General features: G+C 72.9%; 217 protein-coding genes, 6 tRNA genes, 1 other RNA gene and 2 pseudogenes (2 of these 226 running past the window's edge). 100 read left to right on the top strand and 126 right to left on the bottom strand.

Going from position 1 to position 225,528, the window contains the following annotated elements; all coding sequences use genetic code 11:
• The 3 genes in view from FS793_RS12085 to FS793_RS12075 are tightly spaced (each overlapping or abutting the next) and all read right to left on the bottom strand, a layout consistent with a single transcriptional unit that may run on beyond the window.
• Positions 1-241, bottom strand: partial view of an Rv3654c family TadE-like protein gene (locus tag FS793_RS12085; RefSeq protein WP_186329487.1) — the 5' portion only. 122 nt of this gene lie to the left of the window's left edge; only the first 241 of its 363 coding nucleotides appear in the window; it begins with the start codon at positions 239-241; the stop codon falls past the left edge of the window.
• On the bottom strand, positions 238-558 hold the full coding sequence (locus tag FS793_RS12080; RefSeq protein WP_144720821.1) for a hypothetical protein: 321 nt from the start codon (positions 556-558) through the stop codon (positions 238-240). Before FS793_RS12080 ends, FS793_RS12085 begins: the two co-directional genes overlap by 4 nt.
• Positions 558-734, bottom strand: coding sequence for a DUF4244 domain-containing protein (locus FS793_RS12075; protein ID WP_144720746.1), 177 nt, complete (start codon positions 732-734; stop codon positions 558-560). The genes FS793_RS12080 and FS793_RS12075 overlap by 1 nt, the downstream gene beginning before the upstream one ends.
• A gap of 166 nt (positions 735-900) precedes the next feature.
• On the opposite strand from FS793_RS12075, the gene FS793_RS12070 reads away from it, so the two are divergent.
• Positions 901-1,548 (top strand): DUF805 domain-containing protein, encoded by a 648-nt coding sequence (locus FS793_RS12070; RefSeq protein ID WP_186329486.1) that lies wholly within the window; start codon positions 901-903, stop codon positions 1,546-1,548.
• Between the two features lie 12 nt (positions 1,549-1,560).
• On the opposite strand, the gene FS793_RS12065 is transcribed toward FS793_RS12070, so the two are convergent.
• Entirely contained in the window at positions 1,561-2,397 is an 837-nt protein-coding gene (locus tag FS793_RS12065) for a pilus assembly protein TadB (RefSeq protein ID WP_144720744.1), read from the bottom strand.
• The gene (locus FS793_RS12060) at positions 2,384-3,370 is read right to left on the bottom strand and encodes a TadA family conjugal transfer-associated ATPase (protein ID WP_144720743.1); all 987 of its coding nucleotides are present in this window, start codon (positions 3,368-3,370) and stop codon (positions 2,384-2,386) included. The genes FS793_RS12065 and FS793_RS12060 overlap by 14 nt, the downstream gene beginning before the upstream one ends.
• 323 nt (positions 3,371-3,693) lie before the next feature.
• Between FS793_RS12060 and acs the strand changes: the two genes are divergently transcribed.
• Positions 3,694-5,640, top strand: a complete 1,947-nt coding sequence (gene acs / locus FS793_RS12055; protein WP_144720742.1) for an acetate--CoA ligase — start codon at positions 3,694-3,696, stop codon at positions 5,638-5,640.
• A 68-nt stretch (positions 5,641-5,708) separates the two neighbouring features.
• Here acs and FS793_RS12050 read toward each other — a convergent pair whose 3' ends face one another.
• Positions 5,709-6,167 (bottom strand): RidA family protein, encoded by a 459-nt coding sequence (locus tag FS793_RS12050; RefSeq protein ID WP_260980140.1) that lies wholly within the window; start codon positions 6,165-6,167, stop codon positions 5,709-5,711.
• Positions 6,164-6,316, bottom strand: coding sequence for a DUF4177 domain-containing protein (locus FS793_RS16630; protein WP_260980139.1), 153 nt, complete (start codon positions 6,314-6,316; stop codon positions 6,164-6,166). The genes FS793_RS12050 and FS793_RS16630 overlap by 4 nt, the downstream gene beginning before the upstream one ends.
• A gap of 53 nt (positions 6,317-6,369) precedes the next feature.
• On the opposite strand from FS793_RS16630, the gene FS793_RS12045 reads away from it, so the two are divergent.
• The 3 genes from FS793_RS12045 (at position 6,370) to FS793_RS12035 (ending at position 10,018) form a co-directional block, all read left to right on the top strand.
• Positions 6,370-8,958, top strand: coding sequence for a transglycosylase domain-containing protein (locus FS793_RS12045; RefSeq protein WP_144720740.1), 2,589 nt, complete (start codon positions 6,370-6,372; stop codon positions 8,956-8,958).
• A 55-nt stretch (positions 8,959-9,013) separates the two neighbouring features.
• On the top strand, positions 9,014-9,910 hold the full coding sequence (locus tag FS793_RS12040) for a metallophosphoesterase (RefSeq protein ID WP_260980138.1): 897 nt from the start codon (positions 9,014-9,016) through the stop codon (positions 9,908-9,910).
• A 31-nt stretch (positions 9,911-9,941) separates the two neighbouring features.
• Positions 9,942-10,018 (top strand) — tRNA-Pro (locus FS793_RS12035).
• Positions 10,019-10,158: 140 nt separating this feature from the next.
• Here FS793_RS12035 and FS793_RS12030 read toward each other — a convergent pair.
• The 5 genes from FS793_RS12030 to FS793_RS12010 all read right to left on the bottom strand — a co-directional run bounded on the left by FS793_RS12030 (position 10,159) and on the right by FS793_RS12010 (position 15,521).
• The gene (locus FS793_RS12030) at positions 10,159-10,758 is read right to left on the bottom strand and encodes a thymidine kinase (protein ID WP_144720738.1); all 600 of its coding nucleotides are present in this window, start codon (positions 10,756-10,758) and stop codon (positions 10,159-10,161) included.
• An 11-nt stretch (positions 10,759-10,769) separates the two neighbouring features.
• Positions 10,770-11,402, bottom strand: coding sequence for a sigma factor-like helix-turn-helix DNA-binding protein (locus FS793_RS12025; protein WP_144720737.1), 633 nt, complete (start codon positions 11,400-11,402; stop codon positions 10,770-10,772).
• 138 nt (positions 11,403-11,540) lie between these two features.
• Positions 11,541-13,073, bottom strand: a complete 1,533-nt coding sequence (locus FS793_RS12020) for a malate:quinone oxidoreductase (protein WP_144720736.1) — start codon at positions 13,071-13,073, stop codon at positions 11,541-11,543.
• A 136-nt stretch (positions 13,074-13,209) separates the two neighbouring features.
• Positions 13,210-14,253 carry an aspartate-semialdehyde dehydrogenase gene (locus FS793_RS12015; protein WP_144720735.1) on the bottom strand — a complete coding sequence of 348 codons (1,044 nt, stop codon included), beginning with the start codon at positions 14,251-14,253 and terminating at the stop codon, positions 13,210-13,212.
• Positions 14,250-15,521 carry an aspartate kinase gene (locus tag FS793_RS12010; RefSeq protein ID WP_144720734.1) on the bottom strand — a complete coding sequence of 424 codons (1,272 nt, stop codon included), beginning with the start codon at positions 15,519-15,521 and terminating at the stop codon, positions 14,250-14,252. Before FS793_RS12010 ends, FS793_RS12015 begins: the two co-directional genes overlap by 4 nt.
• A 323-nt stretch (positions 15,522-15,844) precedes the next feature.
• Here FS793_RS12010 and FS793_RS12005 point away from each other — a divergent pair, with 323 nt between their 5' ends.
• On the top strand, positions 15,845-17,212 hold the full coding sequence (locus FS793_RS12005) for an APC family permease (RefSeq protein ID WP_144720820.1): 1,368 nt from the start codon (positions 15,845-15,847) through the stop codon (positions 17,210-17,212).
• A gap of 12 nt (positions 17,213-17,224) precedes the next feature.
• Here FS793_RS12005 and recR read toward each other — a convergent pair whose 3' ends face one another.
• Together recR and FS793_RS11995 are read right to left on the bottom strand one after the other, a co-directional pair.
• Complete coding sequence (gene recR / locus FS793_RS12000) at positions 17,225-17,824, bottom strand: recombination mediator RecR (protein WP_144720733.1); 600 nt, start codon at positions 17,822-17,824, stop codon at positions 17,225-17,227.
• The gene (locus FS793_RS11995) at positions 17,824-20,157 is read right to left on the bottom strand and encodes a DNA polymerase III subunit gamma and tau (protein WP_144720732.1); all 2,334 of its coding nucleotides are present in this window, start codon (positions 20,155-20,157) and stop codon (positions 17,824-17,826) included. The genes recR and FS793_RS11995 overlap by 1 nt, the downstream gene beginning before the upstream one ends.
• A gap of 120 nt (positions 20,158-20,277) precedes the next feature.
• Between FS793_RS11995 and FS793_RS11990 the strand changes: the two genes are divergently transcribed.
• The 3 genes from FS793_RS11990 (at position 20,278) to FS793_RS11980 (ending at position 22,130) form a co-directional block, all read left to right on the top strand.
• Complete coding sequence (locus FS793_RS11990; protein WP_144720731.1) at positions 20,278-21,186, top strand: aldo/keto reductase; 909 nt, start codon at positions 20,278-20,280, stop codon at positions 21,184-21,186.
• A gap of 31 nt (positions 21,187-21,217) precedes the next feature.
• An RNA gene (gene ffs, locus FS793_RS11985) (signal recognition particle sRNA small type) lies at positions 21,218-21,314 on the top strand.
• Between the two features lie 81 nt (positions 21,315-21,395).
• The gene (locus FS793_RS11980; protein WP_144720730.1) at positions 21,396-22,130 is read left to right on the top strand and encodes a class I SAM-dependent methyltransferase; all 735 of its coding nucleotides are present in this window, start codon (positions 21,396-21,398) and stop codon (positions 22,128-22,130) included.
• A 13-nt stretch (positions 22,131-22,143) separates the two neighbouring features.
• On the opposite strand, the gene FS793_RS16270 is transcribed toward FS793_RS11980, so the two are convergent.
• Genes FS793_RS16270 through pta form a run of 3 tightly spaced genes read right to left on the bottom strand, consistent with a single transcriptional unit; the run spans position 22,144 to position 25,610 of the window.
• Complete coding sequence (locus FS793_RS16270) at positions 22,144-22,317, bottom strand: hypothetical protein (protein ID WP_186329485.1); 174 nt, start codon at positions 22,315-22,317, stop codon at positions 22,144-22,146.
• 9 nt (positions 22,318-22,326) lie between these two features.
• Positions 22,327-23,514, bottom strand: coding sequence for an acetate/propionate family kinase (locus tag FS793_RS11975; RefSeq protein WP_144720729.1), 1,188 nt, complete (start codon positions 23,512-23,514; stop codon positions 22,327-22,329).
• Positions 23,511-25,610, bottom strand: a complete 2,100-nt coding sequence (pta, locus tag FS793_RS11970; protein ID WP_144720728.1) for a phosphate acetyltransferase — start codon at positions 25,608-25,610, stop codon at positions 23,511-23,513. Before pta ends, FS793_RS11975 begins: the two co-directional genes overlap by 4 nt.
• Before the next feature lie 272 nt (positions 25,611-25,882).
• Here pta and FS793_RS11965 point away from each other — a divergent pair, with 272 nt between their 5' ends.
• Together FS793_RS11965 and FS793_RS11960 are read left to right on the top strand one after the other, a co-directional pair.
• Positions 25,883-29,788: a cell wall-binding repeat-containing protein gene (locus FS793_RS11965; RefSeq protein ID WP_186329484.1), complete on the top strand. Its 3,906-nt coding sequence runs from the start codon at positions 25,883-25,885 to the stop codon at positions 29,786-29,788.
• A 104-nt stretch (positions 29,789-29,892) separates the two neighbouring features.
• Positions 29,893-29,977: transfer RNA gene (locus FS793_RS11960), tRNA-Ser, on the top strand.
• Between the two features lie 65 nt (positions 29,978-30,042).
• Here the strand turns inward: FS793_RS11960 and FS793_RS11955 are convergent.
• Entirely contained in the window at positions 30,043-31,893 is a 1,851-nt protein-coding gene (locus FS793_RS11955) for a helicase HerA-like domain-containing protein (RefSeq protein WP_144720726.1), read from the bottom strand.
• Positions 31,894-32,191: 298 nt separating this feature from the next.
• Here FS793_RS11955 and FS793_RS11950 point away from each other — a divergent pair, with 298 nt between their 5' ends.
• Positions 32,192-34,471 (top strand): hypothetical protein, encoded by a 2,280-nt coding sequence (locus FS793_RS11950; protein ID WP_144720725.1) that lies wholly within the window; start codon positions 32,192-32,194, stop codon positions 34,469-34,471.
• Between the two features lie 81 nt (positions 34,472-34,552).
• Here FS793_RS11950 and FS793_RS11945 read toward each other — a convergent pair whose 3' ends face one another.
• Both FS793_RS11945 and FS793_RS11940 read right to left on the bottom strand, forming a co-directional pair.
• Positions 34,553-35,782: a multidrug effflux MFS transporter gene (locus FS793_RS11945; protein ID WP_144720724.1), complete on the bottom strand. Its 1,230-nt coding sequence runs from the start codon at positions 35,780-35,782 to the stop codon at positions 34,553-34,555.
• Entirely contained in the window at positions 35,779-36,957 is a 1,179-nt protein-coding gene (locus tag FS793_RS11940; protein ID WP_144720723.1) for an amidohydrolase, read from the bottom strand. The genes FS793_RS11945 and FS793_RS11940 overlap by 4 nt, the downstream gene beginning before the upstream one ends.
• Before the next feature lie 192 nt (positions 36,958-37,149).
• Here FS793_RS11940 and FS793_RS11935 point away from each other — a divergent pair, with 192 nt between their 5' ends.
• Positions 37,150-38,496 (top strand): MFS transporter, encoded by a 1,347-nt coding sequence (locus FS793_RS11935; RefSeq protein WP_144720722.1) that lies wholly within the window; start codon positions 37,150-37,152, stop codon positions 38,494-38,496.
• Positions 38,497-38,631: 135 nt separating this feature from the next.
• Positions 38,632-39,570 carry an endonuclease domain-containing protein gene (locus FS793_RS11930; RefSeq protein ID WP_186329483.1) on the top strand — a complete coding sequence of 313 codons (939 nt, stop codon included), beginning with the start codon at positions 38,632-38,634 and terminating at the stop codon, positions 39,568-39,570.
• A gap of 66 nt (positions 39,571-39,636) precedes the next feature.
• On the opposite strand, the gene FS793_RS11925 is transcribed toward FS793_RS11930, so the two are convergent.
• The 7 genes from FS793_RS11925 to FS793_RS11895 form a co-directional block, all read right to left on the bottom strand.
• A complete protein-coding gene (locus FS793_RS11925) occupies positions 39,637-40,779 on the bottom strand; it encodes a cystathionine gamma-synthase (protein WP_144720720.1) in 1,143 nt (380 codons plus the stop codon).
• Positions 40,776-42,146: a cystathionine beta-synthase gene (locus tag FS793_RS11920; RefSeq protein WP_144720719.1), complete on the bottom strand. Its 1,371-nt coding sequence runs from the start codon at positions 42,144-42,146 to the stop codon at positions 40,776-40,778. Before FS793_RS11920 ends, FS793_RS11925 begins: the two co-directional genes overlap by 4 nt.
• 138 nt (positions 42,147-42,284) lie before the next feature.
• Entirely contained in the window at positions 42,285-43,379 is a 1,095-nt protein-coding gene (locus FS793_RS11915) for a substrate-binding domain-containing protein (RefSeq protein WP_144720718.1), read from the bottom strand.
• Positions 43,380-43,404: 25 nt separating this feature from the next.
• The gene (gene mmsB / locus FS793_RS11910; RefSeq protein ID WP_144720819.1) at positions 43,405-44,625 is read right to left on the bottom strand and encodes a multiple monosaccharide ABC transporter permease; all 1,221 of its coding nucleotides are present in this window, start codon (positions 44,623-44,625) and stop codon (positions 43,405-43,407) included.
• Between the two features lie 47 nt (positions 44,626-44,672).
• The gene (mmsA, locus tag FS793_RS11905; RefSeq protein WP_186329482.1) at positions 44,673-46,190 is read right to left on the bottom strand and encodes a multiple monosaccharide ABC transporter ATP-binding protein; all 1,518 of its coding nucleotides are present in this window, start codon (positions 46,188-46,190) and stop codon (positions 44,673-44,675) included.
• A gap of 168 nt (positions 46,191-46,358) precedes the next feature.
• On the bottom strand, positions 46,359-47,516 hold the full coding sequence (locus tag FS793_RS11900; protein WP_144720716.1) for an ROK family transcriptional regulator: 1,158 nt from the start codon (positions 47,514-47,516) through the stop codon (positions 46,359-46,361).
• A 64-nt stretch (positions 47,517-47,580) separates the two neighbouring features.
• A complete protein-coding gene (locus FS793_RS11895; protein ID WP_144720715.1) occupies positions 47,581-49,440 on the bottom strand; it encodes an ABC transporter ATP-binding protein in 1,860 nt (619 codons plus the stop codon).
• Between the two features lie 208 nt (positions 49,441-49,648).
• Between FS793_RS11895 and FS793_RS11890 the strand changes: the two genes are divergently transcribed.
• Genes FS793_RS11890 through FS793_RS11875 form a run of 4 tightly spaced genes read left to right on the top strand, consistent with a single transcriptional unit; the run spans position 49,649 to position 53,604 of the window.
• Positions 49,649-50,776, top strand: coding sequence for an ABC transporter substrate-binding protein (locus tag FS793_RS11890; RefSeq protein WP_144720714.1), 1,128 nt, complete (start codon positions 49,649-49,651; stop codon positions 50,774-50,776).
• Positions 50,755-51,639 carry an ABC transporter permease gene (locus FS793_RS11885; protein ID WP_260980137.1) on the top strand — a complete coding sequence of 295 codons (885 nt, stop codon included), beginning with the start codon at positions 50,755-50,757 and terminating at the stop codon, positions 51,637-51,639. Before FS793_RS11890 ends, FS793_RS11885 begins: the two co-directional genes overlap by 22 nt.
• 52 nt (positions 51,640-51,691) lie before the next feature.
• On the top strand, positions 51,692-52,537 hold the full coding sequence (locus tag FS793_RS11880) for an ABC transporter permease (protein ID WP_144720817.1): 846 nt from the start codon (positions 51,692-51,694) through the stop codon (positions 52,535-52,537).
• Positions 52,534-53,604 carry an ABC transporter ATP-binding protein gene (locus FS793_RS11875; RefSeq protein ID WP_144720713.1) on the top strand — a complete coding sequence of 357 codons (1,071 nt, stop codon included), beginning with the start codon at positions 52,534-52,536 and terminating at the stop codon, positions 53,602-53,604. Before FS793_RS11880 ends, FS793_RS11875 begins: the two co-directional genes overlap by 4 nt.
• A gap of 231 nt (positions 53,605-53,835) precedes the next feature.
• Here the strand turns inward: FS793_RS11875 and FS793_RS11870 are convergent, their stop codons facing one another.
• The 10 genes from FS793_RS11870 to FS793_RS11825 form a co-directional block, all read right to left on the bottom strand.
• The gene (locus FS793_RS11870) at positions 53,836-55,281 is read right to left on the bottom strand and encodes a cryptochrome/photolyase family protein (protein ID WP_144720712.1); all 1,446 of its coding nucleotides are present in this window, start codon (positions 55,279-55,281) and stop codon (positions 53,836-53,838) included.
• A gap of 214 nt (positions 55,282-55,495) precedes the next feature.
• A complete protein-coding gene (locus FS793_RS11865; RefSeq protein WP_144720711.1) occupies positions 55,496-56,746 on the bottom strand; it encodes a kynureninase in 1,251 nt (416 codons plus the stop codon).
• 111 nt (positions 56,747-56,857) lie between these two features.
• Positions 56,858-57,595, bottom strand: coding sequence for an MBL fold metallo-hydrolase (locus FS793_RS11860; protein ID WP_186329481.1), 738 nt, complete (start codon positions 57,593-57,595; stop codon positions 56,858-56,860).
• 37 nt (positions 57,596-57,632) lie between these two features.
• Entirely contained in the window at positions 57,633-58,262 is a 630-nt protein-coding gene (locus FS793_RS11855; protein WP_144720709.1) for a DUF1684 domain-containing protein, read from the bottom strand.
• Positions 58,263-58,360: 98 nt separating this feature from the next.
• Entirely contained in the window at positions 58,361-58,747 is a 387-nt protein-coding gene (gene rplL, locus FS793_RS11850; protein ID WP_092505149.1) for a 50S ribosomal protein L7/L12, read from the bottom strand.
• A 27-nt stretch (positions 58,748-58,774) separates the two neighbouring features.
• The gene (gene rplJ, locus FS793_RS11845) at positions 58,775-59,293 is read right to left on the bottom strand and encodes a 50S ribosomal protein L10 (RefSeq protein ID WP_092505147.1); all 519 of its coding nucleotides are present in this window, start codon (positions 59,291-59,293) and stop codon (positions 58,775-58,777) included.
• 278 nt (positions 59,294-59,571) lie between these two features.
• Entirely contained in the window at positions 59,572-61,197 is a 1,626-nt protein-coding gene (locus FS793_RS11840; RefSeq protein ID WP_144720708.1) for an LPXTG cell wall anchor domain-containing protein, read from the bottom strand.
• Between the two features lie 204 nt (positions 61,198-61,401).
• Positions 61,402-62,916 carry a sensor histidine kinase gene (locus FS793_RS11835; RefSeq protein WP_144720707.1) on the bottom strand — a complete coding sequence of 505 codons (1,515 nt, stop codon included), beginning with the start codon at positions 62,914-62,916 and terminating at the stop codon, positions 61,402-61,404.
• A gap of 10 nt (positions 62,917-62,926) precedes the next feature.
• Positions 62,927-63,670 (bottom strand): response regulator transcription factor, encoded by a 744-nt coding sequence (locus FS793_RS11830; protein ID WP_144720706.1) that lies wholly within the window; start codon positions 63,668-63,670, stop codon positions 62,927-62,929.
• A gap of 220 nt (positions 63,671-63,890) precedes the next feature.
• The gene (locus FS793_RS11825) at positions 63,891-64,382 is read right to left on the bottom strand and encodes a PaaI family thioesterase (protein ID WP_144720705.1); all 492 of its coding nucleotides are present in this window, start codon (positions 64,380-64,382) and stop codon (positions 63,891-63,893) included.
• A gap of 183 nt (positions 64,383-64,565) precedes the next feature.
• On the opposite strand from FS793_RS11825, the gene FS793_RS11820 reads away from it, so the two are divergent.
• Together FS793_RS11820 and FS793_RS11815 are read left to right on the top strand one after the other, a co-directional pair.
• Complete coding sequence (locus FS793_RS11820; protein WP_186329480.1) at positions 64,566-65,177, top strand: YqaJ viral recombinase family protein; 612 nt, start codon at positions 64,566-64,568, stop codon at positions 65,175-65,177.
• Between the two features lie 13 nt (positions 65,178-65,190).
• Entirely contained in the window at positions 65,191-65,931 is a 741-nt protein-coding gene (locus tag FS793_RS11815; protein ID WP_144720703.1) for an alpha/beta hydrolase, read from the top strand.
• Positions 65,932-65,944: 13 nt separating this feature from the next.
• Here the strand turns inward: FS793_RS11815 and FS793_RS11810 are convergent, their stop codons facing one another.
• Entirely contained in the window at positions 65,945-66,637 is a 693-nt protein-coding gene (locus FS793_RS11810) for a DUF998 domain-containing protein (protein WP_144720702.1), read from the bottom strand.
• Between the two features lie 67 nt (positions 66,638-66,704).
• Here FS793_RS11810 and FS793_RS11805 point away from each other — a divergent pair, with 67 nt between their 5' ends.
• The 7 genes from FS793_RS11805 (at position 66,705) to FS793_RS11775 (ending at position 72,606) form a co-directional block, all read left to right on the top strand.
• Positions 66,705-67,670, top strand: a complete 966-nt coding sequence (locus tag FS793_RS11805) for an NADP-dependent oxidoreductase (protein ID WP_260980136.1) — start codon at positions 66,705-66,707, stop codon at positions 67,668-67,670.
• Between the two features lie 156 nt (positions 67,671-67,826).
• The gene (locus tag FS793_RS11800; protein ID WP_186329479.1) at positions 67,827-69,302 is read left to right on the top strand and encodes a sensor histidine kinase; all 1,476 of its coding nucleotides are present in this window, start codon (positions 67,827-67,829) and stop codon (positions 69,300-69,302) included.
• The gene (locus FS793_RS11795) at positions 69,299-69,946 is read left to right on the top strand and encodes a response regulator (RefSeq protein ID WP_144720700.1); all 648 of its coding nucleotides are present in this window, start codon (positions 69,299-69,301) and stop codon (positions 69,944-69,946) included. The genes FS793_RS11800 and FS793_RS11795 overlap by 4 nt, the downstream gene beginning before the upstream one ends.
• Positions 69,947-70,085: 139 nt before the next feature.
• Positions 70,086-71,072, top strand: coding sequence for an intradiol ring-cleavage dioxygenase (locus FS793_RS11790; protein ID WP_144720699.1), 987 nt, complete (start codon positions 70,086-70,088; stop codon positions 71,070-71,072).
• Positions 71,073-71,108: 36 nt separating this feature from the next.
• Positions 71,109-71,318, top strand: a complete 210-nt coding sequence (locus FS793_RS11785; RefSeq protein WP_144720698.1) for a twin-arginine translocase TatA/TatE family subunit — start codon at positions 71,109-71,111, stop codon at positions 71,316-71,318.
• Positions 71,315-72,100, top strand: coding sequence for a twin-arginine translocase subunit TatC (gene tatC / locus FS793_RS11780; protein WP_144720697.1), 786 nt, complete (start codon positions 71,315-71,317; stop codon positions 72,098-72,100). Before FS793_RS11785 ends, tatC begins: the two co-directional genes overlap by 4 nt.
• A complete protein-coding gene (locus FS793_RS11775) occupies positions 72,097-72,606 on the top strand; it encodes a twin-arginine translocase TatA/TatE family subunit (protein WP_144720696.1) in 510 nt (169 codons plus the stop codon). Before tatC ends, FS793_RS11775 begins: the two co-directional genes overlap by 4 nt.
• A 58-nt stretch (positions 72,607-72,664) precedes the next feature.
• Here the strand turns inward: FS793_RS11775 and rplA are convergent, their stop codons facing one another.
• From rplA to FS793_RS11750, 5 genes and pseudogenes are all read right to left on the bottom strand, one after another.
• Positions 72,665-73,354 (bottom strand): 50S ribosomal protein L1, encoded by a 690-nt coding sequence (gene rplA, locus FS793_RS11770; protein ID WP_144720695.1) that lies wholly within the window; start codon positions 73,352-73,354, stop codon positions 72,665-72,667.
• Positions 73,355-73,439: 85 nt separating this feature from the next.
• Complete coding sequence (gene rplK / locus FS793_RS11765; protein ID WP_144720694.1) at positions 73,440-73,871, bottom strand: 50S ribosomal protein L11; 432 nt, start codon at positions 73,869-73,871, stop codon at positions 73,440-73,442.
• Between the two features lie 61 nt (positions 73,872-73,932).
• Positions 73,933-74,505 (bottom strand): annotated as a pseudogene (nusG, locus tag FS793_RS11760) (transcription termination/antitermination protein NusG); the annotation flags it as partial.
• A gap of 143 nt (positions 74,506-74,648) precedes the next feature.
• A complete protein-coding gene (secE, locus tag FS793_RS11755) occupies positions 74,649-74,942 on the bottom strand; it encodes a preprotein translocase subunit SecE (protein ID WP_231945030.1) in 294 nt (97 codons plus the stop codon).
• Positions 74,943-75,009: 67 nt separating this feature from the next.
• Positions 75,010-75,082, bottom strand: a tRNA-Trp gene (locus tag FS793_RS11750).
• Positions 75,083-75,300: 218 nt separating this feature from the next.
• Here FS793_RS11750 and FS793_RS11745 point away from each other — a divergent pair.
• Positions 75,301-76,491: a pyridoxal phosphate-dependent aminotransferase gene (locus FS793_RS11745; RefSeq protein WP_440130462.1), complete on the top strand. Its 1,191-nt coding sequence runs from the start codon at positions 75,301-75,303 to the stop codon at positions 76,489-76,491.
• Positions 76,492-76,543: 52 nt separating this feature from the next.
• On the opposite strand, the gene FS793_RS11740 is transcribed toward FS793_RS11745, so the two are convergent.
• The 5 genes from FS793_RS11740 to FS793_RS11720 all read right to left on the bottom strand — a co-directional run bounded on the left by FS793_RS11740 (position 76,544) and on the right by FS793_RS11720 (position 79,616).
• Positions 76,544-77,020, bottom strand: coding sequence for an SRPBCC domain-containing protein (locus FS793_RS11740; protein ID WP_144720692.1), 477 nt, complete (start codon positions 77,018-77,020; stop codon positions 76,544-76,546).
• Between the two features lie 85 nt (positions 77,021-77,105).
• Positions 77,106-78,239 (bottom strand): UDP-N-acetylmuramate dehydrogenase, encoded by a 1,134-nt coding sequence (locus FS793_RS11735; protein WP_144720691.1) that lies wholly within the window; start codon positions 78,237-78,239, stop codon positions 77,106-77,108.
• Entirely contained in the window at positions 78,236-78,649 is a 414-nt protein-coding gene (locus FS793_RS11730) for a MaoC/PaaZ C-terminal domain-containing protein (protein WP_144720690.1), read from the bottom strand. The genes FS793_RS11735 and FS793_RS11730 overlap by 4 nt, the downstream gene beginning before the upstream one ends.
• Positions 78,646-79,092, bottom strand: a complete 447-nt coding sequence (locus FS793_RS11725) for an FAS1-like dehydratase domain-containing protein (RefSeq protein WP_144720689.1) — start codon at positions 79,090-79,092, stop codon at positions 78,646-78,648. The genes FS793_RS11730 and FS793_RS11725 overlap by 4 nt, the downstream gene beginning before the upstream one ends.
• Before the next feature lie 194 nt (positions 79,093-79,286).
• Positions 79,287-79,616: a DUF7882 family protein gene (locus FS793_RS11720; RefSeq protein WP_144720688.1), complete on the bottom strand. Its 330-nt coding sequence runs from the start codon at positions 79,614-79,616 to the stop codon at positions 79,287-79,289.
• A gap of 172 nt (positions 79,617-79,788) precedes the next feature.
• Between FS793_RS11720 and FS793_RS11715 the strand changes: the two genes are divergently transcribed.
• Both FS793_RS11715 and FS793_RS11710 read left to right on the top strand, forming a co-directional pair.
• Entirely contained in the window at positions 79,789-80,016 is a 228-nt protein-coding gene (locus FS793_RS11715; RefSeq protein ID WP_144720687.1) for a hypothetical protein, read from the top strand.
• 47 nt (positions 80,017-80,063) lie between these two features.
• The gene (locus tag FS793_RS11710) at positions 80,064-80,504 is read left to right on the top strand and encodes a hypothetical protein (RefSeq protein ID WP_222123746.1); all 441 of its coding nucleotides are present in this window, start codon (positions 80,064-80,066) and stop codon (positions 80,502-80,504) included.
• Positions 80,505-80,571: 67 nt separating this feature from the next.
• Here FS793_RS11710 and FS793_RS11705 read toward each other — a convergent pair.
• Positions 80,572-80,645, bottom strand: a tRNA-Met gene (locus FS793_RS11705).
• Positions 80,646-80,683: 38 nt separating this feature from the next.
• Positions 80,684-80,755: transfer RNA gene (locus tag FS793_RS11700), tRNA-Thr, on the bottom strand.
• Between the two features lie 118 nt (positions 80,756-80,873).
• Here FS793_RS11700 and FS793_RS11695 point away from each other — a divergent pair.
• Entirely contained in the window at positions 80,874-81,872 is a 999-nt protein-coding gene (locus FS793_RS11695; RefSeq protein WP_144720685.1) for an epimerase, read from the top strand.
• Positions 81,873-82,162: 290 nt separating this feature from the next.
• Here FS793_RS11695 and FS793_RS11690 read toward each other — a convergent pair whose 3' ends face one another.
• The 6 genes from FS793_RS11690 to FS793_RS11665 all read right to left on the bottom strand — a co-directional run bounded on the left by FS793_RS11690 (position 82,163) and on the right by FS793_RS11665 (position 90,908).
• The gene (locus FS793_RS11690; protein ID WP_144720684.1) at positions 82,163-84,166 is read right to left on the bottom strand and encodes a glycoside hydrolase family 13 protein; all 2,004 of its coding nucleotides are present in this window, start codon (positions 84,164-84,166) and stop codon (positions 82,163-82,165) included.
• A gap of 750 nt (positions 84,167-84,916) precedes the next feature.
• The gene (locus FS793_RS11685; RefSeq protein WP_144720683.1) at positions 84,917-85,861 is read right to left on the bottom strand and encodes a sugar ABC transporter permease; all 945 of its coding nucleotides are present in this window, start codon (positions 85,859-85,861) and stop codon (positions 84,917-84,919) included.
• Positions 85,862-85,876: 15 nt separating this feature from the next.
• Positions 85,877-87,472, bottom strand: coding sequence for an ABC transporter permease subunit (locus tag FS793_RS11680; protein WP_144720682.1), 1,596 nt, complete (start codon positions 87,470-87,472; stop codon positions 85,877-85,879).
• Positions 87,473-87,555: 83 nt separating this feature from the next.
• Entirely contained in the window at positions 87,556-88,815 is a 1,260-nt protein-coding gene (locus FS793_RS11675; RefSeq protein ID WP_144720681.1) for a sugar ABC transporter substrate-binding protein, read from the bottom strand.
• 144 nt (positions 88,816-88,959) lie between these two features.
• Positions 88,960-90,546 (bottom strand): solute symporter family protein, encoded by a 1,587-nt coding sequence (locus FS793_RS11670; RefSeq protein WP_144720680.1) that lies wholly within the window; start codon positions 90,544-90,546, stop codon positions 88,960-88,962.
• Positions 90,543-90,908, bottom strand: a complete 366-nt coding sequence (locus FS793_RS11665) for a DUF485 domain-containing protein (RefSeq protein WP_144720679.1) — start codon at positions 90,906-90,908, stop codon at positions 90,543-90,545. The genes FS793_RS11670 and FS793_RS11665 overlap by 4 nt, the downstream gene beginning before the upstream one ends.
• Positions 90,909-91,079: 171 nt before the next feature.
• Between FS793_RS11665 and FS793_RS11660 the strand changes: the two genes are divergently transcribed.
• Positions 91,080-92,708, top strand: a complete 1,629-nt coding sequence (locus FS793_RS11660; RefSeq protein ID WP_144720678.1) for a glycoside hydrolase family 13 protein — start codon at positions 91,080-91,082, stop codon at positions 92,706-92,708.
• Positions 92,709-92,843: 135 nt separating this feature from the next.
• On the opposite strand, the gene FS793_RS11655 is transcribed toward FS793_RS11660, so the two are convergent.
• Both FS793_RS11655 and FS793_RS11650 read right to left on the bottom strand, forming a co-directional pair.
• Positions 92,844-94,646: a M23 family metallopeptidase gene (locus tag FS793_RS11655; protein WP_144720677.1), complete on the bottom strand. Its 1,803-nt coding sequence runs from the start codon at positions 94,644-94,646 to the stop codon at positions 92,844-92,846.
• A gap of 206 nt (positions 94,647-94,852) precedes the next feature.
• A tRNA-Tyr gene (locus tag FS793_RS11650) sits at positions 94,853-94,937 on the bottom strand.
• Positions 94,938-95,051: 114 nt separating this feature from the next.
• Here FS793_RS11650 and FS793_RS11645 point away from each other — a divergent pair.
• Positions 95,052-95,540: a YajQ family cyclic di-GMP-binding protein gene (locus FS793_RS11645; protein WP_144720676.1), complete on the top strand. Its 489-nt coding sequence runs from the start codon at positions 95,052-95,054 to the stop codon at positions 95,538-95,540.
• Positions 95,540-97,006, top strand: coding sequence for a phospholipase D-like domain-containing protein (locus FS793_RS11640; protein WP_144720675.1), 1,467 nt, complete (start codon positions 95,540-95,542; stop codon positions 97,004-97,006). Before FS793_RS11645 ends, FS793_RS11640 begins: the two co-directional genes overlap by 1 nt.
• 42 nt (positions 97,007-97,048) lie before the next feature.
• Here FS793_RS11640 and FS793_RS11635 read toward each other — a convergent pair whose 3' ends face one another.
• Positions 97,049-100,507 (bottom strand): bifunctional proline dehydrogenase/L-glutamate gamma-semialdehyde dehydrogenase, encoded by a 3,459-nt coding sequence (locus FS793_RS11635; RefSeq protein ID WP_144720674.1) that lies wholly within the window; start codon positions 100,505-100,507, stop codon positions 97,049-97,051.
• 125 nt (positions 100,508-100,632) lie between these two features.
• On the opposite strand from FS793_RS11635, the gene FS793_RS11630 reads away from it, so the two are divergent.
• Positions 100,633-101,529 carry a LysR family transcriptional regulator gene (locus FS793_RS11630; RefSeq protein ID WP_144720673.1) on the top strand — a complete coding sequence of 299 codons (897 nt, stop codon included), beginning with the start codon at positions 100,633-100,635 and terminating at the stop codon, positions 101,527-101,529.
• 9 nt (positions 101,530-101,538) lie between these two features.
• Complete coding sequence (locus tag FS793_RS11625; protein ID WP_144720672.1) at positions 101,539-101,943, top strand: DUF3151 domain-containing protein; 405 nt, start codon at positions 101,539-101,541, stop codon at positions 101,941-101,943.
• A 16-nt stretch (positions 101,944-101,959) separates the two neighbouring features.
• On the opposite strand, the gene FS793_RS11620 is transcribed toward FS793_RS11625, so the two are convergent.
• A complete protein-coding gene (locus FS793_RS11620) occupies positions 101,960-102,772 on the bottom strand; it encodes a DeoR/GlpR family DNA-binding transcription regulator (protein ID WP_144720671.1) in 813 nt (270 codons plus the stop codon).
• A 118-nt stretch (positions 102,773-102,890) separates the two neighbouring features.
• Between FS793_RS11620 and galT the strand changes: the two genes are divergently transcribed.
• Genes galT through galE form a run of 3 tightly spaced genes read left to right on the top strand, consistent with a single transcriptional unit; the run spans position 102,891 to position 106,136 of the window.
• Positions 102,891-104,021 carry a galactose-1-phosphate uridylyltransferase gene (gene galT / locus FS793_RS11615; protein WP_144720670.1) on the top strand — a complete coding sequence of 377 codons (1,131 nt, stop codon included), beginning with the start codon at positions 102,891-102,893 and terminating at the stop codon, positions 104,019-104,021.
• Positions 104,014-105,159: a galactokinase gene (galK, locus tag FS793_RS11610; protein WP_144720669.1), complete on the top strand. Its 1,146-nt coding sequence runs from the start codon at positions 104,014-104,016 to the stop codon at positions 105,157-105,159. Before galT ends, galK begins: the two co-directional genes overlap by 8 nt.
• Positions 105,156-106,136 (top strand): UDP-glucose 4-epimerase GalE, encoded by a 981-nt coding sequence (gene galE / locus FS793_RS11605; protein ID WP_144720668.1) that lies wholly within the window; start codon positions 105,156-105,158, stop codon positions 106,134-106,136. Before galK ends, galE begins: the two co-directional genes overlap by 4 nt.
• Before the next feature lie 194 nt (positions 106,137-106,330).
• Here the strand turns inward: galE and FS793_RS11600 are convergent, their stop codons facing one another.
• From FS793_RS11600 to FS793_RS11580, 5 genes are all read right to left on the bottom strand, one after another.
• Positions 106,331-110,251: an Ig-like domain-containing protein gene (locus FS793_RS11600; RefSeq protein WP_186329478.1), complete on the bottom strand. Its 3,921-nt coding sequence runs from the start codon at positions 110,249-110,251 to the stop codon at positions 106,331-106,333.
• Positions 110,252-110,364: 113 nt separating this feature from the next.
• Positions 110,365-112,392, bottom strand: a complete 2,028-nt coding sequence (locus tag FS793_RS11595) for a beta-galactosidase (RefSeq protein WP_144720666.1) — start codon at positions 112,390-112,392, stop codon at positions 110,365-110,367.
• An 89-nt stretch (positions 112,393-112,481) separates the two neighbouring features.
• A complete protein-coding gene (locus tag FS793_RS11590) occupies positions 112,482-113,783 on the bottom strand; it encodes an ABC transporter substrate-binding protein (RefSeq protein WP_144720665.1) in 1,302 nt (433 codons plus the stop codon).
• Positions 113,784-113,848: 65 nt separating this feature from the next.
• Positions 113,849-114,799: a carbohydrate ABC transporter permease gene (locus FS793_RS11585; protein ID WP_144720664.1), complete on the bottom strand. Its 951-nt coding sequence runs from the start codon at positions 114,797-114,799 to the stop codon at positions 113,849-113,851.
• Positions 114,796-115,692: a carbohydrate ABC transporter permease gene (locus FS793_RS11580; protein WP_144720663.1), complete on the bottom strand. Its 897-nt coding sequence runs from the start codon at positions 115,690-115,692 to the stop codon at positions 114,796-114,798. Before FS793_RS11580 ends, FS793_RS11585 begins: the two co-directional genes overlap by 4 nt.
• Before the next feature lie 167 nt (positions 115,693-115,859).
• On the opposite strand from FS793_RS11580, the gene FS793_RS11575 reads away from it, so the two are divergent.
• Positions 115,860-118,001 carry an alpha-galactosidase gene (locus tag FS793_RS11575; RefSeq protein ID WP_144720662.1) on the top strand — a complete coding sequence of 714 codons (2,142 nt, stop codon included), beginning with the start codon at positions 115,860-115,862 and terminating at the stop codon, positions 117,999-118,001.
• Positions 118,002-118,044: 43 nt separating this feature from the next.
• Here the strand turns inward: FS793_RS11575 and FS793_RS11570 are convergent, their stop codons facing one another.
• Complete coding sequence (locus FS793_RS11570; RefSeq protein WP_144720661.1) at positions 118,045-118,410, bottom strand: VOC family protein; 366 nt, start codon at positions 118,408-118,410, stop codon at positions 118,045-118,047.
• Positions 118,411-118,469: 59 nt separating this feature from the next.
• Between FS793_RS11570 and FS793_RS11565 the strand changes: the two genes are divergently transcribed.
• On the top strand, positions 118,470-118,931 hold the full coding sequence (locus FS793_RS11565) for a MarR family winged helix-turn-helix transcriptional regulator (protein ID WP_144720660.1): 462 nt from the start codon (positions 118,470-118,472) through the stop codon (positions 118,929-118,931).
• Here the strand turns inward: FS793_RS11565 and FS793_RS11560 are convergent.
• From FS793_RS11560 to FS793_RS11550, 3 genes are read right to left on the bottom strand one after another with little or no spacing between them, the layout of a single operon-like run.
• A complete protein-coding gene (locus tag FS793_RS11560) occupies positions 118,928-120,295 on the bottom strand; it encodes an FAD-dependent oxidoreductase (protein WP_144720659.1) in 1,368 nt (455 codons plus the stop codon). The genes FS793_RS11565 and FS793_RS11560 overlap by 4 nt on opposite strands.
• Before the next feature lie 29 nt (positions 120,296-120,324).
• Positions 120,325-121,332, bottom strand: a complete 1,008-nt coding sequence (locus tag FS793_RS11555) for a polyprenyl synthetase family protein (RefSeq protein ID WP_186329477.1) — start codon at positions 121,330-121,332, stop codon at positions 120,325-120,327.
• Entirely contained in the window at positions 121,329-122,078 is a 750-nt protein-coding gene (locus tag FS793_RS11550; RefSeq protein WP_186329476.1) for a class I SAM-dependent methyltransferase, read from the bottom strand. Before FS793_RS11550 ends, FS793_RS11555 begins: the two co-directional genes overlap by 4 nt.
• Positions 122,079-122,130: 52 nt before the next feature.
• Here FS793_RS11550 and FS793_RS11545 point away from each other — a divergent pair, with 52 nt between their 5' ends.
• Both FS793_RS11545 and FS793_RS11540 read left to right on the top strand, forming a co-directional pair.
• Positions 122,131-123,405: an isochorismate synthase gene (locus FS793_RS11545; RefSeq protein WP_144720658.1), complete on the top strand. Its 1,275-nt coding sequence runs from the start codon at positions 122,131-122,133 to the stop codon at positions 123,403-123,405.
• A 118-nt stretch (positions 123,406-123,523) separates the two neighbouring features.
• A complete protein-coding gene (locus FS793_RS11540; protein ID WP_144720657.1) occupies positions 123,524-123,922 on the top strand; it encodes an ACT domain-containing protein in 399 nt (132 codons plus the stop codon).
• Positions 123,923-123,958: 36 nt separating this feature from the next.
• On the opposite strand, the gene FS793_RS11535 is transcribed toward FS793_RS11540, so the two are convergent.
• The 4 genes and pseudogenes from FS793_RS11535 to FS793_RS11520 form a co-directional block, all read right to left on the bottom strand.
• Positions 123,959-124,216: a DUF1272 domain-containing protein gene (locus tag FS793_RS11535; protein WP_144720656.1), complete on the bottom strand. Its 258-nt coding sequence runs from the start codon at positions 124,214-124,216 to the stop codon at positions 123,959-123,961.
• A gap of 248 nt (positions 124,217-124,464) precedes the next feature.
• A pseudogene (locus FS793_RS11530) lies at positions 124,465-125,295 on the bottom strand (PPK2 family polyphosphate kinase); the annotation flags it as partial.
• A gap of 30 nt (positions 125,296-125,325) precedes the next feature.
• Positions 125,326-126,942, bottom strand: coding sequence for a 2-succinyl-5-enolpyruvyl-6-hydroxy-3-cyclohexene-1-carboxylic-acid synthase (menD, locus tag FS793_RS11525; protein WP_144720654.1), 1,617 nt, complete (start codon positions 126,940-126,942; stop codon positions 125,326-125,328).
• Entirely contained in the window at positions 126,935-127,387 is a 453-nt protein-coding gene (locus tag FS793_RS11520; protein ID WP_186329475.1) for a PLD nuclease N-terminal domain-containing protein, read from the bottom strand. The genes menD and FS793_RS11520 overlap by 8 nt, the downstream gene beginning before the upstream one ends.
• Positions 127,388-127,454: 67 nt before the next feature.
• Here FS793_RS11520 and FS793_RS11515 point away from each other — a divergent pair, with 67 nt between their 5' ends.
• Complete coding sequence (locus tag FS793_RS11515) at positions 127,455-127,877, top strand: DUF4229 domain-containing protein (RefSeq protein WP_186329474.1); 423 nt, start codon at positions 127,455-127,457, stop codon at positions 127,875-127,877.
• Between the two features lie 18 nt (positions 127,878-127,895).
• Here FS793_RS11515 and FS793_RS11510 read toward each other — a convergent pair whose 3' ends face one another.
• The 9 genes from FS793_RS11510 to FS793_RS11470 form a co-directional block, all read right to left on the bottom strand.
• Complete coding sequence (locus FS793_RS11510) at positions 127,896-128,894, bottom strand: 1,4-dihydroxy-2-naphthoate polyprenyltransferase (protein WP_260980132.1); 999 nt, start codon at positions 128,892-128,894, stop codon at positions 127,896-127,898.
• Positions 128,895-128,985: 91 nt separating this feature from the next.
• Positions 128,986-129,822: a type IV toxin-antitoxin system AbiEi family antitoxin domain-containing protein gene (locus FS793_RS11505; RefSeq protein ID WP_144720651.1), complete on the bottom strand. Its 837-nt coding sequence runs from the start codon at positions 129,820-129,822 to the stop codon at positions 128,986-128,988.
• Between the two features lie 142 nt (positions 129,823-129,964).
• Positions 129,965-130,993, bottom strand: coding sequence for an AMP-binding protein (locus FS793_RS11500; protein WP_144720650.1), 1,029 nt, complete (start codon positions 130,991-130,993; stop codon positions 129,965-129,967).
• 13 nt (positions 130,994-131,006) lie between these two features.
• Positions 131,007-131,912 carry a 1,4-dihydroxy-2-naphthoyl-CoA synthase gene (locus FS793_RS11495; protein WP_144720649.1) on the bottom strand — a complete coding sequence of 302 codons (906 nt, stop codon included), beginning with the start codon at positions 131,910-131,912 and terminating at the stop codon, positions 131,007-131,009.
• A gap of 58 nt (positions 131,913-131,970) precedes the next feature.
• On the bottom strand, positions 131,971-133,059 hold the full coding sequence (locus FS793_RS11490) for a hypothetical protein (RefSeq protein ID WP_144720648.1): 1,089 nt from the start codon (positions 133,057-133,059) through the stop codon (positions 131,971-131,973).
• An 8-nt stretch (positions 133,060-133,067) separates the two neighbouring features.
• Positions 133,068-134,300, bottom strand: a complete 1,233-nt coding sequence (locus tag FS793_RS11485) for a hypothetical protein (protein WP_144720647.1) — start codon at positions 134,298-134,300, stop codon at positions 133,068-133,070.
• Positions 134,297-135,259, bottom strand: a complete 963-nt coding sequence (locus FS793_RS16265; protein WP_186329473.1) for a hypothetical protein — start codon at positions 135,257-135,259, stop codon at positions 134,297-134,299. Before FS793_RS16265 ends, FS793_RS11485 begins: the two co-directional genes overlap by 4 nt.
• Positions 135,260-135,332: 73 nt before the next feature.
• Entirely contained in the window at positions 135,333-135,665 is a 333-nt protein-coding gene (locus FS793_RS11475) for a hypothetical protein (protein WP_144720646.1), read from the bottom strand.
• Complete coding sequence (locus FS793_RS11470) at positions 135,662-136,006, bottom strand: hypothetical protein (RefSeq protein ID WP_144720645.1); 345 nt, start codon at positions 136,004-136,006, stop codon at positions 135,662-135,664. The genes FS793_RS11475 and FS793_RS11470 overlap by 4 nt, the downstream gene beginning before the upstream one ends.
• A 116-nt stretch (positions 136,007-136,122) precedes the next feature.
• Between FS793_RS11470 and FS793_RS11465 the strand changes: the two genes are divergently transcribed.
• Positions 136,123-137,103: an o-succinylbenzoate synthase gene (locus tag FS793_RS11465; protein ID WP_144720644.1), complete on the top strand. Its 981-nt coding sequence runs from the start codon at positions 136,123-136,125 to the stop codon at positions 137,101-137,103.
• Positions 137,104-137,155: 52 nt separating this feature from the next.
• Here FS793_RS11465 and ccsB read toward each other — a convergent pair whose 3' ends face one another.
• From ccsB to FS793_RS11435, 6 genes are read right to left on the bottom strand one after another with little or no spacing between them, the layout of a single operon-like run.
• Positions 137,156-138,088, bottom strand: coding sequence for a c-type cytochrome biogenesis protein CcsB (gene ccsB, locus FS793_RS11460; protein ID WP_144720643.1), 933 nt, complete (start codon positions 138,086-138,088; stop codon positions 137,156-137,158).
• 9 nt (positions 138,089-138,097) lie between these two features.
• Positions 138,098-139,807: a cytochrome c biogenesis protein ResB gene (resB, locus tag FS793_RS11455; RefSeq protein WP_260980131.1), complete on the bottom strand. Its 1,710-nt coding sequence runs from the start codon at positions 139,805-139,807 to the stop codon at positions 138,098-138,100.
• Positions 139,788-140,519, bottom strand: a complete 732-nt coding sequence (locus tag FS793_RS11450; protein ID WP_440130461.1) for a cytochrome c biogenesis CcdA family protein — start codon at positions 140,517-140,519, stop codon at positions 139,788-139,790. Before FS793_RS11450 ends, resB begins: the two co-directional genes overlap by 20 nt.
• The gene (locus FS793_RS11445; RefSeq protein WP_144720642.1) at positions 140,516-141,118 is read right to left on the bottom strand and encodes a TlpA family protein disulfide reductase; all 603 of its coding nucleotides are present in this window, start codon (positions 141,116-141,118) and stop codon (positions 140,516-140,518) included. The genes FS793_RS11450 and FS793_RS11445 overlap by 4 nt, the downstream gene beginning before the upstream one ends.
• A complete protein-coding gene (locus FS793_RS11440; protein WP_186329472.1) occupies positions 141,118-141,753 on the bottom strand; it encodes a histidine phosphatase family protein in 636 nt (211 codons plus the stop codon). The genes FS793_RS11445 and FS793_RS11440 overlap by 1 nt, the downstream gene beginning before the upstream one ends.
• A gap of 58 nt (positions 141,754-141,811) precedes the next feature.
• Positions 141,812-142,354: a GIY-YIG nuclease family protein gene (locus FS793_RS11435; RefSeq protein WP_144720640.1), complete on the bottom strand. Its 543-nt coding sequence runs from the start codon at positions 142,352-142,354 to the stop codon at positions 141,812-141,814.
• A 254-nt stretch (positions 142,355-142,608) separates the two neighbouring features.
• Here FS793_RS11435 and FS793_RS11430 point away from each other — a divergent pair, with 254 nt between their 5' ends.
• Together FS793_RS11430 and FS793_RS11425 are read left to right on the top strand one after the other, a co-directional pair.
• Entirely contained in the window at positions 142,609-143,046 is a 438-nt protein-coding gene (locus FS793_RS11430; protein ID WP_144720639.1) for a PPOX class F420-dependent oxidoreductase, read from the top strand.
• 5 nt (positions 143,047-143,051) lie between these two features.
• Positions 143,052-143,384 carry a YrhB domain-containing protein gene (locus FS793_RS11425; protein WP_186329471.1) on the top strand — a complete coding sequence of 111 codons (333 nt, stop codon included), beginning with the start codon at positions 143,052-143,054 and terminating at the stop codon, positions 143,382-143,384.
• 3 nt (positions 143,385-143,387) lie between these two features.
• Here FS793_RS11425 and FS793_RS11420 read toward each other — a convergent pair whose 3' ends face one another.
• The gene (locus FS793_RS11420; protein ID WP_144720638.1) at positions 143,388-143,720 is read right to left on the bottom strand and encodes a biopolymer transporter Tol; all 333 of its coding nucleotides are present in this window, start codon (positions 143,718-143,720) and stop codon (positions 143,388-143,390) included.
• Positions 143,721-143,808: 88 nt separating this feature from the next.
• Here FS793_RS11420 and aspS point away from each other — a divergent pair, with 88 nt between their 5' ends.
• Entirely contained in the window at positions 143,809-145,110 is a 1,302-nt protein-coding gene (gene aspS / locus FS793_RS11415; protein ID WP_144720637.1) for an aspartate--tRNA(Asn) ligase, read from the top strand.
• Positions 145,111-145,129: 19 nt separating this feature from the next.
• Entirely contained in the window at positions 145,130-145,621 is a 492-nt protein-coding gene (locus FS793_RS11410) for a DUF4870 domain-containing protein (protein WP_144720636.1), read from the top strand.
• A gap of 99 nt (positions 145,622-145,720) precedes the next feature.
• On the opposite strand, the gene FS793_RS11405 is transcribed toward FS793_RS11410, so the two are convergent.
• The 3 genes from FS793_RS11405 to FS793_RS16850 all read right to left on the bottom strand — a co-directional run bounded on the left by FS793_RS11405 (position 145,721) and on the right by FS793_RS16850 (position 146,893).
• Positions 145,721-145,972: a glutaredoxin family protein gene (locus tag FS793_RS11405; protein WP_144720635.1), complete on the bottom strand. Its 252-nt coding sequence runs from the start codon at positions 145,970-145,972 to the stop codon at positions 145,721-145,723.
• A gap of 95 nt (positions 145,973-146,067) precedes the next feature.
• Positions 146,068-146,166, bottom strand: a complete 99-nt coding sequence (locus FS793_RS11400) for a 30S ribosomal protein bS22 (RefSeq protein ID WP_021011861.1) — start codon at positions 146,164-146,166, stop codon at positions 146,068-146,070.
• A gap of 130 nt (positions 146,167-146,296) precedes the next feature.
• Entirely contained in the window at positions 146,297-146,893 is a 597-nt protein-coding gene (locus FS793_RS16850; protein ID WP_222123745.1) for a metalloregulator ArsR/SmtB family transcription factor, read from the bottom strand.
• Positions 146,894-147,038: 145 nt separating this feature from the next.
• Here FS793_RS16850 and FS793_RS11390 point away from each other — a divergent pair, with 145 nt between their 5' ends.
• Genes FS793_RS11390 through FS793_RS11380 form a run of 3 tightly spaced genes read left to right on the top strand, consistent with a single transcriptional unit; the run spans position 147,039 to position 149,516 of the window.
• A complete protein-coding gene (locus FS793_RS11390) occupies positions 147,039-148,475 on the top strand; it encodes a TrkH family potassium uptake protein (protein WP_144720634.1) in 1,437 nt (478 codons plus the stop codon).
• Positions 148,468-149,139, top strand: a complete 672-nt coding sequence (locus FS793_RS11385; protein ID WP_144720633.1) for a potassium channel family protein — start codon at positions 148,468-148,470, stop codon at positions 149,137-149,139. The genes FS793_RS11390 and FS793_RS11385 overlap by 8 nt, the downstream gene beginning before the upstream one ends.
• Before the next feature lie 5 nt (positions 149,140-149,144).
• Complete coding sequence (locus tag FS793_RS11380; protein ID WP_144720632.1) at positions 149,145-149,516, top strand: YchJ family protein; 372 nt, start codon at positions 149,145-149,147, stop codon at positions 149,514-149,516.
• A gap of 201 nt (positions 149,517-149,717) precedes the next feature.
• Here FS793_RS11380 and proC read toward each other — a convergent pair whose 3' ends face one another.
• On the bottom strand, positions 149,718-150,560 hold the full coding sequence (gene proC, locus FS793_RS11375; protein WP_144720631.1) for a pyrroline-5-carboxylate reductase: 843 nt from the start codon (positions 150,558-150,560) through the stop codon (positions 149,718-149,720).
• A 23-nt stretch (positions 150,561-150,583) separates the two neighbouring features.
• Between proC and FS793_RS11370 the strand changes: the two genes are divergently transcribed.
• Genes FS793_RS11370 through FS793_RS11355 form a run of 4 tightly spaced genes read left to right on the top strand, consistent with a single transcriptional unit; the run spans position 150,584 to position 152,889 of the window.
• Positions 150,584-151,546 carry a cation diffusion facilitator family transporter gene (locus tag FS793_RS11370; RefSeq protein ID WP_144720630.1) on the top strand — a complete coding sequence of 321 codons (963 nt, stop codon included), beginning with the start codon at positions 150,584-150,586 and terminating at the stop codon, positions 151,544-151,546.
• 9 nt (positions 151,547-151,555) lie between these two features.
• The gene (locus FS793_RS11365) at positions 151,556-151,996 is read left to right on the top strand and encodes a hypothetical protein (RefSeq protein WP_144720629.1); all 441 of its coding nucleotides are present in this window, start codon (positions 151,556-151,558) and stop codon (positions 151,994-151,996) included.
• A gap of 23 nt (positions 151,997-152,019) precedes the next feature.
• Positions 152,020-152,346, top strand: coding sequence for a hypothetical protein (locus FS793_RS11360; protein WP_144720628.1), 327 nt, complete (start codon positions 152,020-152,022; stop codon positions 152,344-152,346).
• Positions 152,347-152,355: 9 nt separating this feature from the next.
• Positions 152,356-152,889 carry a putative immunity protein gene (locus FS793_RS11355; RefSeq protein WP_144720627.1) on the top strand — a complete coding sequence of 178 codons (534 nt, stop codon included), beginning with the start codon at positions 152,356-152,358 and terminating at the stop codon, positions 152,887-152,889.
• 30 nt (positions 152,890-152,919) lie between these two features.
• On the opposite strand, the gene tadA is transcribed toward FS793_RS11355, so the two are convergent.
• Positions 152,920-153,399 carry a tRNA adenosine(34) deaminase TadA gene (tadA, locus tag FS793_RS11350; protein WP_260980130.1) on the bottom strand — a complete coding sequence of 160 codons (480 nt, stop codon included), beginning with the start codon at positions 153,397-153,399 and terminating at the stop codon, positions 152,920-152,922.
• 41 nt (positions 153,400-153,440) lie between these two features.
• Here tadA and upp point away from each other — a divergent pair, with 41 nt between their 5' ends.
• Both upp and FS793_RS11340 read left to right on the top strand, forming a co-directional pair.
• Positions 153,441-154,076, top strand: a complete 636-nt coding sequence (gene upp / locus FS793_RS11345) for a uracil phosphoribosyltransferase (protein WP_144720626.1) — start codon at positions 153,441-153,443, stop codon at positions 154,074-154,076.
• 529 nt (positions 154,077-154,605) lie between these two features.
• Positions 154,606-155,322 (top strand): winged helix-turn-helix domain-containing protein, encoded by a 717-nt coding sequence (locus tag FS793_RS11340; RefSeq protein ID WP_144720625.1) that lies wholly within the window; start codon positions 154,606-154,608, stop codon positions 155,320-155,322.
• 24 nt (positions 155,323-155,346) lie between these two features.
• Here the strand turns inward: FS793_RS11340 and FS793_RS11335 are convergent, their stop codons facing one another.
• Positions 155,347-156,540, bottom strand: a complete 1,194-nt coding sequence (locus FS793_RS11335; protein ID WP_144720624.1) for a heparan-alpha-glucosaminide N-acetyltransferase domain-containing protein — start codon at positions 156,538-156,540, stop codon at positions 155,347-155,349.
• Between the two features lie 470 nt (positions 156,541-157,010).
• Between FS793_RS11335 and FS793_RS11330 the strand changes: the two genes are divergently transcribed.
• Positions 157,011-161,543, top strand: coding sequence for an ATP-dependent helicase (locus FS793_RS11330; protein WP_144720623.1), 4,533 nt, complete (start codon positions 157,011-157,013; stop codon positions 161,541-161,543).
• A gap of 25 nt (positions 161,544-161,568) precedes the next feature.
• A complete protein-coding gene (locus tag FS793_RS11325) occupies positions 161,569-162,357 on the top strand; it encodes a DNA-formamidopyrimidine glycosylase family protein (RefSeq protein WP_144720622.1) in 789 nt (262 codons plus the stop codon).
• Here FS793_RS11325 and FS793_RS11320 read toward each other — a convergent pair.
• Genes FS793_RS11320 through FS793_RS11305 form a run of 4 tightly spaced genes read right to left on the bottom strand, consistent with a single transcriptional unit; the run spans position 162,348 to position 165,558 of the window.
• Positions 162,348-163,691: a hypothetical protein gene (locus FS793_RS11320; RefSeq protein WP_144720621.1), complete on the bottom strand. Its 1,344-nt coding sequence runs from the start codon at positions 163,689-163,691 to the stop codon at positions 162,348-162,350. The genes FS793_RS11325 and FS793_RS11320 overlap by 10 nt on opposite strands.
• Positions 163,688-164,035, bottom strand: coding sequence for a PadR family transcriptional regulator (locus tag FS793_RS11315; protein WP_144720620.1), 348 nt, complete (start codon positions 164,033-164,035; stop codon positions 163,688-163,690). The genes FS793_RS11320 and FS793_RS11315 overlap by 4 nt, the downstream gene beginning before the upstream one ends.
• A gap of 55 nt (positions 164,036-164,090) precedes the next feature.
• A complete protein-coding gene (locus tag FS793_RS11310; protein WP_144720619.1) occupies positions 164,091-164,738 on the bottom strand; it encodes a hypothetical protein in 648 nt (215 codons plus the stop codon).
• A 31-nt stretch (positions 164,739-164,769) separates the two neighbouring features.
• The gene (locus FS793_RS11305) at positions 164,770-165,558 is read right to left on the bottom strand and encodes an alpha/beta fold hydrolase (protein ID WP_186329470.1); all 789 of its coding nucleotides are present in this window, start codon (positions 165,556-165,558) and stop codon (positions 164,770-164,772) included.
• 64 nt (positions 165,559-165,622) lie between these two features.
• On the opposite strand from FS793_RS11305, the gene FS793_RS11300 reads away from it, so the two are divergent.
• Together FS793_RS11300 and FS793_RS11295 are read left to right on the top strand one after the other, a co-directional pair.
• Positions 165,623-166,315: a hypothetical protein gene (locus FS793_RS11300; RefSeq protein WP_186329469.1), complete on the top strand. Its 693-nt coding sequence runs from the start codon at positions 165,623-165,625 to the stop codon at positions 166,313-166,315.
• A 103-nt stretch (positions 166,316-166,418) separates the two neighbouring features.
• Positions 166,419-166,994 carry a GNAT family N-acetyltransferase gene (locus tag FS793_RS11295; protein ID WP_144720616.1) on the top strand — a complete coding sequence of 192 codons (576 nt, stop codon included), beginning with the start codon at positions 166,419-166,421 and terminating at the stop codon, positions 166,992-166,994.
• A gap of 19 nt (positions 166,995-167,013) precedes the next feature.
• Here FS793_RS11295 and FS793_RS11290 read toward each other — a convergent pair whose 3' ends face one another.
• Together FS793_RS11290 and FS793_RS11285 are read right to left on the bottom strand one after the other, a co-directional pair.
• On the bottom strand, positions 167,014-167,907 hold the full coding sequence (locus FS793_RS11290; RefSeq protein ID WP_144720615.1) for a carbohydrate kinase family protein: 894 nt from the start codon (positions 167,905-167,907) through the stop codon (positions 167,014-167,016).
• Positions 167,907-168,803 (bottom strand): pseudouridine-5'-phosphate glycosidase, encoded by an 897-nt coding sequence (locus FS793_RS11285; protein ID WP_144720614.1) that lies wholly within the window; start codon positions 168,801-168,803, stop codon positions 167,907-167,909. The genes FS793_RS11290 and FS793_RS11285 overlap by 1 nt, the downstream gene beginning before the upstream one ends.
• Positions 168,804-168,947: 144 nt before the next feature.
• On the opposite strand from FS793_RS11285, the gene FS793_RS11280 reads away from it, so the two are divergent.
• Positions 168,948-169,637, top strand: a complete 690-nt coding sequence (locus tag FS793_RS11280) for a type 1 glutamine amidotransferase (protein ID WP_186329468.1) — start codon at positions 168,948-168,950, stop codon at positions 169,635-169,637.
• 67 nt (positions 169,638-169,704) lie between these two features.
• Here FS793_RS11280 and FS793_RS11275 read toward each other — a convergent pair whose 3' ends face one another.
• The 4 genes from FS793_RS11275 to FS793_RS11260 are packed head-to-tail and all read right to left on the bottom strand — an operon-like array spanning position 169,705 to position 172,279.
• Entirely contained in the window at positions 169,705-170,673 is a 969-nt protein-coding gene (locus FS793_RS11275) for an asparaginase (protein WP_186329467.1), read from the bottom strand.
• A 43-nt stretch (positions 170,674-170,716) separates the two neighbouring features.
• Entirely contained in the window at positions 170,717-171,310 is a 594-nt protein-coding gene (locus FS793_RS11270) for a methylated-DNA--[protein]-cysteine S-methyltransferase (RefSeq protein WP_144720611.1), read from the bottom strand.
• Positions 171,303-171,770 (bottom strand): RNA polymerase sigma factor, encoded by a 468-nt coding sequence (locus tag FS793_RS11265; RefSeq protein ID WP_144720610.1) that lies wholly within the window; start codon positions 171,768-171,770, stop codon positions 171,303-171,305. Before FS793_RS11265 ends, FS793_RS11270 begins: the two co-directional genes overlap by 8 nt.
• A complete protein-coding gene (locus FS793_RS11260; protein ID WP_144720609.1) occupies positions 171,767-172,279 on the bottom strand; it encodes a methylated-DNA--[protein]-cysteine S-methyltransferase in 513 nt (170 codons plus the stop codon). The genes FS793_RS11265 and FS793_RS11260 overlap by 4 nt, the downstream gene beginning before the upstream one ends.
• Positions 172,280-172,581: 302 nt before the next feature.
• Between FS793_RS11260 and FS793_RS11255 the strand changes: the two genes are divergently transcribed.
• From FS793_RS11255 to FS793_RS11205, 11 genes are all read left to right on the top strand, one after another.
• Positions 172,582-173,457 (top strand): ABC transporter permease, encoded by an 876-nt coding sequence (locus FS793_RS11255; RefSeq protein WP_144720608.1) that lies wholly within the window; start codon positions 172,582-172,584, stop codon positions 173,455-173,457.
• Entirely contained in the window at positions 173,454-174,236 is a 783-nt protein-coding gene (locus tag FS793_RS11250; RefSeq protein WP_260980129.1) for an ABC transporter permease, read from the top strand. The genes FS793_RS11255 and FS793_RS11250 overlap by 4 nt, the downstream gene beginning before the upstream one ends.
• A gap of 137 nt (positions 174,237-174,373) precedes the next feature.
• On the top strand, positions 174,374-175,432 hold the full coding sequence (locus FS793_RS11245) for an ABC transporter substrate-binding protein (protein WP_144720607.1): 1,059 nt from the start codon (positions 174,374-174,376) through the stop codon (positions 175,430-175,432).
• Positions 175,429-176,532, top strand: a complete 1,104-nt coding sequence (locus FS793_RS11240; RefSeq protein ID WP_313959375.1) for an ABC transporter ATP-binding protein — start codon at positions 175,429-175,431, stop codon at positions 176,530-176,532. The genes FS793_RS11245 and FS793_RS11240 overlap by 4 nt, the downstream gene beginning before the upstream one ends.
• Entirely contained in the window at positions 176,529-177,350 is an 822-nt protein-coding gene (locus FS793_RS11235; RefSeq protein ID WP_144720606.1) for a carbon-nitrogen hydrolase family protein, read from the top strand. The genes FS793_RS11240 and FS793_RS11235 overlap by 4 nt, the downstream gene beginning before the upstream one ends.
• Positions 177,347-178,018 carry an RraA family protein gene (locus tag FS793_RS11230; RefSeq protein ID WP_144720605.1) on the top strand — a complete coding sequence of 224 codons (672 nt, stop codon included), beginning with the start codon at positions 177,347-177,349 and terminating at the stop codon, positions 178,016-178,018. The genes FS793_RS11235 and FS793_RS11230 overlap by 4 nt, the downstream gene beginning before the upstream one ends.
• Position 178,019: 1 nt before the next feature.
• A complete protein-coding gene (locus tag FS793_RS11225; RefSeq protein WP_144720604.1) occupies positions 178,020-178,769 on the top strand; it encodes a 3-keto-5-aminohexanoate cleavage protein in 750 nt (249 codons plus the stop codon).
• A complete protein-coding gene (locus tag FS793_RS11220; RefSeq protein WP_260980128.1) occupies positions 178,766-179,245 on the top strand; it encodes an Lrp/AsnC family transcriptional regulator in 480 nt (159 codons plus the stop codon). Before FS793_RS11225 ends, FS793_RS11220 begins: the two co-directional genes overlap by 4 nt.
• Positions 179,238-179,702 (top strand): Lrp/AsnC family transcriptional regulator, encoded by a 465-nt coding sequence (locus tag FS793_RS11215; RefSeq protein WP_222123744.1) that lies wholly within the window; start codon positions 179,238-179,240, stop codon positions 179,700-179,702. The genes FS793_RS11220 and FS793_RS11215 overlap by 8 nt, the downstream gene beginning before the upstream one ends.
• A 44-nt stretch (positions 179,703-179,746) precedes the next feature.
• On the top strand, positions 179,747-180,292 hold the full coding sequence (locus tag FS793_RS11210) for a histidine phosphatase family protein (protein ID WP_144720602.1): 546 nt from the start codon (positions 179,747-179,749) through the stop codon (positions 180,290-180,292).
• Entirely contained in the window at positions 180,292-181,641 is a 1,350-nt protein-coding gene (locus tag FS793_RS11205; protein ID WP_144720601.1) for an FAD-binding oxidoreductase, read from the top strand. Before FS793_RS11210 ends, FS793_RS11205 begins: the two co-directional genes overlap by 1 nt.
• Positions 181,642-181,644: 3 nt before the next feature.
• On the opposite strand, the gene FS793_RS11200 is transcribed toward FS793_RS11205, so the two are convergent.
• Together FS793_RS11200 and FS793_RS11195 are read right to left on the bottom strand one after the other, a co-directional pair.
• A complete protein-coding gene (locus tag FS793_RS11200) occupies positions 181,645-182,079 on the bottom strand; it encodes a hypothetical protein (protein WP_144720600.1) in 435 nt (144 codons plus the stop codon).
• Between the two features lie 80 nt (positions 182,080-182,159).
• A complete protein-coding gene (locus tag FS793_RS11195) occupies positions 182,160-182,702 on the bottom strand; it encodes a MarR family winged helix-turn-helix transcriptional regulator (protein WP_144720599.1) in 543 nt (180 codons plus the stop codon).
• 321 nt (positions 182,703-183,023) lie between these two features.
• On the opposite strand from FS793_RS11195, the gene FS793_RS11190 reads away from it, so the two are divergent.
• The 3 genes from FS793_RS11190 (at position 183,024) to FS793_RS11180 (ending at position 184,595) form a co-directional block, all read left to right on the top strand.
• Positions 183,024-183,350: a DUF7882 family protein gene (locus FS793_RS11190; protein WP_144720598.1), complete on the top strand. Its 327-nt coding sequence runs from the start codon at positions 183,024-183,026 to the stop codon at positions 183,348-183,350.
• Positions 183,351-183,447: 97 nt separating this feature from the next.
• Positions 183,448-183,996: a hypothetical protein gene (locus FS793_RS11185; protein ID WP_144720597.1), complete on the top strand. Its 549-nt coding sequence runs from the start codon at positions 183,448-183,450 to the stop codon at positions 183,994-183,996.
• A gap of 107 nt (positions 183,997-184,103) precedes the next feature.
• On the top strand, positions 184,104-184,595 hold the full coding sequence (locus tag FS793_RS11180) for a MarR family winged helix-turn-helix transcriptional regulator (RefSeq protein ID WP_186329466.1): 492 nt from the start codon (positions 184,104-184,106) through the stop codon (positions 184,593-184,595).
• A 21-nt stretch (positions 184,596-184,616) separates the two neighbouring features.
• Here the strand turns inward: FS793_RS11180 and FS793_RS11175 are convergent, their stop codons facing one another.
• Positions 184,617-186,386 (bottom strand): cation:proton antiporter, encoded by a 1,770-nt coding sequence (locus FS793_RS11175; protein WP_144720595.1) that lies wholly within the window; start codon positions 186,384-186,386, stop codon positions 184,617-184,619.
• A gap of 84 nt (positions 186,387-186,470) precedes the next feature.
• Between FS793_RS11175 and FS793_RS11170 the strand changes: the two genes are divergently transcribed.
• Together FS793_RS11170 and FS793_RS11165 are read left to right on the top strand one after the other, a co-directional pair.
• Positions 186,471-186,893, top strand: a complete 423-nt coding sequence (locus FS793_RS11170) for an OsmC family peroxiredoxin (RefSeq protein ID WP_144720594.1) — start codon at positions 186,471-186,473, stop codon at positions 186,891-186,893.
• Between the two features lie 88 nt (positions 186,894-186,981).
• Positions 186,982-187,806 (top strand): IclR family transcriptional regulator, encoded by an 825-nt coding sequence (locus FS793_RS11165; protein ID WP_144720593.1) that lies wholly within the window; start codon positions 186,982-186,984, stop codon positions 187,804-187,806.
• A 57-nt stretch (positions 187,807-187,863) separates the two neighbouring features.
• Here FS793_RS11165 and FS793_RS11160 read toward each other — a convergent pair whose 3' ends face one another.
• Complete coding sequence (locus tag FS793_RS11160) at positions 187,864-188,892, bottom strand: NAD(P)-dependent alcohol dehydrogenase (protein WP_144720592.1); 1,029 nt, start codon at positions 188,890-188,892, stop codon at positions 187,864-187,866.
• A 162-nt stretch (positions 188,893-189,054) separates the two neighbouring features.
• Between FS793_RS11160 and FS793_RS11155 the strand changes: the two genes are divergently transcribed.
• On the top strand, positions 189,055-190,227 hold the full coding sequence (locus tag FS793_RS11155) for a YncE family protein (protein WP_144720591.1): 1,173 nt from the start codon (positions 189,055-189,057) through the stop codon (positions 190,225-190,227).
• 318 nt (positions 190,228-190,545) lie between these two features.
• Here FS793_RS11155 and FS793_RS11150 read toward each other — a convergent pair whose 3' ends face one another.
• Positions 190,546-191,025, bottom strand: coding sequence for an Lrp/AsnC family transcriptional regulator (locus FS793_RS11150; protein ID WP_144720590.1), 480 nt, complete (start codon positions 191,023-191,025; stop codon positions 190,546-190,548).
• A gap of 166 nt (positions 191,026-191,191) precedes the next feature.
• Between FS793_RS11150 and ald the strand changes: the two genes are divergently transcribed.
• Complete coding sequence (gene ald / locus FS793_RS11145) at positions 191,192-192,298, top strand: alanine dehydrogenase (RefSeq protein WP_144720589.1); 1,107 nt, start codon at positions 191,192-191,194, stop codon at positions 192,296-192,298.
• Between the two features lie 87 nt (positions 192,299-192,385).
• Here the strand turns inward: ald and FS793_RS11140 are convergent, their stop codons facing one another.
• From FS793_RS11140 to FS793_RS11125, 4 genes are read right to left on the bottom strand one after another with little or no spacing between them, the layout of a single operon-like run.
• Entirely contained in the window at positions 192,386-193,381 is a 996-nt protein-coding gene (locus tag FS793_RS11140) for a glycine betaine ABC transporter substrate-binding protein (RefSeq protein WP_144720588.1), read from the bottom strand.
• Positions 193,381-194,160 (bottom strand): ABC transporter permease, encoded by a 780-nt coding sequence (locus FS793_RS11135; protein WP_144720587.1) that lies wholly within the window; start codon positions 194,158-194,160, stop codon positions 193,381-193,383. Before FS793_RS11135 ends, FS793_RS11140 begins: the two co-directional genes overlap by 1 nt.
• Positions 194,153-195,394 carry an ABC transporter ATP-binding protein gene (locus tag FS793_RS11130; RefSeq protein ID WP_144720586.1) on the bottom strand — a complete coding sequence of 414 codons (1,242 nt, stop codon included), beginning with the start codon at positions 195,392-195,394 and terminating at the stop codon, positions 194,153-194,155. Before FS793_RS11130 ends, FS793_RS11135 begins: the two co-directional genes overlap by 8 nt.
• Entirely contained in the window at positions 195,387-196,028 is a 642-nt protein-coding gene (locus tag FS793_RS11125; protein ID WP_144720805.1) for an ABC transporter permease, read from the bottom strand. The genes FS793_RS11130 and FS793_RS11125 overlap by 8 nt, the downstream gene beginning before the upstream one ends.
• A gap of 262 nt (positions 196,029-196,290) precedes the next feature.
• On the opposite strand from FS793_RS11125, the gene FS793_RS11120 reads away from it, so the two are divergent.
• The 3 genes from FS793_RS11120 to FS793_RS11110 are packed head-to-tail and all read left to right on the top strand — an operon-like array spanning position 196,291 to position 197,388.
• Positions 196,291-196,599 (top strand): putative quinol monooxygenase, encoded by a 309-nt coding sequence (locus FS793_RS11120; RefSeq protein WP_144720585.1) that lies wholly within the window; start codon positions 196,291-196,293, stop codon positions 196,597-196,599.
• Positions 196,596-196,994, top strand: a complete 399-nt coding sequence (locus FS793_RS11115) for a hypothetical protein (RefSeq protein ID WP_144720584.1) — start codon at positions 196,596-196,598, stop codon at positions 196,992-196,994. The genes FS793_RS11120 and FS793_RS11115 overlap by 4 nt, the downstream gene beginning before the upstream one ends.
• 49 nt (positions 196,995-197,043) lie before the next feature.
• Entirely contained in the window at positions 197,044-197,388 is a 345-nt protein-coding gene (locus FS793_RS11110; protein ID WP_144720583.1) for an inorganic pyrophosphatase, read from the top strand.
• Positions 197,389-197,416: 28 nt separating this feature from the next.
• On the opposite strand, the gene FS793_RS11105 is transcribed toward FS793_RS11110, so the two are convergent.
• Positions 197,417-198,148, bottom strand: coding sequence for a cation transporter (locus FS793_RS11105; RefSeq protein WP_144720582.1), 732 nt, complete (start codon positions 198,146-198,148; stop codon positions 197,417-197,419).
• On the bottom strand, positions 198,145-198,507 hold the full coding sequence (locus FS793_RS11100; protein WP_144720581.1) for an ArsR/SmtB family transcription factor: 363 nt from the start codon (positions 198,505-198,507) through the stop codon (positions 198,145-198,147). The genes FS793_RS11105 and FS793_RS11100 overlap by 4 nt, the downstream gene beginning before the upstream one ends.
• Before the next feature lie 168 nt (positions 198,508-198,675).
• Between FS793_RS11100 and FS793_RS11095 the strand changes: the two genes are divergently transcribed.
• Positions 198,676-199,494, top strand: coding sequence for an endonuclease domain-containing protein (locus FS793_RS11095; RefSeq protein ID WP_144720580.1), 819 nt, complete (start codon positions 198,676-198,678; stop codon positions 199,492-199,494).
• Positions 199,495-199,569: 75 nt separating this feature from the next.
• Here the strand turns inward: FS793_RS11095 and FS793_RS11090 are convergent, their stop codons facing one another.
• Positions 199,570-200,634, bottom strand: a complete 1,065-nt coding sequence (locus FS793_RS11090; RefSeq protein WP_144720579.1) for an oxidoreductase — start codon at positions 200,632-200,634, stop codon at positions 199,570-199,572.
• Positions 200,635-200,730: 96 nt separating this feature from the next.
• On the opposite strand from FS793_RS11090, the gene FS793_RS11085 reads away from it, so the two are divergent.
• Together FS793_RS11085 and FS793_RS11080 are read left to right on the top strand one after the other, a co-directional pair.
• Positions 200,731-201,318, top strand: a complete 588-nt coding sequence (locus FS793_RS11085) for a TetR family transcriptional regulator (protein ID WP_186329465.1) — start codon at positions 200,731-200,733, stop codon at positions 201,316-201,318.
• A gap of 91 nt (positions 201,319-201,409) precedes the next feature.
• Positions 201,410-202,456: a 2,3-butanediol dehydrogenase gene (locus tag FS793_RS11080; protein WP_144720577.1), complete on the top strand. Its 1,047-nt coding sequence runs from the start codon at positions 201,410-201,412 to the stop codon at positions 202,454-202,456.
• A gap of 52 nt (positions 202,457-202,508) precedes the next feature.
• Here FS793_RS11080 and FS793_RS16260 read toward each other — a convergent pair whose 3' ends face one another.
• Entirely contained in the window at positions 202,509-203,387 is an 879-nt protein-coding gene (locus FS793_RS16260) for a hypothetical protein (protein WP_186329464.1), read from the bottom strand.
• A 199-nt stretch (positions 203,388-203,586) separates the two neighbouring features.
• Between FS793_RS16260 and FS793_RS11070 the strand changes: the two genes are divergently transcribed.
• Entirely contained in the window at positions 203,587-204,186 is a 600-nt protein-coding gene (locus FS793_RS11070) for a VanZ family protein (RefSeq protein WP_186329463.1), read from the top strand.
• A gap of 81 nt (positions 204,187-204,267) precedes the next feature.
• Positions 204,268-204,777, top strand: coding sequence for a VanZ family protein (locus tag FS793_RS11065; RefSeq protein WP_144720575.1), 510 nt, complete (start codon positions 204,268-204,270; stop codon positions 204,775-204,777).
• Positions 204,778-204,798: 21 nt separating this feature from the next.
• On the opposite strand, the gene FS793_RS11060 is transcribed toward FS793_RS11065, so the two are convergent.
• The 3 genes from FS793_RS11060 to FS793_RS11050 are packed head-to-tail and all read right to left on the bottom strand — an operon-like array spanning position 204,799 to position 207,878.
• Positions 204,799-205,842: an LLM class flavin-dependent oxidoreductase gene (locus tag FS793_RS11060; protein ID WP_144720574.1), complete on the bottom strand. Its 1,044-nt coding sequence runs from the start codon at positions 205,840-205,842 to the stop codon at positions 204,799-204,801.
• Positions 205,843-205,851: 9 nt separating this feature from the next.
• A complete protein-coding gene (locus FS793_RS11055; RefSeq protein WP_144720573.1) occupies positions 205,852-207,162 on the bottom strand; it encodes an O-acetylhomoserine aminocarboxypropyltransferase/cysteine synthase family protein in 1,311 nt (436 codons plus the stop codon).
• Entirely contained in the window at positions 207,159-207,878 is a 720-nt protein-coding gene (locus FS793_RS11050) for a lysophospholipase (protein WP_144720572.1), read from the bottom strand. The genes FS793_RS11055 and FS793_RS11050 overlap by 4 nt, the downstream gene beginning before the upstream one ends.
• Before the next feature lie 239 nt (positions 207,879-208,117).
• Here FS793_RS11050 and FS793_RS11045 point away from each other — a divergent pair, with 239 nt between their 5' ends.
• A complete protein-coding gene (locus FS793_RS11045) occupies positions 208,118-209,470 on the top strand; it encodes an NtaA/DmoA family FMN-dependent monooxygenase (protein WP_144720571.1) in 1,353 nt (450 codons plus the stop codon).
• 46 nt (positions 209,471-209,516) lie between these two features.
• Here the strand turns inward: FS793_RS11045 and FS793_RS11040 are convergent, their stop codons facing one another.
• Positions 209,517-210,467 carry a helix-turn-helix transcriptional regulator gene (locus FS793_RS11040; protein WP_144720570.1) on the bottom strand — a complete coding sequence of 317 codons (951 nt, stop codon included), beginning with the start codon at positions 210,465-210,467 and terminating at the stop codon, positions 209,517-209,519.
• A gap of 103 nt (positions 210,468-210,570) precedes the next feature.
• On the opposite strand from FS793_RS11040, the gene FS793_RS11035 reads away from it, so the two are divergent.
• On the top strand, positions 210,571-210,990 hold the full coding sequence (locus FS793_RS11035) for a VOC family protein (RefSeq protein WP_144720569.1): 420 nt from the start codon (positions 210,571-210,573) through the stop codon (positions 210,988-210,990).
• Positions 210,991-211,042: 52 nt separating this feature from the next.
• Here the strand turns inward: FS793_RS11035 and FS793_RS11030 are convergent, their stop codons facing one another.
• Positions 211,043-212,584 carry an ABC transporter substrate-binding protein gene (locus FS793_RS11030; RefSeq protein ID WP_144720568.1) on the bottom strand — a complete coding sequence of 514 codons (1,542 nt, stop codon included), beginning with the start codon at positions 212,582-212,584 and terminating at the stop codon, positions 211,043-211,045.
• Positions 212,585-212,747: 163 nt separating this feature from the next.
• Between FS793_RS11030 and FS793_RS11025 the strand changes: the two genes are divergently transcribed.
• The 7 genes from FS793_RS11025 (at position 212,748) to FS793_RS10995 (ending at position 220,578) form a co-directional block, all read left to right on the top strand.
• A complete protein-coding gene (locus FS793_RS11025; RefSeq protein ID WP_186329462.1) occupies positions 212,748-213,770 on the top strand; it encodes an LLM class flavin-dependent oxidoreductase in 1,023 nt (340 codons plus the stop codon).
• A gap of 122 nt (positions 213,771-213,892) precedes the next feature.
• The gene (locus FS793_RS11020) at positions 213,893-215,242 is read left to right on the top strand and encodes an LLM class flavin-dependent oxidoreductase (protein WP_144720566.1); all 1,350 of its coding nucleotides are present in this window, start codon (positions 213,893-213,895) and stop codon (positions 215,240-215,242) included.
• Between the two features lie 37 nt (positions 215,243-215,279).
• Positions 215,280-216,803 (top strand): ABC transporter substrate-binding protein, encoded by a 1,524-nt coding sequence (locus FS793_RS11015; protein ID WP_186329461.1) that lies wholly within the window; start codon positions 215,280-215,282, stop codon positions 216,801-216,803.
• A gap of 13 nt (positions 216,804-216,816) precedes the next feature.
• On the top strand, positions 216,817-217,863 hold the full coding sequence (locus FS793_RS11010; protein ID WP_144720565.1) for an ABC transporter permease: 1,047 nt from the start codon (positions 216,817-216,819) through the stop codon (positions 217,861-217,863).
• Entirely contained in the window at positions 217,863-218,927 is a 1,065-nt protein-coding gene (locus tag FS793_RS11005) for an ABC transporter permease (protein ID WP_144720564.1), read from the top strand. The genes FS793_RS11010 and FS793_RS11005 overlap by 1 nt, the downstream gene beginning before the upstream one ends.
• On the top strand, positions 218,924-219,745 hold the full coding sequence (locus FS793_RS11000; RefSeq protein WP_144720563.1) for an ABC transporter ATP-binding protein: 822 nt from the start codon (positions 218,924-218,926) through the stop codon (positions 219,743-219,745). The genes FS793_RS11005 and FS793_RS11000 overlap by 4 nt, the downstream gene beginning before the upstream one ends.
• Positions 219,742-220,578: an ABC transporter ATP-binding protein gene (locus tag FS793_RS10995; protein WP_144720562.1), complete on the top strand. Its 837-nt coding sequence runs from the start codon at positions 219,742-219,744 to the stop codon at positions 220,576-220,578. Before FS793_RS11000 ends, FS793_RS10995 begins: the two co-directional genes overlap by 4 nt.
• A gap of 108 nt (positions 220,579-220,686) precedes the next feature.
• Here the strand turns inward: FS793_RS10995 and FS793_RS10990 are convergent, their stop codons facing one another.
• Entirely contained in the window at positions 220,687-222,021 is a 1,335-nt protein-coding gene (locus FS793_RS10990; RefSeq protein WP_186329460.1) for an aminotransferase class I/II-fold pyridoxal phosphate-dependent enzyme, read from the bottom strand.
• 228 nt (positions 222,022-222,249) lie between these two features.
• Here FS793_RS10990 and FS793_RS10985 point away from each other — a divergent pair, with 228 nt between their 5' ends.
• A complete protein-coding gene (locus tag FS793_RS10985) occupies positions 222,250-223,290 on the top strand; it encodes an NAD(P)-dependent alcohol dehydrogenase (RefSeq protein WP_144720560.1) in 1,041 nt (346 codons plus the stop codon).
• A 51-nt stretch (positions 223,291-223,341) separates the two neighbouring features.
• Here the strand turns inward: FS793_RS10985 and FS793_RS10980 are convergent, their stop codons facing one another.
• Complete coding sequence (locus FS793_RS10980) at positions 223,342-224,241, bottom strand: AraC family transcriptional regulator (protein ID WP_144720559.1); 900 nt, start codon at positions 224,239-224,241, stop codon at positions 223,342-223,344.
• Between the two features lie 161 nt (positions 224,242-224,402).
• Between FS793_RS10980 and FS793_RS10975 the strand changes: the two genes are divergently transcribed.
• Positions 224,403-225,215, top strand: a complete 813-nt coding sequence (locus tag FS793_RS10975; protein WP_144720558.1) for an SDR family NAD(P)-dependent oxidoreductase — start codon at positions 224,403-224,405, stop codon at positions 225,213-225,215.
• A 129-nt stretch (positions 225,216-225,344) separates the two neighbouring features.
• Here FS793_RS10975 and FS793_RS10970 read toward each other — a convergent pair whose 3' ends face one another.
• Positions 225,345-225,528, bottom strand: partial view of an SDR family oxidoreductase gene (locus tag FS793_RS10970; RefSeq protein ID WP_144720557.1) — the 3' end only. Its footprint extends 557 nt past the window's final position; only the last 184 of its 741 coding nucleotides appear in the window; its start codon lies off the right edge, out of view; the stop codon is at positions 225,345-225,347.

Below are 225,528 nucleotides of genomic sequence, written 5' to 3'. Positions count from 1 at the left end.
ACGCTCCGTTCGCCGCCGCGACCGTCCCGGCGCGGGTGCACGGATCGTCGGACGACCAGCCGGCTGCTGCGTCGGCCGCCGAGAGCGCCGCGGCATCCGCTGCGGCGTCGACGCGCGCCGACGCCACCACGAGACCGCAGGCGCCGAGCGTCACGCTGCCCGCGACCACCGCCGCCGCCACGATCGCGAGCGCCAGCACCGCGCCCGCGCCGCGATCGTCGGCGAGCCCCGCCGCGCTCACCGGCCGCCCGCGTCCGCGCAGCTCGACGCTGCGAGCGGCACGACGCCGCCGAGCGCCGTCGTCTGCAGCGTGACGCACACGAGCTCGCCCGTCACGGCCACCTCGATCGCCGCGTCACCCGCATGGGGCTCGGGCGCGTCGCCGCGCGCCGCGGCGCGGGAGGCGTCGCCCGCCGCGTCCTGCAGCGCCACCTGCCGAGCAGCCGCGCCGACGCCACCGATCGCGAGCGCCGCGATCACGACGACGGCGGGCAGCGCCGCAGCGAGCTCGGCCGTCACCGCGCCGCGCTCGTCGCGCACGCCGCCCGCGCGTCGCATCACTGCTGCACGGTCAGCGCGCGCTGCACCATGTCGGTGAGCACCTGCCGCACCTCGTCGCTGCGCAGGATCACCACCAGCAGCCCGGCGAATCCGACGGCGGCCATCGTCGCGATCACGTACTCCGCGGTCGCGGCGCCCGTCTCGTCGTCGACGAGCCTCCTGAGCCTGTCCATGTCCGCTCCTCCTTCCTCTCCTGCGCGCCTCGTCGACGCGCGGGGGTCCAGGGTCGCCGCGGAGAGCCCGGGCCGTCGGCGCAGACCGGCGCGATGTGGATGCGCCGCACCTGTGGAGCCGAGCCCGCGCGGCGCTCGCGCAGGAGCGCGCTGCTTCACTGGACGGATGAGCGTGCCCCTCGACCAGCCGCACTACGGCATCGGCCCCGCCGGCATGGTGCGCTTCCTGCGGAAGTACGCGACGTTCCGCGGTCGCGCGAGCCGCAGCGAGTTCTGGTGGGCGCAGCTGACGCTCGCGCTCGCGAGCGTCGTGCTGCTGATGCCGGGCGCCGTCGTCGTGGTGCTGCTGGCTCGCGACGCGCTGGCGGCGATCGACGCCGATCCCGGCCTCGTCGCGGCCGCGCCGGGCATCGTGGTCCAGCGCGCGCTGCCGGGGCTCGCCATCATGGCGCTCGGCGGCCTGCTGCTGCTCGCCCTCGCGGTGCCGACGCTCGCGCTCGGCTGGCGACGGCTGCAGGATGCGGGGCTCCCCGGTGGCCTGATCCTGGCGTTCACGCTCGGCGGTGCCGTGCTCTCCGGCGTGCTGCTCGTCACGGGGCTCGCGGCGTTCGTGCCCGGCTTCCTCGCGTCGTCCGAGCGCGGCGCACGCTACGAGCGCAGCGCGACCCCCGCGCTCTCCCCCGACGTCGCACCCGCCGCGTGGCAGCGCGAGGCGGCGTGGAGCGCTCATCCCGCGCAGCGGTGGCAGGCCGCGCAGCCTTGGCAGCAGCAGCCGTCGCCCGACGCCGGGCCGAACGCCGACGCGCAGCGCTGACCTCGGCCGGTCTCAGACGATCGGCACGATCGTCTGCGCGAGCATCGTGAGCACGAGCGGCACGATCGCGAGCAGCCCGAAGGCGGGCAGCACGCAGACGCCGAGCGGCACCACCAGGCGCACGGATGCGCGCTCGGCTCGCTCCTGTCCGTCGAGGCGCTCGCGCACGCGCGCCGCGTCGGCCTCGGCCTGCAGCAGGCCGACCGCCGGCACGCCGGCAGCCTGCGCGATGCGCAGCGTCTCGTCGATCGCCTCGCCGTCGACGCCGACGACGTCGTGCGTCGCGAGCGCCGAGGCGACGATCGCGCGCGCCCGATCGACGCCGACGCCGCCCGCGAGCGCGACCGCGACGAGCTCGAGCTCGAGCCCCGCCGTCGGCGAGCCCGCGGATGCCGCGCGCACGATGCGCCGCGTCCACGCCCAGGCGGCGCCGCCGAGGCCGAGGCCGGCCGCGAGCGCCGCGAGCCCGATCGGCGAGCCGAGCAGTGCGCCGACGGGGTCCATCCCGAGCAGCATCCCGAAGCCGATGCCGACGAGGGGCAGCGCCGCGACGACCTTCGCCGTCGAGCGGGGCGCGGCGAGCGCGACGTCGACGGCGCGCAGGCTCGCCGCCCGGTCGCGCAGCGTGCCCGCGAGCCGCGCGAGCACGCCGGCGACCGGCGCACCGGACTCGGCGGCGACGTCGAGCACCGCGTCGCACAGCCGCCACGCCTCGGCGTGCGCGGGCTCCCGCGTCGCCCGATCCACGCCCACGTAGCCCCATGCCGCGTGCAGCGGCACGCCGCCCGCCGTGACGGCCGCGACGCGCTGCACGTGCGTCGCGACCGCCTCGAGGTCAGCGCTGCGCATCCACGACCTCCAGCCGGTCGCCGCGCATCGCGAGCGCGCCGAGCGCAGCGACGCGACGTCCGCCGGGCGTGCGCTCGACGTGCAGCACGGCGTCGAACGCGCTCACCGCCTGCCTGGCGAGCGCGGCGGGCGAGAGCCCGGCGAGCGCGCCGAGCGCCTCGAGCCGCGCCGGCACGTCGGCGAGCGCGTTGGCGTGCAGCGTGCCCGCTCCCCCGTCGTGCCCGGTGTTGAGCGCCGCGAGCAGCTCGCGGATCTCGGCGCCGCGGCACTCGCCGAGCACGAGCCGATCGGGTCGCATCCGCAGCGCCTCGCGCACGAGCCTCGCGAGGTCGACCTCGCCGGCGCCCTCGAGGTTCGCCTGCCGCGTCTGCAGCGCGACGACGTGGTCGTGCCGGATGCGCAGCTCGGCGACGTCCTCGATCGTCACGATGCGCTCGCCCGCGGGCGCGGCCGAGAGCATCGCCGCGAGCAGCGTGGTCTTGCCAGAGCCTCCTGCGCCCGTGACGAGCAGGTTCGCCCGGCGTCCGACGAGCTCATCGATGCGCTCGCGCCGCACGAGCGCGAACGCCCCGGTCGCCTCGAGCGCGTCGAGGTCGAGCCGCTCGGCCCGCGGCAGCCGGATGGACAGCTGCGTGCCCTCGACGGCGATCGGTGGCAGCGCCACGTGCACGCGGATGCCGTCGTGCAGGCGCACGTCGACGCACGGCGACGCCTCGTCGACGTGCCTGCCACCGGCTGCGACGAGCTCGACCGCGAGCGCCCGCACGCGCGCCTCGTCGAGCACGAGCGACGTCGGCGTCGCGCCGGCACCGCGGTCCACCCAGGCGCGCCCAGCGGCGACGAACACGTCAGTCACCGCCTCCTCGCCGACGAGCGCCGCGAGCTCGCCGAACTCGTGCATGGGCGCACCGCCCGTGCCGAGGCGTGCGGCGCCCCTGCGTGCCTGCCCTGCGACGAAGGGGATGCCGGCCATGCGCAGGATGCTGCCGCGCATCCCTCGTCTCGCGGGCGCCCGCATCCACGGCCTGTGGACGAGCGCCGCCTGTGGAGCCCGTCCGGCGCCGTGAGCGCCGCGGCACATGGAAGGCGGCGCCCATTGGGGGGAACGGGCGCCGCCGCAGGCGCACGGATCGGGGGAATCCGACGCAGGCCTGCCGTGTCGACACGGGATCGACAGTTCCGGAGCATACTCCGCCGCGTCCGCCCTGCCCACAGGCCGCAACCGTTCGCAACCGCGTCGCCTCGGGCGTCGCATAGGGTCGGAGGGTCACGTCCGCATGCAAGGGAGCACCCGACATGACCGACCACCTCACGCATCTCGCCGACGCGGAGCAGCGCACGTTCGCGCCCAGCGACGCGTTCCGCGCCCAGGCCATCGCCGACGAGGGGATCTACCGGGAGGCCGACGCCGACCGCCTCGGGTTCTGGGCGGACCGGGCCCGCGACCTGCACTGGCACCGCGACTTCACGGAGGTGCTCGACTGGCAGCCGCCGCATGCGCGCTGGTTCTCGGACGGGCAGCTGAACGTGGCCTACAACTGCCTCGACCGTCACGTCGAGGCAGGCCTCGGCGACCGCGTCGCCCTGCACTGGGAGGGCGAGCCGGGCGACCAGCGCACCATCACGTATGCGGAGCTCACCGACGAGGTCAAGCGCCTCGCCAACGTGCTGCAGGCGCACGGCGTGGGGGACGGCGACCGCGTCGCCATCTACCTGCCGATGCTGCCCGAGGCCGTCGCCGCCATGCTCGCGTGCGCACGCATCGGCGCCATCCACTCCGTCGTGTTCGGCGGCTTCAGCGCCTCCAACCTGCGCATGCGCATCGACGACGCGAAGGCGACCTTCGTCATCACGGCCGACGGCACGTGGCGCAAGGGCAAGGTCTTCCCGCTCAAGCCCGTCGTCGACGACGCGCTGCGCGAGCCCGGCCACGACGTGTCGGGCGTGCTCGTGGTGCGCCGCGGCGAGAACGAGGTCGAGTGGGTCGAGGGCCGCGACCGCTGGTACCACGAGGCGATGGCCGAGGTGGAGGCCGACCACGAGGCGCTGGGCTTCGACGCCGAGCACCCGCTCTTCATCCTCTACACGTCGGGGTCCACGGGGAAGCCGAAGGGCATCCTGCACACGTCGGGCGGCTACCTCACGCAAGCCGCGTTCACCCACCGCACGGTGTTCGACCTGCACGCCGAGACCGACGTGTACTGGTGCACGGCCGACGTCGGCTGGATCACGGGCCACTCGTACGTCGTCTACGGCCCGCTCGCGAACGGCGCGACGCAGGTGCTCTACGAGGGCACCATGGACACCCCCGGCCCCGAGCGTCCCTGGGAGCTCGTCGAGCGCTACGGCGTCACGATCTTCTACACGGCGCCGACGGCGATCCGCACCTTCATGAAGCTCGGCCGGCAGCACGTGCAGTCGTCGGACCTGTCGAGCCTGCGCGTGCTCGGCACGGTGGGCGAGCCCATCAACCCCGAGGCATGGCTCTGGTACCGCGAGGTCGTGGGCTCGAACCTCACGCCGATCGTCGACACGTGGTGGCAGACCGAGACCGGCGCGATGATGATCGCTCCTCTGCCCGGGGTCACGGCCCTCAAGCCCGGCAGCGCGCAGGTGCCACTGCCCGGCATCGCGATCGACGTCGTCGACGACGCCGGCGAGCCCGTGACCGACGGGTCGGGCGGCCTGCTCGTGGTCACCGAGCCGTGGCCGTCGATGCTGCGCACCATCTGGGGCGACGACGAGCGGTACCGCGAGACGTACTGGGAGAGGTTCGGCGACCGCTACTTCGCCGGCGACGGCGCACGCAAGGACGACGACGGCGACATCTGGCTGCTCGGCCGCGTCGACGACGTCATGAACGTGTCCGGCCACCGCCTGTCGACGGCCGAGATCGAGTCGTCGCTCGTGGCGCACGAGTCGACGGCCGAGGCGGCCGTCGTCGGCGCATCCGACGAGACGACCGGCCAGGCCGTCGTGGCCTTCGTCATCCTCAAGGCGCGATTCGCGGATGCGCAGAGCGTCGAGGAGTCGGAGGCGACGCTGCGCGAGCACGTCGGCACCGACATCGGCAAGATCGCGCGGCCGCGCCAGGTGTTCATCGTGCCCGACCTGCCGAAGACCCGCTCCGGCAAGATCATGCGCCGCCTGCTGCGCGACCTCGCAGAGGGCCGCGACCTCGGCGACACGACGACCCTCGCCGATCAGGGCGTCGTGGAGGCGATCCGCTCGCAGCTCCGCTGACCAGAGCATGGAGGTCTTCGGCCGCTTGCGATGTCGCAAGCGGCCGAAGACCTCCAACGGTCTTGCGGCTAGGCGAACTCGGCGATGAGCTCGATCTCGACCGGAGCGTCGAGCGGCAGCTCCGCGACGCCCACGGCCGAGCGGGCGTGCACGCCTGCGTCGCCCAGCAGCTCGCCGAGCAGCTCGGAGGCGCCGTTCACGACGCCCGGCTGGCCCGAGAACCCGGGCGCGCTCGCCACGAAGCCCGTCACCTTCACGATGCGCGTCACACGGTCGAGCGAGCCGATCTGCGACTCGACGGCTGCCAGGGCGTTGAGGATGCACGTGGCCGCGTAGCCCTTGGCGTCGTCGGCCGACACCTCGGCGCCGACCTTGCCGGCTGCCGGGAGCGCGCCGTCGACGAAGGGCAGCTGGCCGGACGTGAAGACGAGGTTGCCAGAGACGACGGCGGGCACGTAGGCCGCGACGGGGGCTGCGACGGCGGGCAGCGAGAGCCCGAGCTCGGCCAGGCGGGCCGCGACGCTCACGCCTTCGGCCGCTTCAGGAAGGCGATGAGGCCGCCCTCGGCGCCGGTCGCGATGTGCACGAGCTCCCACCCGTCGGCGCCCCAGTTGTTGAGGATCGCGGTCTCCTTGTGGATCAGGAGCGGTGTCGTCGCGTACTCCCAGGTCGTCATGGGGCCTCCTCGCCTCGCGGGCGTTCATAGATGGGTGCCGTACCCTCGCTAGCATGCCAGCCCGCTCGACCGCCAAGCACGCGCCGGGTTCCCTGCTCGGGAGCCTCCTCGGCCTGATCGGCTTCTCCGTCGTCGCCGGCCTCCTCGTGAGCGCCACCGTGACCCCTGCCGTCGCCGTCGCATCCAGCACGGCCAACAGCGGTCTCGACATCTTCGAGAACCTGCCGGAGTTCGCGCAGATCGACGAGCAGTCGGAGGTCTCGACGATCTACGGCACGCTCGACGGCAACGCCGTGCCGATCGCAGAGTTCTACAGCCAGAACCGCGAGATCATCACCCTGGCGCAGGCCGGCCAGTGGGCACCGCTCGCCGCCATCGCCGGCGAGGACCGCCGCTTCTACGACCACGGCGGCGTCGACGCCCCGTCGATCGCCCGTGCGGCGCTCGGCCAGGTCACGGGTGGATCGGGTGGCGCGTCGAGCCTCACGATGCAGCTCGTGCGCCAGCAGATCGTCGAGGTGGCGTGCCAGATCGTCGACCCCGACACCGACGAGCGCATGGACCCGGAGCTGTGCGCCGACCAGACGACCGACTCGTACGGTCGCAAGCTGCAGGAGATGCGCTTCGCCATCGGCCTCGAGCAGCGCTACACGAAGAACGAGATCCTCGCCGCGTACCTGAACATCGCGAACTTCGGCAACGCCACCTACGGCATCCAGGCCGCCGCGCAGCGCTACTTCGGCGTGAACGCGTACGAGCTCACGATCGCGCAGGCCGCGTCGATCATGACGATCGTGCAGAACCCGTCGACGCTCAACCTCTTCTCGCCCGACAACTACGAGCGCAACGAGGTGCGACGCAACTACATCGTCGACGCGATGCTCGACGTGGGATACATCACGCAGGAGCAGCACGACGAGGCCGTCGCGACGCCCGTCGACGACGCCTTCATGAACGTCCAGCCTGCGCAGAACGGCTGCATCGCCTCGTACTACGGGTCGACGGCGTTCTTCTGCGACTACGTCACCGAGCTGCTGCAGAACCCGCAGGCCGACGGCTCGTACATCCTCGGCGGCGACCGCGACGCATCCACCCGCACGCTCGCCCTCGGCGGCATGTCGATCTACACGTCGATCGACGTCGGCCTCAACGAGGAGGTGCAGGGCACGCTCGACGAGTTCGTGCCGAACGACGAGACGCGCCTCGAGTACGGCGGCGCCGTGACGATGCTCGAGGTGTCCACCGGCAGGGTGCTCGCGATGGCCCAGAACAAGGACTACGACGACACCGAGGCGCACGATCCCCTCACCGAGACGGGCATCAACTTCAACGTCGGTCCCGAGTACGGCGGCGGCAACGGCTTCCAGCCGGGATCCGGGTTCAAGATCTTCACCCTCGCGGCGTGGATCCAGGCCGGCTACTCGGTGAACACGTCGCTCGACACCTCGCGGCGCGAGCGCACCGTGCCGACCTGCATCGGCCCGTCGCGCTTCGATCCGCAGAACAACGAGGGCCTCAACTCGAGCCGCTCGACCGTCACCGACATCTTCGTGAACTCGCTCAACACGGGCACGATCGAGATGGGCACGCGCCTCGACGTCTGCGACGTGCTCCGCACGGCCGAGTCGATGGGCACGACGCCCGCCGAGGGCGGCTCGTTCCTCGACCAGCGCTACATCGACCGTGGCGACATCGGCGCATCCGCCCTCATCGGTGGCTCGACCAACGTGACGCCCATGGGCATGGCGGAGGCGTTCCAGACCATCGCGAACGGCGGCGTGCACTGCGAGCCCATCGCGATCGACCGCATCGTCGCCCGCGACGGCACCGAGCTGCAGCCGCCGCAGCAGGACTGCGAGCAGGCCATCACGCCCGAGGTCGCCTCGGTCATGCAGTTCGTGCTGCAGGAGGTCACGAACCGCAACCCGCTCAACAACCCGCCCGGCAACGCCCCCGTCATCTCGAAGACGGGCACGAACGACAACGTCGTGCAGACGTGGGTCAACGGTGCCTCCTCGAGCGTCGCGACGAGCGTGTGGGTCGGCAACATCCGCGGCCAGGTCGGCATCTTCGGCCTCGGCGGCAGAGCGATGTGGAACGTCAGATCGTCGGTCTTCACCGGCGTCATGGCCTCGGCCCTCGAGCGCTACCCCGGCGGGCAGTTCCTGCAGCCCGACGCCGAGACGCTGCAGGGCAACGCCATCGCGCTGCCCAACGTCGCCTCGATGACGCCCGAGGAGGCGCGCGCGACCCTCGAGGGCGCAGGCTTCTCGGTCGTCGTCGGCGCGACCGTGGCGGGCGCGCAGGAGGCGGGCCGCGTCGAGTACACCTCGCCAGGCGCCGACTCGCTCGTGCTGCCCGAGACCTCGGTGACGCTGCTCATCAGCGACGGCTCGCAGTTCACGCCACCCGACGCCGCGATCCCCGACCTCGAGGGCCAATCGCTCTCGGATGCCAGATCGTCGATGAGCTCCGCAGGCTTCGATCCCGCGAACCTGCAGATCACATGGGCGCAGGCCGGCAACGGTCAACGCTGCCAGGTGCTCGACCAGAACCCCGATCCCGGCACGAACGGGCCCGCGTCATCGCCCGTGTCGATCGTCGTCGGCTCGACCCGCGACGGGCAGGATCCTGGCTGCTGACGCTCCCGGGCGCGCCCTCGGCATCGCCGCGGGCGCGCTCGTCGGCGTCGGCGTCGTGACGGCCGCCTACGCGACGCTCGTCGAGCGCACGGCCTTCCGCGTGCGGCACGAGACCGTGCACGCGCTGCCGCCCGGCAGCGCGCCGCTGCGCGTGCTGCATCTCGCCGACCAGCACCTCGCGCCGTGGCAGCGAGGCAAGGTCGAGTGGCTGCGATCGCTCGCCGCGCTCGAACCCGACCTCGTCGTCTCCACGGGCGACGCCCTGGGGCACCGCGACGCGATCCCTGCGCTCGCCGACTCGCTCGAGCCGCTGCGGGGCATCCCCGGCGTCTTCGTGCATGGCTCCAACGACCTGTACGGTCCCGTGCTGAAGAACCCGCTGCGGTACTTCCGAGGCCCGTCGTCGAAGGGGGCCGTGCACCGTGAGCCCGACCTCGACACCGCTGCGCTCGAGGCCGCCTATGCCGATCTCGGCTGGCTCGACCTCGACGACCGAGCGCGGGCGCTCGAGATCGCGGGCACGCGCCTCGAGCTCTTCGGCACGCACGACGCCCACCACGGCTGGGATCGCACCGACGTCATGCGCGACGAGCTCGCGACGCTGCGCGCGGAGGCGGACTGGAGCCCGGGCACGCGCGGCCCCGTCGCGATCGGCGTCACCCACGCCCCCTACCGGCGCATCCTCGACATGCTCGTCGACGAGGGCGCCGACGTCGTCTTCGCCGGCCACACGCACGGCGGTCAGGTGCGCATCCCCGGCGGTCACGCGCTCGTCGCCAACTGCGACGTGCCGCTCGACCAGGCGTCGGGCCTGTCGACGTGGCGCCACGGCGCCGACTCGGCCGCGCTGCAGGTGTCGCAGGGCATCGGCACGTCGATCTACGCGCCGTTCCGGCTCGGCACGCCGCCCGAGGCCGTGCTGGTGTCGCTGGAGGCCCGCCGGATCGGCTAGCATGGACAGGTTGCTGCGCAAGCGGCAGCACCGGGGTGTGGCGCAGCTTGGTAGCGCGCGTCGTTCGGGACGACGAGGCCGCAGGTTCAAATCCTGTCACCCCGACCAAGGTCCTCATCGAGGAACGGTCACGAGGCTCAGCGAACGCGGAGGTCCCCAGGACCTCCGCGGGTTCAAATCCTGTCACCCCGACCACACTGGGAAAGCCCCCCTCCGAGCGAGGGGGCTTTCGCTGTGTCGGACTGCGCTCAGGCGAGCACGCCGCCGGACTCGCGCAGGTAGCACGTCGCGCACAGCGACTCGTAGGCCACGGCGGCGCCGTCGATCGCCACCTGGTCGCCCTCGAACACGAAGCGCTCGCCCACGCGGCGGCCGTTGAACAGCGCCTTGCGCCCGCACCGGCAGATCGTCTTCAGCTCCTCGAGCGAGTGCGCGATCTCCATGAGGCGCGCGGACCCGGGGAACGCGTGGGTGCGGAAGTCGGTGCGGATGCCGTAGGCGAGCACGGGCACCTCGTGCAGCACGGCGATGCGCAGCAGGTCGTCGACCTGCTCGGGGCCCAGGAACTGCGCCTCGTCGACGAGGAGGCATGCGACGAGGTGTCCGCCCGGGTCGCCGCCCGTCGCGTGCACGAAGGCCCCGAGCATCGACTCCCCCGGCGCGACGCAGAAGTCCGCATCCCGGGTCACGCCGAGCCGCGAGACGATCGCGCCGTCGCCCTTGGTGTCGGTCGCGGGCTTCGCCAGCAGCACCCGCTGGCCGCGCTCCTCGTAGTTGAAGGCCGCCTGCAGCAGCGCCGTCGACTTGCCCGAGTTCATCGCCCCGTAGCGGAAGTAGAGCTTGGCCACGAGGAACCAGGCTAGAGGATGCCGTCCTCCGTCGCGCGCACGATGAGGTCGGCGCGCTTGCCTGCGGCACGATCGACGGCCGCGTACTTCTGACGCACGCGGCGCAGGAACGTCTTCGCGGTCTCGTACTTCACGTTCATGGCCGTGGCGACCTGCTGCGTCGAGTAGCCCTGCACGTAGTACGTGAGCGCCTGCCGCTCGCCCGGGCTGAGCCTCGGGCGCTCGAGGGGCGCCGTGCGCCGCACGACGGGGACCTGACGCTGGCTCGCGCGGCGGATGGCCTGCACGATCTCGAGCATGGGGGTCTTGCGCGGCAGCGCCTCGGCGGCGCCAGCCTGCAGCGCCTGGTGGTGGTCGACCGAGCGATCGTCGGCGACGATCACCACCTGCGACCCCGCCGCGACGCACGCCTTGATGCGCGACGCGATCGTCGTGGACTCGTGCCGCAGCTCGCCGATCAGGGTGACGTCGGGCGGGAACGACGTGTCCATCGCGAACTCGCGGAAGGTCGATGCGCAGACGACGACGTCGAGATCCGGCGCGTTCCGCTCGAGCCAGACGCGGAGCGACTCGAGCAGGATCGCGAAGTCGTCGATGATCCCCAGGGTGATCTGGCCCCGGGTTCGCACTGCGTCCGAGCCCATGTGGGGATCGTACCCCACGTAACTGAGCAAGCGTCAGAAGTTGTCCACGATCGTGCGCAGGACGCGCAGACCGACGCATCGACGCGCCTCGGGCGCAACGAACGCGCGCCGCATGCGATGCCTCACGCGTCTCGTGCGTCAGGCAGGGGTGACAGCCGGCGTCGAGGATGCGTCGACGGCCGCCTCGTCGGCCGTCGTCGAGTCCCCGTCGAGCCCCAGCACGCGCGCCGTGCGTGCGAGGCTCGCGCGGGCCGCGTCACGGTCGTCGTTCAGTCGCGAGCCGAACGACGGCACGAGCCGCTCGATCTCGCCGCGCCAGCCGTGGAAGCGGTCGGGGAAGCAGCGCTCGAGGATCGTGAGCATGATGGGCGCAGCCGTCGAGGCGCCCGGCGAGGCGCCCAGGAGACCGGCGATGGTGCCGTCGGCGCCGGTGACGATCTCGGTGCCGAACTGCAGCACGCCGCCCTTCTGCGCATCCTTCTTCATCACCTGCACGCGCTGGCCGGCCTTCACGAGATGCCAGTCGTCGGAGCGCGCGTTCGGCATGAACTCGCGCAGCGTCTCCATCTGCTTCGCCTTGGTCGAGAGCACCTCGCCGAAGAGGTACTTGACGAGACCGAGGTTCGCGAGCCCCGCGCGCACCATCGGGTACAGGTTGTGCGGGCGGATGGTGGAGAAGAGGTCGAGGTTCGAGCCCGTCTTCAGGTACTTCGGGCTGAAGCCGGCGTAGGGCCCGAAGAGCAGGCTCGTCGAGCCGTCGACGACGCGGGTGTCGAGGTGCGGCACCGACATGGGGGGAGCGCCGACGCTCGCCTTGCCGTAGACCTTGGCGTCGTGCCGCCCGACGATCGCGGGATCGTCGCAGCGCAGCCACTCGCCCGTGATCGGGAAGCCGCCGTACCCGTGCGCCTCCGGGATGCCCGACTTCTGGAGCAGCCGCAGCGCGCCGCCACCGGCACCGACGAAGACGAAGCGCGCGCGGATGCGCGAGGGCGTGCGACCGACCTCGTCACGGAGCCGGATCGTCCAGATGCCGTCCTTGCCGCGCTTCAGGCCCTCGACCTTCTTGCCGGTGCGGATGCGGGCGCCACCGCGCTGGATGCCCTCGAAGAGCGCACGCGAGAGGGCGCCGAAGTCGACGTCCGTGCCCGAGGTGATGCGCGTCGCGGCGATCGGCTGGTCCTTGCGGCGGCCGGGGATCGTCAGCGGGGCCCACGCGCGGATGGTCGCGGCGTCCGTCGAGAACTCCATGCCCTCGAAGAGCGGCTCGTCCTTGAGCGCCTCGTAGCGACGGCGGAGGTAGTCGACGTTCGCCTCGCCCCACACGAGGCTCATGTGCGGCGTCGGCGAGATGAAGGCCGTCGGGTCGGGCAGCACGCCGTCCTCGACGAACGACGCCCACAGCTGGCGCGAGACCTGGAACTGCTCGTTGATCTCGATCGCCTTCGCAGGCGAGATCGAGCCGTCGGGACCCTCCGGCGTGTAGTTGAGCTCGCAGAGGGCCGCATGCCCGGTGCCCGCGTTGTTCCACGGGTTCGAGGACTCCTCCGCGACGCGCGAGAGTCGCTCGAAGACCTCGATGCTCCACTCGGGCTCGAGCCTCTGGAGGAGAGCGCCGAGCGTGGCGCTCATGATCCCACCGCCGATCAGGGCCACGTCGATCGTCTTCATCGCCCTCCATGCTACCGGCGCGCGATCGACCAGGCGTCATGCGGCGGCGCGAGGATCCTCGATTCTTCCGTCGCATCGCGGCCGAGCACGACGACGGGGCGGGACCTGCGCGGTCCCGCCCCGTCGTGCGAGGTGCCTAGGCGGCGATGCGCGCTGCGAGCAGCTCCGCGATCTGCAGCGCGTTGAGCGCGGCGCCCTTGCGCAGGTTGTCGCTCGAGAGGAAGAGCACGAGGCCCTTGCCCGCCGGCGCGGACTGGTCGGCGCGGATGCGGCCGACGATCGTCGGGTCGGTGCCGGCCGCGTCGAGCGGCGTCGGCACGTCGGCCAGCACGACGCCCGCGGCGTCGGCGAGCAGCTCGCGGGCGCGCTCAGGGCTGATCGGCCGGTCGAACTCGGCGTGGATCGAGAGCGAGTGCCCCGTGAAGACGGGCACGCGCACGCACGTGCCCGCGACGAGCAGGTCGGGCAGCTCGAGGATCTTGCGGCTCTCGTTGCGGAGCTTCTTCTCCTCGTCGGTCTCGCCCTCGCCGTCGTCGACGATCGATCCGGCGAGCGGCAGCACGTTCATCGCGATCGGCGCGACGTACTTCACCGGGTCGGGCAGCTCGAGGGCGTGGCCGTCGTGCGTCAGGCGCTCGGGATGCTGCGCGACGGCCGCCTGCAGCTGACCGAGCAGCTCCTCGACGCCGGCGAGGCCCGTGCCGGACACGGCCTGGTACGTCGCGACGGTCAGGCGCGTGAGGCTCGCCTCGGCGTCGAGCGGCTTGAGCACGGGCATCGCCGCCATCGTCGTGCAGTTCGGGTTCGCGACGATGCCCTTGGGGATCGTCTCGAGCGCGTGCGGGTTCACCTCGGAGACGACGAGCGGCACCTCGGGGTCCATGCGCCACGCCGACGAGTTGTCGACGACCGTGACGCCCGCCGCGGCGAAGCGCTCGGCCTGCGCGCGCGACGTCGTCGCCCCCGCCGAGAAGATCGCGACGTCGAGACCCGTGGGGTCTGCGACCGACGCGTCCTCGACCGTGATCTGCTCGCCGCGCACGGTGAGCTGCGAGCCCGCGGAGCGCGCCGAGGCGAACAGGCGCAGCTCGTCGTACGCGATGCCGCGCTGCTCGATGAGCTCGATGACCTTGCCGCCGACCTGGCCCGTCGCGCCGACGATGCCCAGCCGCAGGCTCATCGGCCCGTCCCCGCGTGCACGACGGCATCCACGTCGGCGTCGAGGCCGAACGCGGAGTGCACGACGCGCACGGCGTCGTGGAGCTGGGCGGCGCTCGTCACGACCGAGATGCGGATCTCGCTCGTCGAGATGAGCTCGAGGTTGATGCCCGCGTCGGAGAGCGCGCGGAACAGCTTCGCCGAGACGCCGACGTTCGTGCGCATGCCGGCGCCGACGAGCGCGAGCTTGCCGATCTGGTCGTCGTGCAGCACCTGCTCGAAGCCGACGTCCTCGCGCGCGGCCTCGAGGGCCTCGATCGCGCGGGCGGCGTCCTCCTTGGGCAGCGTGAACGTGATGTCCGTGCGCCCCGTGGCCGCCGCGGACACGTTCTGCACGATCATGTCGACGTTCGCGTCGGCCTCGGCCACGATCGTGAAGATGCGCGCCGCCGTGCCGGGCACGTCGGGCACGCCGACGATCGTGATCTTGGCCTCGCCGAGGTCGCTCGCGACGCCGACGATCTGTGCCTCTTCCATCGTCCCCTCCTTCTCGGGGTCGTAGACGATCGTGCCCTCCTGGTTCGTGAACGAGGAGCGCACATGCAGGGTCACGCCGTGACGGCGCGCGTACTCGACGCTGCGGATGTGCAGCACCTTCGCGCCTGCCGACGCGAGCTCGAGCATCTCCTCGCTCGTGATCCGGTCGACCTTGCGGGCGCGGGGCACGATGCGGGGATCGGTCGTGAAGACGCCGTCGACGTCGGTGTAGATCTCGCAGACGTCGGCGTCGAGCGCTGCGGCGAGGGCGACGGCGCTCGTGTCGGAGCCACCGCGGCCGAGGGTCGTGATGTCGCCCGTGACCTTGTTGAAGCCGGCGAAGCCCTGCACGATGACGACCTTGCCCTCGTCGAGCGCGTCGCGGACGCGGCCGGGGGTCACGGCGACGATGCGCGCGGAGCCGTGCGTGGCATCCGTGAGCATGCCGGCCTGGCTGCCCGTGAACGACAGCGCCTCGGCACCCATCGACTTGATCGCCATCGCGAGCAGCGCCATCGAGATGCGCTCCCCCGCCGTGAGCAGCATGTCGAGCTCGCGACCGTGCGCAGGCAGACCCGGCACGACCTCGTGGGCGAGGTCGAGCAGCTCGTCGGTCGTGTCGCCCATGGCCGACACGACCACGACGACGTCGACGCCGCGCTTGCGGGTCTCGACGATGCGCTTCGCGACGCGCTTGATGCTCTCGGCGTCGGCGACGCTCGAGCCGCCGTACTTCTGCACGATGAGGCTCACGAAGACTCCTGGTGGTTGGGCGAATCCTCAGTCTACGGTCGCCGGCATGCTGGGCAGCGCTCTGTGACGCGGGCCACCCGACGTCACCCGGACTCCCCCGTGCACGCATCGAGCACGCGTCGCGCGGGCGGATCGCCTCGCGAGCGGCGTACGGTCGATCCACGCACCTGCGCGGCCGTCCCGTGCCGCCGCAGGATCGGCGCCCGCGCTCCACCGCACCGAGGAGGCCATCCGTGACCACCGCATCCGCAGCACCGGCAGGCCAGGCGACCCTCGCTCGCTCGCTCGGCCTCATCGCGATCGTCGGCCTCGGCCTCGGGTACATGACCCCGACGGTCGTCTTCGACACCTTCGGCCTCGTCGCCGAGGGCACCGCGAACGTCGTGCCCGCGGCCTACGCCGTCGCCCTCGTCGTCATGGTCTTCACGGCCATCAGCTACGGGAAGATGGTGGGCGCCATCCCCAGCGCCGGCTCCGCGTACACGTACGCGCGGGAGTCGATCCATCCGAACGTCGGCTTCGTCGTCGGCTGGACGGCGCTCATCGACTACATGCTGCTGCCGATGGTGAACGCGCTCATCCTGCGCAGCTACCTCGAGGCGCTGTTCCCCGCCATCCCCGGCTGGATCTGGGTCGTCGTCTTCACGGCGCTCGTGACGGGCGTCATCGCGCTCACGATGCGCGGCACGTCGAACGTCAACATGATCCTGCTCGTGTTCTCGATCGTCGTGATGTCGGTCTTCGTCGTCATGGTCGTCGCGCAGCTCGCGGGCGGCGCGGGCGCCGGCACCGTCGTGTCGATCGCGCCGTTCGGCCACGACGGCGTCGCCTTCGGCGCCGTGCTCGCCGGCGCCACGATCGTGTGCTTCTCGTTCATCGGCTTCGACGCCGTCACGATGTACGCGGAGGAGGCCAAGACGCCGAAGATCATGCCGCGCGCCATCGTGCTCACGGTCGTCGCGGGTGGCGCGATCTTCCTCATCGCCTCGTACGTCACGCAGCTGCGATTCCCCGACTCGTCGGTCTTCCCGCAGGCGGCGATCGAGGACTCGACGCTGCCCGAGATCGGCGTGCAGGTCGGCGGACCCGTGCTGCAGGCCGTGCTGACCGCCGCGGGCTTCGCCGCGACGCTCGCCTCGTGGCTCGCGTCGCACGCATCCGTCTCGCGCATGCTGCTCGTCATGGGCCGCAACAACGTGCTGCCGCGGCCGTTCTTCGGCTTCGTGCACCCCCGCACCCGCACGCCGCTCTTCGCCGTCGTGCTCACGGGCCTCGTGAGCCTGCTCGCGATCGCGTTCACGCTCGAGCAGATCGCCGCGTACATCAACTACGGCGCGCTCGTGGCCTTCACGTTCGTGAACGTCTCGGTCATCGCCTGGTTCGCGATCCGCAAGGGCCGCCGTCGCACGCCGCGCGACGTGTTCCACTACATCGTCATGCCGGCGATCGGCATGCTGCTCACGGGCCTGCTGTGGGTGAACCTCGACGGGCACGCGCTCGTCGGCGGGCTCATCTGGACCGGCCTCGGCGTCGTCTACCTCGCCGTCATCACCCGCGGCTTCCGCCGCAAGGCGGCGTCGTTCGACGAGGGCCAGGACGTCACCGGATTCGTCGACACCGTGCCTGGTCCCCGCACGACCCACCTCGACGACGGCACGCCGGGCCGCGCAGCCCGCGACCGCGAGGACTGAGTCGCGTCGTCGTCAGGACGTGACCTGACGGCGCCCCTCGAACGCACGGCCGAGGGTCATCTCGTCGGCGAACTCGAGGTCGCCGCCCACGGGCAGCCCGCTCGCGAGGCGCGAGACCGTGATGCCGAGGGGCGCGAGCGTGCGGATGAGGTACGTCGCCGTCGCCTCGCCCTCGACGTTCGGGTCGGTGGCGATGATGATCTCCTGCACCGTGCCGTCCTGCAGCCGACGCAGCAGCTGCGAGATGCGCAGCTGATCGGGCCCGATGCCCTGCATGGGATTCAGGGCGCCGCCGAGCACGTGGTAGAGCCCGCGGAACTCGCGCGTGCGCTCGATCGCGACGACGTCCTTGGGCTCCTCGACGACGCAGATCGTCGTGGGGACGCGGCGGGGATCGCGGCAGATGATGCACCGCTCCTGCTCGCCCACGTTGCCGCAGATCTCGCAGAAGCGCACCCTGTCGCGCACCTCGGCGAGCACGCGGGACAGGCGCGAGACGTCGAACGACTCGGTCTGGATGATGTGGAACGCGATGCGCTGGGCCGACTTCGGGCCGACGCCGGGCAGCCTGCCCAGCTCGTCGATGAGCTCCTGCACGATGCCGTCGTACATCAGCGCACCTCCTCGCGCCCGTCGAGGGCGATCTCCTCGAGGAACTCGGCGCCGAGCTCCTCGCGCACGACCGCCTCGCCGTAGCGGGCGTCGTCCATCGCCGCGCGGCGCGCGTCGACCGGGGCCTCGGCCTGGATCGCGGCGGCGGTCGCCTCGACGGCAGCCGCAGCCGCCGCATGGTCGACGACCTGCTCGTCGGGACCCCACGGGTCGTCTGGGGCCTCGCCGTCGGGCACGTCGTCGGATGCGGGTGCCGAGGCCGGTCGCACGGGCGCCGTGAAGCTCGACGGCGCGACGGGCGGCGCCGAGGTGGGCGACTGGCGGATGGGCGTGACGACGGCGTCGGGCCGCTCCTCGGCCTGCGGCTCGGCGCTCGGGATCGCGGCCACGGCCCAGCCGCCGGTGGCGGGCTGCGCGGCGGCCGGCTGGCGGGCGGGCTGCGGACGCTGCGCGGGTGCGGTCTGCGCGGGTGCGGACTGCGCCGGGGCGGACGCCGACGCAGGGCGTGCCGGGGCGACCGTCGGCGCTGCCGACTGCGCAGGCACCGCCTGCGCAGGAGCCGCCGGAGCAGGGGCGGAGGCCGTCGGCGTCGGTACAGGCGGCGCGGTGGCTGGCTCGGGCCGAGACGCGGGCTCCGCGTCGGCGTCGTCGCTCGGCGTCGGCTGCGCCGCGCGAGCGCGCGCACGGCCGCCCTCTGGCACGTCGAGCGGCTCGCGCACGTACTTCACCGTGAGCCCGAGCACGTGCTCGATCGACGCGCGCAGGTGCTCGGCGGGGCTCGTCGCGCCGCCGGGCTTGGCGGGGAAGGCCTCGAAGTCGCCCTGGTTGCGGAACCGCAGACGCAGCACGTCGTCGGTCAGGCCCGTCACCTCGGCCTGCGAGACGACGAGCCACGCGGGCCTGCTCGCATCGCCGAGGTGCGCGAGCACCTCGTCCCACGCGTCGCGCAGCTGCTCGACGGACACCGCGCCGACGGCGACGGCTGCTGCCGCCGCGGGTGCCGTGGGCTCGGCGGCCGCGGCGGCAGCCTCGGGCGCAGGGGTCGCGGGCGCGGCGGCAGGAGCCGGGGTCGGCGCAGCCGCAGCGGCAGGGGGCACGGCAGCGGCAGGGGCCGCGGCGGCGGGAGCAGCGACCGGCGCCGAAGCGGCGGGGGCCGCGTCCGCCGTCGCCCCGGCGACGCCGATGCGGCGCTCGAGCCGCTCGACGCGCGCGAGGGTGCCGAGCTCCTGGTCTCCGGCGGCCGGCACGAGCAGGCGCGCGGCCATGAGCTCGAGGTGCACCTTGGGGCTCGTGGCACCCGTCATGTCGGTGAGCGCCTTCGCGACGACGTCGGCGGCGCGCGAGAGCTCGACGGGGCCGAACGCGCGCACCTGGCGGAGCATGGCGTCGAGGTCCTCCTGCGGCACGCCGTGCAGCAGCGCAGCGGGGTCGTGCGCCGCGCGCACGACGATGAGGTCGCGCAGGCGCTCCAGCAGGTCCTCGACGAAGCGGCGCGGATCCTGGCCCGACTGGATGACGCGGTCGACGCTCGAGAACATCGCCGACGCGTCGCGCGCACCCAGCGCGTCCACGGCGTCGTCGAGCAGCTCCGCGTGCGTGAACCCGAGCAGCGCGACGGCCTGCTCGTACGCGACGGTGGGGGTCTCGGAGCCGGCGATGAGCTGGTCGAGGATCGAGAGGGTGTCGCGCGCCGAGCCGCCGCCTGCGCGGATCACGAGCGGCAGCACGCCCGCCTCGGTCTGCACGCCCTCGCGCTCGGTGAGCTGCGAGACGTACTCGAGCATCGGCGCGGGCGGGATGAGGCGGAACGGGTAGTGGTGCGTGCGCGAGCGGATCGTGCCGATGACCTTGTCGGGCTCGGTCGTCGCGAAGATGAACTTCACGTGCTCGGGCGGCTCCTCGACGATCTTCAGCAAGGCGTTGAAGCCCTGCGAGGTCACCATGTGCGCCTCGTCGAGGATGAAGATCTTGAAGCGGTCGCGTGCCGGCGCGAAGGCGGCGCGCTCGCGCAGGTCGCGCGCGTCGTCGACGCCGTTGTGGCTCGCGGCGTCGATCTCGACGACGTCGAGCGATCCGCCGCCGTCGCGGCTCAGCTCGACGCACGAGTCGCACGTGCCGCACGGCGTGGGGGTGGGGCCCTCGGCGCAGTTGAGGCAGCGGGCGAGGATGCGCGCGCTCGTCGTCTTGCCGCAGCCTCGCGGACCCGAGAACAGGTACGCGTGTCCGACGCGATCGCCGCGGATCGCGGCGCTGAGGGGATCGGTGACGTGCGCCTGCCCGATGAGCTCGGCGAACGTCTCCGGCCGATACCGGCGGTACAGCGCAGCGACCATGCAGGCCAGGCTACCGGCGGCCACCCACGCGCGTGACCGGATGCGTGCGGGCGACGCGCCCGAGCCGCGCTCGGCGTCCGCGCGGGGGAATCGCAGGCGCCCCGCCGCGTTGGCCAGGGCATGACCTCTCTCGACCACGGACCCCTCATCCTCGGCGGCAACGCGTTCGGCTGGACGAGCGATCGCGACGAGTCCTTCGCGGTGCTCGACGCCTTCCTCGCCGCAGGCGGACGCTCCATCGACACCGCCGACGTCTACTCGGCATGGGTCGAGGGCAACGCCGGTGGCGAGTCCGAGACGATCCTCGGCGAGTGGATCGCGTCGCGCGGCGTGCGCGATCGCGTCGTGATCGCGACGAAGGTCTTCTCGCACCCCGAGCGCCCTGGCCTCTCGCCCGCGAACGTGCGTGCCGCGATCGACGACTCGCTGCGCCGCCTGCAGACGGATCGCATCGACCTCTACTACGCGCACCGCGACGATCCCGAGGTGCCGCAGGACGAGGTCGCGGGCGTCTTCGACGAGCTCGTGCGCGCAGGCAAGGTGCACGAGATGGGGGTGTCGAACTTCGAGGCCGCGCGGCTCCGATCGCTCGTCACGGCCGCGGAGGCGGGAGGCCTCGCTCGCCCGACGACGAGCCAGGACCGCTACAACCTCGTCTTCCGCGAGATCGAGGGCGAGCTGCTGCCCGCGCTCGGCGAGCTCGGGATCGTCGAGGCCCCCTACGTGTCCCTCGCATCCGGCTTCCTGACCGGCAAGTACCGCCCGGGCGTCGAGGTCGACTCGCAGCGCGCGGGCATGGCCGGCCGGTACCTCGAGGAGCCCGCGAACGTCGCGCTGCTCGACGTGCTCGACGACGTCGCCGCCGCGCACGGCACGACCGTCGCAGCCGTGTCGCTCGCGTGGCTGCGCCAGCAGCCGTTCGTCGCCGCGCCGCTCGCGAGCGCGCGCACGCCCGAGCAGCTCGCGGACCTGCTCGCGTCCGCCGACGTCGAGCTCACGGCCGACGAGCTCGCGCGCCTCTCGGCGTAGCCGAGGCCGGCCGAGAGCCGGTACCATGGACGACGGCTCCCCGCGTGGCGCCATCCAGGCCAACTCCCCCAGGGCGGAGACGCAGCAAGGGTAACCGGGCTCTGGCGGGTGCGCGGGGAGTCTTCGTCGTCTGTCGGACCCGATCGGCGACGCTGCTCGGACGCGGCGCCGGCTCGCGCAGCGCGGTCCCGTGCGGGACGCTGGTCGGCATGACCGACGCCGACCCGATCTACGCCGAGCCGCGCCTCGCCGCCGTCTCCGACCCCCTCGATCCCGACCGCAGCGACCTCGACGTCTACGAGCGCATCGTGGTCGACGAGCTGGGGGCGACGAGCGCGCTCGACGTGGGATGCGGCACCGGCGAGCTCGCCATCCGCCTGGCGCGTCGTGGCGTGCGCGCGACCGGGGTCGACCCGGCGGCGGCCTCCGTCGACGTCGCTCGCGGCAAGCCCGGCGCCGAGGCCGTGACGTGGATCGTGGGCACGGCCCCCGACGCTCCGGCGATGCAGGTCGACGTCGCCACCATGACCGCGAACGTCGCGCAGGTCTTCGTCGACGACGACGCGTGGCTCGCGACGCTGCGCGCGATCCGCGCCCGGCTGCGCGACGGCGGCGCGCTCGTGCTCGAGGCGCGACGGCCGCACGCGCGTGCCTGGGAGGGATGGACGAAGGATGCGACGCACCAGGTCGTCGACGTGCCCGGCGTCGGCGAGGTCGAGGACTGGGTCGACGTGACGAGCGTCGACGGCGAGCTCGTGACGTTCGAGTCGCCCACGGTCTTCCGCGCCGACGGCGCACGCTACGAGTCGACGACGACGCTGCGGTTCCGACCGCTCTCGGCGATCGCGCGCGCCCTCGAGGAGGCCGGCTTCGCGGTCCGCGAGGTGCGCGACGCCCCGGACAGGCCCGGACGGGAGTGGGTCGTGCTCGCCGACGCCGTCTGAGCCGGGCGCGACGCTACTCGGCGGGCTTGCGCAGCAGCATCCTCAGCACGAGGAACACGATCACCGCGACGCCGGCGACGAGCGCGAGTCGGAAGCCGAATGCGAGCACGCGCAGCGCCACGTCGACGAGGACCCAGGCGATGACGACGCCGACGACGACGCCGAGGACGGTCCAGACGGTGCGCATGGATCCAGGCTAGACGCCGACGACGGCGGCCGACTGCGTCGCGATCTCGAGCTCCTCGTCGGTCGGCACGATCCACACCTGCACGCGCGAGTCGTCGGTCGAGATCATCCGCTCGCGCGCGCCGGATGCGTTGCGCTCGGGGTCGATGCGGATGCCGAGCTCCTCGAGCCCTGCGAGCGCAGCGGCGCGCACCTGGGCGACGTTCTCGCCGACGCCTGCCGTGAACGCGATCGCGTGCGCCCCGCCGAGCACGGCCAGGTACGCGCCGACGGTCGAGCGCAGGCGGTGCGCGAGCACCTCGAGCGCCTCGACGGCGTGGTCGACCCCCGCCTCGGCGGCGCGCTGCACGTCGCGCATGTCGCCGGACCCCGTGAGCCCCAGCAGGCCCGAGCGCTTGTTGAGCAGCGCGTCGAGCTCGTCGACGCCGAGGCCCGCGACGCGATGCAGGTGCACGAGCACGCCCGCGTCGAGGTCGCCCGAGCGCGTGCCCATGACGAGGCCCGCGAGCGGCGTCATGCCCATCGAGGTCTCGACGGAGCGCCCGCCGTCGACCGCGCATGCCGAGGCGCCGTTGCCGAGATGCAGCACGATCGTGCGGGTGTCCTCGAGCGGGCGGCCGAGCAGCTCGGCCGTGCGGCGCGAGACGAACTGGTGGCTGGTGCCGTGGAAGCCGTACTTGCGCACGCGGTGCTCGTCGGCGACGGCGCGGTCGATCGCGTAGCGCCACGCCGCGCGAGGCAGGGTGCGGTGGAAGGCCGTGTCGAAGACCGCGACGTGCGGCAGCGTCGGGAAGGCGACGCGCGCGGCGCGGATGCCGAGGAGGTTCGCGGGGTTGTGCAGCGGCGCGAGCGGCGAGAGGTCGTCGATCTGCGCGACGACGTCGTCGTCGATCACGACGGCGCCGTCGAAGCGCGCGCCGCCCTGCACCACGCGATGCCCCACCGCGACGATGCCCGCGTCGTCGAGCACGGGGCCGTGCTCGGCGAACGCCGACAGCACCCAGCGGAACGCCTGCTCGTGATCGCCGACGTGCAGCTCGGCATCGTGCCGCGCATCCCCCACGACGTGGCGAGCGCTCGAGCGGGCCTCGCCGATCCGCTCGACGAGGCCCGAGGCGATCGCCGAGCCCGACGCGAGGTCGACGAGCTGGTACTTGAGGCTCGAGGAGCCCGCGTTGACGACGAAGACGCTGCTCATGCGGCACCGCCGGCGAGCTGGCCCTGCGCCTGGATCGCCGTGATGGCGACCGTGTTGACGATGTCCTGCACGAGGGCTCCCCTGGAGAGGTCGTTGACCGGCTTGTTGAGGCCCTGCAGCACGGGGCCGATCGCGAGCGCGCCCGCCGACCGCTGCACGGCCTTGTAGGTGTTGTTGCCCGTGTTGAGGTCGGGGAAGACGAAGACGGTCGCGCGCCCGGCGACCTCGCTGCCGGGCATCTTCTTCGCCGCGACGACGGGGTCGGCGGCGGCGTCGTACTGGATGGGTCCCTCGACGAGCAGCTCGGGCGCGCGCTCGCGCACGAGCGCCGTCGCGGCGCGCACCTTGTCGACCTCGGCGCCTGACCCCGACTCCCCCGTCGAGTACGACAGCATCGCGACGCGCGGCTCGATGCCGAAGTCGCGCGCCGTCTGCGACGACGAGATGGCGATGTCGGCGAGCTCGGCGTCGGTCGGCTCGGGCACGACGGCGCAGTCGCCGTAGACGAGCACGCGGTCCGCGAGCGCCATGAGGAACACCGACGACACGACCGAGACGCCCGGCTTCGTCTTCACGACCTCGAACGACGGGCGGATGGTGTGCGCCGTGGTGTGCGCTGCACCCGAGACCATGCCGTCGGCGTCGCCGAGGTGCACCATCATCGTGCCGAAGTACGACACGTCGGTCACGCGCTCCCACGCATCCTCGAACGTCACGCCCTTGTGCGAGCGCGCAGCCGCGTAGGCCTCGGCGTAGCGCGTGCGCAGCGCATGGTCGGTCGTGGCGACGATGCGCGCATCGCCGAGCGAGAGGCCGAGCTCGGCGGCGCGGGCGCGCACCGCGCCCTCGTCGCCGAGGATCGTGAGCCTGGCGACGCCGCGCTGCAGGATCGTCGAGGCCGCCTGCAGGATGCGGTCGTCGTCGCCCTCCGGCAGCACGATGTGGCGCACGTCGGCGCGGGCGCGCTCGATGAGGCCCTGCTCGAACATGAGCGGCGTCACGACCGTCGAGTCCTGCAGCTCGAGCAGGTCGAGCAGCGCGTCGACCTCGACGTGCTGCTCGAAGAGGGCGAGCGCCGTGTCGCGCTTGCGCTGCGTTCCGGTCGAGATCGCGCCGCGCGTGCCGGCGATGCGGCGCGCGGTCTCGTAGGTGCCGTGCGGCGAGCGGGCGATGGGCATCGACAGGTCGAGGCCGTCGATGAGGCGCTGCACCGAGGGCGCGAGGTCGAAGCCGCCGTTGAGGATGATGCCCGCGACGGTCGGGAACGACTCGGAGCGCTGCGCGAGCAGCGTCGCGACGACGACGTCGGAGCGGTCGCCGGGCACGACGACGATGCCGCCGTCGATGAGCCGGTCGAGCACGTGCTCCATCGACATGCCGGCGACGACGGTGCCGAGCGACTCGCGCTGCGTGAGCGCGGCATCCCCGCCGACGATCGCGGCGTCGGTGGCGTCGAAGAGCTGCTGCACGGTCGGGGCGCCGAGGATGGGGTCCTCGGGGATGGCCCACACGGGCACCTCGAGGCCCGCGGTGCGCACGACGGCCTCGACCTCCTCCGCCGCGACGTCGCTGCGGTTGACGACGAGGGCGGCGAGCCGCGCGTGGCCGGCGCGGAGCTCGGGCAGCGTGAGCTCGCCGAGCTGACCGAGCGCCTCGACCGTGCGGGCCTCGCCCGTCTCGGGATCGCGGCCGCCCAGCACCAGCACCACGGGGGCGCCGAGGTTCGCGGCGACGCGCGCGTTGAAGCCGAGCTCGGTGGGGCTGCCGACGTCGGTGTAGTCGGAGCCGACGACGACGATGGCGTCGAAGCGGTCCTCGAGCAGGTGGAAGCGCGTGACGATCGTCGAGAGCGCCGCCTCCGGGTCGTCATGCACGGCCTCGTAGGTCGTGCCGATCGCGTCCTCGTACGAGAGGTGCACGGCGTCGTGGTCGAGCAGCAGCTCGAGCACGGCGTCGCGCTCGGTGGTCGAGCGGGAGACGGGTCGGAAGACCCCGACCCGTCCGACGCGGCGGGAGAGGGCGTCGACGAGTCCGAGGGCCACGATCGACTTGCCCGCGTGCCCCTCGGGAGAGGCGATCATCATCCGTGAGGTCACCGCTCCAGCCTAGGGACGCGGTCGGCGGCGAGCGACCCGTTGCGGCGTGCGACCGCCCATTTTCGTGAGCAAGACTCACGACACGCCGTATCGCGTCCGCGTCTGGTCACGCTTCGGTAACGCTTGCCGATGCGTGCGTCAGGAGCGGCCTAGGTTGGCGCTCAATGCCCCGCCCGATCGAGTGGGGAACCTGTGACGAAGGACATCCTCCTGTGAGCACCACCACGCCACGTCGTGCCGCGCTCCGTCGTTGCCTCGCCTCGCTCGCCGCCGTGACCATCGGTCTCGGCGGCGTCGTCGTGAGCACGACGGTCGCCAACGCCGCACCAAGCAGCCCCGCCGTCGACCTCAGCGGCTTCGTCGACGGACGCTACGTCGTCCAGCTCGTCGACGACAGCGCCGCCCTCTACACGGGCGGGCTGCCCAACCTCCAGCGCACCTCGCCGTCGGGCTCCGACTCCCTCGACGCCACCGACCCCGCGGTCGTCGCGTACAGCGACTACCTCGAGACGGAGCAGCAGGAGGTCGCGGACTCCGTCGGCGCCGACGTCGAGACGAGCCTGACGCTCTCCATCAACGGCTTCGTCGCCGACCTGACCGTCGACCAGGCGATCGACCTGTCGCTCGACCCGCGCGTCGCGGCCGTCACCCCCGACGAGGTGCTGCAGATCGACGGCTCCCCGGCCAACGAGTACCTCGACGTCGAGGGCATGTGGAACCAGGTCGGCGGCGTCGAGGGTGCAGGCGCTGGCGTGGTGGTCGGCGTGCTCGACACGGGCATCGCTCCTGAGAACCCGCTCTTCGCGGGCGAGGCGCTCGGCACGACCGCCGGCGCCGAGCCCTACTGGTCCGGCACGCCGAGCGACGCCGCGTCGCGGATCCTCTTCGTCAAGGGCGACGGAGAGACGTTCACCGGCACGTGCGAGACCGGACCGCAGTTCACGACCGACATGTGCTCGACGAAGATCGTCGGCGCGCAGTTCTTCGCGGCCGGCGCGATGGCCGACGGCTTCGAGTTCGGCACGGAGGAGCAGGTCCCCGGCGAGTACCTCTCGCCGCGCGACGGCGACGGCCACGGCTCGCACACGGCCTCGACGGCCGCGGGCAACCACGACGTGCCCGTGACGACCGAGGGCGGCCAGGACATCGGCACGATGTCGGGCGTCGCTCCCGAGGCGCGCATCGCGGCGTACAAGGTCTGCTGGTCGGGCGAGGACCCGGCCTCGACCGATGACGACGCCTGCTACGGCACCGACCTGCTCGCAGGCATCGAGGCCGCGGTCACCGACCGCGTCGACGTGATCAACTTCTCGATCGGCGGCGGCGCAGCCGACTCCGTGCTCGCTCCGTACGACGTCGCCTTCCTCGGCGCCGCGGCAGCAGGCATCTTCGTCTCCGCCTCGGCGGGCAACTCGGGCCCCAACCCCACGACGCTCGACCACGCATCGCCCTGGTACACGACCGTCGCCAACACGACGATCCCCAACTACGAGGCGACCATCGAGCTGCCCGACGGCTCGCTCATCCCCGGTGCGTCGATCACCGTCGACATGTCCGAGGGCGCCGAGCCCTTCAGCGGTCCGCTCGTGTACGCCGGCGACATCCCCGCGGAGGGCGCATCCGCGGCCGACGCGGCGCTCTGCCTGCCGAACTCGCTCGCTCCCGTCGCAGAGGGCACGATCGTCTTCTGCGACCGCGGCAGCAACGCGCGCGCCGAGAAGTCGGTCGTGGTCGAGGCCGCCGGTGGCGCAGGCATGATCCTCGGCAACCCGACGCCGAACTCGATCGACCTCGACGACCACGCGGTGCCGACGGTGCACATCGACGCGGCCTACTACGCGCAGGTCCTCGCGGTGGCGCAGGCCGACCCGCAGCAGACGGTCTCGTTCACGGCGGGCAACTCGTCGCCGTTCGAGACGCCCGCGCCCATCGTCGCGGCATCGTCGTCGCGCGGTCCGGTCGAGGCCGACGGCAACGACGTCATCAAGCCCGACATCGCCGCACCCGGCACCGGCATCATCGCCGCCGGTCCCAACGCGGCAGGTGGCGAGCCGAGCTACATCTTCCTCAGCGGCACGTCGATGGCTGCACCCCACGTCGCCGGCCTCGCGGCCGTCTACCTGGGCGCGCACCCGACGGCGACGCCCGCCGAGGTCAAGTCCGCGCTCATGACGACCGCGACCGACACGGTGAACGCCGACGGCACGCCGAACCAGGACTGGTTCGCGCAGGGCGCCGGCTTCGTCAACACGGCCGACTTCCTCGATGCCGGCGTCTACTACGCCAACGGCCTCACCGACTGGCACGGCTACCTGCGGGGCATCGGCTACCAGCTGCCCGACACGTGGGTGGGTGCGCCGATCGACCCGAGCGACCTCAACATCCCCTCGATCGGCATCGGCGCGCTCGCGGGCACGCAGACGGTCACGAGGACGCTGACGGCCCTCGAGGCGGGGTCGTACGAGGTGTCGGTGGATGCGCCCGAGGGCGTCACCGCCGTCGTCGAGCCGTCGACGCTCTCGTTCGCCGGACCCGGCGCCACCGGCAGCTACACCGTGACCTTCACGGTCGACGCCGGCGCGACGCTCGAGTCGTGGACGCAGGGTTCGCTCACGTGGACGAGCGCCGAGCACACCGCGCGGTCGCCGATCGCCGTGTACCCGGTGATCGCCGACGCACCGCAGTGGGTCGAGGGCACCGGCACGGCCGGCGCCACGCCCGTGTCGCTGACCTCCGGCATCACGGGCTCGATCCCGCTCACCCCGCAGGGCCTGTTCCCGGTCGAGGAGTTCGACTCGGGCACCGGTGCGACGGGCCAGCGTCTGCCGTCGTCGACCTTCACGGTCGCCGAGGGTGAGACGGCGCGCTACTTCGCGCTCGACAGCCTCGACCCCGACTCCGACCTCGACCTCTACGCCGTGCGCCTCGTGAACGGCCAGATCGTCGAGCAGCACGTCGCGGGCACCGAGGCCGCATCGGAGACGCTCCTCGTCGAGGACCCGACGCCGGGCACCTGGGCGACGATCGTGTCGGTCTACTCCTCGAACGAGGCGACGACCGACTACGTGGTGCGGCAGGCAGCGGTGACGTCGGAGCCGGGCCTCGGCTCCTTCACGACCGACCCGACCAGCATCTCGGGCACGATCGCGCAGCCCTCGACATACACGGCTTCGTGGCGAGGGCTTCCGCTCGACGGCGAGTTCGTCGGCGCGGTGACCTACTCGGGCGAGTCCCGCACGTTCGTCCACGTGACGACGGGCGAGGCGAGCATCCCCGCGCCGGAGCGCATCGCCGGCGAGAACCGCTACGAGACCGCGGTCGCGGCCTCGCAGCTCGGCTACCCCGAGGGTGCGGACGTGGTCTACGTCGCGAGCGGCGTGAACTACCCCGACGGCCTCGCGGCCGGCCCCGCTGCAGCGGTCCAGGGCGGTCCGCTGCTGCTCACCGACCCGGCCACGTCGCCCGGCGTCGTGCTCGACGAGATCGAGCGGCTCTCCCCGAGCCGCATCGTGATCGTCGGTGGCACGAGCGCCATCTCGGCGGGCGTCGAGTCGGCCATGGGCGACCTCGCCGACACGGTCGACCGCATCGCGGGCGCCGATCGCTACGAGACCTCGCGCCTCATCGCCGAGTACGCGTTCGGCGAGGGTGCGGGCACGGCGTTCATCGCCACCGGCCGCTCCTTCCCCGACGCCCTCACGGCAGGTGCCGCGGGCGGCGCGATCGGTGCGCCGGTGCTGCTCGTCGACGGTCTCGCGACCGACCTCGATGCGGCGACGTCGGCGACGCTCGACGCGCTCGGCACGACGCGGACCCTCGTGGCCGGTGGCGACGCTGCCGTGTCGAACGGGATCTACGCGGATCTCATCAACGACGTGCGCAGCCCGCAGCGTCTGGCTGGATCCGACCGATTCCTCACGGGCGTGTACATCAACCAGGCGATCTTCGGACCTCCGGTGTCGTCGATGTACATCGCGAGCGGTCTCAACTTCCCCGATGCCCTGGCCGCCTCGGCCCTCGCCGGTGCCGACGAGTCCCCGCTGTACGTCGTCCAGACGAACTGCGTGAACTCGGAGATCATCAGCGAGAGCCTGCGACTCGGGCAGCCCGACGTCTACCTCATGGGTGGCCCCGCCGCCCTGGGTGCCGGCGTCGAGTCGTACACCGTCTGCGGCTAGCCGCAGACGCACGCCGAAGGGGCGGGATCGCGAGATCCCGCCCCTTCGGCGTTCGCACGTGCGACGTCGGGCTAGACTTGTCGGGTTGGCCTTCGCGGCCAGCTGGAGGATTCGCCTAGTGGCCTATGGCGCACGCTTGGAAAGCGTGTTGGGTGCAAGCCCTCGGGGGTTCGAATCCCCCATCCTCCGCAGCACGACGCGATGCGCGGCACCCTCGGGTGCCGCGCATCGACTGCGTTCGGGGCGCCGTGCGCTCAGCGCCTGCGGGTGCCGAAGATCCCCCGCACGATCTCGCGGATGATCGTCTGCCCCGTGCGCGAGCGGATCGCCTGCACCACGGGATTGTCCTTCGCGGCCCGCTCCGACGCCGTCCGGTTGCGCGACGCCTGCTGCTCGAGCCTGCGCGCCTCGGCCTCGTGCTCCTTCGCCGCCTTGGCGGCTGCGGCATCCGCCTCGGCCTTCGCTGCGACGGCCTGCGTCTGCTCGAGACGCTTCGCGAGGATCTCGTAGGCCGACTCGCGGTCGACGGCCTCGCCGTAGCGCGCCTGCAGCGGCGACGCCGCGACCGTCGCCTGCATCCGAGCCTCGGGCGTGGGATCCATCGACCCCTGCGGGGCGCGCAGCCGCGTCCACGCGACGGGCGTCGGCACGCCCCGCTCGTCCATGACCGTGACGACGGCCTCGCCGGTGCCGAGGCTCGTGAGCACCTCCTGCAGGTCGTAGTCGCTCTTCGGGTAGGTGCGCACCGTCGATCGCAGCGCCTTCTCGTCGTCGGGCGTGTGCGCACGCAGCTGGTGCTGCACGCGCGAGCCCAGCTGGGCGAGCACGTCGCTCGGCACGTCCTTGGGCGTCTGCGTGACGAAGACGATGCCGACGCCCTTCGAGCGGATGAGCCGCACGGTCTGCGTGATCGACGAGAGGAACTCCTTCGACGCGTCCTTGAACAGCAGGTGCGCCTCGTCGAAGAAGAACACGAGCCGCGGCTTCTCGGGGTCGCCCACCTCGGGCAGCGTCTCGAAGAGCTCGGCGAGCAGCCACATGAGGAAGGTGGAGAACAGCTGCGGCTGGTCGGCGACGCCGGGCACCTCGAGCAGGCTCACGAGGCCGCGGCCGTCGGGCGCGGTGCGCAGCAGCTCGGCGACGTCGATCTCGGGCTCGCCGAAGAAGCGCTCGGCGCCCTGCTCGGCGAAGGCCGTGAGCTCGCGCAGGATGACGCCGGCGGTCTGCGGCGAGATGCCGCCCAGCTCGCGCAGCTCGGCCTTGCCCTCGTCGCCCGTGAGCCACAGCAGCAGCTCGCGCAGGTCCTTGAGGTCGAGCAGCGGCAGTCCCTGCCTGTCGGCGTAGGCGAAGAGGATGCCGAGGCTCGACTCCTGCGTGTCGTTGAGGCCGAGCACCTTCGCGAGCATCGTCGGCCCGAAGCCCGTGACGGTGGCTCGGATGGGCACGCCGATGCCCTCGCCGCCGAGCGAGAAGTACTCGACGGGCGCGGCGAGCGGCTGCCAGTCCTGGCCGATGCCCGCGGTGCGCTCGAGCAGCTTGGGACTCGAGGCGCCCGGCGTCGCGATGCCCGAGAGGTCGCCCTTGATGTCGGCGGCGAACACGGGCACGCCGGCGGCCGACAGCTGCTCGACGAGCACCTGCAGCGTCTTCGTCTTGCCCGTGCCCGTCGCTCCCGCGACGAGCCCGTGCCGGTTGAGCATGCCGAGGGGGATGCGGATGGGCGTCGACGGGTCGGCGTCGCCGTTCACGAGCGCACCGAGCTCGAGCGCAGCGCCGTCGAAGGCGTAGCCGGCGCGGATCGCGTCGACGGCGGCCGCGCCGAGGGGCCCTTCGGGCGCCGGCGGGCGACCGGCCTCCTGCGCGGTCGAAGATTCCTCGAGTGCCTCCGTCGACTGCGCGACGTCGGACGAGGGTGCGCTCGCAGGCGGCTCGGCATGCTCGTCGGGGGATGCAGGGTCCTCGGAGGTCGCGGGGACGGACGCCGCGCCGTCGTCCGGTGCCGGCGCGCTCGCGGCCTCCATGGCCCGCAACCGCTCCTCGGCCGCTGCCTGGGCCCGCCTCGCCTCTTCGAGGGCCGCGCGTGCGGCCTCCAGCTCGTCGCTCATGCCTCCATCCTGTCCCGTGCGAGGCCTTGCGCGCACGGGGTCGAGGAGCACCGGCCTCGCATGCAGCGACGGTGCGTCGCAGGCGGCATCCGCGCGGGAGTCGAACGCCGTTCGACTTGTCCCCCACCGGTAGAGGATTTCACTGTTCGACGGTCGAACGACCGATCGCCGGGGTATCCTCCGAGAAGTCGAAGATTCTTCGACGGCGAGGCCCCGATCCGACGCGTCACCGACCCAGACGCCGACCGGTCGATCCTCGTCGAAGCGAGCGCAGGTGACGGGAGCAGCTATGCGCACGGTGGACCCACTCGGACGCCACGACGACTGCACGCGGATCCTCGAGGCGGTCGACGCCGGCAGGCGCGTCGTGCTCGTCGGGCACCCGCTGCTCGGCTCGGAGGCCGTGCGCCGACGCGTCACGCACACGAGGCTGCGCACCCCGGGATCGGGCAGCATCGCCTTCCTCCCGATGCGCAGCGCCGGCCCGGGCGGCGACACCCAGACGGTGCTCTCCGACGACGACTCGCTCGACACGCGCCGCACCGTGACGCTGCCCGAGCCCGACGAGTGCTCCGTGATGGTCGTGCGCCTCGGCCGCCTCACCCGCAGGCAGTTCGACCGCCTCGCCGACGACCGCCTCGCGCGCGCGGGCCTGCGTCCCGACTGGCTCGGCGCCATCGGCCGCAGCCTCATCCACGCGCAGTCGCGCGGCTACCCGCTGCTCGCCGCAGCGCTGCTCGACGACCGCCTCCGTCCCGACCGACCCCGTCGCGCCGGCGCCGCAGCCGCCGCGATCGTGCGGGCGCTCGAGCCCGAGCTGCGCGGCGCCGCCGAGACCATCGCCGCCATCCACGGCATCCGCGTGACCCGCGCCGTCGACCACCTCGGCCAGGAGGCCGTCGACGCCCTGCTGCACGTCGGCATCGTCGACGAGGTCGCCGGGGCGCTCGTCGTCCCCGCGATCCTGCGCACGCCGCTCACGCAGCGTCCCGACGACCGCAGCCTCGCGATCCTCGCCGACATCGCCGACGGCTGGTCGCGCCGCGACGCCGCCACCGTGAGCGAGTACATCGCCGCGCACCGCGCGATCGAGGCGGGCAGGCTCAGCACCTCCCCCGCCATCCGCGCGCGCATCGCCGCGATCGCCGCCTGCACGCTCGTGGGCCGCAGCCTCGCGAGCTGCGCACGCGATGCCGCATCGATCGCGACGACGCTCGACCCCGAGACGCTGCCGACGATGCTCGCCGCGATCTCCGCAGGCGAGACCGCCGTCGCCGCCCCGCTCATCCGCGACGCGCACGTCGCCGGCTTCGACGACTTCTCGACCAGGCTCGTCGCCTTCACGATCACGGCATCCGTGCTCGCGCCCGAGTCGGTCGGCAGCGACCTCGTCGACCTGCTGCCACCGCACGCCGAGTTCGGCGCGCGACTCCGGCGCATCGGCGAGCTCGCCCGGGCGCAGGCCGCGCTCGAGGCCGGCGACCACGCCACCGTCGCCCTCGCCGCGCAGGCCGCTCTCGCGGGTGGCGACCCGCTCGTGAGCGTGCGCGCCTACGGCCTCCTCGCCGCCGACGCCGCCTTCCGTGGCGACGCCCGTGGCGTCATCGCGGCGGCCGACGGCGTGCACGGCATCGTCGGCCACGTGCAGGACTGGACGCGCACGATGCTGTCGGCCGCCGGGCGCGCCATCGCCGAGACGCGCATGGCTGCCCGCGCCGTCGCGCTGCCGCCCCTGCCGCTGCTCGACACCGCGCTCGACCGCATCGTCGAGATCGCAGCGACGACCGACGACTCCGCCGCCATCGCCTTCGCGCTCATCTCCCGCGTCGCCGAGGACGGCCTGCCCGAGCACGCGCACGTCGCCGAGTCGATGCTGCTCGACCTGCCCGACGAGGCGCCCAGGCAGCTCGCGATCGCCGCGACCGACGCGCTGCACCACGGTCCCGAGGCGGTGCGCGACGCCGCCGGCGCCACGCTGCTCGTCGTCTCCGGCCACGTCGCCGAGATCGTCGCCGCCGCCGAGCACGTGGACGGCGAGGCCGCCCGTGCGACCCTCGGCCGCTGCGCAGCGCTCGCCGACGCCGGGGTGCCCGCCCACGTGCCGCTCCGCATCGCCGCTGCAGCGCTCCACGCGCGCCTCGGCGACACCGTGCCCGACCTGTCGGACATCGACGTGCGCCTCCTCACGCCCGTGCTGCGCGCGCTCCACGTGCTCGCGACCGCCGCCCGCCACCGTGACGCGGGCATGCTCGTGCACGCCGCATCCGGCATCGTCTCGGCACGCCACGCAGCGCTCACGCGGCGCCTGCTCGACGTCGCCGCGGCGCTCGGGGGCGACACGGCCGCAGCACGACTGGCCGACGACCTCGAGACGAGCCTCGTCGCCTCGCGCCGTGCGCTGCGCGGCAGCCGCTCATGGATCGACCGCGACATCCTCGGCCTCGCCGCCGCGGGCCTCACCGACCTGCAGATCTCGCAGCTGCTCGACCTGCCGCTCGGCACCGTGCGCTCGCGCTCGCGTGCCGTGATGGCCGAGCTCGGCGTGCCCGAGCGCTCGGCGCTCGCCGTCAGCCGCTGACCTCACGCACGAGGCGCCCGCGACCTGCTCGGTCGAGGGCGCCTCGTGCGTGGCGGATGCGGGCGCCGCGGCCCGGTCGCGTCAGTCCGCGAGCGCGGGCACGGTGCGCGGCCGCACGAGCACCCACAGCGACAGCGTCGCCAGCAGGCCGCCGCCCAGCATCACGGCACCCATCGGCACCGCATCCTGCACCGCGAAGTTGCCGATGACGCCGCCGACGACGCTCGCGAGCAGCATGTTCGACGCGCCGATGAGCGACGCCGCGGTGCCGGCCTCGCTGCCGTGCTCGACGAGCGCGAGCACCTGCACGCACGGCATCGTGAGGCCGAACGACAGCGTGAACATGACCATGGCGGGGATGAAGCCCGCGAGGCCGAAGCCCGAGCGGTCGAGCACGAGCATGAGGATGGCCGCGGCCACCATGCCGGCCGTGGAGCCTGCGAGCACCCACTGCGGGCCGATGCGCGTCGCCAGCCGCGACGACGTCTGCACGCCGATGAACACGCCCACCGAGCACACCGCGAACACGGCGCCGAACTCGGTCGCGCTCAGCCCGTAGACCTCCTGCAGCAGCAGCGGCGACGTCGACAGGTACGAGAAGATGCCTGCGAATCCCGACGAGCCGATGATCGCGACGCCCACGAAGCGGCGATCGCCGAGCACGCGGCGGTAGCTGCCCAGCGTGCCCGCCCCCATCCGCAGCCTGCGCTCGGGCGGCAGCGTCTCGCGCAGCAGCGTCGCGACGAGCAGGATCACGACCGCGCCGTACAGCGCGAGCACCCAGAAGATGCCGCGCCACTGCGTGACCCCGAGCAGCCACGAGCCGATGACCGGGGCGAGGATGGGCGCAAGCCCCATGATGAGCGCGAGGCGCGACAGGTAGACCACGAGCGAGCGACCCGAGAAGAGGTCGCGCACCATCGCCATCGCCACGACCGCGCCGCCTGCAGCGCCGAGGCCCTGCAGCACGCGCAGCACCGTGAGCATCTCGACGTTCGGCGCCACCGCGATCGCGATCGACGTGAGCACGTGCAGCGTCGAGGTGGCGACGAGCGGCCAGCGCCTGCCGACGCGGTCGCTCAGCGGGCCCAGCACGAGCTGGCCGAGCGCGAAGCCGAGCGTCGTCGCGGCGAGCGTCAGCTGCACCTGCCCATCCGTGGCGCCGAGGTCGTCGGCGAGCACGGGGAATGCGGGCAGGTAGAGGTCGATCGTGAACGGACCGAGCGCCGTGAGCAGGCCCAGCACGACGATCGTCGCGACGCGCCTGCGGCGCGTGAGCAGGTCGCCGGGATGCTGCGTGACCGCCGTCACGAGCGCGGCGCGATCGTCTCGACGCCGTCCTCGCGACGGTACACCTCCGCGCCGTCGATGAGCACGAGCGAGGGGCGGGCCATGGGGTCCATCCAGTCGCCGTCCCACACGACGACGTCGGCGCGCTTGCCGACCTCGAGCGAGCCCACCTCGCCCGCGACCCCGAGCACCTTCGCCGGGTTGATCGTGATCGAGCGCAGCGCCGTCTCGCGGTCGAGGCCCTCGCGCACCGCGAGCGACGCCTGGTGCACGAGGAACGAGATGGGGATGACGGGGTGGTCGGTGATGATCGAGATCTCGACGCCCGCCTTGGCGAGCCTGCCGGGGTTCGCGATCGAGCGGCCGCGCAGCTCCATCTTCGACTTCGTCGTGAAGAGCGGGCCGATGAGCACGGGGATGCCCTTCTCGGCGAGCAGGTCGGCGACGACGTGCGCCTCGGTGCCGTGGTCGATGACGAGGTCGTAGCCGAACTCCTCGGCGATGCGCACGGCCGTCACGATGTCGTCGGCGCGGTGCGCGTGCTGGCGCCACGGGATCTCGCGACGCAGCACCTTGGCGATCGCCTCGTGCGTGAGGTCGACGTCGGCGTTGGAGTCGGGGTCCGCGTGCTTGCGCAGGTAGTTCTGCGCCGCGACGAACGCCTCGCGGATGACCTTCGCGGTGCCCAGGCGCGTCGAGGGCGTCTGCTTGCGCTCGCCGTACACGCGCTTCGGGTTCTCGCCGAGCGCCGACTTCAGGCCGGCGGGCTCGCGCAGCACCATGTGGTCGACGATGCGACCGTGCGTGTGCAGCGTCGTCGCGAGGCCGCCGATGGGGTTGCCGGAGCCCGGGTTGACGTTCACGGTCGTGACGCCACCTGCGAGCGCGACGTCGAAGCCCTCGTCGAACGGGTCGATCGCGTCGATCGTGCGCACGGCCGCCTGGTTGACGCCCGTCATCTCGTTCGTGTCGCTCGCCGCGCCACCGTCGCCCTCGGGGTGCACGCCCAGGTGCACGTGCGCATCCACGAGGCCCGGCGTCACCTGCGCGCCGGCCACGTCGAGCGTCTCGGCGCCCTCGGGCACCTCGACGTCGGCGCCGAGCGCCTCGATGCGGCCGTCTCGGATGAGGATCGTGCCGTCGAACGGGTCGCCCTCCACCGGGATGACGTGGGCGTTGACGACGGCGCGCAGCATGCTCTCTCCAAGTTCCGTGGCGGTGCATCCAGCCTACGACCGTCCACCGACGCCGAGCGCGGCCCTGCCGGTGCCCCCTTCGGTGCCGACCCATCGAGCGGGCGTCGACGCGCGGGCGCGACTACTGTGGTCGCATCCCTTGATCGGTCGCGCCGCCACCGCCCGCCGGCGCCCGCACAGACAGGCCTCGGCATGCCCGACGCACCCGCTTCCACGAGCGCGTACACCCGCACGGAGCGGCTCGACCGGCTGCCGTTCACCAGCAAGCACGGCCGCCTGCTCGTCGGGTCGGGCATCGGCTGGGCGCTCGACGCCATGGACGTCGGCCTCATCTCGTTCGTCATGGCAGCCCTCGCCGTGCAGTGGCAGCTCGACGGCACGACGCTCGGCTGGATCGGATCGATCGGCTTCGTCGGCATGGCGATCGGCGCGACGCTCGGCGGGCTCGTCGCCGACCGTCTCGGCCGCCGCCAGGTGTTCGCGATCACGCTGCTGATCTACGGCATCGCCACGGGCGCGGCCGCGCTCTCGACCGGCGTCGCGATGCTCATCGCGCTGCGGTTCGTCATCGGGCTCGGGCTCGGCGCCGAGCTGCCCGTCGCATCCACGCTCGTGTCGGAGTTCGCACCCCGCCGCATCCGCGGTCGCGTCGTCGTGTGGCTCGAGTCGTTCTGGGCCGTCGGCTGGATCGCCGCGGCGGCGATCGGCGCGTTCATCATCCCGCTCTCCGACGACGGCTGGCGCTGGGCCCTCGCGGTGGGCATCGTGCCCACGCTCTACGCCGTCGTCGTGCGCATGGGACTGCCCGAGTCGGTGCGGTTCCTCGAGGCGAAGGGACGCCACGACGAGGCGGAGCGCATCGTGCGCGAGTTCGAGGCCGCCGCCGGCGACGCCCGCACCGAGCTGCCGCCCGCGACCCCGCGCGTGCTCGCCGGCGTCGAGGCGGACTCGGCGCAGTCGATCTGGAGCCCGGCCGTGCGCCGTCGCACCGCCGGGCTGTGGATCGTCTGGTTCTGCATCAACCTGTCGTACTACGGCGCGTTCATCTGGATCCCGTCGCTGCTCGTCGCGCAGGGGTTCGACCTCGTGCGCTCGTTCCAGTTCACGCTGATCATCACCCTCGCGCAGCTGCCCGGCTACGCCGTCGCGGCCTGGCTCATCGAGGTCATCGGACGGCGGTCGACCCTTGCGATCTTCCTGGCGGGCTCTGCCGTCGCTGCCGTCGCGTACGGCCTCGCATCCGCCGACTGGCAGATCATCGCCGCGGGCTGCGCGCTGTCGTTCTGCAACCTCGGCGCGTGGGGCGCGCTGTACGCGATCGGGCCCGAGCTCTACCCGACGTCGGTGCGCGGCACGGGCACGGGCGCCGCAGCGGGCTTCGGCCGCATCGCGTCGATCATCGCCCCGCTCATCGTCACGCCCCTCGTCGCCCTCGGCGGCACGCCCCTGCTGTTCGCGGTCTTCGCGACGGCGTTCGCGGTCGCGGCGATCGCCGCCTTCGCTCTCCTCCCCGAGCAGCGCGGCAAGCCCCTCGCCTGACTTTGTGAGGTTTTCGGCCCTTTCTGACATCAGAAAGGGCCGAAAACCTCACAACGTCCTCGTCCACAGGTCGACGCCATCCACAGGGCGATGGATTCGTGCGCTCGGCGAGGCTTGGACGTGCATCCTGCAGCCATGCGACAGGACGAGATGCCGGAGCTCGACGAGCCCAAGGCGGTCGGCGTGGGTGCCGCCATGAGAGCCGGGGTATCCCAGAAGGCACTTCGAAACCGTTCGCTGCAGCGGCCATTCTGGGGCGTGCGAGCACTCGAGGCACCGGTGGATGCGCTGGAGCTCGCGCAGATGTACGCGCCGCGGTTGCGCGCCGGCCAGCTCGTGAGCGAGGCGTCGGCTGCGAGGCTTCACGGCTTGCCCCTGCCAGCCGGGGCTCCCGGAGGCATCCAGGTGCTCGTTCCCGACGGCGCCTATCGCCCCTCGACCCGGGGCGTCACGAGTCGCGCGATCGCCGCCGAGCGCATCCGATCGACGATGATCGGCGGCGTGCCGGTGACCGACCCGGTGCTGACCTGGCTCCTGCTCGGGCGAGTGCTCGACGTGCCGTCGCTCGTCGTGGTGGGCGATGCCCTCGTCTCGGCTGCCGACAACTACCCGGGTCTCCGCGGACCACGCCCCATGGCGACGTGCGAGGAGCTGGAGCGGGCGGTCGGCGATTGGGCGAGCATGCACGGCATCGGACGCCTGCGCCTCGCGCAACCGTTGGTCCGACTCGGCGTCGAGTCGCCCATGGAGACGCCGACTCGCCTCGCGCTCATCGACCACGGCCTGCCCGAGCCGGAGGTCAACGGCGAGATCTGGGACGCGGGCGAGCTGATCGCCCGCGCCGACCTGCTCTACCGCGACGAGCGCGTCGCCATCGAGTACGACGGCGACGGCCACCGCACCGTCCGCGCCCAGTGGCAACGCGACGTGGCGCGCACCGAGCGACTCCACGCCGCCGGATGGCGCGTCGTGCGCGTCACGCGCACCACGCTCGAGCGCCCCGAGACCCTTGCGGCCACGGTCCGCGCATTGCTCTCCACACGCCCGCCCGACCCCATCCGTCCAGAGTTCTGAGGTTTTCGGCCCTTTCTGATGTCAGAAAGGGCCGAAAACCTCAGAAAGTTGGTGGGAAGGGACGCGTCAGGGGGTGAGGGCGGTGGTGATGTCGGCGATGAGGTCGTCGGCGTCCTCGATGCCGACCGACAGGCGGAGGAGGTTCGTCGGGACCGCGAGCTCCGTGCCCTTCACCGAGGCGTGCGTCATCTCGGACGGGTAGCAGATGAGGGACTCGACGCCGCCGAGCGACTCCGCGAGCTGGAACAGCTCCGTGCGGCGCACGATCTCGAGCGCCTCGTCCGCGCCTCCGCGCACCTGGATCGACACCATGCCGCCGAAGCCCGACATCTGCCGCGCCGCGATCTCGTGGCCGGGATGCGTCGGCAGGCCCGGGTAGTGCACGGCCTCGAGCGCCGGGTGCCCCACGAGCGCCTCGGCGACCGCCTGCGCGTTCGACGAGTGGCGCTCCATGCGCACCGCGAGCGTCTTGAGCGAGCGGGTCGTGAGCCACGCGTCGAACGGCGAGTTGATCGCTCCGACGGCGAACTGCATGAAGCCGACGCGCTCCGCCAGCTCGGCATCCGCCGTCACGACGGCGCCGCCGACGAGGTCGGAGTGCCCGCCGACGTACTTCGTGGTCGAGTGCACGACGACGTCGGCGCCGAGCGCGAGCGGCTGCTGCAGGAACGGCGACGCGAACGTGTTGTCGGCGACGACGAGGGCCCCGGCGGCGTGGCCGAGCTCGGCCAGCGCGGCGAGGTCGGTGATCTTCATGAGCGGGTTCGACGGCGTCTCGACCCACAGCACCTTCGTCGTCGGCCGGATCGCCGCGCGCACGGCGTCGAGGTCGGCGAAGTCCGTGGTCGACAGCTCGATGCCCCAGGGCGCCCACACCTGGTCGACGAGGCGGTGCGTGCCGCCGTAGACGTCGTTCGCCATGAGGATGTGATCGCCGGGGTGCAGCACGGCGCGCAGCAGCGAGTCCTCGGCCGCGAGCCCCGAGCCGAACGCGTACGCGTGGGTGCCGCCCTCGAGCGACGCGAGCTGCTCCTGCAGCTGGTCGCGCGACGGGTTGCCGCCGCGGGCGTACTCGTAGCCGTCGCGGAAGCCGCCGACGTGCGTCTGCACGAACGTCGACGACAGGAAGACCGGTGGCACGACCGCACCGGTGCGGGGGTCGAACGGCTGGCCGTCGTGGATGGCCCTCGTCGAGAACCCGGTCATCATGCCTCCTTCGCGAGGTACGTCAGCAGGTCGGCGCGCGTGACGACGCCGATGGGGCGCGCCTCGTCGAGCACGAGGATCGCGTCGGCCTCGGCGAGCGCGTCGCGCAGGTCGTCGGCCGACTCCCCCGCGCCGATGCGCGGCAGCTGCGGGCCCATGTGGTCGCCCACGGAGTCGCCGAGGCGGGCGCCGCCGGTGAAGACGGCGTCGAGCAGCTGCCGCTCGTCGACCGAGCCGGCGACCTCGCCGAGCACGACGGGCGGCTCGGCGCGCAGCACGGGCAGCTGGCTCACGCCGAACTCGTGCATGATCTCGATCGCGTCGTGCACGGTGTCGGTGGGATGCGCGTGCACGAGCGCCGGTGCGGCGCCGCCCTTGGCGGTGAGCACGTCGCGCACCGTCGTGCCCTCGGCGGGATCCGCGAACCCGTGCGCGCGCATCCACGCGTCCGAGTACACCTTCTGCAGGTAGCCGCGGCCGGAGTCCGGCAGGATCACGACGACGACGGCGTCGGCGGGCAGGTCGCGTGCGACGTCGAGCGCGACGACGACGGCCATGCCGCTCGAGCCGCCCACCAGCAGGCCCTCCTCGCGGGCGAGGCGCCGCGTCATGGCGAACGATGCCGCGTCGTCGACCGCGACGACCTCGTCGATGACCGACGGGTCGTAGTTGCCGGGCATCATGTCCTCGCCGACGCCCTCGACGAGGTACGGACGGCCCGTGCCGCCGGAGTAGATGGAGCCGAGCGGGTCGGCGCCGACGACGCGCACGGCGCCGTCCGAGGCGCCCTTGAGGAAGCGCGCCGTGCCGGTGATGGTGCCACCCGTGCCGACGCCGGCGACCAGGTGCGTGACGCGGCCGTCGGTGTCGCGCCAGATCTCGGGGCCGGTCGTCGCCTCGTGGGCGGCGGGCGCCGCGGGGTTGAAGAACTGGTTCGGCTGGAACGCGCCCTCGACCTCGGCGGTGATGCGGTTCGCGACGCCGTAGTACGACTCGGGGCTGTCGGGCGCGACGGCCGTCGGCGTGACGACGACCTCGGCGCCGTACGCGCGCAACGTCGCGCGCTTGTCCTCGGAGACCTTGTCGGGGCAGACGAAGATGCAGCGGTAGCCGCGCTGCTGGGCCACGAGCGCGAGCCCCACGCCCGTGTTGCCGCTCGTCGGCTCGACGATGGTGCCGCCAGGCTGCAGCACGCCGCGGCGCTCGGCGTCGTCGATCATCGACTGCGCGATGCGGTCCTTCACCGATCCGCCCGGGTTGAGGAACTCGACCTTCGCGAGCACCGTCGCGGCGATGCCGTCGGTGACGTGGTTGAGCCGCACGAGCGGCGTGTCCCCGATGGTCTCGAGGATGGTCTCTGCGAAGCGCATCGCTCCCCTTCCGTGGCCGGTCCACGCTACCGCGCGGCGAGGGCGCGTGACGGCCGCCGGAGGCTGCCGCGACGCCGCATGACGACGGCGGGCGACCCCTCCCGAGGGAGGAGCCGCCCGCCGGCGTGGATGGATGGACTACGGCTGCGTGAGCGGCTCGAGGTCCGGGTTCTCGGCGTACGCCTCTGCGGCGTTCTCCTGCGTGACGATGACGGGCTCCAGCAGGTTCGCGGGAACCTCGACGGCGCCGTTGTCGGACTCGCCGGTCGTGGTGACCTCCTCGCCCGCCTGCAGCTCCGAGACCATGTCGATGGCCGCGGCGACGAGGGCGCGCGTGTCCTTGTAGATCGTCGAGTACTGCTCGCCTGCGACGATCGACTCGACCGAGGCGACCTCGGAGTCCTGGCCGGTCACGACCGGGACGGGGAAGCCGGCACCCGTGGCCGACGCGATGATCGCGCGGGCCAGGTTGTCGTTCGGCGAGAGCACGCCGTGCAGCTCGACGCCCTGGTACGACGACGTGATGATCGTGTCCATGCGGTTCTGGGCGTTCTCAGCGGCCCAGTCCTCGGTCGCCGTCTGCTGCACGGTGGTCTGACCCGACACGACGTTGATCGTGCCGTCGTCGATCGCCGGCTGCAGGATGCTCATCGCGCCGTCGAAGAAGACGGCCGAGTTCGAGTCGTCGGACGAGCCCGAGAACAGCTCGACGTTCCACGGCTCCTCGCCGGGGAACTTCTCCTCGAGACCCTCGAGCAGCGACTGCGCCTGCAGCTCGCCGACGTGGAAGTTGTCGAACGCGACGTAGTAGTCGACGAGGTCGGAGTTCTGGATGAGGCGGTCGTAGGCGATGACGGTGATGCCTGCAGCGTCCGCAGCCTCGAGCTGGGTGGCGAGCTGGTTCGTGTCGGCGGCGCCGATCACGATGACCTCGACGCCCGAGTCGATCATCTGCTGGATCTGCTGCTGCTGGTCGCCGACGGCGTTCGACGAGCCTGCGTACTGCACGTCGCCCTCGAAGCCGGCCTCCTCGAGACCGTTCTCGAAGAGGTCGCCCGCGAGCACCCAGTTCTCGGAGGTGCGGTCGGGCAGGGCGACGCCGATGGAGGCGTCTGCGGCGAAGCCGGCGGCGTCGTCGCCGCCCTCTGCGCCCGGCTCGGTCCGGCCGCAGCCGGAGAGCGCGACGGTCACGGCAGCGATGCCGGCGAGCGCCACGATGGCGGTCTTCTTCATGGGTTCTCCTTGTATGGGTGGTGCGTCAGGAAAGGTCGTTGGAGCGGCCGCGGCGCAGGCCGCGGAGCATGAGGCCGATGAACGAGAAGCGGCCCTGCTGCTTGTTGATGACGTCGATCGCGACCGCGATGAGCAGCACGAGGCCCTTGATCACGGGGATCCAGTCGGAGCCGACGCCGATGGCGAAGAGTCCGTTGGTGAGCACGGCCATGACGAGGCCACCGATGATGGAGCCTGCGACGGTGCCGATGCCACCCGCGACGGCTGCGCCGCCGATGAACACGGCCGCGATGGCGTCGAGCTCCCAGCCGCCGCCGTCGGCGGGACCGGAGGCCTGCGCGCGGGCGATCCACAGCATGCCTGCGACGGAGGCCAGCACCGACATGTTCGCCATGACGAAGAAGTCGACCCAGCGCGAGCGGACGCCCGAGAGCTCCGCGGCGCGTCGGTTGCCGCCGACGGCGTAGACGTGACGGCCGAGCGAGGTGTTGCGCGTCACGAAGGCGTAGGCCAGCGCGATGAGCACGAACAGGATGCCGGCGTTGGGGAAGCTCGTGCCCTCGCGGCCGCTCGCGAAGAGCAGCGCGGCGGCGATGATGACGATGGCGACGAGCGCGAGCCGCGTGACGGCGACCCACATCGGCGGCACCGCGGCGCCCAGGCGCACGCGCTTCGCGCGGCCTCGCAGCTCGAGCACGACCACGGCGACGACGGCGAGGGCGCCCAGCAGCAGCGTGAGGTTGTTGTAGCCCGTGAAGGGCCCGACCTCTGGCAGGTAGCCGGCCAGCAGGTTCACGAACTCGCGGTCGACGGGGATGCCGCGCGACTGTCCGATGATCTGGTTGAGACCGCGGAACATCAGCATGCCCGCGAGGGTCACGATGAACGCCGGCACGCCGATGAACGCGACCCAGAAGCCCTGCCAGGCGCCGACGAGCACGCCGAGGCCGAGGCCGATGAGGATCGTGACGAACCAGGGCAGGCCCCAGTCGTTCATCGCGATCGCGACGACGACGCCCACGAACGCGGCGACGGAGCCGACCGAGAGGTCGATGTGCCCGGCGATGATCACCATCACCATGCCGACGGCGAGGATCAGGATGTACGACTGCGACTGGATGATGTTGATGAGGTTGTTCGACGAGAGCGTCGTCCCCTCGGTCGCGATCTGGAACGCCACCACGATGACCACGAGGGCGCCGAGGATGCCGAACTCCTTCAGCGATCCCTTCTTGCCCGCCAGCATCGAGAGGTCGGAGGCGCGGAAGCCTCGCCGCTCCTGCACGTCGTTGGTCATGCTGCGTCACCCTTCGTCGGCGCCATGCGGCGCATGAGCGTCTCCTGGTCGGCGTCGGCAGCGCGGATCTCGCCCGTGATGCGACCCTCGAAGATCGTGTAGATGCGGTCTGCGAGCCCGAGCAGCTCCGGCAGCTCGCTGGAGATGAGGATCACGCCCTTGCCCGCATCGGCGAGCTCGCGCACGATCTGGTAGATCTCGGTCTTGGCACCCACGTCGATGCCGCGCGTCGGCTCGTCGAGGATCAGCAGGTCGGGGTCGGTGAACATCCACTTCGACAGCACGACCTTCTGCTGGTTGCCGCCGGAGAGCGTGTCGACGCCCATCTCGACCGTGGGCGCCTTGATGCGCAGCGCCTGGCGGTACTCCTCGGCGACCTTCGCCTCGGCGAGCGCGTCGACGACGCCGCCGCGCGCGATCTTGCCGAGCTTGGCCGACACGATCGACCGCTTGATGGAGTCCAGCAGGTTGAGGCCGAGGGCCTTGCGGTCCTCGCTCACGTAGGCGATGCCGTTGGCGATGGCCTCGGAGACCGAGCGCAGCTGGATCTCCTTGCCGTCCTTCACGATGGTGCCGCCGAGCCACGTGCCGTACTGGCGTCCGAAGATGCTCATCGCGAGCTCGGTGCGGCCGGCGCCCATGAGACCGGCGAAGCCCACGACCTCGCCGCGGCGCACCGTGAACGACGACTGCTTGGCGACGAGGCGCTCGGCCGTGAGGGGATGCTGCACCGTCCAGTCGCGCACCTCGAAGAACACCTCGCCGGCGTGACCTGCGCGGTCGGGGAAGCGGTTGCCGAGCGTGCGGCCGACCATGCCGCGGATGATGCGGTCCTCGTCGACGGCGCCGTCGCGGATGTCGAGCGTCTCGATGGCCTTGCCGTCGCGGATGATCGTGATGGCGTCGGAGACGGCCTCGATCTCGTTGAGCTTGTGGCTGATCATGATCGACGTGACGCCCTTGGAGCGCAGGCCGACGAGCAGGTCGAGCAGGTGCTGCGAGTCGCCCTCGTTGAGGGCGGCGGTGGGCTCGTCGAGGATGAGCAGCCGCACGTCCTTCTCGAGCGCCTTCGCGATCTCGACGAGCTGCTGCTTGCCGACGCCGATGTTCTTGATCTGCGTGTCGGGGTCCTCGTCGAGGCCGACGCGTGCGAGCAGCTCGCGGGAGCGACCGCGCACGGTGTCCCAGTCGATGCCGAGCACGCCGCGGGGCTCGTTGCCGAGGAAGATGTTCTCGGCGATCGAGAGCTCGGGGATGAGCGCGAGCTCCTGGTGGATGATCACGATGCCGGCGCGCTCGGAGTCGTTGATGCGGCTGAACGCCACCCGCTCGCCCCGGTAGACGATCTCGCCGTCGAACGAGCCGTGGGGGTACACGCCCGACAGCACCTTCATGAGGGTCGACTTGCCCGCGCCGTTCTCGCCGCAGATCGCGTGGATCGTGCCCGTCGCGACCTCGAGGCTCACGTCGTCGAGCGCCCGCACGCCCGGGAACTCCTTGGTGATGTGGCGCATCGACAGGATGGTCGGCCTCGCCTGCTCCACGCTCGCTCCCTCGCTGGTCCAGCACCGGCGGCGGACCGTGGCTCACGATACGAGCGGGCACGCCTTGTCGTCAAGTCGTGAACGCAGTGGATGCCAACTCTGTCGCGTCATGAACGCAACGATTCGGTCACGACGCGGTCAGACGAGTGCCGGAGACCGTGCCGCGTCGCGTGCGATCGCGAGCGCGCCCAGCACCTCGGCGCGCTCGCCGAGCGACGTCGCGACGACGTCGGTGGAGGACGCGAGGGCGTGGATCGCGAAGCGGCGGAAGCCGTCGCGCACGGGCTCGAGCAGCAGCTCGCCGACCTCCGACAGCGGTCCGCCCACGACGACGACCGCGGGAGCGAGCAGGTTGGCGGCGTTGGCGACGGCGCGACCGATCGCGACGCCGGCGTCCTCGATCACGCGACGGGTGACGGGGTCGCCCGCGAGCGCCGACGACACGATGTCCGCCGTCGAGACCGGGCGGCGCAGCGCCGCCGACAGCTCCTGCGTCATGACGCGCACCGACGCGAGCGTCTCGAGGCAGCCGCGGTTGCCGCACACGCACAGCGGACCCTGCGGATCCACCTGCACGTGCCCGAGCTCGCCCGCGATGCCGATGGCGCCGCGATGCAGGCGCCCACCGAGCACGAGGCCCGTGCCGATGCCCGTGCCCACCTTCACGAACATGAGGTCGTCGACGCCGCGATGGGCACCGACCGTGCGCTCCGCCGTCGCGCCGAGGTCGGCGTCGTTGCCCACCTCGACGGCCATGCCGAAGGCCTCCGAGATCGCATCGCGCGAGACGCCGACCCACTCGGGCAGGATCGTGTGCCCCGCGATCGTGCCCGTGCGCAGGTCGAAGGGGCCAGGCACGCCGACGCACATCGCCGCGACCTCGCGCAGCTCGGCGCCGTCGAGCATCTCGGCCACCGCGTGGGCGGCGACGGCGAGGCTCTCGGATGCGTGGTGCCCGGCCGGCAGCTCGACATGCTGCTCGGCGATGGGCTGCAGGTCGGTGCGGGCGACCGCGATGCGCACGTGGCGCCTGCCGAAGTCGACGCCCACGACGACGGGGCCGGCGCCCGACTCGATGGTCACCAGCGTCGCGCGCCTGCCCTGGTGGATCGTCGGCCCGGTCGTGACGAGCCCGCGGTCGCGCAGGTCGCGCACGATGTTCGACACCGTCGCGTTCGCGAGGCCCGTGCGCTCGGCGAGCTCCGACTGCGTCGCCGGCGCGTCGCGCAGCACGTCTGCGATGCGCGCCTCGTTGGCCGCGCGCAGGGCGCCTTGGGATCCCGGGCGTCGCTGCATGCGCCCATCGTCGCCCGCGGGCGCCGTTGTTGTCAACTAGTGAACGCAAAACCGCGCTTCGCCGTCAGGCATTGGCGCGCTGCTCGGAGTGCAGCGCCGCGTACGCGCCGCCCATCGCGAGCAGCTCGTCATGGGTGCCGCGCTCCACGATCCTGCCGTGGTCGAGCACGACGATGACGTCGGCGTCGCGGATCGTCGAGAGGCGGTGCGCGATCGCCACGACCGTGCGGCCGCGCGACGCGGCGTCGAGCGCCTGCTGCACGATCCGCTCCGACACGGTGTCGAGCGCGCTCGTGGCCTCGTCGAGGATGAGCACCGCCGGATCCTTGAGCAGCACGCGTGCGATCGCGATGCGCTGCTGCTCGCCGCCGGAGAGCCGGTACCCGCGCTCCCCCACGACGGTGTCGAAGCCCAGCGGGAACGAGCGGATCGTGTCGAGGATGTTCGCGCCGCGCGCGGCCTCCTCGAGCTGCGCATCCGTCGCATCCGGCATCGCGTAGCGCAGGTTCTCGGCGATCGTCGCGTGGAAGAGGTAGGCGTCCTGGCTCACGATGCCGATGGCGTCGGTGAGCGACCGATGGTCGAGGTCGCGCACGTCGACGCCCGCGAATCGCACGACGCCGCCGGCCGCCTCGTAGAGCCGCGGCACGAGGTAGCCGATCGTCGTCTTGCCCGCGCCCGAGGCGCCCACGAAGGCGACGAAGGTGCCCGGCTCCACCTCGAACGACACGTGGTCGAGCGTCGGCGGCTCCGACTCCAGCGCGTCGGGGTAGCGGAAGACGACGTCCTCGAACGCGATCGCGCCGAGCCGGTCGGCGGGCACCTCCACGGCATCCGGCCGATCGACGATCTGCGGCCGCAGGTCGAGGTACTCGAAGATGCGGGCGAAGAGCGCGCCGGAGGTCTGCAGGTCGAGCGCGACGCGCAGCAGGCCCATGAGCGGCATGAGCAGGCGCGCCTGCACGGTCGTGAACGCGACGAGCGTGCCGGCGGTCACGGCCTGCAGGTCGTTCGTGATGAGCAGCGCGGCGATGACGTACACGACGGCGGGGATCACCGAGATGAAGATGGAGACGACGGCGAAGAACGTCTGGCCCGTCATCTGCTGCCGCACCTGCAGCTCGATCTGCCTGCCGTTCTCGTCGGCGTAGCGCCTCGACTCGTCCTGCTGCCTGCCGAAGACCTTCGCGAGCAGGATGCCCGACACCGACAGCGCCTCCTGCGTGATCGACGTCATCTCCGACAGCGACTCCTGCGTCTTCGTGGCGATCCGGGCGCGGACCTGGCCCACGCGACGCTGCGCGATGACGAGGAGGGGCGTGAGCAGCACCGCGACGATCGTGAGCTGCCACGACAGGATGAGCATGGTCACGAGGCTCGAGATGACGGTCACGGTGTTGCCGACGACCGACGACACCGTGTTCGACAGCACCGTCGCGACCCCGCCGACGTCGTTCTGCAGCCGCGACTGGATGACGCCGGTCTTGGTGCGGGTGAAGAAGGCCAGCTCCATGCGCTGGAGATGGTCGAACAGCTGCGTGCGCAGGCTGCCCATGACCGTGTTGCCGACGCGGGCGGTGAGGTAGGTCTGCCAGATGCCGAGCAGACTCGACGTGACGAGCAGCGCCACCATGCCGCCGACGAGCGCGAGCAGCAGGCGCATCTGCACGCCGCCCGACTCGGGGAAGAGCGCGTCGTCGAACACGCGCTGCGTCAGCAGCGGCGGGAACACCCCGATGGCCGCGACGACGAGCACGAGCACGATCGTGAGCGCGATCGCGGGACGATGCGGCCGGAACAGCGCCATGATGCGGCCGAGGAGGTTCGGGATGCGGGGCGCGTCGGCGTTCTGCGCCCGCTGCACCGACTCGTCGCGACCCGACACGCGCATGGCGCCGCGCGGGCCGCCGGCCATCATGCTCATGCGGCAACGCTACGCCCGCTCGCCCACGGCGATCGCCGCGTCCGCCCGAGGCGCAGCGCGCCCGCCGCGCGCCGCCGCCGTGGAGCAGGCTGCGCCACCCCGCAAGGTGAGGGTCGCTCAGCGTCCACGATGCGTTCACCGACGCGACACCGCTCGCTGCCACGGTTCCCCAGGCGCGCCTCCCCGCGCCCGGTACCCAAGGAGCACCATGCGTCTCAAGCACCTCGCAGCCCCCGCCGCGTTCACCATCGCGGCCCTCGCGCTCGCAGGCTGCTCGTCGTCGGCCGAGGCCGACGCCGAGGTTCCCGACGTCGACGCGTCGACGACCACGAGCGCCGAGGACTTCGGCGGCATGGAGGGCCTCGTCGCGGCCGCCGAGGCCGAGGGCACCCTCAACGTCATCGCCCTCCCCGAGGACTGGGCCAACTACGGCGCCGTCATGGACCTGTTCGAGGAGACCTACGACATCGAGATCGTGTCGGCGAACCCCGAGGCGTCGAGCGCCGAGGAGATCACGGCCGCGCAGGACCTCGCAGGCCAGGACACGGCCCCCGACGTCTTCGACCTCGGCCCCGCGGTCGCGCTCGCGAACGAGGACATGTTCGCGCCGTACCAGGTCGAGACCTGGGACTCGATCCCCGGGGAGAACAAGCACCCCGAGGGCCTGTGGGTGAACGACTACACGGGCATCATGGCCGTGGCCTACGACGCGGACGCCGTGCCTGCGCCCGAGTCGTGGGAGGACCTGCTGGGCGACGAGTACCGCGGCTCCGTCGCGCTGAACGGCGACCCGACGCAGGCCGGCGCCGCGCTCGCGGGCGTCGAGCTCGCCGCCATCCAGTCGGGCGGCTCCGCCGACGACATGCAGCCCGGCATCGACTTCTTCGCCGAGCTCGCCGCCGCCGGCAACTTCCTGCCGCTCAACGCCACGAACGCGACCGTCGCCTCGGGCGAGACGCCCGTCGTCATCAACTGGTCGTACATCGAGGCCGCGAACCAGGTCGCGCTCGAGGGCCAGCGCGACTGGCAGCTCTGGATCCCCGAGGGCCAGGCGCTCGGCTCGTACTACAACCAGGCCATCAACGCCGACGCCCCGCACCCCGCGGCGGCGCGCCTGTGGCAGGAGTTCCTGTTCTCGGACGAGGCGCAGAACATCTGGCTCGAGGCCGGCGCCTTCCCGGTGCGCCTCCAGTCGATGATCGACGAGGGCACGGTCGACCAGGACGCGCTCGACGCCGTCGGCACCCCGCCGGCCGACCTCGTGCAGCTGACGGCCGAGCAGGCCGAGGCTGCATCGGCGCTCGTCGCCGAGCAGTGGGCGACCGCCATCCAGTAGGCCGAGGACGCGGTGCCGGGCAGCTGCTCGGCACCGCGCTCGGCCTCACGCCCTTCGCGCTCCTCACCCTCTGCTTCCTCGCCATCCCGACGGCCATCGCGGTCGGCTCCGCGTTCGTCGGCGACGACGGCCTCACGCTCGACGCGATCGCGGCGATCCTCTCGCCGACCGTGCTCGGCTCGATCTGGGCATCCATCTGGGTGTCCGCGCTCACGGCGGCGCTCGGCGCCGCCGTCGGCGCCCTCGTGTGCCTCGCCCTGCTGGGCCTGCCGCCCACGAGCCTCGTGCGCCGCATCGTCGACGCGGCATCCGGCACGCTCGCCCAGTTCGGCGGCGTCATGCTCGCGTTCGCGTTCATCGCGACCATCGGCATCCAGGGCCTCGTGACCGTGTGGATGCGGGATGCGCTCGGCATCGACATCTACTCGGGCGGCGTCTGGCTGTACCAGGTGCCCGGCCTGATCCTCCCCTACCTCTACTTCCAGATCCCCCTCATGGTCATCACCTTCATGCCGGCCGTCGACGGCCTGCGGGCGCAGTGGGCGGAGGCGAACGCGTCGCTCGGCGGCACGCGCGCCCGCTACTGGCTGCACGTGGGCGGGCCCATCCTCGCTCCCGCGTTCCTCGGCAGCCTCGTGCTGCTGTTCGCGAACGCGTTCTCGTCGTTCGCGACCGCCGCGGCGCTCATCAGCCAGGGAGGGCAGATCGTGACGCTGCAGATCCGCGGCGCGCTCGTGTCGGAGACCGTGCTGGGCCAGGAGGGCCTCGCCGGTGCGCTCGCCCTCGCGATGATCCTCATCATGACCGTGCTCATGTGGGGCTACTCCCTGCTGCAGCGGCGCACGGAGCGGTGGCAGCGATGATGGCCTCGAGCCTCGCGACGCCGACGCGAGCGAGCAGCGCGCGGTGGCAGCGATGAGCCGTCGCGCGTCCGACGTCGCGCCCGCGCCCTGGGCGCGCTGGACGATCCTCGGCGTCGTCGGCGCCCTCTTCGCCATCCCCATCGTCGCGATGGTCGAGTTCACGCTGCGCACGCGCGACGGCATCACCTTCGACCGGTGGACGGCGCTCGCCGAGGGCCTCGCCTCCGGCAGCCGCACGTACCGGATGCTCGGCGAGGGCATCGCGGTGTCGCTCGGCCTGTCGGTCGTGACGGCCGTGCTCATCGTGGCGATCCTCGTGCCGACCATGGTGCTCGTGCGCCTGCGGGTGCCGCGCCTGCAGCGCGTGCTCGAGATGATCTCGATCCTGCCGATCTCGATCCCCGCCATCGTGCTCGTCGTCGGCCTCGCGCCGGTCTACGCATCGATCGCGCGCGTCGTCGGCTCGTCGGCGTGGCCGCTCGCGCTCGCATACGCCGTCGTCGCGCTGCCGTTCGCGTACCGCGCGATCCAGGCCGAGCTGCGGCTCGTCGACGTCGGCACCCTCACGGAGGCCGGGCGCTCGCTCGGCGCCGGCTTCACGCGCACGCTCGTCGAGATCGTCGTGCCGAACATCCGCCGCGGCATCCTCACCGCGTGCATCCTCACCGTCGCGATCGTGCTCGGCGAGTACACCATCGCGGCGCTCCTCAACCGCATCGTGCTGCAGACGGCGCTCGTGCAGATCCAGCAGGCGGACGCCTACGCATCCGTGATCGTGTCGCTCGTCGCGCTGGCGTTCGCGTTCGTCCTGCTGCTCGTGATCGCCATCGCGGGCGGCGGACAGCCGCGCGCGACGCAGCCGAAGGCGCCGAAGACCAAGAAGGACCCACGCGCATGACCGCTCCTCGCCCCCAGACCGCCACGACGATCGACCTGCAGCAGGTCGTGAAGCGGTACGGCAGCCACACGGCGCTCGACAGCGTCGACCTCACGCTCGCGCCGGGCGAGCTCGTCGCGCTGCTCGGGCCGTCGGGCTGCGGCAAGACGACGGCGCTGCGCTGCCTCGCGGGCCTCGAGGACATCCAGGAGGGACGGATCCTCATGGACGGCGTCGACGTGTCGGCGACGCCCATCGAGCGACGCGACATCGGCATCGTCTTCCAGGCGTACTCGCTCTTCCCGCACATGACGGCGGCGCAGAACGTGGGCTACGGCCTGCGGATGCGCGGCGTCGGCCGTGCCGAGCGCGAGACGCGCGTCGCCGAGGGCCTCGAGCTCGTGGGCCTCGCGCACCTGGGCGAGCGATTCGCGCACGAGCTCTCGGGCGGCCAGCAGCAGCGCGTGGCCCTCGCGCGCGCCATCGTGACGCGGCCGCGTCTGCTGCTGCTCGACGAGCCGCTGTCGGCGCTCGACGCCAAGGTGCGCGTGAGCCTGCGCGACGAGATCCGTCGCATCCAGCAGGAGCTCGGCATCACGACGGTGTTCGTGACGCACGACCAGGAGGAGGCCCTCGCGGTCGCCGACCGCGTCGCCGTCATGCGCGCGGGCCGCATCGAGCAGATCGGCAGCCCCGAGGACCTCTACCGCACGCCCGCCAACCCGTTCGTGGCCGACTTCGTGGGCCTGTCGAACCGCGTCGCGGGGATCGTGGACGCCGACGGGTTCGCGGTGCGCGGCGAGCGCCTGCCGGTGCTCGGCGCCCCCGCGCTCGGCGCCGGCGTCGCGCTCGTGCGCCCCGAGCACGTGCGCCTCGCCGCGACGGGCATCGCGGCGACGGTCGTGACGAGCGCGTTCCTCGGCTCGATCCGCCGCACGACGGTCGACCTCGGCGACGGCACGATCGTCGCCGTGCAGCACGATGCCTCCGAGGTGCACGAGCCCGGCGACGCCGTGCACGTCGCGTTCACGGGCGCGCCAGTCGTGGTCGAGCCGAGCGTCGACCACGGGGAGGTCGCTGCGGCCTGACTCGTCGCGTCCGCGTCGGCGGCCCGCAGCCTCGTGCTGCGTGGCCGCCTCGCGTGGTGGCGCGGTGAGATGTGCGCGATCTCGCGGGTCTCGCGACGCTGAGCGCGTCGAGGGCTGGGATCCGCGCACATCTCGCCGCGCCTTGTCGGGAGATGTGCACCTGAGCGAGCCGGCATCCCGCATGCGGCCCTGCCGGCTCGCTCACGTGCACATGTCCTGCGCGCTGAGTCGTCAGCCGCGCTCCGCCCGTCGCTGCCGCATCTGGGCGAGCGGCTGGGCGAGGCGGTGGTTGCCGGCGAGCGCGTCCTCGTGCCGTTCGAGGAACGCCCAGTACGCATCGGTGAACGCCGACTCGCGCGCCGCACGCTCCGACGACCACCACCGACCCATCCGCTGCAGGTAGGCGCCGCCCGACACGTACGGCTTCGTGCCGACGAGGCCGCCGTCGGCGAACTGGCTCATGCCCATGATGTTCGGCACCATCACCCACGGATAGGCGTCGACGAACAGCGACAGGAACCACCGGTTGACCGACCGCGGCGCGTAGCCCTGCATGAGCATCCAGCTGCCCAGCACCATGAGCCGCTCGATGTGGTGCGCGTACGCGAGGGCGTGCACGCGCTGCAGCACGACGCGCACCGGCTCGGGCAGCGTGAGCGGCACGTCGTCGAGCGTGTACCACCAGTCCTCGAGCTCGCGGTCGAGCTCGAGCGCGTTCGCGTGCTCGAGCTCGGGATGCGCCCGGTACATGCCGCGCATGTGCTCGCGCCAGCCGACGATCTGGCGCACGAAGCCCTCGAGCGAGGCGAGCGGCACGTCGCCGCCGCGCTCGAGCGCCGCATCGACGACCTCCTGCGGATGCAGCAGGCCCACGTTGAGCATGGGCGTGAGCACCGAGTGGAAGAGCACGGGCTCGTCGCGGTGCATCGCATCCTCGTAGCGCCCGAATCGCGGCAGGCGCTCGTCGACGAAGCGCTGCAGCCAATGCAGGGCGCTGCGCCTCGTGACCGGCAGCCACAGGTCGCGTGCGTCGCCGGGATGGCCCGCGAATCGCTCGCGCACCTCCTGGATCGTCTGGCGCGTGAGGTCGTCGTGCCGCGGCTCGGGCAGGGCCGGCACGTCGATGCCGCCCTTCGGCAGGGGCTCGCGGTTGTCGTGGTCGTAGTTCCACTGCCCGCCGGCCGGGCCGTCGCCGTGCATGAGGATGCCGGTGCGCTGGCGCTGCCAGCGGTAGAAGTCCTCCATGCGCGCGTGCTCGTGCTCGGCGTACCAGGCGTCGACGTCCTCCTCGGGCGTGAGGAACATGGCGTCGGCGACGGCGTCGTGGGCGATGCCGAGGCGTTCGCAGGTCGCGCGGATGCGGTCGTCGGTGCCGCGATCCGCAGCGCGCATCCATCGCAGCTCGGTGACGTCGTGGCGTCGCACGAGCGCCGAGATCCCGTCGGCGAACGACAGGTCGTCGTCGAGCCGGACCGTCTCGACGCGGATGCCGCGCCCGCGCAGCTCGGCCACGTGGTGCCGCATCGCGGCGAGCAGGAAGGCGATCTTGATCTGGTGGTACGGCAGCCGCTCGAACAGCGCCGCCGACTCGACGACGAGCACCAGGTCGGTGTCCGGATCGTCGACGAGCGGATGATGCGGCAGCAGCTGCGTGCCGAGCACGAGGGCCGCCCTCATCGGTCGTCTCCGCGTCCACGCATCCGCATGCCTCGATCCTCGCAAGCGCCGCACGCCGCATGCATCGACTTGCGCTGGCGCGTCGAGTGGTCCCCGCCGATTGGCCACTTCCCGCGCCGATTGGCCACTTCCCGCGCCGATTGGCCACGTCCTGTAGGGGTCGCCCGGTCGATCGGTCCAGAACTGGACCAATCGACGAACCGCGCACCCCGGCTCAGGTCACGCGGCCGCGCTCCGTCGGGTAGTCGAGGTGGCGCCCCTCGGCGACGATCGTGCGCAGCCGGTCGAGGCCCACCCACACATCCTCGAACGACGTCGTCAACGCCGCGAGGCCGATGCGCACCCGGTCGGGCGCGCGGAAGTCGGGGATGACGCCGGCGTCGATCCACGCCTGGCACGCCTGCCACGCCTCGGGATGCTCCAGCACGACGTGCGCACCGCGCAGCGACGCATCCCGCGGGCTCGCGACGCGGAAGCCCAGCGGCGCGAGCCAGGCGTCGGCGAGCGCGATCGCGAGGTCGCCGAGCGCCGCGCCCTTCGCGCGCAGGGCCACCACCCCGGCGGCCTCGATCGTGCGCACGCCCTCGCGCACGGCGGCGATGCCACGCACGTCGGGCGTGCCGGCGGCGATGCGGTCGATGCCGGCGACGGGGTCGTAGTCGGGCGCCATCGCGAACTGGTCGGCCTGCGAGAACCATCCCTGGATGGGCGACCGCAGCGACGGCAGCAGGTCGGCCCGCACGTACGAGAATGCGGGCGCACCCGGCCCGGCGTTCAGGTACTTGTACGTGCAGCCGACCGCGATGTCGGCGCCGGATGCGGCGAGCGGCACCTCGACGGATCCGGCCGAGTGGCACAGGTCCCAGAGCGTGAGCGCGCCGACGTCGTGCGCGAGCGCCGTGAGCCCGGCGAGGTCGAGCAGCGCCCCCGATCGGTAGTGCACCTGGCTGAGGCACACGAGCGCGACGGTCTCGTCGAGCAGCGGCGCGAGATGCTCGGCACGCACGCCGTCGTCGATCGGCGCCTCGATGCGCACGAGCTCGAGCCCGTGGTCGCGCGCGACGCCGTCGAGCACGTACAGGTCGGTCGGGAAGGCGTCGGCCTCCACGAGGATGCGCGTGCGGCCCGGCCGCGCCCGCACGGCAGCGACGGCGAGGCGGTACAGGCTCACGGTCGTCGAGTCGCCCACGAGCACCTGCCCGGGCGCGACGCCGAGCACGACCTCGCCGAGCAGGTCGGCCGTCGCGCGCGCATCCTCGAGCCACCGCGGCCACGAGCGGATGAGGCCGGCTCCCCACTGCTGCTCGACGACGTCGACGAGCACGTGCGGGGTCGCGCGCGGCAGGCGCCCGAGCGAGTTGCCGTCGAGGTAGATCGTGTCGTCGGCGTGCACGAACCGATCGCGGTGCGCGGCGAGCGGATCGGCGGCGTCGCGGGCGCGGGCATGCTCGAGCGTGAGGTCCATGCGTCGATCCTGCCGTGGCGACGCGTGGGTGATGTGCACGTCAGCGGGTCGGCGGACCCGCATGCCGGATGCCGGCCCGCTCACGTGCACATGTCGCACGTCCGGCGAGGCTCAGCCGGGCAGCTGCGTGAGGTCGAGACCCTCGGGTGCAGGACCTGCTCCGCGCAGATGCGCGAGCCCGGCTGCGAGCAGGTCGCGCTGCGCGGCCACGAACGCGGGCGTCGTCGCCGCACCGTGGCCTGGCAGCACGATCGGCTGCAGGGCGGGCGCGAGACGATCGAGCGCCGCGACCCACCCGGCGAGGTCGGCGTCGTGCAGCTGCGGCGGGTCGCCGACCTCGACGAGGTCGCCGAGCATGCTCACGCCCAAGGCGGGCACGTGCAGCGCGAGATCGCCGACGGTGTGCGCGTGCCCGACGGGGTCGAGCACGACGTCGAGCCCTCCGACGCGCACGGTCGTCGGCGCGGCGACGGGATGCGTCGGCAGCGGCGGGACGAACGTTCCCAGCCAGGCAGGCACCGGGTCCGTCGCGAACGCGATGAGCGCGTCGCGCTGCGCGATGCCGGTCTCGCGCAGGTCGACGATGGTCGCGGGATGCGCGTGGCTCGGAACGTCGGCGAACGCGCCGAGCCCGAAGACGTGATCCCAATGCGGATGCGTGACGACGACCGCGACGACGCGACCGTGCCGCTCCGCGAGCGCGCGCAGCTCGGCACCGCGGCTCGGCGTCGCCCCGACGTCGACCACGAGCACCTCGCCGCCGTCGACGACGAGCACGGCGTTCATCGCCGCCTCCGGCAGCGTCACGACGAGCACGCCGGGCGCGACCTGCACGATCTCGAGGGTCATGCGCCCTCCCCGAACCCGAGCGGCAGTCCTCGCGTCGTCATGCCCCGATCTCCCCATCCGAACGCAGCAGCGGATGCCGCTCCCCCACCGGGATCGGCACGGCGACGCGGTTGCCGACGGGCGGCAGCGGGCACGCCCACGCCGGGTCGTAGGCGCACGACGGCGCGTAGGCGAAGTTGAGGTCGAGCACGAGCGTGCCGTCGGCACCGCCGAGGTCGGCGCCCTTCACCGTGTCGATCAGGTAGCGGCCGCCGCCGTAGGTGCCGCCATCGCGCCCCGCGAGCTCGTCGCGCACGGGCACGAACAGACCGCCACCGTACGAGCGCAGGCGCCAGACGTCGAGCGTGCCCACGCCGGGCAGCCGCGCCGTCGCCCAGCGCTCGAACGGCACGACCCCGTCCGTGCCCGTCTCGACGTCCCAGCGCATCCCGTCCGCCGGCTCGAGCGCGCACTCGAAGCGCCACGCGGCGTCGTACGGCGCGACGTCGGCGCCGCCGAGGCCTGCACGCTCGGACTCGGGCACGGGCGACGCGGGATGCGTGCGCAGCAGCACGTCGCGCTCGCGCGACCAGACGGCGTGCCCGGCCTCGGGCGACGCCGCGTCACGCACGGCGGCGTAGATCGCGAAGACGCGGCGGCGCCAGTCGACGACGTCCGTGGGCTGCATCCGTCGAGCGTACGACGCGCGCCGTCGCCGCCGCCCCGCGGATGCACGAAGCCCCGCACCGAACGAGTCGGTGCGGGGCTTCGCGAGGAACGAGGTGACTACTTGACGGTCACCGTCGCGCCGGCCTCCTCGAGGTCGGCCTTGGCCTTCTCGGCGTCCTCCTTCTTCGCGCCCTCGAGCACGTTGGCGGGAGCGCCATCGACGAGAGCCTTGGCCTCGCCGAGGCCGAGCGACGTGAGCGCACGCACGACCTTGATGACCTGGATCTTCGCCGAGCCGGCGGCCTCGAGGACGACGTCGAACTCCGTCTTCTCCTCCTCGGCCGGAGCGTCAGCACCACCGGCAGCGGGGGCTGCGGCGACGGCGACGGGGGCGGCGGCGGTGACCTCGAAGGTCTCCTCGAACGCCTTGACGAACTCGCTCAGCTCGATGAGCGTGAGGCCCTTGAACTGCTCGAGCAGCTCCTCGGTGGACAGCTTTGCCATCTCTATCTCCTGTGATTCCGCCGCAGCCTACTCGGCCGCGGACTCCTGCTTGGCCCGAAGCGCGTCGACGGTGCGAGCCGCCTGCGCGAGGGGCGCCTGGAACATGTACGCCGCACCGAACAGCGAGGCCTTGAAGGCACCGGCCAGCTTCGCCAGCAGCACCTCCCGCGACTCGAGCTCGGCGAGCTTGGTGACGTCCTCAGCGGTCAGCGGGCTACCGTCGAAGTAGCCGTTCTTGACCACGAGCTGAGGGTTCGCCTTGGCGAAGTCACGCAGCGACTTCGCGACGGCGACGGGGTCGCCGTGCACGAAGGCGATCGCCGACGGCCCCTGGAGGCTGTCGTCGAACGCCGAGATGCCAGCCTTGTTGGCGGCGATCTTCGTGAGCGTGTTCTTCACCACGGCGTAGGTTGCGTGCTCGGAGATCGATCGACGCAGCGTCTTCAGCTGCGCGACCGTGAGCCCGCGATACTCGGTGAGCAGGACAGCCGACGAGGTCTCGAACAGGTTCGAGAGCTCGGCGACCGCAGTCTCCTTGTTCGCCATGGTGCTCCTTGATCGGATGCTGGTCCGACGGAGAAAACGAAAGGAGCTCCGGCGCATGCGCACGGAGCTCGGCCCCTTCTCGGGGATTCACACCTGCGCGGGCCGGGATCCTGTCGGATCCACCTTCGTCGTCGAGCGCCTGGGCGCACGCCGATGACCAGCGGTCTTGGGTATGTGCCAACCATAGACGGACGGGGCCGGTCGCCGCAACTCGCAGGCAGATGGACAGGGGCCGGGCACCGCGCGAGCGGCACCCGGCCCCGTGACCGTGCAGTGCGTCAGACGCGCACCGCGGACCTGCGCACGGCGACGGCGCCCGTCGCGACGAGCAGCATCGCGGCGGCGGCGAGCAGCCACCCGGGTGCGGCGCCCGTCTGCGGCAGCGTGCCACCCGCGCTCGCGGCCGGAGGGGCGGCGACGGCATAGGTCACCACGTTGTCGACCGAGGTCGACGGCAGGTTGCCCAGGCCGGCCTGGTCGACCACCGCGCCGGCGGGGATCGAGACGGAGATGGTGCCGGCGCGCGCAGCGTCGAGCACCGTCACGCGGTAGGAGGTGTTGGGCGCCTCGCCTGCGAGCGCTTCGACGGCGACGCGCGTGGAGCCGGCCGTGCCGCCGAGCTGCACGTCGGTCGTCTCGAGGCCATCGATCGGCTCGGAGAACGTGACGTCGAATGCGACGGGGAGGGTCGACGTCGGGTCGGCCTGACCGGCCGCCTGCTCGACGGTGACCGTGGGCCGAGCCTCTGCGACGATCGGAGCGTAGGTGATGGTCGCCGTGTTCGACGCCGCGCTCGGCACGCGCACATCGGGGCCCTCGCCCCCGGGGAGCACGGCGTACGCCGCGCCCTCGGGCACGGAGACCTCGACGGTGCCCGCCTGCGCGAAGCCCGTGACCGTGACGGTGTACAGCGCACCTTCGCCGGCAAGCTCGACGGTCGTCGCGCCCGCCGTGCCGCCGACGACGACGTCGGAGGACTCGAGACCCTCGACGGGCTCGGAGAACTCGATCTGGAAGACGGCGGGCTCAGCGACGATCGTCGTCATGCCCGTCACCGTGACGGTGGGCGTCGGGATGGATTCGGCGTAGACGACCGAGACCTCCTGCGACGGCTGCGACGCCTCCTCCGTCTCGATGGAGACTGCAGCGCCGCGGCCGACGCTGATCCGGTAGGTGCCGTACACCGTGGGCGCGCTGAGCTCGATCGCGTAGTCGGCACCCGAGCCGCTGACCGTCACGTCGACGGCCCCGGGGCCGGAGACCGACACGTCGTCCGCGTCGAAGCCGACGACCGGCTCGGAGAAGGACGCGAGCAGGTCGACGGGCTCGCTCATGCTGAAGACGCGGGCCTGCTCGGCGCTCAGCTCGAGGGTCACGCCGAGGTAGAGGCCACGGATCTCGGTCGCGTAGGAGTACACGGACTCGTTCGCCGGATTGAAGTACTGCGTCGTGACGAGCGTGTACGTCACGCCGGCCTGCAGGTTCGCCTCGATCAGCGGCCGCAGGGTCCCCGTGCCGTCATCGTTCTGCGTGATGCAGCCAGCAGCAGTGTTCGCGGGGTCGAAGCCGCCCTCGTACAGGTAGAAGTAGCCGTCCGCACCCTCCTCCTCGGCGTCGTTCGCGATCGAGTGCGCGGTCATCTCGAGCTCGTAGCCACCCGACTCGGGCACCGTGAAGGTCTGCGCGTCGTAGTACTGGCTCGGCACCTCGTCCGTGTCCCACCGCGGAGTGGGGTCGACGCAGCTGTTCGGCCGCTGCCAGGTGCCATCGCCGGCCTGCAGGGTGCCGCTGAAGGTCTGCGTGGAGTCGGCCGACGCGACGGATGCACCGAGGCCGACCACCCCCGCGGTGGCCAGGAGGGTGACGAGGCCGGCGGACATCGCGCGGCGCAGGGGACGGGGCATGGCATCGCCTCAGAGTCGGGAGGACGCGCGCGGCCTGGCCGCTGCACGGTGCCGACAGGGTCGGCCTAGCAGGAGCATATGTGCGCGCTGGGGATTGAGCAAGATTCAGTTGCGGCCGGTCGCAGCCGCATGCGCGCGAGACCCGTGACGCGTCGACGGCGGGGCGCCGACGTCGGTCCGTCGCTGGCGCGACGACCGAGGCCGTCAGTCCCCGTCGGGCGCGGTCGCGAGCGCGTCCTCCACGAGCGGCAGCCGCAGCGTGAAGACCGTGTCGCCCGGCTCGCTGCGCATGTCGATCGAGCCGCCGTGCGCCGTCATGATCGCGCGCACGATCGCGAGCCCGAGCCCGCTCGACCCCGCGGCACGAGAGCGCGAGGCGTCGCCACGCACGAAGCGCTCGAACAGCGTCGCCTGCAGCTCGGCGGGCACGCCCGGGCCGTCGTCGGCCACCTCGAGCACCGCCGCATCTCCATCGACGCCCAGCCGCGCCTCCACGTGCGTGCCGGGCGGCGTGTGGATGCGCGCGTTCGCGAGCAGGTTCGCGACGACCTGCTGCAGGCGCATGAGGTCGCCGACGACCTCGACGGGCTCCTCGGGCAGCTCGAGCGCGACGGGATGGTCGGGGCCGGCCGCCTGCGCATCCGCGACGGCGTCGATCACGAGCAGCGAGAGGTCGACCGTGCCCCGGTCGATCTCGGTGCCCTCGTCGAGGCGGGCGAGCAGCAGCAGGTCGTTGACGAGCGACGACATGCGGTGCGCCGCCGCCTCGATGCGCCCGAGCGACTCCCTCGCGTCGTCGGAGAGCGACGTGTCGTGCTTGCGCGTGATCTCGGCGTAGCCCTGCACCGCCGCGAGCGGCGTGCGCAGCTCGTGCGACGCATCCGCGACGAACTGCCGCACCTTGCGCTCCGACGCGGCGCGGGCCTCGAGCGACGACTCGATGTGCTCGAGCATGCGGTTGACGCTCTCGGTCACGCGCCCGACCTCCGTCGCGGGGTCGGAGACGCGCACGCGGTTCGACATCTGCACCTCGCCCGTGTCGAGCGGCAGCTGCGAGATGCGCTCGGTCGTGACGATGACCGACGTGAGCGGCCGCAGCGCGCGACGGATGAGCACGTCGCCGAGCGCGACGAGCGCGAGCGCCGCGACGAAGACCGAGACCGCGATGACGAACGAGAGGGCGAGGAGGGTCTGATAGGTGCCGCGCAACGGAGACGCGACGAGCAGCACGCCGTTGGGCTGACCGAGCTGGTCGACCGTGCCGACCGTGCACACGCGGAGGTCGCCGAGGCCGTCGCGCAGCGATGCCGTCTGGCACGTGTCGACGACCGCCGCATCGATGAGCCGGTCGAGGTTCTCGTCGGAGACCGTGAGGCTCCTGCCGTCGCTCGACAGCGTCGCCGCCTGCAGGACGTCGCCGTCGACGACCAATGCATAGGTCGTGCCGGGATCGATGCCGCCATCCGCAGCGGGAGCGGTCTGCAGCTGGGTGCCGCTCAGCAGGCCCGCGACCGCACGCATCGACCCCTTGATCTGGTCGTCGAGCTGGGTCGTCAGCACGCCGCGCATCGCGAGCACGCTCGCGAGCGCGATGCACGAGGTCAGCAGCACGAAGGCGGCGACGACCGCCACGAGCAGTCGTCGCCGCAGCGACCATCGCGAGGTGACGCGTGTGCGGGCCGGCGCATCCGATGCCGACTGCGCCGGCGCCGTCGTCACCGCGCGGCCGTCACTGCGCTGCGCGCAGCTGGTAGCCGACGCCGCGCACCGTGTGGATCATCGGCTCGCCGAGCGTGTCGATCTTCTTGCGCAGGTACGAGATGTAGAGCTCGACGACGCTCGCGCGCCCGCCGAAGTCGTACGACCACACGCGGTCGAGGATCTGCGCCTTCGAGAGCACGCGGCGCGGGTTGCGCATGAGGTAGCGCAGCAGCTCGAACTCGGTGGCGGTGAGCTCGACGGGCGTGCCGCCTCGCTGCACCTCGTACGAGTCCTCGTCCATCATGAGGTCGCCGACCCAGAGCACGCTCGACTCCTCGGCCGTCGCGGCCGTGCGGCGGATGAGGCCCCGCAGTCGTGCCACGACCTCCTCGAGGCCGAACGGCTTCGTGACGTAGTCGTCGCCACCGGCGGTGAGGCCCGCGACGCGGTCGTCGAGCGAATCCTTCGCGGTGAGGAAGAGCACGGGGACGTCGAAGCCTGCGGAGCGCATGCGCTGCAGCACCGTGAGGCCGTCGAAGTCGGGGAGCATGATGTCGAGCACGACCGCGTCGGGGCGGAACTCGCGCACCGCCTGCAGCGCCTGCTGGCCGTTGGCCGCGGTCTTGATCTCCCAGCCCTCGTACTTGAGGCCCATGGCGACGAGGTCGGCGAGCGACTGCTCGTCGTCGACGACGAGCACCCGGATGGGCGAGCCATCGGGCCTCGTGAGGCGCGGCTGCGCCCGGAGCTGCTGCTGAGCGGTGTCCATCATGCTCTCCATCCAGCCAGAGCGGCCTATGCGGCGGACATGCGCCATCCTATGTCGTTCCTATGCGCCGTGGATGGATCACAGGTCTGCGCCGTCGGTCGAAGTCCCTCCGGTGGGCGCATGGTGCGCTCGGCACGACTGCAGGCGGTGCTCGACGCGCTGCCGCTCGCGCCCGGCATGCGCGTGCACGAGGTGCCGCGGCGCCGCGCCGCGCCTCCCGGGCTCAGCGGTCGACGGGCAGCACGAGCAGGCCGCTCGTCGCCGTCGCGAGGATGCGCCCCCGCGCGTCGAGCAGGCGCGCCTCGGTCGCGATGACCTTGCGTCCGGGCTTCACGACCTCGCCGACCGCGCGCACGGCGTCGCCGGCGAGCACGGGACGCAGGAAGCGCACTGCGAGATCCATCGACGTGTACATCTGACCGGCGGGCTGCGTCGAGAAGCCCGCGAGGCCGCACGCCGTGTCGAGCAGCGTGCTCGTGAAGCCGCCGTGCACCGTGCCGACCTGGTTGTAGAGCATCTGGGCCGGCTCGGCGCGCAGCTCGACGCGGCCGGGCTCGGCGCCGACGAGGTCGATGCCCCACGCGCTGAGGATCGGCATCTGCGGCACGGTGCCGCGCATGATGCCCAGCAGGTAGTCGAGCCCTGACATGCGACCCAGGGTTCCGAGCGCATCGTCGGGATCCGTCCATGCGATCTCCGCGCGACGCTCCACCATGCGCCGAGGCTAGCCCCGGCGTCCGTGCGCTCCCCCATCGCCGGCGTCGCACCGCGACCGCCGCGCGTGTCACGCGTGCCGGCGGGGGACGCGCTCGGTCGCCCGCGGATCGCTGACGCTCGCGTCCGCGCGCCTCGGCGCGTGCGTTCGTCGCCGTGGGTCGTCGGTGCGACGATGGATGCCATGGACCACCCCGTGCTCGACCTCTTCGACGAGGTCGTCGCGCCGGTGGCGCCGCCGTCGCACCTCGACCGCATCCTCTGCCGCTCGAGCGATCGCATCGCCTGGCTCCGGGCCCGCGCGCAGGGCGTGACGGCGACCGACGTCGCCAAGATGACGACCGAGCGGTCGATCGCCGCCGTCGTCATGGAGAAGCGCGGCCGAGGCCCGTGGTTCTCGGGCAACGCCGCGACGCAGCACGGCCGCGACCGCGAGCCGCACATCGCGCGCTGGGTGTCCGACCACTTCTCGATCGCGCCGTCGAACGCGCTCTTCCACGCCGTCGACGACCGCCGCCATCTCGCGACGCCCGACGGCGTCGCCGACGACGGTCTCGTGCTCGCCGAGATCAAGACGTCCATGAAGGACCTCACGCGCATCCCCAGGCCCTACCTGCGGCAGATCTGGTGGCAGCAGCACGTGCTGGGCGCCGAGCGCACGCTGTTCGTGTGGGAGCAGCACGACGAGTACGTGCCCGTCGGGCCACCGCGCTACCAGTGGGTCGAGCGCGACGACGCCGAGATCGCCCGCCTCGTCGCGACCGCCGACCGGCTCTTCGAGCTGCTCGCCGCCTGAGCCGGGTGCCTCGGTGACGATCCTCGCCCTGCACGGCCTCGGGGGCTCGCGCGCCAACGCCCTCGCATACCTGCCGAAGGACCTGCGCAGCCACGTCGTCGCCCCCGACCTGCGCGCGCACGGTGCGAGCACGCTGCTGGGCGACGGCGACGACTTCGCGCTCGAGTCCCTCGCGAGCGAGTGCGCGGATGCGCTCGCCGCCGAGCACGACGGATCGCCCGTGTCGATCGTCGGCACCTCGTTGGGCGCCGCGATCGGGGTGCGCATCGCCCTGTCCGGCCGGTTCGCCATCGACCGCGTCGCCTTCCAGCGCCCGTCGTTCACGCACGAGTCGCTTCCTGCGAACCTCGCGGTCTTCCCCGTCATCGCCGAGCTGCTCGAGCGCCACGGACCCAGGCGCTCGCTCGCCGCGCTGCGCGCCTCGGGCGCCTACGACGCCGTGCGGGGCGTCTCGCCCGTCGGTGCCGACGCCCTCGAGACGCAGGTGACGCAGCCGCTCGCATGGGAGCGCCGCGTGCGACTGCTCGAGATCCCCCGCAACCGCGCCTACGCGCCGGGCGAGCTCGCCTCGCTCGGCGTCGCATCCGTCGTGCTCGCGAGCCCGCGCGACCCCGTGCATCCGCTGCACGTCGCCGAGGAGTGGAGCGCGGGGCTCGGCTGCCGCATGCTCGTGTCGCCGGCGCGCGACGACGGGGCCGCGGCCGTCATGGCCTGGTACCGCGAGCAGCTCGGCTCGTTCCTCACCGGGCTCTGACGCCGGCGTCCGCTCAGGTCGCGTCGACCGGCTCGCGCTCGGGCTCGGCCGCGCCGCCCTCGACGACGATGGTCGCCGGGCCCTGCCACAGGTGCACGACCGTCACGGTCACGAGCCACGCGACGCCGATGGCCGCCGCGACGTACTCGAGGGTCGAGCCGACGTCGGTGTTGCCGCGCGCGAGCGAGATGAGGCCACCTGCCGCGGCGATGCTCGCCACGAGCACCCCGCCGACGGCCGAGATGCGCCGCATCCACCGATCCGCAGCGGTCGCGAGCTGCAGCATCGCCCACGCGCCCGCCGCGAATCCCAGCACCGCCGCCGCGATGTGCACGGCGTCGCGCGGCGTGGAGTCGCGCGTGAACGGCGCGGGGCAGCCGTCGGTGCAGTTGACCTGCGAGGCGACGAGGAACCACGCCGCCGACAGCACCAGCGAGATCGCGGGCCGCCACCGGTCGAGCACGCGGCCGCGCGAGCGCACGTCGCGCACGACCCACGCGACGAGGGCGATGCCCACGACGACGAGGACGAAGCCCCACCGGAACCATTCCTCCGAGCGCATGTACACGGCGCCGAGCTCGGAGATGTACAGGAACCGCTCGTACCGGGCGCGCTGCGTGCCGATGATCACGGTGCCCGCGACGAGGGCGAGCACGGCGAGCACGCCGACGATGCGGTCGGCCCGGGAGGCGCGCGCGGAGTGCATCCAGCCAGGCTACCGATCGATGCACGATGGAAACGTCGGTGTCACACCGCGTGGATAGGTTCGCGACATGGAGACTCCCACCATGCGCGCGGTGCTCATCGACGAGCACGGTCCGGCGAGCGTCGCCCGCGTCGGGGAGGTCGCCGCGCCCGTGCGGCTCATGTCCGAGGTGCTCGTCGACGTGCGTGCAGCCGGCATCAATCCCATCGACGTGCAGACCCGCGCGGGCGGAGGCACGGCCGCCGGCATCCAACGGTTCCCCTGGGTCGGCGGGCACGACCTCGCCGGCACCGTCGCCGAGGCCGCGTACGAGACGCACGACCTGCAGCCCGGGGATGCCGTGTTCGGCATGGCGAGTCCGGCGCGCGGCTGGGGCTCGTTCGCCGAGCAGGTGGCGGTGTCGTCGATCTGCCTCGCGCGCAAGCCCACGTCGCTCACGTGGGAGGAGGCGGCTGCGGTGCCGCTCGCGGCGCTGACGGCGTGGGATGCGGTCGTGCGCGTCGCGCGCGCGCACGGCGGCCAGCGCGTGCTCGTGCACGCCGGGGCCGGCGGCGTCGGCCACTTCGCCGTGCAGCTCGCGAAGTACTTCGGCGCGCGCGTCGTCGCCACGGCATCCGAGGCCAACCTCGACTTCCTGCGCGAGCTCGGCGCCGATGAGGTCGTCGATCATGCGCGCCAGCGCTTCGAGGAGGCGACCGCCAAGGTCGACGTCGTCATCGACCTCGTCGGCGACGTGCACGACGACACCGGGTCGCGCTCGCTCGCCGTGCTGCGGTCGGGCGGGCTGTACGTCAACGTGCCCACAGGATCCTGGCCCGGATACGCCGAGGCGTGCGCCGCCGCCGGCATGCGGTCGACGGGCGTGCGGGTCGAGCCCGATGGCGCGAACCTCGGCATCGTCGGTCGCCTCATCGAGGCGGGCGACGTGCGCGTGCGCATCGACGCCATCCACCGGCTCGACGACGCCGTCGCCGCGTTCGAGCGCGTCGAGACGGGCCACGCGCGGGGCAAGGTCGTGCTGTCGGTGCGGTGATCGCCCGAGACCGCTCGGTGCGGTGCGAGCGGAGCGAGCCGCGAAGCGAGCCCACGGATGCCGCAGGCACCCGGCGGGACGACCCGCTCCTCCCCAGGGATGAGATGCGCGCGCGATCCCGGGGGATGCGCCGGATGCGGGGCTAGCGTGACGAGCATGACGCTCACCCGATTCCTGGCGCTCGCAGCGCGATGGTGGCCCGCTGCGATCGCCGTCGTGGCGTTCCTCTCCACCGCGCTCAGCGTCTTCCAGCAGATCCCCGCGATGTTCATCGCATGCGCGGCGCTCGCCGTGTCCCGCCAGTGGCCGCGATGGGCGCTCCTCGTCGCCGCCATCGCGGTGCCGGTCGCCGTGCTGTCGGATGCGCCGTGGGGTGGGGCGTTCTCGGGGCCCGCGCTCATCGCAGCGCTCACCGCCGCGATCGCGGTCTTCGACCTCGAGCCGATGCGCTGGCGCCTCTACGTCGGCGGGCTCATCGTCTGCGTCGCGCTCCTCAGCGGCCTCGTCCGCGCGGCGATCGCCAGTGCCTGGAACGCGAGCTACGGCTCCTACGCCATCGACCCGGGCGTCGTCGTGGGCTTCACGATCGTCGGCATCCTCACCTGGGCCGTGCCCTTCGGCCTCCGCGCCTTCTTCGATGCCGTGCGCGCAGAGCGCGAGAGGTCGACGGTGCAGGCGCGCACGGTCGTCGTCGAGTCCGAGCTGCGCGACGAGCGGCTGCGCGCCGACCTCACGCACGACTTCCACGACGTCATGGCGCACTCGCTCGCGGTGCTCGCGGCGCAGGCCGAGGGGCTGCGGCTCACGCACGCCGAGCATCCCGAGCGCATCGACCCCGTGCTGACCACGATCTCCGACACCGCGCGCCTCGCGCTCGTCGAGGTGCGCCAGCTGCTCGAGCGCGTCGACGACGACGCGCGGCGCCCGCAGCCGACGATCGAGGACATCCCCGCGCTCATCGACCAGACGCGCTCGGCCGGGCCCACCGTGACCTTCCACGACGCCGGTCGGCACGGGCACCTGCCGCGCATCGGCGGCATCGCCGCGTACCGCATCGTGCAGGAGGCGCTCACGAACGCGCTGCGCCACGGCGGCCCCGACGTCGACGCCGTCGTGACGCTGTCGTGGACGGGCCCGGGCCTGTCGCTCGCGGTGTCCTCCCCCATCCGCGAGCGCGAGGCGCTCGGCCCGATCGGTCGAGGCATCACCGGCATGCACGAGCGCGCGAAGCAGGCGGGCGGATGGGTCGACGTCGACGCCGATGGCGACCGGTTCGTCGTGACGGCGTACCTGCCGTACGAGCCCGAGACGCTCGGCTCGACGATCCTCGGCGAGGATCAGCTGCCGACCGTGCCCGTGCAGACCATCGGCCCCGTGCCGACCATCGGCCCCGTGCCGCCGATCGGCTCCGCGCAGAGGCTCCCGAACCCGGCCGTCGACGGCTCGGCGGCGGCGCAGCCCGCGTGGTGGGGCGAGGCGCCGACCGGCCCGATGCCCGCGCCGCCCACGATGCCCACGCCGGCCGCGACGTGGGGCGAGGCGAATGCACGTCGGGTGCAGCTGGGTGAGCCAGGCGGGCTCTCGTCGCCGGACGCCGCCGCACCCGAGCCGCCCGTCGACGGTCGCGCGTGATCCGCATCGTCGTCGTCGACGACCAGGCCCTGTTCGTCGACGGGATGCGCATGATCCTCGAGGCGCAGGAGGGCTTCGAGGTCGTCGGCACCGCCGCCGACGGCGCCGAGGCGCTCGCCGTGTGCCGCGAGGCCCGGCCCGACGTCGTGCTCATGGACATCCGCATGCCCGTCGTCGACGGCATCACGGCGACGCGGCTCCTCCGCTCCGAGCATCCCGAGCCGCCGCCGCACGTCGTCGTGCTCACGACCGTGCGGCACGACCGCGCCGTGCTCGACGCCATCCGCGCCGGCGCGAGCGGATTCCTGCTCAAGGATGCACGGCCCGAGTTCCTCGCGCAGGCGATCCGCGCCGTCGTCGACGGGCAGCAGGTCATCGCTCCCGCCGAGACGTTCGACCTGCTGCGGGCCGCCGCGATCGTGCGCCCGCAGCCCGACTGGTCGGTGCTCGCGACCCTCACCGATCGCGAGCGCGAGCTGTTCGCCCTCGCCGCGAAGGGTCGGTCGAACGCCGAGATCGGCGCGGAGCTCTACGTCGCCGAGACGACGGTGAAGACGCACATGCGCGCGATCCTGTCGAAGCTGGGGCTCGCGTCGCGCATCCAGCTCGTCGCGTTCGCGTACGAGCACCGCCTGGTGCAGTAGGCGGCGGAAGGCTCCCCGCCAGCCGGCCGGACCTCTCACGAAGCGTGAATGCGCCTCCAGTGGTCCGCGAGTGCCCCGCGCGGATGCTGGACTCCATCGCCGCACCGCACCGGTGCGGCACCGATGGAGGAGGCATCCCATGGCGACCGGCATCCCCGATCCCGACCAGACCCCCGACGGCCCGGCCTACGAGGGCCGACTGCTCGACCGCCCCGACGAGGAGGTCGTCGACCAGGGCCCCGCGTTCGACGTGCGCACGCTCATGACGCGGCGTGCCGTGCTGGGCCTCGCAGGTCTCGGCGTCGGTGCGACCGTGCTCGCCGCGTGCACGAGCACCGGCTCCGCCACGTCGTCATCGTCGTCGACGCCCGCGACGAGCGCGACGCCCACCGAGTCCGCGTCCGCGAGCCCCAGCACGTCCACGCTCACGCTGCCGTCGGCGGAGATCCCCGACGAGACCGCCGGCCCGTACCCGGGCGACGGCTCCAACGGCCCCGACGTGCTCGCCGAGTCCGGCATCGAGCGCGCCGACATCCGCTCGAGCATCGGCGTCGACGACCCCGTGCCCGGCGTGCCGCTCGACTTCACCCTCACGATCACCGACATGGCGAACGGCGACGCCGCCTTCGCCGGCGTCGCGGTCTACGCGTGGCACTGCGACGCGCAGGGGCGCTACTCGATGTACTCCGACGGGGTCGAGGACGAGTCGTGGCTGCGCGGCGTGCAGGTGGCGGATGCCTCCGGTCGCGTGACCTTCACGTCGATCGTACCCGGGTGCTACTCGGGCCGGTGGACGCACATCCACTTCGAGGTCTACCCCGACCTCGCGTCGATCGACGACGCCGGCAATGCCATCGCCACCTCGCAGCTCGCCTTCCCGCAGGACGTGCTCGACGAGGTGTACCAGCTGTCCGACTACCCGTCGTCGGCGCAGAACCTCGCGCAGATCACCCTCGCGAGCGACAACGTCTTCGGCGAGGACTCCGCCGCGCTGCAGATGGCCACCATCTCGGGCGACGCGACCTCCGGCTACGCCGCGTCGCTCGTCGTGCGCGTCGACACCGCGACCGAGCCCACCGGCGGCGCAGCCCCCGGCGGCTCGGGCGGCGGACCCGGCCGACCCTGACCCCGATCGAACCACCCCGCACCCAAGGAGAACCCCATGCTGCAAGGCCTCACGGGCTGGCACGCCCTCGTCGTGCTCGCCGTCATCCTGCTCGTCTTCGGCGCCACGCGCCTGCCCGCCCTCGCGCGCAGCGTCGGCCAGTCGGTCTCGATCCTCAAGCGCGAGGTCGCCGAGCCGGCGCGCTCCACCGAGGATGCGACGGCCGACGCCGACGCCTCCGCCGCATCCACCACCGCACGACCGTGACCGCGACGACCGCCGACGCTCCGCGCCTCACGCTCGGGCAGCATCTGCGCGACGCGCGCGCGGGGCTCGTGCGGTCGACGATCGCGTTCGCCGTCGCCGTCGTGGTCGGGTACCTGCTGTCGGATGCCGTGCTCGACGTGCTGCGTGCGCCGATCCTCGAGATCGCGCAGACGCGCGACGCGAGCCTCAACTACGACTCCGTGACGGGTGCGTTCGACCTGCGGCTGCGCATCGCCGTGCTCGCCGGCATCGTGCTCGCCGCGCCGTGGTGGCTCGTCGAGGCCGTGCGCTACGTCGGGCCCGGCCTCACGCGACGCGAGCGTCGAGCGGCGCTCGGCACGATCGCTGCCGCCGTGCCGCTCTTCGCCGCCGGCTGCGCCACGGGCCTCGCGCTCTTCCCGCACATGGTCGAGCTGCTCGCGGGCTTCGCGGGCGAGGGCGACACCACCGTGCTGCTCGCCTCGACCTACGTCGACTTCGTGCTGAAGGTCGTCGTCGCCACGGGCGTCGCGTTCGTGCTGCCCGTCGTCATCGTGCTGCTCAACGCGCTCGGCGTGCTCTCCGCCGCCACCCTCGCGCGCGGCTGGCGCGTGTGCGTCGTCGCGATCGTCGTCTTCAGCGCCCTCGCGACCCCGGCCGCCGACGTGCTCTCGATGCTGCTCGTCGCACTGCCCATGACGGCGTTGTGGGCGGCCGCGCTCGGCATCGCGTGGCTGCACGACCGTCGCGCCGCCCGACGCGCGCACGCGGATGCGCCCGACCGCGAGGGGGCGCTCGCATGATCGGCGTCAGCCTCGAGAAGCTCGTCGTCGTGCTGGTCGTGGCCGCGCTCGTGCTCGGACCCACGCGTCTTCCCGCCTACGCCGAGCGTCTCGGCGCCTGGGCGCACGGGCTGCGCGCCTTCGTCGACGCGGCCCGAGCTCGGGCCGAGACCGATCTGGGGGTGCGTGCCGACGAGTGGCAGCGCGAGGTGCAGCGCTACGACCCGCGCCGCATCGTGCGCGAGGCGCTCGCCGAGCCTGCCGTCGCACGCGTCGCGCATCCCATGCCCGACGACGTCGGCAGCGACGGCGCCACGGTCGAGCCGGCCGACCGGGCCGAGCCCGCCGAGACGGGCGAGCCCGCGCCCGCGGTCGCGACGCGCACGCGCTGGGTCGCCGCCGGCGGATCGTCGGGGCACCCCCGCCGCATCCGCGTCGTCGAGCCCATCGAGCCACAGGCCGAGCCGACCGCCGGGCAGGCTGCGACCTCCGCATCCGATCGCTCGGCCGACGCCTCCGTCGCCTGACGCCGGGACGACGAAGGGCCCCGCCGACTGGCGGGGCCCTTCATGCGTACGCGGTGCGTCAGACGGTCGCGACGTCCACGGGGATGCCGGGGCCGAAGGTCGTCGAGACGGCGGCCTTCATGACGTAGCGGCCCTTCGACGACGACGGCTTGAGGCGCACGATCTCGTCGAGCGCGGCGCGGATGTTCTCCGACAGCTGCTCCTCGGTGAACGATGCCTTGCCGACGACGAAGTGCACGTTGGCGTGCTTGTCGACGCGGAACTCGATGCGGCCACCCTTGATGTCCGTGACGGCCTTCGCGACGTCGGGCGTCACGGTGCCGGTGCGGGGGTTGGGCATGAGGCCACGGGGACCGAGCACCTTGCCGAGACGGCCGACCTTGCCCATGAGCTCGGGGCTCGCGACGGCGGCGTCGAACGCCGTGTAGCCGGCGGCCACCTTCTCGATGAGCTCGTCGGAGCCGACCTCGTCGGCGCCCGCGTCGAGGGCTGCCTGCGCTGCCGCACCCTGCGCGAAGACGATGACGCGCTGGGTCTTGCCGGTGCCGTGAGGAAGGGACACGGTGCCGCGGACCATCTGGTCGGCCTTGCGCGGGTCGACGCCGAGCTTGAGCGCCACCTCGACGGTGGAGTCGGTCTTGGCGGAGCCCGACTCGCGAGCGATCGCGACGGCCTCCTCCGGGGTGTAGAAGCGGTCAGCCTCGATCTTCGCTGCCGCGGCGCGGTACGCCTTGGACTTCTGTGCCATGTTCGTTCTCCTTCAGAGATTCGCGGTGCGCGCCTGGCAGGCGCTCCCACTGGTGGGGCTCATGCCCCGGTGATGATGCTGCTGGTCAGCCCTCGACCGTGATGCCCATCGAGCGAGCGGTGCCCGCGATGATGAGCTTCGCGCCGTCGAGGTCGTTGGCGTTGAGGTCGGGCATCTTCTGCTCCGCGATCTCGGCGACCTGTGCGTCGGTGAGCTTGCCCACCTTCTCGGTGTGCGGGACGCCCGAGCCCTTCTTCACGCCTGCAGCCTTCTTGATGAGCTCTGCAGCCGGCGGCGTCTTGAGCACGAAGTCGAACGAGCGGTCCTCGTACACCGTGATCTCGACGGGGATGACGTTGCCGCGCTGCGACTCCGTCGCGGCGTTGTACGCCTTGCAGAACTCCATGATGTTCACGCCGTGCTGGCCGAGCGCCGGACCGACCGGGGGCGCGGGGTTGGCGGCGCCGGCCTGGATCTGGAGCTTGATCAGACCCGTGACCTTCTTCTTGGGTGCCATGTCTCTTCCTTCTTCGTCTTCTCGCCGGCCCTCGGGCCGGCATCCCAGCCCTGGCGGGGGCTTAGAGCTTGGTGACCTGTCCGAAGCCCAGCTCGACGGGCGTCTCGCGCTCGAAGAGGCTGACGAGCACCGTGAGCTTGCCCGAGGCGGGCTGGATCTCGGAGATGGTGCCGGGGAAGCCCGCGAACGAGCCCTCGGTGATCGTGATGGTCTCGCCGACCTCGTAGTCGACGTCGGTGACGACGGTGCGCTCCTGCTGCGGAGCGCCCTGCTGCTGCTCGGCGAGCTCGGCGTCGGCGATGGGCTTCAGCATCGTGAACGCCTCGTTGAAGCGCAGCGGTGCCGGGTTGTGGGCGTTGCCCACGAAGCCCGTGACGCCGGGCGTGTGGCGCACGATCGACCAGGTGTCCTCGTTGAGGTCCATGCGCACGAGCACGTAGCCGGGCACGCGCACGCGGTTCACGCGCTTGCCGACGCCGTTCTTGACCTCGAGCACGTCCTCGGTCGGGACCTGGATCTCGTACACGCCGTCGACCTGCATGTTCTCGGCGCGCGAGGCGATGTTCGCCTTGACCTTCTTCTCGTAGCCGGCGTACGAGTGGATGACGTACCACTTGCCGGGGCGGAGGCGCAGGTCGCGCTTGAACTCCGCGTACGGGTCGACGGCGGGCTCCGCCGCCTCGTCCTTGGGCGTCGGTGCGATGTCGTCGAGCGCGGTCTGCAGGTTGCGGTCGATGTCGTTGGCGTCGCTCATGTCGTTCTCTCCCCCGTCGATCCTCAGCCCAGTTCCTCGAGCGGCGAGACGCCGGCGAAGACCCACCGCACGAGGCGGCCGAAGACCTGGTCGAGCCCCGTGACGAGCGCCATCATGATGACGACGAACACCAGCACCACGAGCGTGTAGCCCAGGAGCTCGCGCCACGTCGGCGTCACCACCTTGCGCAGCTCGTCCATCACCTGCTTGAGGAACAGGACGATGCCGCCGAAGAAGCGGCCGATCGCTGCGAAGGGGTTGGCTCGGCGCGGGCGCTTCGTCGACGGGCGCTGCTCGTCGATCGCGTTCTGTGCCACGGGGACCCTTCTTCTTCTGATCGAGGCCCCTCGCGGGGCCTCGATGCCCGTCGAGTGACGAGCCGAGCAGGGCGGACAGGACTCGAACCTGCAACCTGCGGTTTTGGAGACCGCTGCTCTACCAATTGAGCCACCGCCCTCGGCGGGTGATCGACTCCATGACGCTCCGACCCTCCTCGCGGATGGATCGTGCGCCGAAGGGCGCGCGAGATCATGGCGGATGTCAACCACCAAGGGTCCAGCATACGTGGCTTCCCCGCGTGCTGTCCACCTGACGCCGCGTCCGTCGGCGTGCCGCCGCCAGTCGTCGCGGCGCGGCCCTCGTGAGCGCATCCGCAGATGGCTAGCCTTGGGACTCGTGAGCCGCATCTCCCAGCGCATCGCCGCCATCAACGAGTCCGCGACCCTCAAGGTCGACGCCAAGGCCAAGGCCCTCAAGGCGCAGGGCCGAGACGTGATCTCGTACGCGGCGGGCGAGCCCGACTTCCCCACGCCCGCGAACGTCGTCGAGGCGGCATCCCGCGCCGTGCTCGACCCGGCGAGCCACCGCTACACGCCCGCGGTCGGCCTGCCCGACCTGCGCGAGGCGATCGCCGCGAAGACGCTGCGCGACTCGGGCACCCAGGTCGACGCGAGCCAGGTCGTCGTGACGAACGGCGGCAAGCAGGCCGTCTACCAGGCGTTCCAGGTCATCCTCGACCCGGGCGACGAGGTGCTCGTGCCCACGCCGTACTGGACGACCTACCCCGAGGCCATCGCGCTCACGGGCGCGAGCCAGGTCGACGTGTTCGCAGGCGCCGACCAGGGCTACAAGGTCACGGTCGAGCAGCTCGAGGCGGCCCGCACGCCGAAGACGAAGGCGCTGCTGTTCGTGAGCCCGTCGAACCCCACCGGGGCCGTGTACTCGCCCGACGAGGTGCGCGCGATCGGCGAGTGGGCCGAGCGATGCGGCCTGTGGGTGGTCAGCGACGAGATCTACCAGAACCTCACCTACGACGGCGTGCGCGCCGTGTCGATCACCGAGGCCGTGCCCGCGCTCGCCGACCGCACGATCCTCGTGAACGGCGTCGCGAAGACGTACGCCATGACGGGTTGGCGCCTCGGCTGGATGGTCGGTCCGAAGGATGCGATCGCCGCCGCCGCCAACCTGCAGTCGCACCTGACGTCGAACGTGAACAACGTCGCGCAGAAGGCCGCGCTCGAGGCGCTGACGGGGCCGCAGGACGCGGTCGAGGAGATGCGCGTCGCGTTCGACCGTCGCCGCCGCCTCGCGGTGTCGGAGCTGTCGAGGATCGACGGCGTCACCGTGCCGACGCCCGAGGGCGCGTTCTACGTGTACGCCGACGTGCAGGGCCTGCTCGGTCGCGAGTGGGCGGGCTCGACGCCCACGTCATCGCTCGAGCTCGCCGACCTCATGCTCGAGCACGCCGAGGTCGCCGCCGTGCCCGGCGAGGCGTTCGGCCCCTCCGGCTACCTGCGCTTCTCGTACGCGCTGGGCGACGCCCCGCTGCTCGAGGGCATCCAGCGCCTGCAGCGCCTCTTCGCCTAGGAGTCGAGGTCTCCGGCCCGATGTGAGGTCGCATCGGGCCGAAGACCTCGACTCAGACGGCGCTGGCGATCGCCTCGAGGCGGCGCAGCGCGTCGGTCCATGCGCCCTGCAGGGCGGCGCGATCCTCGTCGCTGCCCTCCCACGGCTCGTGGTGCAGGTCGATGGTCGCGCCGCCGTGGTCGCCGTCGTGGAACTCGGCCGTCACGACCGCGGATCGCTCGCCGGCGTAGCGATACGAGTGCCGCACGCGGCGGCCCGGCTCGATCTCGTGCACCTCGCCCCACGGACGCTCGTCGACGCCCGACGCGTGCTCGACGATCGAGCCGCCCGCATGCTGCTCGACGTGCAGGTCGGAGCGGGGGGCGCGGCCGTGCAGCCACCAGGAGCCCAGGTCGCGCAGGTAGGCGTCGAAGGCCCGGGATCGCGAGACGTGCAGCTCGAGGTGATCGTGGGAGTGCGGCGGCGCTGCGCGCTCGCCGTCGGTCGTCGCGTCGTCGGCGGTCGGTCGGTCGGCGTCTGCGGCATCCATGGCGCTCCACGTTCCTCGAAGGCGGCGCCGGGCGCAAGGCGTTGCGCGCCGGCCGTGCGACCTCGATGCGCCGGACGTCGGGCCGTCAGACCTCGAGGCTGACGAGCACGGGCTCCGGCACGAGGTGCACGCCGAGCTCGGACTCCACGCGCGTCTGCACGAAGCGGGCGAGGTCGGCGACCTGCTCGCCCGTCGCACCGCCGCGGTTCGTGATGGCGAGGGTGTGCTTCGACGAGATCGCCGCCCGCGAGTGGGGCAGCGCGTAGCCCTTGCGGATGCCGGCGCGCTCGATGAGCCATGCCGCCGAGAGCTTCACGCGCGACTCGACGGGCTCGCGCACGGGGATGCGGGTGTCGGCGTCGAGCGGCACGATCGTCGCGGTCGCCTCGGGGGTCGTCGACCAGCGCGGCGCGTCCTCGGGCAGCTGCGCGGCGAAGCGCCCCGAGACGATCGGGTTCGTGAAGAACGAGCCCGCCGACACCGAGTCGGGGTCGTCGGAGAGCACCATGCCCTTCGACGACCGCAGCGCGAGCACGGTCTCGCGCACGGCGTCGAGCGGCACGCGGCGGCCGAGGTCGACGCCGAGCGCCTGCGCGAGCTGGCCGTAGGCGATCGGCTGGCTCAGCGCATCCGCGGACCGTCGCAGCCGCAGGTCGACCGAGAGCACGAGGCCCTGCAGGTCGCCGCGCTTCAGCGCCGAGTCGCGGTAGCCGAGCCGCAGCTGCGACGCGGGCACGTGCCGCACCTCGCGCGAGTCGGCGTCGAGCAGGTCGATGCCGACGAGGCACGCGCCGAGCTCCTGCCCGTACGCGCCGATGTTCTGGATGGGGGCGGCGCCGACCGAGCCGGGGATGCCGCTCAGCGCCTCGATGCCCGCCCAGCCCTCGGCGACGGTGCGCTCGACGAGCGCCTCCCACGACTCCCCTGCCTCGACGCGGACCACGATGGATGCGTCGTCGGGCTCCTCGTCGCCCGCCGGTCGCTCGCGGCGCGCCGCAGCCGGCAGCACCTCGACGCCCGACGTGCGCATGCGCAGCACCGTGCCCTCGAAGGGCTCGTCGGAGGCGACGGTGTTCGAGCCGCCGCCGAGCAGCACGTGCGGCTCGTCGTCGGCGATCAGCGCGAGGTAGGCCTCGACGGCCTCCTCGCGCGTGGACGCGTCGACCCAGCGGTCGGCCTCGCCACCGACGCGCATCGTCGTCGCATCCGCGAACCTCATGGCAGGCGCACCACGACCTGCGCCTTGGCGAGCACCGTCTGCCCGCCGAACGACACGGTCAGGTCGATGCGTGCCGTGCCGTCGCCGGGCAGCTGCCCGACCTTCGCCTCGACGGTCACGTCGGCGCCCGCATCGGCGTCGACGACGACGGGGCGCGTGAAGCGCACCTGGTAGTCGACGACGCGGCCGGGGTCGCCGAGCCAGTCGACGACGGGCTGCACGGCCTGTCCCATCGTGAGCATGCCGTGCGCGAGCACGCCGGGCAGCCCGACTGCCGTCGCGACGTCGTCGCGGTAGTGGATCGGATTGAAGTCGCCCGATGCTCCCGCGTACCGCACGAGCGACTCGCGCGAGAGGTGGATGTCACGGGTCGCGACGACCTGGCCGACCTCGAGGTCCGTCGCGCTCATGCGTCCGCTCCCACCACGAGGCTCGAGGACGCGGTCGCGACGAGCGCGCCGTCGGCGTCCGTGATCCTCGCCTCGGTCGACACCATGGCGTTGCCGCCGAGGGCGCGCACGTTCGTCACGCCGAACGCGACCTGCAGCTCGTCGCCGGCGACGATGGGGCGCTCGATCGTGAAGCGCTGGTCGCCGTGCACGACGCGCGACAGCTCGATGCCCGCGCTGTCGTCGGCGAGCAGCTGGTCGAGGCCGCGCTGCGAGACGACGATCGCGAACGTCGGAGGGGCGACGACGTCGGCGTAGCCGGCTGCGCGGGCGGCCTCGACGTCATGGTGCACGGGATGCGTCGCTCCGACGGCTGCGGCGAACTCGCGCACCTTCTCGCGACCGACCGCATACGGTGCGGTCGGCGGGTAGGTGCGCCCGGACAGATCAGGGGCGACAGGCACGCTGCGAGCCTACCGAAGCGGGGTGGATGGGGCGACGGATGCGGTCGGTCGCAAGGGGCCTCGGGATCGCGCATCGCAGGCGATCCCACGGCTGGATGGGAATGCTCCCTCGAGCGGCGGGCGCGCCAGCGACGCGCATCGCCATCGCACCTCGCGAGCCCAGGGGCCCGGCTCCGACCGCCCTCGGGGCCGCGTCAGTGCTGCCAGGCCGGGGGCATGCTCGCCTCGCGCACCGCCTGGGCCTCGCCGATCAGCCGCAGGCCGCGGAGCGTGCCCGCCATGTCCATCATCGCCTGCACCCACGACTGACTCAGCAGCGGGGAGCGGGACCCTGCGTAGCGCAGCTGCAGCGGGTTGCCGGGAGACAGCCAGAGCTCGATGCGGGCGTCCTCGGGGGCGGGCGTCGTCCACGACACCATGAACGCCTCCCGCCTGCGGAACTTCGCGACCACCACGACCTCGAGGTGCGCGAGCGTGCGGTCGTCGAACTCGTACTCGGTCGATCCGTAGACCAGCTGCCCCATGCTCGAACCGTATGGGGCATGCGGCCGTGGGATGCGACCGCGTCGACGACGGCCGCATGGTGCTACGCGCGAGCGAGCGCGCGTGCGCTCGTGCAGCGGCGAAGTCCAGCGCTGGCGTCGACCTCCTGACGCGAGGACCGTGGACCGTCACCACGAGCCGAAGGCGGCACGCATGAGCGACCCGACCGAGCATGACGCGCAGGCGCAGGTCGACGAGCCCGCCCCCGGTCCCGAGAGCGAGGTGCACCGCCTCGACGCCGGCGGCGCGATCGCGCCGGTCGGCGCCCCGCTCGCCGAGCTGCGACGCGAGCATCCGCGCATCGTGCTGGCCCTCGCGGGATCGATCGCGCTCGCCGGCGTCGCCCTCGTCGTCCTCGCCGCCGCGACGGGGCGTCGATGACGGCGACCGAGCAGGGCCGAGCGCCTCAGCGGGTGCCGACGAGGCACGTGGTGCACGTCGCGCTCACCTTCGAGGTCGACGACGTCGAACGGCTGCACGGCGAGTTCGCCTCGACAGGCGCCATCGCCGGCGCCTCGATGCAGACGCTCGACGTGCCGCTCGTGCACCATCTGGTCGCCTCGATCGACGCCGACCTGCTCGAGCTGCACGGCATCCGGCACGTCTCCACCGGCTTCCGGCGGGCGCGGCGAGACCGCGCGGCTCGACGCGACGGCGCAGTCACGCCGCGGCATCCCGGACGCGACACGCCATCGAGCCTCGCCGCCGAGCTCGGGCACGGCGGGCCCAGTCGCGTCCGCGCCTTCCTGCGCGAGCCCGACGATGGCGGTCCGGACTTCGCGCACCGCCACGGCAGCCACTGGCGACTCGACGCCGACGAGGCCGCTCGGGTGCGGCGCCGCTTCGACGACGATCCCTCGCCCTCGTGACCCGATGCGCAGCGGGGATGCAGAAGGGCCCGGCACCACGCGGTGACCGGGCCCATCGAAGCGGCTGTAGCGAGGGCGGGGCTCGAACCCGCGACCTCACGATTATGAGTCGTGCGCTCTGACCAGCTGAGCTACCCCGCCGCTGCGCCCGCCCGAGCACGAGGCGTCAAGCAGGAGCGAGCCCCGAGCGAGGATTGAACTCGCGACCCCTTCCTTACCATGGAAGTGCTCTACCACTGAGCTATCGGGGCGAAGCCGAGCCGCGCGAGAGCGCCGCAGGCAACCGGACGATCATAGCACCGGGCAGGGGGCTCGCGTCACGTCGGCGAGGGGCTCCCGGCGTGCCGTCGCGCACGACAGAGTGGAGGCATGTCAGGACGCGTCGTGCTCGCTGGAGGATCCGGATTCATCGGCCAGGCCATCGCGGCCCGCATGGCGTCGGAGGGGCGCGAGGTCGCGACCATCGGACGCGGATCGTCGGCCGACGCACGCTGGGGCGACCGGTCGGGCGTCGCGAGGCTCGTCGACGGCGCCTCGCTCGTCGTGAACCTCGCGGGCCGCTCGGTGAACTGCCGCTACACCGACGCGAACCGCGCCGAGATCCTCGACTCCCGCGTCGACACGACCCGCGAGCTCGGCGCCGCGATCGCATCCGCCACCGCTCCCCCGCCGCTGTGGATGAACGCATCCACCGCCACCACCTACTCGCACACGACCGACCGCCCGCACACCGAGGCCGACCCCGCGGGCGAGAAGGGGTTCTCGGAGGACGTGGCGCGTGCATGGGAGGCGGCGCTCGCCGAGGAGGACCTGCCCGCGACGCGGCGTGTGCCCATGCGCATCACGATCGCGCTCGGGGCCGAGGGGCCGGCGTCGCAGATGCTGTTCCGGCTCGCGCGGCTCGGCATCGGCGGCACGCAGTTCGACGGGCCGTGGATCCCGCACACGCGCTACCGCGGCATCGGGGTCTCGAAGGACGACCCGGCAGCGAAGGCTCCGTCGGCCGGTCGCGGCACGGGAGGGCGGCAGCGGTTCTCGTGGATCCACGTCGACGACGTCGTCGGGGCCATCGCGCACGTCGAGGCGCATCCCGAGATCGACGGCCCCGTGAACATGGCCGCGCCCGACCCCGTGACGAACGCCGAGCTCATGCGCCTGCTGCGCCAGACCGTCGGGATGCCGATCGGGATGCCCGCGTGGCGCTTCATGCTCGAGCCGGCGATGGCGGTGCTGCAGACCGAGAGCGAGCTCGTGCTGAAGTCGCGGTGGGTGCTGCCGGGCGTGCTGACGGAGACCGGCTACGTGTTCCGGCATCCGACGCTGCGCGGTGCCCTCGCCGACGTGTGGGCGGGCATGCGGGCGCGCTGAGGCCCGGTCGCCCAGCCTCGTCGGGCGTCGATTGGTCCACTTGTGGACCAATGAGCGGCGCGCCACCGCAGATCGTGGCCAATCGATCCTCGGTGACGCCTGGGCGGGCATCGATTGGTCCAGTTGTGGACCAATGAGCGGCGCGCCACCGCAGATCGTGGCCAATGACCGCAAGAAGTGGCCAATCGATCGCAGAAGGTGGCCAATCACCGCAAGAAGTGGCCAATCGATCGCAGGAAGTGGCCAATCGACGGAGAGGGCGGCCGATCGACCGGGCGGTCGCCGGCGCGTCAGGACTGCGGCTGGCCGGCGCCCGGCTCGGGCGGCAGCTCGTGACCCCACGCCGCCGTCTCGGTCGACTCGGCGCCCTGCACGCCGGCGACGAGGGCGGCATCCTGGGCGGCGTTCTCGAGCAGCGCGGCGTCCTCGGCGGCGATCGCATCGGTCGACGGCACGGGCACGGGCACGCCGGGCAGCGACCACGCCGAGAACGACGGACCCGAGCCCGTCAGGCGCACGCCGCCGCGACCGAACGCATCCGCCCGGCCCTCGCCCCACAGCAGCTGCGGGTCGGCGCCGTGCAGATGCAGCGAGCCCTCGTCGAGCACGACGTCGAAGAAGCCGCGCGACGCGACCGCGAGCACCGAGCCCTGCTCGGCCTCGCGCACGTACACGAGCACCTCGTCGGCGACGTGCAGCCAGCGCATGCCACCCGAGCGCAGCGCCACGTGGTCGCGACGCAGGCCCAGCAGCGCTCGGTATCGCTCGAGGTCGGATGCGTGCTCGTCGAGCGATCCCCACGGCATCGGCGTGCGCGACTCCTCGCCGTTCGTGCCCGTGAGCCCCAGCTCGTCGCCCGCCCACACGACGGGGATGCCGGGCAGCGTCACCGACATGCCCAGCGCCACGGGGTGCGCGCCCGGCAGCGCGTTCGTCGCGAAGCGCGGGGTGTCGTGGGTGTCGAGCGCCTGCATGGTGTGGAGGCGCGTGCGCCACGGGATGCCGGCGGTGAAGCGCACGTGCTGCGCGTGCACGTCGGTGCCCGTGTACGAGGGGATGACCGAGCGCGCCATGCCGAGGCCGCCGAACGCCGCCGATCCGGGCACCGACAGCCAGCCCCACACGGGGCGCGTGAAGGCCGCGTACGTCATGGCCCCGTGCCACGCGTCGCCCTGGAAGTCGTCGGTCGCGTCGTTCGTCGACTCGCCGAGCAGCAGCGTGTCGGGGTCGACGTCGACCATCGTCTGGCGGATGGTGCGGCGCACCTCGGCGTTGTGGTCGGCGGCGCCGAGACGGCCGGTCATGTTCGCGACGTCGATGCGCCACCCGTCGAGGCCGAACGGCTCCTGCAGGTAGCGGGCGACGACCGAGTCAGGCCCCTCGATGAAGCGGCGTCGCAGCTCGCGGCTCGACCAGTCGAACTTCGGCAGGGATGCGTGCCCCAGCCACGACGCGTACGTCTCGTTCGCGTCGTCGAGGAAGTAGTAGAAGTCGCTCTCGGGCGCCTCGGGCGTGCGATGCGCGGCGCGGAACCACTCGTGGGCGTCGCCCGAGTGGTTCGACGTGAGGTCGCCGATGACCTTGAGGCCGCGCGCGTGCGCGGCGCGCACGAGCGAGACGAGCGCCTCATCGCCGCCGAGCAGAGGGTCGACGTGATCGAACGTCGACGCGTCGTACCGGTGGTTCGAGCGCGCGGGGAAGACGGGCGTCAGGTACAGGATCGTCGCGCCCAGGTCGACGATGTGGTCGAGATGCTCCTCGACGCCCGCGAGGTCGCCGCCGAACCACTGCGTCGACACCTCGGGGCCGTACGGCACCACAGGGTCGCCCCACGCGGCCGGCACCGCCCAGTCGGGCACGGGGCGAGCGTCCGCATCCGCCGACCGACCGAACCGGTCGGGGAACACCTGGTACAGGATGCCGTCGCCCGCCCACGCGGGCGGCGCCGGGTGCGCGACGAGCGCGAAGTCGCTGTCGTCGCGCGTCTCGATGCGATGCACGCCCTCCTGGTTCAGCCACTCGGTGAGGCCCGACGCGTAGTGCACGAGCCAGCGGTAGCGGTGCAGCGGGTTGGCGACGAGCACCTCGGCCTCCCACCAGTCCCAGCCGTCGACGCGGCCGACGTGCACCGCCTTGTTGAAGAACGGCTCGCGGTCGGGGTTCGAGCGCACGAGCACCTCGAGCGGCTCCTCGTGCGTGACCGGGATGCGCAGCCGCAGCCGCACGGCGTCCCCGAGCTGCGGATGCTGGGTCGAGACGTGCAGCGGCGAGCCGTCGTGGTGGGGCGCGAGCATGCGATCAACGGTAGGCGATCGGTGGGGTGCCGCTGAGGTCTTCGGGAGGGACCTCTCGAGGCTCGCTTCGCTCGCACCTCGAGGAGCGGTCTTGGAAGCGGGGACGCACTCGGGAAGAGGCCTCGCCTGCGAGCTGCACGCGTCGCGTGTCGGCGGACCGCACGGCGCCCTCGCAGACCAGCACGGCGCACCGCGGTACGGCGGAGGACGGCGGGCACCGGAACGCCGAGATGCGCCGCGGACGCCGACGGCGCAGAACGCGTCGCGCGTCGGCGGACCGCGAGGCGCCCTCGCAGCCCGGCACGGCGCACCGCGGTACGGCGGAGGACGGCGGGCACCCGAACGCCGGGATGCGGCGTGGACGGCGAGGAAGCGGAACGCGTCGCGTGTCGGCGGACCGCACGGCGTCCTCGCAGCCCAGCACGGCGCACCGCACGACGGTGGAGGACGGCGGGCACCGGAACGCCGGGATGCGCCGCGGACGCCGACGGCGCGGAACGCGTCGCGTGTCGGCGGACCGCGAGGCGCCCTCGCAGCCCAGCACGGCGCACCGCACGACGGTGGAGGACGGCGGGCACCCGAACGCCGGGATGCGGCGTGGACGGCGAGGAAGCGGAACGCGTCGCGTGTCGGCGGACCGCGCAACGCCTTCGCAGCCCGGCACGGCGCACCGCGAGACAGTGGAGGACGGCGGGCACCGGAACGCCGGGATGCGCCGCGGACGCCGACGGCGCGGAACGCGTCGCGTCCCTACTTCACCGACCCCGCCGTCAGTCCGGCGACGATGTACCGCTGCAGGTAGAGGAAGAGGGCCACGACCGGGATCGCGGCGAGCACGGCGCCGGCGGCGAAGACCGGGTAGTTCGTGCTCGTCTCCTCGGACACGTACCGGAACAGGCCGATGGCGAGCGTGAGGTTGTCGGGGCTCGTGAGCAGCGCCGACGAGATGACGAACTCGCTCGTCGTGCCGATGAACGACAGCAGGCCGATGACGGCGAGGATCGGTGCGACGAGCCGCAGGATGATCGTGAAGAAGATGCGCGCATGTCCGGCGCCGTCGATCTTCGCCGCCTCGTCGATCGACGCGGGCACCGTGTTGAAGAACCCGTACATGAGGTACGTGTTCACGCCGAGGGCGCCGCCCAGGTACACGAGGATGAGGCCGGCGAGCGAGTCGAGGCCGAGGATCGGGAAGACGTCGCCCAGGCCCTGCATGAGCAGGTAGATCGCGACGACCGCGAGCAGCTGCGGGAACATCTGCACGAGCAGCAGGCTCAGCAGGCCCACGCGACGGCCCGTGAACCGCATCCGCGAGAACGCGTACGCCGCGAGCGCGCCGAGGAACACCGTCGCGAGGCTCGTGACGACCCCGACGACCATCGTGTTCACGAACCAGCGCGCGTACGGGCGGCGCGTGTCCGAGAGCAGCTCGACGTAGTTCTCGACGCTGATCTCGCGGAACAGCACGTTCGACCCGGTGAGCGTGCCCGTGGGGTTGAGGGATGCCGACAGCACGTACACGAGCGGGAACGTGGCGAAGACGACCACGGCGAGGCCGACGACGTGACGCCAGCCGATCTCGGCGATCCACCGGCCCGGCCTCATGCGCGGCTGTCGGAGGCGGGCGATGCGCTCGGCGTCGGACGCGCGCTGCTGCGCCGGCGCGTCGGTGGGGATGGGAGGCGTGGTGCTCATGGGTGCTGGCCGTCCCTAGTTGAGGTCCTCGAGCGCCTTCGTCTGCCGGAACGAGATCGCGGAGATCACGGCGACGATGACGAAGATGATGATCGCGAGCGCCGAGGCGAGGCCGTAGTCGGCCCCCTGCCCCGCGAACGCGACCTTGTAGACGAGCGTGATGAGCAGGTCGGTGTGTCCGACGTTCTCGTCGATGCCGCCGATGCGCGGACCGCCGCGCGTGAGCATGTAGATGATGTTGAAGTTGTTGAAGTTGAACGCGAACGACGAGATGAGCAGCGGCGCGATCGACACGAGCAGCAGCGGCAGCTTGATGAGCCGGAAGATCGCCCATCCCCTCGCGCCGTCGACCGTCGCGGCCTCCGTCACCTCCTCGGGGATCGACTGCAGCGCGCCGGTGCAGACCAGGAACATGTACGGGAAGCCGAGCCAGACGTTCACGAGGATGACGCTGATCTTGGCGATGATCGGATCCGAGAGCCAGGGCACGGCGGCGCCGCCGAGCAGCACCTGGTTCACGAACCCGAACTCGGTGTTGAGCAGGCCGAGCCACACGAGCGCCGACAGGAACGACGGGAACGCGTACGGCAGGATCGCGAGCACCCGGTACACGTTGCGGCCGCGCAGGCGCGGGTCGTTGAGCGTGACCGCGAGCGCGAGCCCCAGCAGGAACGACAGGCCGACGGAGATCGCCGCGAAGGCGAACGTCCAGATGGTGACGCCGATGAGCGCCTGCCCGAACGCCTGGCTCTGGAACGGGTAGGCGAAGTTCTCGAAGCCGACGAGCACCTGCCAGCCGGGTCGCAGCTCCTCGCCGTCGGGCGACACGAACGCACCCTCGCCGCCGTCGACGTAGACGACGCCCGTGTCGGTGTCGGTGAGCGTGTCGGTCGCCTCGTCGTACGAGAGGTTCGACACGAACACGTACGCGTTGCGCGCGTCGGCGGTGACGAGGAAGCCGTCGTCGAGATCGTCGGAGAACGGCACCTGCAGGCTCGCGATGTCGGACTGGCGCTGCACGATCTGCCCCGTCGTGAGCGTCGTCCAGCCGTCCGCGGCGACCGCGACGCCCGCCTCCGTCTCGACCTGGCCCTCGTCGAGCCGCTGCAGCGGCTGCTCGGCCGATCCGACCGAGACGTCGCCGTCGGGGTCGGTGACGAGCAGCCCGAGCCCCGACAGGTTCTCGACCACCGTCACGCGGTACGCGGGCGAGTCCTCGACGCGCGACGTGGACTGCTGGATGAGCTGCGAGATCGCGTCGTCCTTCGTCGAGTTGTGCCCGAAGCCGTAGTTCGTGAAGGCGATGTAGCAGGAGAACAGCACGACGAAGACCTGGAAGATGCCCAGCAGCACGAGACCCGGCGTGAGGTACTTCGCGGGCAGGAACCGGCCGGGCACGAGGTAGACGGCGTTCACGACGACCGTGACGAGCGCGACGACGGCGACGACGATCCAGCTCCCCTGCGCTGCGAGCAGCATGATCGCGAAGACGGCGATCGCGTCGACGACCGCGAGCAGCGCGATCTTCGCGAGCAGGCCGAGCGAGCCGCTCAGGCGTCGCGGCCTCCTCAGGCCCGTCGTGTCGGGTGCAGCCACCGTGCTCCTTCGCATCGGTCGTCAGCGGTGCGGACGCGGGAGCCGGGATGCGGTCGTGCGCGACCGCATCCCGACCCGCGCCCGCCAGGGGCTCGGCGTCAGCCGGCGTCGATCGTCGACTGGATGGCCTCGGCCATCGACGTCCACAGCTGCGTCGGGTCGCCCTGGCCGCCGATGATCTGCGCCTCGGTGGCACCCCACTGGTCCCAGATCGCCGCCATCTCGGGCACGTTGGGCATCGGCACGGCGTCGGCGCCGATCTCGCCGAACGCCGCCGTGGGCGAGTCCGCCGGCATGGCCTCGAAGGCAGCCGTCAGCGCCGGTGCGCGGTCGCCCGCCTCGTAGATCGCCGTCTGCGCCTCCTCGGAGGCCATGTAGTCGGTGATGAACTGCGTCGCCACGATGGGGTTCTCGCTGTACGACGAGAGCATGAAGCCCTGCACGCCGACGAGCGGCGTCGCGCTCTGGCCGCCCGCCGACGGGATCGGGTCGATCGCGTACTCGATGCCGGCCTCGTCGAACTGCGCGAGGCTCCACGGGCCCGTGATCGTGTACGGGCTCGCGCCCGCTGCGAACTGCTCCTTGGCGATGTCCTGCGAGATCGACAGGTTGAGGATGCCGTCGGCGCCCCACTGCTGCAGCTGCGCGGCGAACTGCAGGTTGCCCTCGTTGCCGATCTGCAGGTCGCTGCCGTCGTAGGTGCCATCGTCGTTGAGCGCGAACAGCGGGCCGCCGTACGAGGCCTGCAGCGGGTACAGGTGGTACGGGTCGGCGGTGTTCGGGTCGAGGCCGACGAGCAGCGGGTACTGCGCCGAGCCGGATGCGACGGCCGCCTGGCCCGTGGCGACGAGGTCGTCCCACGTCGCGGGCGCCTCGGGCGCGAGCGCGGTGTTGCGCACGAGTGCGAGGTTCTCGATCGACACCGGCACGCCGTAGACCGAGCCGTCGTAGCTCATCGCCTCGATCGCCACGTCCTGGAAGTCGCCGGAGGCGTCCCCGAGCTCGATCGGCGCGACCACGCCGTTCGAGACGAGGTTGCCGAGCGCGTCGTGCGGGGCGATCACGACGTCGGGGCCCTCGCCGCCGGGCGCCTGCGTGACGAAGTCGCCGGCGATGTCGCCGAACTCCTTGATGACGACCTCGACGGTCGTGCCCGACTCCTCCTCGAACGACGCGATGACGTCGCCGAGCGCGTCGGCACGGTTCTGGTCCATCCAGACCGTGATGGTGCCGCCGTCCTCGCCGCCGCCGGCGTCGGCGTCGCCGCCTCCGCCCGAGCAGGCGACGAGCGTCATGCCCGTCGCCGCGATCGCTGCGAGCTGCAGCAGCCTCCTGGATCCCGTGGTGCCGGTTCGCATCGCGTGCCCCTCATCCTCGAATGCACGTGCCGCGCGTCGTCGCGCGTGCCCCGATCCAAGCGAGCGACGCGCCCCACGGCAAGCCGTGGGACGCGTCGCATCGGTTTCGTGGCCGGATCGTGACCGACCACCTCGGTCAGCGGCTCAGTGGTCGCTCGCCTTCGCCGCGTTGGCGCCGGTGAACGAGCGCACCTCCATCTCGGCCTGCTTCGCGTCGTGGTCGGCCTCCGGCTTGCCCACGAACGTGCCGACGACGCCGAGCAGGAAGGCGAGCGGGATGGAGACGATGCCGGGGTTCGACAGCGGGAACAGGTCGAAGTCGAGCCCGGGGAACATCGACTTCGGGCCGCCCGAGACGGCCGGCGAGAAGACGATGAGCAGGATGCAGCTCGCGAGCCCGCCGTACATCGACCACAGCGCACCCGTGGTGTTGAACCGCTTCCAGAACAGCGAGTAGAGGATCGTCGGCAGGTTGGCCGACGCCGCGACCGCGAACGCGAGCGCCACGAGGAACGCCACGTTCTGGCCCTGCGCGACGATGCCGCCGAGGATCGCGATGACGCCGATCACGACGACCGTGCGGCGCGCGACCTTCACCTCCTGCTTCGGGTCGGCCTGCCCCTTCTTGATGACGGAGGCGTAGATGTCGTGCGCGAACGACGTCGCCGCCGTGATCGCGAGGCCGGCGACGACCGCGAGGATCGTCGCGAACGCGATGGCCGAGATCACGGCCATGAGCACCGGTCCGCCGATCTCGAGCGCCAGCAGCGGCGCCGCGGCGTTCTGCCCGCCCGGCGTCGACGGATCCGTGAGGATCTCCGGTCCCACGAACGCGGCCGCGGCGTAGCCGAGCACGAGCGTGAACAGGTAGAAGATGCCGATGATCCAGATCGCCCACACGACGCTGCGCCGCGCCTCCTTGCCCGTCGGCACCGTGTAGAAGCGCATGAGCACGTGCGGCAGGCCCGCCGTGCCGAGCACGAGCGCGAGCCCCAGCGACAGGAAGTCGATCGGGTTCGGGTACTGCAGTCCGGGCGCGAGGATCGCCTCGCCCTCCGGCGACGCGTCGACGGCGCGCTGCAGCAGCTCCGAGAAGTCGAAGCCGACCATGACGAGCACGACGATCGTGAGGATGCCCGCGCCGGCCACGAGCAGCACGGCCTTGATGATCTGCACCCACGTGGTGCCCTTCATGCCGCCGACGATGACGTAGACGATCATGACGACGCCGACGATCGCGACGGTGATGCCCGTCGGCACGGGACCCGAGAGCCCCAGCAGCAGCGCGACGAGGCCGCCGGCGCCCGCCATCTGCGCGACGAGGTAGAAGAAGCACACCACGAGGGTCGCGAGCGCTGCCGCCATGCGCACGGGGCGCTGCTTGAGGCGGAACGACAGCACGTCGGCCATCGTGAAGCGGCCCGTGTTGCGCAGCAGCTCGGCGACGAGCAGCAGGGCGACGAGCCAGGCGACGAGGAAGCCGATCGAGTACAGGAACCCGTCGTAGCCGGCGACCGCGATGGCGCCGCAGATGCCGAGGAACGAGGCCGCCGACAGGTAGTCGCCCGCGATGGCGACGCCGTTCTGCGGTCCCGAGAACGAGCGTCCGCCCGCGAAGAACTCGGTGGCCGTCGCGTTCCGCTTCGACACGCGGAAGACGATGATCAGGGTCGCGACGACGAAGATGCCGAACACGACCATGTTGATGACCGGGTTGATCTCGTCGCTCATCGTGCCGCCTCCTCGCCTGCGACGGGCCCGTCCAGCTCGCCGCGCTCCATCTCGTCGCGGAGCTCCGCCGCGTGCGGGTCGTAGCGCTTGTTCGCCCACGAGCGGTACGCCATCGTGATGCCGAACGTCGTCACGAACTGGCCGAGGCCGAACAGCAGCCCGACCGTGATGTTGGAGTCGCCGACGCGCGTCGCGAAGAGGTCGGGCGCGAACCCGGCCAGCAGCACGTACGCGAGGTACCACAGCAGGAAGAGCACCGTCAGCGGCAGGATGAACGTGAAGAAGGAGCGCCGCAGGGCTTGGAACTCCGGGCTGGCTTGGACCGCGATGCTGCGGTCCGCGAGATGGTCTGGGGTCGTCATGGATGTCGCTCTCTCCATCGAGGGCGCCGATCGACTCGGGTGTCGTTCGACTCTGAACTACCTGCAGGCACCGTACCCCGTGTCTCGACGCACGGGCGGGCAGCCATCCACACGCCCGCGAATCGCTGGGCGCGTGCCGACCGCGTGCCGCGCGCCCCATAGCCTTGGGGCATGTCCGACGTGACGACGACGCAGTCCGGCGCCGAGTGGTGGCGCACCGCCGTGATCTACCAGGTGTACCCGCGCAGCTTCGCGGATGCGTCGGGCGACGGGGTCGGCGATCTCGCCGGCATCGCCGATCGCCTGCCGCACCTCGCCTCGCTCGGCGTCGACGCCGTGTGGCTGAGCCCGTTCTACCGCTCGCCGCAGCACGACGCCGGCTACGACGTCGCCGACTACCGCGACGTCGATCCGCTCTTCGGCTCGCTCGCCGACGCCGATCGGCTCATCGCCGAGGCGCACGAGCTGGGCCTCAGGATCGTGGTCGACCTCGTGCCGAACCACACGTCGAACGAGCACGAGTGGTTCCAGGAGGCGCTGCGAGCAGCGCCCGGCTCGGCCCAGCGCGCCCGCTACGTGTTCCGCGACGGCAAGGGCCCCGACGGCTCCGAGCCGCCGAACAACTGGCAGTCGGTCTTCGGCGGCCCCGCGTGGACGCGCGTCGCCGACGGCCAGTGGTACCTGCACATCTTCGACACCTCGCAGCCCGACCTCGACTGGCTGAACCCCGAGGTGCCCGACATGTTCGACGACGTGCTGCGGTTCTGGCTCGACCGCGGCGTCGACGGGTTCCGCGTCGACGTGGCGCACGGCCTCATGAAGGCCCCGGGCCTGCCCGACATCGACGAGGACGCCGTGACGACGGGGTCGATGGAGTCGCCCTTCTTCGGCCAGGAGTCGGTGCACGAGGTCTACCGCCGCTGGCACGCGCTGCTCGCCGAGTACGACGGCGACCGCGTGCTGTGCGCCGAGGCGTGGGTGCATCCGCTGTCGAAGATGGCGCGGTTCGTGCGGCCCGACGAGATGCACCAGGCCTTCAACTTCGTCTACCTCGAGACGCCGTGGGATGCGAGGCGGCTGCGCGAGGTGATCGACGAGTCGATCGCCGATTTCGGCGCCGTCGGCGCCCCCTCGACGTGGGTGCTGTCGAACCACGACACCATCCGCCACCGGACGCGCCTCGCGCTCGTGCCGCAGCCGCCGCACGGCGTCGGCATCGGCCCGACCTCGGCGTCGAAGGCCGATCCCGAGGTGTCGCTGCGCCGCGGGCGCGCCGCGACCGCGCTGATGCTCGCGCTGCCCGGCAGCGCGTACGTCTACCAGGGCGAGGAGCTCGGGCTGCCCGAGGTCGTCGACATCCCCGCCGAGGCACGCCAGGACCCGACCTTCCACCGCACGAACGGCGAGATGTGGGGCCGCGACGGCTGCCGCGTGCCCATCCCGTGGGAGGCCGACGCCCCCGGCTTCGGCTTCAGCCCCACGGGCGAGTCGTGGCTGCCGCAGCCGGCGTCGTGGGCCGAGTACGCGCGCGATCGCCAGGCCGGCATCGCCGGCTCGACGCTCGAGATGTACACGCAGGCGCTGCGCCTGCGTCGCGAGCACGGGCTCGGCTCGGGCTCCGTGGAGTGGCTCGACCTCGGGCCGGGCGCAGTCGCGTTCCGCAACGGCGACGTCGTCGTGATCGCGAACATCGGCCACGACGCCATCGACCTGCCCGCCGGCGAGCTGCTGCTCGCATCCACCGACCTGCACGCCGCGTCGCTGCGCGCCGACGAGACGGCCTGGGTGCTCGTGCGCTGACGCGCGTCTCGCGATCCGCGCATCGTGCGATCCGGGGCAGCGGAGGGCGATCGTCCCTCCGCGGCCCCGGATCGCCTGCGAGACGCACGAAGCGCGCTCCCCGAGAGGGTGCGCGCTCGGAGCCGGTGCGGGCGGCTAGGGCTCGAGGATCTGCTCGCGCGTCGCGAGCCAGACGAGCGGGTCGACCGAGATGTAGTCGCCGTTCTTGATCTCGAGGTGCAGGTGCGCACCGGTCGAGCGTCCCGTGGAGCCGACCGCGCCGAGCTGGGTCGTGATGTCGACGACCTGGCCGGGCTCGACCTGGATCGATCCGGCCTGCATGTGCGGGTACCAGGACTGGAAGTACTGGCCGTCGATGTTGTGCTCGACGATGACCTCGTAGCCGCCGCCGCCGGGGTTGTTGCCCTGCCACGTCGCGACGACGACGCCGTTCGCGATCGGGTACACCGGGGTGCCGGCGCCGGGGATGAGGTCGACGCCGCCGTGGAACGAGCCCCAGCGATAGCCGAAGCCGCTCGACACCGGCACCTCGGCCAGCGAGGGGAACGGCGACTGCGTGTACGACGTCTCGAGCTGTGCCCAGACCGCCGGCATCGCCGGGTCGCCGCCGTAGTACGGGCCGATCTCCTCGGAGTCCGCGACCGACTGCAGCGAGGCGAGCTCGTCGGCCCCCATGCGGGCGGTGGCGAGCGCGTCGTCGACGCCGAAGTCGTCGCGCGTGAGCACCGCGGTGACCTCCTCGTCGCCGTGGGCGCCGCTGCCCGTCGTCACGTCGAGCTGCTGCTCGACCTCGACGTCGCCGTACGCACCGGTCGTCGACGACGGCTCCGACGGCGAGAACGCCTGCGCCGGCAGCGACGTGACGGCGACGAACGAGCCGATGCTGAGGATGACGCCGGCTGCCGCGAGCCGCTGCATCGCCTTGCGCGCAGCGCCCGAGCGGGCCCGACGGCTGGGACGCACGACGGGTGCGTGCGCGATCGGACGCCGAGCGACGATGGCGGGCTTCGGAGCGCGAGCCTCGCGACGCAGCGGGCTGCGCACGGGGGTCGAGGCGACGTCCTCCTGCTCGCTGCCGAGCACGGCGGCGACGGCCGCCGACACCTCGTCGCTGCTCGCGGCCTGCGCGGCACGACGCTCGGCGCGCGTGACGGCTCGGACGTCCGTCGGCGCGGATGCGGTGGGCTCGGATGCGGTGGGCGCGGATGCGGTGGGCGCCGCTGCCGCGACGGCGGCGGGTGCCTCGACCACGGGCTCGGGCGCGACGACCTGCGTCTGCGCTCGGTCGTCCTGCGGCGCGGACGCGAGGTCGCTCCACGCTGCGGGCGCATCCACGCCGGGCGTGGCTGCGCGACGCGCACGACGCGAGCCGTGAGCGGTCGTCGACTCGGCGGCGACGGGCTCGGCCGCGGTGGCGGGCGGTGCGTCGACCGACGGCCGGGCGGCGGTGGCCTGCTCGGCGGCCGGCGTCTCGTCGACCGCCTGCGTCCGCTCGGGAGCGGTCGGCGACGAGGCGAGCACGGCCATGCGGCGCGAGCGACGCGAGGCCGGCGCGGGCATCGGGGCGACGGGCTCGGCAGCGGCCGGCGTCGCGTCGGCGGCACGTCGTGCGCGACGGCCCCCCGGCTTCGCCGGCGCGGTGGACTCGGGCGACGCCGCGGTCGACGACGCGTCGACGTCGGCTGCATCCGCCTCGAGCACGGGCTCGACGATCACGGGAAGGTCACGGGCGAGGCGCGAGGCCGACTCGCGCATCTCGCGGCGCGTGCGGTACATCGGCGCACCACCGTCGACGACGCGCATCGACGAGGACGGCTGCGCGGAGTCGGCGTAGAGGGCGCGGTGCGCGGCCTCGCGCTCGCCATCGCGGCGGCCACGACGGGTCGACGGCACGGTGAGGTCGGCGTCGGCGGGAGCCGACTCGTCCTTGTGCGTCACGTCGTGAGGTCCTTCGGGGCTGCTCGCGGAAAGGTCTTCTGCCTCCCGAGGGTACCCGCGACCCGGGAAGGCAGCAGCGTCCAAGGTAACAGGATGGTAACGACGAGACAAGGTCGAGTGACGCTGCTCGGGGGATCCGCGGGGTCGCGCCCGCGGTCTCGCAGGCGCCCGGAACGCCGAAGGCCCCGCCTGGAGCGGGGCCTCGATGGTGGCGAGTGAGGGATTCGAACCCCCGAATGCTGAGCAGTCTGATTTACAGTCAGATCCCTTTGGCCGCTTGGGTAACTCGCCGATGCCCGCGAAGGGCAGAGATCAGGATAGCAAGCCGCGGCCGCGTCGGTGACCACCTGCGCGAGACGCCCCTCGCTCGGAGCCGACTCGGCCGCATCCGCCATACTCGAACGCATGGCAGATTCCTCGTTCGACGTCGTCAGCAAGGTCGATCCCATGGAGGCCGAGAACGCGGTCAACCAGGCGCGCAAGGAGGTCGAGCAGCGCTACGACTTCAAGGGCGTCGGTGCCGACGTCGCGTGGCAGGGCGAGCGCATCCTCCTCAAGGCCTCCACGAAGGAGCGCGTCGAGGCGGTGCTCGACGTCGTGCAGTCGAAGTTCGTCAAGCGCGGCATCGAGCTGAAGCAGCTCGACACGGGCGACGCGTATCCCTCCGGCAAGGAGCACCGCATCGAGATCGGGCTGAAGAACGGCATCGGCACCGAGGATGCGAAGAAGGTGCAGAAGATCATCCGCGAGCAGGCGCCGAAGACGGTGAAGTCGCAGATCCAGGGCGACGAGCTGCGCGTCAGCTCGAAGAACCGCGACGACCTGCAGGCCACCATCCGCCTGCTGAAGACCGCCGACGTCGACATCGCGCTGCAGTTCGTCAACTTCCGCTGATGCTCGACCTCCTGCCCGACACGGGGCTCGGGCAGGGCGTCGCGGTCGCGTTCGTCGTGATCGACATCCTGCTGCGCATCGCCGCGGTGCTCGTCGTGCCGTACAACCGGCGCCCGCCCGCGGCGATGGCGTGGCTGCTGCTGATCATGGTGCAGCCCATCGCGGGCTGGATCATCTTCGCGACCCTCGGCCACAACCGCCTGCCGCGTGGTCGCCGTCGCAAGATGCTCGCGCTGCAGGACGTGATCGGCGAGGTCACGCGCGACATCCCCGACGAGGAGGATCCGCAGCGCTCGGCCGAGTGGCTGCCCGGCGTGCTGCAGATGCTGCGCGCGCAGACCTCGCTGCCGCATCTCGGCGGCAACGCGTGCGTCGTGCACGACGACTTCGCCGAGCAGGTCGCCGCGATGGCGCGAGCGATCGACGAGGCCGAGCGGTACGTGCACGCCGAGTTCTACCTCATCGTCTCGAGCGAGGCGACCGAGCCCTTCTTCGCAGCGCTCGAGCGCGCGCGCAGCCGCGGCGTCGAGGTGAAGGTGCTCGTCGACCACATCACGAGCGTGCGCTACCCGCGGCGCAAGGAGACGGTCGCCCGACTGGAGGCGATGGGTGCGCAGTGGCAGGACATGCTGCCGCTGCGTCCGCTGCGCGGGCAGTGGCAGCGCCCCGACCTGCGCAACCACCGCAAGCTCATGGTCGTCGACGGCGACGTGGGCTTCACGGGATCGCTCAACCTCATCGACCCCTCGTACCTGTGGTCGAAGAACGTCAAGCGCGGCCTGGAGTGGAAGGACACCTGGCTCGAGGTGCGCGGACCCGTCGTGCGCGAGATCGACGTGCTGTTCCTCTCCGACTGGTGGGCCGAGACGAACGAGCTCGTCGACCAGGGCGTCGGCGACCCGGCGAGGCCCGGCGAGGTCGAGGCGTCGGTCGTGCCGAGCGGGCCGGGCTTCGAGGGCGAGAACAACCTGCGCCTCTTCCTCGAGTGCATCCACACGGCCGTCGACCGCATCACGATCGTGAGCCCGTACTTCGTGCCCGACGACGCCATGTCGTACGCGATCACGTCGGCCGCGATGCGCGGCGTGCGCGTCGAGCTGTTCGCGAGCGCGATCGGCGACCAGTTCTGGACCTTCCACGCGCAGCGCTCGTACTACGAGACGCTGCTGCGCGCGGGCGTGCGGATCTGGCTGTACCGCGAGCCCGTCGTGCTGCACTCGAAGTTCATGGTCTTCGACGGCGAGCACTCGATCTTCGGCTCGTCGAACATCGACATGCGCTCGTTCGGGCTCAACTTCGAGATCTCGATGCTGCTCGAGGGATCGGAGATGGCGGATCGGCTGCAGGAGATCGCCGAGCGCTACCGTCGCGCGTCGAGCGAGCTGACGCTCGAGGCGTGGCTCGACCGTCCGCGCATCGGGCAGATCTTCGACAACGTGGCGCGGCTCACCTCGGCGCTGCAGTAGCGCGGCCCGACGCCGCCGGAGCGACGCCGGGCCGACGCCGGGTCATCGTGCCGGCAGCAGCGCGGGGACGTCGTGCCGGCGCGGCGTGCCGAAGCGGTGCGCCGAGATCGACACCGCCTGCTCGCGCAGGAACGCGAGCAGCTCGACGCGGCCAGCGGAGAGCACCGGCCCGACGTAGAGCGCGACGGCGGGCGAGCCGTTCGTCGCGGCGGCAGTCGTGGCGGCCGTCGCGCCGACGAGGCGCACCCGCCCGCCGGTCTCGGCGATCCGCGCGGCGCTCGCCGCCCACGCGGCGGCGTCCTCGATCGCGACCGTCGCGCCCGAGCCCTCCAGCCATGCGACCACGCCGGCGGGCAGCGCGTCGCGCACGCTCACCGTGAGCGCGCCACCCGCGCGCACGCCGGCGGCGGCGATGCGGACGACCTCGACGGCCGTCGCATGCTCGGCGCGCACCGTGACCGGCACGGCCTGGTGTCGCAGCGCGTTCTGCTCCATCTCGAGCCCCGTCGCGTCGTGCACGGCGCCGAGCTCCTCGCTCCACGCGACGGCATCGGTGGCGAGGGCGGCGCGCAGCCACGTCGACTCCTCGGGCGTCGCGGCGTCGCCGAGGGCGGCGAGCGCGGCGGCGGCCAGCGCGTCCGCAGGCTGCGCGCTCGGCGCGGGGGTCGCATCCGCCCAGCCGGTCAGCCCCACGAGGTAGCTCGGGCCGCCGGCCTTCGTGCCGGCCCCGACCGCCGCGCGCTTCCAGCCGCCGAACGGCTGCCGACGCACGATCGCGCCCGTCGTGCCGCGGTTGACGTAGAGGTTGCCTGCCTGCACACCCGCGAGCCACCGCTGCACCTCATCGTCGTCGAGCGCGTGGATGCCCGACGTCAGGCCGTACTCGATGGCGTCGACGTGGCCGATGGCGTCGTCGAGCGTCGCGGCGGTCATGATGCCGAGCACGGGGCCGAAGTACTCGGTGAGGTGGAAGGGCGAGCCGGGCCGCACGCCCTCCTTGATGCCCGGCCGCCACAGCGTCCCCGCCTCGTCGAGTCGCTCGGGCTCGAGCACCCAGCGCTCCCCCGGCTCGAGGGTCGTGAGCGCGTGCAGCAGCTTGCCGTCGGCGGGCCCGATGAGCGGGCCGACCTTGCTCGTGCCCTCCCAGGGCAGGCCGACGGGCATCGACCGCACCGCGTCCACGAGCTGACGACGGAACCGCTCGGAGGTCGCGACGGAGCCGACGAGGATCACGAGCGACGCTGCCGAGCACTTCTGGCCGGCGTGCCCGAAGGCCGACGCTGCGACGTCGCGGGCGGCCAGGTCGAGGTCGGCGGACGGGGTCACGACGATGGCGTTCTTGCCGCTCGTCTCGGCGAGCAGCGGCAGGTCGGGGCGGATGGCGCGGAACCGCTCGGCGGTCTCGTAGCCGCCCGTGAGGATGACGCGCTCGACGGCCGCATGGCCGACGAGCAGCGAGCCGAGCGACGAGTCGCCGAGCTGCACGTAGCGCAGCACGTCGCGCGGCACGCCCGCCTCCCACAGCGCCTCGACCATGACGGCGCCCGACCGTCGCGCCTGGCGGGCGGGCTTGACGACGACCGGCGAGCCGGCCGCGAGCGCCGCGAGCGTCGAGCCGGCGGGGATCGCGACGGGGAAGTTCCACGGCGGCGTCACGACCGTGAGGCCGACCGGCACGGGGGTCGCGCCGTCGATGCGCTGCATGGCGAGGCCCTGCTCGGCGTACCAGTGGGCGAAGTCGATCGCCTCCGAGACCTCGGGATCGCCCTGCTCGAGCACCTTGCCGCACTCGGCGCCCATGACCTCGAGCAGCTCGGCCCGGCGACGCTCGAGCACGTCGCCCGCACGGTGCAGGATCTCGGCGCGCGCCACGGCGCCCAGCGCACGCCATCCAGCACCGGCGGCGACCGTCTCGGCGACGAGCGCGTCGACGCCGGCGGGGTCGCGCACCACATGCGCCTCCGCAGTGGCGAGGCCGAGCCGCGAGTCGGCCATGCGCGCGCGGATGCCGTCGCCCCACGCGCGGTTCGCCGCGATGCTCGGATCGGTGTCGGGAGCGTTGTCGAAGGCACCGCGCGGTCCGGGTGCGGGCTCGACCGTGCGGTCCTGGATGCGCGCGGGGGCGGGCACGTCGGCGGGCATCGCCGCGATGGCGGCGAGGAAGCGGTCGCGCTCGCGCGCGAACAGCACGGGGTCGTCGCCGAGGTCGAAGACGGCCGACATGAAGTTCTCGTGCGACGCGCCCTCCTCGAGCCTGCGCACGAGGTACGCGATCGCGACGTCGAACTCCGCAGGGTGCACGACGGGCGTGTACAGCAGCAGCGAGCCGACGGTGTGGCGCACGACGGCGGCCTGCGCCGTCGCCATGCCCAGCAGCATCTCGACGTCCATGCCGGCCGCGGCGCCGCGGCGCTCGGCGAGCAGCCACGCGAGCGCGACGTCGAAGAGGTTGTGGCCCGCGACGCCGATGCGCACGGCGCGCACGTGCTCGGGGTGCAGGGCGTCGTCGAGCACGGCCTTGTACGAGGCGTCGGTCTCGACCTTCGATCCCCACGTCGCGAGCGGCCAGCCGTGCACCTCGGCGTCGACGCGCTCCATGGGCAGGTTGGCGCCCTTGACGACGCGCACCTTGATCGGGGCGCCGCCGGCGTCGACGCGCGCCGTCGCCCACGTGCGCAGCCGCTGCATGGCGCCGAGCGCATCCGGCAGGTACGCCTGGATGACGACGCCCGCCTCGAGGCCGTGCAGGTCGGGCTCGTCGAGGAGGCGCATGAAGACCGCGAGCGTGAGGTCGAGGTCCTTGTACTCCTCCATGTCGAGGTTGATGAACTTCGTCGCCCCCGCGGTCGCGGCGAGGCGGTAGAGCGGCAGCAGCGCGGCGACCGCGTCGTCGACGGCCTCGTCGAACGCCCAGGGCGAGTGCGGCGCCACGGTCGACGACACCTTGATCGACACGTAGTCGACGTCGTCGCGCGCCAGCAGCGCCCGCGTGCCCTCGAGGCGGCGCGCGGCCTCCTCGTCGCCGAGGATCGCCTCGCCGAGCAGGTTCACGTTGAGCCGCACGCCCTCCGTCTCGCGCAGCGCGCGGATGGTGCGACCGAGGCGCGCGTCGGTCGCGTCGACGACGAGGTGGCGCACCATCGATCGCAGCACGCGGCGCGCGACCGCGACGACGGGGCGCGGCGCGAGCGGCGCGACGGCGCCGCCGAGCGCGATGGCCCAGCGCAGCGGCGGGGCGAGGAATCGCGGCGTGAGCGGCACGAGCTCGCGCAGCGCGCGGGCGGCGACCGCCGGGTCCTCGGGCCGCACGACGCCGTCGACGAAGCCGACGGTGAAGGCGAGGCCGTGCTCGTCGCCGAGCACGCCGGCGAGGCGCTGCGCGGCGGCGTCCACGGGCTCGGTGCGGCTCTCGTCGAGCCAGCGGCGCACGAGCGCGATGGCCTCGTCGGCGAGGCCTGCGACCTCGGACGTTCGCGTGGGGATGGGCTGGGTGCTCGTCATGGCGCATCGTCGCTTCCCGGGCGGCGCACGCTGCCCTCGATGCGAGCGTGCACCCGAAGACCGTTCGGGAACAGCGCACGTCTACGATGATGACCATTCGGCGGCATCGAACGATGGGAGGCGACGTGCTCGAGCTGCGACGCCTGCGCCTGCTGCTGGAGCTCTCGCAGCGCGGCACGATCGCCGCGGTCGCCGCCGCCCTCTCGTACAGCCCGTCGACGGTGTCGCAGCAGCTGGCGCTGCTCGAGCGGGAGGCGGGGGTCGCGCTGACCGAGGCCGACGGCCGGCGCCTGCGGCTCACCGACGCCGGGCACGCGCTGGCGGCGCATGCCGCGCGAGCGCTCGCGCTCGACGAGGAGGCGCGCGTCGCCCTCGCCTCGGCGACCGCGACGCCCGTCGTGCGACTCGCCGTCATGCCCACGGCTGCCGAGCACCTCGTGCCGCCTGCGCTCACGCTGCTCGCGGCCGACGCCCGACCCGTGCGCGTGACGATGGCCGAGCTGCCGCCCGAGGTCGCGCTCGACGAGCTCGCGGCGCGCGGCTTCGACCTCGTCGTCGCCGAGCAGTACCCGGGCCACTCGCGCCCGCTGCGCGAGGGCGTCGAGCGCACGCTGCTCGGTCACGACCCCATCCGCATCGCCGTGCCCGACGACGACCCCGCGACGTCGATCGCCGAGCTCGCGGGACACGCGTGGGCGCTCGAGCCGGAGGGCGCCGCGGTGCGCGCGTGGTCGGTGCAGCAGTGCCGCGCCGCCGGCTTCGAGCCCGACGTGCGCTTCGAGGCGACCGATCTCGTGGCCCATGCGCACCTCGTCGCCGCGGGGCACGCCGTCGCGATGCTGCCCGATCTCGCGCTCGTCGGCGGTACCGAGGGCATGCGGCTGCTCGACCTGCCCGGGTCGCCCGTGCGCGAGGTGTTCGCGGCGACGCGCGTCTCGTCGCGGGGCGACGCCGCCGTCGCTCGCGTGCGTCGGGCGCTCGCCGAGGCATTCGCGGCGTTGCCGACGCCCGCGCGCCCGTAGGGTCGAGGCATGCAGAACCTGCTCGACGGCCCGCCCGAGACGCTCCTCCCCGTCGACTCCGGCGCGCACGCGCTCGGCGCGGGCTCGCACGAGCGCGACGTCGCCGCCGCGCATCCCGACTCGGTGCTCGCGTGGGCGATGCTCGCCGAGGAGGCGCTCGCCTCGGGCGAGACGATCGAGGGCTACGCGTTCGCCCGCACGGCGTACCACCGCTCGCTCGACGCGCTGCGGCGGGGCGGCTGGCGCGGCCAGGGCCCCGTGCCGTGGTCGCACGAGCCGAACCGGGGATTCCTGCGCTCGCTCGCAGCGCTCGCGACCGCCTCGGAGGCGCTCGGCGACGCGGCCGAGGCCGAGCGCTGCCGTACCTTCCTGCGCGACTCCAGCGCCGAGGGCGCCGAGGCGCTGCTGGGCTGACGCCGCGACGCCGCCGTCAGGCGCGACGCACCGCGCCCGAGCCGGGATCGACGAGCAGCAGGCGCTCGACGTCCTCGGCGAGCGCGGCGACGTGGCCCTCGGCGAGCGCCTCGTCGGTGACGAGCACGTCGATCTCGTCGAAGGCTGCGAAGGTCGCGAGCCCGGCGACCCCCCACTTCGTGGCGTCGGCGACGACGACGGTCGTGGCCGCCTGCGCCATGAACGCGCGGTTCGTCTCGGCCTCGAGCAGGTTCGGCGCCGTGGCGCCGCGCTCGGGGTCGATGCCGTGGCAGCCGATGACGAGCGTGTGCAGGTTGAGCTGGCGGATGCCGCTCGTCGCGATGGGCCCGACGAGCGCGCCCGAGATCGTGCGCACGCCGCCGATGAGGATGACCGTCACGCCCGCGACGCCGGCGAGCACGTCGGCGACGGCGGGCGCGTTCGTGACGACCGTGAGGCCGTCGAGGTCGTCGCGGTCGGCGAGCACGCGCGCGAGCTCGAGCGTCGTGGTGCCGGAGCCGATGCCCACCGCGGTGCCGGGCACGACCAGGTCCGCGACGGCTCGGGCGATCGCGCGCTTCTCGCCCGGCTGCAGCAGCGCCTTGCGCTGCGGCTCGGGCTCGGCCTCCTCGTGGAGCAGCGGCAGGCGCGCACCGCCGTGCACGCGCTCGACGACGCCTTCGGCCTCGAGGCCCTCGATGTCGCGCCGCACGGTCATGGGCGACACGCCGAACCCCTCGGCCAGCTCGGAGATGCGCACGGCGCGCTGCGAGCGCAGCAGCTCGAGGATCCGTGCCCGGCGGTCGGTGGCGAGTGGGACATGCACCATGCGCGCTCCTTCGAACAGATTCGCCCACAAAGTCACACAAAAGCGAACAGAATGTCATAGTATCGGTCCATCGCATCGTGGCGCACCCCGCGCGCGCTGCTGGTGGGGAGAGAGACCGATGACACGAGTGACGGCGACCACGCTGGCCGACGGCCGCGAGCTGCTCTACTTCGATGCCGACGGCAGCCCCCAGCGCTCCCCGAGCCCCGATCGACGCGAGCTCGACGCACGCCCCGCCACGCCGGACCTGCGTCGCGACCCCCTCACGGGCGAATGGGTGACGTTCGCCGCAGCCCGACAGGGACGCGTGCACCTGCCGCCCGCCGACCTCGATCCGCTGGCGCCGCAGAGCCCGACGAACCCCAGCGAGATCCCCGACGACTACGAGGTCGCCGTCTTCGAGAACCGGTCGCCGGCCTTCGGCCCCGCGCTGGGCGGCACCGTGCACGACGAGGACGGGCTCGAGCGTCGGCAGCCGTCGATCGGCCGCTGCGAGGTCGTGTGCTTCAGCCCGGAGCACACGGGCTCGTTCGCGACCCAGACGCGCATGCGGGCTCGCACGATCGTCGACGCCTGGGCGCATCGCACGGCGGCCCTGAGCGCGATGCCCGGCGTCGAGCAGGTGTTCGTCTTCGAGAACCGCGGCGTCGAGATCGGCGTCACGCTGCACCACCCGCACGGTCAGATCTACGCGTATCCGTACGTCACGCCGCGCACGCAGCAGCTCGTACGCGCGATCCGCGAGCACGACGGCGACCTGCAGGGCGACGTGCTCGCGTCGGAGCTCGGCGGGGCACGGCTCGTCGCCGAGACGTCCCACTGGGTCGCGTACGTGCCGTTCGCCGCCCGCTGGCCGCTCGAGCTGCACGTGCAGCCGCGCAGGCACGTGCCCGATCTCGCCGCGCTCGACGAGGCCGAGCGCGACGACCTCGCGGGGCTGTCGCTGCGCCTCCTGGGCGCCGTCGACGCGCTCTACCCGACGCCGACGCCCTACATCGCCGCATGGCACCAGGCCCCCGTCGGCGCCGACCGCGACCTCGTGCGCCTCACCTGGCAGATCACGTCGCCGAGGCGATCGGCCGACCGGCTGAAGTTCCTCGCCGGCTCGGAGGCCGCGATGGGCGCGTGGGTCGGCGACACGACCCCCGAGGTCGGTGCCGAGCTGCTGCGCGGCGCCCTCGCACGCGTCGACGCCCTCGCCGAGACCTCGGCGCACGAGGGTGCGGGACGGGAGCGCACCCATGCGTGACGTGGCGACCGACTTCGAGCGCGCCTTCGGCGCCGCACCCGAGGGCACGTGGTCGGCGCCCGGGCGCGTCAACCTCGTCGGCGAGCACACCGACTACAACGGGGGCGCGAGCCTGCCCATCGCGATCGATCGACGCACGGCGGTCGCCGCGGCCCTGCGCGACGACGACGTCGTGCGCGTCGGCACGGCCTTCGCCGACGGCATCGTCGAGATGCGCATCGCCGACCTCGCCGATGCGGCGGGGTGGAGCGCCTACCCGCTCGGCGTGCTCTGGGCGCTGCTCGACGCCGAGACGGCAGCCGACCGCGTGCGCGGCCTCGACCTGTGGATCGACTCCGACGTGCCCGTCGGCGTCGGGGTGTCGTCGTCGGCCGCGCTCGAGGCGGCCGTGTGCGTCGCCGCTGCCGAGCTCTGGGGGCTGCCGACGACGCGCGAGGCGATGGTGGCGATCTGCCAGCGCGCCGAGAACGTCGTGGCCGGCGCCCCCACGGGCACGCTCGACCAGTCGGCTGCGCTCCTGTCGCATGCCGACGCCGCGCTGCTGCTCGACTTCGGCGCCGACACGGTCGAGACGGTGCCGCTCGGACTCGATGCCGCGGGCCTCGCCGTGCTCGTGATCGACTCGACCGTGCGCCACGACCACACGAGCGGCGGCTACGGCGTGCGCAGGCGCGAGTGCGAGGAGGCCGCCGCCCTGCTCGGCGTCGCGCTGCTCGCCGACGTGCCGGCCGCGGGGCTCGAGGATGCCCTCGCTCCCCTGCCCGAGGCGCTCGCGCGCCGCGCGCGGCACGTCGTCACCGACACGCTCCGCTGCCGCGAGGCCGCCGCCGCCGTGCGCGACGGGCGCCCCCGCGACCTCGGCCCCATCCTCACGGCCGCGCACGCCTCGATGCGCGACGACTTCGAGGCATCCGTGCCCGCCGTCGACGCCGCTGCCGACGCCGCCGTCGCCGCCGGCGCGCTCGGTGCTCGCATCACGGGCGGCGGCTTCGGCGGCGCGTGCATCGCGCTCGTCGACGTCGATCGCGCCGACGAGATCGCCGCCGCCGTGACAGCGCGCGTCACTGGCGCCGGGCATCCGACACCCACGACCTTCACGGTGCGCGCCAGCGCGGGAGCCGGGCGGGCAGACCGATGACGCGGTGGCTCGTGACGGGCGGCGCGGGCTACATCGGCGCGCACGTCGCCGAGGCGCTGCTCGCAGCGGGCCGCGACGTCGTCGTGCTCGACGACCTCTCGAGCGGCCACCGTGCCTTCGTGCCGCACGGCGCCGAGCTCGTCGAGGGATCGCTGCTCGAGCGCGCCACGCTCGAGCGCGCGCTCGCCGGCGACGTCGTCGGCGTCGTGCACCTCGCGGGCTACAAGTACGCGGGCGAGTCGGTGCGGCGCCCCCTGCACACCTACCGGCAGAACGTGACGGGCACCGTCGAGCTGCTCGACGCCATGCGCGCGGCGGCCGTCCACCGCATCGTGTTCTCGTCGAGCGCGGGCGTGTACGGCTCCCCCGACCTCGACCGCGTCACCGAGACCACGCCCACGGCGCCCGAGTCGCCGTACGGCGAGTCCAAGCTCGTCGGCGAGTGGCTGCTCGACGACGAGCGCGCCGCGGCCGCGCTCGACGCCAGGCCGTTCGCGGGCGTCGCACTGCGCTACTTCAACGTCATCGGCTCGAGCAGCGACCGCATCCGCGACACGAGCCCGCACAACCTCGTGCCGAAGGTGCTCGCGATGCTCGCCGACGGCCGCACGCCGCAGATCAACGGCGACGACTACCCGACGCCCGACGGCACCAACGTGCGCGACTACGTGCACGTCGCCGACGTCGCGCTCGCGCACGTCGCCGCCGCCGCTCGTCTCGAGCGCGACGAGCCGCTCGAGCCCGTCTACAACCTCGGCTCCGGGCACGGCGCGTCGAATCGCGAGCTCATGCGCGCGATCGCCGCAGCGACCGGCGTCGCCTTCGACCCTGTCATCGCACCCCGCCGCTCGGGCGACCCGGCGGCGATCGTCGCCGACGGCACCCTGGCCGCGCGCGACCTCGACTGGCGGATGCGGCACACGATCGACGAGATGGTCGCGTCGGCATGGTCGGCCTCGCAGGCCGCGAGCGCCTGACGGGCGACCCAGCACCGAGCCGCGCGCTCGGCGCGTCCTGACGCGCACCCTCGCGGGCATCCGACGAGCGCCCGGCGTCCCTCGGCATGACGACGTCCCGCGAGAGGACACGCGTGCCGTGACGGCAGCAGCCTTCGAGACGCACGACGGGCCCGGATCCCCTGGATCCGGGCCCGTCGTGCTGCGGCGACGCGTCAGCGTCGAGCGTGCATCCGTGCGCGCGAGCGGACGCCGAGGCCGAGGCCCAGCAGCGCCAGCATCCCGGCTGCGACGAGGAGCACCGTCAGCGCCTCGCCATCGCCACCGGTCTGCGGCAGCGACCCGGCACCGGCCCCCGCGCCGCCGGAGCCAGGCTGACCCGGCTGACCCGGCTGACCGGGCTGCCCCGGCTGACCCGGCTGCCCCGGCTGGCCAGGGCCGGGGTTCGGCTCCTCCGGCTCCGGCTCGACCGGCGCAGCAGCGACGACGCCAGCGTCGAGCACGCGCACCGCGCTGTCGCCGAAGCCCTCCGCCGAGGCCACGACCTCCGCGGTCAGCCGTGCGCCGACCGCATCGGCCGGGATCGCCACCGTGCCCGCGTCGGCAGCGGCCGCGTCGCCGTCGGGTGCCGCGAGCGGCACCCCGTCGAGCAGCCATCGCACGACCACGACGGCGTCGGCGGGGTCCGTCGACGCCGCCACCGCCACGGTCGTGCCAGCGACGGCCTCGCCGACTAGCGCGACGCCCGTCACGACCGCGCTGCGGTCGAAGGCGACGGTCGTCGTCTGCGTCTGCGTGCCATCCGCCGACGTCACGACGACCTCCGCGGCACCGCCGAGCTCGTCGCTCGCCTGCGTCACCGCGACCGTCGCGGCGCCGTCGAGGGCGAATGCGTCGACCCGCGGATACGCGGACCCTGCCGAGGCGACCTCGTACGCGAACGTCTCGGGGTCGAAGCCGTCGATCGGCTCGCCGTCGACGCGCAGCTCGACGAGCGACGCGGTCGAGGCGGGAGCGACCAGCAGGCCGCGGACCTCGACCTCCGACACCACCATGTGCGTGCTCGGCTGCGCGGTCATGACCACCCGCACGGCGTCCGCTCGGACGCCCGACAGGTCGGCCTCCGCGAACGGCGCCCCGCTGCCGGGCACCGTCACGGGCACGGGGTCGCCGACCGGCGTCCAGGCGCCGTCGACGCGCGCCTCGAACTGCACGCTGCTCGCCCACGACGAGCCATCGCGGAAGAACAGCACACGACCGTCGACGAGCGTCGCGGGCTCGGCGAGCACGTACGAGAGCGTGTCGCTCGGGTTCTTCGTGCCGCTGCGCCAGTTCGACCATCCCTTGTCGACGAGGTCGCCGTTGCGCGTCGCGTCGGCCGAGTAGCCGGGCTCGGTGAACGTCGCCGAGGCGACGACGCCGTCGAGCGTCAGCAGGTTCGCGGGAGCGCCCGCGGTGACGAGCACCGTCAGCGTGGCGGCGAGCGGCGTGCCCGACGCGTCGGCCGTGCCGGGCACTCGCACGGCACCCGGTGCCGCGAGCGACGCATCGTCGACGTCCGACAGATCCCACGTCACGGGCACGTCGAAGGTCGAGGCGGATGCGCCGACGCGCGCCGGCACCGTGGCGGGCACGGCCTCGGCGAGCGCCGCGGCCGTCGTGCCCTCGACGACCGTGATCGACACGGGGTCGGTGCGGGTGAACGCGCCGACCTCGACGGTCGCCTCGACGGCGAGCGGCTGCCCGTACAGGTCGGTCGCGCTCCCCTGCACCGTCACGGTGCCGGGCTGCGACCAGTCGGCGCCGTCCGTGCTCCACGTGACGGCGACGGGTGCGCCCGCGCCCCAGGCGTAGAGCGGCTCGACGGTCGACGGCAGCGTCGGTGCGACGCCGACGGGCGTCTGCACGACGACGTCGGCAGCACCGAGCGCCGTGAGCGTGCGCGGCGTCCATCGCTGGTTCGAGGCATCCGACGTCGTCCAGACGCCGACGGCGGTGCCCGGCGTCGTGCCCTGGCCGTTCACGTCGAGCACGCGCCCGGTCGCGACGTTGAGGAACGAGAACGTGCGGCCGTCGCGAGTCGTCGCGACCCACGTCGTCGACGGCTGGGCGATCGCGTCGGCAGCCGTCGACGCGACGAGCTGCGTGCCTGACGCGCCCGCGGCGAGGAATCGACCGTCCCCCGCCTCGATCGCGAAGCGCAGGTCGTTGGGCCTGCCCTCGGCCGCGGGGGCCTCGTGGAAGGTGAACGCCTGCGCCTGTGCGGCCTCGGCGGTCGTCGGCAGACCCTGCAGCGACAGGGCGTTGCCCGACGTCGCCGGAGCCTGCGCCGACAGCGGCAGGCCGCTCTGCACGCCGGCGAGCGAGACGGCGTCGCCGTCGTCGAACGCGAGCGCGTCGTCGGCGACGCCCGAGACGCCGTCGACGACGAACGTCGTCACGGAGTCGGCGGGCACCTCGAGGGTCGCCGTCATCGACGTCGGGTCGATCGCGACGGGCGTGCCCTCGACGAGCGCGTTCGACGACGGGGCGTCGATCGAGTCGGCCTCGGTCGTGACGACCGGCGTGACGGTCGCACCGGGTGCCAGGTCGGCGAACTGCGACAGGTCGAGCGTCACGAGGCGAGCGTCACCGGAGTTCACGTGCACGATCGCGACGCCGTCGCCCTCCGGCGTGATGGCCGAGGTCGTCTGCGCGTCGTCGGTCGCGATGATCGTCGAGCCGGGCTGGATGTAGTGCGTGAAGTTGCGCAGCGTGTCGAACTTCGAGTTCGTCACCACCTGGCAGCGCGCCTCCTCGGGCAGCGGATCGCCCTGCGACCATCCGGCGTCGGCGAGCCTGCGCACCGAGTAGCCCTCGGTGCCCGGCTCCGCGCAGTCGAAGTCGACGAACACCGAGCCCCAGTTGAGCTGCTCGACCCGCTCCATGTTGTAGAGGTCCTCGACCTCCTGCCACAGCACGTACGCGTCGGGCTGCAGGATCCGCAGGTCGTTCGTGATGTGCTGGGCGATGCCGAGGCCGCCCTCGATCGTCAGCGGGTCGAACCCGTCGCCGCTGACCCAGTTGCCGCCGACCTCGCTCATCCACAGCGGCAGGCCCTCGGCGCGTGCGATGTCGCGCGTCACCTCGCGGCCGTTCGTGCCGTACGTGTGCACGTTGATCTGGTCGACGTCGTCGCGCGCCTCGGTCGAGTACGCGTTCCAGGCCGTGTTGAAGCGGCCCGGGTTCGTCTCGTCGTTCGACGAGATGTCGGTGTCGAGGCCGGCGTCGACGAGCGCCTGCTCGACCTCGGCGAGGATGGCCTGCTGCTGACCGGGGCCGGGACCGGGGCAGATCTGCGCACCCTCCTGCGTCCGGCCGCCGAGCGCGGGGAACTGCTGCCCGGGCGGCAGGCTCGTGCCCCAGTAGCCGTTGCACGGCTCGTTGAAGGGCGCGAGGGTCTGGAAGTCGATGCCGTGCTCCGACTCCATCTCGGCGACGACCGTCGCGAGGTAGGTGGCGAACGCCTCGGCGACCGCGGGGTCGGGGATGACCGACTCGTCGGTCGAGGTGAGGCTGCCCGTGGAGAAGCCGCTGTTCGTCATGAAGTACGGCGGCGAGTTGCTGAACGCCTCCCACACCATCTCGTCGCCCTGCTCCGCGGCGATCGCGTCGACCCACCAGCGCTGCGTCGCGTCGGCGTCCATGTCGTACGAGGCCGGGTCGGCGGGATCCCACTCGGCGAGGAAGTCCGCGCGGTCCTCGTAGGTGGAGGTGGCGCCGAGCGTCGGGTCGAGGTTCTCGGCCCACCATCCCTCGACGGCCGCGCCGGGCCGCAGGTAGTCGGGCACGTCGCTCGCGTTGCCGCCGCCGATGTTGTAGCGCGCGACGTTGAGGTCGAGCCCCTCCTCGCCGAAGAGCCGGTCGAAGAGCTCCTGCCGCAGCTCGGGCGGATAGTCGCCGGTCGCGTTCGCGAACCACACGAGCGACGTGCCCCATCCCTGGAACTCGCTGAGGGCGTAGGCGGGGTTCGGGGTGATCGTGACCTCGGTCGCGGCGGACGCGGGCGGCGCGGGAGCGGTGACGAGCACCCCTCCCGACACCGCGGTCGCGATCGCCAGCGCTGCGGCCAGGCCGCGTCGTCTGGATGCGTGCATCGTCTCGACTCCTTCGTCGATGGTGGGTCCGGCAGGCATCGCCGGCGGTCGCTGCAGGAGCGGGCCGCTCGGATGGAGCGGCTCGCGTCGGTCGTGGGCGGTGGTCGGGTCGGTCAGGCGTCGGCGCGCAGCACGAGCACGCCGCGCGCGGGGACGACGGCATCGCTCGAGCCGTCGGAGGCGACGTGGACGCGACCGAGCGCGTCGCCGTCGATGGCGATCGGCTCGACGCCGCGGTTCACGAGGAAGCGCCACGCGCCGCCCTCGCCGCGCTCCACGAGCTCGACCCGGCCGCGCAGCGACTCGGGCAGCGTGCTCTCGACGCCTGCCGCCTCCAGCACGCGCGCGAGGAGCGCGGCGCGCAGCTCGGTGCTCGGGATGGTCGCGACGTACGCGGCGACGCCGGCGCCGGCGGCCCCGGCTCGGAGCGTCGCGGCGGGCCCGCCGGCCGCGGGGCCGTCGTCGAACGTCGCGAGCACCTCGGTGCCCTCGGCGACCTCGACGCGCTCGCTCCACAGCGTCGCGGGCGAGCCGTCGACGTGGATCGTCTCGTCGCCGAGCACGGGCAGCAGCTCGTCGACGCGCACGCCCAGCAGGTGGCGCAGGCGTCCGGGATAGCCGCCGAGCTCGGTGTGCAGGCGCTCGTCGGCGATGCCCGCGTAGGCCGTGACGAGCACGGAGCCGCCCGCGGCGACGTGCGCGTCGAGCCGGTCGCGAAGGTCGTCGGTGACGATGTGCAGCATCGGCACGATCACGAGCCCGCGCCCGGGCAGCGGTGCGCTCGCGGGCACGACGTCGGCGCGGATGCCCGCGTCGAGCAGCGCCGTGTACCAGTCGAGCGCCTCCTGCTTGTAGCGCAGCAGCGACGAGGGCTGCGAGTCGAGGTCGACGGCCCACCACGACTGCCAGTCGAAGAGGATCGCGACGTCGGCCGCGTGCCGCGGTGCGCCTGCGACGTCGGCGAGTCGGTCGAGCACCTCGCCGAGCCCGACGACCTCGCGGAAGATGCGGGAGTCGCGGCCGGCGTGCGGCACCATCGACGAGTGGTGGCGCTCGGCGCCGCCGCGCGACTGCCGCCACTGGAAGTAGGCGATGGCGTCGGCGCCGTGCGCGAGGTGCGTGAGCGCGTCGCGCGCGAGCTCGCCCGCCGGCTTCGCGACGTTGACGTGCTGCCAGTTGACGGCGCTCGGCGAGTGCTCCATGAGGTACCAGGGCTCGCCGCCGGCGACGCCGCTCGTGAGGTTGGCCGAGAAGCTCAGCTCATCGAGGTCCTGCGGGCCGGGGTGGCGATAGTGGTCGTTCGAGACGAAGTCGACCTCGCTCGCCCAGTCGGCGTAGTCCATGGCCTTGGTCTCGCCCATGATCATGAAGTTCGTGGTGATGGGCACGTCGGGCGTGATGCGGCGCAGCACCTCGCGCTCGGCGACGAGGTAGTCCTTCAGCGCGTCGGACGAGAAGCGGGCGAAGTCGAGCTGCTGCGTCGGGTTCGCGAAGGAGGTCGTCGCCCGCGGCGGCAGGATCTCGGCGAGGTCGGCGTAGCGCTGCGACCAGAAGGTCGTCGACCAGGCCTCGTTGAGCGTCGCGACGTCGCCGTAGCGCTCGCCGAGCCACTCGCGGAAGGCGGCGGCCGCCTCGTCGGAGTAGTCGTGCACGTTGTGGCAGCCGAGCTCGTTGCTCACGTGCCATGCGGCGAGCGCGGGGTGCGAGCCGTACCGCTCGGCCATGCGCTCGACGAGTGCGAGCGCATGCTCGCGGAAGATGCGCGAGGTGGGGCGCCAGTGCTGCCGGGCGCCGGGCGAGAGCACCGTGCCGCGCTCGTCGACGGGCAGCACGTCGGGGTGCAGGTGCGTGAGCCACGGCGGAGGCGACGCGGTGGCGGTCGCGAGGTCCACGGCGATGCCGTGCTGGTGCAGCAGGTCGAGGATCTCGTCGAGCCAGTCCCAGTCGAAGCGCTCGGGCTCCGGCTGCAGCATGGCCCACGAGAAGACGCCGACGGTCACGATCGAGACCCCGGCCTCGCGCATGAGCTCGACGTCCTCGCGCCAGACCTCCCGGTCCCACTGCTCGGGGTTGTAGTCGGCGCCGTAGCCGATGCGGGCGCGGCCGTCCGGCCAGCGCACCCAGCGCTGCACGTGGGTCATGGGATCCGTTCCTGAGAGGGGCGTCGTGGGGATGGCGGGAGGGCCCGTGGATGGGCGGCCGTCGCGGCCGCCCATCCACGGGCCGAGGCTCACTCGATCGTGAAGCCCTGCTCCTGGCCGTACGCGTCGATCTGCTCCTGCCATGCGGCGAGCCCGTCGACGATCGTCGTGTCGCCGACGTAGGCCTGGCCCACGGTGTCGTTGAAGATCGAGTTCGCGTAGACCTGGTACGGCAGGTAGCTCCAGCCGTCCACGACGTTCGCCGACGACTCGGCGAACACCTGGTTCGCCTGCTGGCCGCCGAAGTACTCGAACTCGACGTCGAGGAACTCCTGCGACTCGAGGTCGGCCGTCGTCGCCGGGAAGGCGCCGGCGTCGAGGCGCAGCTGCACGCCGTCGCCCGTCGTCGCGTACTCGAGGAAGTCGTACGCGAGCGCTGCCTGCTCGCTGGCGGCGGTCACCGCGAGCGACGAGCCGCCGTTCTCGGCCGAGGCTGCGCCGCCGTCCTCCCACTGCGGCATGGGCGCGACGCGCCAGTCGCCTGCGGCGTCGGGGGCACCCGACTCGAGGTTCGCGGGCATCCATGCGCCGGTCGTGATCGACGCGATCGTGCCGTCGTTCATGCCGGCGAACCACTCGTCCGACCAGCTCGACACGGGAGCGAAGAGATCCTCGTCGAGCATCGGCTGCCAGATCTCGGCGTAGCGCGCGGCGTCGCCCTCGAGGTCGATGCCGACGGTGGTGCCGTCGACCGTGAAGGGCTCGGCGCCCGACTGCCACATGAGGCTCGTGGCGAGGCCGGCGTCGCCGGTGTCGTTCGTGATCGAGACCGAGGGGTCGGCGGCGCGCAGGTCGCGGGCGGCCTGCAGGTAGTCCTCCCACGTCTCGGGCACGGCGACGCCGAGGCGCTCGAACACCTCGGCGTTGTAGAACATGGCCATGGGGCCGGAGTCCATCGGCATGCCGACGATCGCGTCCCCCTGCGAGACGGCCGACCACGGGCCCGGTGCGAAGGTGCCGTCGAGGTCGGCAGCGCCGAGCTCCGAGATGTCGGCGAGCGAGTCGGCGATCGCGAACTGCGGCACGGCGAAGTACTCGATCTGCGCGATGTCGGGCACGCCGCTGCCTGCCTGGATGGCGTTCTGCAGCGCCGTGTACTGGTCGTTGCCCGTGCCCGCGTTGACGAGCTCGATGTCGACGCCCTCGTTCTCGGCCTCGTAGGCCTCGACGACGGCCTCGAGGGTCGGCTCCCATGCCCACACGGTGAGCGTGCCGCCCGCCTCGGCGGCGGCGTCGGGGTCCTGGGTGCCTGCGGAGCAGCCTGCGAGCGCGATGAGGCTCGCGCCGGCGATGGCTCCTGCTCGCAGTGCGGTGCTGTGATGGTGCTTCATGGCATGCCCTCGTCTCTTCATCGGGGTGGGCGCCGATCGATGCTGCGATCGGGGGTCTGTGGTGGTCATTCCTTGACGCTGCCCGCGGCGAGCCCCGACTGCCAGAAGCGCTGCAGCAGCAGGAACAGGGCGATGAGCGGGATGATCGCGAGGAGCGAGCCGGTGATGACGAGATCGAAGATCGCGTCGCCACCCGCGGTGGTGGCCTGGTTGTTCCAGGCGTTGAGGCCGATCGTGAGCGGATACCAGTCGGGGTTCCGCAGCATGATCAGCGGCAGGAAGTAGTTGTTCCACGTCGCGACGGTCGTGAACAGCAGCACGGTGACGATGCCGGGCCCGAGCAGCGGCAGGCACACGGAGCGGAAGATGCGCAGCTCGCTCGCGCCGTCGACCCGCGCCGCCTCGATGAGCTCGTCGGGGATCGACTCGCTCGCGAACACCCACATGAGGTACAGCCCGAAGGGCGAGATCAGCGACGGCAGGATGACGGCGAGGGGCGTGTCGGTGATGCCGATGCGCGCGAACATGAGGAAGGTCGGCACCGCGAGCGCCGTGCCGGGGATCGCGACGGCGCCGAGCACGACGGCGATCGCCGCGGTGCGTCCACGGAAGCGGAACTTCGCGATGGCGTAGCCGCCGAGCGTCGCGAGCAGCGTCGCGCCACCCGCGCCGAGCACGACGTAGAGCAGCGTGTTGAGCAGCCAGCGACCGAAGATGCCGTCGCCGTAGGCGAGCACGCGGCCGATGTTGTCGAACAGCGCGAACTCGCCGCCGAACCAGAGCCCGAAGGTCGAGAACAGGTCGGCCTGCGTCTTCGTCGCGTTGATGAGCAGCCACACGAGCGGCAGCAGCGTGTAGATCACGACGACGGCCATCGCGATGGTCAGCAGCACGCTACGGCGCTTGCGCGGCCCGCCGACGGCGCGCGCGCGCCGGCGATGCGCGCGCTCGGAGGTGGGGCGCAGCGACGAGGGCCGACGGCCGGTGACGCCGGGGACGATGACGGGGGCGCTCATCGCTGCTCCTTCCGCATCCCGCGCAGCTGCACGAGGTAGGCGATGACGGCAGTGAGGATGCCCATGAGGATGGCGACCGCGGCGGCGAGACCCTGCTGCTGGCCCGAGAACGACAGCTCGTAGGCCCAGATGTTGGGTGTGAAGTAGCTCGTGATGGCGTTGGGGGCGAGGTTCCTGAGGATGCTCGGCTCGTTGAAGAGCTGGAAGCTGCCGATGATCGAGAAGATCGTGGCGATGACGAGCGCGCCACGGATGGCGGGCAGCTTGATCGCGGTGATGACGCGCAGCTCGCCCGCGCCGTCGATCTCGGCCGCCTCGTAGAGCGACGTCGGCACCGTGCGCAGCGCGGCGAAGAAGATCAGCATGTTGTAGCCGACGAACTGCCAGGTCACGATGTTGCCGATGGCGGCGAGCACGGTGTCGGGGGCGAGCGGCGAGGCGATCGACGTGCCGAGGATCTCGTTGAACGAGCGCACGAGCCCGAATCGGTCGCCGTACATGAAGCCCCACATGAGGGTGGCGACGACGGCGGGCACCGCGTAGGGCAGGAACACCGACAGCCGTACGAAGGCGGCGCCGTGCAGGCGACCCGAGTCGATCGCGAGCGCGACGAGCAGCGACAGGAACAGCATGATCGGCACCTGCACGAGCAGGAAGAGCACGACGTTGCCGACGCCCGACCAGAATCGTGCGTCGCCGAGGATGCGGGCGAAGTTGTCGAGGCCGACGAACTGCACGCCGCCCACGAGGCGATCGGCGAAGAGGCTGAGGAAGAGCGCGTACGCGATGGGCGCGAGGAACACGAGCGCGAAGACGATGGCGAACGGCGCGAGGAACCCCAGGCCCGCCACGCGCGGTGCGCCTGCGCGTCGGATGCGCGTCGTGCTCGTCATCGAACCCCCTCGACCCGCGGCGTCGCGGCGTCGTTCGTCCTCGCTCGCGGATCGAGCGGAGCCACGCCCCGTGGTGGCGGCGATGACGGTAACCTATCAGAAGAGAACGGAAACGCACAATAATGAAGAGAAGTGAACATCCGTCCAGCGAAGGAGCAGGACCCATCATGCGCACCGCACCGCACGCCGCGGGCGTCCTCCACCTCCGTGCCGGCGGCACGAGCGTCGTGCTCGACCTCGACGCCGGCCGCCTCCCCGCCATCGTGCACTGGGGTGCCGATCTCGGCGACCTCTCGCACGCCGCGCTCGACGGCATCGCCGTGGGCGCTCGGCCCCAGCGCATCTCCGGCGGCCTCGACCGACCGGGCAGGCTCACGCTCGTGCCGCAGGAGTCCGACGGCTGGCTCGCGACCCCGGGACTCGCCGGCCACCGATCGGGTCGCGGCTTCACGACCGCCCTCGCGACCGCGGGCGTCGACGTCGACGCCGACGGCGCGGGCGTCACCGTGCGCGCCGCCGACGTCGACGGCGGGCTCGAGGCGCGCATCCGTCTCGAGCTCACGCCGCACGGCGTGCTGCGCTCGCGCATCGCGCTGACGAACGTCGGCGACGATGCGTACACGCTCGACGACCTCCACGTCACGCTGCCGCTGCCCGACGACGCCGACGAGATCCTCGACACGACGGGCCACCATCTGCGCGAGCGCGCGCCGCAGCGCCGCCGCCTCACGATCGGCGCGCACGTGCGCGAGAGCCGTCACGGTCGGCCCGGCGCCGACGCGAGCCTGCTGCTCGCCGCCGGCGCACCCGCCTTCGGCTTCGAGCGCGGCCTCGTGCACGCCGTGCACGTGGCCTGGAGCGGCAACCACCGCATGCTCGCCGAGCGCACCGTGACGGGCGAGACGCTGCTCGGCGCCGGCGAGCTGCTGCTGCCCGGCGAGATCGTGCTCGCGCCGGGTGCCGTCTACGAGACGCCGTGGATCGTCGCCAGCTGGGGCGACGGGCTCACCCGGCTCTCCGGCCGCATCCACGACCACCTGCGTGCTCGGCCGCAGCATCCGCGCCGCGCCCGACCCGTGACGCTCAACACGTGGGAGGCCGTCTACTTCGACCACGACCTCGATCGGCTCACGGCGCTCGCCGACCGCGGCGCGGCCGTCGGCGTCGAGCGGTTCGTGCTCGACGACGGCTGGTTCCTCGGCCGCCGCGACGACACCGCCGGCCTCGGGGACTGGACGGTGGACCCTGCCGTGTGGCCCCAGGGCCTCGCGCCGCTCGTGCGCCACGTGCGCGACCTCGGCATGGAGTTCGGCCTGTGGGTCGAGCCCGAGATGGTGAATCCCGACAGCGACCTCGCGCGAGCGCACCCCGACTGGCTGCTGCGCGGCCGCGACGAGCTGCCCGTCTCCGCGCGGCAGCAGCAGGTGCTCGACCTCGCGAACCCCGACGCCTGGACGCACGTGCGCGACCGGCTCGACGCCCTGCTGCGCGACCACGACATCGCGTACCTGAAGTGGGATCACAACCGCGACCTGCTCGAGGCGGGCGACGGCCCGGGCGGACGTGCGCGCGTGCACGACGGCGTCACGGCGCTCTACGCGCTGCTCGACGACCTGCAGGCGCGGCACCCCGGCCTCGAGATCGAGTCCTGCGCATCCGGCGGTGCGCGCGTCGACCTCGGCATCCTCGAGCGCACGCAGCGCGTCTGGACGAGCGACACCCTCGATCCCGTCGAGCGGCTCGCGATCCAGCGCTACACCGGCCTCGTCGTGCCGCCCGAGATGCTGGGCGCCCATCTCACGAGCCCGCGCGTGCACTCGACGGGCCGCACGGTGTCGCTCGAGCTCAGCGCGGGCGTCGCGCTGCTGGGACACCTGGGCATCGAATGGGACCTCACCGCGCTCGACGATGCGGGGCTCGCGCGCATCGCGCACTGGGTCGCGCTGTGGAAGCGCCATCGGGGCATGCTCGCGACGGGCCGCGTCGTGCACGCGGACCTCGCCGACGAGAGCGTCGACGTGCGCGGCGTCGTCGCCGACGACGGTGCCGAGGCGCTCGTGACGATCACGCAGGTCACGTCGAGCCGGTCGCACCCGGGGGCTCGCGTGCGCATCCCCGGCCTCGACGCCGCCCGCGCCTACCGCGTCACGACGCTCACGCCCGACGATGCCGACACCCCGGGGCAGTCGCCGCTCGACTGGGCGCGCGGCGTGACCCTGAGCGGTGCCGCGCTCGCGCACGTCGGGCTGCGCGCACCGGCGCTGCTGCCGCAGCAGCTCGCGCTGCTGCACCTGGAGGCCGCCGACTGAGCACGGCCGGCGGGGCGGCGGGCGCGGATGCCCGCCGCCCTCCTCACGCGCGGTCGTGCAGCGTGATGCGGTAGCCGTCGGGGTCGACGAGCGTGCACGTGCGACCGAAGGGGCCGTCGAACGGCGCGACGGCGATCGCGTGGCCGTCGGCGACGAGCGCGTCGTGGATCTGCTGCACGTCGGTGGCGTGCAGCCAGAGGGCGACGCCGAGCCCCGGGTGCGAGGCATCGAGGTCGGTGCCCTCGACGAGGTCGCGCAGCGCGAAGGCGACGGGCGTCGTCGTGAACACGACGGCGTGCGGCGGTCCGGCGGGCGAGCGCTCGAGGCCGAGGTAGCGCTCGTAGAACGCCTGCGAGGCTGCGAGGTCGCGGACCTGCAGCGAGACGAAGTCGGGACCGGTGACGGGCATGCTGCCCTCGCTTTCATGTCAGTTGGTTGACACGAGGGAGTCTATGTCAGACTACTGACATGCACCAGGCGTCCGACGGCATCCATCTCGACTCGTCGCTCGGCTACGCGCTCAAGGAGGCGTCGAGCGCGCTGCGCTCCGCGATGGAGGAGGCGCTGCGCCCGCTGGGCATGACGATCACGCACTACTCGTGCCTCGAGCTGCTCGCGCAGGGACCCGGCATGTCGGGCTCCGAGCTCGCGCGCGGCGCGTTCGTCACACGGCAGTCGATGCACGTGCTGCTGCAGACGCTCGAGCGCGACGGCGCCGTCGAGCGGCCGCCCGAGGACGCGGTCGGCAAGGCCCTCCCCGTGCGCCTCACGGCACGTGGCCGCGCGAGCCTCGCTGCCGCGACCGTCGCGGTGCGCGACGTCGAGCGCCGCATGCTCGACGGCCTCGGGGACGCGGAGCAGCAGCGGGTCCTCGACGCGCTGCACCGCATGACGCGGTCGCTGCGCGCCGACGCGCCGCGTGGCGCCTAGCGCTCGGCGTTCATCCCCGCCCGCGAGATCGTGATCATCTCGTCGCGCGGCACGACCTTGATGCGAGCGCGGCCGTGCGGCTCGCCCAGCGACATCTCGTGTCCGTCGAGACGGATCCAGCCGGCGATGTCCGTCCAGTCGACGCCGCGCTCGGCGAGCAGCGCGGGGATGGCGTCGGCGCTCGCGTCCTCGGGCGTCCACCACGAGAGCTCGTCGGAGAGCAGCTGCTCGATCGTCTCCTTCGCGTCGGACTTCGTGTGGCCGATGAGGCCGACGGGTCCGCGCTTGATCCAGCCGGTGGCGTACACGCCGGGCAGCGGGCGCACGCCGTCGACGACGCGGCCGGCCTCGTTGGGGATGACGCCGCGCAGCTCGTCGAACGGCACGCCCGGCAGCGGCGACGAGAAGTAGCCGATCGCCCGGTACACGGCCTGCACGGGCACGTCGCGCAGCTCGCCGGTGCCCTCGATGCCGCCCTGGCCGTCGGGGCGGGTGCGCTCGACGCGCAGGGCCGTCACGCCGTCGTCGCCGACGATCTCGACGGGCCGCGACCAGAAGTGCAGGTGCAGGCGACGCGATGCCGCGCCGGTCTCGCGCTGCCGCCACTGGTCGAGCACGCGCGAGATCACGAGGATCTGCTTGTTCGCCTTGCGCGACTCCTCGTCGGGGTCGACGCCGAAGTCCTCGTCGTACAGCACCATGTCGACGTCGCGCAGCTCGCCGAGCTCGCGCAGCTCGAGCGGCGTGAACTTCACGTCGAGCGGGCCACGACGGCCGAAGACGTGCACGTCGGTCACGGGCGAGGCCTCGAGGCCCTCGACGACGTTGGCGGGCACCTCGGTGGGCAGCAGATCCTCGGGATGCTTCGCGAGCATGCGGGCGACGTCGAGCGCGACGTTGCCGACGCCCAGCACCGCGACGCCCTCGGCCTCGAGCGGCCACGTGCGCGGCACGTCGGGGTGGCCGTCGAACCACGACACGAAGTCGGCGGCGCCGTACGAGCCTGGCAGGTCGACGCCGGGGATCACGAGCGGCGCATCCTTCACGGCACCCGTCGCGAAGATCACCGCGTGGTAGTGGCGCTGCAGATCCTCGAGCTGGATGTCGACGCCGAAGCGCACGTTGCCGAAGAAGCGCACGACGCCCGACTCGAGCACCTCGCGCAGCGCCGAGATGATGCCCTTGATGCGCGGGTGGTCGGGCGCGACGCCGTAGCGCACGAGTCCGTACGGCGCGGGCAGGTGCTCGAACAGGTCGATCGACACGTCGCCGCCGGTCTCGGCGACGGACTTCTTGAGGATGTCGGCGGCGTAGATGCCTGCGGGACCGGCGCCGACGACGGCGACGCGGAGCATGGTGGGCATGGGGGTCCTCTCGAGCGCGCGGTGCGCGACTAGCGGGTGCGGGTGACGAGGGATGCGGCGAACGCGTCGAGCGCGTCGCGCACGGGGCCGACGGGCAGCGCCGTCAGCGCCTCGTGGGCTCCGTCGCGCCACCGCTCGGCCTCGGCGAGCGTGTCGACCGTCGCGGCATGCTCGCGCAGCCTGGCGACGGCGTCGGGGAAGTCGTCGCCCTTGCGCTCGATGTCGGCGAGCAGCGCGGCCGCGTCGGCATCCGACTCCGCTGCGGCCCGCAGGCGCAGCAGCGGCAGCGTGATGACGCCCGCGCGCAGGTCGGTGCCCGCGACCTTGCCGGTCTCGGGCGACGACGACAGGTCGAGCACGTCGTCGACGAGCTGGAACGCGACGCCGATGCGCTCGCCGAAGTCACGCAGCGGCTGCCGGTACGCGGGATCCGCGTTCCCCGTGAGGGCACCGAGCTCGGCGGCCGAGGCGATGAGCGAGCCCGTCTTGTCGGCGAGCACGCGGATGTAGTGCTCGACGGGATCGGCGTCCTGCGGCCCCAGCGTCTCGTGCAGCTGCCCGAGGCACATGCGCTCGAACGTGTGCGCGTGGATGGCGGCGAACTCGGTGCCGAGGCGCGCGCCGACGGCGCCGGCGCGGGCGAAGAGCAGGTCGCCCGCGAGGATCGCGACCGAGTTGCCCCAGACCTCCTGCGCTGCGGGGACGCCGCGACGCAGCGTCGCCCTGTCCATGACATCGTCGTGGTACAGGCTCGCGAGGTGCGTGATCTCGACGACCTCCGCCGCCGAGACGACGGCATCGGTCACGCCGTCGCCGAGCTGCGCGGCGAGCATGACGAGCATGGGACGCGTGCGCTTGCCGCCCGCATCCTTCAGGTATCGCGTCATCGAGTCCGCGATCGGATCCGTGAGCGCGACGTCGCGGTCGAGCGCCTGCTCGACGAGCACGAGACCGCGCTCGAGGGCGTCGACGAGCTCGCGCTCGGGAGGGGCTGCCTCGTCGAGCGTGATCCCGAGCGAGGCGGCGAGGCCGCTCACGCCGTCGCCTCGTCGGCGGCGGGTCGCTCGATGATGGCCATGCGCATCGTCTGCTCCGTGGGCTTGCGGCCGCGGTGCAGTGCGACCGCGCCCATCGTGAGGTTGCGGTGCGCGACGCGCGTGAAGCCGGCGCCGCGGATCCACCGCGAGAGGGTCTGCTGGTCGGGCCACGCCTCGATCGAGTCGACGAGGTACCGGTACGACTCCGGATTCGACGATGCGAGGCGGCCGACGACCGGCACGGTGCGCATGAACGCCTTGTGACCGGCGCGCGCGACGCCCAGCGGCGGCTTCGAGGCCTCGCAGACGAGCAGGCGACCGCCGGGCTTCAGCACGCGGAAGAACTCCGACAGCGCAGCCTTGGGGTCCTGCACGTTGCGGAAGCCGAACGAGATGGTGACGGCGTCGAACGTCTCGTCGCCGAAGGGCAGCTCCTGCGCGTCGCCCTGCACGAACTCGATCTCGGGGTACCTGCGGCGCCCCTCGTCGATCATGCCCGCGCTGAAGTCGAGCGCGGTCACGAGCGCGCCGGCCTTGGCCATTGGCGCTGACGACGTGCCGGTGCCCGCGGCGACGTCGAGGATGCGCTCGCCCGGCTGCGGCGCGACGGCGCGATTCATCTGCAGTCGCCAGAGCCGGTCGTTGCCGAGCGTGAAGAGCCCGTTCATCAGGTCGTATCGCTTGGCGGTGGCGTCGAACATCGCCGCGACCTCGCTCGGGTCCTTGCCCAGGTCCGCTGCCCCCACGGCATCCATCCTACGGTGGCGCGCATCCCACGTCGGAGCCGATCCGACGCGCATGCGCTGCGAGCGTAGGCTGGCTGTCGTGCAGGCCCAGCGACGACTGCGCGTCGTGACGACGCGCGCCGCCCACGGTCGACTCATCGCGCACACCGACGCGAGCGCCCCGCTGGCGTTCGTGCGCTCGGGCGATGGGCTGGTCGGGGTGGGTGAGGCGCTGCGCATCACGGTGTCCGGACCCGAGCGGATCGCGGATGCCGCGGCGGCGTGGGATGCGCTGGTCGCGGCCGCCGACGTGACCGACGAGGTCGGCGCCCACGGCACGGGCCTCGTGGCGTTCGGCACGTTCGCGTTCGCCGACGACTCCGCCGCGGAGTCGGTGCTCATCGTGCCGCGCATCGTGCTCGGCCGCCGAGGCGACGACGCGTGGACGACCCGCATCGCCGTCGACGACGAGCCCTTGCCCGAGCCGTCGCCCAAGCGCGAGGTCGACGACGTGCGCGTCGCCCTCTCCCCCGGCACCATCGATCCCGAGCGGTACGCGGCGATCGTCGGCGAGGCCGTCGCAGCCATCCAGGCGGGCGAGCTCGAGAAGGTCGTGCTCGCACGCGACCTCGTGGGAGCGCTGCCTGTGGGCGCCGACCTGCGCAGCGCCCTGCTGGGCCTCCGCCGCCGCTATCCCGACGCCATCACCTACGCGGTCGACGGCCTGCTGGGGGCGAGCCCCGAGATGCTCGTCGCCGCGCGCGACGGTCGCACGTTCACGCGGGTGCTCGCCGGCACGGCGGCGCGCGGCGCGACGCCCGAGCTCGACGGCGAGGCCGCCGAGGCCCTCGCGGTGCACCCGAAGGACGTCGGCGAGCACCGCCTCGCGGCCGAGTCGGCCCTCGAGTCCCTGCGCCCGATCTCGCGCGACCTCGCGACGAGCGGGCCCTACCCGCTGCGGCTGCCGAACCTGTGGCATCTCGCGACCGACATCACCGGCACCCTCGAGGGCTCGGTGCTCGACGCCCTCGCGGCGCTGCATCCCACGGCAGCCGTCGCCGGCACCCCGCGCCCGATCGCCCTCGCACGCCTCGCAGAGCTCGAGGGCATCGACCGCGGGCGCTACGCGGGGCCGGTCGGGTGGCTGGACGCGTCGGGCGGCGGCGAGTGGGCGATCGCGCTGCGCGGCGCGCAGGTCGCGGCCGACGGGTCGATCCGCGCGTTCGCGGGCGCGGGCATCGTCGCCGACTCCGTGCCGGCCGACGAGCTCGCCGAGACGGCCATCAAGCTGCGCCCCATCGTCGACGCCTTCGGCGACCCCCTGCCCCCGCGCCCCGTGCTCGAGTAGCCGCCTCGTCGCGTATCGCAGGCGATCAGGGGTGGCGGAGGGAAGATGCCCCTCCGACCCCACGGATCGCCTGCGATGCGCGACGGCGTGCGGTGCCGCTCGCGACTAGGGTCGTCGGATGCCCGAGACCGCAGCCGCATCCATCACGCTCGCGATCGTGCCGCAGGTCGTCGACGTGCTGCCCGGCGAGCTCGTCATCGAGCACGATGCCGACCCTGGCGCGCACGTCGACGCCGACGGGGTCGTGGCGATCGTGCGTGCGCCCGACGGGACGACGGTCATCCGCGCAGCGGTCGACGCCGACGTCGACCGTTGGGTGGCGCTGTGGACCGGCGGAACGGCCCACGGGCTCGACGCCCCTGGCATGACGGCCTCGATCGCAGCGCCGCTCTCGGCGGCCGGCCTCCCCGTCTTCGTCGTCGGCACCGCGACGGCCGACCTCGTGCTCGTCGCCACCGACGACCGCGATCGCGCGCTCGCCGTGCTCGCCGACGCCGGGCACTCGATCGTCGGCTGACGCACGCGGCCCCGACGGCGAGCGCTCAGGCTCTCGTCACGTACGGCCGGCGCTCGCGAGGCGGGCGGCGCAGCCGGGCGCGACGACGCGGATCGTCGATGGCGGGTTCGCCGCCAGCAAGCGCGCGGGGCGGACGGGACGACGCACGAGGTCGCCGCCGCAGTTCGGGCACTCGTGCCCCATGCGCTCGGCGCACGACGCGCACCACGTGCACTCGAACGTGCAGATGAACGCGAGGGACGCGGGCGGCAGGTCGACGTCGCAGCACTCGCAGCCGGGGCGCAGCTCGAGCATCAGCCCTTGCCCTTGCGCTTCGAGCCCGACGAGTCCTTGCCCTTGCGCTTGCCCTTGCCCTTTGCCTTGCCCTCGCCCTTGTCCTTGCGCTTGCCCTTGCCCTTCGCGGACTTCGACGTCGCCGACTCCTCGGCCTTGGACGTCGACCGCTTCCTCGTCGTCGCGCCCTTCGCCTTCGCGCCCTTCGGCTCGTCCGACCCGGCGAGCGCCGGCGACGCCGCGAGCGCCTCCTCGGGGATGCCGCCGAGGGCGACGAGCCGCTCGCGCTCGGCATCGACGTCGTAGTCGGCGACGGGCCACTGGGGGTCGATCGCCTCGAGCGCCTCGATGAGCAGCTCCTGCACGGCGAGGCGCGCGTACCACTTGCGGTCGGCGGGCACGACGTGCCACGGCGCCGACGCGCGCGCCGTGCGGTCGATCGCGATCGCGTAGGCACGCTGGTACTCGGCCCACATCGTGCGCTCGTCGACGTCGCCCGGGTTGTACTTCCAGTGCTTGTCGGGCCGGTCGAGGCGCTCGAGCAGCCGGGCTCCCTGCTCGCCGTACGAGATGTGCGGCATCACCTTGACGAGATGCACGCCGTGGTCCGCGAGCTGCCGCTCGAAGTCGACGATGCGCCCGTAGCGCTCCTCGACGACCTCTGGCTTCGACAGCCCGCGCACGCGATGGATGAGCACGTCCTCGTAGTGGGATCGGTCGAAGACGCCGATCTGCCCGGGCTGCGGCAGCGCACGCTCGATGCGCCAGAGGAAGTCGTGACGGCGCTCGGCGGGCGTCGGCCGCTTGAACGACGTGATGCGCACGCCCTGCGGGTCGACGGCCCCGACGACGTGGCGCACGAGCCCGCCCTTGCCTGCGGTGTCCATGCCCTGCAGCAGCAGGAGCACGCTGCGGCCGTCGCCCGCGGTCGCGGAGGCGTGCAGGCGCTCCTGCAGCTCGGCGAGGTGCGCCGCGCGCTCGGCGAGCAGCGCCTCGCCCGCTGCCTTGTCGCCCGTGAAGCCGGGCGTCGAGCGCGGGTCGATCTCGGCGAGGCGCACGCCTCGGCGGGCGTGCCGGACAGCTGCGGGGATGTCGCTCATGGCCAGAGCATAGTGACGCGTCCCGAGCGGTCAGTCCGTCGCGATTCGCACCTCGACGATGCAGGTCGCGGCACCCGTCAGCGCTCGCTCCAGGCCGGCGCGATCCTCGACGAGCACGTGCTGCCAGCCGTACGCGGCGGCGAGGGCGGCGAGGTCCACGTGCTGCGGGGTGCGCTGCACACGGGCGAAGTCGGCGGGGTCGGCGGACGCGGCGACCTCGAGATCGTCGAAGATCGTGCCGCCGCCGTCGTTGCCGACGACGAGCTGCAGGCGGGGACGCGGCTCGTCGGCGGGCAGGTGCAGGCCGCCGACGTCGTGCAGCAGCGTGAGGTCGCCCATGAGGGCGCGCGTCACGCCACGGCCGCCGGCACGGTCGTGCGCGAGCGCGACGCCGATGGCCGTCGACACCGTGCCGTCGATGCCCGCGAGCCCGCGGTTGGCGTGCACGATGAGCGGCTTGCCGCCGACGGTGCGGTCGAGTACGCGGATGAGGCGCGATGCGCCGAGCACGAGCCGATCGTGCGGCCACGTGTGCTCCCACACGGCCTTCGCGAGCATCGCGCGGGTGACGGGTCGGCGCGCATCCTCGAGCACGGCGCGCGCGTAGCGCTCGCGCGACAGCTCGGCGCCAGGGATGGCCTCGGCGCCGGCATCGAGGATGCGGCGCGATGCCTGCACCCAGCGGCCGACCCAGGCGCGCGCCCAGTCCCCCGGCGCGCTCTCGGCGACGAGGTCGCCCTCGACGACGGTGCCGCGCACGTTGTCGAGTCCGCGGCGTCCGGCGACGAGCACCTCGACGTCGTCGCGGCGGATGAGGCGGGTCACGGTGCGCGTGAGGGTCGGGTGGCCGACCACGACGACGCGGCGCACCTCGTCGGCGAGCTCGCTCGCCGCGACGTCGGGCACGACGAGGTTGGGGCCGAAGCGCGCGCTCGACGACGGTTCCGCGATGAGCGGTGCCCCGAGCGCGATCGCCAGCTCGGATGCCGCGGGGCCGGCGTCGGCGCCCGCCACCACGACGGTGCCGGGCTCGGGGGCGACGGCATGCGCCGCGCGGGGCACGGCGACGACGGGATCCACGGACGCGTGCGCGTGCACGACCCCGCCCGAGAGCGGATCGCGGAACCCCACGTCGAGCTGCACCGGACCGGGCTCCCGTGCGCCGTCCGCGCCGAGCGCCTCGGTGACCGCGCGCACGGCATCCGCCTCGGGCGTCGCATCCGCATCGGCGAGCGCCTCGATGACCGCGCGGGCCGCGTGGGCGTAGATGCCGGGCTGCGTCGTCGTCTGGTTCGAGCGGATGCCGAGCAGCTCGGGCGGACGATCGGCCGTGATGGCGATGATCGGCACGTCGGCGTGGTGCGCCTCGAGCATCGCGGGGTGCAGCTCGGCCACGGCGGTGCCGCTCGTCACGACGATCGCGACGGGCGAGCGCGTCTCGCGGGCGAGGCCCACGGCGAGGAATCCGGCGGATCGCTCGTCGATGCGCACGTGCAGCGTCAGCAGCGACTCGCGCGCGAGTCGGGCGGCGGCGAGCGCGAGCGCCTGCGAGCGCGAGCCCGGGCACACGACGACGTCGCGCACGCCCGCGTCGACGAGGGCGGCGAGCAGGCGGTCGGCGTAGGCGGCTGCCGCCGCGTCAGCCACGGCGCGAGTCGTCGTCGCGGTCGTCGGCGGGCAGCGTGTGGTCGGCGGTCTCGGTGCCGTCGTCGTCGGGGTCCTCGACCGGCTCCTCGGCGACGGGCTCGTCGCGCCGGGCCTGGTCGGCCTGCGCCTCGTCGTCGAGCGCGGCGAGCTGCTGCTCGAGCTCGGCGATGCGGCGATCCGACTCGTCGGCGCTCACCCACGTGCCCAGCTGCGTGCGGAACTCCTTCGAGTCCTCGGGTCCCTCGGGCGGCGCGGCCGACCGGGGCGCCTTGCCCCAGAACAGCCAGCCGAGGGGACCGACGACGGGCACGAGCACGATGAGCACCGCCCAGAGGACACGGTTGAGCCTGCGGATGCGTCGGTCGTCGGTGATCGTGAGGTCGACGATCGCGTACACCGCCATCGCGACGGCCAGGATGCCGCCGATGATGAGGTAGCGCGCCATGCCGCACACTGTACGCGCCGCGGCTATGCGGACGCGCGCGGTTCCGCCGCGCGCGTACGCTGAGAGCGTGCGTGCCATCGTCTCCTACGTCCTGCTGCGCGCCGCGCTGTTCGTCGCTCCGTTCGCGATCCTCGTCGCGGCGCAGGTCGAGTGGTACGTCGCGCTCGTGATCTCGCTGCTGTTCGCGTTCGCCGCGAGCGCCGTGTTCCTGCGCCGTCAGAAGGCCGCGGTGGGCGCCGAGATCGCCAGGATGCGCGGCGAGCGCGGCGAGCGGGACGACGAGGACGTCGAGGACGAGGCCGTCGACGCCGTGCGCGCGACCGAGACCGACGACGAGTCGATCGACGCCGGCGCGGACGACGCGGAGCGGGCCGACGCAGCGTCGCGCGACGCGGTGGACGGCACGGTCGCCACGACGACGACCGACCCCGACCTCGTCACCGACGACGACGCATCGGCCGCCGAGGGGGACGCGCGCACCGACCGCTGACGCGCGGCCCGCGCAGGGTCAGAACGCGAAGCCGGTGATGCCGCCCCACAGCGCCACGGCGATGCCGAGGCCGTAGAGCAGCGTCGTGAGCGACGTGAGGCCGAGCGCCGTCACGAAGTCGCGCGTCGTGCGACCCATCGCCACGATGACGATGGAGGGCACGGCCACGACGAGCACGAGCAGCACGAACGGACCGTATGCGAGCGCGAGCGAGTAGATGGCGAGGATGCCGAACGGCACGAGCATGAGGATGCCGTACAGCACCTTCGACGCGACGCGGCCGATGAGGGTCGGCACGGTGCGCTTGCCCGCGGCCCGGTCGGAGTCCAGGTCGCGCAGGTTGTTCACGAGCATGAGGGCGGCGGCGAAGCAGCCCATGGCCGCGCCGAGCACGAGGGAGTCCTCGGTCCACCGACCGAGCGTCGCGAACACCGTGCCGTTCACGGCGATCATGCCGAAGACGAGGAAGGCGACGAGCTCGCCGAGGCCGTAGTAGCCGTAGGGGCGCGGGCCGCCCGTGTAGAGCCACGCGAGCGCGACGCAGACGGCGCCGACGAGCAGCAGCCCCCACTGCTGCGATACGACGGCGAGCGCGACGCCGGCCGCGGCGCCGAGGCCCAGGAGCACGATCGCGACGGTGCGCACCTGCTTCGGGTCGACCGCGGTCGACGAGGTGATGCGGCGGGGTCCCTTGCGGTCGACGTCGGTGCCGCGGATGCCGTCGGAGTAGTCGTTGGCGACGTTGACGCCCATCTGCAGGAAGACCGCGACGGCGAGCGCGAGCAGCGCGATCCCGAGGTGGTATCCCTGCGCCGCGAAGGCTGCGCCGACGCCGACCGCCACGGGCGCGATCGCCATCGACATCGTGCGGGGCCGCGTCGCGGCGACCCAGTCGCCGAAGGTCGGCGGGCGCTTCGCGGCGCGCACCGTGGTGCCGCGCCTGGCGGGGTTGCCGGAGCGCGCGCGAGCGCGCTCGTCCTGCTTGCGTCCGCCGGGTGCTGCGCTCGTCTTCGCCACGCATCGAGCGTACCGGCGGCACCCGCGCGACCCATCCGTCGAACCTGCACGTGCCACGCATCTGAGGCGCACCCTGCACCCGAGGACCCTGTCACGTGCGGAATCGACGCGGTGCGCGATGCGCGCCCCGCCGCAGGATGGCCAGGAGGTCCTGCTCCACGGCGTCCCAGCCGTGCACGATCTGCGCGTACGTCAGCCGCACGACGACGTAGCCGGCAGCGACCAACGCGCGATCGCGGGCCCGGTCTGCGGCGTGCGCTCGCCAGTCGCCGTGATGCTCGGCACCGTCGCATTCGATGACGAGCAGCTCGCCCAGCACCATGTCGACGCGATGGCTCCCGATCCAGACCTGCGTGCGCACTCGCACCCGCAGCGCTCGCATCCGCAGGCGCACGATGCTCTCGAGCCCCGACTCCGCGGCGTCGACCCGATCGACGAGGGCCTGCACCCGCCGGGGCGCATCCCTCGCCCAGGCCCGCAGCTCGTCGATCGTCGCGATCCGCAGGTGCACGAGGGAGTCGGCGATGACCACGATCTCCTCGTCCGACGCGCATCGCAGCAGGCACCCGAAGGCGATGTCCGGACCGTCGACAGCGGTGCGGACGCCCGTCGGCCGACCGAACGGCCGGCATCCCGGTGCGTCCGGCGGCGCCAGGTCGCGGCTCCACCGCACGTGCGGCCGAGTCGTGAGGCGCTCGGGCACCCAGGCGCCGTGCAGGCGGAGCGCGCTCGCGCACGCGACGCAGCCGCCGGCCGAGACGGCGGCCACCACCTCGGGATGCGCCCCGTCGCGCGCGAGCCAGCCTCGGCGCAGCACCGTGACCATGCCCGCCTTCGCTGCTCGCGCGAGGTCGGTCCGCGACCAGCCGAGCCGGAGGAGCTGCGCCGCGGTGGCGACGCCGAAGCGGAGGTCGGCTGATGCATCCATGCGCGCAGGGTGCCCGTCGCATGCGGACCCATCACCGCAGTCAAGGCGTCCTGGGGATGGGCGCGTCGAATCCGCACCTGTCAGGGACCTGAGGTGCACGCTGCACCTGAGGTCGCGCTCAGGTGCGGATTCGCGAGCGCGGTCAGCGCGGCGGGCGGGGCGCCGACGGCGTCGAGCGCCACCAGGAGGTGCGGCGCTGGCGCATGCGGCTCGCGACGAGGCGGGAGAGGCGCTTGCGGTCGGGCTTGCCCGTGTGGGTCGTCGGGATGACCGACACCGTGACGACGTGGTTGGGGCGCGCGGGCTTGCCGAGCGCGTGCTGCACCGCCTGGCGGATCTCGGCGAGGTCGGGCCGCAACGTCGTCACGACGACGGGCACCTCGCCCCACTCGGCGTCGGGACCGGCGACGACGACCGCGTCGGGCGCGAAGACCTGCACGACGTGCTCGACGGCGGCGAGCGACACGTTGACGCCGCCCGACACGATGACGTCGTCGATGCGGCCCGACACCTGCAGCTGGCCGCCGATGAGCGAGCCGGCGTCGCCCGTGCGGAACCAGCGCGTGCCGCTGGCATCCTGCACGAAGCGCCGCGCCGTGAGCTCCGCGTCGGAGTAGCCGTCGGCGAGGTGCGGTCCCGAGATCTCGATCTGGTCGGTGAGCCGCACCTTCGTGAGCCCCAGCGGCCGGCCGTCCCACACGCAGCCGCCGCACGTCTCGGTCATGCCGTACGTGCGCGTGACCTTCCAGCCGAGCCGCGCCGCACGCTCGATGAGGCCGATCGGCGCGCGCTGGCCGCCCAGCAGGATGCGGTCGAGGCGGCGGATGGGCGCGGCGAACGAGCGGTCGAGCTGCGCGGCGTCGACGAGCCGAGCGAGCTGCGTCGGCACGAGCGACGTGTAGCGGCGGTCGTGCTCGAGCGACTCGACGGCCGTCACGAACGCCTCGGCCGTGAACGAGCCCTCGGTGCGCACGAGGGGCGCCCCCGACGGCGCGTTGCGCCACACGACGTTGCGGCCGGCGATGAACGAGTCGGGCAGCGACAGCACCCACTGTCCCGCGCCGCCGAGCGCCTCGTTGGCGGCGTCGGTCGACGCGGCGATCGCGGCATCCGACAGCAGCACCTGCTTGGGCACGCCCGACGTGCCGCTCGTCGCGACGATCTCGGGCATCAGCGTGCGCCCATCAGTACGCCCAGGGGAACGGCGACCAGTCGGGGTCGCGCTTCTCGAGGAAGGCGTCGCGGCCCTCGACGGCCTCGTCGGTGCCGTATGCGAGGCGCGTCGCCTCGCCGGCGAACAGCTGCTGTCCGACGAGCCCGTCGTCGACGGCGTTGAAGGCGTACTTCAGCATGCGGATGGCCGTAGGGCTCTTGCCGAGGATCTCGCGCGCCCACTCGATCGCGGTCGACTCGAGCTCGGCGTGCGGCACGGACGCGTTGATCGCGCCAGCGGCGAGCGCGCGGTCGGCGGAGTACTCGCGGGCGAGGAAGAACACCTCGCGGGCGAACTTCTGCCCCGTCTGGCGCGCCATGTAGGCCGAGCCGTAGCCCGCGTCGAACGAGCCGACGTCGGCGTCGGTCTGCTTGAAGCGCGCGTGCTCGGTGCTCGCGATCGTGAGGTCGCACACGACGTGCAGCGAATGGCCGCCGCCGGCCGCCCAGCCGGGCACGACGGCGATGACGACCTTCGGCATGAAGCGGATGAGGCGCTGCACCTCGAGGATGTGCAGCCGGCCCGCGCGGGCCGGATCGATCGACGCCGCCGAGTCGCCCTCGGCGTAGCGGTAGCCGTCGCGGCCGCGGATGCGCTGGTCGCCGCCGGAGCAGAACGCCCAGCCGCCGTCCTTGGGGCTCGGGCCGTTGCCCGTGAGCAGCACGACGCCGACCTTCGAGTCGAGGTGCGCGGCCGAGAGGGCGCGGTGCAGCTCGTCGACCGTCGAGGGCCGGAAGGCGTTGCGCACCTCGGGTCGGTCGAAGGCGATGCGGGCGATGCGGCCGTCGTGCGAGCGGTGCGAGGTGATGTCCGAGAAGCCCTCGGACTCGGGCGAGACGACCCACGCGCTCGGGTCGAAGAGCTCGGAGACGGTCACCCGCCCAGCCTACGCCGCAGGGGTGTCACGGCTCGCCGAGCGTCGGGCTCCGCCCGGCTCAGAACGACGGCACCGACGGCACGACCGTGTACGACTGCAGGTCCTCCTCGAACACGGCACGCACGTCGATGCCCCACTGGTCGGGCGCGCCGCCCACGCGGCGCACCAGCACGCCGAGCACCACCTCGAGGCTTCCGGACGACGTGGTGTAGCCATCGCCGAGCGCCTCGAAGCGCTCCCCTGGCCCGAGCGGCGCGACCTCGGGACATCCGGCTGCTGCGGTCTCGGCGCACGCCGTGACGTAGTCGAGGGCGGCGGTCCGCATCTCGTCGAGCATCGCGGGGTCCGGAGACGCTCCGCCGAACCACAGGAAGCCGTCGCCGAGCACCGCGAGCTCCGTGCCCTCGACGTCGAGTCGCGGGGACGTCGTCACCTCGAGGTCGTAGACGCCCGGGTACAGCCAGATCGGATCCTCGAGCAGGTCGACGCCGTCGGGGAGCGCCGCGCCCCCGATCGCGTCGACGCGAGCGAGCGTCACGAACAGCGGCGACGCGACGGCGAGCCCCGTCTCGATCCGCCACCCGCCGTCGCGAACGAGGCGCATGCGGATGGGCGCTCCAGCGCCGAACGTCGGCACCGAGACGCCGCACGAGACGGTCGCCACATCGCCGTCGACGTTCGGGTCGGCGCAGGTGAAGGCGGGAGCGGCGGTGCGGACGGCGTCGAGGAGGGAGTCCTCGGCGTACGCGGCATCGGGCGGTGCCATGCGCGACGCCGTCTCGAGATCGCCCGACTCGATCGCACTGACGTAGTCGGCGACGACCCGGTCGAGCTCTGCGAGCGAGCCCTCCTCCGCCTGCCGCTGGATCGCAGGCACGGCGACGAACGCGGCGGCGACGAGCGCTGCACCGGCGACGAACGTCACCACCGGGTTGCGGACGATGGCGAGGATGCGACGCCGGGCCGGCGACGCCACGGCCGAGGGCGCGCGAACGGGTGCGGATGCGAGCGTGGGTGGGACGTCGGCCGTCGCCTCCCCGCGCTCGTCGACGAGCGCCGCCCGCGCCGACGCCTCCCGCGCGTCGTCCTCGGCCTGCGCCCGCTGCCGCGCCAGCTCCTCCTCCGACGGCATCGCGAAGTCGGGCATCCCCTCCGTCATCCGTACATCTCCGTGACGCCCGTGACCTCGAGCTCGTACGACGACCAGGTCTCGTCGAAGCGCACGAGCACCTCGACGTTCGGTGCGGCGATCTCGCCGGAGCCGCCGATGCGCACCGGCATCGTGAGGGTCAGCTCGTCCTGCGCCCCTCCCATGCCTGAGATCGTCGCCGTGAGCTCGCGCCCGGCGGGTGGCGGCACGATCCCGCAAGCCGCTGCCGACTCCGCGTCGACCACGCACGACTCGGCGTAGTCGAGCGCCGCGGCCTCGACCTCGGCCACGACGACGTCGGCCGCCTGCGCCGAGACGTTGAGGAAACCGCCGGAGTCGCCGACGAGCAGCCCGCCGTAGTCGGTGAGTGCGATCAGGTCCGTCGTGCGCGTCTCGCTCTCGTAGCCGCCCGGCAGCAGCCAGTACTGCCCCAGGTCGTCGTCGAGCAGGCCCGCCATGGGCACTCCTGCGAGGGACACGACCTCGAAGAGCATGGGAGCGATGTAGGCGGGCTGCTCGAGTCCCGAGACGACGCGCCACGCACCGTCCGTGCGCTCGAGGCGCACGGGCAACGGCTGACCGCTCGATCCGTAGGTCTCGACGGACATCGTGCAGCGCGCCGTCGCGACGTCGACCTCGCGCCCGGGCTCCGGGCTCTCGCAGGACACCAGCGGCAGCGTCGTCGGTGCGACGCCCGCGTCGAGCAACGCCATCGACGCCGTCTGCTCGTCGGGTCGGTGCAGCGCGAGCACCGCCTCCACGTCGCCGGCGTTGATGGCGGCTTCGTACTCCTCGACGACGCGCTCCAGCTCGGCGAGCGTCCCTCGTTCGGTCCACGCCGTGATCGCCGGCGCGGCGAGGAATCCCGCTGCGACGACCGCGGCACCGGTGGCGAATGCCACGACCGGGTTGCGCACGATCGCGAGCGCGCGGCGGCGCACGGCCGAGGGCACGCGCACGGGCCTATCGGCACGGCGCGAGTGGATGCGGGTGGCCGCATCCGGCGGCGGCAGGATCGGTGCCGCCTGGGCGATCGGCTCGTCGTCGCCGTCGTGCTGCTCGAGCCGCCCCGCATCCGCGAGCGCCGTCTCGTCGATGGGCTCCTGCTCGAGTCCCAGCCGGTCGCGCAGCGCCGACGCCGGATCGGCGGCGCGGGCGTGCGCGATCGCCTCGGCGCGGCGCTCGGCGGCGAGGTCCTCCTCGGAGGGCATCGCGAAGTCGGGCATGCGGTCGCTCACGGCGCCGCCGCGGGGCTGGACGGCGTGACCGTGAGCGACTGCAGGTCGTCGGCGATGACGACGTCGAACTCGATGAGGCTGGCGGTGAGCGGCCCCATGGCCTCCGCGACGGCGCTCGGTGCCATCGTGGTGATGGTCGCCGTCATGGTGCCCGAGCGCGACTCGAGGTCGAGGTCCCACTGGAGGCTCGGCGACACGTCGGTCTCGGCTCCCAGCCCCGAGCACGCGTCGCCGCAGGCTGCCCGGTACTCGGCGACGAAGGCCTGCACGGCCGTGATGCCGACGCTCGAACCCTCCATCGTCGGCGACGTCAGCACGAACGCGTCCACGCGCTCCCCCGGCGTCACGACGAAGGGGTTGCTGCGCACGTCGACGACGCCGAGCGGCACCGGCTCGAGGCTGTAGCGGCCAGGCAGCAGCCATGCGCGACCATCGGCCGCCGCGTCGCCGAGCGCGAGCGCCAGCCCGTGCGGCACCTGGGCGATGCCGAGCAGCCCCTCGACGATGCGCCACTCCCCGCCGTGATGCAGGAGCTCGACGATGGACTCGCCGTCGTCGGGCCCGATCGTGTGGTGCACGCGCACGGCGGCGCGCTGGCCCTGGAGCGCGAGCAGCTCGACGTCATCGACGACGAACGCGGCTGCGGGCATGAGCGCGCCGTCGCGCAGCAGCGCATCCGACGCCTCGACCGCGTCGGGCGGCGACGCCGCGACGACCGCATCCACGTCGCCGTCCGCGACGTCGGCGGCGTAGCGCTCGACCACCCCGACGGCGTCGCGTGCGCGCTGCTGCTCGACGAGCGCGGGCACGCCCACGATCGCGAGGCCTGCGAGCAGCACCGCCGTGACGGCGATGCCGACGATGCGTCGTGCGCGCGGTCCGCGCGGCAGCCGCAGCCGCCAGCCGCGACGCTCGGATGCCACTGCGGGCATCTCGAAGTCGGGCATCGGCGCGGACATGCCGCGAGCATGCCAGACGTCCCCCGGTGGGTGCTGGACGATCGGCGCGACCGCTGCGAGCGGGCGCCGCGCGTCAGAAGATCGCGAGCGACCGCCAGAGGAACACGCTGGCGACGAGGAACAGGATGAGCGTCGCGCCACCGAGCGATGCGCCGAGCGCGCCGGTGCGGCGTCCCTCGGGCGTCGCGGCCGCGAGCAGTCCGCAGCCGACGCCCAGCACGCCGAGCACCGTCACGGTCACGAGCACCGCGACGACGCCGGGACGCTCGCCCGCGACGGGCGCGAAGAGATGCGTGAGCTGCTGCAGGAACGACACGACCTGCCCGACGACCCCGATGGGCACGAGCACGAGCGACAGGCGGCCGAGGCCGCGGGCACGTGCTCGGATGGCGTCTGCGAGCCTCACGCGCCGCTCAGCGCGAGGATCACGACGAGCGGGATGAGGGGGTTCGTGAGCACGAGCAGCGCGAGCGAGCCGATGCCGAGGATGGTGTTGAGACGCCCGCGTCGCACGATCGCGCTCACGGCGCAGCCGACCGTGCCGAGCGTGAGGATGCCCCAGAACGGCAGGCCCGCGAGGAACAGGTTCGCGAGCCCGGCGAAGAGCATGCCCATCGTCACGAGGAAGATGAGCCCGCCGAGCACCGCGAGGCCCGCGGCGACCCATCCGAAGACCGTGTTGCGCTTCGGCTGCTGCCCGGGCGCGAGTCGCGTCTCGGTGACCCAGGGCATCTCGGTCGTCGTCATGCGCACCAGCATGCCGTACGCGAGCACGCGCCGCCTGAGGCCGAGCCGCGAACCCGGTGCGCTCCGGCGGAGTCGGTGCTGGTGCGGTCGGAGGCGCGTCGGCCAGGATGGAGCCGATGCTCCCGCCCATCGACGCGCTGCTCGACGCGCTCCATGTCGTGCACCTGCCGCTCGCCACCCGCTTCCGCGGGGTCGAGCACCGCGAGGCAGCCCTCGTGCGGGGCCCGGAGGGCTGGGGCGAGTGGAGCCCCTTCCTCGAGTACGAGCCCGACGAGGCCTCGACCTGGCTCGCCGCCGCGATCGAGGACGCGTGGCTGCCCCGCCCGCCTGCGCTGCGCGACCGCATCCCGGTCAACGCGACCCTGCCGGCGGTCGCGCCCGCCGCCGTGGCGGGCGTGCTCGCCCGCTACGACGGCTGCCGCACCGTGAAGGTGAAGGTCGCCGAACGCGGGCAGAGGCTCGCCGACGACGTCGCGCGCGTGCGCGAGGTGCGCACGCTGCTGCCCGACGCCCGCATCCGCATCGACGCGAACGGGGGCTGGAACGTCGACGAGGCCGAGACCGCGATCCGCGCGCTCGAGCACCTCGACCTCGAGTACGCCGAGCAGCCGTGCGCGACCGTGCCCGAGCTCGCCGAGCTGCGGGCCCGCGTGCACCGCATCGGCGTGCCGATCGCGGCCGACGAGTCGGTGCGCAAGGCGTCCGACCCCCTGGCCGTCGTCGCCGCGAACGCGGCGGACGTGCTCGTCGTGAAGGCGCAGCCGCTCGGCGGCGTGCGTCGCGCGCTCGCGATCGTCGCCGAGGCGGGGCTGCCGGCCGTGGTGTCGAGCGCCCTCGACACGTCGGTGGGGCTGTCGCAGGGCGGGGCGCTCGCCGCGGCGCTGCCCGAGCTGCCGTACGACTGCGGCCTCGGCACGGGCGCGCTGCTCGAGCACGACGTCGCGGGGCCGCTGCTGCCCGTCGGCGGCAGCATCCCCGTGGGCCGCCTCGACGTCGACGAGCATCACCTGGCCTGGCACGCCGCATCCGCGGAGCGCACCGCGTGGTGGCGCCGCCGGCTCGAGGCCTCGTACGCCGTGCTCGCCGAGCAGGCCTGACGCGCGAACCAGCCTGACGCGCGAACGAGCCTGACGCGTCAGGCCGCCCGGATCACTCGGGCAGGCCCGAGTACGTGTGCAGGCCCTTGAAGTAGACGTTGACGATCGTGAAGTTGAAGAGGATCGCCGCGAAGCCGATCAGCTGCAGCCATGCGGATCGCGTGCCGCGCCAGCCGCGCGTCGCGCGGGCGTGGATGTAGCCGGCGTAGACGACCCAGATGACGAACGTCCACACCTCCTTGGTGTCCCAGCCCCAGTAGCGGCCCCACGCGTGCTCGGCCCAGACGGCGCCGGCGATGAGCGTGAAGGTCCAGAAGATGAAGCCCATGACCGACACGCGGTACGAGAGGTCCTCGAGCGCGCTCGCGCCCGGCAGCCGGTCGACGTAGGCGAGGCCCGACGCCCTCGAGCGGATGAGCTGCAGGATGCTGAGCCCCGAGCCGAGGGCGAAGAAGCCCGTGCCGAGCGCCGCGACGAAGACGTGGATGACGAGCCAGTACGACTGCAGCGCAGGCGGCAGCGGCGTGGGCGACACGTAGAAGTTCACGGTCGCGACGCCGAGGAACACCGTCGCGAGGCCCGTGATGTAGACGCCGAGGAAGCGCAGGTCGCGCCACAGCTGCGCGAACACGAAGATGCCGACGATGATCGCGATCGACGTGAGCGCGAACTCGTACATGTTGGCCCACGGCACGCGCCCGGCGGCGATGCCGCGCATGACGGTGCCCGCGACGTGCAGCACCCATGCGAGCACCGTGAGCGCGAAGCCCACCTTCGCGAGGTTGCGGCGAGGACCCCTCGTCGGCGTCTCGGTCGCGGTCGTGGTCGTGCCGCCGCCTGCGGCGACGAGCTCGCGCTCGCGCACCTCGGCGGGGTCGCGGCGGCGCGCGACGTCGAAGGCGAACGCGATGAACGCGATCGCGTAGACGGCCATCGACGAGTAGACGGCGAGCAGGGAGTACGAGTCCCACGAGACGTCGGGCATGAGCGAATCCTACTTCGGGTCGTCGTCGGCGGCGCGGCCGGGTTCGGTCGCGCGGCCCCATCGGTGCTTGGGAGGCAGGTCGTCTGCGTCGTCGCCGCGCAGCCTGCGTGCGAGGTCGTCGACGGCACCCTCGAGCCTCGGATCCTCGCCGCGTGCGAGACCGGCGAGCTCGAGGCCCTGCTCCGTGGCCTTCACCCACAGGCGGCGGCGCGGGATGAGCAGGCTCGCGAGCAGGCCCGCGACGAGCGCGATCGCGCCGCCGAGCACCCAGCCCTGCGTCACGTCGCGGTGCACGTCGATGACGGCGTAGCGGCGGATGCCCTCGAACGAGATCGTGCCGAGGCCGTCGGGCAGGTCGACCGTCTCGCCCGGCCCGATGAGCAGCGCGGGCTCGGCGGAGTCGCGGCCGGCGACCTGCTCCATGTCCTCGGTGTCGAGCTGGTACACGGACTGCGGCACGCCGTCGTCGAGGCCGAGGTCGCCCGTGTACACCTGCAGCGACAGCAGCGGGTTGAGCAGGTCGGGGTAGTACGACGCGTAGGCGCCCGTGTCGAGCTGCGCCGCCGACGGGTAGAAGAAGCCCTGCAGCCCCACCTGCTCGGCGAGCCCATCGGGCAGCTTGATGACCCCGAGGCTCGTCATCTCGTTGTCCTGCGCGAGGAACGGCACGATCTCGTCGAACACGACCGTGCCGTCGGCGTTCGTCACCGTGATCTGGGGCGCGTAGCCGTTGGAGATGAGGTAGAGGTCGCTGCCCTGCACGCGCAGCGGCTCGTTGATGCGGATCTGGCCGGGGTGCGTGTCGCCATCCTCGGTCACCTGCACGAAGGCCGTGAAGTCGAGGGGCTGCCCGATGGCATCGACGTTCTCGGTCTCGTAGACGACGTCGAGCTCGTCGAGGTGGATGCCGAACCCCGGCAGGTCGTCGGCCGACACCCACTGCCCGGTGTTCAGGGTGTCGAGGCTCGCACCCGAGAGCGAGAACCCCTCCCCCTCGACCACGAGCCGCTGCGACTGGAAGCCGAAGCCGCTGCCCGCGACGATCGCGACGACGATGACGACGATCGACGCGTGGAAGATCAGGTTGCCCGTCTCGCGCAGGTAGCCGCGCTCGGCCGACACGGAGTCGCCGTAGCGCTCGGTGCGGTAGCCGAGCCGCCTGAGCACGCCCTCGGCTCGGTCGACGTCGGAGGCGTCGCCCGGCACGGTCTGGAAGCCGACGAGGCGCGACAGCCGGGCGGGCGTCTTCGGCGGGCGCGCGCGCATCGCCGCCCAGTGGTGGCGCATGCGCGGGATGACGCAGCCGACGAGCGAGACGAGCAGCAGGATCGTGATGGCCGAGAACCAGGGGCTCGTGTAGACGTCGTGCAGCTGCAGCGCGTCGTAGAGCCACACGAGGTCGGGGTTCGCGTCGCGCACGGCGATGACGCCGTTCGGGTCGCTCGAGCGCTGCGGCACGAGGCTGCCCGGCACGGCGGCGAGGGCGAGCATGAGCAGCAGCACGATGGCCGTGCGCATGCTCGTGAGCTGACGCCACGCGAACCGCAGCCAGCCGACGGGGCCGAGGCGCGGGCCGCCGGCGGCCTCCGTCTGCGGGGTGCCGTCGACGTGGTCGGAGGGGCGCATCGGGTCGTGGCCCGCGTCGTCCCTCGCGACCTTGGCGGCCGCGGCAGCGTCGGCCTTCGCGGCCTTCGCCGAGTCAGAGGATCGTGACGACATTCCCCACCCATCCCTGGATCGCGTCGGACACCTGCATCCAGATGCCCGACAGCATGAGCACGCCGAGCACGATGAGCATGGCACCGCCGACGATGTTGATGGCGCGGATGTGCCGCTTCACGAACGCGACGCCGCGCGACGCCCATCCGAACCCCAGCGCGAGGAGGAGGAACGGGATGCCGAGTCCGAGCGAGTAGACGAGTCCGAGCAGCGCCGCCTGCCAGGCGGTGCCCGAGTCGAGCGCGAGCACGCTGATCGCCGCGAACGTCGGGCCGATGCAGGGGGTCCAGCCGACGGCGAAGACGATGCCGACGAGCGGCGCCGCCCACATGCCGCCCGCGCGCACCTGCCGTGGCTTCCACATGCGCTGCAGCACCGTGAGCTGGCCGATGAACACGAGCCCCATGACCACGAGCACGCCGCCGAGCACGCGCATGAGCACGTCGCGGTACCGGATGAGGAACTCGCTCGACGCGCCGACGACGAACGATCCGAGCACGAAGACGAGCGTGAATCCGGCGATGAAGAGCGCGACGCCGAGCAGCAGCCTGCGACGCGAGTCCTTGCCGCCGGCGAGCGACGAGACGAGCCCGAGGTAGCCGGGCACGAGCGGCAGCACGCACGGCGAGGCGAACGCGACGACGCCTGCGGCGAGGGCGATGGGCATCGCGAGCAGCAGCTGGCCCGCGTAGATCGGATCGGCCGGGTTCACGCCAGCTCGTCGTCGAGGATCGTCGAGAGGATGCTCGCCGCCTGCAGCGCACCCGTGACGCGAGCCGCGATCGTGCCGTCGGCGGCGATGACGAGCGTCGTCGGCACGGCCGTGGGCGTGATGGTGCCGGCCTCGACGAACGCGAGCTGCGCATCCCCGGTGTCGGCGTCGAGGATCGACTCGTACGGGATGCCGAACGTCTCGTCGAACGCGGTCGCCTGCGCCGCGCCGTCGCGCACGTTGACGCCGATGAAAGTGACCTCGCCGTCGTACTCCGTCGCGAGCTCGGCGAGGAACGGCGCCTCGACGCGGCAGGGCGGGCACGCGGCGTACCAGAAGTTCACCACCATGACCTCGCCCGCGTGATCGTCCGACGTCCACTCGTCGCCGTTCGACAGCGTGCCGCCGAACGACGGGGCCGCCTGCCGCTCGTCGGCCGGGAACTCCTGGATCGCACGGTTGCCGGAGACGTAGCCGGAGTCGCCCTCGTTCGCGATGCCGTCGTCGCTCGAGCAGCCGGCGAGCGCGACGATCGCGAGCGCCGCGGCAGCGGCGACCACCGATCGGACGGTCCTGGTCGTGCGGATCGCACCGCGCATCACACTGCTCCTAGGTCGACGGCGTCGATCGACGCCGCCGGGTCGTCGTAGCCCACCTCGACGAATCGGTCGCCGCGTCGCTCGAACGTCGTGATCGACGAGAGCGCGCAGCGACGCGCACGCGGGTCGTGCCAGAGGCGCTGGCCCGCGAGGTGCCGGTGGGTGATCCAGATGGGCGCCTGGTGGCTCACGAAGACGACGTCGCCCTCGTCGCCCGACTCGGCGAGCTCGTCGAGCGCATCCGTCATCGCCGCCTCGACGCGCGCGGCGATCGCCGCGTACGGCTCGCCCCACGTCGGCAGGAACGGGTTCCACACGAGGCGCAGCATCCTCGGGTCGCGCAGCGCGCGGATCGACGCGAGCGTCTTGCCCTCGAACGCGTTGACCGGCTCGATGATGCGGTGCTCGGTGCGCAGCTCGACGCCGGCACGCTCGACCCACGGTGCCGCCGACTGCTGCGCGCGCACGAGCGGGCTCGCGTAGACGCGCGCGACCGGGCGGTCGACGCTCTCGGCGGCCAGCGCCGCCATGCGCTGCCCACGCTCGGTGAGGGGATAGCCGGGGAGGCGCCCGTAGAGGATGCGCTCGGGGTTGTCGACCTCGCCGTGACGCACGAGATGCAGGCGGGCGGACATGGCCGTCATGGTACCGAGCGCGCCTATGCCTCCCGACCAGTGGCCTGCTGCTGCAGCGTCAGCCGAGCCCGCGCAGCGCGAGCGCCTCGCTGCGCCAGCGCGCGTGCTGCATCCACGGGTCGCGACCGTCGCCGATCGCAGCGAGATGGGCGGCGACCTCGTCGGTGATGCGGAACCACTCGGTGCGGCCGATGCGCGCCTCGGACAGCTCGGCGTGCCTGCGCTGCTCGAGCGAGCGGTCGCCGCGCTCGAGCGCGACGAGCTCCTCGTGCCAGATGGCGCCGAGCCGCTGCCGCAGGTTCGACGTCGTGCCGATCTTCACGCGGTCCTCGAACCGCAGGGCGTAGACGACGTCGACGCGCGGCGGAGGGAGATCGGCGTCGGGCACCTCGCCCACCCGCCACTCGCACGTCGCGCACACGGTGCCCGACGGCATCCGGATGCCGATGCGGCCGGCGCAGACGGGGCACGGATGCGGCAGCACGTCCTCGACGACCGCCGACTCCGCGGCGAGCGCGAGGTGGTGCGCGCACAGGGCGACGAGCGCGTCGGCCTGCGCGGCGTCGTCGCAGTCGGGCACGAGGCACGCGGATGCGGTCATGGCCCGACGGTAGACGGCACCCCCGACGCTGCGGTGGGCAGGATGTGACGCTGAGCGGCGCCTCGAGGGCGATCTTCCCTCGGCGCACCGGTCAGCGTCACGGCGCGGCGGCGGCGCTGCCGCTGCGGCGTCACCAGGATCACCGGCGTGGAGCTGCCATGGACGTCACGACGCCGCCGGACGGTGGGACCTGCCTCTGACCAGCGCGAGGCGCAGCCCTTCCGGGGGTCGTCGCCGCGTGCCACGCTGGATGCATGGGATCCCCGCTGCACCCCGTGCTGCCCGACTCGCACGCCGACCTGCTCGCCGACGCGCACTACGCCCACATGGCGACCGTGCGCCCCGACGGCGCCCCGCAGTCGAGCGTCATGTGGTTCGACTGGGACGGCCGCGTCATCCGCATCACCCACACGCGCTCGCGGCAGAAGTTCCGCAACCTCGAGCACGAGGGCCGCGTGTCGTTCTCGATCCACGACCCGGCGTCGCCGCTGCGCGCGCTCGAGGTGCGCGGACGCGTCGTCGACGTGACCGACGACGACGACGTCGCCTCGTTCTACAAGGGCCTGCAGCACCGCTACGGGATGGACTACCCCATCGACGACGCCGCCGAGCGCGTCGTCATCGCCATCGAGCCGACGAAGTTCGTCGCGGTCGGCGGCGGGCAGATCGTCGCGACGAGCTCGGCGGGCTGACCGCCGTGGTCGCCGAGCGCGAGACGCCGCCCGGCATCTCGCGCGAGCGCGCGCTCGAGATCGTGCGGCTGCTGCTCGACGCGCTCGAGGCGCAGTCGGGCGCGCGATACGCGATCTTCGACGGCGAGCGCGGCGTCGCCGGCATCCGCGATCACGGCGACGTGTGGATCGTCGCGTGGAACGCCGCGGCCTTCGTCGCGACCGGCGACCGCGACCGCATGCTCATCGGCAGCGGCCCCTACCTCGTCGCGAAGGACGGCGGTGCGGTCGCGATGCTGCCCTCGGCGTTCCCCGTCGACGAGGGCATCGCGCGCTGGCGTGCCGCGCACGGCCGCTGACGCCTACGCGAGGCGATCGAGCTCGCGGATGGCGTCGCGGGCGCGGGCGAGACGCTCGGTCTCGGGCTCGTCCCACCAGCGCGGGCCGCGCTCGCCGAGGCCGTGCTTCGCGGCGTCGACCCGGCGTCGCGCCGCGGCGATCGCGCGGTCGTCGCCCGCCGCCTTGCCCGCGCGCACCGCCGAGCGCGCCCGGCCGAGGTGCGACCGCAGCGCCTCCTGCACGTCGTCGGGCAGCGACGGATCGGTGCGGCGCCACCGCCGACCGTCGATCACGAGCCAGCGCTCGGCGTCGATCGCGTCGGCATCCGCAGCCGCTCCGGCATCCGCATCGGTCATCGCGCCAGCATGCGCGTCCGCGGTCTCGTCGCGCGAGGGGTGGACGGCGGGCGCGAATCGCGCACGCGCACGCCCGTAGGCTGTACGGGTGACTGCACGCACCCTCATCGCCGACCTCGCCGCCCACGACGCCGGACCCGTCAAGGTCCAGGGATGGGTCGAGACGGTGCGCGATCAGAAGCGCGTGCAGTTCGTCATCCTGCGCGACGAGTCGGGCTCGGCTCAGCTCGTGAACCCCGTGAACGACGACACCGCCGACACGGCCGCGTCGATCTCGGCCCTCATGCACGGCTCGTTCGTCACCGTCGAGGGCGAGCTGAAGCACGACGAGCGCGTGAAGCTCGGCGGCCTCGAGGTGAAGGTCGCGTCGCTCGTCGTCGAGACGACCGCGCTCGACTCGCCCATCGACGCCGAGACGGGCATCGACAAGCGCCTCGACCACCGCATGCTCGACCTGCGCCGCCCCGAGGCGCAGCTCGTCTTCCGCGTGCAGACGGCCATCGAGCACGCGTTCCGCACGCGCTGGATCGACGAGGACTTCATCGAGATCCACACGCCGAAGCTCATGGCCTCGGCCTCCGAGTCGCGCGCCGAGCTCTTCGAGGTGCCCTACTTCGAGACGACCGCGTACCTCGCGCAGAGCCCGCAGTTCTTCAAGCAGATGGCGCAGGGCGCCGGCTTCGGCAAGATCTTCGAGATCGCGCCGGCCTTCCGCGCCGACCCGTCGTTCACCTCCCGCCACGCGACCGAGTTCACCTCGGTCGACGCCGAGCTGTCGTGGATCGACAGCCACGAGGACGTCATGGCGCACCACGAGGCGCTGCTGACCGACGCGATCACGGCCGTCGTGGAGCGCTACGGCGACCAGGTGCGCGACGCCTTCGGCATCGAGCTGCAGGTGCCGACGCTGCCGTTCCCGCGCATCACGCACGCCGAGGCGAAGCAGATCGTCGAGGCTCGCGGCCACACGATCGAGCGCGCCGACGGCGACCTCGACCCCGAGGCCGAGCGCCAGGTCAGCGCCCACGTCGCCGAGACGATGGGCCACGACTTCGTGTTCGTCACCGACTACCCCGACACGGTGCGGCCGTTCTACCACATGCGTCACGGCGAGGGCCTGACGCGCTCGTACGACCTGCTCTACAAGGGCACCGAGATCGCGACGGGCGCGCAGCGCGAGCACCGCGTCGAGGTGCTCGAGGACCAGGCGCGGTCGAAGGGCATGGACCCCGAGGAGCTCAGCAGCTACCTCGACTTCTTCCGCTACGGCGTGCCCCCGCACGGTGGCTTCGGCATGGGCCTCGCCCGCGTCGTCATGCTCATGCTCGGCCTGCCGTCGATCCGCGAGACGACCTACCTGTTCCGCGGCCCGACGCGCCTCGAGCCCTGACGCACGAGCGGCGGATGCGATGACCACCCCCGAGCAGCACGACCGATACGAGGTGGCGCCCGGCGCCCTCGGCGGCCCCGAGCCCCAGTCGTACCCGATGCCCGTCACGGGCGCGCTCGCCTGGTGGATCGGCTTCGTCTACCTCGTGCCCGTGCCGATCGTGTCGCAGATCGTGTCGTGGGTCGCGCCCGTCGTGACGCACCTGCGGCTGCGCCCCGCCGGCGGGTTCGCGGCCGAGGTGTCGCGGCAGGCGGCGAACTGGCAGCTGACGTTCGCGACGCTGACGATCGGCGGGGCGCTGGTGCTCGTGCTGCCCGCGGCCCTGATCAGCGCCCTCTCGCACGATCACGAGGGCGTCGCCGTGATGATCGGCCTGGGCGTGTGGTTCACGGTCGTCGTCGTCGCGGGCATCGCGACGATCGTGCACATGGTGCTCGGCGGCACGAAGGCCGGCCGCGGCGAGGTGCACCGGCCGTGGGGCTCGATCCCCTTCTTCAAGCCCGTCGCGTGACCGCGGCTCGCGCCGCGCGGCGCGATCTGCGCGGATCCACGGTCTGGATGCGCTGACGGGCGCGAGCGCCGTCCCGCTGCGCGCTCGTTCGCGTCGGCGTCAGCCGAGCGCGCGGGCGATGCGGTCGCGCAGGCGGTCGGCGTCGACGCGCCACGACGCGTGCGGGCGGCCGTCGACGAGCACGACGGGGACGTCCTCGCTCCAGCGCTCGGCGAGCGCCGCGTCCTGCGTCATGTCGAGCTCCACGACCGTCGCACGGCCCGGGAACTCGCCCACGACGGCCTCGACGATGGGGCGGGCCACGTCGCACAGGTGGCAGCCGGGCTTCGCGACGAACGTGACCTCGACCATGCCTCCAGCGTAGGCGGCAGCCGCCGCCGAGATCGCTCCCGGGAACGACGAAGCGCCCGACACCGTGGTGTCGAGCGCTGAGTCGAAGCAGTCGCCTACTTGCGGTTGCGACGCTGGTGACGCGTCTTGCGCAGCAGCTTGCGGTGCTTCTTCTTGGCCATGCGCTTGCGGCGCTTCTTGACGACCGAACCCATTTCGATCCTCGCTTTCCGATGTCGTGACGTCTCTGCCGACCGCGGAGCGCGCCGGAGAACACTGCCGACCAGCCTATCGCACCAGCGGATGTCCGACGGATGCGGTCGCCTGCGGCTGCGAGCGACGACCTCAGTCGCGGCGGCGCAGACGGTCGCGCGCCTGCTCGATCGCGCGCGAGGCGCCACCGCGGCGCTCGTCGATGCGCTCCTGCAGCTCGTCGAGCCACGTCTGCAGCTCGGCGGCCTTCTGGCGCGCCTCGTGCGCGGCGTCCGCCACGCGGCGACCGAGGGACTCGCCCACGGGCGCCGGGTTCTCGACCATGTGGTTGGCGCGCTCGAGCGCCTGCTCGGCAGCGGTGCGCGCCTGCTCGGCGGCCGACTTGAACGACACGTTCGCCCCGGCCCACGCGGCGAAGGCCGCAGCGCCCAGGCCGCCCTCGTGACCCTGGTCGTCGCCCGCGAACACGAACGGCATGAGCCAGTCGTCGACCTCGTCGAGCGGCGCCGGATCGATGCGGTAGTAGCGGTGCTGGCCCTCCTCGCGCACCTCGACGAGCCCGACGTCGCGCAGCGTCTTCAGGTGCTTCGACACGGTCGGCTGGGCGACGCCGAGCGCCTCGACGATCTCGCTGACGCTCGCCTCGCCGGTCGTCGCGCGACGGTCGAGGAGCACGCCGAGGATCTCGCGTCTCGTGGCGTCCGCGATCACGCTGAAGATGTCGGCCATGGCGACATATTGCCAGCGCGGAATGCGCCGCGTCCAACGCCGCGCGCGGGACGACCCCCGGCGAGACGCGCGCATCTGCGCCTCGAGGTCGCTCGGCCGGTCTACGCTCAGGTCGCACGCGAGTGCGCCAGCGGAGAGGAGCGGCATGGTGGAGACGGCCGCGCAGCGGGACCAGGGACCCCTGCTCGCTCGCGTCCGCGACCGCATCGAGGCGTTCGCGAGCCAGTACCCGGCGCGCTTCGCGATCGCGGTCTTCGCCACGCTCAACATCATCTGGACGCTGCTGTTCATGACGCCGCTCGCGACGCGCGGCGACGAGCCCCCGGCATCCTTCATCGACGCGCTCTTCACCGCCGTGAGCGTCATCTGCGTCACGGGCCTCGCGACCGTCGACATGGCCACGCACTGGAGCCCGTTCGGCAACGCGCTCGTGCTCGTCGGCGTGCAGGTGGGCGGCATCGGCGTGCTGACGCTCGCGTCGCTGCTCGGCATGACCGTGGCGCGCCGCCTCGGCCTCAAGCAGCGCCTCATGGCCGCCGGCGACACGAACCCCTCCCGCGTGCGCAGAGGCGTCGTGAAGGAGGGGCAGGCCATCCGCCTCGGCGACGTCGGCGGGCTGCTGCGGATCATCGCCATCTCGGTGCTGACGATCGAGGCCGTGCTCATCCTGCTGCTGCTGCCGCGCATCCTGCTCGAGGGCGTGCCGTTCTGGGATGCCCTGTACCAGGCCGTCTACTACGCGTTCATGTCGTTCACGAACTCGGGCTTCATCCCCACGGTCGAGGGGCTCACGCCCTATGCGACCGACCCGTGGTTCCTCGGCGTCATCATGGTCGGCGTCTTCATGGGCGCCCTCGGCTTCCCCGTCTACTTCGTGCTGCTGCGCAACCTCAAGCACCCGCGCCTGTGGTCGCTGCACGTCAAGCTCACGCTCTTCGGCTCGCTCGGCCTGTTCGTCGCCGGCGGCCTCGCCTACCTCGTGCTCGAGCTCGGCAACGCCGACTCGTGGGGCGATGCCGACTTCGGGCAGCAGGTGCTGCAGTCGCTGTTCATGTCGACGATGTCGCGCTCGGGCGGCTTCGCCACGCACGACCTCGGCGCCCTCAACAACTCGAGCCTGCTCGTCACCGACATGCTCATGTTCATCGGCGGCGGCTCGGCGTCGACGGCCGGCGGCGTCAAGGTGACGACGCTCATGATCCTGTTCCTCGCCGCCATCGCCGAGGCGCGCGGTCGCACGTCGATGGAGGCGTTCGGCCGCCGCATCCCCTCCGACGTGCTGCGTCTCGCGGTCTCGGTCGTGCTGTGGGGAGCGACGATCGTCGCCATCTCGACGATCCTGCTGCTGCAGATCACCCACGAGCCGCTCGACTACGTGCTGTTCGACGTCATCAGCGCGTTCGCGACATGCGGGCTGTCGACGGGCTTCACGCACGGCGACCTGCCATGGGCGGCGAAGGCCGTGCTCGCGGCGACGATGTTCGTCGGCCGCATCGGTAGCGTTACCCTCGCTGCCGCGCTCGCGGCCAGCCAGACGCAGCAGCTGTTCACCCGCCCCGAGGAGAGGCCGATCGTTGGTTGAGCGCATCCCGCACGACGCCCCCGTGCTCGTCATCGGCCTCGGCCGCTTCGGTGCAGCCACGGCCGGGCAGCTCGCGCGCCTCGACCGCGAGGTGCTCGCGATCGACGACGACATCTCGCTCGTGCAGAAGTGGTCGGAGCGCCTCACCCACACGGTGCAGGCGGATGCGCGCTCGATCGACGCCCTGCGTCAGGTCGGCGCGCAGGACTTCTCGATCGCCGTCGTCGCGGTCGGCTCGTCGATCGAGGCGTCGGTGCTCATCACGGCGAACCTCGTCGACCTGAAGATCCCGCAGATCTGGGCGAAGGCCATCAGCCAGTCGCACGGCAAGATCCTGTCGCGCATCGGCGCGAACCACATCGTCTATCCCGAGGCGGAGGCCGGCGAGCGCGTCGCGCACCTCGTGTCGGGCCGCATGCTCGACTACATCCAGTTCGACGACGACTTCGCGATCGTGAAGATGTACCCGCCGAAGCACCTGCGCGACGTGGCGCTGTCGGAGTCGCGCATCCGCTCGAAGTACAACCTCACGGTCGTGGGCGTGAAGAGCCCAGGCGGCGCATTCACGTACGCGACGCCCGAGACCGTCGTGTCGGCGCACGACCTCGTGATCATCTCCGGGAACCAGAACGACATCGAGCGCTTCGCCGCGTTCGGCGCCTGACCGGCATGCGCTGCCCCTGCTCGACGGGCCTGCCGTACGCCGAGTGCTGCGAGCCCGTGCACGACGGCGCGCGACCCGCACCCACCGCCGAGGCGCTCATGCGATCGCGATACTCGGCGTTCGCGCTGCGCCGGCCCGACTGGCTGCTCGCGTCGTGGGACGCGTCGACGCGACCGCCGACGATCGAGCCGGGCGACGAGCGCTGGATCGGGCTCGAGATCGAGGCCACGGAGGCGGGCGGTCCGTTCGATCGGGAGGGCTCCGTGACGTTCCGCGCGTCGTACGTGGAGGACGGCGAGCGCTTCGTCGTGCACGAGCGGTCGCGCTTCGCGCGCACGGATGCGTGGCGCTACGTCGACGGGGTGCAGCTGGCGTAGGCACGGGCTCGCTGCTGCCCGCCTGCTGGTCGAGGAGGCCCCGAGCGCAGCGAGGAGCCGTCACGAGACCACGCGACGTCCCCGCTCGACACGACCACGCGCATGGCTGGGCAGGAGCCGCCCTCGCGTGGTCTCGTGACGCGTGCTCGCTGCGCTCGCGCGCTCCTCGACCAGCTGGTGGCCCGAGCCGGCCGAGCCGCCCTACTCCGCCGCGATCTCCGCGGCGCGCGCCGCCGCCGCTGCCGTCGCGCGGTCGAAGAGCGCGCCGAGGTCGGCCTCCTGCAGCACGCCGACCGCGCGCTCGGTCGTGCCCTTCGGGCTCGTCACGCGGCGGCGCAGCTCGGCCGGCTCGATGCCCGGCTCGCGCTGCTGCGCGTCGGCGAGCAGCGCGCTCGCTCCTGCGAACGTCTCCTGCACCATCGTCGCGGCCTGCTCGGGCGTGAAGCCCATGCGCTCGGCGGCCCCCGTGAGCTGCTCGATGAGCAGGAACACGTAGGCGGGGCCCGAGCCCGAGATCGTCGAGAGCGCGTCGATCTGCGACTCGTCGACGACGAGCACCTCGCCGACGACCTCGAAGACGGATGCGGCGAGCGCCACCTGCTCGGCCGTGGCGCGCGAGCCGCCCGCGACGCCCGTGACGCCGCGGCCCACGTGGCTGGGCGTGTTCGGCATCGCCCTCGCGACCGCGACGGACTCCGGCAGCAGCGCCTCCATCGCGGCGCACGTCGTGCCGACCGCGAGCGAGACGACGATCGTGCCGGGCCGCAGCGAGGGCGCGATCTCGGTCAGCAGGTCGGCGACCATGTACGGCTTGACGCCGATCACGACGACGTCGGCCGCGGCGGCCGCCGAGAGGTTGCCGTCCGGCTCGTCCTCGAGCGCGATCGACCGCACGCCATCGGCTGCGGCGGCCTCCGCCTTCGCCCGCGATCGGTTGGTCGCGGCGAGCGATGCCGCGGACCCGTCGGCGACGAGGCCCGCGAGGATCGCACCACCCATCGAGCCTGCTCCGAGGATGGCGATGGACGGCAGCGAGGAGGTCACGCCTCCAGCGTAGGGTGGGGCGCGTGAGCGAATCGCATGGCACGAAGGCGGTGATCGCCGCGTTCCTCGCGAACACGGGGATCGGCATCACCAAGCTGATCGCCTGGCTGCTCTCGGGCTCCGCGTCGATGCTCGCCGAGGCCATCCACTCGTTCGCCGACTCGGTGAACCAGCTGCTGCTGCTGCTCGGCGGTCGTCTCGCGAAGCGCAAGGCCGACACGGAGCACCCGTTCGGCTACGGCCGCGAGCGGTACGTGTGGGCGTTCGTCGTCGCGCTCATCCTCTTCTCCGTCGGCGGCCTCTTCTCGATCCTCGAGGGCATCTCGAAGCTGCAGGAGCCGCACGAGCTCGAGAACGCGTGGATCCCGCTCGTCGTGCTGGGCATCGCGATCGTGCTCGAGTCGTTCAGCCTGCGCACCGCCGTGCTCGAGTCGCGCAAGGTCAAGGGCAAGGCCGGCTGGTGGCGCTTCATCCGCACGTCGCGCTCGCCCGAGCTGCCCGTGATCCTGCTCGAGGACGTCGCCGCCCTCACGGGCCTCGTCTTCGCGTTCACGGCCGTGACGCTGTCGGTCGTCACTGGCGACCCGACCTTCGACGCCATCGGCACGCTCGCGATCGGCGCGCTGCTCATCGTCGTCGCGATCATCCTCGCCATCGAGATGAAGTCGCTGCTCATCGGCGAGGGGGCGACGCCCGAGGACCACCAGCGCATCCTCGCCGCTATGAACGGCTCGGACGACGTCGAGGCCGTCATCCACATGAAGACCCTCTACCTCGGCCCCGAGGAGCTCATGGTCGCGGCGAAGGTCGCCTTCCCGCCGACGGCGAACGTCGAGGACGTCGCCCGATCGATCGACGCGCTCGAGCGGCACGTGCGCGAGGCCGTGCCCGTCGCCCGCGTCATCTACATCGAGCCCGACATCTACGTGGCCCGCCCCGACATCGCGCCCTCGACCGACCACATCGTCATCCAGAGCGGCAACTAGGGGGCCAGCGTGGAGATCGTCTACGACCTGCTCGTCGCAGCGCACCTCATCGGCGTCTCGCTGCTCGTCGGCACGTTCTTCGTGCAGCTGCGCGCCAAGCTCGGCTTCCGCTTCTCGCTCATGCTGCTCGGCGCGAGCATCCAGCTCGTCTCTGGTCTCGCGCTCTACGGGCTGCAGATCGCGTTCGACGACCCGAACCACATGAAGCTCGGCATCAAGACGCTCATCGCCGTCGCCGTGTTCGTCGCCGCCCTCGTCGCCTCCGTGCGGCAGCGACGCCTGCAGGCGACGCGCGCGGGCCTCGTCGCGACCGCCGACGGCGGCATCGCGCAGGTGTCGCGCGGGCAGGGCGTCGTGGGCGTCGTCGACGACTCGCGCCTGAAGCCGCTCTTCCACGTCGCGGGCGGGCTCGCGCTGGTGAACCTGCTCGTCGCCACGCTCTGGCGCTGACGCCGCGCGGACGGGTCGAGCGGATGGAGTGGATCGCGTGGGTCGTGCTGGCCCTCGGCATCGTCGCGCTCGTCGCGCTCGCGCCGCGCCTGCACCGCCGCGAGCGCGAGCGTCAGCGGGTGCGCGGCACGATCCCGGGCGGCTTCGGCGTCGTCGACGAGGTGTGGCGGCCCTCGGAGCACGCCGCGCGGATGGAGCGCGAGCAGCGCGAGGAGGCGGGCGAGGAGTCGCAGGCGCTCGGCGAGCCGGACTGGCTGCGCGAGGGCGACCTGCCCCCGGAGCTCGCCGACGCCGACGACGACGACGACCCGCGTCGGGACGGCGACGACCGGTCCGGCCGTCGCGGCTGAGGCGCGGACGTGGCATCGGCGCAGACGCTCGACCTCGCGGAGCGACGCGCGCTCGCCGCCTGGGCCGCCGACTGCGCCGAGCGCGTGCTTGCGATCTTCGAGGCCGAGGCGCCCGACGACCAGCGCGCACGAGACGGGATCGCTCGCGCCCGCGCCTTCGCACGCGGCGAGCTCGATGCCGCCGGCGAGATCCGCAGGCGCTTCGAGGCCGGACGCGCGGCCGGCTCGGCATCCTCGCGCGCTGCGAAGGCCGCCGCTCGGTCTGCCGGCCAGGCGTCGGGCGTCGCGCACATGGGCGCGCACGCGCTCGGCGCTGCCGCCTATGCCGCCCAGGCCGTCGAGCTCGCGACGGCGGGCACCGGCGAGCGCGAGCGCGAGTGGCAGCTCGAGCACATGGGCGACGACGTGCGCGCCGCGCTGCGGCGCCTGCCGGCGCTCGGCACCGACGCCTCGGGGCCCCTGGGCGCCGGCCTGCTGGCGAGCGGCGCGCTCGGCGAGCACATCCGAGCGCTCCAGCACGCGATCGGGAGCACCGAGCGCTGACGACGCGATCGCGGCCCCGACCGGGCGCCCCTAGGTCGTCGTGCCTCGGCGCTCGCCGAAGAAGCCGGTGAGCAGCGCGGCGCACTCGGCCTCCAGCACGCCGGCGACGACCTCCGAGCGCTGCGGCAGCCGCCGCTCGCGCAGCACGTCGAGCACGCTGCCCGCCGCGCCGGCCTTCTCGTCCCAGGCACCGAAGACGACGCGCGGGATGCGGGCGGCGAGGATCGCGCCTGCGCACATGGGGCAGGGCTCGAGCGTGACGACGAGGGTGCAGTCGTCGAGATGCCAGTCGCCGCGCGCCGCCGCGGCAGCGCGCATGGCCACGACCTCGGCGTGGGCGGTGGGATCCGCGTGCAGCTCGCGCTCGTTGCGACCCGTGGCGAGCACGGCGCCGTCCGGCCCGACGAGCACGGCGCCCACCGGCACGTCGGCCTCGGGCGCGGCCGCGGCGGCCTGCGCCTGGGCGATCGCGAGCCGCATCCACGCCTCGTGCTCGGGGGCGTGACGCACGCGCGCTCCTGACTGGTCCTGCGGATCGGTAGCCTGAGCCTATGCGAGTGCACGTGGCCGACCATCCGCTCATCACGCACAAGCTCACGGTGCTGCGCGACCGCGAGACGCCGTCGCCCACGTTCCGAGCGCTGACGAACGAGCTCATGACGCTGCTCGCCTACGAGGCGACCCGGAACGTGCGCGTGGTCGACAAGCAGATCGAGACGCCCGTCACGACGACGACCGGCGTCGCGATCGCCGAGCCGCGCCCGCTCGTCGTGCCCATCCTGCGCGCCGGCCTCGGCATGCTCGACGGCCTCATGCAGCTGCTGCCGACCGCCGAGGTCGGCTTCCTCGGCATGGCGCGCAACGAGGAGACGCTGCAGCCGTACACGTACGCCGAGCGTCTGCCCGACGACCTCTCCGACCGTCAGTGCTTCGTGCTCGACCCGATGCTCGCGACGGGCGGCTCGCTCGCGGCGGCGATCCAGTTCCTCTTCGACCGCGGCGCCGTCGACGTCACGGCCATCTGCATCCTCGGCGCGCCCGAGGGCATCGCGAAGGTCGAGCGCGAGGTCGAGGGCCACGACGTCACGCTCGTGCTCGGCGCCCTCGACGAGCGCCTCAACGAGCAGGGCTACATCGTGCCCGGGCTCGGCGACGCGGGCGACCGCCTCTACGGCACGGTCGACTGACCCGAGCCGCTCCTCCCCTTCTCCCCTCGCGCGACCCCGTTGCGAGGTGCGCTTCGTGGCTCCAAGGTGCGGTTCTCGTGTCGAGGTGCGGTCGTAGGCGCACCTCGACACGAGAGACGCACCTCGCGACGAGAACCCCACCTCGCAACGGGATGACGCCCGGCGACGTCCGGCAACGCCCGGCGACGTCCGATGACGTCACACTTCGTCATGCGTGGGGCACGCCCGTGTTGACGGATTCGCGCGCGGGATGCAAGGATCGTGCGCATGACGACGACCCCCTTCCTCTCGACCACGCGTGTGGCCCGAGGAGATGCCGGCATGATGATGCCGGCCGTCGCCATGTGTCGAATGTGTGCGTGAGGCTCGTTCCGCCCCGCACCATCGCCCGCTCGCGACAGCACTGAGCTGCGCCAGCGCTGAGCGCTCCCACGGAGCCGCTCCCCGAGCACCGCTCGGGTACCGAAGCACCTCGACACCCTGCGTGCGAGACCGACGCCGGTCGCACGCCCAGCCGGAAGGCATCGCGATGTCCATCGCCATCACCCACATCCAGTCCAAGCAGTCCACCCTCGTCACCGACGGCAACCTCGCGCTCGCCCCGCAGCCCGCCGCTCCCGAGGCCGAGCGCCGCTCCCCCGTCCGCGCCGTGCCGGCAGGTACCGAGGCACGAGGCTTCGTGCTCTACGTCGGCCTCGGCGAGGGCGCGTCGGAGGCCGACGGCATCGAGCTCGCCGAGCTCGTCACCGAGCTGAAGCGCCTCACGGCACGCCTGTCGCCCTCGGCGCAGACGCACGCCGCCGTCGCCCTCGCCCCGGCGGGTGCCGGCGGTCGCGACGTCGACGTCGTGCGCCGCGCGCTGCAGGACCCGTCGTTGCGCAAGGCCGAGACGCCCGTCGAGGAGCCCGCGCTCGACGTCACGATCGACCTGTCGCGCAAGCGCGTCGCGATCGGCGACGACGTGGCGCCGCTCACCTACAAGGAGTTCGAGCTGCTGCAGTTCATCGTGCTCCGCGAGGGCCGCACGGTCGAGCGCACCGAGATCATCGACGCGCTGTGGCCCGACTCCGACGACGAGGCGCGCCCCAACGAGCGCACGATCGACGTGCACGTGCGTCGCCTGCGCTCGAAGCTCGGCGACTGGGCCGACATCGTGCGCACGGTGCGCGGCGCCGGCTACCGGTTCGATCGTCACGCCGACGTCACGGTGCTCGCTCCGCACGCCGCCTCGCCCGACCGCTTCTAGGCAGCGCCGCCCAGCGCGAGGCCGTCACGTGCGACGCACGCCCGCCTCCCCCGCCATCCATGCGGAGGCGCGGCGCGTGAGCCGCTCGAGCGGTCCCGGGCCGAGCAGCAGCATCCACGCCGTCGTCGCGACGAGCAGCACGACCGTCAGCAGCGGCCACATCGCGCCCTCCCTGGCCTCGGCCGCTGCGAGCCCGCCGCTCGCCGCGATCGCGACGATCTGCGCCGAGTAGGCGGTGAGGGGCATGCTGCCGAGGGCCGCGAGCGGCAGCAGCAGCCATCGCAGCGGGCGCGCGAGCAGCAGGCAGAGCCCGACGATCGCGGCGGCGAGCCCACCCGATCCGACGATCTCGAGCGTGCCACCCGAGTGCGGCGCGACCTCGATGAGCGCCCACAGCGGATGGAGCGGGACGCCGAGCGCCGCGAGCCGCTCGAGCATGGGCGACGGGTCGGCGCCGGGTGCCGTGAGCGCCTCGGCGGGTGCGGCGAGCAGCGTGCCGATGCCGTAGCCGGCCGTCGTGACCGCCGCGCCGCCGAGCAGCAGCGCGACCCCGGTGCGCAGCCGCAGCAGGTCGGTGCGACCGATCGCCATGCCCGCGAGCAGCAGTGGCATCCATGCCGTGACCGGATACGGGCCGAAGACGAGCGCGATGCCCTCGCCGTAGACGTCGGGCGACAGCAGGCGCACGACGGCGAGCGACACGGGACCGAGCAGCGCGAACGCCCCGGCGGCGATCCACAGCGACCGCACGCGCCAGCGCAGGAACGGGATGATCGCGACGAAGAGCACGCCGTAGATCGTGAGCACGACCGCGATCCCCGTGCCGACGAGCTCGAGCGCGCAGCCGATCGCGAAGACGACGGCGCCGCGGCCGACGAGGCTCAGGCGGATGCGCGGCAGGTCCGCGACCTCGGGCCTGCGCATGCCGCCCGACAGGAGCGCGATCGAGATGCCGGCGACGAGCGCGAACAGCAGCGACGAGCGCCCGTGCACGAGCGCCGTCCACGTCTCGACGCGCTCCCACTCGAAGGGCGCCGTCATGCCGACGTGCGCGCCGATCATGCCGATCACGGCGACGCCGCGCGCGACGTCGATGCCCATGACGCGCGGCGGCCTGCCGAAGTCGCGGAGTCGGCGCAGCGGCGCGGGCAGATCGCTCGTCGCACGCTCCCGCTCGGATGCGCCCTCGGCGTCGATCCTGCTCGTCGTCTGCGTCATGGAGCCGCCCTCGGTCGTCAGGCGCCGCGAGCGCGCATGCCGCACACGACGTGCGAGCATCCTCCACCCGCGGACGGCATGCCCGAGCGGGTGGGGGACGACGCGCGCGTCCCATGCGCGGGCCAGGCCGCGCGGGCGAACGACGCACCCGGACGGACCGGGGCGAGCATCGCTGCGACGGTCCATCGCGTCCGCTGCACACCCACGACGTCCAGGCTCGCGCCGCAGCGGCCGAGGAGCCACAGGGAAATCACAGGCTCCTGATGCCCCGCTCGTTACCGATCCGTTATAGCGTGGGGCACACGTTGATGGTTGTGCTGTGGCCATCAGCGGAGGGTGCGATCCGAGATCCACTCTGGTGCAAGGGACTGGGGCCGGTCGAGTGAACTCGACCGGCCCTTGCGCATGTCTGCGGCGGGTCGCCGCGCAACCCCGATCGCCGTGTCGGAGGCGTGGGATTGGATGGGTGGATGCCCGACGCCCTCGACGCACTCGGCCCCGCGACGGCGGCGTGGTTCCGGGGCGCGTTCGCAGCGCCGACGCCGGCGCAGGAGGGCGCGTGGGCAGCGGCCCGTGGCGGCGGCAGCGCGCTCGTCATCGCACCGACCGGCTCGGGCAAGACGCTCGCAGCCTTCCTCACGGCCATCGACCGGCTCGCGAGCGAGCCGAAGCCCGAGGATCCGCTGCGCCGCACGCGCGTGCTCTACCTGTCGCCCCTCAAGGCGCTCGGCGTCGACGTCGAGCGCAACCTGCGCAGCCCCCTCGTGGGCATCGCCCGCACCGCGGTCGAGCTGGGCCTGCCGGCGCCCGACATCACGGTGGGCGTGCGCTCGGGCGACACCCCGCCCGTCGAGCGACGGAGGCTGCTCAAGACGCCGCCCGACGTGCTCATCACGACGCCCGAGTCGCTCTTCCTCATGCTCACGAGCGCCGCCCGCGAGACGCTCGCCGGTGTCGAGACGATCATCGTCGACGAGATCCACGCCGTCGCGTCCACGAAGCGCGGCGCGCACCTCGCCGTCTCGCTCGAACGACTCGACGCCATGCTCGAGCGACCGGCGCAGCGCATCGGGCTCTCGGCGACCGTGCGCCCGCCCGAGGCCGTCGCGCGCTTCCTCGGCGGACCGCATCCCGTCACGATCGTCGCGCCCGAGTCTCGCGGCCGCGTCGAGCTGCAGGTCGTGGTGCCGGTCGACGACATGAGCGACCTGGGCTCCGCTCCTCCGCGCGAGGGTGCGGCGAGCGCCTCCACCGACGAGACGAGCCCGCAGCAGCAGTCGATCTGGCCGCACGTCGAGGAGGCGATCGTCGATCGCGTCGTCGAGCAGCGGTCGACGATCGTGTTCACGAACTCGCGTCGCCTCGCCGAGCGCCTCACGTCGCGGCTCAACGAGATCTGGGTGGGTCGGCAGGTCGAGGCGGGCGAGGTGGATGCGACGCCCGCGCCCGACCGCATCCCGGCGCAGATGATGGGCCAGTCGGGGCAGACCTCGGGCGCCGAGCCCGTGCTCGCTCGCGCGCACCACGGCTCGGTGTCGAAGGAGCAGCGCGCGCAGATCGAGGACGACCTCAAGCGCGGGCACCTGCGGTGCGTCGTCGCGACGTCGTCGCTCGAGCTCGGCATCGACATGGGCGCCGTCGACCTCGTGATCCAGGTCGAGTCGCCGCCGTCGGTCGCGTCGGGCCTGCAGCGCGTCGGCCGCGCCGGCCATCAGGTCGGCGAGGTGTCGCGCGGCGTGCTCTTCCCCAAGCACCGCGCCGACCTCGTGCACGCGACCGTCACGACCGAGCGGATGCGCGAGGGCAGGATCGAGCGGATCGCGGTGCCGCAGAACCCGCTCGACATCCTCGCCCAGCAGACCGTGGCGCACACGGCGCTCGGCCCCGTCGACGTCGACGACTGGTTCGAGATCGTGCGACGCTCGGCGCCGTTCGCGTCGCTGCCGCGCTCGGCGTACGAGGCGACGCTCGACCTCGTCTCGGGCCTCTACCCCTCCGACGAGTTCGCCGAGCTGCGCCCGCGCATCGTGTGGGATCGCGTCTCGGGCACGCTCACCGGCAGGCCGGGCGCGCAGCGGCTCGCGGTGACGAGCGGCGGCACGATCCCCGACCGCGGCATGTTCGGCGTCTTCCTCGCCGGCGCCGAACGGGGCGGTCGCGTGGGCGAGCTCGACGAGGAGATGGTCTACGAGTCGCGCGTGGGCGACGTCTTCGCGCTCGGCGCGACGAGCTGGCGCATCCAGGACATCACGCACGACCGCGTCGTCGTGACGCCCGCCTTCGGCGAGCCGGGCCGCGTGCCGTTCTGGACGGGCGACGCCATGGGCCGCTCGGCGGAGCTCGGCGCCGCGATCGGCGCCTTCCTGCGCGAGGCCGGGCAGTGGTCGCCCGAGCAGGCGCAGACGCGGCTCGCGGACGCGGGGCTCGACCCGCGCGCGGCGCAGAACCTGCTGGCCTTCCTCGCCGAGCAGCGCGCGGCGACGGGGCAGCTGCCCTCGGATCGCACCTTGATCGTCGAGCGCTTCCGCGACGAGCTGGGCGACTGGCGCGTCGTGCTGCACTCGCCGTACGGCAACCGCGTGCACCAGCCGTGGGCGCTCGCGATCACCGCGCGCATCCGCGAGCGGCACGGCTTCGACGGGGGCGCGATGGCCTCCGACGACGGCATCGTCGTGCGCCTGCCCGACACCGACGCCGACCCGCCGGGCGCGGAGCTCTTCGTGTTCGATCCCGACGAGCTCGAGCACGTCATCACCGAGCGCGTCGGCGACTCGGCGCTCTTCGCGTCACGGTTCCGCGAATGCGCCGCCCGCGCGCTGCTGCTGCCGCGCCGCAATCCCGGCCGCCGCTCGCCGCTGTGGCAGCAGCGGCAGCGCGGCGCGCAGCTGCTCGAGGTCGCGCGCCGCTACCCGGCGTTCCCCATCGTGCTCGAGACCGTGCGCGAGGTGCTGCAGGACGTCTACGACGTGCCGGCGCTGCGCGAGGTCGCCGAGTCGATCGCGAGCCGCCGCATCCGCCTGCTCGAGGTGGAGACGGCCGATGCGTCGCCCTTCGCGCGGTCGCTGCTGTTCGGCTACGTCGCGTCGTTCCTCTACGAGGGCGACGCGCCGCTCGCCGAGCGCCGCGCCGCGGCCCTCTCGCTCGACACGACGATGCTCGCCGAGCTGCTCGGCAGGGCCGAGCTGCGCGAGCTGCTCGACCCCGACGTCATCGCGACGACCGAGGCGCAGCTGCAGCGCACGCATCCCGAGCGACGCCTCAAGGGCGTCGAGGGCGCGGTCGACCTGCTGCGCCTGCTGGGCCCCATGGACACGGAGGCGCTGCGCGAGCGCCTCGAGCCCGCATCGATCGCCGACGTCGACCTCGACGTCGCGCTCGACGGCATGCGGCGCCAGCAGCGCGTCATGCGCCTGCAGATCGCCGGCGCCGAGCGGTGGGCGGTCGTCGAGGATGCCGCGCGCCTGCGCGACGCGCTCGGCGTGCCGCTGCCCGTCGGCCTGCCAGAGGCGTACCTCGCGCCCGTGCCGGACGCCGTCGGCGATCTCGTGAGCAGGTACGCGCGCACGCACGGGCCGTTCCAGCCCGGCGATGCGGCGGCCTCCCTCGGCCTCGGCGTCGCGGTCGTGCACGACGCGCTGCGCAGGCTCTCGGGCGATCGGCGCGTGCTCGAGGGCGAGTTCCGGCCCGGCTCGACGGGCACCGACTGGTGCGACGCCGAGGTGCTGACCCGTCTGCGGTCGCGGTCGCTCGCGGCGCTGCGCAAGGAGGTCGAGCCCGTCGAGCCGGCGCAGCTCGCGCGCTTCCTGCCCGTGTGGCAGCACGCCGACCGGTCGCTGCGCGGCGTCGACGGCGTGCTGCAGGTCGTCGAGCAGCTCGCGGGCGTCGCGGTGCCGGCCAGCGCCTGGGAGTCGCTCGTGCTGCCGAGCCGCGTGCGCGACTACCAGCCGGCGATGCTCGACGAGCTCACGAGCACCGGCGAGGTGCTGTGGAGCGGCGACGGCACGATCGCGGGCAGCGACGGCTGGGTGCGGCTGCACCTGGCCGACACCGCGCATCTCACGATCGACGCGCCGTCGGAGGCGCCCGACGTCGCCGGCCAGGCGGTGCTCGACGCGCTCGCCAACGGCGGCGGCTGGTTCTTCCGACAGCTGCAGCAGAGCCTCGACGTGCCCGACGCCGACCTCACCGCCACGCTGTGGCAGCTGGTGTGGAGCGGCCACGTGACGAACGACACGCTCGGGGCACTGCGCATCCGCACCGGCTCGGCCTCGCGGCGCGTGCGGCAACCGGTGCGCACCCGCGCGTACCGCGGTCGCATGCGCCCGCGCGGCACGTCGCAGGCCGCGGCGCCCGAGGTCGGCGGCCGATGGACCCTCACGCCGGCCCCCGAGGCGGATGCGACCGTGCGGCGGCTCGCGAACGCCGAGCAGCTGCTCGAGCGCCACGGCATCGTCACGCGGGGCGCGGTGCAGTCCGAGCAGGTCGTCGGCGGGTTCGCGGCGGCGTACCGCGTGCTGACGCAGCTCGAGGAGGCTGGGCAGACGCGCCGCGGCTACTTCGTGCAGGGCCTCGGCGCCGCGCAGTTCGCGACGCCCGCGACCGTCGACCGGCTGCGCGCGTTCGGCGTCGACCCCGACCAGGCGCCCCCGCTCGTCGCCCGCACGTTCGCGGCCACCGATCCTGCGAATCCCTACGGCGCGGCCCTGCCGTGGCCGCAGCGCGAGGAGGGGCACCGGCCGGGCCGCAAGGCGGGCGCGCTCGTGACGATCGTCGACGGTGCCCTCACGCTCTTCGTCGAGCGTGGCGGCCGCACGCTGCTGACGTTCGACGACGAGCCCGCGCGGCTGGCCGCGGCGGCCGCATCGCTCGCCTCGGTCGCGCCCGCGCTCGGGCGCCTCGCGGTGCATCGCGTCGACGGCGACTCGGTGCTGGGCTCGGCGCTCGACCCCGTGCTGCGCGAGGCGGGCTTCGCCCTCACGCCGAAGGGGCTGCGGCTCGGATGATCGACTCGCGGATGCGGAGCGCCTGATGCCCGAGGGCGACACGGTCTGGCGCACGGCGCGCTCGCTGCACGAGGTGCTCGCGGGCCAGACGCTCACGACGTTCGACCTGCGCGTGCCGCAGCATGCGACGGCCGACCTGGCCGGGTCGACCGTGCGGGAGGTCGTGGCGCGCGGCAAGCACATCCTGCACCGCATCGACGAGCCAGGCGGCGACGCGTGGACGCTGCACACGCATCTGAAGATGGACGGCTCGTGGCACCGCTACAAGCGGGGGTCGCGGTGGCAGCGCCCGGCCCACACCGTGCGGGCGGTGCTCGACACGGCCGAGTGGCAGACGGTCGGCTACCTGCTGGGCGTCGTCGACCTCGTGCGCACGGCCGACGAGGACACGGTCGTCGGCCATCTCGGCCCCGACCTGCTCGGCCCCGACTGGGATCCGCGGGTCGCGGCCGCGAACCTCGCGCGCGATCCCGAGCGCGAGATCGGCGTCGCGCTGCTCGACCAGCGCAACCTCGCCGGCCTCGGCACCATCTACCGCGCCGAGCTGTGCTTCCTGCGCGGCGTCTCGCCGTGGCGGCCCGTGGGCGAGGTCGACGACCTGCCCGGCATGGTCGCGCTCGCCCGGCGCATCATCGGCGCGAACCGCGACCGCGTCGAACGCACCTTCACCGGATCGCTGCGCCGCGACCGGTACTGGGTCTACGGCCGCGAGCACGAGGCGTGCCGCCGCTGCGGCACGACGATCGAGCGCGGCCACCTCGGCCCGCCGACCATGGAGCGCGTCGCGTACCGCTGCCCCGTCTGTCAGCCGTAGGCGGGCTCGGGGCTCGCACGCGCGTCACGGCGTGCGCGCACGAGCGCGGCGACCACCAGCGGCACGCCCGCGATCCACGTCACCGGCACGAGCCACGCGAACGCCTGCGACAGCAGCAGCGCGGCGACGATGCCCGTCGCGAGCGCCGCGGGCAGGCGCCACGACGCGCGCGGCAGCACGAGCAGCGCCGTGCCGGCGAGCGCTGCCCCTGCGCACGCGGCCGATGCCACGATGACGGCGGCGTACGCGAGCCGCGCCTCGCCGAGCACGATGGCTGCGCAGGCCCCGAGGATGGCGACGAGCAGCGCTGCGGCAGGCGCCCACGCCCACGCGCCGACGACGGAGCGCACCATGTGCGCGCCGGCGACGACGATCGCGATGGACCCCGCGGTCGCGAGCGCCGTCACGAGCCGCATCGCGCTGCCGTCGACCGGCACCATGCCGAGGTTGGCGACGACGCTGAAGATCGTCGTCGGCACGCCGACGCACAGCGCGACGCCGCCGAGGGTGCCGACGAGCTGCGGCGACCACGTCGCATCGGTCCGGACGTCGTCGCGGTCCGCGCGCATCCCGGCGAACGCGACGAGCAGCAGCGCGACCGCCACGGGCGGCAGCAGCATCGTCATCGCGAGCCCCACGGTCGCGGCCCCGGTGACGCAGGCGAGCACGAACGCGAGCGGCCATCGCAGCCAGGGGGCGACGCCAGCGGGCAGCGCGTCGCCGAGCAGCGGCACCGCGCACGCTGCGACGAGCAGGATCGCCGGCACGAGCACCCACGCCGGCACGAGGCCGGATGCCGACGATGAGCCGTCGCCCTCGACCGTGACGGTCGGGTAGAGCGTCGTCACGATGCTCGCGGCAGCGAGGAGGACGCCGACGACGACGGGAGCCGCGGCCGAGAGGAGCAGCGCGGACGCAGCGACCGCACGTCGAGCCCCGACGAGCGCGAGCACGCTCCACGCCACGAGCGGCAGCCCGACCCCGAGTCCGAGGCCCGTCGACGCGAGCGTCACGACCGAGATCGGCCCGAACGCCTCGGACCCCGGTGGGATCGGCACGGTCGGGCCTGCGAACGGGTCGACGTACGCAAGGGCGACGACCGTGACCAGCACGGCGAGCGCGAGGGCGGCGAGGATCGCGGCGGTCGTCGCGGTCGCGTGCGCCGCGACGCCGTGGACACGGATCGACCACGCGTCCGTCCGCGTCGGCTCGTCGAGCCCGCGGGCCTCGGCGTCGTCGAGCAGCGTCGCGAGCATGACCTCGCCGTGCCGATCGCGCCACGACCGCGGGTACCAGCGCAGCAGCGCGCGCATCCGCTCCTCGAGCAGCGTCATGCGAGCGCCTCGCGCGCCGTCCGCGTGCCGCGGGCGGCGAGGCGTCCGCGCGCCGCCTTCGCACGCGTCTCGAGCGCGGCGGCCTCGAGCTCGAGCGCGTCGATGCCGGCGTCGGCGAGCACGTAGTAGCGGCGCGCGCGACCGTCGACGACCTCCTCGCCGTCCTCGGCCGCGAGGCCCTCGCGCACGATGCGCTCGAGCGCGGCGTAGAGCGTCGTGACGCGCAGCGCGACGGCGCCCTCGCTCATGCGCTCGACGTCGCGCAGGATCGCGTAGCCGTGCCTGCGCCCCTCCGCGAGGGAGGCGAGGATCCAGAAGGTCGACTCGGTCATGCGCTGGGCCATGCCTGCACAGTACCGACGGTGCGATATTCCCGCTAGTGGAACATCGCCGCCCGGGTCAGCGCACGCGCCAGTGCAGCACGCGTCGCGGCATCTCGAGGAGGTAGTCGCCGTCGTCGGGATACGACAGCGCGACCGACAGGTCGTCGCCCACGAGCCGCCGGATCGACGCCTCGTCGTCCCAGATCGACGCCACCCGGATCTCGCTGCGCCCATCCTCGAGCGCACGCGTCGCGATGCTCGACCGCAGCACGCCCGGCGCCTGGCTGTAGTCGTCGTGCCTCGTCGCCCGCATGTGCACGACGAACTCGTCGACGCGCACCGTCTCGACGACGGCGATCGCCTCGCGGACGACGGCATCGGACGACACGCGGCCGGAGCCCTGCGCCACCCGCATCGACCAGTGCCGCACGGGCCGGGCGGGCTCGAGCAGGTACTCGTCGTCGTCGGGGTAGGTGAGGGGGCGGTGCAGGTCGTCGCCCACGACGGCGCGGATCGCAGCCTCGTCGCGCCAGAGCGAGAGCACGCGCACCTCGCTGCGCGCATCACCCAGCTCGCGGTGATGGATGTCGGTGCGCAGATTGCCGTCGACCGCGACGTAGCGGTCGTAGTAGGCGTCGCGCATGTGCGTCAGGTACTCGTCGACGCGAGCGGACTCGACGAGCGCCGTCCATTCGCGTTGGATGGCGCCGGGAGGGAGGCTCACCCGCTCACGCTCGCACGGAACCGAGCATGACTCAAGGCCTGGTGCGCGCGGCGAGGAAGGCGAGCGCCTGCTCCTTGAAGTGCCGCGACGTGACGGCGTTGAGGTGGTTGCGACCGGGGATCGGCGCGAAGGCTCCGTCTGCGAGCGCATCGACCAGGGATGCCGTGTCGGGCGCATGGTCGTCGCGGTCGCCCGTCATGAGCAGCGTCGGCACGTCGGGCGCATGGTCGGCGGGCGCGAAGGGCGTGCGGGCCACCTCCGTCGCGAGCGCGACGAGCGCCGACGGATCGTTCTCGGGCAGCGCGGTCGCGAGCCGCACGACGAACGCCGCGGCGCCGGTCGGCTCCGCCTCGCCGGCGAGCGCTCGCCTGGCGAGGTCGCCGTCGAGGCCGCGGAACGGATCGCCGGAGGGGAGGCCGCCGAGCGCGAGCGCCGAGAACGCGTCGGGATGCACCGCCGCGTAGCGCCAACCGAGTCGCGAGCCCATCGAGTAGCCGAGGTACCCGGGACGCCCTCCCGCCAGGCCCGTCGCGGCGAGCACGGCATCCACGTCGCCGAGGAAGCGCGAGACGTCGTAGTGGCCAGGGCCGGGCCGGTCGCTGCTGCCGTGACCTCGCAGGTCGAACGCGATGCCGCGCAGGCCCGCCTCCGCCAGCGGCCGATCCCAGCCGGCATCGAGCCAGTTGCGCTGCGTGCTCGACGAGAAGCCGTGCACCATCAGCACGGGCGCGCCCGCCGGATCGCCGAGCTCGTGGACCGCGAGTCGCGTGCCGTCGGCGGCCACGACGACGCTCGGTGCGGGACGGGACTCGGATGGCATGCATCCATCCTGGCCCTCCGCGAACCCCTCCCCCGACACGACCCCTGCGCAGTAGCGTGGCGGCATGGCTGCGACCGGCACGTCGACGCCCGAGGCCGGGCCGGTGCGGGCGCGCCTCCGGCTGGCCGACGTGCTGCCCGAGGTGGGCAGGTCGCGGCACGACGCGACGCATGCGGCTTCGGCGCGCGCTGCCCGCCGACCGGTGCTGCTGCGGTCGGCGCTGCCGACGGTGCTCGTCGGCATGCCGATCGTGCTCGACCTCGCGGGCGTGCACGTGGAGTCGGCGCTCGTGACGCTGTGGACCATCGCACCCGCGGCGATCGGGCTCGTGATCGTGGTCGCGCTCGCCGCCGTGCGCGCCGCCCGCGGCGACGTGACGGTCGTCGACGGGGGCGTGCGCGTGGCCGGCTGGCCCGCGTTCGACGTCGTCGACGTGCACGAGGTGCTGCCCGTCGCGTGGCGCGACCATGCCGCCGAGCGCCGCGTCGACCTCGCGCTCATCGCCGCGGACGGCGGTCAGCTCGCGCTGCTCGACGGCGCCCGCTATCGCGGCGCCGACCTCGTGGCCGTGCTCGGCACCCTCGCCGGTCGCGTGCGCCCGCCCGTGCGCACGCACCTGGCGAATGCGCGCCGGCTGCGCGGCGCGCATCCGCAGGCCGTCGACCACCGGGATGCGCGCCTCGCCGCCATCCAGTGGTTCACGACGATCGTGGGCCTGCTGTCGTCGGCGGTCGCGTCGTTCGTGGCCCTCGCCTGACCCGCCTCATCCATCCGGAGCCTCCTGCGCATCGCAACGGGAACGACCGGCGGCGCGCGTCCAGCCCCTGCCCCGCGTGGGTGGTGCGTGGCAGCGTGACGGCATGGCGATCGAGGTGCTGCCGGCGACCGACTACCAGGACGTGCGGACGATGGTCGGGCCCAAGCGGGATCCGAACGGCAACGTGTGCTGGTGCCTGTCGTACCGGGTGAGCCCGAAGGAGAACCAGGCGCTCACGCGCACGGCCCGAGGCCGCAAGGTGCAGGCGCTGCTGCGCGCCGGCGAGCCCATCGGCGCGCTCGGCTACGACGACGGCGAGGTCGTGGGATGGGCGGGTCTCGCGCCGCGCGCGCAGACGTCGTTCGCGACGAGTCGACGCATCCCGCACGTCGACGACCTCGACGCGTGGAGCGTGTGGTGCATCCGCGTGCGCCCCGGGCACCGCGGCGAGGGCATCGCGCACCAGATGCTCGCGGGCGCCGTGCGCATCGCTCGCGAGGCGGGCGCACCGGCGATCGAGGGCTACCCCGTCGACAACGACGGCGAGCAGGTCGACCTCACGATGGCGTACGTGGGCACGCGTGCGCTCTTCGAGGCGGCGGGGTTCGCGAAGGCCGCCGACACGACGTCCCGGCTCGACGGGTTCCCGCGCGTGGTCATGCGGCTCGACCTGCGCTGAGCAGCGCCGAGCGCGAGCGTCAGGCCGCGGCGGCGTGCGCAGGCGGCGCCGGGCGCGCGCCCCGCACCGAGACGGCCACCGCAGCCATCTCGACCCCGCGCCGTGCCGCGGTCACGGGATCCATGCCGCCGACGACGTGCGCGACGAACGTGGCCGTGAACGCATCCCCCGCACCCGTCGGGTCGACGAGCTGCGCGGGGATCGACGGCACGAACTGGCGCGCGCCGTGGTCGATCACGACGACGCCCGTGTGACCGAGCGTCAGCGCGACGACGGGCGCGAGGTCGGCGAGGGCGGCGCCGATCGCAGCGGCGCCCTGCTTGCCCGTGATCATGGCCCCCTCGTCGAGGTTCGCCACGAGGATGTCGGCGCCGTGCAGCGCATCGAGCGCCACGTCGACGCCGAGGTCGGAGATGGAGCCCGCCGAGCCGATCGTGCACGACACCTTCGTGCCGAGCTCGTGCGCGCGATCCACGAGCCGGCCGACGGCGCTCGCGTGGCCGGACAGCAGCGAGTAGCCCGTCACGTGCACGACGTCGACGGCGCCGAGCAACGCGTCGCCGATGTCGTCGGGGTCGACGAAGGCGTTGGCGCCGCGATCGGTGAGCATCGTGCGCTCGTCGCGGTCGACGAGCACGACGATCGTGCCGGTCTCGTGGTCGGGGTCGCCGTCGATGCGCGCATCGACGCCGACCTCCGACAGCAGCGCGGTGTGTCGCGCGACGTCGAACGCGCCGACGCGGCCGACGAACGTCGTCTGCACGCCGGTGGTCGCCATCCACGCCGCGGTGTTCGCAGCGCTGCCGCCGGGACGGCGCACGATCTGCGCGTCGGTGTCGGTGTCGGCCCGGATGCGCCCGTCGGGGAACACGAGCACGTCGTCGATGACGTCGCCGAAGGCGAGCGCGCGCATCACGACGCTGCGTAGGCCGTCGCGATCGCGGCGGCGAGTCGGATGTTCGAGCGCACGAGGTCGAGGTTCACCTCGAGGCTCCGGCCGTGCGAGAGCTCGACGATGCGGCGCAGCAGGTACGGGGTCACGGCCTTGCCGTGGATGCGGTCGCGCTCCGCCTCGGCGCTGGCCTGGGCGACGACGGCGTCGTGCTCGATCGGATCCCACTGCCGGTCCTCGGGCAGCGGGTTGGCGACGACGAGGCCCGCGTTCGCGTGCGTCGCGTCCTGCTCGCGCAGGATCGCGGCGATCTCGTCGACCGTCTCGACGCGCCAGTCGAGCTGGTGCGCGCTCGCGGAGAGCCAGAAGCGCGGGAAGCGGTCGGTGCGCCAGCCGACGACGGGCACCGAGAGCGACTCCATGCGCTCGAGCGTCGCGCCGACGTCGAGCACCGACTTCACGCCTGCGCAGACGACGGCGACGGGATGCGTCGCGAGCGTGGGGATGTCGGCGGACTCGTCGAACGTCGACGCGGCGCCGTGATGGACGCCGCCGAGGCCGCCGGTGGCGAAGACGCGGATGCCGGCCTGCGCGGCGATCGCGACGGTGCCTGCGACGGTCGTGGCTCCCGTGGCCTTGCGTGCGCCGAGGATCGGGAGGTCGCGCACGCTCGCCTTGGCGACGCCCTCGCCGGCGATGCGCTCGAGCGCGGCATCGTCGAGGCCGACGCGGCGGATGCCGTCGACGACGGCGATCGTGGCGGGCACCGCGCCGGCGTCGCGCACGATCTGCTCGAACTCGCGAGCCGCCTCGAGGTTGCGCGGCCTGGGCAGTCCGTGGCTGATGATGGTCGACTCGAGCGCGACGATCGGAGCGCCCGTGGCGAGCGCCTCCCGGACCTCCGGAGCGATGTGCATCGAACCAGGGTAGACCTCGCTCCCTGAGAAATCGAGGAACGCTCAGGATCGTTCGAGCGCCGAACGATCGACCGCGCGGCGGACGGCGACGACGACCGGCACGGCATGGCGGACCGGGCCCGCGCGACATGCGACGATCGCAGCGTGCAGCGATCCGTGCTCCTCGTCCACCACCTCGCCTACGAGACCGGCGGTCACGCCGCACGCCTCACGGCGCATCTCCCGTCGCAGGCGGTCGCCTTCCCCGATCGCCTGCCGGAGCTCGACGCCATCGCCGGCATCGTCGTGCTCGGCGGGCAGATGAGCGCCGTCGACGTGGACGCGCATCCCTCGGTCGGCCTCACGACCGACCTCGTGCGCCGCGCCGTCGAGGCCGAGGTGCCCGTGCTGGGGCTGTGCCTCGGCCACCAGATCCTGGGCGTCGCGCTCGGGGCCGAGCATCGTGCGGGGGCCGTCGACGAGACGGGCCTGCTGCCGGTCGACGTCGTCGCAGCCGACCCGTGGCTCGGTGGCTTCACGGGCGAGCTGCGCCCCATGCAGTGGCACTCCGACGTCGTGGGCCTGCCCACCGGCGCGACGCTCGTCGCCACGAACGACCTCGTGCCCGTGCAGGCCTTCCGCCACGGCTCGGCGCTCGGCCTGCAGTTCCACCTCGAGGTCGACGACGAGGTGCTGCGACGGTGGAGCACCGAGGCCGAGCCGCCGCTGGGCGACGAGCTGCCCGGGGGCGACGTCGCGGGCCTCGTCGAGGCCTACCGCGGCGACGCGACGCTGCGCCGGGTCGCCGAGGAGGGCTTCGCGGCATTCGCCGAGTCCTGCCGTCTCCGCCTCTAGCCGCGAGGATGCCAGGTCGTCGGCCGCCGTCGACGTCACGAGCCGCCGAGGACCTCGGCTCCCCGGGTCAGAGGATCGGGCGGAGGGCGCCGACGACGGCGCTGCCGCCGTGCTGCAGGATGCCGAGCTCGGCGGCGACCGACGCCAGCGAGCCCGAGGGGATGGCACCCGCCTGCTCGAGGAGCGCGAGCGCGACGGGCGCACCGGGGCGGCGCGAGCCGTCGGCGACCTTCACGACCGCAGCGGTGCCGTCGGGCGCGACGACGACCGCCGTGCCCTCCGCGCCGAACTTCGCCGTGACGCCGAGGCGCTCCATGAGCACGGTGTCGGGCGTGCCCGGCCCCTCGACGAGCCACGCATGCTCGCGCATCGCCGCGCCGACCGCACCGAGCACGGCGTCGCCGGTCGTGCCGGCGAGGCCGCGCACGGCACGCGCCATGCCGAGCACCGACGACGCGTAGACGGGGGCCGAGCACCCGTCGGTCGCCGTCGCGCTCGATGCGACGCCCGTGCGGCGCTCGATCGCTGCGCGCAGCTCGACCTGGATGGGGTGCGCCGGATCGGTGTACGCGAGATCGCCGGCGTCGGACGCGAGCGCCGCTGCAGCCGCGACCGCGACGTGCTTGCCCACGCAGATCGCACCGAGGCGCGAATGCTCGGACATCCACCGGGTCCTGCGCGGCGGGCAGCGCAGCGTCGCGGGCTCGACGCCGAGGCGAGCCGCCATCGCCGTGGCGACCTCGACCTGCTCGGCGCGGCCGACGATGCTGCCGGAGGCGAGCGCGAGCTCGGCACCCGCGAGGCCCACGCGCTCGGCGATCGTCGCCGCGAACAGCGGCTTGAGGGCCGAGCGTGCGAGGAAGGGCGCATCGACGTCGCCCGCCGTCGCGAGCACCGAGCCGTCGGGCGCGACCATCGCTGCGATGCCCTCGTGCCGCGACTCGACGAAGCCGTCGCGGTCGACGGTCGCGATCGTCGCGGTGCGCGCGAGACGCAGGTCGGTGACGTCGGAGGCGGGATCGGTCGCTGCAGGCACACAGCGACGGTAGTCGACGCCGCCGACGCCGAGGGACGCGGGCTCAGCCCTCGATCGCGCCCTCGGTCGACAGCAGCACGCGCTTCGCAGCCTCGCCGCCCGCGTACTGCCCCAGCGAGCCGTCGCTGCGCACGACCCGGTGGCACGGGATGACGATGGGCAGCGGGTTGAGCCGGCACGCCGTGCCGACGGCGCGCACGGCTCCCGGCGAGCCGACGGCGCGCGCGACGTCGCCGTACGAGCGCGTCTCGCCGTACGGGATCTCGCGGAGCGCGCGCACGACCTCGCCGCGGAAGCCGCTCGCGAGCGCGAGGTCCAGGTCGCCGTCGAACGTGCGCGTGCGACCGTCGGCGAGCGCCTCGACGCCGTGCGCGACGTCGTCGAGGCCGCGCACGTCGCGCAGCACGCGCGAGCCGAGCCGGTCGGCGAGCCGCTCGATCGTGGCGTCGGGGTCGGCGCCGTCGAACGTCACCGAGACGAGGCCGACGGGCGTCGCAGCGAGCAGCAGCGTGCCCACGCGGGTGTCGATGGTGCGCAGCCGCACGTCGACGAGCCCCGCATCCGTCGCCCGCGCGGCGAGCAGGGTCGCGAGCGCCTCGGCATCGCCAGCGGGCACCGACGAGAAGAGATCACTCATCGCCCGCCTCCAGCAGCGCGCGCAGCCTGCGGACGCCATCCGACGACGCCTTGCGCGCCGCGGTCGACGAGACCCCCAGCGAGGCCGCGACCTCGTCGAACGGCAGCCCGCCGAGATGATGCAGCACGACGCACGACCGCTGCCGATCGGGCAGCGCCGCGAGCGCCCGTCGCAGGTCGAGGTCGGGGTCGCGGTGCGGCGCCGCCCGGTCGGGCACCTCCGCCATCGACAGCGATCGCGACGACCGCCGGAGCACGTCGATCGCCTTGCGATGCGCGATCGTCACGAGCCAGCCGGCGACGTTCGCCTCGGCGTCGAGCCTCGGATACGCCTCGAGCGCCGCAAGGAACGCGTCGCTCCATGCGTCGTCGGCATCCGACGGGCCCACGACCGCCCGCACGACGCGGTACACCGTCGGCCCGTGCTGCTGCACGACGCGGTCGAAGGGAGGAAGCGTCACGCAAGGGATTCTCGCGCGACCAGGTCGAGCAGCGCGCCCGACTCGAGGTCGAGCAGCGTGCGCTTGCACACGAGCCCGCCGGCGTAGCCGGTGAGCTTGCCCGAGGAGCCCACGACGCGGTGGCACGGCACGACGATCGAGATGGGGTTCCGCGAGTTCGCGAGCCCGACGGCGCGCACGGCCGTCGGCTGCCCGATCGACGCGGCGATCCATCCGTACGTGCGCGTCTCGCCGTACGGGATCTCGCGCAGGGCCTCCCACACGCGCAGCTGGAAGGGCGTGCCCACGGGGTCGAGCGCGAGGTCGAAGGTCGTGCGCTCGCCCGCGAAGTACGCGCGCAGCTGCTCCGCGGCGTCGGCGAGGGCCGCGTCGTCGCGGTCGCCGAAGCGCGTCTCGTCGGGCGCGGGTCGATGCTCGGCGTAGTACAGGCCCTGGATGCCGGCAGCGCCGCCCACGATCGTGACGGCGCCGACGGGGGTGTCGACGATGGCGTGCTTGGTGTCGGTCATGGCTCCACTTCCTCTCACACCTTGGCTGACGCACGAGCCCTGCGGAACGTGAGGTGTGGATGTCGATCATCTGTGAGGGACGCACCAGCCCCGGGTCACCAGGCGACGGACCCGACCGCGACCCCGCGGTCGCATCCGCGCCCGCCGACCCGCCAGCGACGACCGCGCGTCGACCCCGCAGTCGGATGCCCGCCACCGGTGCCGCTGCGAAATGCGCATGAACGTAACGCGACCGCGACCGCTTTCGTGTCGCCGCGCGCACGCTGCCGGGTTCACGATGAGTCCAAGGCACAGGAGGTGCGATGAGCAAGGTCGAGACGCGGAGCGCCCCGCGCAGCACGACGTGGCAGGGCTACCTGCTCGTCGCGCCAGCGGTTGCCGTGATCGTGCTGCTCGTCGTGGTGCCGACGATCATCGTCGCCCGAGAGTCCTTCGCCATCCCCGACCCGCTCGGCGGCACGCTCGGCGGCTTCACGCTCGACAACTACGCCACGCTGCTCGACCCCGTCTACCTCAAGACCATCGGCTACTCGCTCGGCATGGCCGCCGCCAACGCCGTCGTGTGCCTCGTCGTCGGCTACGTCGTGGCGACGTGGATCGCCGGCGCGAAGGCCGAGCGCCAGCCGCTGCTCCTGCTGCTCGTGATCATCCCGTTCTGGACCGACTTCCTCGTGCGCACCTTCGCATGGATCAACATCCTCGGCTCGGGCGGCATCGTCGTGACGGCGCTGCGGGCGGTCGGCATCGACGCCGACTCGTTCGTGCCCTCGCAGGGCGCGGTCGTCCTGTCGCTGCTGTACGCGTTCCTGCCCGTCGCCGTCTTCCCCATCTACGCGGCGCTGCGCGGCATCGACCCGTCGCTGCCCGAGGCGGCCACGGACCTCGGATGCTCGTGGTGGCAGACCCAGCGGCGCGTGATGCTGCCGCTCTCCGCCCCCGGCATCGCGGCGGCCTTCATGCTCACGTTCGTGCCGACGCTCGGCGTCTTCGTGATCCCCGTGCTGCTGGGCGGCGGGCTCGACCCGCTCGTCGGCAACCTCATCGTGACGCTGTTCACCGAGTTCCGGAACCAGGCGCTCGGCTCGGCCATGGCGATGGTCGTGCTGGTGCTCATGCTCGCGTCGGTCGCGGTCGCCGCGATCGCGACGCGCATCGCCGCCTCGAGGAGGACGTCGTGAGGAAGGTCATCGGCGCCGCCGCGATCGTCATGATCGCGTTCCTGTACGTGCCCATCGTCGCCGTCATCGCGTACTCGTTCAACGCGTCGCCCGTGAGCTACCGCTGGGATGGGCTGACGCTCGACTGGTACGCGGAGCTGTTCCAGGACGAGCCGCTGCTCGCGACGCTGCGCACGAGCCTGCTGCTCGGCCTCGTCGCCGGGTTCATCGCCACGGTGATCGGCTTCCTATCGGCGTACGCGCTGCACCGCTTCCCCATCCGCGGCAAGGGCGTGCTGCTCGCAGCCGTCGCCATCCCGCTCGTGATCCCCGAGATCGTCATCGGCGTCGCGCTGCTGCGCACGTTCTCGACCGTCGGCATGCAGAACGGCCTGCTGACGCTCGTGCTCGGGCACATCGTCATCGCGCTGCCCATGGCGACCTTCGTGCTGCTCGGCGCGATGCGCTCGCTCGACCCGAGCGTGCACGAGGCGGCCGCCGACCTCGGCGCCGGCGTGCTCGGCACGTTCTGGCGCGTCACGCTGCCGATCCTGCGGCCCGCGCTGCTCGCGGCGTTCCTGCTGTCGTTCACGACGTCGTTCTCGAACATCGTCATCTCGACGTTCACGGCAGGCGTCGGCACCACGACGCTGCCGATCCGCATCTACTCCTCCGTCCGCACCGGCCTGACGCCCGAGCTCAACGCGCTCGGCAGCCTCATGGTCGTGCTGACGCTCGTCGTGATCCTCGTCGTCGGCGTCGGCCAGATGCGTCGCATCCTGGCCGGCTCGGCGCCGTAGGAGCACCCCGCGACCGCTCCCCCGGTCCCACCGCACCGCACCGCAACCAGCACCGTCCCGACACCAGCCAGCACATCGTCACCGCACCCGCCGTAGTGAACCCAGCACCACCATCCACTCGAGAGAGAGGCACTCCCGTGCAACGCTCCGCATCCATCGTCGCGGCCACCGCGGCGGTCGTGCTCCTCGCCACCGGCTGCTCCGCAGGCGGCAGCGGCGAGGACGCCGACACCACCCTCAGCATCTACGGCTGGTCGGGCGAGGTGCCCGACGGCGTCATCGCCGCGTTCGAGGAGGAGACCGGCATCGAGGTGACGTTCGACAGCTTCGACTCGAACGAGACCATGATCGCCCAGCTCGACTCGGGCCAGTCGGGCTACGACGTCGTGCAGCCCAGCCAGTACGCCGTGCAGCTGCTCGTGCAGCGCGGGCTCGTCGCCGAGCTGGACCACGACCGCATCGAGGGCCTCGACAACCTGGCCGACACGTTCGTCGACCCGTCGTTCGATCCCGGCAACCAGTACTCCGTGCCCTTCGCGTGGGGCACGACGGGCATCCTCTACAACGAGGCGTGCACGGGCCGCGAGATCACGTCGTGGGCGGACCTGTGGGACCCCGAGTTCGCGGGCAAGGTCTACATGCTCGACAACATGCTGAGCGCGTACATCGCCGGCATGCAGGTGAGCGGCCTCTCGATCCTCTCCACCGACGAGGCGGAGATCGAGGAGGGCACGCAGGCGCTGCTCGACCAGAAGCCGCTGCTCGCGGGCTACAACTCGACGAACGCCGCCGACCTCGTCGGCGCCGGCGACGCGTGCATCGCGCAGGCGTACTCGGGCTCGTCGGCCGCGCAGGCGACCGCCGCGAACCCCGACGTGCACTTCGTGCAGCCCGAGGAGGGCGGCACGCTGTGGACCGACTCGTTCTCGATCGTCGAGGGCACGCAGAACGAGGACGCCGCCTACCAGTGGCTGTCGTTCACGCTGCGTCCCGAGATCGCCGCGATGCTCACCGACGAGGCGAACCTCGCCACGACGAACGAGGCCGCCCTCGCCGAGGTGCAGGACCAGTCGCTCGTGACGAACCCGGCCATCTTCGTGCCGCAGGAGGATCTGACGAACGCCGAGTTCCTGGTCGACCCGGGCTCCGCGCTCGCGTACTTCCAGGACGGCTGGACCCGGGTCCGGGCCTCGTGAGCACCGTCCCCGCCGTCGCCCTCCGGGGCGTGACGAAGCGCTTCGGCGCGAGCGTCGCGGTCGAGCCGACCGACCTCGACGTCGCCGATGGCGAGTTCTTCTCGATCCTCGGCCCGTCGGGATGCGGCAAGACGACGATCATGCGCATGATCGCCGGCTTCGAGTCGCCGACGGCGGGGACCATCTCGCTCGACGGTCGGGACGTCGTGGGCGTCCCGACCCGCAAGCGGGACCTCAACATGCTGTTCCAGTCGTACGCGCTGTTCCCGCACCTGAGCGTCGAAGACAACGTCGCGTTCGAGCTGCGCACGCTGCGGGTGCCGAGGGCGGAGCTGCGCGACCGCGTCGCCGCCGCCCTCGACCTCGTGCAGCTCGGCGAGTTCCGCGGCCGCAAGCCGCAGGAGCTCTCGGGCGGCCAGCGGCAGCGCGTGGCCCTCGCCCGCGCCGTCGTCGGCCGACCGAAGGTCGTGCTGCTCGACGAGCCGCTCGGCGCGCTCGACCAGCGTCTGCGCAAGGACATGCAGTTCGAGCTCAAGCGCATGCAGCGCGAGCTCGGCATCACCTTCATCTACGTCACGCACGACCAGGAGGAGGCGCTGACGATGTCGGATCGCATCGCGGTGATGAGCCGCGGCCGCGTGCTGCAGGTCGGCTCCCCCACCGAGATCTACGACGAGCCCGCGAACCGCTTCGTCGCGTCGTTCATCGGCACGTGCAACCTGCTGGATGCCTCGGCCGCGGATGGCGTGGCGCGCGTGGAGGGCGTGGGCGTCGTGCCCGCGTCGCCCGACACCGACGGCGCCGTGGTCGTGGCCGTGCGGCCCGAGCGCATCCGCCTGCTGCCCGCCGACGCGGCTCAGGGCATCCCGGGCCGCGTCGTGGAGCACGCGTTCCTCGGCGACCACTGGCTCGCGAAGGTCGTCGTCGGCGCCGCCGTGGCGCCCGTGCAGGTGCAGGTCCCCGCGTCCGTGGGGGCCGACCTGCTCCGCGGGCTCGAGGACGGCGCCGAGGTGCGCATCGACTGGTCGCCGGCCGACGCGCGGGTGCTGCCCGCCGAGGTCGCGGCATCCGCAGCCCAGACCCAGGAGGTCGCCGCGTGAACCCCACGCTCGCCATCGCCGTCGTGCAGCTCCCGCCGACGAACGACCCCGCCGAGAACCGCGCGACGATCGCGACGCAGGTCGAGGCCGCGGCGGCGGGCGGCGCGCGCCTGGTCGTGCTCCCCGAGGAGGCGCTGCTGCTGGCCGACGGGCTGGGCGACGGGCTCGCAGCCGCCGTCGAGGCATCGTGGCCCGCGGGCCTCGAGCTGCTGTCGGAGCTCGCTCGGCGACTCGACGTGTGGATCGTCGCCGGCGGCTACGAGCCGCACGGCGCTGGCCGTCCGTACAACACGCTCGTCATGATCGACGACCGCGGCGTGCAGCGCGCCGCCTACCGCAAGCTGCACCTGTACGACGCGTTCGCCTACCGGGAGTCCGACTACGTCGTGCCCGGCGACGCGCTGCCGCCGATCGTGCTCGTCGACGGCGTCGCCGTGGGCCTGCTCAACTGCTACGACCTGCGCTTCCCCGAGCTCGCCCGCGACCTCGTCGCACGCGGCGCCGACGTGCTGAGCATCTCGGCCGCCTGGGTCGCCGGCGCTCGCAAGGAGGACCACTGGACGACGCTGCTGCGCGCTCGTGCGATCGAGTCGACGTGCTGGGTCGTCGCATCCGGCTCGACGTCGCCCGACTGCATCGGCGAGAGCATGATCGTCGACCCGATGGGCGTCGCCGTCGCGACGCTCGGCCCGGCGAGGCTCGGCGTCGCCCACGCGACCGTGCGGCTCGACGAGACCGCCAGGGTGCGGGAGATCCTCCCCGTGCTCGCCAACCGCCGACTCGAGATCGACGTGCGCGTCGGAGAGGTGCACGCATGACCATCGTGATCGGAGCCGCGCCCGCGGCCCTCGACCCGGAGCTCGTGGCCCGGCTCCGTGCGACGTCGTTCGCGACGTTCGGCCACTACATCGAGGAGGGCTTCCTCGACTCGGGCATCCGCCGCCTCACGGGCTCCGGCGCCATCGTGGGCCGCGCCGTCACCGTGCGGCTCACGGCGCAGGACTCGACGATGCTGCACCACGCCGTGAGCGACGTCGAGGCGGGCGACGTGCTCGTGATCGACACGGGCGGCGACGTGCGCCACGCGCCCGTCGGCGAGATGATCGCCACCGCCCTCGCCGTGCGCGGCGCTGCGGGCGTCGTCGTCGACGGCGTCTGCACCGACCTCGACGAGATCGAGGCGCTCGGCGTCACCACGTACGGCCGCGGCTCGTCGCTGCTCACCACGAAGCTGCTCGGCGTCGACGCCGGCGGCGTGCACGTGCCGATCTCGGTCGGCGGCGTGACCGTGCGCTCGGGCGACGTCGTGCTCGCCGACCGCAACGGCGTGCTCATGGCACCGGCCGCCGTGCTCGCCGCACTCGTGGAGACCGTGCTCGAGGACGACGCCGAGGAGCCCGGGCTCGCCGACGAGCTGCGCGCCGGTCGCCGCCTCGGCGACCTCACCGGCGCCTCCGACACCATCCGAACCCTGCAGGAGGGCTGACATGCTCATCAAGGCCGCGGTCAACGGCGGACGCACCACCGCCGAGCACGCCCCCGTGCCCGTGACGCCGGAGGTGATCGCGCGCGCGAGCGTCGAGGCCGTCGCGGCGGGCGCCGACGTCGTGCACGCCCACGCGCGCACCGCCGACGGCGGGCAGACCATCGCGCCGGGCGACGTCCGCGCGCTCGTGGAGGCCGTGCGCGCCCTCGACCCCGACCTCGTCGTCGGCACGACCACGGGCCTGTGGACCTGCTCGGGGCACCTCGAGCGCATGCGGCTCGTCGAGGCGTGGCCCGAGGATGCGCTGCCGTCGTTCGCGTCGGTCGCGTTCTGCGAGGAGGGCGCGGCCGAGGCAGCCCGTCTGGTGCTCGACCGCGGGATGGTGCTCGAGAGCGCCGTGTGGTCGCTCGCCGACGTGCCCGCGCTGCTCGCAGCCGACTCGCTGCACGAGAACGTGCGCATCCTCATCGAGCCCGAGGACGAGGATGCCGACGTCGCCGTGGCGCACGCCCGCGCGATGGCGGCGATGATCCGCGAGGCCGGCGTCGAGCTGCCGCTGCTCTACCACGGCTACGACGAGACGTCCTGGCCCATGGTGCGCGCCGCGATCGCGGACGGGGCCGAGATCCGCATCGGGTTCGAGGACGACACGACGATGCCCGACGGGTCCCCCGCCCCCAGCAATGCCGCGATGATCCGGGCAGCGCTCGACGCCTTCGTGGGCCGCGCGGGGTCCATCATGGAGCGGTGACCATCGACGAGACCGATCGGCGCATCCTCGCGATGCTCGCCCGTGACGGTCGACGCCCGGGCACCGACATCGCAGCCGAGCTCGGCGTCTCGGAGGCGACCGTGCGTGCGCGCATCGGTCGCCTCACCGACGACGGCGTCATGCAGGTCGTCGCGCTGTGCGATCCCCTGTCGCTCGGGCACGTGCGGCTGAGCCTGTTCATCGACGTCTCCGACCTCACGCCCCGCACGGTCGCGCTCGAGCTCGCGAAGCACGCGCTCGTGGGCCACGTCACGCTCTGCTCGGGCATGCACGACGTGCTCGTGGAGGCGACGTGCCGCGACCTCACCGAGGCGGTGTCGCTGCTCGACGACATCCGCCGCACGCCCGGCGTCGCGCGCATCGAGCAGAACATCCACACGCGCCTCTACAAGGACCTGTCGTGGGATGGCCTGCGCGGCTCGCACGGGCAGCAGCCGGCGGTGGGTCGTGCTTGACGCCGTCGACGTCATCGACCGCAAGATCATCGATCAGCTGCGCATCGACGGTCGCCGGTCGTTCGCGCAGATCGGCCGCTACGTCGGCCTGTCGGAGGCCGCGGTGCGGCACCGCTACCAGCGGCTCGTGTCCCTCGGCATCGTGCGCGTCGTCGGCCTCTCGCGCGCGCAGGCCGTCGGCGAGGTGCACGCCCACCTCACGCTGCGCGTGCGCAAGACGACGGTCGACGACGTCGCGAAGGCGCTCGTGCCGCTCGAGGAGGTGCGCTACGTCTCGGCGTGCGTCGGCTCGTCGGACATCGTCGCCGAGGTGCGCTGCGCCTCGGCCGCCGAGCTCGCCGAGTTCCTCACCGAGACCATCCGCCGCATCCCCGGCATCGACAGCATCCGCTCGGCGACGCTCATCGACGTCGTGAAGGACTCGTACCTCTGGGATGGGTTCCGCCAGGGCTCGTGACGCCGGCCGAGGACCGCCGACACCCGCGCCGGTAGGCTCGGCAGGTGCAGATCGCCCTCGTGAGACACGGCCAGACCGACTGGAACAAGACCCTGCGCATGCAGGGCACCAGCGACATCCCACTCAACGAGACCGGCCGCGGCCAGGCGCTCGAGGCGGCGGTGCTGCTGTCGGACGAGCACTGGGACGCCATCGTGTCGTCGACGCTCTCGCGCGCCGCCGTCACGGCCGACATCATCGCCGAGCGGCTCGGCATGCCGGTGCTCGAGCGCGACGTCGCCCTCATCGAACGCGCGTACGGCGAGGTCGAGGGCCTCACGAAGGCGCAGGCGACCGAGCGCTTCGGCACCGAGTGGCCCGGCGAGGAGTCGTACGAGGCACTGCAGGCGCGGGCCGTCGCGGCCGTCGATGCCGTCGCAACCCGCCACGCCGTCGAGCACCTCGTGATCGTGACGCACGGCACGTTCATCCGCGCGTTCGCCGACGCCGTCACCGGGCTCGAGACGCGCACGCCGCGCAACGCGGAGTCGATCCGCTTCGAGGGCGAGCCCGGCGCCTGGGTGCCGAGCGAGGGCATGGTGCTGGTCTGATGGACCTCGACTCGCTCCGGGCAGCGTCGCCCGGGATCGTCGTCGACACGAGCGACGCGGCCCTCGAGGCCGCGCGCGCCGACCGGTCGGGCCACCGTGCGGCGGGACGGCCGGTCGCCGTCGTGCGCGCGACCGAGGTCGAGCACGTGCAGGCCGCGATGCGCTGGGCGAGCGAGCACGGGGTGCCCGTCGTGCCGCGCGGCGCCGGCACGGGGCTCGCGGGCGGCGCCAACACCGGCGAGGGCGAGCTCTCGATCGACGTGTCGGGCATGCGCCGCATCCTCGAGGTCTCGGCAGCCGACCAGCTCGCGGTCGTCGAGCCGGGCATCCTCAACGCCGACCTCAACGCCGCGCTCGAGGAGCACGGGATGTGGTGGGCGCCCGATCCTGCCAGCCGCGCGATCTCGACCGTCGGCGGCAACATCGCCACGAACGCGGGCGGCCTGCTGTGCGCCAAGTACGGCGTGACGCGCGAGGCGGTGCTGGCGCTCGGCGTCGTGCTCGCGTCCGGCGAGCGCATCGACGTCGGCCACCGCACCGTGAAGGGCGTCACCGGCCTCGACCTCGCAGCCCTCATGATCGGCAGCGAGGGCACGCTCGGCATCATCGTGGAGGCCACGCTGCGCCTGCGCCCGGCGGTGCCCGGCGGCGTCTGGACCGTCGGCGCCTTCTTCGACGACGAGGTCGCGGCAGCAGCCGCGTGCGCCGCGATCACGGCAGCGCACATCCGCCCCGCGATCATGGAGCTCGTCGGCACCGTCTCGGTGCGGATGCTGTCGGCCTACACGGGGCGCCCCATGCGGGGCGCGTTCGTGCTGCTGCAGCTCGACGACGTGGGTGCCGAGGCCATCGCGCGCGACGCCCTCGCGATCGTCGAGGCGCACGGCGGCGACGCCGAGATCACCGACGACGTCGAGCGCTCGGCCATGCTCGTCGAGGTGCGCAGGCAGGTGCACTTCGCGCTCGACTCGTTCGGCACGGTGCTCGTCGAGGACGTGTCGGTGCCGCGCACGCGCATGCCCGAGATGTTCGCGCTGTGCGCCGACGTCGCCGAGCGGCACGGCGTCACGGTCGCGACCACCGCGCACGCGGGCGACGGCAACCTGCATCCCACGTTCGTCTTCGACGAGGACGAGCCGACCGATGCGGTGTGGGCGGCTGCCGACGAGATCTTCCAGGGCGCGCTCGCGATGGGCGGCACGCTCACGGGCGAGCACGGCGTCGGCGTGCTGAAGCGGCGCTGGCTCGGGCTCGAGCTGGGCGACACGCAGCTGCGGCTGCAGCGCGAGATCAAGGCCGTCTTCGACCCCGCCGGCATCCTCAATCCCGGCAAGGTCTTCGACGACTGAGCGTCAGAGGTCGTCGGGCGTCTGGCCGGCCTCGGTCGCGGTGAACCAGCCGAGCCAGCCGCCCTCGACCGCGACGACCTCGTAGGGACCGCAGCGCAGCACCTCCTCGGGCAGGCCGTCGCCGTCGTCGATGCCGCCGTAGCGGCCGTCGAACGGCAGCGAGACCCGCTGCGCCGTCTCGCAGCCGATCGGGTCGTCGTCGCTCGTGACGGCGATGACCGCGTTCGTCTCGTCGTTCGTCGCGGTCGTGCGGATCTCGGTGGCGTCGGCGGGCAGCCAGTCGGGCACCGCGACGCCGACCCAGCCGGCCTCGGCGGCGTCGCGGTCGACGAACGCCTCGGTGTGGACGTCGTGCAGGCCGTCGGTGAGCGAGGCGCAGCCGGCGAGCAGCAGGATGCCGGCGACGGATGCGGCGGCGAGCAGGGGCTTGGAGTGCATGCTCCCAGCCCACCGCGTCGCGCGGGCGAGCGCGTCCTCCTCAGGGACGCACGGCGTCGTCCTCGGGGACGATCCCGGCGTCAGTCGCCGGCGTCGTCGCGGATGACGTCGCGCAGCTCTGCGTCGAGGTCGCTCGCCTCCTCGACGGATGCCGCCATGCCCGAGAGGAAGCGCGCGACGACCTCGAGCTCGGCCGGCGTGAGGTCGTCGACGACGGCGATCATGCGCTGGTGCATGGCGCCGAGGGTCTCGCGCACCTCGTGGTCGGTCGAGGTGGTGGCGACGACGATCGTGGAGCGTCGGTCGGTCGGATGCGGTCGCCGCTCGACGTGACCCGACTGCTCGAGCCGGTCGACGAGCACCGTGACGGAGGCGGAGGTGATGCCGAGCACCTGCGCGAGGTCGCGCTGGCGCACGAGCTCGCCCCGCCGCTGCGCCGAGAGCATCGTGCGCAGCGCGAGCAGGTCGGTCTCGCCCATCTCCATCGACGCACGGGTGCGGGCGCGCATGCGGGTCTCTGCGGCGCGGTACCGCCGCAGCAGGTTCAGCACGTCGACCGTCGACGCGCCATCGCGCTCCGGGTACCAGTATCCGGAGGACTGCGTGCGGTCGTCCTGGCTCATCGCGAGCCATGGTACGCGTCGAGCAGATGATTCGCCTGATGGATGCGTGTCGTTCACCTGTCGCGCGCGAACGCAGGGCCGACGTCGCTGGCGAGGGCACCTCCCCCACCCGCGCCTCCATGCCCCTAGATCCGAGGAATGGCCTGCGAACCCGGGGCCCGTGGCCCCTCGACCGTGCGGCCCGTGGACGCCGATCCCGGCGACGACGCGCCGACGCGCCGGAGAGGAGTTGCTTCGAGTCCGCCAGGGAGATAGTTTGCTTAATGAACTAGCAATCAGATCGGCTGGATGTTCCGGTCGAGCGAGAGCGAGGAGATCGCGATGGGCACGCTCAGGTACGGCAACGGCGACGACGCCACGTTCCAGATGGACGACGGCGACCTGGCGCACCTCGCCGCGGTCGTGACGGCCAAGCTGCGCAGGCGCGAGCCGTTCCTGCTCACGTGCCGGTCCGAGACCAGCCGGCAGTCGGTCTGGATCCACGAGGCGAGCACGCTCGTCTACGGCTACGCCAGCGCCGACGCGATCGACCTCGACCGCGCGCGCCTCGAGGCGATGGTCGCCGACACGAACCGGCCGACCGGACTCACCGTGCGGTGCGAGGCACGCGCCCTCCACGCGGTCGACGCGCTCGTCGCGGCCGCCTGAGGCTCGTCATGACCGACGCATGGGACGAGGTCGACGCCGCGCTCGTCGCGCCGTCGACGCTCCGCCACGGCACCACCGACCCAGAGGGATCCGCATCGTGACCATCGCCTCCGACGCGACGCAGCGCACCGACGCCCCCGTCGACGTGCTCATGCCCCAGCTGCGCGCCGCATCGCTGCGCCTGCTCACGGCCGTGCTGCGACTCGGCGACGCCGAGCTCGTCGTGCCGTCGCGCTCGGGGCTCGGCACGCGACGCCACGTCATCGCCCGCATGACGCGGCACGCCGACCGCTCCACTCGCGCCATCGAGGGCCACGCCACGGGCGTCGAGCCCGCAGACCGGCTGCACGACCTCTCGCCCGCCGACCTGCTCGCGGCCCTCACGGCCGCGCTGGGCGGCGTGCTCGGCGCGCTGCAGGAGCATGTCGGCGCCCCGCGCGGCGCCGACGGCGCGGCGATGCTCGCCCGCGAGCAGCTCGCCTGGCTCGAGCTCAGCCATGTCGACCTCGACGCCGGCTACGCGATGCACGACGTGCCCGACGCATCCCTCGATGCCGTCGCAGCGCACTTCCGCGACGCGCGCGCCGCATCCGCATCCGACGACGTCGCGAGCGCGAGCCCGTTCGCGCCGCTCATGGCTGGCTGACGCGAGCACGATCGGGACGCTGCGCCAAGCCCCGTGACCGACGTCGCGAGATGTGGTTAGAGTCTCTAGGCAATCCCTTGCACGCACAGGAATCGGAGGCGATGGGCATGGCGACCTCGACGACGCAGGTGTCGCTCGACGTCGAGCCCGACGTGCCCGGCGACGACCCGACGACCCAGCTCACGTGGGCCGTCGAGGAGCTGCGCCTCGCCGAGTCGCGTCTCTCGCGCCGTCGCCAGACGTCGTGCGGACCCGGCCACAGCGAGCGCGAGGCCATGCGGTTCATCGCCGACCGTGCGGATGCGGGCAAGCCTGCGACCCCCACCGAGGTCGCGACGCACCTCGGCCTCACGACGCCCTCCGTCTCGGCGATCATCCGGAGGCTGCAGGACGGCGGGCTCATCTCGACGCGCCAGCACGCCGACGACCGCCGCAGCAAGCTGCTCGAGCCCTCGTCGCGCAACGCGCCCGACACTGCCGACGCCCTCGCGCCGGCCATCCGAGCCGCCGCCGCCGAGCTCGACCCGGCCGAGGCGAAGCGCCTCGCGGCGTTCCTCGCGCACGTGCGCGACCTCGTCGACGCCGACTGCCGCGACTGACGCCCGCCGCGCGACCCCGCCTCAGTGGCCGGGCTCGTCGCCGGCCATCGCGTCGAGCTGCACCTCGAACACGTCGAGCTGTCGCTGCATCGCTGCGAGCGTCTCCGACGAGAACGCGCCCTTCTGCCGCTCGGCCTTGAGCGCCGCCCGCTCGGCCCCCAGCTGCACGCGACGCACGCGCACGAACGCGCGCGTCTGCTCCTCGTCGACGTCCTCGCCGACGCCGAGCAGCGTCGCCGCGCGCTCGACGCGGCGCGCGGGCATCGCGAGGATCTCGTCGCGCATCCCATCGTCGAGCGGCGTCTCGAGCGCGTCCATCGCCTCCGCCATGGCAGCGCTGCCGGCGTCGGCGCATCGGCGGGTGAGCTCGAGCAGCTCGGCGCGCTCCTCGACCGTCGAATCCTTGCGCAGCCGCAGCGCGCGGACGAGGGCGGGCAGCGTGAGGCCCTGCGCGAGCAGGGTGACGATCGCGACGACGAACGCGACGAGCACGAGCGCCGCGTAGTAGGGATGGTCGTGCGGCAGCGTCTGCACCGCTGCGACGGTGACCACGCCGCGCATGCCCGCCCAGCCCAGCACCGTGCCGTCGCGCCACGACAGCGCCTGGTCGCGCTCGGCCGTCACGTCGTTCGCCTGCGACTCCAGCCGCCTGCGGAACTGCTCGAGCCTGCCGACGACGCGCTCGTCCTCGATCGCGCCGAAGCGCTCGTCGGCCTGCGCCATCCGCTGCTCACCGCGCTGCTGCTGCCGCTCGAGCGTGCGCGCGCGGAAGCGGATCGACCACAGCAGCAGCGGCATCGTCGCGAAGCGCAGCGCGATGAGCACGCCCGTCACGAGCAGGCCAATGCCCACGACCTCCCACAGCGACTGCTCCGCCGACTCCACCGCCTCCACGACGGGACGCAGGCGCAGTCCCATGTAGAGGAACACCGCGTGCTCGATGACCATCGTGAACGTCTGCCAGCTCGTGCGCTCGCTCTGCCGCTCGCGTGCGCCGATGCGGCCGGGGCCCGCGTTGCCGACCACGATGCCCGCGACGACGACGGCGACGACGCCCGACGCCCCGACCTGCTCCGCGGCGAGGAACGCCACGAACGGCACGACGATCGACAGCGCCGTGTCGAGCACGATGTCGTGGATGCGGGAGCGCACCGCGACCGCGAGGAAGCCCACGACGAGGCCGAGGGCGATCGCGCCGACGACGGCCCATGCGAACGTGCCCGCGACGTCGCCGAGCTCGACGGCGCCTCCGCCGTCGTCGGCGCCCGCGGCGATGCCCACGGCCGTCGACAGCAGCACGAGCGCCGTCGCGTCGTTCACGAGCCCCTCGCCCTCGAGGATCGTCACGATGCGCGGCGGCAGGCCCAGCCGCTTGCCGAGCGACGTCGCCGCCACGGCATCCGGCGGCGCGACGACCGCGCCGAGCGCGACCGCGAGCGCGAGCCCCACGGCGGGCCAGATCCACGCGACGATGCCGCCGACGACGAGCGCCGACACGATGACGAGCACGACCGCGAGCAACGCGATGACCCGCAGGTTGCGGCGGAAGTCGACGAACGGCACCTGCAGCGCCGCCGCGTACAGCAGCGGCGGCAGCACCACCGTGAGGATGATCTCGGGATCGACGACGACCTCGGCGGCTCCGGGCACGAAGCCCAACGCGATGCCGACGACCGTGAGCAGGAGCGGCGCGGCGACGCCGATGCGACCCGCGACCGCCGAGACGGCGCCGACGATGACGATGCCGAGCACCGCCACGATCGTGATCTCCTCGACGAGGTGCTGCTCCATACGGGCCTCCCGCGTTCGAGGCTAGCCCCGACGCGTGGGCCGCGACGCGACGTAGCCTGGAGGTTCCGACGAAGGGAGCCATCCATGGCAGTCACGAGCAGCGCGAGCACCGTCTGGAACGGTGGCCTCGCCGACGGATCGGGAACGACGACGCTGAAGTCCGGCATCGAGACCAAGGTGACGTGGAAGGCGCGCACCGAGGGATCCGGGCAGACCACGCCCGAGGAGCTCATCGCCGCCGCCCACGCGTCGTGCTTCTCGATGGCGCTGTCGCACGCCCTCGGCGAGGCGGGCCACGCGCCGTCGACGATCTCGACGAGCGCCGAGGTCGGCTTCGTGCCCGGCCAGGGCATCACGGGCTCGACGCTCACCGTCACGGCGACGGTGCCGGGCCTCGACCAGGCCGAGTTCGAGCGCATCGCCAACGAGGCGAAGGCGGGCTGCCCCGTCTCGCAGGCCCTCGCCGGCATCGAGATCACGCTCGCGAGCGCGACGCTCGAGGGCTGACGCTCCTCGGGGCCGGCGCCGCGTGCAGGACGCACGGCGCCGGCTCCACCCCTCGACGGACGCACCCCGGTCGGGCGACGATGGACGCATGCCCGACGACGACGTCGACCAGGCTCCCGAGGCTCGCGCAGGACGCGAGCCTGGCGTGCAGACGGTCGAGAAGACCCTCGCGATCCTCGAGATCGTCGCCGAGCGCGGTGGAGCGACCGCGAAGGACGTCTCGGCGGCGCTCGGCTTCCCGCTGCCGACGACCTACCGGCTGCTGCAGGTGCTCGTGCAGCGCGACTACCTCGTGCATCTGCGCGACGAGCATCGCTTCGAGCTCGGCTATCGGCTCGATCGCCTGAGCGCCTCGCTGCACCGGCAGGTCGGCGTGCCGCATCCCGTGCGCAGCGAGGTCGCGCGGCTGCACGACCTCACCGGCGCCGCAGCCTACTTCGCGGTGTATCGCGGCGCCGACGTGATCGTCGCCCACGTCGTCGACTGCCCGGACCATCCGCGCATCACGCCGCTCCGCTTCGGCTTCCACGAGGCAGCGCATGCGACCGCGTTCGGCAAGATCATGCTCGCCGGCATGGCGCCGGAGGCGGTCGAGCAGTACATCGACGTGCATCCGATGACGCCGCTGACGAGCGCCACGATGACGCGACGCGACGCGCTCGTCGAGCATCTCGACACCGTGGCGACCCGCGGCGTCGCCTGGGAGCAGGACGAGTTCGTGCCCGGCATGACCTGCGCAGCCGTGGGCGTCCGCGATCGTTCGGGCGCGATCGTGGGCGCTGTCGCCGTCAGCGCCCCGTCGCGCACCGTCGACGCACGGCGGCAGCGCGATCTCGAGCGCCACCTGCGCGACGTGGCGAACCAGGTCAGCAGGTGCTGCCGCTCGGGGCAGCCGCGCGATGCCGCTGCCTGACGGCGCCCGCGTCGGGTCCCGGATGCGCCGGGACCCGAGCGGGCTGCCGAGCCGCCGCTAGGGCACGAGGATGCCGCGACCCACGAGACGTCCGGCCTCCAGGTCGTGGATCGCGTCCAGCGCCGCCTCGAGCGGGTACACCTTCGTGTGCAGCTGCACGCGCCCCTGCGCCTGCAGCGTCATGAGCTCGACGAGGTCCTGGTAGGTGCCGACCAGGTTGCCGATGACGTCGATCTCGCGCGAGATGATCTCGATCGTCGGCAGCTGGATCGTGCCGCCGTAGCCGATGACGTAGTGCTGGCCGCGGTTGCGGATGAGCCTCGGCACGAGCAGCTCGGCTCCGGACTCGCCGACGAAGTCGAACACGACGTGCGCTCCCCCGCCGGTGATGTCCGCGACCTTCGCCGCGATCTCGTCGTCGCTCGTGGCGAGCACCGTGTGATGCGCGCCCAGCGTCCCGGCGAGCTCGAGCGCCTCCTCGCTGCGGTCGACCACGGTGATCGTCGCGCTCGTGATGGCTGCGAGCGTCTGGATGCCGATGTGGCCGAGCCCACCGGCGCCGACGACGACCGCGTGCGTGCCGGGGAAGAGCACGCCGGCCGCCTTGCGCACCGCGTGGTACGCGGTGAGGCCGGCGTCGGCGAGGGCCGCGACGTCCTTCGGCTCGATGCCGGCATCCAGACGCACGACCGCGCGTGCGTTCGTGCGCAGCTGCTCGGCCATGCCGCCGTCGGCGTTGATCCCGGGGAAGGTGGCGTTCGCGCAGTGCGAGTCCTGGCCGACGCGGCATGCGGCGCAGAGGCCGCAGGTCGTGAGCGGATGCATGATGACGGTGTCGCCGACGGCGACGTTCGACACCGCGCTGCCGATCTCGCGCACGGTGCCCGCGTTCTCGTGGCCGATGACGTAGGGCAGCGTCGGATGCTGGATCGGGTCCCACTGGCCCTCGATGATGTGCAGGTCGGTGCGGCACAGGCCTGCTGCGCCGACGTCGACGATGACGTCCCACGGTCCCTGGATCGTCGGCTCCGGCACGTCGTCGATGCGCGGATCGACGCCGTACTCGTGCACGCGGACTGCCTTCATGGTGCTTCCTCTCCGTCGAGGTCGACCCGATGTCGAACGCTGACACCATCCCGCGGATGCGGAGCGATCGCGACATGCGCTCTCGCACTGCGAGAAGCGATCGCGTCGCACGAGCGACGGCGCGGATCGGAGGAGCATGGCTCGCGGGCATACGATGCCCGGATGCCCGCGTGTGCCCTCCTCCCCCGTCTCGCGACGGTCGTGGCCGCGCTCGCCCTGCTCACGGGATGCGCGCCGGGAGCGCTGACGCAGGCACCGGCGCCGTCGACCCCGAGCGCGCCGGAGCCGTCGGCGTCGCCGACGCCCGAGCCGGAGCCCGAGCGCTCGCTGCTGCTCACGACGCTGGCAGCATCGAACGCCCTCGCGGTCGTCGACCCCGACGCCGCCGAGCCGGTCGTCGCGTCGATCGAGGTCGGTGCCGCGCCGTGGGGCGTCGCCGCGGACGCCGCGCACGAGCGCGCGTTCGTCGCGACCGCCGTGGGGCTGGCGGTCGTCGACCTCGCGAGCATGACGCGCACGGCCCTCGTGCCCTTCCAGCACCAGCCGGCGGAGGTCGCGGACGGCGAGTACCGCGACGGCGGCCTCGGGCTCGCCGTCTCCCCCGACGGCGCGACGGTGTACGTCGCGGTGCATCGCTGGCCCGACCCCGCATGGCTCGAGGTCTTCGACGTCGCATCCGGCACCTTCACGGCATCCGTCGACGTGGGCGTGCGCCCGTTCGACGTGCTCGTGGACCCGGAGGGCGCCTGGGTCGCGACCGTCGACCACGACACGTACGGCGTGACGGTGGTCGACGCCGCGACGCTCGCAGCCCGCACGATCGAGGTCGCGCCGTTCGGGGACCTCGGGTTCAACTCCTGGGAGAAGCCGCACTACGGCGTCGTCACGGACGCGGGCACGATCCTGCTGCCGTTCCAGGGGCAGGTGATGCTGGAGGTCGACCCGCTCTCGGGCGCCGTGACCTCGACGCCGCTCACGGCGCAGACCCATCAGCACGGCGCGACGCAGGTGCGCTCGCCGGGCGACGCGCTCGACGGCACGACCCTCGTCGTCGGCACCGGCGCGTTCGGCTCGGCGACGCAGGGCCCGAGCCTCGAGATCGTGTCGGCCGACGGCACGGATGCGGTCGTGCCGCTGTCGCGCCTGCACGAGACCGTGACGACGTGGCGCGCGACGGACGCCGATGCGTGGTCGGCGGTGCTCGCCGGCGGCTACACGCGCGACGGCTGGTGGGACGGGCTCACGATCGTCGACCTCGAGACGCTCCAGCAGCGCGAGGTGCCCGTCGTCGGCCGCCCGCAGGCGGTGGTGGCGGTGACGCTGCCGGGCGCCTGAGGCCGACTGCTTCCGGGGGCACCGTACGAGGCTCGCTCCGCTCGCACCTCGAGGAGTCGGCCTGGGAACGATCCGCCCCAGCTGGTCGAGGAGCGCGCGAGCGCAGCGAGCACGCGTCACGAGACCACGCGACGTCCGCTCCTGCCAAGGCACACGCATGGTCGCGTCGAGCGGGGACGTCACGTGGTCTCGCGACGGCTCCTCGTGGAGCGGCTCCTGAGGAGGCCGCGAGCGCAGCGAGCAGCCGTCTCGAAGGGCGGGGCCTCCTCGACCAGCTGGGGCGGACGCGCGTTCTCCAAGAATGGAGACAGCGCCGCGTCAGCCGAACGACGCCGTCGACACGTTGCGGTGATAGTCGAAGACGATGCTCGTGCGCGTCGACGCGACCGTCTGGTCGGCCGAGAGGTGCTCGACGACGAAGCGACGCAGCCCCGACGAGTCGGCGACCGCCACGTGCACGATGAAGTCGTCGACGCCGCCGAGGAAGTACACCTGGCTCACCTCGACCAGCGCGCGCACGCGCTCCGAGAACGCCGTGATGCTCGTCTGGCGCGCACCAGGACGCAGCGTCACGTGCACGAGCGCCTGCAGCCCGTGCCCCACGCGCTCCTGCCGCACGACCGCCTCGTACCCGGCGATGACGCCGCGCTCCTCGAGCCTGCGCACGCGCGCGTGCACCGTCGACTCCGCGAGCCCGACGGCCCGTGCGAGCTGGCGGTTCGACGCACGCGCATCGCGCACGAGCACGCCGACGATCTCCGCATCGACCTCGTCGAGGTCGCCCCGGTCCTGCAGCATCCGCGCCCACTCTCCGCCCATCGATGCCGATCACCGAAGGATTCGACGAGATCGACAGCCGCGCCGGGCAATGCTTCGGCTGCTCTCGCACATCCTGCCACTTCCTCCCATCATGGGTGGCACGAGAGGCGCATCGCCGCGCCACCCACGACGAGAGGGCCCACCCATGCGCATCGCCGTTCCCGCAGAGATCAAGGCGAGCGAGCAGCGCGTCGCCATCACCCCCGCCGGCGTCGACGCGCTCGTCGCTCGCGGCCACGAGGTGTGGATCGAGCAGGGCGCGGGCGTGGGCTCGCGCATCGCCGACGAGGCGTACGTCGCGGCGGGCGCGCGCATCGCCGCCGACGCCGACGAGGCGTGGGCCAAGGGCGACCTGCTGCTGAAGGTCAAGGAGCCCATCGAGCCCGAGTTCGCGCGCATGCGCGACAGCCAGGTCGTCTTCACCTACCTGCACCTCGCCGCCGCGGCCGACACGGCGCACGCGCTCATGGCCGCCGGCTCGACGGCGATCGCCTACGAGACGGTGCAGCTCGACGACCGTTCGCTGCCGCTGCTCGCGCCGATGAGCGAGGTCGCCGGCCGCCTCTCGATCGTCATGGGCGCCCACCACCTCATGGGGCCCGCGGGCGGCCGCGGCATCCTGCTCGGCGGCGTCCCCGGCACGCGCCGCGCCAAGGTGGTCGTCATCGGCGGCGGCGTCGCCGGCGAGCACGCCGCCCGCAACGCCGTGGGCCTCGGCGCCGACGTCACCGTCATCGACCTCTCGCTCCCCCGCCTGCGCCAGCTCGAGGCGTCCTTCGGCACGACGATCCAGACGCGCCACTCGTCGCGCCTCGAGATCGCCGACCAGGTCGCCGACGCCGACCTCGTGATCGGCTCGGTGCTCGTGCCCGGCGCCGCCGCCCCCAAGCTCGTCACCGACGACATGGTCGCGGCGATGCGCCCCGGCTCGGTGCTCGTCGACATCGCGATCGACCAGGGCGGATGCTTCGAGGGCTCGCGCCCCACGACGCACGCCGACCCCGTCTACGCCGTGCACGACGCGCTCTACTCGTGCGTCGCGAACATCCCGGGCGCCGTGCCCGAGACGTCGACGCGCGCGCTCACGAACGCGACGCTGCCCTACGTGCTGCGCATCGCCGACCTCGGCTGGGAGGGCGCCGCACGCAGCGACGCCGCCCTGGCCCGCGGCCTCAACGTGCACGCGGGCGCCATCACGAACGCGGGCGTCGCGACGGCGCTCGGCGTCGAGGCGGTGCCTGCGCTCGTCTGAGCGCCGCGCAGCGATGCCCAGCGGCCCCTCGTCCGCGCGTCGCAGACGAAGGGCCGCGCAGCATCGCTCGGCGCGCAGCAGCGCGCGTCACGGCTCGGTGACGAACCCCTCCTGCACGAGGAAGTCGAGCGCGACGTCGGCGGGCAGCTCGCCGCCCTCGTCGACGCGCAGGTTCAGCTCGCGCAGCACCTCGTCGGTGAGCGCCTCCGACACCGCGCCGTAGATCTCCTCGAGCTCCGGGTACGTCTCGAGGGTCTCCGTGTTGAGCACGGCCGCCGCGTTGTACGCCGGGAAGTAGCCGAGGTCGTCCTCGAGCAGCGTGAGGTCGAGCGAGTCGATGCGACCGTCGGTCGAGAAGACCTCGCCGAAGTTGCACGTGCCACGATCGGTGGCCGTGTAGACGGCGCCGGTGTCGTAGATCGAGATGTTGTCGTCGGGCACGCCGTCGGCCGAGCCGCGCGGGATGCCGTACAGCTCGAGCAGCGGTCCGAGGCCGTCGGCGCGCGAGTTGAACTCGGGCTCGACGCAGATCGTGCGGTCCTCGACGGGCAGCGCCGCCATCTGCGACAGCGTCGACACGCCCCCGAGCTCCTCGACGGCCTCCGACCGCACGGCGATCGCGTACGTGTTGTTGAGCGCGGCCGGCTCGAGCCACGTGAGCCCGATCTCGGCATCCGCATCCCGCACGGCCTCGTACTGCGCCTGCTGGTCGTCGAACCCCTCCTCCTCGCCCATGTACGTGAGCCAGGCGGTGCCGGTGTACTCCCACGTCATGTCGGCGGTGCCCGACGTCATGAGCTCGCGCACCGGCACGGAGCCGGGCACGTTCGTCATGTCGGTGACGTCGAAGCCGGCGGCCTGCGCCACGAGCACGCCGATCTTGCCGAGGATGAGCTGCTCGGTGAAGTTCTTGCTCGTGATCGTGAGCGACGCGCCCTCCTCGAGTCCGTCGATGGGCTCGATGGATCCGGGAGCGACGGCGGGCACGTACGCGGTCGCGGGCTGCAGGCCGCAGCCCGTGACGGCGAGCATGCCGAGGCCGGCGAGCGCCGCGGCGACGCGGGTGGGGCGGATGCGGGTCATCACAGTCCCTTCGGTCGGGCGACGTGCTCGACGACGCGGCCGAGCCAGTCGACGATGAGCGCGAGCACGGCGATGAGCAGGGCCCCGGCGATGAGCACGGTGAACAGGTACAGGTTGATGCCGGTCGTGATGAGCAGGCCGAGCCCGCCGCCGTTGACGAACGCCGCGAGCGCGGCGGTGCCGACGAGCAGCACGAGCGCCGTGCGCACGCCCGAGAGCATGACGGGCACCGCGAGGGGCAGCTCGACGCGCAGCAGCACCATGAACGACGTCATGCCCATGCCGCGGCCGGCCTCGACGAGGCGCTCGTCGACGCCGCGGATGCCGATCATCGTGTTGCGCAGCACCGGCAGCACCGCGTAGAGCACGAGGGCGATGATCGACGCCTGGAACCCGTCGGGCACGAGCGCGGCGAGCAGCACGATGAGGCCCACGGCCGGCGCGGCCTGGCCGAAGTTCGCGACGGCGAGGATGGGGCCCGCCGCGCCGCGGAACGGCCGCCTCGTGAGCAGCACGCCCAGTGGGATCGCGATGACGAGCACGAGCACGGCGCCGACGAACGTGAGGCCGAGGTGCTGACCGGTGAGCTCGAGCAGCGTGCCCGGGTTGAGGGTGTTGCGCTCCGTCGCACTCAGCGGCGCGACGGCGAGCCAGATCGCGAACGCGACGAGGATGGCCACGAGCACCGCGATCTGCACGATGAGCGGACGCCACGCGCGCAGGCGCGACCGCCCCTCGGGCGCGCTCGGAGCGGCCGTGGCCGCGGCGACCTCACTCATCCGCGCCCGCCGGCTGCTGCACCGCGAGGGTGCCGGTGTTGATGCCCACCGGTGCGCCCGCGGGCCGCTCGGAGGCGGCCTCGCGCGCGGCGGTGATGGCCTCCATGACCGTCTCGACCGTGATGACGCCGATGAACGCGCCGCCGCGACCCGTGACGAGCGCAGCACCGGCGCTCGAGACGAGCATCGTGTCGAGCGCGTCGTTGAGCGTCGCGCCGGAGCCGACGATCGGGGTGTCGGGCACGAGCGAGGTCGGCAGCGTCTGGATGCGTCCGAGCTCCCGCCGCGAGGGCCACGCCACGGGGCGGTCGCGGTCGTCGGTCACGACGACGTGGTGGTGGCCGGCGCGCTCGATGCGCTGCAGCGCCTCCTTCGCGTCGCTGCCGGCGCGCACGACGACGGCCTCGGCCAGCTCGACCTCGCGCACGCGGCGCAGGCTCAGCTGCTTGAGGCCGGCGCCCGAGCCGATGAAGTCCTCGACGAACTCGTCGGCGGGCTCGGCGAGGATGCGCTCGGGGGTGTCGTACTGCACGATCTGCGCGCCCTCGCGGAACACGACGATCCAGTCGCCGAGCTTCACGGCCTCGTCGAAGTCGTGCGTGACGATGACGATCGTCTTGCGCACCTCGTGCTGGATGCGGATGAGCTCGTCCTGCAGACGCTGGCGCGTGATGGGGTCGACGGCGCCGAAGGGCTCGTCCATGAGCAGCACGGGCGGGTCGGCGGCGAGCGCACGGGCCACGCCGACGCGCTGCTGCTGGCCGCCCGAGAGCTCGCGCGGGTAGCGGTCGCGGTACGTCTCGGGGTCGAGGGACACGAGGTCGAGCAGCTCGTCGATGCGCGCCTCGATGCGGGCCTTGTCCCAGCCGAGCAGCTTCGGCACGAGGGCGACGTTCTGCGCGACGGTCATGTGCGGGAAGAGCCCGCCTGCCTGGATGACGTAGCCGATGCGGCGGCGCAGATCGTCGCCGTCGATCGTCGTGACGTCCTCGTCGCCGAGGATGATGGATCCCTCGGTGGGCTCGATGAGGCGGTTGATCATCTTCAGCGTCGTCGTCTTGCCGCAGCCCGAGGGGCCGACGAGCATGACGATCTGGCCGGCGGGGATCTCGAGCGTGATGCCGTCGACCGCGGGCCGCTGCTGACCGGGGTAGCGCTTCGTGACGTTGTCGAGCCGGATGGCCTTGCCGCTGATCTCGGCGGCTGCGGCGTCGGTGGTGGCGGTGTCAGACACGGATGCCCTTCGAGGTCGTGAGCCGGCCGATGCCGACGAGGATGAGATCGAGGATGGCGGCGAGCACGATGACGCCGACGGTGCCGACGACGATGGACTCGAGCGCGCCGGCGCCGCCGAGGCGCGAGAGCCCCTGGAAGATGAAGCCGCCGAGGCCGGGGCCCAGCACGTACGCCGCGACGGCCGCGATGCCCATGACCATCTGCGCCGAGATGCGCACGCCCGAGAGGATCACGGGCCACGCGAGCGGCAGCTCGATGCGCGCGAACGTGGCGATGCGGCTCATGCCGATGCCCTTCGCCGACTCGACGAGGCTGCGGTCGACGCCGGCGAGGCCGACGACGGCGTTGCGCAGGATCGGCATGACGGCGAAGAAGACGATGACGACGACCGCGGGCGCGACGCCGAAGCCGAAGGGGGCGACCATGAGGCCGATGAGCGCGAACGAGGGGATCGTGAGGCCGATGGCGCTCACGGCGTTCGCGACGCCGCTGCGGCCGGGGCTCGTGTAGACGAGCGCCGCGACGGCGATGGCGACGAGGGTCGCGACGACGAGCGATTGCGCGACGAGGCTCAGATGCTGCGCCGACGCGAAGAGGATCTCCTCCCATCGCGAGGCGACGAACTGCCAGATGTCCACGTGCTCCACTCGTCTCGACCGACATGACGCGACCCCCGGCGCGCGGGGGTCCGCGTTCGACGCTGCCAGTGCATGCGGTGCCTGTCGAGCGCCGAGGGGCCGCCACGAGCCCCTCGGCACTGCCGTACGGCGCGCGAGCGCTGGGATGCAGCGGCGAGCATCACGAATGCGTAACGCTTGCGACACCGCGTCCTGTGCTATGGATGCGCGCCCGACGAGCGGACGGTCCGTCGGTGTTCGCCGCTAGCCTTCCGGCATGACCTTCGCGAACGTCGGCACCCTCGGTGCCACGCCCGGCTCGCGCGACGAGCTCGTCGCCATCCTCACCCGCCCGAGCGCCGACCTCGCCGCTGCCGGGTGCCTGCGGTACGACGTGGGCGTCGCGGCCGACCATCCCGACACCGTCTTCGTCGTCGAGCTGTGGGCCGACGCCGAGTCGCACCACGCATCCCTCGGCCTGCCGTCGGTGCGCGCGGCGATCGACGAGGCGATGCCCCTCCTGTCCGGCGAGATGGGCGGCTTCCGCTTCGACGTCGTCGGGTCGCCGCTCGAGGGAGGCTCGTGACCCGGTTCGCGCTCGACGGCGCTGCGCTGCTGCGCCTCGCGGCGTCGGAGGTGCCGCTCGCCGAGGGCCACGCGCTCGTCGGTCGCGGCTCGCTGCGCAGCGACGCCATGGCGATCCTCTACCGCGAGGTGCGCGACGGCACGCGCACGGAGGCAGAGGCGAAGGCGTTGCTCGATCGCATGACGGCCGTCAAGGTGCGACTGCTGGGCGACCGGGTCTCGCGGTCGACCGCATGGTCGATCGCCCGCGACCAGGGTCGTGACGACATCGGCGACGCCGAGCACCTCGCGGTCGCGAGGCTGCAGGCGGATGCGCTCGTCACCGACGACGCCGCGCTGATCGCCGCGGCCGAGGGCATCGTGCCGATCGCCCCGTTCGACGACCTGCTGCGCTGACGCCCGCAACCCTTCGGTCCCTCGCTCGGCGGCGTGCCAGCATGGGCGCATGGCCGACCTCTTCGCGACGCTCGACACCCTCGTCGAGTCGTCGAGCATCGTCATCGACCGCCCGAAGGGCACGACGCATCCTCGTCACGAGGACGTCGTCTATCCCGTCGACTACGGCTACCTCGAGGGCACGAGCGCCGGCGACGGCGACGGCATCGACGTGTTCCGCGGCTCGGCCGAGGGCGCGGGCGTCGTGGGCGTGACGGTGTCGGTCGACCTCGGCAAGCGCGACGCCGAGGTGAAGGTGCTGCTCGACTGCTCCCCCGCCGACGTCGACGCCATCCGCGCGCTCGTGGTCGACCGCATCGACGTCGGCGCGATCGTGCTGCTGCGCGAGCCCTGACCTCGGGCCGCGACGCGCGCGCTCGCCGTCAGGCGGCGCAGCACGCGCACGACGGCGCGGGACGACCTGACGCGTCGAGCAGGGCGTCCGGCTCACCCGGTGCACCCTCGTGGGCGTGCCCGCGCCCGTGGCCGCCCGGCACGGCGCAGCATCCCTCGCCGCGCCACGCGAGCACGCCCTCGCGCACGGCGATGGCAGCGATCGCGAGCGCCGCGACGGCATCCGCCCACCACCACCCCAGCAGCGCGTTCGCGAGCAAGCCCACGAGCAGCGCGGCCGAGAGGTAGGTGCACAGCAGCGTCTGCTTGGAGTCGGCGACTGCCGTCGCCGAGCCGAGCTCGCGGCCCGAGCGGCGCTCGAACCAGCTGAGGAACGGCATGACCGCGAGGCTCAGCGCCGCGATGCCGATGCCGACGGGGCTCGGGTCGGGGCGCTCCTGCATGACGAGCGCGAGCGCGGCGTCGATGCCGACGTAGGTCGCGAGCACGAGGAAGGCGATGGCGATGACGCGCAGCGCGACACGCTCGCGCCGCTCGGGGTCGCGCGCCGAGAACTGCCACGCGACCGCCGCGGCCGACAGCACCTCGACGATCGAGTCGAGCCCGAAGCCGATGAGCGCCGCCGACGACGCGACGGCGCCGGCTGCGATCGCGACGATCGCCTCGACGACGTTCCAGGTGATCGTGATGGCGACGACGATGCGCACGCGGCGCTCGAGGATGGCGCGGCGCGCGGGGGCCAGGCTCGCGACGGCGCTCATGCGCAGCATCCGCGCTGCAGGCAGTCGGGGTCGTCGCACGTCGTGCCGGCGTCGACGGCGAGCACGGTGTCGGTGAGCGCACGGATCGCCGTGGCGAGGTGCCGGTCGGCGAGCGCGTAGCGCGTGCGGCGCCCCTCGGGCTCGGCGACGACGAGGCCGCAGCCGCGCAGGCACGCGAGGTGGTTCGACACGTTCGGCCGCGTGAGCGCGAGCGCGTCGGCGAGGTCGCTCGGATGCCGTGGCGCCTCGACGAGCGCGAGCAGGATGCGCACGCGCGTCGCATCGCCCATCGCCCGCCCGACGCGCACCATGGCGTCGACGGCGCGGTCGTGCTGGGTGGGCGTCGGATGGGTCAGCATGTGCTGAACAGTACAGCAGATGCTGAATCGTCGAGACGGCGCTTGAGATGTGCACCTGAGCGGCCCGGCAGGCCCGCTCAGGGCGCTGCTGTCCTGCACAGGTGCACATCGCACCAGATCATCCACATCGACGGTCGACCCTCGTAGCGAACCGGGCAGCATCCCGCCATGCCCGTCCCGCAGTCCATCCGCTCCGGCGTCGGCTCGACCGCCCAGCTCCTGCGCCTCGGGTGGACTCACCACACGATCGCGGCCGCCGTCGCCGAAGGCGTGCTCACCCGACTCCGTCCCGGCTGGCTCGCCCGCGCGGACGCGGATGCGCGCGTGGTCGCGGCCGTACGTGCGGGCGGCTGCCTCTCCTGTGCCGACGCGCTCCGGGTGCACGGCGCCTGGATGCCCGAATCCCTCGGACGGGGCCACGTGCGACGAACCCGACGGACGCGTACGGCCCGACGGACGGGCTGCCGCCACTTCGGCCGAGACCGCCCCATCACGTCTGCGGTCGACGACGTCGAGACCGCCTTCCGCTGCCTGCTGCGGTGCGGCACGTCGGAGGACGTCGTCGTCGTGGCGGACTCGTTGCTGCATCTGCGTCTTGCGACGCCCGACGAGTTGGAGTCGTGGGTCGGCGACGCACCCCTGCGCATCCGCGCGGTGATCTCGCGGGTCGATGTCGCGGAGTCCGGGCTCGAGAGCATGGTGCGGCTCCGACTGCGAGCGCGGAACGTGCTCGTGCGCACGCAGGTTCGGATCGGCGACGCTCGCGTCGACCTCCTCGTCGGCGATCGGCTCGTCATCGAGTGCGATGGCGCGGAACACCACGCGAGCTGGGCCGCGCAGTCGGCCGACCGCGCGCGCGACCTGCGGCTGACCACGCTCGGGTACGTCGTCGTGCGGCTGACCTACCGGCAGATCGTCGACGACTGGCCCGCCGTCGAGGCCGAGCTCCTGACGCTCATCCGCGCCGAGACCCACCGTGCGCCGTAGGAGATGTGCACGTGAGCGCACCGGCATCCCGCATGCGGGGTCGCCTCCTCGCTCAGGCGCACATCTCCCCCGACGTCAGTACGCCCGCTCGTACTGCGGCGGCACCCAGTCGACGTCGGCGCCGAGCTCGCGCGCCCAACGGATGGGCAGGTGCGGGTCGCGCAGGGCGGCGCGGCCGACGCGCACGGCGTCGACGCCGGAGTCGACGATCGCCTGCGCCTGCTCGCCCGTCTCGATGATGCCGACGGCCGAGGTGGGCACGTCGACGGCGGCGATGCGCTGCGCGAGGTGCGCCTGGTAGCCGGGGCCGACGGGGATCGCGGCGCGCACGAGGCCGCCGGAGGAGGCGTCGACGAGGTCGGCGCCCGCATCCTGCGCCCATGCTGCGATGGTCGCGGCGTCGTCCTCGGTGAGGCCGCCCTCGGTCCAGTCGGTCGCCGAGAGGCGCACCATGATCGGCATGTCGGGCAGGGCGGCGCGGATGCCCCGCACGACCTCGAGCAGCAGGGTGGCGCGGCCCGCGAGGTCGCCGCCGAGCTCGTCGTCGCGCGTGTTCCACAGCGGCGAGAGGAACTGGTGGAGCAGGTAGCCGTGGGCGCCGTGCACCTCGACGAGGTCGAAGCCCGCGTCTGCGGCGCGCACGGCGGCGGCGATGAACGCGTCGACGACGTCGCGCGCCTCGTCGACGCTCAGCGCACGAGCGTCCGCGAGCCCCATGACCGAGCCCGCCGCCGACGAGACCGTCTGCCAGCCGCCGTCGGCGACGGGCAGCGAGCCGGTGCCGGCGTCGTGGCCGAAGGCCGGGCGGGTCGACGCCTTGGCGCCTGCGTGCGCGAGCTGGATGCCGATGGCCGCGCCGCGCTCGTGCGCGAAGTCGACGATCGGGCGCCAGGCGTCGCGCTGCACGTCATCCCAGATGCCGGCGTCCTGCCGCGAGATGCGCCCCTCGGGCACGACGGCCGACGCCTCGACCGTCAGCAGCCCCGTGCCTCCGGTCGCGAGCGCGCCGTAGTGCGTGCGGTGCCACGCGCCGGGCACGCCGTCGAGCGTCTCGACGGAGTACATGCACATGGGGGCGACCCAGATGCGGTTGCGCAGCGTGAGCCCGCGGATGGTCAGCGGGTCGGTGATCGACGGCATCGTGCTCCTCGTTCGGCGTCCACGGTGATGCAGCGCATGGCGCGCGCGAGCATTCCCGACGAGCGCGCGCCGCCCGCGCGGCTACGCTCGTCGGCGATGGATCCCCGCGCCGCTCGCTCCCGTGCCGCGCTGCATGCCGCGGTGCTCGAGGCGACGCGCGAGCAGCCGATCGCGGCGGTGTCGGCGGCGGCGCTGTGCCGAGCGGCGGGCGTGACGCGCGACACCTTCTACCGCCACGCGGCGTCGCCGGCCGCCCTGCTCGCTGACGCGCTGCGCGCCGAGCTCGTGGGCGTGATCGCGACGTTCGGCGACGACCGCGGCCGCATGCTCGCAGCGTCGGGCGGGTTCCGCGCCGGCACGCGAGGGCTGCTCGCGCACGTCGCCGAGCACGAGGTGGTCTACCGGCATGCGATGCAGGCGGATGCGTCGAGCGAGGTGCGGGCGATGCTCGTCGACGTGATCCGCGGCGCGCTCGTGGCGCACGCGCTCGCCGAGCCGGGCGGTGGCGACGACGCCCTGGCGCTCGAGGTGGCGGCGGCGTACGCCGCCGCGGGCACGGTGGGCGCGATCGACGCGTGGATGCGGTCGGCGCCGCTCGACGTCGAGCGCGGCACGTCGCTCATCATGGCGGCGTCGCCCGACTACTGGCTCGCGTCGACCGGCGAGGAGCATCCGACCTCGTGACACCCACCACTGTCTGACACCTGTCAGAGAGGCGTAGGCTCGAAGCGTGCCGCCATCGCGGCCACCGCATCCATCGACGACGAGGAGAGCCATGCGCGCTGCGCGATTCCACGGCAAGGAGGACGTCCGCATCGAGGACGTCGCCGACCCCACCCCCGGTCCCGGCCAGGTGCTGCTGCGCAACGCGTTCGCGGGCATCTGCGGCTCCGACCTGCACGTGTACTTCGCCCCCGAGGCGTCGGGACTCGACTTCGAGCACCCGCATCCGCTCACGGGCTCGATGCCGCCGCAGGTCCTCGGCCACGAGTTCTCGGGCACCGTCGAGGCGCTCGGCGAGGGGGTCGAGGGCGTCGCCGTCGGCGACCGCGTCGCCGTCTGGCCGATCTACGCGTGCGGCGAGTGCGCCGCGTGCCGCCGCGGCAAGCCGAACGTGTGCACGCGCATCGGCTTCCACGGCCTCACCTCCGACGGCGGCGGCATGGCCGAGCGCACGGTCGTCGACGCATCGAAGGTGCACGTGCTGCCCGAGTCGGTGTCGCTCGAGCTCGGCGCGCTCGTCGAGCCCATGGCCGTCGCGTGGCACGCCGTCGAGCAGTCGGGCGTCGCCGCGGGCGGCACGGCGCTCGTCGCCGGCGCCGGTCCCATCGGCATCGGCACGTGGTTCGCGCTCAAGGCGCACGGCGTCGAGCGCGTGCTCGTGTCCGAGCCGAGCGCAGAGCGACGCGCGATCGTCGAGGCGCTCGGCGCCCAGACCGTCGATCCCGTGGGCGGCGACCTCGCCGCCGCGGTGGCTGCGCTCACCGACGGCGACGGCGTAGATGCTGCGTTCGACGCCGCGGGCGCGGCACCGGCCATCCTCACGGCCATCCCGCAGCTCACGCCCGGGGGTCGCCTCGTGATCGTGGCGATGCACGAGCGCCCCGTCGAGCTCTCCCCCGTGTCGCTGCTCATGACCGAGACGGCGATCGTCGGCACGCTCGCCTACACGCAGGCCGACTTCGACGGCGTCATCGCGGCGATGGCGCAGGGCGTCTACGACACGACCGGATGGGTCGAGCACGTGGGCCTCGACGACGTCGTGCCATCGTTCGCGCGCCTGCGCGGCGGTGCCGGCGCGAAGATCCTCGTCGCCGCCTGACGCCGCCCATCGGGCCGTCGCGACCGCTTCGGTCGCGGCGGCCCGTCGGCGTCTACGGCGATGGCACGACGGCGACGTCGTACCGGTCGAGCTCCTCGCCGAAGTCGACGCGGACCGTGACGACGAGGAACTCCTCCGGATCCTCGACCGGTCGGCGGATGCTGACGCCGAACGTCATGGCGTAGGGGTCGTCGGGCCGCAGCTCCCCGACGACGTCGAAGACCCCGAACGGCTCGGCAGGGTCGCGCTCCTGCAGCGCGGGACAGCCCTCACGCGGCAGGGCGGCGCACTCCTCGACGAAGGCGAGCGCGCTCGCCTGCACGTCGGCGTCGAGCTGCTCCGAGGTGTCGCTCGTCCAGCGCACCGAGCCCGTCGATCCCGAGACCACGAGCCCCTCGAGCTGCTCGACCTCCAGCTGCTGCGGGGTGCGCACCGTCACGTCGTACCGCCCCGGCAGCATCCAGGCGGCCTCCTGGCCGCGTGCGAGGGCCGGCTCGAGCGGCGTGCCGTCGACCGTCTGGACGATGAGCGCGCCGGATCGCAGGCGCACGGGCACCTCGAGCCCGCGCACCACCTGCCATGCGCCGTCGACCTGCTCGAGCAGCAGCTGCGCTTCGGCGGTGCGTCGCTCGACCCGCACCTCGCAGACGACGGTCGCGATGCCGTCGCCGATCCGAGGCTCGTCGCAACGCACCGTGGCGGTCGCGACCGGCGTGACCCCGGCGAGGAGCAGCGCGGTCGTCGCGACCGCGCCGTCGAGGGGCGAGTCGGCGATCGTCGCCGTGTCCGCCGACTCGACGGCGGCGACGTAGGCGTCGACGACGACGGCGACGTCGGCGCGCGCGTCGACGTCGCGCACGGCCTCGACCGCGACGACCCCGCCGAGCGCCACCGCCGCACCGACGACCCCTGCGAGCAGCGGCACCCGCACGCGGCGCCAGCGGGCACGGAGCCGTGCGTCGGGACCCTCGGATCCAGGGCCGTCCGCAGATGGCTGCGAGACGGACGGGAGCGCGGGCCGGCGGACGACGGACGGACGCTCGTCGGGCATCTCGAAGTCGGGCATCGTCGCCACGAGTCGCTCCCTCCGCTGGCTCGACGGTACTCGTGGGCGGCGCGCGGCGCATGGGGTGCGCATCGGATCCTCATGGCTCGGCGACCTACGCTGCTCGGATGCCGACGACCCCCGCGAGCCGAGCGTGATCGCCACGCTGCTGCTGCCGTCGGCGGCCGTCGGCATGACGGTGCTCGCAGCCTTCGCGATCGCCGGCCCGCTCACGGCATGGTGGCTCGCCTCCCGACACCGCACGGCCGGCGTCCTCACGGCCGCCGCCCTCGTGCCGCTCGCGCTGCTCACGCTCTCGCCGACGCGGCGGTCGATGACGTTCGGGTGCGCCGTCGACTGGAGCCCGCAGCTCACGGCGGCCGAGCCGCTGGCGAACGTGCTGCTGTTCGTGCCGTTCACGCTGCTGCTCGCGGTCGCGACGCAGCGACCCGTGCGGGCGGCGCTCGCCGGCTCGGTGCTCTCGTTCGGCATCGAGGGCGTGCAGGCCGTCGTGACGCAGATCGGCCGCTCGTGCGACACGAGCGACTGGATCGCGAACACGACCGGTGCCGCGATCGGCGCGACGCTCGCAGCCGTCGGCCTGGGATTCGCGCGGTGGCAGGCGCGCACGCGCGTCGACGCCCAGGGGCCGACGACCCGCGAGGTGCCGCTGCGCGCCTGGTAGCGCGCCCACCTGCGCCGCCTCCGCGGGCAGCCGAGGCGCCGCGGCTAGGCTCCTCCGTGCGACGAGCGAAGGGATGAGCGGATGCTGTCGACGTACCTCGCCGCGTACCCCTGGCTCGCGCCCTCGCTGCTCGCCGCCGTCGTCGTGCTCGGCCCCTTCGTCGCGTGGGCGCTGGCCGGCGGGCGTCGCGCGGCGACGGCGCTCGCCGTGCTCGCCATCGTGGGCGTCGGCCTGCTGACGCTGTGGCCGTCGGGCATCGCGGCGCTCGAGGGCTGCGAGCTCTCGTGGAGCCCGAACCGCCTCGCCCCCGAGCCGCTCGCGAACGTCGTGCTGCTCGTGCCGGTCGGCCTGCTGCTCGCGGTCGCGATGCGGCAGCCGATCCTCGCGGCGCTCCTCGGTGCGGTGCTCGCCGCCGGCATCGAGCTGACGCAGGCGCTCGTTCCGGCGATCGGCCGCTCGTGCACGCTCGACGACTGGGTCGCGAACGCCGCCGGCGCCGTGCTCGGGGCGGTGCTCGGCGCCCTCGGCATCGCGCTCGCCGACTGGCGGCAGCGCGAGCGGACGCAGGAGCGGCGGCACGCGCGGCGCTGAGCATCAGCCCCGACGGCGGCGCTACGACGTCGTGACGAGCGAGCGGTCGAGCAGCGGCGCGAGGTCGCGCGCGATGCGCTCGAGCTCGGGCACCAGCGGCGACGACTGGATGAGCAGCAGCGTCACGCCCGCATCCTCGTACGCGCGGATGCGCTCGGCCACCTGCTGGGGCGTGCCGACGAGGTTCGGGCGCAGGCCGCGCGTGCCGACGGAGTACTCGCGCGCCGACACGGCGACGTCGAGCGCCGAGTTCGCCGTGAACTCCTGGAACGACGCATAGCCGGGCGAGCCCGGGTCGACCGTGGTGATGCGCGCGAGCTCGGCCTGCGCCTCCTCCTCGGTGTCCCGCACGATGACGTACGCGCTCATCGCGACCTCGCGCAGCGGCTCCCCCACGGGTCGACGACGGCGCGCGTGCACGTCGGCGACCTTGTCGCGCACCTCCTCGACCGTGCCGCCATGGATGGCGTACGAGTCGGCGAAGCCCGCGATCGCCTCGCGGCCCGCGTCGCTCTCGCCACCGGCGAAGACGCCGGGCAGCTGGGCAGGCTTCGGCTCCACAACGGTGTCGTGCGCCTGGAAGAAGCGGCCGTCGTACGAGAACGGCGACTCGCGCAGCGCGCCCAGCAGCACGTCCACGAACTCCGTCGCCTGCTCGTAGCGCTCGTCATGTGCCGGGAAGTGTCCGCCGAACTGGCGCGCCTCCTCCGCCCACCATGCGGCGACGACGTTGAGGGCGATGCGGCCGGGCGCGATGTCGGACAGCGTCGAGAGCGTCTTCGCCGCGACCGCTGGCAGGTGGAAGCCGGGGCGGATGGCCGTCATGACGCGCAGCCGCTCGGTGGTCGCGAGGATCGCGGCCGTGAGCGCCCACGCCTCGAGGCTCGGCTGGTCGGTGCCCTTGCGATCGTTGAGGTAGAGCTCGGGCACGAGCACGGTGTGGAAGCCCAGCCGGTCGGCCGAATGCGCGACGTCGCGGATCGTCGACCATGTCGCGGGCATGCCCTCGTCGCCGACGTTGCGGAGGAACCCGCCGTAGATGGGTGCCCAGAGTCCGAGATGCATGGCCTGCTCCTACGCGTCGGTCGTGATGAGGGCCGCCTCGTGCGCCAGCGCGAGCGCCCGGTCGAGGTCGGCGATGAGGTCGGCGGGCGTCTCGAGCCCGATCGACAGGCGGATGGTGGCGCGCGTGAAGCCGGCGAGCTCGAGCTGCGCGTCGGTGAGGTGCGAATGCGTCGTCGTCGACGGATGGATGACGAGCGAGCGTGCGTCGCCGATGTTGGCCGCGAGCGTGAAGTGCGTGAGCGCATCGACGATCGCAGGCACCGCGTCGAAGCCCCCCGCGGGCTCGAACGAGAACACGCCGCCCGTGCCGTGCGGCAGCAGCCTGGCGGCGGCATCCGCGTACGGATTGCCGGGCACCGACGGATGGTGCACCCGGGCGACGTGCGGATGCGCGTGCAGGTGCGCCGCGATCTCGCGCGCCGTGGCGCTCTGCCGCTGCACGCGCAGGTCGAGGGTCTCGATGCCGATGAGGATCTGCTGCGCGTTGTAGGGCGACAGCGCGGGACCGAGGTCGTGGCTCCAGCGGGTCTTCGCGAGCACGAGGAACGCGCTGCGCTCACGACCGAATCGCTCCCACAGCACGACGTCGCCGACGCGCGCGTACGGCTCGGTGAGCTGCGGCCACCGCTCGGGCTGCGCGCCGAAGTCGAACGTGCCGAGATCGACGATGAGGCCGCCGAGCGACGTGCCGTGGCCGCCGAGCGCCTTCGTCGCCGAGTAGACGACGATGTCGGCGCCGTGCTCGATGGGCCGCAGCAGCGCGGGCGTCGCGACGGTGTTGTCGACGACGAGCGGCACGCCCGCCTCCTTCGCGATCTGCGCGATGGCGTCGAGGTCGGGCACGGCGGAGGTGGGGTTGCCGATCGACTCGACGAGCAGCGCGCGCGTGCCCGGCTCGATCGCCGCACGCCACGCCTGCGGGTCGTCCTGGTCGACGAGCGTCGCCGTGATGCCGAGGTCGGGGAGCGTGTCGGTGAGCAGGTCGACCGTGCCGCCGTACAGGCCGGAGCCGGCCACGATGTGGCCGCCGGGCGCGGCGAGCGCCAGCAGGGCGATCGCGACGGCCGACTGACCGGAGGCGGTGCCGAGCGCGGCCACGCCACCGTCGAGCTCGGCGATGCGCTGCTCGAGCAGCGTCTGCGTGGGGTTGCCGGTGCGGCTGTAGAGGTTGCCGGACCTGCGCAGCGCGAAGATGTCGCGCGCCGCCTCCCACGACTCGAACGCGTACGCGGCGGTCTGGTAGATCGGCACGACGGCGGGATTCTGCGGCGCGTGCACGGGGGCGCCGCCGCGCACCTGGCTCGTGGCGGAGCCGGTCATGCTGCGCGCCGCTCGAGGATGGGGGCGGCCGCCGCATCGAGGCGCACGCGCTCGAGCAGCTGCACGATCTCAGCCGCGACCGAGCGATGGGCGACGTCGTTGAGCACGTCGTGCAGGCCGCCTGCCACGACCACGACCTCGGCGTGCCACCTGGCGAGCAGCGCGATCGCGTCGTCGAGCGGCGCGATGGCGTCGGCGGCGCCGTGGATGGCGAGCACGGGCAGCGCCGCGGCGCCCTCGGGCCAGATGGGGTCGATGACGGACTCGGCGAGCGACCGCGCCCCTGCCGATCGCACGACGCCGGCGTGGATGGGGCACGCGCTGCGCAGCTCCTGCGTCTCGTCGGCGACGGGCTCGGCGACCGCGGCGCCCGGCACGGCGAGGCCCGCGAGCACGACGGCCGATGGCGACTCGTCGACGCCGCCCTCGGCGAGCGCGGCGGCGACGAGGCCCGCGGCGGTGTCGGCGGCGACGACGACCTGCGGCTGCTCGGTGTCCTCGACGAACGCCGCCCAGGCGGCAGCGGCTTCGACGGGCGTGGCGGGCGGCACCTGCGCGATGCCGACCTCGTACCCATCGACCGCGAGCCGGTGCGCGAGCCTCGCGTAGTGGGCGGGGGCGTCGCCGCGGCCCTGCAGCACGAGCACGCGGCCGCGACGCGTCGTCGCCGCGGCCACGACGTCGATCTCGGTGACGGGATGCGGAGCGAAGGTCACGGGCGTCTCCTCGGACTGTGTTCGGCGCATGAATGAACATTGCCGAACGGGGCGGTGCGGATGCGAGGTCCACCCTGCCCGCTCTTCGACGCGTCGCCAAGCCGCCGCTGTCATGTGACTGCACATGACGCCACCCGAGCGCGTCGATGACGGTGGACACAATGCGTCATGCGCGTGCGTTGTGTTCAGTCGGTGACGGATGCTGTGCTCGACCCATCCGCTCGAGCGAGGAGCCCGCGATGACCCGACGACTGCACATCGGCGCCGCCTACCACGGCGTCGGAGGGCCGGGCACGTACCGGCTGTGGACGAACCCGGAGCTCGCGCCCGACGCCGGCGTGCGCCTCGACAGGTACCTCGAGTGGGCGAGGCTCGCCGAGGAGGGGCTCCTCGACTTCTTCTTCCTCGCCGACTCCGTGCGCATCGAGCGCCACTCGCCGCCCCACTACCTGAACCGGCTCGAGCCCATCACGGCGCTCGCGGCCATCGCGACGCACACCCGCCACATCGGGCTCGTGGCCACGATCTCGTCGACGTACGAGCCGCCGCTGTCGGTCGCGCGCGCCATCGCATCCCTCGACCTCATCTCCGAGGGTCGCGCGGGCGTGAACGTCGTGACGACGACCGACGAGGGGGCCGCGCGCCTCTACGGGTTCGACGCGCATCCGCTGCACGCCGACCGCTATGCGCAGGCGGGTGAGTTCGTCGACGTCGTGCGCGGCCTCTGGGCGACCTACGGCGACGACGCCTTCCCGTACGACGTCGCCGCCGAGCGATTCCTCGACCCGGGCGACGTGTGGCCCCTGCGCCACGAGGGTCGCTTCTACCGGGTCGAGGGCGGCCTCAACGTGCAGCGCTCGCGGCAGGGCGAGCCCGTCGTGTTCCAGGCGGGCGACTCGCCCGAGGGCCGCGAGCTCGGTGCGAGCCACGCGGAGGCGATCTTCTCGTTCCCGCGACCGCTCGACGAGCAGGTCGCCATCGTCGCGGAGTACCGGCGCCGCGCAGCGGAGCTCGGGCGCACGGCGCCGCTCGTGCTGCCCGGCATCTCGCCCATCGTCGCCTCGACCGACGGGGAGGCGCGTGCGATCGAGCGCGCTCGCCACGACGCGAAGCCGTTCGACGAGCGGCTGCGCGCCTTCGGCCGCACGTTCGCGTGGCACGACTTCACGCAGTACGACCCCGACGCGGCGTTCCCCGACCTCGGCGACCAGGACTGGCGTGCGCACCCGACGAAGGTGCGCGAGATCGTCGAGTCGGCGCGAGCCGAGGGGCTCACGCTGCGCGAGGTCGTCGACCGGTCGGCGCCGTTCCGACCGAGCCCGTTCGTCGGCAGCGCCGAGACCGTCGCCGCCGAGCTGCTGCGCTGGTTCGACGCGGAGGCGCTCGACGGCGTCATCCTGCTGCAGCACCTGCCGAGCGACTTCCGCGCGTTCGTCGACGGGGTCGTGCCGATCCTGCAGGCGCGGGGCGTCTACCGCACCGGCTACGACGAGGGCTCGACGCTGCGCTCGAACCTCGGCCTCGACGCTCCCGCACCGCGCCGCGCACCGGATGCGCAGCCCTGGGAGGTGCGGGAGCCAGCGACGGCGTAGCCCGGCGCGCGGCTCCGGCGGCGACGGCGAGGCATCGATCGCCGCGTCACGCCGTCCCGGCAGCGGCGGCCGCCCTGGCCGCGAGCGCCGAGAAGGCGCTCGCGAGCTCGGGCGGCTCGACGCGCGTCATCGCGGCGTCGAACCGCGCGAACGTCGCCGCGAGCGCCATCCACGACCACGCGCCGAGCGTGAGGCGCGTCGACGCGCCATCGCCGACCTCCACGACCTCGCCCTCGCCGGCGAACGGCCGCACGCGGGCGGCCGGCAGCGCGAGCACGACCGAGCCCGTGCACGGCCAGGCGGTGCCCGACGTGGCGCCGCGGAAGCGGGCGAGCACGAAGGCCCGCGCGTCGCCGCCGGGGACCTCGCGTCGCGCGAATCGCACGCCCGTGGGCGGCAGCGGCGCGATGCGGTCGACGCGCAGCAGCCGCCAGCGGTCGCGCGCGGGGTCGAAGGCGACGAGGTACCAGCGGCCGTCCGCCGCGACGATGCCGTGCGGCTCGATGCGCCATGACGGGCCCTCGCGGCCGTCGTAGACGATCCGCAGCACCTCGTCGGCGCGCTCGGCGGCCGCGACGGCGAGCAGCACCTCGGGGTCGACGGGGACGGCGCCCGACGCGAGCGCGGAGACCTCGAGCGCGTCGACGCGGTGCCGCAGCGGCGCGGGCAGCACCTGGCGCACGGTCGCGAGGGCGCGGAGCGCATCCTCGGCGACGGCGGCGCCCGCCGCCGAGGCCGTGCGCAGCGCGACGACGAGCGCGACGGCCTGCGCGTCGTCGAATCGCATGGGCGGCAGCTCGGCCCCCGCCTCGAGGCGGTACCCGCCGTCGGGACCCATGACCGCGTGGATGCGGTAGCCCATCGCCCGCAGGCGATCGACGTCGCGGCGCACGGTGCGTGCGCTCACGTCGAGCCGACCGGCGAGCGTCGCGGCCGGCCACTCGCGCCGCGCCTGCAGCAGCGACAGCAACCCGAGCAGGCGATCGGTCGGCGACATGCTCCGAGGATGCTCGAAGTAGAGGACAGGATCTGACCGCCACTCCGAGGATGGTCGTGTCCAGCGCCGCAGCATCCCGCTGGGCCGCACGTCAGGAGCATCCATGTCCATCGCCATCACGCCCCACCTGAACTTCCGCGGCACCGCGAGGGCCGCCCTCGAGCACTACCGCGACGCCTTCGGTGGCGACCTCTCGATCGTCACGCACGCGCAGTCCTACGGCACGACCGATCCCGCAGAGGCCGACCTCGTCGGCTGGGGCCAGGTCGAGGCGCCGTCGGGCTTCCGCATCATGGCGTACGACGTGCCGGCGGAGCGCGACCACCACCCGGGCGTCGCACCGTCGTTCGTGTCAGCGCGCGGCACGGACGCCGAGGAGCTCGTCGCCGCGTGGGCGGTGCTCGCCGAGGGCGGCACGATCGTCTCGCCGCTCGAGCCGTCGCAGTGGTCGCCGCTCTCCGGCATGCTGCAGGACCGCTTCGGCATCACGTGGGTGCTCGACGTGGCGGTCGCCTGGTCGTGACCTGCCTGCGGCGGGTCGGAGGTGCTGACCGCCTCCGACCCGCGGCCGCGCCTCAGCCCTCCTCGGTCACCTCGACGCCCGTCCAGCCGAGGCGACCCTCGATCGTCTCGGTGCTGTCGGAGATCGTCGGCTGCTTCGCCCACGTATTCGGCGACGAGTACAGGGCGATCGTCGACCCGTTGCGATACCCAGCGGCAGCCGCGGCGCGCAGCCGCTCCCCGTACGCGGGGTCGTCGAGCGGCGTCGCGCGCACGACGGCGAGCGCATCCTGGAACGGCTGCGACGTGTACGGCGACGAGAGGTTGAGCACGCCGCCGGTGTCGAAGTGCTCGGTGAGCGCCTGCACGTGGCTGTCGCGGCCGACGTACCCGTACGTCGCGATGCCGTACGTCTTGCCGAAGTAGCCCGCGCCCCAGTTCGCGTCGACCTGAATGGTCGCGGCGATGCCGATCTCGCCCAGCTGCGCCTGCAGGATCTCGGCCGCGACCTCGCCGCCCGTGAACGGGTGGATCGTGATCGACAGGTCACCGTCGGCGTAGCCGGCGTCGGCGAGGATGTCGCGGGCGCGGTCGGCGTCGTAGGTGAACTCCTGCTCGAGCTCGTCGACGAACGTCACGTGCCCGGGCGGGAACGGCTGGTGCACGGCGACGCCGTGGCCCGCGGTGAGGTTCTGCACGAACGCGTCGCGGTCGATGGCGTAGCGCACGGCCTCGACGACGGCCGGGTCGTCGAACGGCGCCTGGTTGAGGTTGAGGCTCACGAAGCTCGTGACCCAGTTCGTGGCGAGGTCCTCGATGACGTCGAGGCCGGCCTGCTCTGCCTCGTCGATGCGCAGGTTCGAGATCGACGCGAAGTCGAACACGCTCGTGCGCAGACCGGACACGAGCATCGCGTCCTCGTTGCCTCCGGAGATCTCGATGCGGTCGACGTGGATCTCGGCGGCGTTCCAGTAGCCGTCGAAGCGCTCGAGCACGATGCGGTCCTCGGGCACGAGCTCGACGACCCGGAACGGCCCCGCCCCCACCGGCAGCGTCGCGTTGAGCTGCGCGGCCTCGTCGCCCGCGGCGACCGGCTTCGTGAGCAGGCCGGCGCGGTTCGACAGCAGGTACGGGATCTGATGGTCCGGCTGTCCGAGCGCGAGCCGGAAGCGCTGCTCGTCGAGCGCCTCGACGCCGACGATGTTGCGGTACGAGCCCGCGAGCGCCGATCCCTCCTGCTGCTGCGCGCGCTGGATGAACGCGACCGCCGCCGCGGCGTCGACGGCGGAGCCGTCGTGGAACGTGAGTCCTCGCTTGAGCGTGAAGGTCACGGCATCGCCCGCCGGCTCGTACGCGTAGCCCTCCGCGAGAGCGGGAGACAGGCTGCCGTCGGCGCCGCGCAGCAGGAACGACTCGTAGATGGGCGTCATCGTGATGGTGGCGCCGGTCGCGCCGGTGACGATGGGATCCCAGTTGCCGTTGAGCGCGGTGACGCCCCAGCGCACGGTCGCGAGGCCGCCGTTCGCCTGCGAGGTGGGCGCGCACGCGGAGAGCACGAGGCCTCCGAATGCGGCCATGAGCGGCAGCGTGAGCACGGTGCGGCGGTCGACGTCCATCGTGGAGCTCCTTCGACGGGTGAGGTCCGCGGGGTGCGGATCGGTGCTCACATCGTGCCGAACACGAACGACGTGTTACGAACTATGTTCACCACGCTCACCGACCGAGCGGATCGGGTCGCAGCCTGGAGGGGCCGCTCACGGCCACCGAACGGAGCCTCCCGTGACCACTCCCCGCATCAGCCTGTTCCTCGTGCCCGCCGCGCTCGGTGACCCAGCGACCGAGTACGCGAGCGCCCTCGCCGCCGTCGAGCGAGCAGAGGCGCTCGGCCTCGACGGCTTCTGGATCGCCGAGGGTCAGCTCTCGGGCATCGCGACCCCCTCGGGGCTCTCGTTCCTCGCGGCCGCGACGCAGCGCACGCGCACGATCCGGCTCGGCACCGCCGTCATCCCGCTCGCGTTCAGCGGCCCCCTGCAGGTCGCGCAGACCGCTGCGCAGGTCGACTGGCTCGCGGACCACCGGCTCGAGCTGGGCGTCGGCAAGAGCAACGGCGGCGGATTCTCGGCGCAGGCGTTCGCGGCGCACGGCCTCGACGAGCACGATCGCGAGGCGGTGTACGCGGATGCGCTCGCTCGCCTGCGCGAGCTGCTCGAGGGCGGCGGCCTGCCCGACGACGTGGGCATCTACCCGGCCACGGGCACGTTGCGGCGGCGCATCTGGCAGGCGACGAGCTCGGTCGCCACGGCGATCGCGACAGGCAGGGCGGGCGATGGGCTGCTGCTGCACCGCGTCGTGCCCGGCGTGCCCGGCGCCGACGTCGGGGCGGTGCAGCGCACGCTCGTCGACGCGTACCTCGACGCGCTCCCCGACGGCGTCGAGCCGCGCATCGGCGTCTCGCGCGTCGTCGTCGCTGCCGACAGCCGCGACGACGCGCTCGCGGCCATCGACGACGACCGGTCGCGCAGGCCGCACCTGCTGTCCGCCGACCGCACGGTCGAGCGGTACGTCGACGACGCCAACCTCCACGTCGGCACGCCGGACGACGTCGTGCGCAGCCTGCTCGCAGACCCCGCGGCATCGGCGGCGACCGACGTGCTCGCGACGACGGTGCTCGACCCCGCCGGCGACGCGTTCGCGCGCAGCCTCGAGCTGCTCGGCACGCGCGTCGCGCCGCTCCTGCGATCGACGCTCGCGGATGCACGACGCGTGACGCCGCAGGCGATCATCGCGTCGATCCTGCGCTGAACATACCGAACACGAGACGCGAAACAAACGGCAACACTGGCCCGCGCCGAGCACATCCGTGGTGCAGTGGGCCACACCTCGACGCGACCTGCGCGCCACACCGACCCCGTTGGGAGACGACCATGACCGAACGTCGACGACTGCGACTCGGCGCCGTGCTCGTGGGCACGGGCGGCCCCGGCAGCCACGGTGCCTGGAAGGACCCCGAGATCCCCGGCGACGCGAGCGTCGACGTGCGCTGGTACGTCGAGCAGGCGCGCGCCGCCGAGCGGGCGAGGTTCGACCACGTGTTCATCGTGGACAGCCAGTTCATCACCCCCGACTCGCCTCCCCACTACCTCAACCGCCTCGAGCCGCTCACGCTGCTCTCGGCCCTCGCCGTGGCGACCGAGCGCATCGGTCTGATCGGCACGCTCTCGACGAGCTACGACGAGCCGTTCTCGGTCGCGCGCCGCTTCGCATCCCTCGACCTCATCTCGGGCGGCCGCGCCGGCTGGAACGTCGTGACGAGCGGCGACGAGGGCACCGCGGGCCTCTTCGGTCGCGACGAGCACCTCGACTACGGGCAGCGCTACGGTCGCGCCCTCGAGCACGTGCGCCTCGTGCAGGAGCTGTGGGACTCGTACGAGGACGACGCCTTCCCCCGCGATCGCGAGCGCGGCGTCTTCCTCGACCCGACACGGCTGCACGCCGTCGAGCACGTGGGCGAGCACTTCCGCGTCCACGGGCCCCTCAACATCCAGCGCTCGCCGCAGGGCCAGCCCGTGATCTTCCAGGCCGGCGACTCCGATCAGGGCCGCGACCTCGGCGGAGCGATCGGCGAGGGCATCTTCACGCATCAGGGCTCGATCGAGGCCGGTCGCGCCTTCCGCGACGACCTGCGCGCCCGGGCCGTCGCGCACGGCCGCGACCCCGAGACGGTGCTCGTCGTGCCCGGCATCTCGGTCGTCGTCGGCGACACCGACGACGACGCACGCGCGATCGAGGCCGAGATCGGCAGGCAGGATGCCGACTTCGACCGCTCGCTCGCGCAGCTCGGCCGGCCGTTCGGCTGGTACGACTTCTCGCAGCACGACCTCGACGCGCCGTTCCCCGAGCTGGGCGACCTCGGCGATCGCTCGTTCAAGACGAACGCCGACGCCATCAAGCGCCTCGCCCGCGAGCAGGGGCTCACGCTGCGCCAGGTGGTCGAGACCATCTCGGCGCCGAAGCGCTCGCCGTTCGTCGGCTCGGCCGAGACCGTCGCGCGCATCTTCACGCAGTGGCTCGACGAGGGCGCCGTCGACGGCTTCAACATCCACATCCGCACGCCCAGCCAGTTCGCGCGCCTCACCGACGAGGTCGTGCCGATCCTGCAGGAGACCGGCGTCCTCCGCCGCGAGTACGAGGCGACGACGCTGCGCGGCAACCTCGGCCTGCCCATCCCCGAGAACCGGCACTCGGTCGCGCGCCGCGCGGCCATCGCGGCCTGACCCCTCCCTCATCCGCACCATCACGCAGGAGCACACCGTGAGCGCACTCCCTCCCGTCCTCGTCGATCGACGCGGCTTCCTCGGCCTCGTCGGCGCGGGCGCCATCCTGACGCTCGCCGCATGCGCGCCCGCTGCCGGCGGTGGCGGCGGTACGGCGTCGACGACGCTGCGCTGGGCGGCCGGCTCGCAGCCGTGGTCGTGGGATCCGGTGGTGCAGGGCTCGGGCTTCCAGTTCAACCAGCTGTCGCTCGTGTACGCGTCGCTCACCGAGATCGACGAGGACGGCGTCGTGCAGCCCGGGCTCGCGGAGTCGTGGGAGTACGACGAGGCGGGCACGTCGGTGACGTTCCACCTGCGCGAGGGGCTCGTCTTCACCGACGGCACGCCGCTCGACGCCGCCGCGGTCGCCGCCTACATCCTGCGCGCGAAGGGCCAGGAGGACTCGGCGATCGCCGGGGACCTCACGTCGATCGCCGATGCCGTGGCCGACTCCGACACCGACGTGCGGCTCACGCTCACGCAGGTCGACCATCAGATCCCGCTGCTGCTCGGCCGCCGCGTCGCGCAGATCACGAGCCCCGCCGTCGCCCCCGACGACCTCACGGCGGCGCCCGTCGGCGCCGGCCCGTTCCGCGTCGTCGAGCTCGTGCCGGAGTCGCACGTGCATCTCGAGAGGAACCCCGACTTCTACCGCGCCGACGAGATCCACATCGAGCGCGTCGAGCTGTCGTGGGGCATCGAGGCGTCGTCGCTCGTGTCCGCGCTGCAGACCGGCGTCTACGACTTCGCCGACATCCCGGCTGCGCAGGCGCAGGCTGCCGAGGCCGCGGGCCTCGACGTCACGGTGCACCCGGGGTTCAACGCATCCAACCTGTCGGTCAACGGCACGAAGACGCCGTTCGACGACCCGATCGTGCTCGAGGCGGCGAGGTACGCCATCGACCGGCAGGAGCTCGTCGACACCCTCACCTTCGGGTACGGGGCGCCGACGTCGCAGCCGTTCCCCGAAGGCTACGTCGCGTGGAGCGCCGACGTGGAGGACCCGTGGCCGTTCGACGCCGACCGGGCGCGCGAGCTGCTCGAGGGCGCGGGCTACGGGCCTGGCGACCTCGCCGTGGAGCTCGTCGTCTCGACCGACGAGCCGCAGCACGAGGTGCTGCAGCGGCAGCTGGGCGCCGTCGGCATCGACGTGTCGATCCGCGTCGACCCGAACTGGAACGAGCCGTTCTTCGGCAAGCAGCTCGCGCTGTCGACGTACGGCACGACCGGGCGTGAGTCGCCGGTGCAGACGCTCACGGCGCACTTCGGCGAGGCCGGGCCCCTCAACCTGTCGGGGGTCGCGTCGCCCGAGTTCCTCGCGGCGGTGCAGCTCGCGCGCGAGACGCCGCTCGACTCCCCCGACTACCCCGCGAACCTGCAGGCGGCGACGGCGGCGGGCGTGCGCACGACGAGCACGATCTTCACGTTCTCGCTGCCGAACCTGTTCGCGAAGCGCGGCCTGAGCGACCTGCCGCAGATCCCCGGCCAGATCCACTGGACCGGCGTGCGGCTCGAGGCATGACGAGGAGGATGCGATGACGACGACAGCACGGCTCGAGGCCCGCCCGGCGAGCCTCTCGGCCACCGCCGCGCCGGCACGCGCCACGAGCGTCGCGGGCCTGCGCGCCCGGCGCATCGGCGTGGGCGCCCTGCAGATCGCGGGCGTGTTCGTGCCGGTGTTCCTGCTCGGCACGTTCCTGACCTTCGCCCTCGGCATCGTGAGCGGGCTCAGCCCCGCCTACGTGCAGCTGGGCGAGAACGCGACGCCGGAGGCGGTCGCGCAGCTCGAGCACGAGTGGGGCCTCGACCGGCCGTTCCTCGTGCAGTACGTCGACTGGCTCGGCGGCGTGCTGCGCGGCGACCTCGGCACGTCCTGGTACAACGGCCAGTCGATCAGCGAGCTGCTCGCCGGTCGCGCGGTCGTGAGCCTGTCGGCCGCGGGCATCGCGCTCGTCATCGGCGTCGTCGTGGGCTTCGCGCTCGGCTCGCTGGCTGCGAGGTTCCGCGGCAGCCTCCTCGACCGCGGCGTCACGGCCTTCACGACGATCATCTCGACGATGCCGCCGTTCGTCGTCGGCATCGCGCTCGTCGCCGTGTTCTCGGTGTCGCTCGGCTGGCTGCCCTCCGCCGGCTACCTGCCGTTCGCGGCCGGCTTCGGGCCGTGGCTGAGCCACCTCATCCTGCCCGCGCTCGCGCTGTCGTTCGACACGATCGCCGACGTCGCGCGTCAGCTGCGCACGGGCCTCGTCTCGGCGTACCGCGACAACTACGTGACGGGTGCGCTCGTGCGCGGCCTCAGCCCGCGGCGCGTGTTCTACGGCCACGTGCTGCGCAACGGCGCGAGCCCCGCCATCGCGATCCTCGGCATGAAGTTCCCGAACCTGCTCGGCGGCGCCGTCGTGACCGAGGCCGTCTTCGGCCTCGCCGGCTACGGCGTCTTCGCGAGCGAGTCGGCGCTGCGCGGCGACGTGCCCGCGGTGCAGGGCGTGCTCGTGATCGCCGTCGTGCTCGTCGTCACGTTCAACGTGCTCGTGAACCTCGTGCTCGGCAGGCTCTCGCCCGCCTCGAGGAGGGGATTCTGATGACCGCCACCGCATCCGCCCCGCCCGTCTCGGCCCGCGGCGCGTCGCCGCTCGCGACGATCGTGCGCCTGCGCTCCGCGCGCATCGCCGGCGTCATCCTGCTCGGCGTGCTCGTGCTCGCGACGCTCGGCCCGACGCTCGCACCGTACGACCCGCTGCAGAACACGTCGGACATCCTCGCCGCACCGAGCGCCGCGCACTGGCTCGGCACCGACTACCTCGGCCGCGACGTGCTCTCTCGGCTGCTCGCCGGCTCGCCCGTGAGCGTGCTCGGTGCCGTGCAGGTCACCGTCATCGCCCTCGTCGTCGGCGCGCTGCCCGGCATCCTGTCCGTCTATCTCGGCCGCGTCTTCGAATGGCTCACCCTGCGCGTCGTCGACACGCTCATCGCCCTGCCGTTCCTCGTCTTCGCCGTCGCCATGACGGCGCTGCTCGGCAATGGCATCACGCAGGCGATGCTCGCCGTCGGCCTGCTCGTGTCGCCGATCTTCTACCGTGTCGCCCGGGCCGCAGCGCTCGAGGCGGTCGGCGCGCAGTACGCCGAGGCGGCGCAGCTGGCGGGCGCCTCCACGTGGTGGATCGTGCGCAGGCACGTGATCGCGAAGGTGCTGCCACCCATCGGCGTCGCCCTCGCGAACACCATGGGTGCCGGCCTCGTCGTCGTCGCGAGCCTCACGTTCCTCGGCATCGGCGTGCAGCCGCCCGCACCGACGTGGGGCGGCGTGCTCGCCTCCGACCTCGGCTATCTGGGCTACCGGCCGTACGCGCCGCTCTTCCCGACCGTGCTCATCATGCTCACGGTGTGGGCGTTCAACCTGCTCGCCGACGCGATCAGGGATGCATCGGGCGCGTCCGGCAGAGCGCTGCTGCACCGTGCGCGCGGCGGGCTCGGGCGCACCGGCACCGCCGTGGCGCCGTCCGTGCCGTCGCCGCCGACGCCCAGCGAGCGGGACGCCGAGGGCGCCGTATGCGTGCCGAGCGAGTCCGCCGCCTCCGAGGCACCCGTCTCCGTCGCATCCGCATCCGACCCATCCGACACCGCATCCGAGAGGGGCACGCGATGAGCAAGGCACTCCTGACCCTGCGCGACGTGCGCATCGGCGACGTGTCGACGGGCGTCGACGTCGTGCGCGGCGTCTCGGCGACGCTCGAGCGCGGCCGAGCGTTGGGCATCGTCGGCGAGTCCGGCAGCGGCAAGACCCTCACCTGCCGCGCCGTGCTCGGCGTGCTGCCCGAGCTGTTCGCCGTCACCGGCGGCTCGATCGAGCTGCTCGGCCACGACGTCTCGACGCTCGACGCCAAGGGCTGGCAGGCGCTGCGCGGCGCCCGCATCGGCGCCGTCTTCCAGGACCCCGGCTCGTACCTCAACCCGTCGATCCCCGTCGGCAGGCAGATCGCCGAGGTCGTGCGCGTGCGCGGTGGGCTGCGCGGGCGGGCCGTGCGCGCGCGCGTGCTCGAGCTCTTCGCCACCGTGCACCTGCGCGACCCCGAGGTCGTCGTCCACAAGTACGTGCACGAGCTCTCCGGCGGCATGCTGCAGCGCATCCTCATCGCCGGCGCCATCGCGCTCGAGCCCGACATCCTCATCGCCGACGAGGCGACGACGGCGCTCGACGTCACGGTGCAGGCCGAGATCCTCGACCTGCTCGTCGAGCTGCAGCAGCGGACGGGCCTGTCGCTCGTCGTCGTGAGCCACGACCTCGCCGTCGTGGCGCAGCTGTGCGACGACGTGCTCGTGCTGCGCGACGGCGTCGTCGTCGAGCACGGATCCGCGCGGCAGGTGCTGCGCGATCCGCAGCACGAGTACACGCGACTGCTGGTCGAGGAGCACGAGCGCTACGGCCTCGAACGGTTCCTCACGACGGAGGGGGAGGCGGCATGAGCGGCGACTCGGTGCTGCAGGTGCGCGACCTCGACGTGCACCTCGGCAGGGGCACGGCGAGGCAGCACGTCATCCGTGGCGCGACGTTCCGGCTGCGGCCGGGCGAGGCCGTGGGGCTCATCGGCGAGACGGGATCGGGCAAGTCGACGATCGCGCGCGCGATCCTCGGGCTCGTGCGCCCGTCGGGTGGCAGCGTGCAGGTGGACGGGCACGAGCTCGTGCGGCGCTCGGCTGGCGCGTGGCGGCGACTGCGGCGCGAGGGTGCCGTGCAGTACGTCTTCCAGGATCCGCTCCGCAGCCTCGATCCCGACCACCGGGTCGGCGACTCGGTGGGCGAGCCGTTGCGCATCCGCGGCGTCGCCGGGCCCGAGGTGCGCGAGCGCGTCGCCGAGGAGCTGCGCCGCGTCAACCTCGACCCCGCGCTCGCCGACCGCTTCCCGTCGGAGCTCTCGGGCGGGCAGCGGCAGCGCATCGCGATCGCGCGCGCGCTCATCACGAAGCCGCGCGTGCTCATCCTCGACGAGCCCGTCAGCGCCCTCGACTCCGCGAACCGCGTCGCGGTGCTGCGGCTGCTCGAGTCGCTGCGGGCGAGCGACGTCACGCTGCTGTTCATCAGCCACGACCTCGGCTCGGTCGCGGGCGTCACCGACCGCACCCTCGTGCTGCACCAGGGGCGCATCGTCGAGGACGGCCCGACGTCGCGCGTCGTGAACGCGCCCGCGCATCCCTACACGCGGCTGCTCATCGGCTCGGCGCCCACGCTGCGCTCGGGTGCGATCGATGCCGACGAGCGCGCCCTGCTGCGCGCCGAGCTCGCGGCCTCGGAGGGCTGAGGCGCCCCCTCCGGGGTTGCGTCTCGCAGGCGATTCCGTCGTGCACGGGAGCATTCCCCTCAGGACCCGGAATCGCCCGCAATGCGCAAGCACCCGCGTCGACGCGCGTCAGGCGAACGCGACCCGCAGCGCGCCGCTTGCCGCGCGGGCCACGAGGTCGGCGAGCTCGGCCAGCAGCGCCTCGTCCTCGGGCAGCTGCGCGGCCGAGATGCGCAGGCGCTGCGTCGCCTGCGCGGTGACGAACGACGTCGCGCCCACGTCGACGACGATGCCGCGCCGCGACAGCGCGATCGCGGCGGCCGACTCGTCGGGCACCTCCACCCACAGCACGTGGCTGCCCGGGCCGACCTCCACGCGCAGGCCGGCGGCGCGCATCGCGGCGCTCGCGAGCGCGACGCGTGCGCCGTAGCGGATGCGCGCACGGTCGACGACGCTCACGGCGTCCTGGTCGACGAGCAGCGCCGCGAGCGCGTGCTGCAGGATGCGCGAGTTGGATGCGAGGCCACCCGAGCGGGCGCGCACGGCACGCTCGACGAGATGCGCCGCTCCACCGAGCACCGAGGTGCGCAGGTCGAGGCCGTAGGCACGGCAGAAGGCGAGCACCCGGATGGTGCGGTGCGGCAGGGCCGCGCCGAGCGTGCGCACAGGTACGGCCGAGAGCGGGCCGAGCGAGTCGTCCTCGACGATCGACGCGTCGGCATCCTCGAGCACGGCGACGAGCTCGTCGACCCGCGCCTCCGAGAGCGCATGGCGCGTCGAGAAGGGACCGCCGGGCTGGTGCACGAACGCGGCGGCGCCCGCGTCGAGCGCAGCGCGCAGCGCATCGGGCAGCGGGCCGTCGTCGTCGACCGGGATGCCGATGACCTCGACGCCGAGGTCGGCGAGCGACGCGAGGTAGCCGGGCGGCGCCGGCTCCTCGACCGCGACCGGACGACCGGGCTCGATCGCGGCGACCGTCGCGAGCCACAGGCCCTCGGTGCCTCCGCCGGCCGTCATCCACGCCTCGGCGGCGAACGGCCAGCGCGGCGCGACGGCCGCCCGCAGCGGCTCGACCATCTGCTCGCGCCCCCACGCGTTCACCCCGCGTGCGCGCATGGCCTGCACGATCGCGCCGTCCATGCGCGGCTGCAGCGCCTGGTCCGGGCTCGCCAGCAGCAGGTCGAGGCTCGCCCAGCCGGTGAACTCGCTGGCGTCGGGGGCGACGACGTGCGTGCCGCCGCGGCGACGGGTCTCGACGAGGCCGCGCTCGCGCAACGCGCCCCACGCGTCCGCGACGGTGCCGACGCTCACGCCGAACGCGGCCGCGAGGTCGCGGATGGTCGGCAGTCGCGAGCCCGCCGGGATCGTCCCGTCACCGATGAGCACCTCGAGCTCCGCGGCGATGCCGACGGCCGTGCGGGCACCGACGGCGGCGGCGAGCGTGTCAGCGGCGACGACGTCCACCGAACCTCCGATGCGCGAGCGAGCAGCAATGCGCCTGAGCATATCGAGCATTCACGCGGCACATGCTCGGGCGAGCGAGGATGCGCAGGCTACCGGGTACTCGCAAGGCCTCCCGGCGCATCCATCGCCCTGCGACGATGGATCACGTCGGTCGAGCAGCGCCACCAGGCGCGACGCCCACGAGGCCCGACCGACGCCACCCGATCCGAGATCCACAGGGAGACTGCCATGCGCACCGTCGACGCCTACGCCGCCACCTCGGCCACCGACCCCCTCGTCAAGACCACCATCGAGCGCCGCGACGTCGGTGCCAACGACGTCCTCATCGAGATCGCCTACGCGGGCATCTGCCACTCCGACATCCACACCGTGCGCGGCGAGTGGGGCGACACGACCTACCCGCTCGTCGTCGGCCACGAGATCGTCGGCGTCGTCGCCGAGGTCGGCAGCGACGTCACGAGCCACTCGGTCGGCGACCGCGTGGGCGTGGGCTGCATGGTGAACTCGTGCCGGAAGTGCGAGGCGTGCCTCGCCGGCGAGGAGAACTACTGCCTCGAGGGCAACGTCGGCACGTACGCCTCCGTCGACCGCGACGGCACCATCACGCAGGGCGGCTACTCGACCCACGTGGTCGTCGACGCCGACTTCGTGCTGCGCGTGCCGGAGTCGATCCCGTACGAGGCGGCCGCACCCCTGCTGTGCGCCGGCATCACGACCTACTCGCCGCTGCACCACTGGAACGTCGGCGAGGGCACGAAGGTCGCCGTCGTCGGCATGGGCGGCCTCGGCCACATGGCCGTGAAGATCGCCGTCGCGATGGGCGCCGAGGTCACGGTGCTGTCGCAGACGCTCTCGAAGCAGGACGACTCGATGCGCTTCGGCGCGACGGCGCACCACGCCACGAAGGACGAGGCGACGTTCGAGGAGCTCGCGGGCACCTTCGACGTCATCCTCAACACCGTCAGCGCGAAGCTGCCGATCGACGCCTACCTCGGCCTGCTGCGTCGCAACGGCTCGCTCGTGAACGTCGGCGCACCCGCCGAGCCGCTCTCGCTCAACGTGTTCAACCTGCTGGGCGGCCGCAAGTCGTTCTCCGGCTCGATGATCGGCGGCATCCGCGAGACGCAGGAGATGCTCGACTTCTGCGCCGAGCACGGCATCGCACCCGAGATCGAGCTCATCGACGCCGCGCAGGTGAACGAGGCCTACGAGCGCGTGCTCTCGTCCGACGTGCGCTACCGCTTCGTCATCGACGCAGCCACGATCTGACCCGACCGTCGAAGGCCCCGACCGCTCCGCAGCGGTCGGGGCCTTCGCGCGTCACCCGGCTGCGCGCTCCGCGGCACCCGCCCAGTCGCGCGCATCCGCTGCCGGCGGCACGCCGTAGGCGTCGCGGTAGTCGCGCGAGAAGTGGGATGCGCTGACGTAGCCGACCGCGGTGCCGGCCTGCGCTGCGGTGTCGCCGAGCGCGAGCATGCGCCGGCGCGCCTCGCCGAGCCGGAGGCGCTTGAGGTACCGCATCGGCGAGAGCCCGGTGATGGCGCGGAAGCGGCGAGCGAGCGTCGCGGGGCTCGTGCCGGCATCGGCCGCGATGCGGTCGAGCGTCCACGGCTCCTCGAGCGCATCCGACAGCCGCGCGATGGCGGCGCCCACGACGTCGGCGTGCAGCTGGTCGGCAGCGGCGAGCAGCCGCGGCGCCTGGTCGGACTGCAGCAGTCGCAGCACGATCTCGCGCGTCAGCATCGGCGCGAGCACCGCGGCGTCCTGCGGGGCATCGAGCAGCGCGACGTAGCGGTCGAGCGCGTCGGCCAGCTCGGGCGTCATGGTGCCGAGCCGTGCGGTGGGATCGCCGAGGCGACGGCGCGGCATCGCGGCGGCGACCTCGACCACGATCGCCGGGTCGAGCCGCCAGTTCATCGAGAGGAAGTCGCCGCGCTCCCCCAGCTCCACGACGCCCGCGATCATCGGCAGGTCGACGGGGGTGATGAGGAAGCGCTCGCCGCCCCACTCCTCGGTCGCATCGGAGCCGTCGTCGGCCGAGCGCTTGCGGCCCGACAGCACGATCGACAGGCACGGCGGATACCGCACGAACAGCAGCGGCGTCGGCGCATCCGTGCGCGCGAGCAGCAACCCCAACGCCTCGGCGCGGCGCTCGTCGTGCACGTGCCGACGGTGCCGCTCGGCCATGCGGTCGAGGCTCGCGGTGATGCGCGCGTCCATGCGCCCATCCAAGCGGATGCGCGCGAGGAGCCGCTGAGGAGGCACGCACGCGCGATGCGCAGGCACCGCCCTGCAGCCTCTCGCGCGGCCGTGCGCGGATCCGGCAAGCACCTGCGCGGCATGGGCAACCGAACCGTCGTGCCCATGCCGAGCATGGATGCATGACCACCGAACCCGACCTCCTGCTCGACCGCGACGCGCTCGGATCGCTGCCGCGCGACGAGCGCCTCGCCGGCCGCACCGCCATCGTCACCGGCTCCTCGAGCGGTCTCGGCGAGGCCATCGCCCACGCGCTCGCCGCATCCGGCGCCCACGTCGTCGTGCACGGCCGCGACGTCGCGCGTGCCGAGCGCGTGGCGTCGGCGATCGACGCCGCCGGCGGCCGCGCATCCGTCGTCGTCGCCGACCTCGGCGAGAGCCCCAGCGCGGTGCGCGAGTTCGCGCGCCGCGCGACGGCCGCCCTCGGCGGTCACGTCGACGTGCTCGTGAACAACGCCGGGATCTTCCCCGTCGGCGCGACGGCCGAGCTGCCGGACGCCGACGTCGCCGCGCTGCTCGCGACGAACGTGCGCGTGCCGCACGACCTCGTCGGCGCCATCGCGCCGAGGATGGCGGACCGCGGCTCGGGCGCCATCGTCAACGTCACGTCGTGGATGCGCGCCGTCGGCACTCCCGGCGTCGCCCTCTACCCCGCGACGAAGGCTGCGCTCGAGCACCTCACGAAGGCCTGGGCGGCGGAGTTCGGGCCGTCTGGCGTGCGCGTCAACGCGGTCGCACCCGGTGCGACGCTCACGCCGGGCAACGCGGAGTCGCTGTCGATCCTCGAGCAGATGACGGCGGGCTCGCCGGCGGGTCGCCCGGCCCGCCCGATCGAGATCGCGCACGCGGTGCGCTTCCTCGCGAGCGACGAGGCGTCGTACGTGCATGGCGCGACGATCGACGTCGACGGCGGCATCGTCGCCGCCCGCGTCTAGCGCGCGAGATGTGCACGTCAGCGGCGCGGCATCCCGCATGTGGCCCTGCCGCCCCGCTCACGTGCACATCTCCCGCCGCAGCACGACGCCCCGACCGTCCATCCGGTCGGGGCGTCGTCGTGCGAGGCGTCAGCGCCGGTTCTGCGCCGCGAACACCTCGTCGTACGTGCCGTTCGCGACGGCGAAGCGCTGGCGCTTGACGCGCTCCACGAGCACCTGCGGCGCGTCGGGCTGCGTCTCGAGCAGCGTCACGACCTCGGCGACGAACGCCTCGAGCGGCAGGGCGTGGTCGGTGTCCGTGCCCGCGTTGAGG

It is taken from the genome of Agrococcus jejuensis, from assembly GCF_007679035.1.
GTDB lineage: Bacteria > Actinomycetota > Actinomycetes > Actinomycetales > Microbacteriaceae > Agrococcus > Agrococcus jejuensis_A.
Note: the sequence above shows the minus strand (reverse complement) of the source record. Positions and strands in the feature narration are given on the sequence as shown.

Coding starts and splice junctions, on each gene's coding strand:
- FS793_RS12005 (WP_144720820.1), top strand. CDS start 15,845: ATGACCCCGACGGTCGTCTTCGACACCTTCGGCCTCGTCGCCGAGGGC.
- FS793_RS11505 (WP_144720651.1), bottom strand. CDS start 129,822: ATGGATGCATCAGCCGACCTCCGCTTCGGCGTCGCCACCGCGGCGCAG.
- FS793_RS11160 (WP_144720592.1), bottom strand. CDS start 188,892: ATGAAGGCAGTCCGCGTGCACGAGTACGGCGTCGATCCGCGCATCGAC.
- FS793_RS11860 (WP_186329481.1), bottom strand. CDS start 57,595: ATGACCCTCGAGATCGTGCAGGTCGCGCCCGGCGTGCTCGTCGTGACG.
- FS793_RS11190 (WP_144720598.1), top strand. CDS start 183,024: ATGGGCACGCTCAGGTACGGCAACGGCGACGACGCCACGTTCCAGATG.
- FS793_RS16630 (WP_260980139.1), bottom strand. CDS start 6,316: ATGACGACCTGGGAGTACGCGACGACACCGCTCCTGATCCACAAGGAG.
- FS793_RS11640 (WP_144720675.1), top strand. CDS start 95,540: ATGCTCGACCTCCTGCCCGACACGGGGCTCGGGCAGGGCGTCGCGGTC.
- ccsB (WP_144720643.1), bottom strand. CDS start 138,088: ATGCCCGACGTCTCGTGGGACTCGTACTCCCTGCTCGCCGTCTACTCG.
- FS793_RS11380 (WP_144720632.1), top strand. CDS start 149,145: ATGCGCTGCCCCTGCTCGACGGGCCTGCCGTACGCCGAGTGCTGCGAG.
- galT (WP_144720670.1), top strand. CDS start 102,891: ATGACACGAGTGACGGCGACCACGCTGGCCGACGGCCGCGAGCTGCTC.
- FS793_RS11900 (WP_144720716.1), bottom strand. CDS start 47,516: ATGCAGCGACGCCCGGGATCCCAAGGCGCCCTGCGCGCGGCCAACGAG.
- FS793_RS11935 (WP_144720722.1), top strand. CDS start 37,150: ATGCCCGACGCACCCGCTTCCACGAGCGCGTACACCCGCACGGAGCGG.
- FS793_RS11040 (WP_144720570.1), bottom strand. CDS start 210,467: ATGTCGCCGACCGATCGCCTGCTCGGGTTGCTGTCGCTGCTGCAGGCG.
- FS793_RS11290 (WP_144720615.1), bottom strand. CDS start 167,907: ATGCGCGCGCTCGCCTTCGGCGACGTCATCGACGACGTGCTCGTGTTC.
- FS793_RS16270 (WP_186329485.1), bottom strand. CDS start 22,317: ATGCGCACCGTCTGGACCGTCCTCGGCGTCGTCGTCGGCGTCGTCATC.
- FS793_RS11940 (WP_144720723.1), bottom strand. CDS start 36,957: ATGCTGCGCGCCGTCGTCAACGCCCACGTCATCCCGGTGGAGGGCGAC.
- mmsA (WP_186329482.1), bottom strand. CDS start 46,190: ATGCGCCACATCACCAAGGAGTTCCCGGGCGTGCGGGCGCTCGACGAC.
- FS793_RS11330 (WP_144720623.1), top strand. CDS start 157,011: ATGCCCGACGCCCTCGACGCACTCGGCCCCGCGACGGCGGCGTGGTTC.
- FS793_RS11685 (WP_144720683.1), bottom strand. CDS start 85,861: ATGAGCACCACGCCTCCCATCCCCACCGACGCGCCGGCGCAGCAGCGC.
- FS793_RS11110 (WP_144720583.1), top strand. CDS start 197,044: ATGGCCGACCTCTTCGCGACGCTCGACACCCTCGTCGAGTCGTCGAGC.
- FS793_RS11790 (WP_144720699.1), top strand. CDS start 70,086: ATGGCGACCGGCATCCCCGATCCCGACCAGACCCCCGACGGCCCGGCC.
- FS793_RS11020 (WP_144720566.1), top strand. CDS start 213,893: ATGACCGAACGTCGACGACTGCGACTCGGCGCCGTGCTCGTGGGCACG.
- FS793_RS11105 (WP_144720582.1), bottom strand. CDS start 198,148: ATGAGCGCCGTCGCGAGCCTGGCCCCCGCGCGCCGCGCCATCCTCGAG.
- FS793_RS11165 (WP_144720593.1), top strand. CDS start 186,982: ATGCCCGACGACGACGTCGACCAGGCTCCCGAGGCTCGCGCAGGACGC.
- FS793_RS11010 (WP_144720565.1), top strand. CDS start 216,817: ATGACGACGACAGCACGGCTCGAGGCCCGCCCGGCGAGCCTCTCGGCC.
- FS793_RS11840 (WP_144720708.1), bottom strand. CDS start 61,197: ATGCCCCGTCCCCTGCGCCGCGCGATGTCCGCCGGCCTCGTCACCCTC.
- FS793_RS11005 (WP_144720564.1), top strand. CDS start 217,863: ATGACCGCCACCGCATCCGCCCCGCCCGTCTCGGCCCGCGGCGCGTCG.
- FS793_RS11930 (WP_186329483.1), top strand. CDS start 38,632: ATGCGACAGGACGAGATGCCGGAGCTCGACGAGCCCAAGGCGGTCGGC.
- FS793_RS11140 (WP_144720588.1), bottom strand. CDS start 193,381: ATGACCCGCATCCGCCCCACCCGCGTCGCCGCGGCGCTCGCCGGCCTC.
- FS793_RS12015 (WP_144720735.1), bottom strand. CDS start 14,253: ATGAGCCTGCGGCTGGGCATCGTCGGCGCGACGGGCCAGGTCGGCGGC.
- mmsB (WP_144720819.1), bottom strand. CDS start 44,625: ATGCTGGCGGGCAAGAAGGGATCGCTGAAGGAGTTCGGCATCCTCGGC.
- FS793_RS11625 (WP_144720672.1), top strand. CDS start 101,539: ATGCAGAACCTGCTCGACGGCCCGCCCGAGACGCTCCTCCCCGTCGAC.
- FS793_RS11170 (WP_144720594.1), top strand. CDS start 186,471: ATGGCAGTCACGAGCAGCGCGAGCACCGTCTGGAACGGTGGCCTCGCC.
- FS793_RS11270 (WP_144720611.1), bottom strand. CDS start 171,310: ATGAGTGATCTCTTCTCGTCGGTGCCCGCTGGCGATGCCGAGGCGCTC.
- FS793_RS11060 (WP_144720574.1), bottom strand. CDS start 205,842: ATGCATCTCGGACTCTGGGCACCCATCTACGGCGGGTTCCTCCGCAAC.
- FS793_RS11720 (WP_144720688.1), bottom strand. CDS start 79,616: ATGGGGCAGCTGGTCTACGGATCGACCGAGTACGAGTTCGACGACCGC.
- acs (WP_144720742.1), top strand. CDS start 3,694: ATGACCGACCACCTCACGCATCTCGCCGACGCGGAGCAGCGCACGTTC.
- FS793_RS11735 (WP_144720691.1), bottom strand. CDS start 78,239: ATGAGGTTCGCGGATGCGACGACGATGCGCGTCGGTGGCGAGGCCGAC.
- FS793_RS11390 (WP_144720634.1), top strand. CDS start 147,039: ATGGTGGAGACGGCCGCGCAGCGGGACCAGGGACCCCTGCTCGCTCGC.
- FS793_RS11520 (WP_186329475.1), bottom strand. CDS start 127,387: ATGGCGCGCTACCTCATCATCGGCGGCATCCTGGCCGTCGCGATGGCG.
- FS793_RS10975 (WP_144720558.1), top strand. CDS start 224,403: ATGACCACCGAACCCGACCTCCTGCTCGACCGCGACGCGCTCGGATCG.
- FS793_RS11465 (WP_144720644.1), top strand. CDS start 136,123: ATGCTCCCGCCCATCGACGCGCTGCTCGACGCGCTCCATGTCGTGCAC.
- FS793_RS11255 (WP_144720608.1), top strand. CDS start 172,582: ATGAGCAAGGTCGAGACGCGGAGCGCCCCGCGCAGCACGACGTGGCAG.
- FS793_RS11300 (WP_186329469.1), top strand. CDS start 165,623: ATGGCTGCGACCGGCACGTCGACGCCCGAGGCCGGGCCGGTGCGGGCG.
- FS793_RS12075 (WP_144720746.1), bottom strand. CDS start 734: ATGGACAGGCTCAGGAGGCTCGTCGACGACGAGACGGGCGCCGCGACC.
- FS793_RS11830 (WP_144720706.1), bottom strand. CDS start 63,670: ATGATGGACACCGCTCAGCAGCAGCTCCGGGCGCAGCCGCGCCTCACG.
- galE (WP_144720668.1), top strand. CDS start 105,156: ATGACGCGGTGGCTCGTGACGGGCGGCGCGGGCTACATCGGCGCGCAC.
- FS793_RS11980 (WP_144720730.1), top strand. CDS start 21,396: ATGACCGACGCCGACCCGATCTACGCCGAGCCGCGCCTCGCCGCCGTC.
- FS793_RS11325 (WP_144720622.1), top strand. CDS start 161,569: ATGCCCGAGGGCGACACGGTCTGGCGCACGGCGCGCTCGCTGCACGAG.
- FS793_RS11260 (WP_144720609.1), bottom strand. CDS start 172,279: ATGACCGACACCAAGCACGCCATCGTCGACACCCCCGTCGGCGCCGTC.
- FS793_RS11445 (WP_144720642.1), bottom strand. CDS start 141,118: ATGCGCGGTGCGATCCGCACGACCAGGACCGTCCGATCGGTGGTCGCC.
- FS793_RS11065 (WP_144720575.1), top strand. CDS start 204,268: ATGCTGTCGACGTACCTCGCCGCGTACCCCTGGCTCGCGCCCTCGCTG.
- FS793_RS11915 (WP_144720718.1), bottom strand. CDS start 43,379: ATGAAGAAGACCGCCATCGTGGCGCTCGCCGGCATCGCTGCCGTGACC.
- FS793_RS11600 (WP_186329478.1), bottom strand. CDS start 110,251: ATGCACGCATCCAGACGACGCGGCCTGGCCGCAGCGCTGGCGATCGCG.
- FS793_RS10995 (WP_144720562.1), top strand. CDS start 219,742: ATGAGCGGCGACTCGGTGCTGCAGGTGCGCGACCTCGACGTGCACCTC.
- FS793_RS11205 (WP_144720601.1), top strand. CDS start 180,292: ATGGACCTCGACTCGCTCCGGGCAGCGTCGCCCGGGATCGTCGTCGAC.
- FS793_RS11000 (WP_144720563.1), top strand. CDS start 218,924: ATGAGCAAGGCACTCCTGACCCTGCGCGACGTGCGCATCGGCGACGTG.
- FS793_RS11740 (WP_144720692.1), bottom strand. CDS start 77,020: ATGGATGCCGCAGACGCCGACCGACCGACCGCCGACGACGCGACGACC.
- FS793_RS11870 (WP_144720712.1), bottom strand. CDS start 55,281: ATGAGGGCGGCCCTCGTGCTCGGCACGCAGCTGCTGCCGCATCATCCG.
- FS793_RS11690 (WP_144720684.1), bottom strand. CDS start 84,166: ATGCTCGCGCCCCACCACGACGGCTCGCCGCTGCACGTCTCGACCCAG.
- FS793_RS11295 (WP_144720616.1), top strand. CDS start 166,419: ATGGCGATCGAGGTGCTGCCGGCGACCGACTACCAGGACGTGCGGACG.
- FS793_RS11785 (WP_144720698.1), top strand. CDS start 71,109: ATGCTGCAAGGCCTCACGGGCTGGCACGCCCTCGTCGTGCTCGCCGTC.
- FS793_RS11435 (WP_144720640.1), bottom strand. CDS start 142,354: ATGACCGCATCCGCGTGCCTCGTGCCCGACTGCGACGACGCCGCGCAG.
- FS793_RS11580 (WP_144720663.1), bottom strand. CDS start 115,692: ATGACGAGCACGACGCGCATCCGACGCGCAGGCGCACCGCGCGTGGCG.
- FS793_RS11570 (WP_144720661.1), bottom strand. CDS start 118,410: ATGCCCGTCACCGGTCCCGACTTCGTCTCGCTGCAGGTCCGCGACCTC.
- FS793_RS10985 (WP_144720560.1), top strand. CDS start 222,250: ATGCGCACCGTCGACGCCTACGCCGCCACCTCGGCCACCGACCCCCTC.
- FS793_RS16265 (WP_186329473.1), bottom strand. CDS start 135,259: ATGTCCGCGCCGATGCCCGACTTCGAGATGCCCGCAGTGGCATCCGAG.
- recR (WP_144720733.1), bottom strand. CDS start 17,824: ATGTACGACGGCATCGTGCAGGAGCTCATCGACGAGCTGGGCAGGCTG.
- FS793_RS11925 (WP_144720720.1), bottom strand. CDS start 40,779: ATGATGACCGGGTTCTCGACGAGGGCCATCCACGACGGCCAGCCGTTC.
- FS793_RS11775 (WP_144720696.1), top strand. CDS start 72,097: ATGATCGGCGTCAGCCTCGAGAAGCTCGTCGTCGTGCTGGTCGTGGCC.
- FS793_RS11590 (WP_144720665.1), bottom strand. CDS start 113,783: ATGAAGCACCATCACAGCACCGCACTGCGAGCAGGAGCCATCGCCGGC.
- FS793_RS11620 (WP_144720671.1), bottom strand. CDS start 102,772: ATGGTGCATGTCCCACTCGCCACCGACCGCCGGGCACGGATCCTCGAG.
- FS793_RS16850 (WP_222123745.1), bottom strand. CDS start 146,893: ATGGCCGACATCTTCAGCGTGATCGCGGACGCCACGAGACGCGAGATC.
- FS793_RS11285 (WP_144720614.1), bottom strand. CDS start 168,803: ATGCACATCGCTCCGGAGGTCCGGGAGGCGCTCGCCACGGGCGCTCCG.
- FS793_RS11135 (WP_144720587.1), bottom strand. CDS start 194,160: ATGAGTGAGGTCGCCGCGGCCACGGCCGCTCCGAGCGCGCCCGAGGGG.
- FS793_RS11195 (WP_144720599.1), bottom strand. CDS start 182,702: ATGAGCCAGGACGACCGCACGCAGTCCTCCGGATACTGGTACCCGGAG.
- FS793_RS11340 (WP_144720625.1), top strand. CDS start 154,606: ATGTCCATCGCCATCACCCACATCCAGTCCAAGCAGTCCACCCTCGTC.
- FS793_RS11975 (WP_144720729.1), bottom strand. CDS start 23,514: ATGAGCAGCGTCTTCGTCGTCAACGCGGGCTCCTCGAGCCTCAAGTAC.
- FS793_RS11120 (WP_144720585.1), top strand. CDS start 196,291: ATGACCTTCGCGAACGTCGGCACCCTCGGTGCCACGCCCGGCTCGCGC.
- FS793_RS11920 (WP_144720719.1), bottom strand. CDS start 42,146: ATGCGCTTCGCAGAGACCATCCTCGAGACCATCGGGGACACGCCGCTC.
- FS793_RS12080 (WP_144720821.1), bottom strand. CDS start 558: ATGCGACGCGCGGGCGGCGTGCGCGACGAGCGCGGCGCGGTGACGGCC.
- FS793_RS11545 (WP_144720658.1), top strand. CDS start 122,131: ATGCGCTGCGAGCGTAGGCTGGCTGTCGTGCAGGCCCAGCGACGACTG.
- FS793_RS11500 (WP_144720650.1), bottom strand. CDS start 130,993: ATGCCCGAGATCGTCGCGACGAGCGGCACGTCGGGCGTGCCCAAGCAG.
- FS793_RS11080 (WP_144720577.1), top strand. CDS start 201,410: ATGCGCGCTGCGCGATTCCACGGCAAGGAGGACGTCCGCATCGAGGAC.
- resB (WP_260980131.1), bottom strand. CDS start 139,807: ATGTCGTCACGATCCTCTGACTCGGCGAAGGCCGCGAAGGCCGACGCT.
- FS793_RS11585 (WP_144720664.1), bottom strand. CDS start 114,799: ATGAGCGCCCCCGTCATCGTCCCCGGCGTCACCGGCCGTCGGCCCTCG.
- FS793_RS11875 (WP_144720713.1), top strand. CDS start 52,534: ATGACCGCTCCTCGCCCCCAGACCGCCACGACGATCGACCTGCAGCAG.
- FS793_RS11035 (WP_144720569.1), top strand. CDS start 210,571: ATGTCCATCGCCATCACGCCCCACCTGAACTTCCGCGGCACCGCGAGG.
- FS793_RS11635 (WP_144720674.1), bottom strand. CDS start 100,507: ATGACGAGCACCCAGCCCATCCCCACGCGAACGTCCGAGGTCGCAGGC.
- FS793_RS12060 (WP_144720743.1), bottom strand. CDS start 3,370: ATGGCCGGCATCCCCTTCGTCGCAGGGCAGGCACGCAGGGGCGCCGCA.
- FS793_RS11865 (WP_144720711.1), bottom strand. CDS start 56,746: ATGGACCTCACGCTCGAGCATGCCCGCGCCCGCGACGCCGCCGATCCG.
- FS793_RS11670 (WP_144720680.1), bottom strand. CDS start 90,546: ATGAGCGACGAGATCAACCCGGTCATCAACATGGTCGTGTTCGGCATC.
- FS793_RS11645 (WP_144720676.1), top strand. CDS start 95,052: ATGGCAGATTCCTCGTTCGACGTCGTCAGCAAGGTCGATCCCATGGAG.
- FS793_RS11430 (WP_144720639.1), top strand. CDS start 142,609: ATGGGATCCCCGCTGCACCCCGTGCTGCCCGACTCGCACGCCGACCTG.
- FS793_RS11825 (WP_144720705.1), bottom strand. CDS start 64,382: ATGGTGGAGCGTCGCGCGGAGATCGCATGGACGGATCCCGACGATGCG.
- FS793_RS11085 (WP_186329465.1), top strand. CDS start 200,731: ATGGATCCCCGCGCCGCTCGCTCCCGTGCCGCGCTGCATGCCGCGGTG.
- FS793_RS11410 (WP_144720636.1), top strand. CDS start 145,130: ATGACCACCCCCGAGCAGCACGACCGATACGAGGTGGCGCCCGGCGCC.
- FS793_RS11045 (WP_144720571.1), top strand. CDS start 208,118: ATGACCCGACGACTGCACATCGGCGCCGCCTACCACGGCGTCGGAGGG.
- FS793_RS11660 (WP_144720678.1), top strand. CDS start 91,080: ATGTCCGACGTGACGACGACGCAGTCCGGCGCCGAGTGGTGGCGCACC.
- FS793_RS11420 (WP_144720638.1), bottom strand. CDS start 143,720: ATGACCGATGCGGATGCCGGAGCGGCTGCGGATGCCGACGCGATCGAC.
- FS793_RS11995 (WP_144720732.1), bottom strand. CDS start 20,157: ATGGTCGCTGCGCTGTACCGCCGGTATCGGCCGGAGACGTTCGCCGAG.
- FS793_RS11180 (WP_186329466.1), top strand. CDS start 184,104: ATGGCGACCTCGACGACGCAGGTGTCGCTCGACGTCGAGCCCGACGTG.
- FS793_RS10980 (WP_144720559.1), bottom strand. CDS start 224,241: ATGGACGCGCGCATCACCGCGAGCCTCGACCGCATGGCCGAGCGGCAC.
- rplJ (WP_092505147.1), bottom strand. CDS start 59,293: ATGGCGAACAAGGAGACTGCGGTCGCCGAGCTCTCGAACCTGTTCGAG.
- FS793_RS11200 (WP_144720600.1), bottom strand. CDS start 182,079: ATGCACTCCAAGCCCCTGCTCGCCGCCGCATCCGTCGCCGGCATCCTG.
- FS793_RS11730 (WP_144720690.1), bottom strand. CDS start 78,649: ATGAGCGCGACGGACCTCGAGGTCGGCCAGGTCGTCGCGACCCGTGAC.
- FS793_RS11890 (WP_144720714.1), top strand. CDS start 49,649: ATGCGTCTCAAGCACCTCGCAGCCCCCGCCGCGTTCACCATCGCGGCC.
- FS793_RS11230 (WP_144720605.1), top strand. CDS start 177,347: ATGACCATCGTGATCGGAGCCGCGCCCGCGGCCCTCGACCCGGAGCTC.
- FS793_RS11440 (WP_186329472.1), bottom strand. CDS start 141,753: ATGTCCGCCCGCCTGCATCTCGTGCGTCACGGCGAGGTCGACAACCCC.
- FS793_RS11665 (WP_144720679.1), bottom strand. CDS start 90,908: ATGACGACCCCAGACCATCTCGCGGACCGCAGCATCGCGGTCCAAGCC.
- FS793_RS11405 (WP_144720635.1), bottom strand. CDS start 145,972: ATGGTCGAGGTCACGTTCGTCGCGAAGCCCGGCTGCCACCTGTGCGAC.
- FS793_RS11800 (WP_186329479.1), top strand. CDS start 67,827: ATGACGCTCACCCGATTCCTGGCGCTCGCAGCGCGATGGTGGCCCGCT.
- FS793_RS11880 (WP_144720817.1), top strand. CDS start 51,692: ATGAGCCGTCGCGCGTCCGACGTCGCGCCCGCGCCCTGGGCGCGCTGG.
- FS793_RS11820 (WP_186329480.1), top strand. CDS start 64,566: ATGGACCACCCCGTGCTCGACCTCTTCGACGAGGTCGTCGCGCCGGTG.
- upp (WP_144720626.1), top strand. CDS start 153,441: ATGCGAGTGCACGTGGCCGACCATCCGCTCATCACGCACAAGCTCACG.
- FS793_RS11990 (WP_144720731.1), top strand. CDS start 20,278: ATGACCTCTCTCGACCACGGACCCCTCATCCTCGGCGGCAACGCGTTC.
- FS793_RS11360 (WP_144720628.1), top strand. CDS start 152,020: ATGGAGTGGATCGCGTGGGTCGTGCTGGCCCTCGGCATCGTCGCGCTC.
- FS793_RS11175 (WP_144720595.1), bottom strand. CDS start 186,386: ATGGAGCAGCACCTCGTCGAGGAGATCACGATCGTGGCGGTGCTCGGC.
- FS793_RS11855 (WP_144720709.1), bottom strand. CDS start 58,262: ATGCAGCCCACGGACGTCGTCGACTGGCGCCGCCGCGTCTTCGCGATC.
- FS793_RS11335 (WP_144720624.1), bottom strand. CDS start 156,540: ATGACGCAGACGACGAGCAGGATCGACGCCGAGGGCGCATCCGAGCGG.
- FS793_RS11225 (WP_144720604.1), top strand. CDS start 178,020: ATGCTCATCAAGGCCGCGGTCAACGGCGGACGCACCACCGCCGAGCAC.
- FS793_RS12020 (WP_144720736.1), bottom strand. CDS start 13,073: ATGAAGACGATCGACGTGGCCCTGATCGGCGGTGGGATCATGAGCGCC.
- FS793_RS11595 (WP_144720666.1), bottom strand. CDS start 112,392: ATGACCCACGTGCAGCGCTGGGTGCGCTGGCCGGACGGCCGCGCCCGC.
- FS793_RS11490 (WP_144720648.1), bottom strand. CDS start 133,059: ATGCCCGACTTCGCGATGCCGTCGGAGGAGGAGCTGGCGCGGCAGCGG.
- FS793_RS12025 (WP_144720737.1), bottom strand. CDS start 11,402: ATGGGCTCGGACGCAGTGCGAACCCGGGGCCAGATCACCCTGGGGATC.
- FS793_RS11095 (WP_144720580.1), top strand. CDS start 198,676: ATGCCCGTCCCGCAGTCCATCCGCTCCGGCGTCGGCTCGACCGCCCAG.
- FS793_RS11400 (WP_021011861.1), bottom strand. CDS start 146,166: ATGGGTTCGGTCGTCAAGAAGCGCCGCAAGCGCATGGCCAAGAAGAAG.
- FS793_RS12045 (WP_144720740.1), top strand. CDS start 6,370: ATGCCAGCCCGCTCGACCGCCAAGCACGCGCCGGGTTCCCTGCTCGGG.
- FS793_RS11100 (WP_144720581.1), bottom strand. CDS start 198,507: ATGCTGACCCATCCGACGCCCACCCAGCACGACCGCGCCGTCGACGCC.
- FS793_RS11695 (WP_144720685.1), top strand. CDS start 80,874: ATGTCAGGACGCGTCGTGCTCGCTGGAGGATCCGGATTCATCGGCCAG.
- ald (WP_144720589.1), top strand. CDS start 191,192: ATGCGCATCGCCGTTCCCGCAGAGATCAAGGCGAGCGAGCAGCGCGTC.
- FS793_RS11675 (WP_144720681.1), bottom strand. CDS start 88,815: ATGCGAACCGGCACCACGGGATCCAGGAGGCTGCTGCAGCTCGCAGCG.
- FS793_RS11150 (WP_144720590.1), bottom strand. CDS start 191,025: ATGCTGCAGGACCGGGGCGACCTCGACGAGGTCGATGCGGAGATCGTC.
- rplK (WP_144720694.1), bottom strand. CDS start 73,871: ATGGCACCCAAGAAGAAGGTCACGGGTCTGATCAAGCTCCAGATCCAG.
- FS793_RS11055 (WP_144720573.1), bottom strand. CDS start 207,162: ATGACCGGCTCCGCCACGAGCCAGGTGCGCGGCGGCGCCCCCGTGCAC.
- FS793_RS11560 (WP_144720659.1), bottom strand. CDS start 120,295: ATGCCCACCATGCTCCGCGTCGCCGTCGTCGGCGCCGGTCCCGCAGGC.
- FS793_RS11895 (WP_144720715.1), bottom strand. CDS start 49,440: ATGAGCATGATGGCCGGCGGCCCGCGCGGCGCCATGCGCGTGTCGGGT.
- FS793_RS12070 (WP_186329486.1), top strand. CDS start 901: ATGAGCGTGCCCCTCGACCAGCCGCACTACGGCATCGGCCCCGCCGGC.
- FS793_RS11565 (WP_144720660.1), top strand. CDS start 118,470: ATGCACCAGGCGTCCGACGGCATCCATCTCGACTCGTCGCTCGGCTAC.
- FS793_RS11810 (WP_144720702.1), bottom strand. CDS start 66,637: ATGCACTCCGCGCGCGCCTCCCGGGCCGACCGCATCGTCGGCGTGCTC.
- rplL (WP_092505149.1), bottom strand. CDS start 58,747: ATGGCAAAGCTGTCCACCGAGGAGCTGCTCGAGCAGTTCAAGGGCCTC.
- FS793_RS11155 (WP_144720591.1), top strand. CDS start 189,055: ATGCCCGCGTGTGCCCTCCTCCCCCGTCTCGCGACGGTCGTGGCCGCG.
- FS793_RS11715 (WP_144720687.1), top strand. CDS start 79,789: ATGAGCGACCCGACCGAGCATGACGCGCAGGCGCAGGTCGACGAGCCC.
- FS793_RS11090 (WP_144720579.1), bottom strand. CDS start 200,634: ATGCCGTCGATCACCGACCCGCTGACCATCCGCGGGCTCACGCTGCGC.
- FS793_RS11540 (WP_144720657.1), top strand. CDS start 123,524: ATGCCCGAGACCGCAGCCGCATCCATCACGCTCGCGATCGTGCCGCAG.
- FS793_RS11805 (WP_260980136.1), top strand. CDS start 66,705: ATGGAGACTCCCACCATGCGCGCGGTGCTCATCGACGAGCACGGTCCG.
- FS793_RS12065 (WP_144720744.1), bottom strand. CDS start 2,397: ATGCGCAGCGCTGACCTCGAGGCGGTCGCGACGCACGTGCAGCGCGTC.
- FS793_RS11320 (WP_144720621.1), bottom strand. CDS start 163,691: ATGACGCTGCTCGAGGAGCGGATGCGCGCGCTGCTGCGCTGGTACCCG.
- FS793_RS11575 (WP_144720662.1), top strand. CDS start 115,860: ATGCGCACCGCACCGCACGCCGCGGGCGTCCTCCACCTCCGTGCCGGC.
- FS793_RS11955 (WP_144720726.1), bottom strand. CDS start 31,893: ATGAGCGACGAGCTGGAGGCCGCACGCGCGGCCCTCGAAGAGGCGAGG.
- FS793_RS11470 (WP_144720645.1), bottom strand. CDS start 136,006: ATGACGACGACCGAGATGCCCTGGGTCACCGAGACGCGACTCGCGCCC.
- FS793_RS11305 (WP_186329470.1), bottom strand. CDS start 165,558: ATGCCATCCGAGTCCCGTCCCGCACCGAGCGTCGTCGTGGCCGCCGAC.
- FS793_RS11030 (WP_144720568.1), bottom strand. CDS start 212,584: ATGGACGTCGACCGCCGCACCGTGCTCACGCTGCCGCTCATGGCCGCA.
- FS793_RS11680 (WP_144720682.1), bottom strand. CDS start 87,472: ATGCGAAGGAGCACGGTGGCTGCACCCGACACGACGGGCCTGAGGAGG.
- rplA (WP_144720695.1), bottom strand. CDS start 73,354: ATGGCACAGAAGTCCAAGGCGTACCGCGCCGCGGCAGCGAAGATCGAG.
- galK (WP_144720669.1), top strand. CDS start 104,014: ATGCGTGACGTGGCGACCGACTTCGAGCGCGCCTTCGGCGCCGCACCC.
- FS793_RS11535 (WP_144720656.1), bottom strand. CDS start 124,216: ATGCTCGAGCTGCGCCCCGGCTGCGAGTGCTGCGACGTCGACCTGCCG.
- FS793_RS11315 (WP_144720620.1), bottom strand. CDS start 164,035: ATGGCCCAGCGCATGACCGAGTCGACCTTCTGGATCCTCGCCTCCCTC.